171 protein-coding genes, 2 pseudogenes and 1 riboswitch (1 of these 174 only partly in view) are annotated in these 185,156 nt (G+C 72.4%); of the genes and pseudogenes, 89 read left to right on the top strand and 84 right to left on the bottom strand.

Annotated features, from left to right (window positions below; translation table 11 throughout):
- Nucleotides 1-55: 55 nt before the first annotated feature.
- Complete coding sequence (locus ACFC1X_RS13065; RefSeq protein WP_376352118.1) at nt 56-1,084, bottom strand: methyltransferase; 1,029 nt, start codon at nt 1,082-1,084, stop codon at nt 56-58.
- A gap of 49 nt (nt 1,085-1,133) precedes the next feature.
- Entirely contained in the window at nt 1,134-2,204 is a 1,071-nt protein-coding gene (locus ACFC1X_RS13060; protein ID WP_376352116.1) for a nitrous oxide reductase family maturation protein NosD, read from the bottom strand.
- Nucleotides 2,205-2,286: 82 nt separating this feature from the next.
- Between ACFC1X_RS13060 and ACFC1X_RS13055 the strand changes: the two genes are divergently transcribed.
- Nucleotides 2,287-2,823: an isochorismatase family cysteine hydrolase gene (locus tag ACFC1X_RS13055; RefSeq protein WP_376352113.1), complete on the top strand. Its 537-nt coding sequence runs from the start codon at nt 2,287-2,289 to the stop codon at nt 2,821-2,823.
- A 40-nt stretch (nt 2,824-2,863) separates the two neighbouring features.
- Here the strand turns inward: ACFC1X_RS13055 and ACFC1X_RS13050 are convergent, their stop codons facing one another.
- Nucleotides 2,864-3,352, bottom strand: coding sequence for a DUF5949 family protein (locus tag ACFC1X_RS13050; protein ID WP_376352111.1), 489 nt, complete (start codon nt 3,350-3,352; stop codon nt 2,864-2,866).
- Between the two features lie 110 nt (nt 3,353-3,462).
- Nucleotides 3,463-4,179, bottom strand: a complete 717-nt coding sequence (locus tag ACFC1X_RS13045; RefSeq protein ID WP_376352108.1) for a FadR/GntR family transcriptional regulator — start codon at nt 4,177-4,179, stop codon at nt 3,463-3,465.
- Between the two features lie 128 nt (nt 4,180-4,307).
- Here ACFC1X_RS13045 and ACFC1X_RS13040 point away from each other — a divergent pair, with 128 nt between their 5' ends.
- The 4 genes from ACFC1X_RS13040 (at nt 4,308) to ACFC1X_RS13025 (ending at nt 8,228) form a co-directional block, all read left to right on the top strand.
- Nucleotides 4,308-5,237 (top strand): dihydrodipicolinate synthase family protein, encoded by a 930-nt coding sequence (locus tag ACFC1X_RS13040; protein ID WP_376352105.1) that lies wholly within the window; start codon nt 4,308-4,310, stop codon nt 5,235-5,237.
- A gap of 100 nt (nt 5,238-5,337) precedes the next feature.
- Nucleotides 5,338-6,807 carry an MFS transporter gene (locus tag ACFC1X_RS13035; protein WP_376352102.1) on the top strand — a complete coding sequence of 490 codons (1,470 nt, stop codon included), beginning with the start codon at nt 5,338-5,340 and terminating at the stop codon, nt 6,805-6,807.
- A gap of 99 nt (nt 6,808-6,906) precedes the next feature.
- Nucleotides 6,907-7,272: a transglycosylase family protein gene (locus ACFC1X_RS13030; RefSeq protein WP_376352099.1), complete on the top strand. Its 366-nt coding sequence runs from the start codon at nt 6,907-6,909 to the stop codon at nt 7,270-7,272.
- A gap of 80 nt (nt 7,273-7,352) precedes the next feature.
- Entirely contained in the window at nt 7,353-8,228 is an 876-nt protein-coding gene (locus tag ACFC1X_RS13025) for an oxygenase MpaB family protein (RefSeq protein WP_376352096.1), read from the top strand.
- Between the two features lie 195 nt (nt 8,229-8,423).
- Here ACFC1X_RS13025 and ACFC1X_RS13020 read toward each other — a convergent pair whose 3' ends face one another.
- The 6 genes from ACFC1X_RS13020 to ACFC1X_RS12995 form a co-directional block, all read right to left on the bottom strand.
- Nucleotides 8,424-9,755, bottom strand: coding sequence for an LLM class flavin-dependent oxidoreductase (locus tag ACFC1X_RS13020; protein ID WP_376352093.1), 1,332 nt, complete (start codon nt 9,753-9,755; stop codon nt 8,424-8,426).
- Complete coding sequence (locus tag ACFC1X_RS13015; protein WP_376352091.1) at nt 9,752-10,525, bottom strand: ABC transporter ATP-binding protein; 774 nt, start codon at nt 10,523-10,525, stop codon at nt 9,752-9,754. The genes ACFC1X_RS13020 and ACFC1X_RS13015 overlap by 4 nt, the downstream gene beginning before the upstream one ends.
- Complete coding sequence (locus ACFC1X_RS13010; protein ID WP_376352089.1) at nt 10,501-11,358, bottom strand: ABC transporter permease; 858 nt, start codon at nt 11,356-11,358, stop codon at nt 10,501-10,503. Before ACFC1X_RS13010 ends, ACFC1X_RS13015 begins: the two co-directional genes overlap by 25 nt.
- The gene (locus ACFC1X_RS13005; RefSeq protein ID WP_376352086.1) at nt 11,355-12,428 is read right to left on the bottom strand and encodes an ABC transporter substrate-binding protein; all 1,074 of its coding nucleotides are present in this window, start codon (nt 12,426-12,428) and stop codon (nt 11,355-11,357) included. Before ACFC1X_RS13005 ends, ACFC1X_RS13010 begins: the two co-directional genes overlap by 4 nt.
- Nucleotides 12,429-12,476: 48 nt before the next feature.
- Nucleotides 12,477-12,551: a putative leader peptide gene (locus tag ACFC1X_RS13000; RefSeq protein ID WP_376352197.1), complete on the bottom strand. Its 75-nt coding sequence runs from the start codon at nt 12,549-12,551 to the stop codon at nt 12,477-12,479.
- A gap of 87 nt (nt 12,552-12,638) precedes the next feature.
- Nucleotides 12,639-13,478 carry an ABC transporter ATP-binding protein gene (locus ACFC1X_RS12995; RefSeq protein WP_376352083.1) on the bottom strand — a complete coding sequence of 280 codons (840 nt, stop codon included), beginning with the start codon at nt 13,476-13,478 and terminating at the stop codon, nt 12,639-12,641.
- Nucleotides 13,479-13,682: 204 nt separating this feature from the next.
- Here ACFC1X_RS12995 and ACFC1X_RS12990 point away from each other — a divergent pair, with 204 nt between their 5' ends.
- Nucleotides 13,683-14,771 (top strand): SCO7460 family lipoprotein, encoded by a 1,089-nt coding sequence (locus ACFC1X_RS12990; RefSeq protein ID WP_376352081.1) that lies wholly within the window; start codon nt 13,683-13,685, stop codon nt 14,769-14,771.
- 48 nt (nt 14,772-14,819) lie between these two features.
- Here ACFC1X_RS12990 and ACFC1X_RS12985 read toward each other — a convergent pair whose 3' ends face one another.
- The 3 genes from ACFC1X_RS12985 to ACFC1X_RS12975 all read right to left on the bottom strand — a co-directional run bounded on the left by ACFC1X_RS12985 (nt 14,820) and on the right by ACFC1X_RS12975 (nt 18,042).
- The gene (locus ACFC1X_RS12985; protein ID WP_376352078.1) at nt 14,820-15,548 is read right to left on the bottom strand and encodes a trypsin-like serine protease; all 729 of its coding nucleotides are present in this window, start codon (nt 15,546-15,548) and stop codon (nt 14,820-14,822) included.
- Nucleotides 15,549-15,750: 202 nt separating this feature from the next.
- The gene (locus ACFC1X_RS12980) at nt 15,751-17,118 is read right to left on the bottom strand and encodes a cytochrome P450 (RefSeq protein WP_376352075.1); all 1,368 of its coding nucleotides are present in this window, start codon (nt 17,116-17,118) and stop codon (nt 15,751-15,753) included.
- A 171-nt stretch (nt 17,119-17,289) separates the two neighbouring features.
- Nucleotides 17,290-18,042, bottom strand: coding sequence for a sulfite exporter TauE/SafE family protein (locus tag ACFC1X_RS12975; protein ID WP_376352194.1), 753 nt, complete (start codon nt 18,040-18,042; stop codon nt 17,290-17,292).
- Nucleotides 18,043-18,373: 331 nt separating this feature from the next.
- On the opposite strand from ACFC1X_RS12975, the gene ACFC1X_RS12970 reads away from it, so the two are divergent.
- The 6 genes from ACFC1X_RS12970 (at nt 18,374) to ACFC1X_RS12945 (ending at nt 23,580) form a co-directional block, all read left to right on the top strand.
- Nucleotides 18,374-19,543 (top strand): sensor histidine kinase, encoded by a 1,170-nt coding sequence (locus ACFC1X_RS12970; RefSeq protein WP_376352072.1) that lies wholly within the window; start codon nt 18,374-18,376, stop codon nt 19,541-19,543.
- Nucleotides 19,540-19,941 (top strand): roadblock/LC7 domain-containing protein, encoded by a 402-nt coding sequence (locus tag ACFC1X_RS12965; RefSeq protein ID WP_109032225.1) that lies wholly within the window; start codon nt 19,540-19,542, stop codon nt 19,939-19,941. Before ACFC1X_RS12970 ends, ACFC1X_RS12965 begins: the two co-directional genes overlap by 4 nt.
- The gene (locus ACFC1X_RS12960; RefSeq protein ID WP_376352069.1) at nt 19,938-20,315 is read left to right on the top strand and encodes a DUF742 domain-containing protein; all 378 of its coding nucleotides are present in this window, start codon (nt 19,938-19,940) and stop codon (nt 20,313-20,315) included. Before ACFC1X_RS12965 ends, ACFC1X_RS12960 begins: the two co-directional genes overlap by 4 nt.
- Complete coding sequence (locus ACFC1X_RS12955; RefSeq protein WP_122617770.1) at nt 20,290-20,883, top strand: ATP/GTP-binding protein; 594 nt, start codon at nt 20,290-20,292, stop codon at nt 20,881-20,883. The genes ACFC1X_RS12960 and ACFC1X_RS12955 overlap by 26 nt, the downstream gene beginning before the upstream one ends.
- A 15-nt stretch (nt 20,884-20,898) precedes the next feature.
- Nucleotides 20,899-22,245: a cytochrome P450 gene (locus ACFC1X_RS12950; RefSeq protein WP_376352067.1), complete on the top strand. Its 1,347-nt coding sequence runs from the start codon at nt 20,899-20,901 to the stop codon at nt 22,243-22,245.
- A 207-nt stretch (nt 22,246-22,452) separates the two neighbouring features.
- A complete protein-coding gene (locus ACFC1X_RS12945) occupies nt 22,453-23,580 on the top strand; it encodes a tryptophan dimethylallyltransferase family protein (RefSeq protein WP_376352064.1) in 1,128 nt (375 codons plus the stop codon).
- 74 nt (nt 23,581-23,654) lie between these two features.
- Here the strand turns inward: ACFC1X_RS12945 and ACFC1X_RS12940 are convergent, their stop codons facing one another.
- The 3 genes from ACFC1X_RS12940 to paaI form a co-directional block, all read right to left on the bottom strand.
- Nucleotides 23,655-24,953: a flavin-containing monooxygenase gene (locus tag ACFC1X_RS12940; protein ID WP_376352062.1), complete on the bottom strand. Its 1,299-nt coding sequence runs from the start codon at nt 24,951-24,953 to the stop codon at nt 23,655-23,657.
- Nucleotides 24,954-25,064: 111 nt separating this feature from the next.
- Nucleotides 25,065-26,411, bottom strand: coding sequence for a phenylacetate--CoA ligase PaaK (gene paaK / locus ACFC1X_RS12935; RefSeq protein WP_376352060.1), 1,347 nt, complete (start codon nt 26,409-26,411; stop codon nt 25,065-25,067).
- Nucleotides 26,408-26,857: a hydroxyphenylacetyl-CoA thioesterase PaaI gene (gene paaI, locus ACFC1X_RS12930; RefSeq protein WP_376352058.1), complete on the bottom strand. Its 450-nt coding sequence runs from the start codon at nt 26,855-26,857 to the stop codon at nt 26,408-26,410. The genes paaK and paaI overlap by 4 nt, the downstream gene beginning before the upstream one ends.
- Nucleotides 26,858-27,034: 177 nt before the next feature.
- On the opposite strand from paaI, the gene paaA reads away from it, so the two are divergent.
- From paaA to paaE, 5 genes are read left to right on the top strand one after another with little or no spacing between them, the layout of a single operon-like run.
- Nucleotides 27,035-28,012 carry a 1,2-phenylacetyl-CoA epoxidase subunit PaaA gene (paaA, locus tag ACFC1X_RS12925; protein WP_376352057.1) on the top strand — a complete coding sequence of 326 codons (978 nt, stop codon included), beginning with the start codon at nt 27,035-27,037 and terminating at the stop codon, nt 28,010-28,012.
- Complete coding sequence (paaB, locus tag ACFC1X_RS12920) at nt 28,009-28,311, top strand: 1,2-phenylacetyl-CoA epoxidase subunit PaaB (protein ID WP_376352055.1); 303 nt, start codon at nt 28,009-28,011, stop codon at nt 28,309-28,311. The genes paaA and paaB overlap by 4 nt, the downstream gene beginning before the upstream one ends.
- A 9-nt stretch (nt 28,312-28,320) precedes the next feature.
- A complete protein-coding gene (gene paaC, locus ACFC1X_RS12915) occupies nt 28,321-29,148 on the top strand; it encodes a 1,2-phenylacetyl-CoA epoxidase subunit PaaC (protein WP_376352053.1) in 828 nt (275 codons plus the stop codon).
- Nucleotides 29,142-29,651 (top strand): 1,2-phenylacetyl-CoA epoxidase subunit PaaD, encoded by a 510-nt coding sequence (gene paaD / locus ACFC1X_RS12910; RefSeq protein WP_376352050.1) that lies wholly within the window; start codon nt 29,142-29,144, stop codon nt 29,649-29,651. The genes paaC and paaD overlap by 7 nt, the downstream gene beginning before the upstream one ends.
- Nucleotides 29,651-30,757 carry a 1,2-phenylacetyl-CoA epoxidase subunit PaaE gene (paaE, locus tag ACFC1X_RS12905; RefSeq protein ID WP_376352047.1) on the top strand — a complete coding sequence of 369 codons (1,107 nt, stop codon included), beginning with the start codon at nt 29,651-29,653 and terminating at the stop codon, nt 30,755-30,757. The genes paaD and paaE overlap by 1 nt, the downstream gene beginning before the upstream one ends.
- A 22-nt stretch (nt 30,758-30,779) precedes the next feature.
- Here the strand turns inward: paaE and ACFC1X_RS12900 are convergent, their stop codons facing one another.
- Nucleotides 30,780-32,006 carry an alginate lyase family protein gene (locus tag ACFC1X_RS12900; protein WP_376352044.1) on the bottom strand — a complete coding sequence of 409 codons (1,227 nt, stop codon included), beginning with the start codon at nt 32,004-32,006 and terminating at the stop codon, nt 30,780-30,782.
- Nucleotides 32,007-32,272: 266 nt separating this feature from the next.
- Here ACFC1X_RS12900 and ACFC1X_RS12895 point away from each other — a divergent pair, with 266 nt between their 5' ends.
- Nucleotides 32,273-33,736 carry an alpha/beta hydrolase family protein gene (locus tag ACFC1X_RS12895; protein ID WP_376352041.1) on the top strand — a complete coding sequence of 488 codons (1,464 nt, stop codon included), beginning with the start codon at nt 32,273-32,275 and terminating at the stop codon, nt 33,734-33,736.
- Here ACFC1X_RS12895 and ACFC1X_RS12890 read toward each other — a convergent pair.
- The 3 genes from ACFC1X_RS12890 to ACFC1X_RS12880 form a co-directional block, all read right to left on the bottom strand.
- Complete coding sequence (locus tag ACFC1X_RS12890; protein WP_376352038.1) at nt 33,733-34,656, bottom strand: aminoglycoside phosphotransferase family protein; 924 nt, start codon at nt 34,654-34,656, stop codon at nt 33,733-33,735. The genes ACFC1X_RS12895 and ACFC1X_RS12890 overlap by 4 nt on opposite strands.
- 56 nt (nt 34,657-34,712) lie before the next feature.
- Nucleotides 34,713-35,402: a glycoside hydrolase family 11 protein gene (locus ACFC1X_RS12885; RefSeq protein WP_376352035.1), complete on the bottom strand. Its 690-nt coding sequence runs from the start codon at nt 35,400-35,402 to the stop codon at nt 34,713-34,715.
- A 153-nt stretch (nt 35,403-35,555) separates the two neighbouring features.
- Complete coding sequence (locus ACFC1X_RS12880; RefSeq protein WP_376352032.1) at nt 35,556-36,788, bottom strand: MFS transporter; 1,233 nt, start codon at nt 36,786-36,788, stop codon at nt 35,556-35,558.
- Nucleotides 36,789-36,826: 38 nt separating this feature from the next.
- On the opposite strand from ACFC1X_RS12880, the gene ACFC1X_RS12875 reads away from it, so the two are divergent.
- Nucleotides 36,827-37,405 (top strand): CGNR zinc finger domain-containing protein, encoded by a 579-nt coding sequence (locus ACFC1X_RS12875; RefSeq protein WP_376352029.1) that lies wholly within the window; start codon nt 36,827-36,829, stop codon nt 37,403-37,405.
- Here the strand turns inward: ACFC1X_RS12875 and ACFC1X_RS12870 are convergent, their stop codons facing one another.
- A complete protein-coding gene (locus ACFC1X_RS12870; protein WP_376352026.1) occupies nt 37,406-37,981 on the bottom strand; it encodes a tellurite resistance TerB family protein in 576 nt (191 codons plus the stop codon).
- A 195-nt stretch (nt 37,982-38,176) separates the two neighbouring features.
- Here ACFC1X_RS12870 and ACFC1X_RS12865 point away from each other — a divergent pair, with 195 nt between their 5' ends.
- Together ACFC1X_RS12865 and ACFC1X_RS12860 are read left to right on the top strand one after the other, a co-directional pair.
- On the top strand, nt 38,177-38,644 hold the full coding sequence (locus ACFC1X_RS12865) for a GtrA family protein (RefSeq protein ID WP_376352023.1): 468 nt from the start codon (nt 38,177-38,179) through the stop codon (nt 38,642-38,644).
- Between the two features lie 119 nt (nt 38,645-38,763).
- Entirely contained in the window at nt 38,764-39,171 is a 408-nt protein-coding gene (locus ACFC1X_RS12860) for a RidA family protein (RefSeq protein ID WP_376352020.1), read from the top strand.
- 28 nt (nt 39,172-39,199) lie between these two features.
- Here the strand turns inward: ACFC1X_RS12860 and ACFC1X_RS12855 are convergent, their stop codons facing one another.
- The 5 genes from ACFC1X_RS12855 to ACFC1X_RS12835 form a co-directional block, all read right to left on the bottom strand.
- The gene (locus ACFC1X_RS12855) at nt 39,200-40,093 is read right to left on the bottom strand and encodes a Gfo/Idh/MocA family protein (protein ID WP_376352017.1); all 894 of its coding nucleotides are present in this window, start codon (nt 40,091-40,093) and stop codon (nt 39,200-39,202) included.
- Nucleotides 40,094-40,156: 63 nt separating this feature from the next.
- Nucleotides 40,157-41,356 carry an ROK family protein gene (locus ACFC1X_RS12850; protein WP_376352191.1) on the bottom strand — a complete coding sequence of 400 codons (1,200 nt, stop codon included), beginning with the start codon at nt 41,354-41,356 and terminating at the stop codon, nt 40,157-40,159.
- Between the two features lie 18 nt (nt 41,357-41,374).
- Nucleotides 41,375-42,259 (bottom strand): carbohydrate ABC transporter permease, encoded by an 885-nt coding sequence (locus ACFC1X_RS12845; RefSeq protein WP_376352014.1) that lies wholly within the window; start codon nt 42,257-42,259, stop codon nt 41,375-41,377.
- Nucleotides 42,256-43,275 carry a carbohydrate ABC transporter permease gene (locus ACFC1X_RS12840; protein ID WP_376352012.1) on the bottom strand — a complete coding sequence of 340 codons (1,020 nt, stop codon included), beginning with the start codon at nt 43,273-43,275 and terminating at the stop codon, nt 42,256-42,258. Before ACFC1X_RS12840 ends, ACFC1X_RS12845 begins: the two co-directional genes overlap by 4 nt.
- 31 nt (nt 43,276-43,306) lie before the next feature.
- Nucleotides 43,307-44,710 carry an ABC transporter substrate-binding protein gene (locus tag ACFC1X_RS12835; protein WP_376352009.1) on the bottom strand — a complete coding sequence of 468 codons (1,404 nt, stop codon included), beginning with the start codon at nt 44,708-44,710 and terminating at the stop codon, nt 43,307-43,309.
- A gap of 170 nt (nt 44,711-44,880) precedes the next feature.
- Between ACFC1X_RS12835 and ACFC1X_RS12830 the strand changes: the two genes are divergently transcribed.
- Genes ACFC1X_RS12830 through ACFC1X_RS12815 form a run of 4 tightly spaced genes read left to right on the top strand, consistent with a single transcriptional unit; the run spans nt 44,881 to nt 50,131 of the window.
- Nucleotides 44,881-45,927, top strand: coding sequence for a zinc-binding alcohol dehydrogenase (locus tag ACFC1X_RS12830; RefSeq protein ID WP_376352188.1), 1,047 nt, complete (start codon nt 44,881-44,883; stop codon nt 45,925-45,927).
- Nucleotides 45,928-45,969: 42 nt separating this feature from the next.
- Nucleotides 45,970-46,770: a sugar phosphate isomerase/epimerase family protein gene (locus ACFC1X_RS12825; protein ID WP_376352007.1), complete on the top strand. Its 801-nt coding sequence runs from the start codon at nt 45,970-45,972 to the stop codon at nt 46,768-46,770.
- Complete coding sequence (locus ACFC1X_RS12820) at nt 46,767-48,188, top strand: hypothetical protein (RefSeq protein WP_376352004.1); 1,422 nt, start codon at nt 46,767-46,769, stop codon at nt 48,186-48,188. Before ACFC1X_RS12825 ends, ACFC1X_RS12820 begins: the two co-directional genes overlap by 4 nt.
- Nucleotides 48,185-50,131, top strand: coding sequence for a glycogen debranching N-terminal domain-containing protein (locus ACFC1X_RS12815; RefSeq protein WP_376352001.1), 1,947 nt, complete (start codon nt 48,185-48,187; stop codon nt 50,129-50,131). Before ACFC1X_RS12820 ends, ACFC1X_RS12815 begins: the two co-directional genes overlap by 4 nt.
- Here the strand turns inward: ACFC1X_RS12815 and ACFC1X_RS12810 are convergent.
- Nucleotides 50,121-51,152, bottom strand: coding sequence for a LacI family DNA-binding transcriptional regulator (locus ACFC1X_RS12810; protein ID WP_376351998.1), 1,032 nt, complete (start codon nt 51,150-51,152; stop codon nt 50,121-50,123). The genes ACFC1X_RS12815 and ACFC1X_RS12810 overlap by 11 nt on opposite strands.
- 202 nt (nt 51,153-51,354) lie before the next feature.
- Here ACFC1X_RS12810 and ACFC1X_RS12805 point away from each other — a divergent pair, with 202 nt between their 5' ends.
- Nucleotides 51,355-53,154: a beta-galactosidase family protein gene (locus tag ACFC1X_RS12805; protein ID WP_376351996.1), complete on the top strand. Its 1,800-nt coding sequence runs from the start codon at nt 51,355-51,357 to the stop codon at nt 53,152-53,154.
- Between the two features lie 84 nt (nt 53,155-53,238).
- On the top strand, nt 53,239-55,068 hold the full coding sequence (locus ACFC1X_RS12800; RefSeq protein ID WP_376351994.1) for an RICIN domain-containing protein: 1,830 nt from the start codon (nt 53,239-53,241) through the stop codon (nt 55,066-55,068).
- 64 nt (nt 55,069-55,132) lie between these two features.
- On the opposite strand, the gene metE is transcribed toward ACFC1X_RS12800, so the two are convergent.
- Both metE and ACFC1X_RS12790 read right to left on the bottom strand, forming a co-directional pair.
- On the bottom strand, nt 55,133-57,445 hold the full coding sequence (metE, locus tag ACFC1X_RS12795) for a 5-methyltetrahydropteroyltriglutamate--homocysteine S-methyltransferase (protein WP_376351992.1): 2,313 nt from the start codon (nt 57,443-57,445) through the stop codon (nt 55,133-55,135).
- A gap of 164 nt (nt 57,446-57,609) precedes the next feature.
- A riboswitch (cobalamin riboswitch) is annotated at nt 57,610-57,830 on the bottom strand.
- A 73-nt stretch (nt 57,831-57,903) separates the two neighbouring features.
- Nucleotides 57,904-58,338 (bottom strand): hypothetical protein, encoded by a 435-nt coding sequence (locus ACFC1X_RS12790; protein WP_376351989.1) that lies wholly within the window; start codon nt 58,336-58,338, stop codon nt 57,904-57,906.
- Nucleotides 58,339-58,512: 174 nt separating this feature from the next.
- Between ACFC1X_RS12790 and ACFC1X_RS12785 the strand changes: the two are divergent.
- Nucleotides 58,513-59,443: pseudogene (locus ACFC1X_RS12785) on the top strand (GNAT family N-acetyltransferase).
- Between the two features lie 36 nt (nt 59,444-59,479).
- On the opposite strand, the gene ACFC1X_RS12780 reads toward ACFC1X_RS12785, so the two are convergent.
- Complete coding sequence (locus tag ACFC1X_RS12780; protein WP_376351986.1) at nt 59,480-60,277, bottom strand: TSUP family transporter; 798 nt, start codon at nt 60,275-60,277, stop codon at nt 59,480-59,482.
- Between the two features lie 85 nt (nt 60,278-60,362).
- Here ACFC1X_RS12780 and ACFC1X_RS12775 point away from each other — a divergent pair, with 85 nt between their 5' ends.
- Nucleotides 60,363-61,139 (top strand): helix-turn-helix domain-containing protein, encoded by a 777-nt coding sequence (locus tag ACFC1X_RS12775; RefSeq protein ID WP_376351983.1) that lies wholly within the window; start codon nt 60,363-60,365, stop codon nt 61,137-61,139.
- On the opposite strand, the gene ACFC1X_RS12770 is transcribed toward ACFC1X_RS12775, so the two are convergent.
- From ACFC1X_RS12770 to ACFC1X_RS12760, 3 genes are all read right to left on the bottom strand, one after another.
- Nucleotides 61,136-61,810, bottom strand: a complete 675-nt coding sequence (locus ACFC1X_RS12770) for a GntR family transcriptional regulator (protein WP_376351980.1) — start codon at nt 61,808-61,810, stop codon at nt 61,136-61,138. The two genes, ACFC1X_RS12775 and ACFC1X_RS12770, sit on opposite strands and share 4 nt — an antisense overlap.
- A gap of 127 nt (nt 61,811-61,937) precedes the next feature.
- Nucleotides 61,938-62,663 (bottom strand): aspartate/glutamate racemase family protein, encoded by a 726-nt coding sequence (locus ACFC1X_RS12765; protein ID WP_376351977.1) that lies wholly within the window; start codon nt 62,661-62,663, stop codon nt 61,938-61,940.
- 284 nt (nt 62,664-62,947) lie between these two features.
- Nucleotides 62,948-64,435, bottom strand: a complete 1,488-nt coding sequence (locus ACFC1X_RS12760) for an NCS1 family nucleobase:cation symporter-1 (protein ID WP_376351975.1) — start codon at nt 64,433-64,435, stop codon at nt 62,948-62,950.
- A gap of 216 nt (nt 64,436-64,651) precedes the next feature.
- On the opposite strand from ACFC1X_RS12760, the gene ACFC1X_RS12755 reads away from it, so the two are divergent.
- Nucleotides 64,652-66,142 carry a family 43 glycosylhydrolase gene (locus ACFC1X_RS12755; protein WP_376351973.1) on the top strand — a complete coding sequence of 497 codons (1,491 nt, stop codon included), beginning with the start codon at nt 64,652-64,654 and terminating at the stop codon, nt 66,140-66,142.
- Nucleotides 66,143-66,164: 22 nt separating this feature from the next.
- Here the strand turns inward: ACFC1X_RS12755 and ACFC1X_RS12750 are convergent, their stop codons facing one another.
- Nucleotides 66,165-67,220 carry a LacI family DNA-binding transcriptional regulator gene (locus tag ACFC1X_RS12750; protein ID WP_376351970.1) on the bottom strand — a complete coding sequence of 352 codons (1,056 nt, stop codon included), beginning with the start codon at nt 67,218-67,220 and terminating at the stop codon, nt 66,165-66,167.
- Nucleotides 67,221-67,409: 189 nt separating this feature from the next.
- On the opposite strand from ACFC1X_RS12750, the gene ACFC1X_RS12745 reads away from it, so the two are divergent.
- The 4 genes from ACFC1X_RS12745 (at nt 67,410) to ACFC1X_RS12730 (ending at nt 72,534) form a co-directional block, all read left to right on the top strand.
- Nucleotides 67,410-68,774 carry an extracellular solute-binding protein gene (locus ACFC1X_RS12745; RefSeq protein ID WP_376351967.1) on the top strand — a complete coding sequence of 455 codons (1,365 nt, stop codon included), beginning with the start codon at nt 67,410-67,412 and terminating at the stop codon, nt 68,772-68,774.
- Nucleotides 68,775-68,796: 22 nt separating this feature from the next.
- Nucleotides 68,797-69,738: a carbohydrate ABC transporter permease gene (locus tag ACFC1X_RS12740; protein WP_376351964.1), complete on the top strand. Its 942-nt coding sequence runs from the start codon at nt 68,797-68,799 to the stop codon at nt 69,736-69,738.
- A gap of 2 nt (nt 69,739-69,740) precedes the next feature.
- On the top strand, nt 69,741-70,640 hold the full coding sequence (locus ACFC1X_RS12735) for a carbohydrate ABC transporter permease (RefSeq protein ID WP_376351961.1): 900 nt from the start codon (nt 69,741-69,743) through the stop codon (nt 70,638-70,640).
- Between the two features lie 70 nt (nt 70,641-70,710).
- A complete protein-coding gene (locus ACFC1X_RS12730) occupies nt 70,711-72,534 on the top strand; it encodes a glycoside hydrolase family 2 protein (protein WP_376351959.1) in 1,824 nt (607 codons plus the stop codon).
- A gap of 55 nt (nt 72,535-72,589) precedes the next feature.
- On the opposite strand, the gene ACFC1X_RS12725 is transcribed toward ACFC1X_RS12730, so the two are convergent.
- The 7 genes from ACFC1X_RS12725 to ACFC1X_RS12695 all read right to left on the bottom strand — a co-directional run bounded on the left by ACFC1X_RS12725 (nt 72,590) and on the right by ACFC1X_RS12695 (nt 79,858).
- Nucleotides 72,590-73,528, bottom strand: a complete 939-nt coding sequence (locus ACFC1X_RS12725; protein ID WP_376351956.1) for a TauD/TfdA dioxygenase family protein — start codon at nt 73,526-73,528, stop codon at nt 72,590-72,592.
- 303 nt (nt 73,529-73,831) lie between these two features.
- Nucleotides 73,832-74,674, bottom strand: a complete 843-nt coding sequence (locus tag ACFC1X_RS12720) for a class II glutamine amidotransferase (protein WP_376351954.1) — start codon at nt 74,672-74,674, stop codon at nt 73,832-73,834.
- 23 nt (nt 74,675-74,697) lie between these two features.
- Nucleotides 74,698-76,176: a glutamate-cysteine ligase family protein gene (locus ACFC1X_RS12715; protein ID WP_376351951.1), complete on the bottom strand. Its 1,479-nt coding sequence runs from the start codon at nt 76,174-76,176 to the stop codon at nt 74,698-74,700.
- 136 nt (nt 76,177-76,312) lie between these two features.
- Nucleotides 76,313-76,816 carry a peptidylprolyl isomerase gene (locus ACFC1X_RS12710; protein WP_376351948.1) on the bottom strand — a complete coding sequence of 168 codons (504 nt, stop codon included), beginning with the start codon at nt 76,814-76,816 and terminating at the stop codon, nt 76,313-76,315.
- A 49-nt stretch (nt 76,817-76,865) separates the two neighbouring features.
- Nucleotides 76,866-77,864, bottom strand: coding sequence for a type I glyceraldehyde-3-phosphate dehydrogenase (gene gap / locus ACFC1X_RS12705; protein WP_376351945.1), 999 nt, complete (start codon nt 77,862-77,864; stop codon nt 76,866-76,868).
- A gap of 131 nt (nt 77,865-77,995) precedes the next feature.
- Complete coding sequence (locus ACFC1X_RS12700; RefSeq protein WP_376351942.1) at nt 77,996-78,952, bottom strand: GlxA family transcriptional regulator; 957 nt, start codon at nt 78,950-78,952, stop codon at nt 77,996-77,998.
- Between the two features lie 30 nt (nt 78,953-78,982).
- Nucleotides 78,983-79,858 carry an SGNH/GDSL hydrolase family protein gene (locus tag ACFC1X_RS12695; RefSeq protein ID WP_376351939.1) on the bottom strand — a complete coding sequence of 292 codons (876 nt, stop codon included), beginning with the start codon at nt 79,856-79,858 and terminating at the stop codon, nt 78,983-78,985.
- 189 nt (nt 79,859-80,047) lie between these two features.
- On the opposite strand from ACFC1X_RS12695, the gene ACFC1X_RS12690 reads away from it, so the two are divergent.
- Nucleotides 80,048-80,545 (top strand): DUF2975 domain-containing protein, encoded by a 498-nt coding sequence (locus ACFC1X_RS12690; protein ID WP_376351936.1) that lies wholly within the window; start codon nt 80,048-80,050, stop codon nt 80,543-80,545.
- Between the two features lie 7 nt (nt 80,546-80,552).
- Here the strand turns inward: ACFC1X_RS12690 and ACFC1X_RS12685 are convergent, their stop codons facing one another.
- The 3 genes from ACFC1X_RS12685 to ACFC1X_RS12675 are packed head-to-tail and all read right to left on the bottom strand — an operon-like array spanning nt 80,553 to nt 83,896.
- Entirely contained in the window at nt 80,553-81,911 is a 1,359-nt protein-coding gene (locus ACFC1X_RS12685; RefSeq protein ID WP_376351933.1) for an MFS transporter, read from the bottom strand.
- Nucleotides 81,912-81,954: 43 nt separating this feature from the next.
- The gene (locus ACFC1X_RS12680; RefSeq protein ID WP_376351930.1) at nt 81,955-82,872 is read right to left on the bottom strand and encodes an amidohydrolase family protein; all 918 of its coding nucleotides are present in this window, start codon (nt 82,870-82,872) and stop codon (nt 81,955-81,957) included.
- 1 nt (nt 82,873) lies between these two features.
- On the bottom strand, nt 82,874-83,896 hold the full coding sequence (locus ACFC1X_RS12675; RefSeq protein WP_376351928.1) for an amidohydrolase family protein: 1,023 nt from the start codon (nt 83,894-83,896) through the stop codon (nt 82,874-82,876).
- 247 nt (nt 83,897-84,143) lie between these two features.
- Between ACFC1X_RS12675 and ACFC1X_RS12670 the strand changes: the two genes are divergently transcribed.
- From ACFC1X_RS12670 to ACFC1X_RS12645, 6 genes are all read left to right on the top strand, one after another.
- Complete coding sequence (locus ACFC1X_RS12670) at nt 84,144-84,803, top strand: response regulator transcription factor (RefSeq protein ID WP_376351925.1); 660 nt, start codon at nt 84,144-84,146, stop codon at nt 84,801-84,803.
- 11 nt (nt 84,804-84,814) lie between these two features.
- Nucleotides 84,815-86,254: a sensor histidine kinase gene (locus ACFC1X_RS12665; protein WP_376351922.1), complete on the top strand. Its 1,440-nt coding sequence runs from the start codon at nt 84,815-84,817 to the stop codon at nt 86,252-86,254.
- Between the two features lie 106 nt (nt 86,255-86,360).
- The gene (locus tag ACFC1X_RS12660) at nt 86,361-87,344 is read left to right on the top strand and encodes a TAXI family TRAP transporter solute-binding subunit (protein ID WP_376351920.1); all 984 of its coding nucleotides are present in this window, start codon (nt 86,361-86,363) and stop codon (nt 87,342-87,344) included.
- A gap of 97 nt (nt 87,345-87,441) precedes the next feature.
- Entirely contained in the window at nt 87,442-87,981 is a 540-nt protein-coding gene (locus ACFC1X_RS12655) for a DUF4303 domain-containing protein (protein ID WP_376351917.1), read from the top strand.
- 80 nt (nt 87,982-88,061) lie between these two features.
- Nucleotides 88,062-89,963, top strand: a complete 1,902-nt coding sequence (htpG, locus tag ACFC1X_RS12650) for a molecular chaperone HtpG (RefSeq protein WP_376351914.1) — start codon at nt 88,062-88,064, stop codon at nt 89,961-89,963.
- A gap of 264 nt (nt 89,964-90,227) precedes the next feature.
- On the top strand, nt 90,228-91,526 hold the full coding sequence (locus tag ACFC1X_RS12645; protein ID WP_376351912.1) for a YeeE/YedE family protein: 1,299 nt from the start codon (nt 90,228-90,230) through the stop codon (nt 91,524-91,526).
- Nucleotides 91,527-91,575: 49 nt separating this feature from the next.
- On the opposite strand, the gene ACFC1X_RS12640 is transcribed toward ACFC1X_RS12645, so the two are convergent.
- The 3 genes from ACFC1X_RS12640 to ACFC1X_RS12630 all read right to left on the bottom strand — a co-directional run bounded on the left by ACFC1X_RS12640 (nt 91,576) and on the right by ACFC1X_RS12630 (nt 94,018).
- A complete protein-coding gene (locus tag ACFC1X_RS12640; RefSeq protein ID WP_376351909.1) occupies nt 91,576-92,133 on the bottom strand; it encodes a TetR/AcrR family transcriptional regulator in 558 nt (185 codons plus the stop codon).
- Nucleotides 92,134-92,143: 10 nt separating this feature from the next.
- Nucleotides 92,144-92,725 carry a sugar O-acetyltransferase gene (locus ACFC1X_RS12635; RefSeq protein WP_376351906.1) on the bottom strand — a complete coding sequence of 194 codons (582 nt, stop codon included), beginning with the start codon at nt 92,723-92,725 and terminating at the stop codon, nt 92,144-92,146.
- An 84-nt stretch (nt 92,726-92,809) separates the two neighbouring features.
- Nucleotides 92,810-94,018, bottom strand: coding sequence for an MFS transporter (locus ACFC1X_RS12630; RefSeq protein WP_376351903.1), 1,209 nt, complete (start codon nt 94,016-94,018; stop codon nt 92,810-92,812).
- 137 nt (nt 94,019-94,155) lie between these two features.
- Between ACFC1X_RS12630 and ACFC1X_RS12625 the strand changes: the two genes are divergently transcribed.
- The 5 genes from ACFC1X_RS12625 to ACFC1X_RS12605 all read left to right on the top strand — a co-directional run bounded on the left by ACFC1X_RS12625 (nt 94,156) and on the right by ACFC1X_RS12605 (nt 101,631).
- Nucleotides 94,156-94,806 (top strand): CatB-related O-acetyltransferase, encoded by a 651-nt coding sequence (locus ACFC1X_RS12625; protein ID WP_376351900.1) that lies wholly within the window; start codon nt 94,156-94,158, stop codon nt 94,804-94,806.
- 129 nt (nt 94,807-94,935) lie between these two features.
- Entirely contained in the window at nt 94,936-97,452 is a 2,517-nt protein-coding gene (locus ACFC1X_RS12620) for an ATP-dependent Clp protease ATP-binding subunit (protein WP_376351897.1), read from the top strand.
- Nucleotides 97,449-97,967 carry an SRPBCC family protein gene (locus ACFC1X_RS12615; RefSeq protein WP_376351895.1) on the top strand — a complete coding sequence of 173 codons (519 nt, stop codon included), beginning with the start codon at nt 97,449-97,451 and terminating at the stop codon, nt 97,965-97,967. The genes ACFC1X_RS12620 and ACFC1X_RS12615 overlap by 4 nt, the downstream gene beginning before the upstream one ends.
- Nucleotides 97,968-98,013: 46 nt before the next feature.
- Nucleotides 98,014-100,317 carry an FdhF/YdeP family oxidoreductase gene (locus ACFC1X_RS12610; protein ID WP_376351893.1) on the top strand — a complete coding sequence of 768 codons (2,304 nt, stop codon included), beginning with the start codon at nt 98,014-98,016 and terminating at the stop codon, nt 100,315-100,317.
- A gap of 102 nt (nt 100,318-100,419) precedes the next feature.
- Nucleotides 100,420-101,631: a Cmx/CmrA family chloramphenicol efflux MFS transporter gene (locus tag ACFC1X_RS12605; protein ID WP_376352185.1), complete on the top strand. Its 1,212-nt coding sequence runs from the start codon at nt 100,420-100,422 to the stop codon at nt 101,629-101,631.
- A gap of 22 nt (nt 101,632-101,653) precedes the next feature.
- Here ACFC1X_RS12605 and ACFC1X_RS12600 read toward each other — a convergent pair whose 3' ends face one another.
- On the bottom strand, nt 101,654-102,673 hold the full coding sequence (locus ACFC1X_RS12600; protein ID WP_376351890.1) for a helix-turn-helix transcriptional regulator: 1,020 nt from the start codon (nt 102,671-102,673) through the stop codon (nt 101,654-101,656).
- 141 nt (nt 102,674-102,814) lie between these two features.
- Here ACFC1X_RS12600 and ACFC1X_RS12595 point away from each other — a divergent pair, with 141 nt between their 5' ends.
- Nucleotides 102,815-103,237: a VOC family protein gene (locus tag ACFC1X_RS12595; RefSeq protein ID WP_376351887.1), complete on the top strand. Its 423-nt coding sequence runs from the start codon at nt 102,815-102,817 to the stop codon at nt 103,235-103,237.
- Nucleotides 103,234-104,334, top strand: coding sequence for a winged helix DNA-binding domain-containing protein (locus tag ACFC1X_RS12590; protein WP_376351884.1), 1,101 nt, complete (start codon nt 103,234-103,236; stop codon nt 104,332-104,334). The genes ACFC1X_RS12595 and ACFC1X_RS12590 overlap by 4 nt, the downstream gene beginning before the upstream one ends.
- Before the next feature lie 43 nt (nt 104,335-104,377).
- On the opposite strand, the gene ACFC1X_RS12585 is transcribed toward ACFC1X_RS12590, so the two are convergent.
- Nucleotides 104,378-105,475 (bottom strand): MerR family transcriptional regulator, encoded by a 1,098-nt coding sequence (locus ACFC1X_RS12585; RefSeq protein ID WP_376351881.1) that lies wholly within the window; start codon nt 105,473-105,475, stop codon nt 104,378-104,380.
- 335 nt (nt 105,476-105,810) lie between these two features.
- Here ACFC1X_RS12585 and ACFC1X_RS12580 point away from each other — a divergent pair, with 335 nt between their 5' ends.
- Nucleotides 105,811-108,030, top strand: a complete 2,220-nt coding sequence (locus tag ACFC1X_RS12580) for an MMPL family transporter (protein ID WP_376351878.1) — start codon at nt 105,811-105,813, stop codon at nt 108,028-108,030.
- Nucleotides 108,031-108,103: 73 nt separating this feature from the next.
- On the opposite strand, the gene ACFC1X_RS12575 is transcribed toward ACFC1X_RS12580, so the two are convergent.
- The gene (locus tag ACFC1X_RS12575; protein WP_376351875.1) at nt 108,104-109,417 is read right to left on the bottom strand and encodes an aspartate aminotransferase family protein; all 1,314 of its coding nucleotides are present in this window, start codon (nt 109,415-109,417) and stop codon (nt 108,104-108,106) included.
- A gap of 84 nt (nt 109,418-109,501) precedes the next feature.
- Here ACFC1X_RS12575 and ACFC1X_RS12570 point away from each other — a divergent pair, with 84 nt between their 5' ends.
- A complete protein-coding gene (locus tag ACFC1X_RS12570; RefSeq protein WP_376351872.1) occupies nt 109,502-110,443 on the top strand; it encodes a LysR substrate-binding domain-containing protein in 942 nt (313 codons plus the stop codon).
- Nucleotides 110,444-110,462: 19 nt separating this feature from the next.
- On the opposite strand, the gene ACFC1X_RS12565 is transcribed toward ACFC1X_RS12570, so the two are convergent.
- The 4 genes from ACFC1X_RS12565 to ACFC1X_RS12550 all read right to left on the bottom strand — a co-directional run bounded on the left by ACFC1X_RS12565 (nt 110,463) and on the right by ACFC1X_RS12550 (nt 115,564).
- Nucleotides 110,463-111,194 (bottom strand): TetR/AcrR family transcriptional regulator, encoded by a 732-nt coding sequence (locus ACFC1X_RS12565; RefSeq protein ID WP_376351870.1) that lies wholly within the window; start codon nt 111,192-111,194, stop codon nt 110,463-110,465.
- A 91-nt stretch (nt 111,195-111,285) separates the two neighbouring features.
- Nucleotides 111,286-111,957, bottom strand: a complete 672-nt coding sequence (locus ACFC1X_RS12560) for a CBS domain-containing protein (RefSeq protein ID WP_376351867.1) — start codon at nt 111,955-111,957, stop codon at nt 111,286-111,288.
- 51 nt (nt 111,958-112,008) lie between these two features.
- The gene (locus ACFC1X_RS12555; RefSeq protein ID WP_376351865.1) at nt 112,009-114,114 is read right to left on the bottom strand and encodes a SpoIIE family protein phosphatase; all 2,106 of its coding nucleotides are present in this window, start codon (nt 114,112-114,114) and stop codon (nt 112,009-112,011) included.
- Between the two features lie 109 nt (nt 114,115-114,223).
- Complete coding sequence (locus ACFC1X_RS12550) at nt 114,224-115,564, bottom strand: family 43 glycosylhydrolase (protein WP_376351862.1); 1,341 nt, start codon at nt 115,562-115,564, stop codon at nt 114,224-114,226.
- A 201-nt stretch (nt 115,565-115,765) separates the two neighbouring features.
- On the opposite strand from ACFC1X_RS12550, the gene ACFC1X_RS12545 reads away from it, so the two are divergent.
- The 3 genes and pseudogenes from ACFC1X_RS12545 to ACFC1X_RS12535 all read left to right on the top strand — a co-directional run bounded on the left by ACFC1X_RS12545 (nt 115,766) and on the right by ACFC1X_RS12535 (nt 117,964).
- A complete protein-coding gene (locus ACFC1X_RS12545; protein ID WP_376351859.1) occupies nt 115,766-117,031 on the top strand; it encodes an ROK family transcriptional regulator in 1,266 nt (421 codons plus the stop codon).
- Nucleotides 117,018-117,614: pseudogene (locus ACFC1X_RS12540) on the top strand (ABC transporter permease); the annotation flags it as partial. The gene ACFC1X_RS12545 and the pseudogene ACFC1X_RS12540, both read left to right, overlap by 14 nt.
- Nucleotides 117,527-117,964, top strand: a complete 438-nt coding sequence (locus ACFC1X_RS12535) for a formylglycine-generating enzyme family protein (RefSeq protein ID WP_376352183.1) — start codon at nt 117,527-117,529, stop codon at nt 117,962-117,964. The pseudogene ACFC1X_RS12540 and the gene ACFC1X_RS12535, both read left to right, overlap by 88 nt.
- Here the strand turns inward: ACFC1X_RS12535 and ACFC1X_RS12530 are convergent.
- The 4 genes from ACFC1X_RS12530 to ACFC1X_RS12515 form a co-directional block, all read right to left on the bottom strand.
- Nucleotides 117,961-118,869 (bottom strand): 5-dehydro-4-deoxyglucarate dehydratase, encoded by a 909-nt coding sequence (locus ACFC1X_RS12530; RefSeq protein ID WP_376351856.1) that lies wholly within the window; start codon nt 118,867-118,869, stop codon nt 117,961-117,963. The two genes, ACFC1X_RS12535 and ACFC1X_RS12530, sit on opposite strands and share 4 nt — an antisense overlap.
- 10 nt (nt 118,870-118,879) lie before the next feature.
- Nucleotides 118,880-119,902, bottom strand: coding sequence for a 2-hydroxyacid dehydrogenase (locus ACFC1X_RS12525; protein ID WP_376352180.1), 1,023 nt, complete (start codon nt 119,900-119,902; stop codon nt 118,880-118,882).
- 16 nt (nt 119,903-119,918) lie between these two features.
- On the bottom strand, nt 119,919-121,202 hold the full coding sequence (locus ACFC1X_RS12520; protein ID WP_376351853.1) for a glucarate dehydratase family protein: 1,284 nt from the start codon (nt 121,200-121,202) through the stop codon (nt 119,919-119,921).
- 64 nt (nt 121,203-121,266) lie between these two features.
- Nucleotides 121,267-122,247: a 2-hydroxyacid dehydrogenase gene (locus tag ACFC1X_RS12515; RefSeq protein ID WP_376351850.1), complete on the bottom strand. Its 981-nt coding sequence runs from the start codon at nt 122,245-122,247 to the stop codon at nt 121,267-121,269.
- A 208-nt stretch (nt 122,248-122,455) separates the two neighbouring features.
- Here ACFC1X_RS12515 and ACFC1X_RS12510 point away from each other — a divergent pair, with 208 nt between their 5' ends.
- The 6 genes from ACFC1X_RS12510 to ACFC1X_RS12485 are packed head-to-tail and all read left to right on the top strand — an operon-like array spanning nt 122,456 to nt 128,721.
- Nucleotides 122,456-124,048 (top strand): ABC transporter substrate-binding protein, encoded by a 1,593-nt coding sequence (locus tag ACFC1X_RS12510; RefSeq protein WP_376351847.1) that lies wholly within the window; start codon nt 122,456-122,458, stop codon nt 124,046-124,048.
- Nucleotide 124,049: 1 nt separating this feature from the next.
- Nucleotides 124,050-124,979 carry an ABC transporter permease gene (locus tag ACFC1X_RS12505; RefSeq protein WP_122617843.1) on the top strand — a complete coding sequence of 310 codons (930 nt, stop codon included), beginning with the start codon at nt 124,050-124,052 and terminating at the stop codon, nt 124,977-124,979.
- A gap of 14 nt (nt 124,980-124,993) precedes the next feature.
- Nucleotides 124,994-125,962 (top strand): ABC transporter permease, encoded by a 969-nt coding sequence (locus tag ACFC1X_RS12500; RefSeq protein ID WP_376351844.1) that lies wholly within the window; start codon nt 124,994-124,996, stop codon nt 125,960-125,962.
- On the top strand, nt 125,959-126,972 hold the full coding sequence (locus ACFC1X_RS12495; RefSeq protein ID WP_376351841.1) for an ABC transporter ATP-binding protein: 1,014 nt from the start codon (nt 125,959-125,961) through the stop codon (nt 126,970-126,972). The genes ACFC1X_RS12500 and ACFC1X_RS12495 overlap by 4 nt, the downstream gene beginning before the upstream one ends.
- Nucleotides 126,965-128,008, top strand: coding sequence for an ABC transporter ATP-binding protein (locus ACFC1X_RS12490; protein ID WP_376351838.1), 1,044 nt, complete (start codon nt 126,965-126,967; stop codon nt 128,006-128,008). The genes ACFC1X_RS12495 and ACFC1X_RS12490 overlap by 8 nt, the downstream gene beginning before the upstream one ends.
- The gene (locus ACFC1X_RS12485; protein WP_376351836.1) at nt 127,999-128,721 is read left to right on the top strand and encodes a sulfite exporter TauE/SafE family protein; all 723 of its coding nucleotides are present in this window, start codon (nt 127,999-128,001) and stop codon (nt 128,719-128,721) included. The genes ACFC1X_RS12490 and ACFC1X_RS12485 overlap by 10 nt, the downstream gene beginning before the upstream one ends.
- Before the next feature lie 16 nt (nt 128,722-128,737).
- Here ACFC1X_RS12485 and ACFC1X_RS12480 read toward each other — a convergent pair whose 3' ends face one another.
- The 3 genes from ACFC1X_RS12480 to ACFC1X_RS12470 all read right to left on the bottom strand — a co-directional run bounded on the left by ACFC1X_RS12480 (nt 128,738) and on the right by ACFC1X_RS12470 (nt 130,441).
- Nucleotides 128,738-129,082 carry a hypothetical protein gene (locus tag ACFC1X_RS12480; RefSeq protein WP_376352177.1) on the bottom strand — a complete coding sequence of 115 codons (345 nt, stop codon included), beginning with the start codon at nt 129,080-129,082 and terminating at the stop codon, nt 128,738-128,740.
- A 130-nt stretch (nt 129,083-129,212) separates the two neighbouring features.
- Nucleotides 129,213-130,067 carry a glycerophosphodiester phosphodiesterase gene (locus ACFC1X_RS12475; protein WP_376351833.1) on the bottom strand — a complete coding sequence of 285 codons (855 nt, stop codon included), beginning with the start codon at nt 130,065-130,067 and terminating at the stop codon, nt 129,213-129,215.
- Between the two features lie 170 nt (nt 130,068-130,237).
- The gene (locus tag ACFC1X_RS12470) at nt 130,238-130,441 is read right to left on the bottom strand and encodes a hypothetical protein (protein ID WP_376351830.1); all 204 of its coding nucleotides are present in this window, start codon (nt 130,439-130,441) and stop codon (nt 130,238-130,240) included.
- Between the two features lie 165 nt (nt 130,442-130,606).
- On the opposite strand from ACFC1X_RS12470, the gene ACFC1X_RS12465 reads away from it, so the two are divergent.
- Complete coding sequence (locus ACFC1X_RS12465; RefSeq protein WP_376351829.1) at nt 130,607-131,053, top strand: nuclear transport factor 2 family protein; 447 nt, start codon at nt 130,607-130,609, stop codon at nt 131,051-131,053.
- 61 nt (nt 131,054-131,114) lie between these two features.
- On the opposite strand, the gene ACFC1X_RS12460 is transcribed toward ACFC1X_RS12465, so the two are convergent.
- Nucleotides 131,115-131,957: a class I SAM-dependent methyltransferase gene (locus tag ACFC1X_RS12460; protein ID WP_376351826.1), complete on the bottom strand. Its 843-nt coding sequence runs from the start codon at nt 131,955-131,957 to the stop codon at nt 131,115-131,117.
- A gap of 130 nt (nt 131,958-132,087) precedes the next feature.
- Between ACFC1X_RS12460 and ACFC1X_RS12455 the strand changes: the two genes are divergently transcribed.
- Nucleotides 132,088-132,888 carry an inositol monophosphatase family protein gene (locus ACFC1X_RS12455; protein ID WP_376351823.1) on the top strand — a complete coding sequence of 267 codons (801 nt, stop codon included), beginning with the start codon at nt 132,088-132,090 and terminating at the stop codon, nt 132,886-132,888.
- Here ACFC1X_RS12455 and ACFC1X_RS12450 read toward each other — a convergent pair.
- Nucleotides 132,885-133,898: a LacI family DNA-binding transcriptional regulator gene (locus tag ACFC1X_RS12450; protein WP_376351821.1), complete on the bottom strand. Its 1,014-nt coding sequence runs from the start codon at nt 133,896-133,898 to the stop codon at nt 132,885-132,887. The two genes, ACFC1X_RS12455 and ACFC1X_RS12450, sit on opposite strands and share 4 nt — an antisense overlap.
- 257 nt (nt 133,899-134,155) lie before the next feature.
- On the opposite strand from ACFC1X_RS12450, the gene ACFC1X_RS12445 reads away from it, so the two are divergent.
- The 4 genes from ACFC1X_RS12445 (at nt 134,156) to ACFC1X_RS12430 (ending at nt 138,943) form a co-directional block, all read left to right on the top strand.
- Nucleotides 134,156-135,466 (top strand): ABC transporter substrate-binding protein, encoded by a 1,311-nt coding sequence (locus ACFC1X_RS12445; RefSeq protein WP_376351818.1) that lies wholly within the window; start codon nt 134,156-134,158, stop codon nt 135,464-135,466.
- Between the two features lie 99 nt (nt 135,467-135,565).
- Nucleotides 135,566-136,507 (top strand): carbohydrate ABC transporter permease, encoded by a 942-nt coding sequence (locus tag ACFC1X_RS12440; RefSeq protein ID WP_307009132.1) that lies wholly within the window; start codon nt 135,566-135,568, stop codon nt 136,505-136,507.
- A gap of 12 nt (nt 136,508-136,519) precedes the next feature.
- Entirely contained in the window at nt 136,520-137,443 is a 924-nt protein-coding gene (locus ACFC1X_RS12435) for a carbohydrate ABC transporter permease (RefSeq protein WP_376351814.1), read from the top strand.
- A gap of 60 nt (nt 137,444-137,503) precedes the next feature.
- Nucleotides 137,504-138,943: a GH1 family beta-glucosidase gene (locus tag ACFC1X_RS12430; protein ID WP_376351811.1), complete on the top strand. Its 1,440-nt coding sequence runs from the start codon at nt 137,504-137,506 to the stop codon at nt 138,941-138,943.
- A 64-nt stretch (nt 138,944-139,007) separates the two neighbouring features.
- Here ACFC1X_RS12430 and ACFC1X_RS12425 read toward each other — a convergent pair whose 3' ends face one another.
- Nucleotides 139,008-140,204: a glycoside hydrolase family 64 protein gene (locus tag ACFC1X_RS12425; protein ID WP_376351808.1), complete on the bottom strand. Its 1,197-nt coding sequence runs from the start codon at nt 140,202-140,204 to the stop codon at nt 139,008-139,010.
- 215 nt (nt 140,205-140,419) lie between these two features.
- Between ACFC1X_RS12425 and ACFC1X_RS12420 the strand changes: the two genes are divergently transcribed.
- Nucleotides 140,420-141,028, top strand: a complete 609-nt coding sequence (locus tag ACFC1X_RS12420) for a TetR/AcrR family transcriptional regulator (RefSeq protein WP_376351807.1) — start codon at nt 140,420-140,422, stop codon at nt 141,026-141,028.
- Between the two features lie 295 nt (nt 141,029-141,323).
- On the opposite strand, the gene ACFC1X_RS12415 is transcribed toward ACFC1X_RS12420, so the two are convergent.
- From ACFC1X_RS12415 to ACFC1X_RS12405, 3 genes are read right to left on the bottom strand one after another with little or no spacing between them, the layout of a single operon-like run.
- On the bottom strand, nt 141,324-141,863 hold the full coding sequence (locus tag ACFC1X_RS12415) for an NUDIX hydrolase (protein WP_376351804.1): 540 nt from the start codon (nt 141,861-141,863) through the stop codon (nt 141,324-141,326).
- A complete protein-coding gene (locus ACFC1X_RS12410) occupies nt 141,860-142,930 on the bottom strand; it encodes a serine hydrolase domain-containing protein (RefSeq protein WP_376351802.1) in 1,071 nt (356 codons plus the stop codon). The genes ACFC1X_RS12415 and ACFC1X_RS12410 overlap by 4 nt, the downstream gene beginning before the upstream one ends.
- Nucleotides 142,927-143,763: an IclR family transcriptional regulator gene (locus ACFC1X_RS12405; RefSeq protein ID WP_376351799.1), complete on the bottom strand. Its 837-nt coding sequence runs from the start codon at nt 143,761-143,763 to the stop codon at nt 142,927-142,929. Before ACFC1X_RS12405 ends, ACFC1X_RS12410 begins: the two co-directional genes overlap by 4 nt.
- Nucleotides 143,764-143,817: 54 nt before the next feature.
- Here ACFC1X_RS12405 and ACFC1X_RS12400 point away from each other — a divergent pair, with 54 nt between their 5' ends.
- From ACFC1X_RS12400 to ACFC1X_RS12380, 5 genes are read left to right on the top strand one after another with little or no spacing between them, the layout of a single operon-like run.
- On the top strand, nt 143,818-145,395 hold the full coding sequence (locus ACFC1X_RS12400; protein ID WP_376351796.1) for an ABC transporter substrate-binding protein: 1,578 nt from the start codon (nt 143,818-143,820) through the stop codon (nt 145,393-145,395).
- Complete coding sequence (locus ACFC1X_RS12395) at nt 145,392-146,384, top strand: ABC transporter permease (RefSeq protein ID WP_376351794.1); 993 nt, start codon at nt 145,392-145,394, stop codon at nt 146,382-146,384. Before ACFC1X_RS12400 ends, ACFC1X_RS12395 begins: the two co-directional genes overlap by 4 nt.
- The gene (locus ACFC1X_RS12390; RefSeq protein WP_376351792.1) at nt 146,381-147,295 is read left to right on the top strand and encodes an ABC transporter permease; all 915 of its coding nucleotides are present in this window, start codon (nt 146,381-146,383) and stop codon (nt 147,293-147,295) included. The genes ACFC1X_RS12395 and ACFC1X_RS12390 overlap by 4 nt, the downstream gene beginning before the upstream one ends.
- Nucleotides 147,292-148,113 carry an ATP-binding cassette domain-containing protein gene (locus tag ACFC1X_RS12385; protein ID WP_376351788.1) on the top strand — a complete coding sequence of 274 codons (822 nt, stop codon included), beginning with the start codon at nt 147,292-147,294 and terminating at the stop codon, nt 148,111-148,113. The genes ACFC1X_RS12390 and ACFC1X_RS12385 overlap by 4 nt, the downstream gene beginning before the upstream one ends.
- Nucleotides 148,110-148,994, top strand: a complete 885-nt coding sequence (locus ACFC1X_RS12380) for an ATP-binding cassette domain-containing protein (protein WP_376351786.1) — start codon at nt 148,110-148,112, stop codon at nt 148,992-148,994. The genes ACFC1X_RS12385 and ACFC1X_RS12380 overlap by 4 nt, the downstream gene beginning before the upstream one ends.
- Before the next feature lie 11 nt (nt 148,995-149,005).
- On the opposite strand, the gene ACFC1X_RS12375 is transcribed toward ACFC1X_RS12380, so the two are convergent.
- Nucleotides 149,006-149,944, bottom strand: coding sequence for an ROK family protein (locus tag ACFC1X_RS12375; RefSeq protein ID WP_376352174.1), 939 nt, complete (start codon nt 149,942-149,944; stop codon nt 149,006-149,008).
- Between the two features lie 62 nt (nt 149,945-150,006).
- Here ACFC1X_RS12375 and ACFC1X_RS12370 point away from each other — a divergent pair, with 62 nt between their 5' ends.
- The 4 genes from ACFC1X_RS12370 (at nt 150,007) to ACFC1X_RS12355 (ending at nt 155,363) form a co-directional block, all read left to right on the top strand.
- Nucleotides 150,007-150,777 (top strand): creatininase family protein, encoded by a 771-nt coding sequence (locus ACFC1X_RS12370; protein WP_376351783.1) that lies wholly within the window; start codon nt 150,007-150,009, stop codon nt 150,775-150,777.
- A gap of 25 nt (nt 150,778-150,802) precedes the next feature.
- Nucleotides 150,803-151,930: a mandelate racemase/muconate lactonizing enzyme family protein gene (locus ACFC1X_RS12365; RefSeq protein ID WP_376351780.1), complete on the top strand. Its 1,128-nt coding sequence runs from the start codon at nt 150,803-150,805 to the stop codon at nt 151,928-151,930.
- Nucleotides 151,927-152,334, top strand: a complete 408-nt coding sequence (locus ACFC1X_RS12360; RefSeq protein ID WP_376351778.1) for a RidA family protein — start codon at nt 151,927-151,929, stop codon at nt 152,332-152,334. The genes ACFC1X_RS12365 and ACFC1X_RS12360 overlap by 4 nt, the downstream gene beginning before the upstream one ends.
- Before the next feature lie 104 nt (nt 152,335-152,438).
- Complete coding sequence (locus tag ACFC1X_RS12355) at nt 152,439-155,363, top strand: FAD-binding and (Fe-S)-binding domain-containing protein (RefSeq protein WP_376351775.1); 2,925 nt, start codon at nt 152,439-152,441, stop codon at nt 155,361-155,363.
- A 1-nt stretch (nt 155,364) separates the two neighbouring features.
- Here the strand turns inward: ACFC1X_RS12355 and ACFC1X_RS12350 are convergent, their stop codons facing one another.
- The 3 genes from ACFC1X_RS12350 to ACFC1X_RS12340 form a co-directional block, all read right to left on the bottom strand.
- Nucleotides 155,365-156,246 carry a glycerophosphodiester phosphodiesterase gene (locus ACFC1X_RS12350; RefSeq protein ID WP_376351772.1) on the bottom strand — a complete coding sequence of 294 codons (882 nt, stop codon included), beginning with the start codon at nt 156,244-156,246 and terminating at the stop codon, nt 155,365-155,367.
- Between the two features lie 49 nt (nt 156,247-156,295).
- On the bottom strand, nt 156,296-158,518 hold the full coding sequence (locus tag ACFC1X_RS12345) for an alpha-N-acetylglucosaminidase (RefSeq protein WP_376351770.1): 2,223 nt from the start codon (nt 158,516-158,518) through the stop codon (nt 156,296-156,298).
- Nucleotides 158,519-158,597: 79 nt separating this feature from the next.
- The gene (locus ACFC1X_RS12340; protein ID WP_376351767.1) at nt 158,598-158,942 is read right to left on the bottom strand and encodes an STAS domain-containing protein; all 345 of its coding nucleotides are present in this window, start codon (nt 158,940-158,942) and stop codon (nt 158,598-158,600) included.
- Nucleotides 158,943-159,207: 265 nt separating this feature from the next.
- Here ACFC1X_RS12340 and ACFC1X_RS12335 point away from each other — a divergent pair, with 265 nt between their 5' ends.
- Nucleotides 159,208-159,354: a hypothetical protein gene (locus tag ACFC1X_RS12335; protein ID WP_376351764.1), complete on the top strand. Its 147-nt coding sequence runs from the start codon at nt 159,208-159,210 to the stop codon at nt 159,352-159,354.
- Here the strand turns inward: ACFC1X_RS12335 and ACFC1X_RS12330 are convergent.
- The 4 genes from ACFC1X_RS12330 to ACFC1X_RS12315 form a co-directional block, all read right to left on the bottom strand.
- Nucleotides 159,319-159,735 carry a DoxX family protein gene (locus ACFC1X_RS12330; protein WP_376351761.1) on the bottom strand — a complete coding sequence of 139 codons (417 nt, stop codon included), beginning with the start codon at nt 159,733-159,735 and terminating at the stop codon, nt 159,319-159,321. The genes ACFC1X_RS12335 and ACFC1X_RS12330 overlap by 36 nt on opposite strands.
- Nucleotides 159,736-159,875: 140 nt before the next feature.
- Nucleotides 159,876-160,733 carry a family 16 glycosylhydrolase gene (locus tag ACFC1X_RS12325; RefSeq protein WP_376351759.1) on the bottom strand — a complete coding sequence of 286 codons (858 nt, stop codon included), beginning with the start codon at nt 160,731-160,733 and terminating at the stop codon, nt 159,876-159,878.
- Between the two features lie 103 nt (nt 160,734-160,836).
- Nucleotides 160,837-162,030, bottom strand: coding sequence for a glycoside hydrolase family 64 protein (locus ACFC1X_RS12320; RefSeq protein WP_376351756.1), 1,194 nt, complete (start codon nt 162,028-162,030; stop codon nt 160,837-160,839).
- Between the two features lie 140 nt (nt 162,031-162,170).
- Nucleotides 162,171-162,578: a hypothetical protein gene (locus tag ACFC1X_RS12315; RefSeq protein ID WP_376351753.1), complete on the bottom strand. Its 408-nt coding sequence runs from the start codon at nt 162,576-162,578 to the stop codon at nt 162,171-162,173.
- Nucleotides 162,579-162,841: 263 nt separating this feature from the next.
- On the opposite strand from ACFC1X_RS12315, the gene ACFC1X_RS12310 reads away from it, so the two are divergent.
- From ACFC1X_RS12310 to ACFC1X_RS12300, 3 genes are all read left to right on the top strand, one after another.
- On the top strand, nt 162,842-163,717 hold the full coding sequence (locus ACFC1X_RS12310; RefSeq protein WP_376351750.1) for a helix-turn-helix domain-containing protein: 876 nt from the start codon (nt 162,842-162,844) through the stop codon (nt 163,715-163,717).
- Nucleotides 163,718-163,966, top strand: a complete 249-nt coding sequence (locus tag ACFC1X_RS12305) for a DUF397 domain-containing protein (protein WP_376351748.1) — start codon at nt 163,718-163,720, stop codon at nt 163,964-163,966.
- A gap of 70 nt (nt 163,967-164,036) precedes the next feature.
- Entirely contained in the window at nt 164,037-164,852 is an 816-nt protein-coding gene (locus ACFC1X_RS12300; RefSeq protein ID WP_125491162.1) for an SAM-dependent methyltransferase, read from the top strand.
- Between the two features lie 38 nt (nt 164,853-164,890).
- Here ACFC1X_RS12300 and ACFC1X_RS12295 read toward each other — a convergent pair whose 3' ends face one another.
- The 4 genes from ACFC1X_RS12295 to ACFC1X_RS12280 form a co-directional block, all read right to left on the bottom strand.
- The gene (locus tag ACFC1X_RS12295) at nt 164,891-166,501 is read right to left on the bottom strand and encodes a VWA domain-containing protein (protein WP_376351745.1); all 1,611 of its coding nucleotides are present in this window, start codon (nt 166,499-166,501) and stop codon (nt 164,891-164,893) included.
- Nucleotides 166,502-166,521: 20 nt separating this feature from the next.
- Nucleotides 166,522-167,763: an AAA family ATPase gene (locus ACFC1X_RS12290; protein WP_376351742.1), complete on the bottom strand. Its 1,242-nt coding sequence runs from the start codon at nt 167,761-167,763 to the stop codon at nt 166,522-166,524.
- Nucleotides 167,764-167,858: 95 nt separating this feature from the next.
- Nucleotides 167,859-168,461 carry a TetR/AcrR family transcriptional regulator gene (locus tag ACFC1X_RS12285; protein WP_376351740.1) on the bottom strand — a complete coding sequence of 201 codons (603 nt, stop codon included), beginning with the start codon at nt 168,459-168,461 and terminating at the stop codon, nt 167,859-167,861.
- 76 nt (nt 168,462-168,537) lie between these two features.
- Entirely contained in the window at nt 168,538-168,918 is a 381-nt protein-coding gene (locus ACFC1X_RS12280; RefSeq protein WP_376351737.1) for a MerR family transcriptional regulator, read from the bottom strand.
- 122 nt (nt 168,919-169,040) lie between these two features.
- On the opposite strand from ACFC1X_RS12280, the gene ACFC1X_RS12275 reads away from it, so the two are divergent.
- The 5 genes from ACFC1X_RS12275 to ACFC1X_RS12255 all read left to right on the top strand — a co-directional run bounded on the left by ACFC1X_RS12275 (nt 169,041) and on the right by ACFC1X_RS12255 (nt 175,170).
- Entirely contained in the window at nt 169,041-170,114 is a 1,074-nt protein-coding gene (locus ACFC1X_RS12275) for an alkene reductase (RefSeq protein WP_376351734.1), read from the top strand.
- Between the two features lie 116 nt (nt 170,115-170,230).
- Entirely contained in the window at nt 170,231-170,932 is a 702-nt protein-coding gene (locus tag ACFC1X_RS12270) for a hypothetical protein (protein WP_376351732.1), read from the top strand.
- A gap of 217 nt (nt 170,933-171,149) precedes the next feature.
- Complete coding sequence (locus tag ACFC1X_RS12265; RefSeq protein ID WP_376351729.1) at nt 171,150-171,818, top strand: sigma-70 family RNA polymerase sigma factor; 669 nt, start codon at nt 171,150-171,152, stop codon at nt 171,816-171,818.
- 68 nt (nt 171,819-171,886) lie between these two features.
- Entirely contained in the window at nt 171,887-173,212 is a 1,326-nt protein-coding gene (locus ACFC1X_RS12260; RefSeq protein WP_376351726.1) for a phosphatase PAP2 family protein, read from the top strand.
- Nucleotides 173,213-173,385: 173 nt separating this feature from the next.
- Nucleotides 173,386-175,170 carry an FAD-binding dehydrogenase gene (locus ACFC1X_RS12255; protein ID WP_376351723.1) on the top strand — a complete coding sequence of 595 codons (1,785 nt, stop codon included), beginning with the start codon at nt 173,386-173,388 and terminating at the stop codon, nt 175,168-175,170.
- 17 nt (nt 175,171-175,187) lie between these two features.
- On the opposite strand, the gene ACFC1X_RS12250 is transcribed toward ACFC1X_RS12255, so the two are convergent.
- Nucleotides 175,188-175,919 carry a hypothetical protein gene (locus ACFC1X_RS12250; protein ID WP_376351720.1) on the bottom strand — a complete coding sequence of 244 codons (732 nt, stop codon included), beginning with the start codon at nt 175,917-175,919 and terminating at the stop codon, nt 175,188-175,190.
- 303 nt (nt 175,920-176,222) lie between these two features.
- Here ACFC1X_RS12250 and ACFC1X_RS12245 point away from each other — a divergent pair, with 303 nt between their 5' ends.
- Complete coding sequence (locus ACFC1X_RS12245; protein ID WP_376351717.1) at nt 176,223-176,555, top strand: hypothetical protein; 333 nt, start codon at nt 176,223-176,225, stop codon at nt 176,553-176,555.
- Between the two features lie 102 nt (nt 176,556-176,657).
- On the opposite strand, the gene ACFC1X_RS12240 is transcribed toward ACFC1X_RS12245, so the two are convergent.
- The gene (locus ACFC1X_RS12240; RefSeq protein WP_376351715.1) at nt 176,658-178,178 is read right to left on the bottom strand and encodes a catalase; all 1,521 of its coding nucleotides are present in this window, start codon (nt 178,176-178,178) and stop codon (nt 176,658-176,660) included.
- A gap of 414 nt (nt 178,179-178,592) precedes the next feature.
- A complete protein-coding gene (locus ACFC1X_RS12235; protein ID WP_376352170.1) occupies nt 178,593-179,540 on the bottom strand; it encodes a LysR family transcriptional regulator in 948 nt (315 codons plus the stop codon).
- Nucleotides 179,541-179,644: 104 nt separating this feature from the next.
- Here ACFC1X_RS12235 and ACFC1X_RS12230 point away from each other — a divergent pair, with 104 nt between their 5' ends.
- The 4 genes from ACFC1X_RS12230 (at nt 179,645) to mgrA (ending at nt 183,647) form a co-directional block, all read left to right on the top strand.
- Nucleotides 179,645-180,538: an NAD(P)H-binding protein gene (locus ACFC1X_RS12230; RefSeq protein WP_376351711.1), complete on the top strand. Its 894-nt coding sequence runs from the start codon at nt 179,645-179,647 to the stop codon at nt 180,536-180,538.
- Between the two features lie 34 nt (nt 180,539-180,572).
- The gene (locus ACFC1X_RS12225) at nt 180,573-180,941 is read left to right on the top strand and encodes a darcynin family protein (protein ID WP_376351708.1); all 369 of its coding nucleotides are present in this window, start codon (nt 180,573-180,575) and stop codon (nt 180,939-180,941) included.
- A gap of 182 nt (nt 180,942-181,123) precedes the next feature.
- The gene (rox, locus tag ACFC1X_RS12220; RefSeq protein ID WP_376351706.1) at nt 181,124-182,551 is read left to right on the top strand and encodes a rifampin monooxygenase; all 1,428 of its coding nucleotides are present in this window, start codon (nt 181,124-181,126) and stop codon (nt 182,549-182,551) included.
- A gap of 49 nt (nt 182,552-182,600) precedes the next feature.
- Nucleotides 182,601-183,647, top strand: coding sequence for an L-glyceraldehyde 3-phosphate reductase (gene mgrA, locus ACFC1X_RS12215; protein ID WP_376351703.1), 1,047 nt, complete (start codon nt 182,601-182,603; stop codon nt 183,645-183,647).
- A 34-nt stretch (nt 183,648-183,681) separates the two neighbouring features.
- On the opposite strand, the gene ACFC1X_RS12210 is transcribed toward mgrA, so the two are convergent.
- Complete coding sequence (locus ACFC1X_RS12210) at nt 183,682-184,863, bottom strand: anhydro-N-acetylmuramic acid kinase (protein WP_376351701.1); 1,182 nt, start codon at nt 184,861-184,863, stop codon at nt 183,682-183,684.
- A gap of 43 nt (nt 184,864-184,906) precedes the next feature.
- Nucleotides 184,907-185,156: the end of a sodium:solute symporter gene (locus tag ACFC1X_RS12205; protein WP_376351699.1), read on the bottom strand. Its footprint extends 1,319 nt past the window's final position; 250 of the gene's 1,569 nt are visible here — the last part of the coding sequence; the start codon falls outside the window, past its right edge; it ends in the stop codon at nt 184,907-184,909.

Raw genomic sequence — 185,156 nt, 5'->3', positions numbered from 1 at the left:
CCGCCGGACCGCGATGTGCGGTCCGGCGGCCGTCGCCGCCTGTCGGGGCGTCAGTTCACTCGGGGACGGTGCAGTCGAAGGCGTGCAGGTAGGGGTTGACCGGGCGGATGTCGTCGATGACGAGGCCCGCCTCCGTCAGCCGCCCGACCATGCTGTCGGTGGTGTGCTTCGCCCCGCCGACGTTGAGGAGCAGCAGCAGGTCCATCGCGGTGCTGAACCGCATCGACGGGGTGTCGTCGACGAGGTTCTCGATGACCACGACCCGGGCCCCGGGCCCGCCCGCCCGCATGACGCCCCGCAGGGCGCGGGCGGTGCTGTCGTCGTCCCACTCCAGGATGTTCTTGATGACATACACGTCGGCCCGTACCGGGATGTCCTCGCGGCAGTCCCCGGGCACGATCCGCACCCGGTCCGCGAGCGCGCCGCCCTCGCGCAGCCGGGGGTCGGCGTTCTCCACGACCCTGGGCAGGTCGAGCAGGGTGCCGTGCATGGACGGGTACTTCTCCAGCAGGCTCGCCACCACGTGCCCCTGGCCGCCGCCGATGTCGGCGACCGACGAGCTGCCCGACAGGTCGAGGAGGGCCGCGACGTCCTCGGCCGACTGCCGGCTGGAGGTCGTCATGGCGCGGTTGAAGACCTCGGCCGACCGGGGAGCGTCCTCGTTGAGGTAGGTGAAGAACTCCTTGCCGTACAGGCCCTCGACGACGTTGCGGCCGCTGCGCACCGCCTCGTCGAGCAGGGGCCACGCGTCCCAGGTCCACGGCTCCGTGCACCACAGGGTGATGTAGCGCAGGCTGTGCGGGTCGTCCTCGCGCAGCAGCCGGGACATGTCGGTGTGCGCGAACGTCCCGTTCTTGTGCTCGGCGAAGACGCCGTAGCAGGTCAGGGCGCGCAGCAGCCGGCGCAGCGGCCTGGGCTCGGCCTTCACCGCGGCCGCGAGGTCGTCCACGGTCATGGGGGTGTCGCCGAGGGCGTCGGCGACACCGAGCCGGGCGGCCGTGCGGAGGGCGGCGGCACATGCCGCGCCGAACACGAGCTCCCTCAGCCGCATGGGCGGGGGTGGGGCGGTCTGTGCGGTCGTCATGTGCCGCCTTCCTTCCTTCTTCGGTCCACGAGTGGCTGTGGCCGGCCGGTCAGCACAGTCCCGCGGGCTTGGAGGCGCCGCAGGTGTTGCCCTCGAAGGTGTTGTTCTTCCCGGTGGCCGCCGTCTCGGTGTTGACCAGGTCGGCGGGGGAGTTGTCGCGCAGCGAGTTGCCCTTGATCTCGTTCTTCTCGCTGGTGACGCCCACGAAGCTCTTGAACAGGACGATGCCGCCCGACAGCGGGGACTTGCCCGAGTTCTCCCGCACCGTGTTGTCCGCGACCAGGACCTTCTCGGTGCCGGTCAGGACGATGCCGGAGCCCTGGAGGGCGTCGAGCCGCTCGGTCTTCGGGCAGGACTTGTTGTTGCCCACGACGTGGTTGTCGCGCACGACCAGGTCACCGGCCTTGGGCTTGTTCTCGTCGCCGACGACGAACACGCCGGCGCAGTTGCCGGTGATGTGGTTGGCCGCGACGGCGAGGTTGCGCAGCCGCCGGACGGTGACGCCGATCCGGTTGCCCTTGAGGAGGTTGAGCGCGACGACCGTTCCCTCGGTGTCGGCGGCGCCTGCCTCGGCCGTGACGGTGTTGGCGAGGAAGATGCCCGCGTCGCCGTTGTCGAGGGCGGCGTTGCCGCGGAAGACGCCGTGGACCGACTGCTCCTGGGCGATGCCCCAGACGCCGTTCTTGACGGCCGTCACGTTCCGCACCGTCAGGCCGTCGGTGGCCATCGCGTACAGACCGGTGCGGGTGAAGCCGGTCACCGTCAGGTCGGCGACGGTGACGCCCTTGACGTTCTTGCCCTTCGTACCGGTCACGCAGATCCCGTTGCCGCCCTGGGCGCAGGTGTTGGCGGCCGCCTTCTCCGTGCCGGGCTTGAGGATCGTCTCGCGGCCCATGCCGCGCAGGGTGAGCCCGGGGGTGCTCACCTGGACGCTCTCGTGGTAGGTGCCGGGAGTGACGAGGACCGTGTCCCCCGACTCGGCGGCGTCCACCGCCTGCTGGATCGACTCCCCGGGGTGGACCACGTGGGTCATGGGGGCGGAGGAGGCGGGAGCCGCTCCGAGCCCCGTACCGATCATCGCTGCGGTGCACACCAGGTACACGACATGGCATTTCTTCATATTCGGAAAGATATGCCGGACATATTCAGGCTCGGTCGGGATGAGCCATCCGACGGCGTGTCAGGATGGCAACCTGAGCGGCATGGGCAAGACCGCGCTGATCGTCATCGACATGATCAACACCTACGACCATCAGGACGCCGAGTCGCTGATCCCGGCCGCCGAGTCGGTACTGCCGCAGCTGACGGGCCTGCTGGAGCGGGCGCGACGCCACCGCGTCCCCGTGATCTACGTCAACGACAACTTCGGGGAGTGGCGCTCGCACCACGGCGAGATCCTCGACAAGGCACTCTCGGGACCGCACGCGGGACTCGTCGAGCCGCTGCGGCCCGACGAGTCGTCCCTCTTCGTGGTCAAGGCGCGCCACTCGATCTTCTTCGAGACCCCGCTGACCTATCTCCTCCACCAGCAGGGGATCGACCGGCTCGTGCTGTGCGGGCAGGTGACCGAGCAGTGTGTGCTCTACTCGGCGCTCGACGCCCACATCCGCCATCTCCAGGTCATCGTCCCGCGCGACGCGGTCGCCCACATCCACGCCGATCTCGCGGACGCCGCGCTGCGCATGATGGAGCGGAACATGGGCGCCCGGGTCTGCGACAGCGGCGAGTTGTGGACGTGAGGCGATCCGCGGCGCGGCGGGCCGGGAGAGCCGGCCGGTGTCAGGTCCGCAGGCTGCGCACGGGCAGGACGAGCTGCGCCGCCGTCCGCAGGGTGTCCTCGTGGTTGGCGAAGGCGGCGACCGCCTCGGCCTCGCCGGGCTCGCCGCCGGACCACGGGCGGGTGGCGAAGATGAGGCAGGCGTATCCGCGCTCGTCCACTGCCTCGCGCCACTGCGGCGTGGGCACGAACTGGGCGTTGACGCCCGGCATGGTGAGCGCCGCCGCGCCGGGCACGACGAGCAGGCCGACCGGCAGGTCGGGCAGGCCGGTGGCGTCGAGCACGCCGTCGCCCACGGCGATCCCGGAGCGGCTCAGCAGCCCTTCGACGGCGGCCGGGGTCGCCTCGGGGCCGCCCTCGCCGTCGCCGAGGGAGCAGGCGAGGAGGAAGGGGACGTCGCCGTCGGGCGTCTCACGGCTCCAGGACATGATGACGAGCGTGCCGAGGTCGGCGGTTCGCAGGGGACGCGGGTCGGTGGAGATCGAGGTCATCGCGAAACCGTAAGCGCGCGACGGGGCGCTCCCGGACGGCCGTCACCCGACCGGACGACGTCCTCGCCTTTCTTCACGCGAACGAGGGTTCCGCCGAGCGGGGGGTCGGCTCACTGCCGCGACAGGCGGCTGCGGATGTCGTCGAAGTGCCGGTGCACCGCCCGCTCCGCGGCCTCCGCGTCACCCTGGCGCACGGCGTCGACGATCCTGGCGTGCATCCGGGCCAGTTCCTCGCCGTCGGCCGCCGCACCCAGCCCCTGGGCCTGCGTGCGTACCCGGTGGAAGGCGTTCCAGAAGGCGTCGAGGAGTTCGCTGAGCAGTTCGTTGTCCAGGGAGCGGTGCAGCACCCGGTGGAAGGCGCGGTCGGTGCGGGCCGCGATCTCGCCCGTCTCGCGCACCTCGGTGTGCATCGTCTCCACCAGCGCGTCCAGCTCCGCCAGGTCGGCGTCGGGCAGCCGGCCCGCCAGCCGGTGCATGAGCCCCGCCTCCAGCGCCTCGCGCAACTGCAGCAGTTCGAGCAGGCTGCCCTGGCCCCGTCGGTGTCCGACCACGGTGCGGAACGCCATGGCCTCGGTCATCGGCTCCAGCGACATGGTGCCGACGTAGGTGCCGAAGCCGCGCCGGATCTCGACGATGTGCATGGCCTGGAGGGACTTGAGCGCCTCGCGCAGCGAGTTGCGGCTGACGCCGAACCGCTCCATCAGCTCCGTCTCGGTGGGCAGCGGGTCGCCGGGGCCGAGGCCCTCCTCGACGATCAGTTCCTTGATCCGCTCCTCGGCGTCGGCGGCGACCGAGCCCATGTGGCGTCCCCTCTCGACCCTTGACATCCCCTGCTCCGTCATGTGTCACTCTAACAGGACGTAGGACATCCTACGTCCTGGGGTTCCGGGAGTCCGGGGCGCGTCGCCTCCCCCTGCCCCCGGGACGGAAACACGGCACGACCTGGAGTCACCGCATGCCCATCCCCACGCCGCTGCGCGGCGTCATCCCCCCGGTCATCACCCCGCTCACCCCGGCAGGGGAGGTGGACACCGGGTCGGTGCGCCGGCTCACCGAGCACCTGATCACGGCCGGTGTGCACGGCCTGTTCCTGCTGGGGTCCAGCGGCGAGACCGCCTACCTCACGAACGCCCAGCGGCTGACCGTGCTCGAAGCCGCCGTGGACACCGCCGCGGGCCGCGTCCCCGTGCTCGCCGGGGTCGTCGAGACCACCACGGCCCGGGTCCTGGACCGGGCGGCCGACGCGGTCCGGGCCGGCGCCGACGCGCTCGTGGCCACGGCGCCCTTCTACACCCGCACCCACGCCGTGGAGATCGCCGACCACTTCCGGCGGATCCGCGAGGGCGCGGGCCTGCCGCTGTTCGCCTACGACATCCCGGTCGCCGTGCACACCAAGCTGCCCCGGGACGTGGTGCTCGACCTGGCCGCCGACGGCACCCTCGCCGGGCTGAAGGACTCCAGCGGCGACGAGGGCTCCCTGCGCCGGCTGCTGGTCGAACTGCGCCCGCGCACCCCGGACTTCTCGGTGCTCACCGGCTCCGAACTCACCGTGGACGGCGCGCTGCTCGCCGGCGCCGACGGCGTCGTGCCCGGCCTCGGCAACGTCGACGCGCACGGCTACGTACGCCTCTACGCCGCCGCCCGGGCCGGCGACTGGGCCGCCGCCAGGGCGGAGCAGGACCGGCTCGCGGCGCTGTTCGCCCTCACCGACGCCGGCGATCCCGCCCTGATGGGCCCCAGTTCCAGCGCGCTCGGCGCCTTCAAGGCCGCCGCCCTGCTGCTGGGCCTCATCGACTGCGCGGCCACCGCCGCACCGCAGGTGCCGCTCGACGAGGCGGCCGTGGCCCGCGTCCGCACCCGGCTCACCGAGGCCGGACTCCTGTGATCCCCGGACCGGGGCCCCCGGGCCCGGCCCCGGTCCCACCCACGCATCCCGTCCCGCTGTCCGTCCCCCCGCGCGTCTTCCCACCCGCATTGGATCCGTCATGTCATCTGCGCGCACCACCCCGACCGCCCCGCCCTGGTACCGCGAGATCACCCGGGAGAAGTGGAAGTCCTTCTTCGCAGCCTGGATCGGCTACCTCCTCGACGGCTTCGACTTCGTCCTCATCACCCTCGTGCTGACCGAGATCGCCGACGACTTCGGGCTGTCCACCGTCGAGTCCGCGAGCCTGGTCTCCGGAGCCTTCATCACCCGCTGGCTCGGCGGCGCCGTGCTCGGCGCGCTCGGCGACCGCTTCGGCCGCAAGAGCGCCATGGTGGCCAGCATCCTGCTGTACTCGGTCGGCACCTTCGCCTGCGGCTTCGCCTGGGACTACACCAGCCTGTTCACCGCCCGCCTGCTGATCGGCATGGGCATGGCCGGTGAGTACAGCGCCAGCGCCACCTACGTACTGGAGAGCTGGCCCGCCCGGCTGCGCAACCGCGCCTCCGGGTTCCTCATCTCCGGCTTCTCCCTGGGCGGCGTCCTGGCCGCCGAGGTCTACGAGCACGTGGTGCCGGGACACGGCTGGCGCTGGCTGTTCTACATCGGCCTGTTCCCGGTCGTCGTCGCGCTGTGGGTGCGGCGGGCGCTGCCCGAGGCCGACGACTGGGAGGCCCGGGTGGGCGCCACCGGCGAGCGGCCCAACCCCTTCCGGCCGCTGTTCGCGGGCCGGCGCCGGGCGACGGTCAACACGGTGCTCGCGGTCGTCGCCACGGGAGCGCTGTTCGCGGTCTTCACCCCGCTCGGCGCGGGAGCGGTGCCCGTCCTCTCCGTGGTGGCCACGGCCTGTCTCCTCGCCTTCGCCGTGCAACTGGGCGGGCGGACACGCTGGCCGCTGTTCGTCGCGCTCTGCGTCACCGTCTTCTGCGCCTTCCTCTACAGCTGGCCGGTCCAGGCCCTGCTGCCCACCTACCTCAAGACCGAACTCGGCTTCACCCCCGCGCAGGTCAGCGACGCGCTCTACTACGCCGGGTTCGGCACGATGGCCGGCTGCATCGTCACCGGCTTCATCGGGGACCGGTTCGGCACCCGCAGGGCGTACGCCTGCACCCTGGCGGTGGGCATCGCCTTCGTCTTCCCCGTCTTCGCGATCCGTGACAGCCAACTCGGCCTGGGCATCCTGCTGTTCCTCATGCTCGCCTGCATGCAGGGCATCTCCGGACTGCTGCCCAAGTACATCGCCGGACACTTCCCGACCGAGACCCGCGCCGCGTCCCTGGGCTTCACCTACAACGTCGGGGCGCTGGGCGGCGCCGTCGCCCCCGTGCTCGGTGCCCGGCTGGCGTCGAGCATGTCGCTCGGCCAGTCGCTCGCGGTGCTCACCTTCTCGCTGACCCTGGTGGTCATCCTGCTGATCGGCTTCGACGTCCCCAGCCGGCTCAACCGCCTCGTCGACCCCGAGGCCGTGCCGGACTACCTGGCCACCGAGGCGGCGGTGGAGAGCCCGTCGTCCGTACCGACGGCGAAGTGAGGCGGACGCCGGCCGGAGGGTGGTTCGCCTGCTCCGACCGGCGTAAGCAGGTGGCGGACGGTGCGTCGTCGCGCCGTCACGTAAGGTAACAGTCCCAGTATGATCTGTAGACGAAATGCTCATCGGAGTGACGTGTGCGGCGCGCACCGCCGTGGGGTCCGGATCGCCGTGGCGGCCCTGCTCGCCACGACCGCACTGGGCGCGACCACCGAAGCGGCCGCCTCACCGTCCGTCCCCCTGCGCACCGACTGGGACGCCATCGCCGCCTGCGAGTCGGGCGGCAACTGGAAGGCGAACACCGGCAACGGCTACTACGGCGGTCTGCAGTTCAGGACGTCGAGCTGGATCGCGGCCGGCGGTCTCAAGTACGCCCCGCGCGCGGACCTCGCCAGCCGCGCCGAGCAGATCGCCGTCGCCAAGCGCCTCGCCCGGATCCAGGGAATGAACGCCTGGGGCTGCGCCTGATGTTCCCGCCCGGCGGTCCCGGGCAGACGTAGGGGTGTGAGCCGCCCGGCCGCAGGAGGGCGAAGGAGGGCTCGGCAGACATGACACGTCTCCCAGGTGACCGCCGCCCCGACCCGCGCGCACGGCTGGGGGAGATGATCTTCTCCCGGGTGGCGGGCCCGGAGGGTCCGGGCAACCGCGCCCGCATCCACGACACACCGGGCCCGCGCTGGTTCGGCCCGGAGCGGCCGATCCGGCGGGTGCACGGGGACGCCTCCATGTTCATCGGCGGCCTCTCCGCCCTGCTGCTCCAGTCGCTCCACCCACTGGCCATGGCTGCGGTCGCCGCGCACTCCGGTTTCCGCGGCGACCCCTGGGGCCGGCTCCAGCGGACCAGCACCTTCCTCGCGGTCACCACGTACGGGACGGCGGACAGCGCGCAGGAGGCGTGCGAGCGGGTACGGGCCGTGCACGAGAGGGTGCGGGGCGTCACGGCCGAGGGTGAGGAGTACGCCGCCGCCGACCCGCACCTGCTGTGCTGGGTGCACGTGGCGGAGGCCGACAGCTTCCTGCGCGCCCACCAGCGGTACGGCGCCCACCCCCTGGACGACGACGGGTGCGACGGCTACGTGGCCGACATGGCGCGCATCGCCACCGCGCTCGGCGTGCCGGACCCGCCCGTCGACCGCGCCGGACTCACCGAGCGGATCGCCGCCTACCGCGGCGAACTGCGCGCGACCGCCGAGGCGCGCAGCACCACCCGCTTCCTGCTGCTCAGGCCGCCCATCCCGCTGCTCGCGCGTCTGCCCTACGGGGTGCTCGCCGCCAACGCGGTCTCCCTGCTGCCGGTCTGGGCCTCGCACGCCCTGGGCCTGCCGCGCGTTCCCCCGGCCGAGGGCGTGTGCGTGCGCCCGCTCGGGTCGGCCGTGACCGCGGGCATCCGCTGGGCGATGACGCCGCCCCGGGACGCGGCGTAGGGACCGCCCGCCGTACGGTACGCCGTGTTGACCGGGGTAACCCATGGGCGTGCACTTGCACCCGGTCGTGGCCGCCCGGCGTTTTCCCCGGGCGGGGGACGGGCAGTCCCCGGCGGGGGAGCAGAGGGGCGGCCCCGGACGTCCGGTACGCGGACCCGTCCGGGGCCGACCTCTGGCAGTCAGTGCCTCAGTGCCTCAGTGCCTCAGTGGAGGACCGCCGCCGGTGGGCCGCGGCAGTCCGTAGTGCCCGCGCAGCGTCGCCGCGTCGTACGCGGTGCGGAACAGACCGCGCGCCCGCAGGATCGGGACCACCTGGTCGGCGAAGAGGTCGAAGCCGCCGGAGAGCCACGGCGGCATGACGTTGAAGCCGTCGGCGGCTCCCTGCTCGAACCACTCCTGGATCTGGTCGGCCACCTGCTCGGGGGTGCCGGCCACCACGCGGTGCCCGCGCGCGCCCGCGAGGCGGTGCATGAGCCCGCGCACCGTGGGCTGTTCGCGGTCGATGATGTCCAGGACGAGCCGGAAGCGGCTGCCGTTGCCGCGTTCGCCCCGGGTCTCGATGAGCCGCCGTGGCACCGGCCCGTCCAGCTGGTCCGCGGTGAGGTCGAGACCCAGCAGACGCCGCAGCAGCTGGAGCGAGTACTCGGGCTGGGTGAGTTCGTCGAACTCCGCGTGCAGTGCCCGTGCCTCGGCCTCGGTCGCACCGATGAAGGGGCTGATGCCCGGGAGGACGAGCAGCCGGCCGGGGTCACGGCCGAGCGCCGCGGCCCGCGCCTTGAGGTCGGCGTAGAACTCCTGCCCGCTCCGGAGCGTCTGGTGCGCGGTGAACACCGCCTCGGCGTAGGCCGCGGCGAAGGAGCGGCCGTCCTCGGAGGACCCGGCCTGGACGTACACCGGGCGCCCCTGCGGGGAGCGGGGCAGGTTCAGCGGGCCGCGCACCTTCAGATGGCGGCCCGAGTGGCCGATCTCGTGGATGCGGTCGGTGTCGGCGAACACACCGGTCTTCTGGTCGACGACCAGCGCCTCGTCCTCCCAGCTGTCCCAGAGCTTCGTCACCACGTCGACGAACTCCCGCGCACGGTCGTACCGTTCGGCGTGCACGGGATGTGCGTCGAGGCCGAAGTTCTCCGCGGCCTGCGGGGCCCCGGTGGTGACGATGTTCCAGCCGGCCCGCCCCCGGCTGAGGTGGTCCAGCGAGGCGAACAGGCGCGCCAGGTTGTACGGCTCGGTGTACGTGGTCGAGGCGGTCGCGATCAGGCCGATGCGTTCGGTGGCCGCGGCGATCGCCGACAACCAGGTGAACGGTTCGAGCCGGAAGCGGCTCGCGTAGCGGACGTTGTCGGCCAGCGACGGACCGTCGGCGAAGAACACGGCGTCGAACGCGGCCGCCTCGGCCCGGCGGGCCAGCTCCTGGTAGAAGCCGATGTCGAGGATGCGGCCGGGGTCGGTGCCGTGGTGCCGCCAGGCGGCCTCGTGATGGCCGCCCGGATAGACGAACAGGTTCAGGTGCAGGGTGCGTGCGCTCATGCCGCCTTCTCCTCCTCGGACAGCCCGGCGTTCTCGGCGTTCCGCACGCCCAGCCGGGCCAGCAGCCGGCCGCGCAGGGCCGTGTACTCGGCGCCCGCGTGGTCCCGCGGTGCCGGGAGCCGCACGGGCAGGTCGGCCGCGATCCGGCCGCGGTCCAGCACCACCACCCGGTCCGCGAGCACGATGGCCTCGTCGACGTCGTGCGTCACGAGGAGCACGGCCGGCCGGTGCCGTTCGCACAGCCGCCGCAGCAGGGCGTGCATCCTGATCCGGGTCAGCGCGTCCAGGGCGCCGAACGGCTCGTCCGCCAGCAGCAGTTGAGGTTCGCGTACCAGGGACCTGGCCAGCGAGACACGCTGCTGTTCGCCGCCCGACAGTTCCACCGGCCAGGCCCGTTCGCGTCCGGCGAGGCCGACCTCGGCGAGGGCGGCCCGGCCCCGGTCCTCGGCGAAGGGCCCGGTCAGACCCAGCACGACATTGTCGAGCAGCCGCTTCCAGGGCAGCAGCCGCGCGTCCTGGAAGACGACGGACACATGGTCGGGTGCGGTCAGCCCACCGCTGCCCGCCACCTCGTGGTCGAGGCCGGCCAGGGCACGGAGCAGCGTGCTCTTGCCGGAGCCGCTGCGCCCCAGCAGCGCCACGAACTCCCCGGGCGCGATGGACAGGTCGAGCCCGTCCAGCACCCTGCGCTCACCGAAGGAACGCACCAGGTTCTCGATGCGGACCGTCGCGCGGTCCGCCGTGTTCAGCCCGCCAGCGTCCGCCGCCATGACAGGGCCCTCCTCTCCACCAGACGTACCAGGGCGTCGGAGACCAGACCGAGCAGGCCGTACACCACGAGACCGACGATGATGATGTCGGTCTGCCCGTACGTCCGGGCCAGTTCCATCATGTAGCCGATGCCGCTGGTGGCGTTGACCTGCTCCACCACGACGAGCGCCAGCCAGGCGCCGGTCACCGCGAAGCGCATGCCGAGCAGGAAGCCGGGCAGGGCGCCGGGCAGCACGACGTGCCGGACGAAGCCGAGCCTGCCCAGGCGCACCGTCTCCGCCAGCTCGGCGTAGCGGTTGTCGATGGCGCGCAGTCCGTTGTGCGTGTGGATGTAGACCGGCACGAAGACACCGAGCGCGATCGTGATCACCTTCATCGTCTCGCCGATGCCGAACCAGAGGATCAGCAGCGGGATCAACGCCAGCGAGGGGATCGACCGCTTGATCTGCACCGGGCCGTCGATCACGGCCTCGCCGAGCCGGCTGAGCCCGGAGACGAGGGCCAGGACCAGACCGGCCGCGACGCCGAACAGCAGCCCCAGCAGGGCGCGTTGGGCGGAGGTGGCCAGGTGGGACTGGAGCTTGCCGTTGTCGATGAGGTCGCCCGCCGTGCCGGCGATGGTCCAGGGCGCGGGGAGGCTGCGGACGTCGAAGACGCCCAGCCCCGACCCCGCCGCCCAGAGCGCCAGCAGCAGTACCGGTCCGATCGCCCAGCCGTACCGCACGGGCTTGCCGGGGCCCGGGCGGTGTCGTCGCGGCCCGCGCGGACGCACCTGGTCCGGCGGGGCCTGGGTGGCCGGGAGCGCCTGCTTGTCGAAGATCGTGGTGCTCATGGCGACGTCCCTTCACCGGCGACGGCCTCGGCGGCCACCGGCTCGTAGCGGCGGTCGAAGAGGAGGTCCGCGTCGAACGGTTCGCGGTCCTGCTCCTTCGCCAGCAGGTCGATGGTCTGCTGCTGCCGGTGGATGGCGTCGGTCCAGTCCGCCGGAAGGTCCGGGTGGCCGATGCGCCGGACCAGGTATTCGCCGTCCTCCTGGCTGAGTCCCTGGTCCTCGACGTAGTAGCCCGCCACCCATTCCTCGGGATGCTTGTCGATCCAAATCTGCGCCCGGGCCCAGAACTTCACGAGTTCCCGGAGGGCGGCCGACTTCTGCGCGTCGGCGACGGATTCGGTCAGCGCCCACAGGTGTGCCGGGTCGTCCCGGAGCCCGTGCTTGACCGTCCCGCCGCCCTCCTTGCCGTAGTTCGCGAGATAGCGCTTGATGTTGACGTCCGCGATGGGCGCGGCGTCCACCTGGTGGTTTCCGAGCGCCGTGGGATAGACGTCGCCCGTGCTCGCGAGTTCGACGAGTTCGACGTCCTGCTGGGTGAGCCCGGCCTTCGCCAGAATGCGCAGGACGAGCGCCCCCTGGGCCTGCCCCGGGCTGTAGGCGATCTTCTTGCCCCGCAGGTCGGCGAGGGTCTTGATGCCGGAGCCCGGGGCGGTGCCCAGCTCGTAGATGGGGTTCTTGTACGGGTCCGCGCGGAACCTGACCGCCACGAGCTTCGTGTCGAGACCCGTCCAGTGGGCGTTGATCGACGGGATGTCCGCGGCCGAGCAGACGTCGAGTGCGTCGGCCCGGAAGGCCTCCGAGCACTGGGGGCCGCCGCTGATGTTGGCCCACTTCACCTTGAAGGGCAGCTTGTCGATCTGCCCGGACAGCTCCAGCGCGACCTTGAGGTCGGGCGCCCCGACGGTCAGCGTGGTGTCGCGGGCGACCGCGACCGGGATCTTCTCGTCCGAGACGTCCTCGCCGCCCGCGGTCTGCGCCGGGGCCACACAGCCGGTGAGAGTCAGAGAAAGGGCCAGTGCGGCCAGGGCGGGAGAGCGCCGGAATCCGGGCAGGGGTGTGCGAGAGGTCATCACGGCCTTCACGGGGAGCGGGAGAAAGGGGGCAGCGGGCGGTGTGGTTCAGCTACACACCGAGGTGGCGACGCGCATCAGATCGATGGCCCGCCGCTTGGTGAACTGCCGGGATTTCCGCATGCCGTGGACGCTAGCCAGGGGGTCGAAACCCGGTCAAGGGCTACCGGCCGGCTCCGCCGGGACTGCAACGACGCCTTCGTGGGCGTGTCATGTTCCGGAAACGCGGCGGCCCGAATAGGCGGACCAGCGGCCCTCGCGCCTGGCCACCGTGATGTCGCGGCCGAAGCAGGCGGTCAGCCGCGAGTCGGTCAGGACACCCTCGACGGGACCACCGGCGAGGATCCTCCCCTCGCGCAGCAGCAGGGCGTGGCTGACGGCCGGGAACAGCTCCTCCAGATGGTGGGTGACCGTCACGGTGGCCAGGTGCGGGCGCCCCTCGGCCAGGTGGTGCATGGCCTCGACGAGGTCCTCGCGGGAGGGCAGGTCCAGGGCGTTGAAGGGCTCGTCGAGGAGCAGCAGCGCCGGGTCGGCCATCAGCGCCCGGGCGATGAGGATCCGGGCGCGCTGACCGCCCGAGCAGACGCCGTACGGCCGGTCGGCCAGCTCCTTGACGCCCAGCTCGGTCAGGAGATCGCGGGCCCGGTCCCGGACCTCGTCGTCGTACGTCCGCCACAGGGGCTGCACGGTGCCGCTGTGGCCGGTGAGCACGACCGCGTGGGCGGTGAGGTCCTGCGGCACCCGCTGGGCGGCGTTGACATGGCCGATGCGCGCCCGCAGCTCACGCACGTCGACCCGGCCGAGCCGGCTGCCGAGGACCTCGACCGTCCCGGCAGTGGGGTGCATGAGCGCGCCGAGCAGCCGCAGCAAGGTGGTCTTCCCGGCGCCGTTGGCGCCCAGCAGGGCCCAGTGCTCGCCCGGCCGGACGGTCCAGTCGATGCCGTCGAGGATCAGCTGGTCGGTGGTGAGGCGCCGGACGTGCACGTCCCGGAGCCGGAGCACCGCCGCCTCCCGCTCGTTCTCCTGCGAGCCGGTTGTCCGCCCGGTCATGCCGTGCCTCCTTCGCGCGGGACGTGTGCCGTACCCCGAGCACAGTAGATGTACTCACCATGCGCCTGCTGGGCCGTCCGGTTCCTGGACGGGACTGCACAGGCCGGCGGCGGCACTCAGACCACGGATGAGTCCGCGTACTCATTCGCGGCGCCCATGCCGGGTCCTACCGTGACGTCGTCGGGGCGGCACGGAGGGGGAGCCATGGGACGAGGACGACGGTCGAGGCGGCGGGGGAGCGGCCGGTGGGGGAGTGGCCGTTGGGCGCGGCGCCTCGGCGGGGGCCTGGCGGCCGTGCTGGCCGGGGTGGTGCTGAGCGGCTGCGCGGCCTTCGACACCGAGGACGACGAACGGTGGGCCCGGGAACTCGCCGAGGAGCTGTACCCCGGTGAACTGGAGGTCGTCGGTGCCCGGATCCTGTTCCCGCAGAGCGCCGGTTCGGAGGTCACCCTCTCCCTCGCCGATGACCCGGACGCCGCCGTGCGGTTCCGGGTCGACGCCTCCAAGGACCACTGCGACGGCGGCGCGAACTGCGCGGAGGCGCTCGGCAGGGCCATCGAACGGGCCCGGCTGGAGGCCGGCCGGCTGCGGGCGATGCGCGATGCCTTCGACGGCTGCGGACGCCCGGTCGTGGCCACGGACGTGACGCTGTCCGCCCCCTGGATCGAGGCGCGGGTGACGGACGGCACCGTCGACGAGGTGCTGACCGGTGTCGGCGCCTGTGTGCAGCGCTGGGTCACGGCCCGCGCGGCGGGGGAGCCGTCGGCGCGGATCGCGTCGGTCTCCGTCAACTTCGCCGCTCCCGGAACGGCCGGTGACCTGCCGGCCGCGAAGAGCGCGCTGCCCACCGTCCCGCGCTTCACCCACGGCCCGCGGCTGGCGGCCCTCGCGAGCGACGCGTACTACGTCGCCACCTACGAGGTGGGCAGCGACGCCGCCCGCACCGTCGACGTGGCCTCCGCCCGGCTGCGGATCGTGTCGCCCCTCGAGGAACGGCAGGAGTTCTCCCGCCGGATCGACGCCGCGGTCCTGCCGCTGCTGCGCGCGCGGTATCCGGACGCCGTGACGACCGGCATATCGGGCCTGGGGGTGTGGCGGCTGGAGCCGGGAACCATCGAACGGACGCGGGGATACGTCCTGTTCTGCGCCCGGCCGCCGGCCGGTACCGAACGCTGTCTCGGGGACCTGGCGGCCGTGGTCACCGCGGACCCGAAGGGCGGGGACGCCGCCCTCGTCACCGTCCGCACCGACATCCGCGACGAGCGCGGCGTCCTGCGCCTGCCCCCGCTGTGACGGGGGCAGGCCGGAACCGGCCGGGTTCCCCGGGCAGGAGGGGAAGGGTCAGACGCCCGCCACCGACTGGATCCACGACCGGTAGGCGGTCACGTTCGTGTACGCCGTGGTGGACTGCCGGTCGCTGGTCGAGGCGACGCCGACCTGGACGCCACCGGCCATCATCGGGCCGCCCGAGTCGCCGCCCGCGGTGATGCCGTCGCCGGGGCGGGCGCATATCGCCCGGCCGTTGTAGGCGTCGTAACACCCGCTGGTGACACTCAGGTTGGCGACCTTGAGGTACTGGGACTGGCAGTTGATCTCTGAGCCGCACCGTGAGGTGGCGCCCCAGCCGTAGACCTGCACGGTCTGGCCCACGCGCACCGTGCCCGGCTGTCCGAGCCGTGCGTAGGAGGCGGAGACGGAGCGGTCGAGCCGGACCAGCGCGAGGTCCGCGGAGGGATGGGTGGTGGTCTGCGCTCCGTTCGCCACCGTGCCGCCCGAGCCCTGGTCGAGGCTGCCGATACGGAAGGACAGGCCGCCGCCTCCGACGCAGTGCTTGGCCGTGAGGATCCAGGTGGACGAGATGATGGTCGAGCTGCACGTCTGGGCGCCGTTGGAGAACAGCCGGGCCGCCCAGGGGGCGTTCTGCGCGTAGCCGCCGCCGATGATCGGCTGGGGACCGCCGTCACCGGGCCGGGGCTCCGCCGCCGAGGCCTGCGGAGCGAGCGCGAGGGCGGACAGCAGCGTGGCCGTGAGAGCGGCCGTCAGGGTGGGGACGAGTCTGGAGGTTCGCAAGGCTCCTCGATTCCGACGACACGCGTCGGGGCGCGTGTTCGGTCTGTGGGGGCGCCCAGCATCCCGGGCCCGGCCGCGGCACCGGCACTCCCGACTTTCCATAACGCGGCGATATGCCGCGGGACGGCCCGGCCGTCCCGCGGCGCGCCGCCCACGCCCCGCACTCGGCGGTGACCGTCAGGCGTCGATGCGCCCCGTGGCCTCAGGCGGACCGGGAGGGCGGGGTGTCGTCTCTGGGCCGGACGGTCATCAGCAGGGTCCGTGGCCGGACCGTGGCGGCGGCGACCGGGCGTACCGTCCGGCCGGGCGGAAGCTCCAGGCGTACCCGCCGCACGATGGTGGCGACGGCGGTGAGGAGTTCGGTGAGCGCGAACCGGTCGCCGATGCACTTGTGCTTGCCGGCGCCGAAGGGCAGGAACGCCTGGCTGGGCCGCTGCCCGGAGTCGGCCCAGCGGTCGGGATCGAAGGCCAGCGGGTCCGGGAAAAGCAGCGGGTCGCGGTGGAGGGCGTGCTGGCAGTAGGCGAGTTCGGTCCCGGCGGGCACCGTCCAGGGGCCCAGCCGGGTCTCCGTGACGGTGCGGCGGGTGACGAGCCACCCGGTGTGGTGCAGCCGCAGGGTCTCGTCGAGGACCCGCCCGAGGTACGGCAGCCGGCCCAGGTCCTCGAAGGCCACGGGGCGGTCGCCGAGGACCTCGTCCAGCTCCGCCAGTACCCGGGTCTCGACCTCGGGATGGCGGGCGAGTTCGTACAGCACCCAGGAGAGCACGGAGGCGGTGGTCTCGGTGCCGGCCACGGCCAGGGTGAGGATCTCGGAGGAGATCTGGTGCCCGGACAGCGGGCGGCCGGTCTCCTCGTCGGTGGTGCGCAGGAGCAGGGAGAGCATGTCGCCGGTGTCGTGGCCGGAGTCCTGGAGGCCGGTCACCGCCCGGTCGATGGTGGCCCGTACGGCGTCGCGCGCGGCGGTGAAGCGGCGGTTGACCGGCAGCGGCAGCCGCTCGACCCAGTCGGGCAGCATGACGCGGGCGCCGACCCCGTTCATCACCACCGACAGGTCGGCGCGCAGCCGCCGGAAGGTGGCGTCGTCGAGGCTGCCCGAGAACACGGTCCTGGCCAGCATGTCCAGGCTGAGGCCGACCATCGCCTCCCGGACGTCGAGGGCGCGCCCGGGAGCCCAGCCGTCGACGGCTTTGTCCGCCTCGCCGCGCATGGTGTCGACGTAGCCCGCGATCCGCTCGCGGGCGAAGGCCGGCTGGAGCTGGCGTCGCTTGCGGACGTGGGCCTGGCCGGCTGCGGTCACGACGGAGTCGCCCAGCAACTGGCCCATCTTCTCGAAGAACCGGCCCTTGTCGAGGCTGGGACCGAGGTCGGTGAGCATGGTGCGGACGAGGCCGGGGTCCTGGACGACGAGGGTGCGGGTGCCGGGCTGCAGGGTGATCTCGACGAGCGGTCCGTAGGTGGTGCGCAGGGCGGCGATGAAGCCGAGGTTGTCGCGCAGGAGCTGTACCGCGTGACCCAGGAACGGCAGCGAACCCGCTGCCCTGGGTATGGGGGGAGGCGCTACGAGCGTCACGAGGGCGTGTCCCTTCGAGTCATCATGGGCGCCTCCATGGCTTCCCTGATCGCTCCCCGGGCCAATCCGCGTCACGGCGTGGTCCACGCCACGTGCCCGGCAGGCCCCGATCCCGTGTGGGACGGGAAACGGCGGGGCAGATTCCACATTTGGCCGCCGCCGAACCCTCCGTCAGCGCAGCAGCAGCTGCACGAGGGCGACGGTGCCGACCGTCACCACCAGCGTCCGCAGGACGACGGGCTTGAAGTGGCGGCCCACCTTGGCCCCGCCGTACCCGCCGAGGGCCGAGCCGACCGCCAGCAGGCCGACGGCGGTCCAGTCGAAGTCCGCGGCGAAGAGGAAGAAGAGCGCGGCGACGGTGTTGACGACGGCGGCGAGGACGTTCTTGACGGCGTTGAGGCGTTGCAGCGGCTCGTCGAGGAGCATGCCCATCAGGGACAGGTAGATGATCCCCTGGGCGGCCGTGAAATAGCCGCCGTAGACGCTGGCCAGGGTCAGGCCGGTGAACAGCAGCGGACCGCCGTCCCGGCGCGGGGAGGCGCCGGTGCGCGCACGGCGGCGCTGCACCCACTTGCCGATCTGGGGCTGCAGCGCCACCAGCACCAGGGCGAGGCCCACCAGGACCGGCACGATCGTCTCGAAGGCGTCCTCCGGCAGCGCGAGCAGCAGCGTGGCGCCCGCGAGACCGCCCATCAGGGCGCCGACGCTCAGCTTGAGGACCCGCCGCCGCTGGCCGCGCAGTTCCTCGCGGTAGCCGATGGCGCCGCTGATGGAGCCGGGGATGAGGCCGAGCGCGTTGGAGACGGTGGCGGTGACCGGCGACAGGCCCGTGGCCAGCAGCACGGGAAAGGTGATCAGGGTGCCGGAGCCGACCACGCTGTTGATGGCGCCCGCCCCGACGCCGGCCGCGAACACCGCGGCCATGGCCTCGGGCGTCACCCCGGGCCGTCCGAGGCCGCGCCGCCGGCCGGCCGGAAGGTGTCTGGTGCATCTTTCACGGGGCCGACTGTACCCACCGCCGAATTCGGTACGTCCGGTGGTCTCCAACCGGTCCTGGATGAACGCTTCTTGACGTAAATTCACCTGATCACGCGGTGATACGATCACCGCGTTTGCGGAGCGGGCGGATGGGTGAAAGACGGCATCCCCGACTTCAGGGACAGCCCGGGCAGCTACCCCGGTGCGGGCGGTCCACCGGCCGTCCGCGTAGACGGGAATTCAGCAAGCCGGCCGTCAGTCGCCTGAAGAGAGTCTTATGACGGAATACACAGGGAACCCCTTGCTCTGGGTGGCCCTCGTCGCCCTCGTGGCCGCCGCCGTGCTCATCAGCCGCCAGCGCAGGGCGGCCCGAGCGTTGCGGCAGCAGGTCCAGGGGCTCAGGGAGCACTACACCGAGCTGGAGAACGATTACGGAAAGTCCGTACAGGCCGCCCAGGAACGGGCCGAGGACGAGACCAAGACCGTCCTGAAATCCGCCATGCGGACCCTTCAGGGCCTCGCCGCGGAACAGCAGCTGGTCCTCTCCCGCCTGCAGACCAAGTACGGCGACTCGGCCCTCCTCCAGGACCTGCTGGAGATCGACCACACCAACTCGCAGTTCGGGCGGCGCGCCCAGTCCATCGCCGTGCTCTGCGACGGCTGGCTCGGCGGACGGCGCGACACCGCCTCGGTGTACGACGTGGTGCGCAGCGCGCAGGGGCGCATCCGGCACTTCCGCAGGGTGGACATCCTCTCCCAGGTCGACTTCGGCATCACCAGCCGGGCCGTGGAACCCGTCGCCCTCGCCCTCGCCGAACTGCTCGACAACGCCACCAGCTACTCCAGCCCCGACACCGTCGTCGAGATCAACCTCCGGACCGTGCCCAAGGGCATCTGCGTGGTCGTCGACGACGCCGGTGTCGGCATGAGCGACGAGGAGCGCGCCCGCGCCGACCGGCTGCTCGCCACCGAGCGCGCCTCGGGCGTGGCCGGGCTCGGCAATCCGCCGCAGTTCGGCTTCGCCGTCATCGGCCTGCTGTGCGAACGATTCGGCTTCGAGGTGTCGGTGGACTCCTCGTCCCCCTACGGAGGTGTACGGGCGGTGGTCCTGCTGCCGCACGAACTGCTCACCGGCATGCCGGAGAAGAAGACTCCCGCCGCCGCCCACGGCACCGCCCGGCCGGTCCGGGACGGCGGCCCCGAGGCCGCGCCCGTCTCGTCCCGGACCGACGACGGTCTGCCCCGGCGGCGCCGCAAGCGGCCGATGGCCATCGTGCCCGGCAGCGAGTCCACCCCCCGCCCGGCGGGCCGCTCCGACTCCGAGCAGGCACAGGTCATGGGTGCCTTCCAGCGGGGAACGCGGTCCGGCCGGGTCACCGACCCCGAGGGCACCGACCGGACGCGCAGAACACCTGGTGCCAGCAGCGAAGGACATGAGGTCTCGTGAACGACGATCTGTCATGGATGCTCGACAGCGCCCTGGAGATTCCGGGCGCCCTGCACGCCGTCCTGATATCCGCCGACGGCCTGCTGATGGCCCGGACGCAGGACTTCGACAAGGACGACGCCGACCGGGTCGCCGCCGCGATGAGCGGGGTGCAGTCGCTCAGCCGCACCCTCGCCTTCTTCTGTGAGGACCCCAGCCAGTCCTGGCGCCAGACCCTGGTCGAGTTCGACGGCGGCTGGGTGTTCCTGATCTCCGCCGGCGAGGGCGCCTACCTCGGCGTCTCCGCCTCCCCCGAGGTGGACATGGCCGACATCACCTTCCGGATGCAGCAGCTCGTCGCCCAGCTCGGCAAACGGCTGACGACACCGCCGCGCGAGAACCTCGGCGCCCGCTCATGACCGGCCACGACGGCTGGGAGCCCGAGACGCCGGAGTTAGTACGGCCGTACGTCATCACCAAGGGCCGCGGCCTGCCCGACGAGGACCACCTCTCCCTCATCACCCTCGTCACCGCCTCCGCCGAGGACACCCGGCGCCCGGCGCGGTTGTCCCCCGAGGAGCAGAGCCTGCTGGACCTCTGCTCGGCCGGCTACCTCTCGGTCGCCGAGATCGCCGGACACACCCACTTCCCGCTCGGCGTGGTGCGGATCCTGCTGGCCTCCCTGATGGAGGGCGGCCACCTCATGACCCGCCCGCCGGTGGCCCGCGCCCGGCTCGCGGACAAGGAGATCCTGGAGGAGGTGCTCAATGGGCTCCGCGCCAAGTTTGGATGAGCGGGACTACGTACGCGGCGGGGCGACCCAGACCGCGGTCAAGATCCTCGTCGTCGGACACTTCGCGGTGGGCAAGACCACCCTCATCGGCTCCATCTCGGAGATCGAGCCGCTGTCCACCGAGGAGACGATGACGCAGGCCGCCGAGTCGGTCGACGACCTGGGCGGCGTCCAGGGCAAGACCACCACCACGGTCGCCATGGACTTCGGCCGCCTCACCATCAGCGACCGCGTCGTCCTCTACCTCTTCGGCACCCCCGGCCAGCAGCGCTTCGTCCAGATGTGGGAGGACATGGCACGCGGCGCGCTCGGCGCCCTGGTGCTGGTCGACCCCGAGCGGCTGGCGGACTCCTTCCCCGTGATCGACCTCATCGAGCACTACGGGCTCGACTACGCCATCGCCGTCAACCACTTCGACGGCACCCCGCTGCGCGACGAACACGCGCTGCGCGAGGCGCTCGACCTGCTCGACGACACCCCCGTCGTCACCTGCGACGCCCGCGACGAGAAGTCGTCGGCCGCCGCACTGACCACCCTCGTCCGCTACTTGCTGGACCGCACCCGCTAGGAGCTGGGAGCAGACATGAACGCTCACGACACGGCCCCGGTGCCGCCGCCCGGGTGCCCGGCCCACGGCTCCGGCGCCAGAGTGCCGCTGCACGGACCGGAGTTCGCCGCCCACCCGCAGGCGTACTACGAGTACCTGCGCCACTACGGGGTCGCGGCGCCCGTCGAACTGGCCCCGGGTGTCGAGGCGACCCTGGTCACGGACTACGCCGCCGCCCTCCAGCTGCTCCAGGACTCCGGGTCCTTCCGCAAGGACGCCCGGCGCTGGCGGGACTTCAACGAGGGCAAGGTCGGCCCGGACAGCCCGGTCGCGCCCCTGCTGGCCTACCGGCCCAACTGCATGTTCGCCGACGGCGCCGACCACCTCAGGCTCCGCCAGGCTGTCACCGACAGCATGGCGCGGGTGGACACCCGGCGGCTGAGCCGGAGCACGGAGCAGATCTCCGGCTACCTCATCTCCCAGTTCGCCGCCCGCGGCTCCGCCGACCTGCTCGGCGACTACGCCAAGCAGCTGCCGCTGTTCGTGTTCAACGAACTCTTCGGCTGCCCCGCCGACATCGGCGACCGGGTGCTGTTCGGCATCTCCGGCATGTTCGACGGCGTCAACGCCGAGAAGGCCACCGAGGTGCTCTTCCAGGCGGTGGGGGAACTCGTCGCGCTCAAGCGGAGCAAGCCCGGCGACGACGTCACCTCCTGGCTGATGCGGCACGAGGCGGGCCTCAGCGACGAGGAGATGGTCCACCAGCTCGCCCTGCTCCTCGGCGCGGGCGCCGAGCCCCTGCGCAACCTCATCGGCAACACGCTGCACCGCCTCCTCACCCACGAGCGGTACGCGCGCGAGGGGGGCCTCATCGACGAGGCGCTGGACGACACGCTGTGGGAGAACCCGCCCATGTCGAACTACGCGCCGCACTACCCGGCCGCCGACACGGAACTCGCCGGACAGCACCTCCAGGCCGGCGACCTCGTGCTGGTCAGCTTCGCCGCCGCCAACACCGGCCCGGCCCTCAGGGCCTCGCGCCAGGCCGGCAGCAACCGCGCGCACCTCGCCTGGAGTGCCGGACCGCACGCCTGCCCGTCCAAGGAACCGGCCCGGCACATCACGGTCACCGCCATCGAGCACCTCTTCAACGAGCTGCCCGACGTCGAACTCGCTGTCCCGGAGGACAGCCTGACCTGGCGTCCGGGCCCCTTCAACCGGGCCCTGGCCACGCTGCCCGCGCGCTTCACCCCGGCCCGCACCGGACGGCATGCCGATCCGCGGCCGGCCCCGGGTGCGGCGGAGCCCGAGGCCGCGACCCCGGCGCGGCCGGCCGAACGCAGCGGCATGTGGAGCCAGTTCCTCAACTGGCTCACACGGTGATCTGTACAACACCCGCCCAACCCGCCCCTTTCGCATGAAGGTTGAACGGCACGGGTAGTGAGCAACGCGGCATTCAAGTTGCTTACGAGTAAAAGGAGGTGTCGTGGACCACATATCCACGAACGCCGCTTTCCCGCCGCCGAAACCCCCGATACCCGCCTCTCCAGGCGGGTATCGCTCTGTGCGGCCCCGGCCGGGGACGGGCCGGTGACCGCCGCGCCGACGGGCACGGACCCGCGGGGCACCCCGACACTCGGCGCCCTCACGGGCGGCCAGCTGCGAAGACTCGGCGCGGTCGCCGGCCTCGCCGGAGCGGACATCGAGACCTACGCCCGGGTCCTGACGGACTCCCTGGGACCGGTGGCCGGACGGCCGCTCCATCTGCCGCCGCCCTACCGCACCTTCCTCTCCGACGACCACACACCCGTCGAGTTCTCTCTCTCCTTCCGGCCGGACGCGGCCCCCGTTCTGCGGGTGCTCGTCGAACCGGGCTGCGGCGCAGACAGCCTGGCTCACAACGGCCGCGTCGGACTGGAGACGGTCCGGGAGATGGCGCGCCGGTGGCGGTTCGGCACCGGCCCGCTCGACGAGGTGACGGACCTCTTCCTGCCGTCCGCTCCGCAGGGCCCCCTCGCCCTGTGGTGCGCGCTGGAGCTGACACCCGGCGGTGTGCCCAAGGTCAAGGTCTACCTGAACCCCGACGCCAACGGGGAGGAACGTTCCGCCGCGACGGTGCGGGAGGCGCTGCGCCGACTGGGGCTCGGGCGGGCCTACGCCAACCTGCCCCCGGGCAGCGGGCATCCGTTCCTCGCCCTGGACCTGGGGGACTGGGAGGAACCCCGGGTGAAGGTCTACGTGCGCCACGACAGCCTGACCTCCGCCCGCGCCGGGAGGCTGTCCCGCATGGTCCCGGAGCCCGTTCCGGCCGCGGTCGAGGGCTTCTTCCGCACGGTCGCGGGCGCCGGGCCCGGGGCGACGGGACTCGACGGGCTGCCCGGCCTGTCCTGCCACTCCTTCACCGGCCCGGCGGACCCGCGGCCCAGCGGGTTCACCCTGCACATCCCGGTCAGGGACTACGCCGCGCACGACGGGGAGGCGCTGGCGCGGGCGTCGAGGCTGCTGCGGCAGCACGGCATGGACCCCTCGGTGCTGGTCCGGGCCCTGGCCGCCGTCACCGACCGGCGGCCGGAGGACGGGGTCGGGCTCATCGCCTACCTGGCGCTGGCCCTGCAGCGGGGCCGGCCGCCGAGGGTGACGGCGTACCTCTCCTCGGAGGCCTACGCGGTCAGGCCGCCCGCCGCGGTGCCGGTCCGGCGTCCGGTCGCGGTGCACTGAGCCGACCGCCCGGCACACCACAGGGGCTCCCGGTCGTCACCGGGAGCCCCTGGGCACGACGCCGTACGGGACGGTCACACGGGCAGCGATTCCCGGAACTCCGCCAGGTACGGGCCCACGTCGACCTGGATCGAGGCGCCCTGCGTCCGGCCGTAGCGCTGGGCCACGGAGGAGAGGTAGCCGCCGATCTCCTCGCGCATCGCCTCCGCCGCGGGCAGTTCGGCCTCGCCGTCGATGATCCGCGCCACCCACTCCGCCTGCGCCTCCACCAGCCGGGTGATCGCGCCCACGGGCCGGACCAGCCCGACGAAGTAGAGACCGGGCCGGCCGGCCGGGACGACCCGTCGGTACAGCTCGACCGAACCGTCCGCCGCCACCGGGCAGCCGGCGGGCAGGAACGGGAAGGTCATGTGGAAGCCGGTGCAGTACACGACGGCGTCCGCGGTCGTGGAGGTGCCGTCGGTGAAGACGACCCGGTCGCCGTCGAAGGAGGCGATCGCGGGCTTCGGGGTCACGGCGCCGTGCCGGATGCGGCTGAGGATCTCGTCCGAGAGGGTCACGGCGGAGGAGAAGACCGGGTGGTCGGGCTCGGGCAGGCCGTAGTCCGCCAGTCTGCCGCGTGCGACGAGCAGCGATCGCTCCACCCAACTGCGCTGCTCGGCGAAGGACATCTCGGTCCACCAGGGCGCCTCGGCGATCTCGTCGACCGACATCCCGAAGAGCTGCTTGGGCACGATGTGCAGCCCCCGCCGCACCGACAGCACGGTCTCTTCGGCGTGCCGCGAGAGGTCGGCCGCGATGTCCACGGCGGACGCCCCGAGCCCGACGACGACGACCCGCCGTCCGTCGAAGTCGGCGCCGTCACGGTAGTCGAGGGAGTGCAGAATCGTTCCGGCGAAGGAGTCCGCGCCCTGTGGCAGAGGGTCGGGCAGGGCCGGGTCGGTGTGATGCCCGGAGGCGACGATCACCTGCTCGAAGCGCCGGGCCGACTCGGTGCCGTCCGCGTCGCGGCTGACCACCGTCCACGCGCCGTCCGGGTCCTGCCGTACGGCGACCACCTCGGTCCGCAGCTCGACGTGGTCGAGCAGGCCGGCCCACTCGGCGAAGGACCGCAGATACGCGGCGACCTGGCTGTGCCGGGGATAGAGCGGATACGAGGACGGCATGGGGAAGCCGGCGTAACCGGTCAGCTGCTTCGCGGTGTTCAGGTGCAGCGACAGGTAGCCCGGCCCCCGCTCGCCGGCCTCCGGCTGCCGCCAGATCCCGCCGACGTCGGGCGCCCTCTCCAGGCAGACGAAGCCGATACCGCGCTCCTTGAGGGAGTGCGCCACCGCCAACCCCGACAGACCTGCACCGATCACACACACACGCACGGGATTTCCCCCCAGGACGGACTCAACCTCCCCCGATCACGCATTCACTGCCCATCCGCACCTCTCCGCACACCAGCACGAGGAGTGAACGGACGTGTCCGTCCTCACGTTTCACGCGCCGCGCAGATCCCGGACCCGGCGGATCTTGCCGAGGGAGCGCTCCAGGGTCTCCGGCGCGACGACCTCCACCTCGACCGTGACGCCCACGCCGTCCTTGACGCCCTGGACGATCGCCCGGGCGGCGGCCTCGCGCTGCTCGGGACCGGCGTCGGGGCGGGCCTCGACCCGCACGGTCATGTGGTCCATCCGGCCGCGCTCGGAGAGCTGGATCTGGAAGTGCGGCGCGACGCCGGGCGTGCGCAGCACGATCTCCTCGATCTGGGTGGGGAAGACGTTCACCCCGCGCAGGATGATCATGTCGTCGCAGCGGCCGGTGACCTTCTGCATCCGGCGGAAGGCGGGACGGGCGGTGCCCGGCAGCAGCCGCGAAAGGTCGCGCGTGCGGTAGCGGACGACCGGCAGCGCCTCCTTGGTGAGGGAGGTGAAGACGATCTCGCCCTCCTCGCCCTCGGGCAGGACGGCGTCCGTGAGCGGGTCCACCACCTCCGGATAGAAGTGGTCCTCCCACACGTGCAGCCCGTCCTTGGTCTCGACGCACTCCTGCGCCACACCCGGGCCGATCACCTCGGACAGTCCGTATATGTCCACGGCGTGGATGTCCATCCGCTCCTCGATCTCGCGGCGCATCTCCTCGGTCCACGGCTCGGCGCCGAAGATGCCGACCTTCAGCGAACTGGAGCGCGGGTCGACGCCCTGCCGCTCGAACTCGTCGAGCAGGGTGAGCATGTAGGAGGGGGTGACCATGATGATCTCGGGCCGGAAGTCCTGGATGATCTGCACCTGGCGCGCGGTCATGCCGCCGGAGGCCGGGATCACCGTGCACCCGGCGCGTTCGGCGCCGTAGTGCGCGCCGAGACCGCCGGTGAACAGGCCGTAGCCGTAGGAGATGTGCACCTTGTGGCCGGGGCGCCCGCCCGCGGCCCGGATCGAACGGGCGACGACGTCCGCCCACATGGACAGGTCGTGGTCCGTGTACCCGACGACGGTGGCGCGGCCGGTGGTGCCGCTGGAGGCGTGCACCCGCCGTACGTCCTCCATCGGGACCGCGAACATGCCGAAGGGGTAGGTGTCCCGCAGGTCCGCCTTGGTGGTGAAGGGGAACCGGGAGAGGTCCGCCAGGCCGCGGCAGTCGTCCGGGGTGACCCCGGCGGCGTCGAACTTCTTGCGGTACAGCTCCACGTTCTCGTAGGCGTGCCGCAGGGTGGTGCGCAGCCGGTCCAGCTGGAGCTCCGCGAGCTGCTCCCGGGAGAGGCGCTCGGCGTCGTCCAGCAGGTCGTGGGGGAGCGGCTCACCCCGGCGGGGTGCCGGGGCCGCCCCGGTCGTCGGCTCGCTGCTCATCGCGGCTCCTTCGTCGTCGTGCCCGGCGTCCGGCCCTCGGTGGTCTCCCGCACGCTGCGGCTGCGTCCGCGGAACTCCGCGATCACCTCGTCGCCGCGCCGCACGCTCACGTCGTACACGCCGCTGCGACCGAACCGGGCCCGTTCCTCGGCGCGGGCCACGAGGACGTCGCCCTCGCGGGCCGGGGCGACGAAGACGATGTCGGCGCCGGCCGCGACGGTCACCGGACCGTGGCTGTTGCAGGCGCAGGCGAAGGCGGTGTCGGCGAGCAGGAACAGATAGCCGCCGTGGGCGATCCGGTGTCCGTTCACCATCGCCGGGGTCACGGTCATCCGGAGTACGGCGGTCCCCTCGCCGTGCTCGACCAGCTCGATGCCCAGCCCCCGGGAGGCCTCGTCCGCGGAGAACATCGTCTCCGTGGGTGTCGGCCCAGTGGCCTGCGACATCCTTCCCACCACCTTCTGTCCCGACCGACCATTCGGTTAGCGCGCGGCACGGCCCAGTAATCCAGCCGCGCGGGCGCCCTGTCAAGAGTGTGAGCGGCGGGGTCCCGGGTCTTGCCCGGTGCCCGGAAACCCGTCACACTGGTACCGAACGAATGGTCGGTTGGGAAGCTGGTGACGATGACCACGACACACGCCGCCGAGGCGCCGCCCCCGGACGGGCTCCAGGAGCACTTCGACGCGACGATCGCGCACGACCAGCGCATCGAGCCGCGCGACTGGATGCCCGACGGCTACCGGAAGACGCTGATCCGGCAGATCGCCCAGCACGCGCACTCGGAGATCATCGGCATGCAGCCGGAGGGCGAGTGGATCACCCGGGCGCCGTCGCTGCGCCGAAAGGCGATCCTGTTCGCCAAGGTCCAGGACGAGGCCGGCCACGGCCTGTATCTGTACTCGGCGGCCGAGACCCTCGGCGCGGACCGCGACGACCTCACCCAGCGCCTGATCGAGGGCCGGCAGAAGTACTCGTCGATCTTCAACTACCCGACCCTCAGCTTCGCCGACGTCGGCGTGATCGGCTGGTTCGTGGACGGCGCGGCCATCTGCAACCAGGTACCGCTGTGCCGCAGCTCGTACGGCCCGTACGCGCGCGCGATGGTGCGCATCTGCAAGGAGGAGTCGTTCCACCAGCGGCAGGGCTACGAGCTGCTGATGACGATGATGCGCGGCACCGCGGCCCAGCGCGAGATGGTCCAGGACGCGGTGGACCGCTGGTGGTGGCCGTCCCTGATGATGTTCGGCCCGCCCGACGACGCCTCGCCCAACTCGGCGCAGTCGATGGCCTGGAAGATCAAGCGGCACAGCAACGACGAGCTGCGCCGCCGCTTCGTCGACATGACCGTCCCGCAGGCGGAGAAGCTCGGCGTCACCCTGCCCGACCCGGAGCTGCGGTGGAACGAGGAGGCGGGGCACCACGACTTCGGCACCCCGGACTGGGACGAGCTGATGCGGGTCATCAAGGGCGACGGCCCGTGCAACGCACAGCGGAGCGAGCGGCGGCGGACCGCCCACGAAGAGGGTGACTGGGTGCGCGAGGCGGCCACCGCCCACGCCGCCAAGCAGGCCGCCCGCGCGGCGAAGGGAGCGGTGGCATGAACCCCGAGAAGCCCGAGAAGCAGGGCTGGCCCTTGTACGAGGTCTTCGTGCGCGGCAAGCGCGGCCTCAACCACGTGCACGTCGGCTCGCTGCACGCCGCCGACGACGCCATGGCCCTCACTCACGCCCGCGACCTCTACACCCGGCGCAACGAGGGCGTGAGCATCTGGGTGGTCCGCTCCGAGCACATCGCCGCCTCCACCCGCGACGAGAAGGACCCCTTCTTCGCCCCCAGCGCCGACAAGGTCTACCGCCACCCGACCTTCTACGACATCCCCGACGACGTCCCCCACATCTAGGAGCAGGGCATGAGCGACGACCACGTCTACCTCACCCTGGCCGAGGGACACGAGGACGACACCCGCTGGGCCTACGGCACCGGCTTCGAGGACCCGCTGCACGGCGTCGACACCACCGTGCCCGAGGGCGTCGACGCCGCCGCACTGGCCGCGGACTGCGTGGCGCTGGCCGACGACGCCCTGATCAGCGCCCAGCGGCTCGCCGAGTGGGTCACCCGCGCCCCGGAGCTGGAGGAGGAGGTGGCGCTGGCCAACATCGGCCTCGACCTCCTCGGCCAGGCCCGCCTGCTGTACGCGCGCGCCGGGCAGGCCGACGGCACCGGCCGCGACGAGGACGCCTTCGCCTACTTCCGCGACGCCGGCGACTTCCGCAACGTGACCCTGGCCGAACTCCCCCGCGGCGACTTCGCGTTCGCCGTGGTGCGGCTGCTGGTGCTCTCCAGCTGGCGGCTGGCCCACTTCCAGCGGCTGGTGGACCACCCCGACCCGGTCCTCGCGGCGGTCGCGGCCAAGGGCGTCAAGGAACTGACGTACCACCGGCAGTACGCCGCCGAGTGGGCCGTCCGCCTGGGCGACGGCACCGACGAGTCGCACCGCAGGATGCGGGCGGCGCTGGACGCGGTCGCCCCGTACCTCGGCGAGCTGCACACGGCGTACGACGTGCGGGACGAGGTCGCCGACGTACTGCGCCAGGTCACCGAGGCGGCCGGCCTGCCCCTGCCGGTGTACCGCCCGCTGCCCGGCTCCGGCCGCGCCGGCGAGCACACCGAGCATCTGGCACCGCTGCTCACCGAGTTGCAGGGCGTCGCCCGCGCCCACCCGGAGGCGACATGGTGACCGTGCTCCTGGACACCGCCCGCGCCCGCCGCGTCGCCGAGCGGGTGCCGGACCCCGAGCTGCCCATGCTGACCCTCGCCGACCTCGGGGTCCTGCGCGGCGTCGAGGTCGGTGCGGACGGCACCGTGGTGGCGAGCCTGACCCCCACCTACTCGGGCTGCCCGGCCATGGCCGAGATGCGCGCGGACGTCGCCGCCCGGCTGCGGGACGCCGGATACGAGCGCGTGGAGATCCGCACGGTCCTCGACCCGCCCTGGACCAGCGACTGGATCACCGAGTCCGGCCGCCGCAAGCTCGCCGAGCACGGCATCGCCCCGCCCGGCCCCGCACCCCGCGGCGGCCCGGTTCCTCTCGTGCTGTCACCCACCCGGCCGGCGGTGCCGTGTCCCCGCTGCGGCTCGGCGGACACCGAGGAGACCTCCCGCTTCGCCGCCACGTCCTGCAAGGCCCTGTGGCGCTGCCGGGCCTGCCGCGAGCCGTTCGAGTACGTCAAGGAGATCTGATGGCCCCGACCGCCCCCGTCCCGGCAGCGCCGGTGCGCGTCCGCCGCCGGCCCGCCTTCCACCGTCTGCGCGTCGCCGCCGTCGAGCGGCTGTGCGCGGACGCGGTGGCCGTGAGCTTCGAGATCCCGGACGAGCTGGCCGGGGAGTTCGCCTTCGCGCCCGGCCAGTCGCTCACCCTGCGGCGCGAGGTCGACGGCCGGGACGAGCGCCGCTCGTACTCGATCTGCGCACCGGCCGGTTCGGTGCCGCGCATCGGGGTCCGGGTGGTGCCCGGCGGGGTGTTCTCCTCGTGGCTGGTCGAGGAGGTGCGGCCCGGCGACAGCGTCGAGGTCATGGCGCCCACCGGGCTGTTCACCCCCGACCTGACCGTCCCCGGCCACCACGTGCTGATCGCGGCCGGGTCGGGCATCACGCCCATGGTGTCCATCGCCGAGTCGGTGCTGGCCGCCGACGACCGGTCGTCCGTCACCCTGTTCTACGGCAACCGCCGCACGGACACGGTCATGTTCGCCGACGATCTGGCCGACCTGAAGGACCTCCACCCGACCCGCTTCCACCTGGCCCACGTGCTCTCCCGCGAACCCCGCGAGGCCGAGGTGCTCTCCGGCCGGCTGGACGCCGGACGGCTCTCGGCGCTCATCGGCTCGCTGGTGGACGTGGCGGCCGCCGACCACTGGTGGCTGTGCGGCCCGCAGGGCATGGTCGCCGACGCCCAGCAGGTCCTGGCCGGCCTCGGCGTCCCGGCGGACCGCGTCCACCGGGAGCTGTTCTTCGCCGACGACGAGCCCGTGCGGGAGGTCCGCCACGAGGAGACCGGCCCGCAGGGACCCGTCAGCGAGGTCACCATCACCCTGGACGGCCGCTCCACCACCTCCTCCCTGTCCCGGGAGCGGAGTGTCCTCGACGGAGCCCAGCAGACCCGGCCCGACCTCCCCTTCGCCTGCAAGGGCGGGGTCTGCGGCACCTGCCGCGCCCTGGTCACCGACGGCAAGGCGGACATGCGCCGCAACTACGCCCTCGAGGACGCCGAGGTCGACGCCGGGTACGTGCTGACCTGCCAGTCGTACCCGGTCTCCGAGAAGCTGATCGTGGACTACGACAGCTGAGCGGCGGTCACCCGGCGCCGCGTCACGCCGGGTTGTCGCCGTGGGTCAGGGTCTCCCAGGCGACGAAGAGGTTGTTCGAACCGGACGGGCGGGTGCGCTCGGTCAGGGCCTGGGTGTTGTCCATGGCGTGGCCGAGGCGGTTGTGCAGGGCGTTGTAGCCGACCTCGGTGACCGGACCGAGGCCCAGGTGCGCGGAGCCCCCGCACAGCCAGTCCGGGACCGCCGCGCCCTGCTCGTACTTCGCCTGGAGGCCGAGCGCGTGCCGCAGCCGCTCGCCCACGTCGGTGCCGTACAGGTCCTGCCCCTGGATCCGGCTGGTCTCGGCGACGTGCGAGATGGACGAGATGCCGTACCCGGTGTGCGTGAAGTCCCGGCAGGTCTCCTGGGTGAGTCCGGTGACGAAGGTGGACTGGCCCTGCCAGTACTTGACGATCTTGTCCCGGGTGTTGAGGTTCTGGCTCGGCACGGTCTTCGGCAGGTCCCCGTCGGAGGCCAGGTACACGTACGCGGCCGTGCGGGTGCGGAACTTGGCCATGGCCCTGTCGTACGACGCCTTGTCCTCCAGGAAGACGGAGATGCCGACGGCGGCCTCCATCATCGTCAGCTCCCAGTTTCCGTTGGAGTTGGAGCCGTTGATGATCTCGGGCAGGTAGACGTTCCGGAGCATGGTGGCGAAGCGGCCGGAGTTGGCCCACGAGCCGGTGTACGTGTACTTGATGATCTCCGCGGCCTTGGGCCAGGACGAGCCGGCCCAGCCGGTCTGGAGCGGGGCGTTGCTGTTGGTGTGGTCCCGGATCACCGCGGACCAGGCGTCCATCAGCTCGATCGCCTTGCGCGCGTACCGTTCGTCGCGGGTCAGGTACCAGGCCAGCGCGTTGGTGTAGGCCGCGATCGCGTCCTCGCGCTCGTCGGTGCAGCCGATGTTGGGGTTCGAGTAGGAACCGCACTCGACCACCGCGCGGGGCTTGGGCACGCGGTTCAGGTCGGCGTACCTGCTCTTCATCATCTGGTCGAAGGCGCCCTTCCAGGGCTGGGCCCCGGCCTGCACCTTGGCGCGGGCGAAGTCGAGCTGGCCCTCGGAGACGGTGACTCCGGGGTGGGTGAACGCGGCCGGTGCGGCGTCCGCGCGGGGAGCGGCCGGGCCCGGGCCGGCCAGGAGGGTGCCGGCGAGCGCGGCGGTGAGGGTCGCGAGGAGGACGGTTCGGGATCTGCGGTGGCGAGGGTGGCGCGGTGTGGAAGCAGAGGACATGTGGGGGGTCCATCCGTTCGTCTATGTGAACGTTGAGTGTTGTTCTGAACGTTCGACTGCGCGGTGACGATAGGTAGAGACCAATGAGGCGTCAAGGGGCCACGCAGGGACTCCTGGAGGACGGCCGGCGGACGCCGAACCGGTGGCGTGGGGCGAACACTATGAACGCAATGATCGAAGGGGTGGCCCCGGCCGCGGCGGATTCCTAGCATCCCGGCTCGCAGCGCAACTTCGCGCCGGCACGCAGCACGTACAGGAGCCGCACCTTGACCAGACCCGACGCTCCCCCGCTCGTCACCCGGACCGCGCACCGCCGAAGCCGTCCGGCGGTGGTGGCGGCCGCCCTCGCGGCCGTCTTCCTCGGCACCCTCGGCAACGTGTCGGCCGCCCCCGCGCAGGCGGCCGAACGGCCCGTGGCCGCCGACTGCCCGCCCGCCCTGGCCAAGAAGGCCTCCTGCTACACCGGCCGGGAAGCCAACGGGGCGTACTACACGATGGCCGTGCCGAAGGACTGGAACGGCTCCCTCGTCGTGCACGCGCACGGCGGCCCCGACCTCGGCGACGCCTCCGACCCGGCCCGCTCCACCGAGGACCTGGAGCGCTGGGCGGTGATGGTCGACGAGGGATACGCGTGGGCCGCGTCCGCCTACCGGCGCGGCGGCTACGGCGCCCGGATGGCCGCCGCGGACACCGAGAACGTACGCCGCCTGTTCACCGAGGAGTTCGGCCGGCCGGAACGGACCTATCTGCACGGCCAGTCCTGGGGCGGCAACGTCGCCGCCAAGGTCGCGGAGACCTACGGCCGACGGCACGGCGCCTACGACGGAGTGCTGCTCACCAACGGCGTCCTCGGCGGCGGTTCGCGCGGCTACGACTACCGCGTGGACCTGCGGGTCGTCTACCAGTACTACTGCCGCAACCACCCGCGTCCCACCGAGCCGCAGTACCCGCTGTGGCAGGGCCTGCGCCCCGGCTCCACGATGACGAGCGCCGGGCTCGCCGCCCGTCTCCAGGAGTGCACCGGCCACGAGTCCGACCCGGCCGACCGGACCGCCCTCCAGCAGCGCAACCTCGACGACATCCTCGCCGTCACCCGCATCCCCGAGCGCACCCTGGAGTCACATCTGAAGTTCGCCACGTTCACGTTCCGGGACATCGTGTCGAACCGGCTCGACGGGCGGAACCCGTGGAGCAACCGCGGTGTGCGGTACTCCGGTTCGCACGACGACAGGGCGCTCAACGCGGGTGTGGAACGCTTCTCGGCCGATCCCACCGCACGCCGCGACCTCTCCTACGACAGCGACCTCACCGGCCGCGTCGACCTGCCCGTCCTCACGCTGCACGCCATCGACGACCCGACGGCCTTCGTGGAGCACGAGGCGGCCTACCGGGCCACTCTCCGGGGCGCCGGCCGGGGCGGGAACCTCGTCCAGACCTTCACGAAGGAGTCCGAGCACAGTGCGCTGAGCGACTCCGAGTACGCCAACTCCATCGCGGCGCTGGACACCTGGGTCCGCACGGGCCGCAAGCCCGGACCGCGCTCGGTCGCGGCCTCCTGCGCCGCCTTCGACGCGACCTACGGCGAGGGCTGCTTCTACGATCCCGGCTTCCGCCCGTCGCCGTACGCCTCCCGGGTGCGGCCCCGGCCCGGCGGCCTCCACTGGCCCGCCATGACCGCCGCCCAGGAGCGGGCGTGGAGCAGGATCGACGGTGTGGGGATCGCGCCCTAGGCCGCGCCCCGGGGGACCTGCCCCCGCTCCGTGAGCACCGCGCGGATCACGTGGCGGGCGTTGCCCGCCATCGCCGGGTTGGTCTTCCGGTAGTACGGCAGCGCGATCAGCGCCTGGGAGAGGGTCCGGCCCCGGCCGCGCCGCCAGGTCGCGTCGTCGACGCCGAGCGTCTCCCGGAAGACCTCCCGGGCGCCCGCGGGCAGCAGATTCCACGCCGGGAAGAGGTCGCAGGCCGGGTCGCCCACTCCCGCGCACCCGAAGTCGATGACCGCGGTGAGCCTGCCGCCCTCGACCAGCAGATTGCCCGGCATCAAATCGGCGTGCAGCCAGACGGGCGGCCCGTCCCAGGCCGGGGCCCGCAGCGCGTCCTGCCACACGGCGGCCAGCGCGTCGCAGTCGACGTCCTCCTCGGGCAGGCCGCGCAGTTCCTCGAGAGCGGCCCGCGTCGCCGCGTCCAGGGTGGCGAGCGGGCCGCCGCGGTGCGCCCCGGGAGCGTCGGGCAGGGAGACGGTCCGCATCGCCGACACGAACCCGGCCAGATCACCCGCCAGCGCCACGGGATCGGTCAGTGCCCCTGCCTCGGGGATCTCCCCGGGCAGCCACCGGTACACCGACCAGGGCCACGGGTAACCCTCGGCGGGCTCACCGGCCCCGAGCACCTCGGGCACGGCGGCGGGGAGCAGGGGCGACAACCGGGGCAGCCAGTGCCGTTCGGCCGTCACGTCCGCCACGCCGCCCTTGACGAGCGGCAGTCGGACGACCATGTCGTCACCCAGCCGGTACATCGCGTTGACCGTGCCACCGGACGGAAAGCGCTCGACGGGCAGCCCCGCCCAGCGCGGGAACCGCCCGTCGACCAGCCGCCGCACCAGACGCTCGTCGAGGGGGTACGCGTCCGGATGCATCTGCCCTGAACTCATGGACCTCATCCGACCCTTCGGCACGGACGGCCGTCAAACGCTTTCCGGGCGGTCGGTCAGCTCACCGAGATGCTGGAGTTGCCGCTGCTCTGGTAACCCTCGGTGGCCATGATCATGTAGTAGCTGAAGCTGCCGAGCGGCATCCCGGCCCGCGCCCACGCGTCGAAGTGGTTGCCCGTGGTGACGGTCCCTCCGGTCCGCTTGGACTGCCGCACGCTCCAGTACTGATCGAAGGTGCGGGTGCCTTCGACGGAGGGGGCGTTGTACCGGGTCGTCCGGTAGATGTCGTACGTGCCGCCGTCGCTGTTCACGGTGCCCTTGTACGTGCCCGTGGGCCGGTAGGTGCCCCAGTTGTCGACGATGTAGTACTCGACGAGCGGGTTCGAGGTCCAGCCGTAGAGGGTCAGGTAGCCGTTGCCGGACGGGTTGAAGCCGCCCGAGTACCGCACCGTTCTGCGTCCGCCGTTGCTCCAGCCCTTGCCGCAGACGAAGTTGCCGCAGTTGGTCCACGAGGTCCGGTAGCTGCCGCCGGAACTCAGGGTCATGGAGACCGACCCGCCGCCGTCGGTCCAGAACGAGTAGTAGAAGCCGTTGTTCGTGCCGGTCTGGTTTGTCCTGATCGTGGTGTCCGCGTGTGCGGTGCCCGGCAGGAGCAGCCCGGACGTGCTCGCCAGGGCCACGGCGCCGGCACCGCCGAGGAAACGTCTGCGGTCGATCCGGCGGGCGAAGTCATCGTTGTCGCGCATGCGTCCTCCGACTGTGGGTGGGGGGTCTGTCGGTGCCGCCAGTGTTGGATTGTGACCGTGCCCTGTCAACAGTTTCGGAGTGAGTTGCGAAAATTTCTTGACGGCGGGAGTGTGCGTGCTCGCCTGTTATGCCAGTTGAAAGCCATGAGGCCGCTATTGATTATGTGGTTCCGAGGATCTCTCGGTCGCCGATGATCGCGATAAGAAGGCTCGTGATCGAAAGTTTCGACGACCAGCCGGACCGATCAGCGCCGCCCCGGCGGCCGTGCCCGCCGCCGTCAGCAGGGTGGCCCGGAGGGACCAGGTCGCGAGCGGCCCGGCGGCGGCCACGCCCAGGGCGAACGCGGTGATCTTGAGGCTGGCTCCGGTCGTGAAGATCTGGCCGCGCAGGTGCTCCGGGGCCTCCCGGTGGCGTACCGCGAAGAGCGCGGTGAGCTGCGGACCCTCGCCGATGCCGAGGACCAGCGCGGCCACCACGAGGACGGCCGGGCTGCCCGTCGCGGCGAGGGCCAGTGCGGCCGCCTGTACCAGCGCGCCGACCCGGACGACCGTGTCCGGCGTGGCGGCCCCCGGGAATCGCGCCAGTACGGCGTTGGCCACCAGGGCCGAGGCCGCCGCACAGGCGAACAGCAACGTGCCGCGCCCGGCGGCTCCGAGGGCCTGTGCGCCCAGCAGCGGCACGCAGGCCGCCAGCATGCCCTGAGCCGCGCAGGAGGCGACCGAGGTCAGGGTCGCGCGGGCCAGGGGCGGGCGTCGCAGGATGACCCGGAACCCGGCGGCGAGAGTGCCGGTCAGGGGAGCCGGCCGCACGCCGGGGTGCTGGGCGGTGCGCGCGGGCAGGCGCCACGCCGCCGGGGCGGCCACCGCGACCAGCGCGGCGGAGACCACCACGGCCGTGGAGGCCCCCAGCGCCTGCGCCGCGCCGCCGGCGAGCGCCGGTCCGGCCAGGCTCGCCAGGCTGAAGGTCATCGCGTCCAGCGCGTTGGCCCTGGGCAGGCGCCCGGCCGTGGCCACCCGGGGGAGTTGGGCGGTCCAGCCGCCCGACAGCGCCGGACCCAGCAGTCCCGTGAGCATCGCGACGAGGACGGTGACGGCGAGCGGAAGGCGGTCGAGCCCCACGAGGATCACGGTGAGTCCGGCCGCGTACAGGGCGAGGGCGCCGGCCAGCAGGCGGCCCGGCCGTGCCGACCGGTCGAGGAGCGCGCCGAGCGCCGGTCCGCCGAGCGCGGCGGAGGCCGTGATGCCCGCGAGCAGCGCCGACGCCTCGGTGGCCGAACCGGTGAGGGCCAGACCGGCCAGCAGCAGGGCCGGTCCCGACATCTCGTCCCCGGCGCGCGCCGCCAGCGCCCCGGACAGATAAGAACGTAGCGAGTAACCCTCGGACACCGGATCGACGTTACGGAGGTAACTCAAAACTCCGCAATATGCGTTACATTCGGCGGGTGTCCTCCACCCTCGACCCCGACTGGTCCACCAGGCACTCCCCGCTGACCACGGCCCGGCGCACCGCCGCGCTCGTCAACGTCCTCGCGGACGACGCTCCGGAGCCCGCCGCGGTCGCCGAAGTGCTGCGCGCCTACGGCGAGAACGACCCCGTCGACCTCACCGCGGACGACGTGGAAGGGATGCGCGCGGCCGCCACCCTGCTGCGGGAGGTCTTCGCGGCGGACTCCGTCGACACCGCGGCACACGTCCTCAACCGCCTCCTGGGCGCGCACACCTGGCGGCTGCGCCTGACGTCCCACGGGGGCGGCACGCCATGGCACCCGCACCTCGACCGGGACGACGACGCGCCCTGGCCGGAGTGGTTCCTGGCCTCGTCCTGCATGGCGTTGGCCGTCCTGCTCTGGGACCACCAACGCCCGCCCGGCAGGGACTGCGCGTCCGGCGGCTGCCGGAACGTCTTCGTCACGCAGGGCAGCGGGCCGGAGCGCCGCTACTGCTCACGCCGCTGTGCGACGCGGGAGCGAGTCGCGGCGCACCGGCGCCGGTCCGACGGGTGATCAGACGCCGAACTCCGTCGGCGAGATGCCCAGCGCGGTGCACGCCTCGCGGATCGCCTGCTGCTCGGACGGCTCGAAGACGCCGTCGGCCCCGGCCACGACCATGCCGGTCTGGACGACCGCACGCGCCTCCTGCGGCTTCTTGGCGGCCTTGGCGATCACCTGGAGCGCCTCGGTCTTGCCCAGCTGGAAGTTGGCCAGAAGCTTGTCCACGTGCTGGTTGAACCGCTGGCGGAGCTGGTCCGCCGGGAAGTTCTGCAGCACCTCGTTGGAGACGATCAGCTCCTCCACGCGCTGCCGCTCCGCCGGCTCCACCTGGCCGTCGGCCGCGGCGACCAGCGCGCACATGGCCATGCTCGCGTCCCGGTAGGAACCGCTCTTGAGTTCGGTCTTGACCGAGGCGAGCTGGGACTTGAACATCCCCATCAGCTGCGCCTTGGAGCCGCCGGAGGACGAACCCGTCCCGCCGGTCTGCTGGTGCCCCGGCGCCCCGTGCCCCGATCCGGTCGTTCCCCGAGTGCCCTGGGACTGCTGGAAGGTCTTGGCCTGGTCCTTGATCTTGTCCCACATCGCCACTCGTGCCACCTCGGCTTCTGTTGCTGCTTGTCGGTCATGGTTCCCGGCCGCGATCTCTCGCGGTCATCAGGATCAACGCCCTCCGGAACCACAGGGTTCCCGGAAGGCAAAGACAGAGCAAAGAGCCTACCGGTGCCGTAGTAGGCTGCGCGACCAGGAGTTGCCGTTTCGGTCGGCCGGGTGGAGGCGTCGAGTGTGGCTCGGCTGAAGGGGTCGTCGGTCGCCGAGGCCGCCGGACCGCCCCGTGTTCCCGCAGCCCGGCGGACGGTGTGGTCGCGCGAGGTCGGCTGGTTCGTCGCGATCGGCGTCGTCTCGACCGTCGGACAGGCGGCGTTGTACTGGGCGCTGCGCCTGTGGTGGCCCCCGGCCGCCGCCAACCTGGTCTCCCTGCTGGTCCTCACCGTGCTCAACACCGAGGCCAACCGGCGCCTGACGTTCCGGCACGCCGACGCCGGGCCGGTCCGCGCCCATCTGGGGGCCGGTGGGCTCTTCGTGCTCGGCTACCTGGTGACGTCCGGCGCCGTGCTGTGGTTCCGGCACGAGCAGCCCGGCGCCTCGCCCGCCGCGGAGACCGCGGTCCTCGCCGCCACGTCCGTCGCCGTCACCGTGGTGCGCTTCCTGGTGCTGCGGCTCGCCGTCTTCCGAGGCCGCGCCCGCCGCTGACCTGCTGGGTCACCCACAGGTGCCCCGGTCACCAAAAAGTGCGTTCTTCCATGTCAGCGGCCACTCTCCTACGGTTCCCGAGTAACCACTGGAGAGCACAGAGCAAGGAGAGCGCAGCCATGGCCATCACCCTGGTGAACCCCGCGGACCTGCCGGAGATCGACGTCTACCGGCAGGTGTCGATCGCCTCCGGAACGAGGCTGGTCTTCGTCGCCGGGCAGGTCGCCTGGGACGCCGACGGCGTCACCGTCGGCGAAGGCGACCTCGCCGCGCAGGTCGAGCAGTGCTACGTCAACGTCGGCACCGCCCTGGCCGCGGCCGGCGCCACCTTCGCCGACGTGGCGAAACTGAACGTCCATGTCGTCGACTGGACCCCCGACGAGATGCCCCTGCTCCTCGAGGGCATCTCCCGGGCCTCCGCCAGACTGGGCGAGACCCCGGCCGCACCGGCCACCCTGCTGGGCGTCGCGGCGCTGGACGTGCCCGAGCACCTGGTCGAGGTGGAGGCCACTGCGGTCGTCGACTGAAGCGGACCGGGACGGGTGACGTGCTCGCTCAGTCGTACGTGACCCGGTCCAGCATGCCCTGCAAGTACAGCCCGCGCCGGGCGTCCACCTGGGTCGGCGTGCCGGTGCGGACCGCCGTGGCGAAGTCGTGGCGCAGGATCGGCCAGCACTCCTCGTGGTCTATGCCCGCCGTGTCGTAGACCAGCGGCTGGTCCGGCCCGAACAGCTCGACGCGGGTGAGCGCGTGGGGGACGGCCACCGCGCCGGACAGGGAGGCCTGGCTGACGGCGCCGTTCTCGTGCGTGCAGGTCAACTCGGTCCAGCGGCGCGGATCGCCGGTCGCGCGGATGCCGGTGATCGGGCCGACCGAGGCGTCCAGCAGGTCGAGGAGGTGCGGGCCGAGGTCGAGCAGGGCGCCGTGTTCCAGGCGCCAGCCGGTGGCGAACTCGCCGCCCAGGAAGGCGCCGTGGAGATAGCAGGAGCGCGCCCCGGTCGCCTCGAAGGAACGCGCGGCGTCGAGGAAGGCGCGGGTGGCCGGGTGGTAGCGCTTGGTCAGCACCAGCTGGGAGACGACACCGGCCTCGGCGACGGCGTCGGCGACGCGACGGGCCGCGGACAGGTCGGGGCCGAGCGGCTTCTCCAGCAGCAGCGCCTTGCCCCGCTTCGCCGCCAAGGGCGCCAGCTCGGCCTGGACGGCCGGCGGCACGGCGAACGCCACGGCCTCGCAGTGGTCCAGCAACTCCTCGAAACCGGCGGCGACATGGGCGGCGTAGGGCGCGGCGGCCTCCCGCGCCGCATCGGTGCGGCGGGCCCAGACCGCGGCGAGCCGGGTCTCGGGCCCGGCGGCCAGTACCCGGGCGTGCATGGCGCGGGCCCAGGGGCCGGCGCCCACGAGCCCGACCTCGACGGGCCGGTCGGTCCAGGGGGCGGGGACAGCGTTCACGGTGTTCCTGTCTTCGGGGGGCACGGCACACGGGGGCACGGTGGTGTGGTCACGGCGCCGTGCTCACGGTGCGAGGCGGTCGAGCCGGGCGTCGGCGCCGGCGGGGGAGTAGAGGTGCTCCACGACCATGGCGCCGGCTCCGACGAGCCCCGCGTGGTCGCCGAGCCGTGAGGTGACGACCTGGAGGTTGGCCGTGGCGCGGGGCATGGCCCGCTGGTAGACCAGCTCCCGCACCCCGGTCAGGAAGGGCACCCCGGACAGCTCACCGGCGATCATGAGCACTCCGGGGTTGAGCAGGGTCACGACGGTCACCAGGACCTCGCCCACCCGCCGTCCCGCTTCCCGGGCCAGCCGGACCGCGTCCGGATGCCCCTCGTTGAGCAGCCGCCGCACGTCCCGGCCCGACGTGGTGTCGAGGCCGAGGGCGGACAGCTCCTTGGCGATGGCCCGGCCACTGGCGACGGCCGCCAGGCAGCCGTGGGAGCCGCACATGCACAGCGCGTCGGACCGGTCGTGCAGCCGGATGTGCCCGATGTCCCCGGCGCCGCCGTCGATACCGCGGTAGAGGCTGTCCCCGATGACGACCCCCGCGCCGATGCCGGTGGACACCTTCAGCAGGACGAACGAGGCGCAGTCGCGGTGGTTGGCCTGGTACTCGGCCAGCGCCATCAGGTTGGCGTCGTTGTCCACGAGCACCGGAACCGCGTGCGCCGCCGGGTCCAGGCCCGTCTTCGCGGCGTACGCCTTCTGGAGCCGTTCCCTGATGGGGTACCGGTCCCAGCCGGGCATGATCGGCGGCTCGATCACCTGCCCGGACTCCCAGTCGACCGGGCCGGGCACGGACAGTCCGATGCCCGCCACGTGGGAGGCCGGGATCCCGGCCGCCGCGATGAGGTCGGGGAACCACTCGGCCAGCCGGTCCAGGACGTGTTCGGGCCCTTCGGCGACGTCCAGCGGAGCGGTGTGCTCGGCCAGGATGGTGCCCGCCAGGTCGAGGACGGCGGCCCGGGCGTGCCGGGTCTCCAGGTCGAAGGCGATCACCGAGGCGTGGCCCGGTTCGAACACGATCCGGTGGGAGGGGCGGCCGCCGGTGGAACTGCCCGTGGCGTGCCGCAGCCACCCCGCCCGGTTGAGCAGGTCGAGGCGCTGCCCGACGGTGGAGCGGGACAGCCCGGTCGCCTGCTGGAGGTCGGCGCGGGTGTTGGCGCGGCCGCTGCGGATCAGCTGCAGCAGCGCGCCCGCGCTGGCCTGACTTGACGTCATCATGGAGTCCCCCACGGCTCAGCTCTTGTCGGCGCCGCTGGTCAGCCCCTCGGTGAGCAGGCGTTCGGCGGCGAAGAACAGAAGTACCACGGGGATCGTCAGCACCACGGAACCGGCCATCAGGACGGTCTTGGGCACCTCGATGCCGTTGGACAGCTGGGCCAGTCCCAGGGAGACGGTCCACTGGCCGGGGTCGGCGGCCAGGAACAGCAGCGCGAACAGGAACTCGTTCCAGGCGATCATGAAGACGTAGAGCCCGGTCGCCATCAGGGAGGGCAGGGCGAGCGGCAGGATCACCTTCCGGACGGTCTGCAGCCGGGAGCACCCGTCGAGCGCCGCCGCCTCCTCGATCGAGGCCGGGATGGTGACGAGGTAGTTCTTCAGCATGTAGATCGACACCGGCACGGTCTGGGCGACGTAGACGATGGCGAGGCCGACCAGGCTGGAGGAGAGCCCGATCCGGGCGAAGATGACGAAGAGCGGGACGGCCAGCAGCGTCGCCGGGAACAGGTAGACGGCCAGGAAGAGCGCGCTGACCTCGCGGTGGCCGAAGAACTTCAGCCGGCTGATCGCGTAGGCGCCGGGCACCGCCGCCACCAGGGTGAGCACCACCGTGCCGAGGGAGACCAGCGCGGAGTTGCGCAGGAACTTCAGGAAGCCCTGGCCGCCGTCGGAGGTGGAGCGCAGCACGTCCTGGTAGGTGGAGAGGGTGAAGTCCTTCGTCGAGATCCACAGGGACCCGGGGTCGAGCAGGAGCGCGTCGATGGGCTTCAGCGACAGCAGCACCATGTAGTAGAACGGCAGCAGGGTGATCACCGCGAGGAACGCGATGACGAACCAGCGCAGTACGCCGAAGAACCGCTCCTCGAACTGGGCCCGGGACAGGGCCGCCTTGCGCGTCACGCTTCCTCCTGGACCTTGTTGCCGAAGAACTTGAAGTAGAAGCCGAGCAGGATCATCAGCGAGACGGCCAGGACGAGCGCCTGGGCGGCCGCGGCTCCCACGTCGTAGCGGGCGGTGAGGAAGTCGTAGACGCGCACGGCGGCCACGTCGGTGCCGGCGCCGCCGCCGGTGAGCAGGTACACGTCGTCGAACTTGTTGAACGTCATGATGAACCGCAGGACGCACAGCAGCGCGATGACCGGCATCAGCTGGGGCAGCAGCACGTGCCGGAACCGCTGGGTCGGGGTGGCCCCGTCGACCAGCGCCGCCTCCTCCAGGGTGTCGGGCACCGCCTGCAGCCGCGCCAGGATGAACAGGAACGCGAACGGGAAGTAGCGCCAGCACTCGAAGACGATGACGGTCAGCAGCGCCAGCGGGATGTCGAAGTGCAGGCCCAGCAGGTGGACTTCGTACTCCCGGGTGGACAGGAAGGCGATCGGGTCGTCCCAGCCGAACAGCCGCTTGCCCCAGGCGTTGACGACGCCGTACTGCGGGCTGAGCGCGACCTCCCAGACGAAGGCCACGGCGACGACGGGCGCGACGTACGGCAGCAGCATCGCCGCGCGCAGCAGCCCGCGCCCCTTGAACGGCTTGCGCAGCGCGAGCGCGGCGATCAGGCCGAGGACGACGGAGCCGAGCGTGGAACCGGCCGTGTACAGCAGGGTGGTGCCCAGGCTGGACCAGAAGCCGGCCGAGTCGAAGACCTGCGCGAAGTTGTCCAGGGACCAGTTGCCGAACAGGCTCATGCCCTGGATGTCGACGAGCCGGGCCTTCTGGAAGGCGAGCAGCACGGTCCAGGCGATGGGCAGCACGACCACCACGAGGACGACGAGGAAGGTGGGGGAGACGAACGCGAGTCCCGCCCGGTTGGCCCGCCGGCTGGCGGTCATCGGCCGGCGGCCCGACGGGGCGGATCGGTCGGTGGACCGGGGGCTGGAGTCCCGGCGCTGCGGTGCGCCGGCTGGAGCTGTAGTCATGAAGGGACCTTCGTGAGGTGCAGGCGGGCGGCTACTGCAAGGACTTCTTCAGGGCGGCGACCTCTTCGTCGGCGTCGCGCGCCGCCTCGGACGGCGAGCTCTGGCCGCTGGTCATGGCGCCGACCGCCTTCGGTACGGGCAGTTCGCCGTTGGTGGCGCCGACCAGGGCTCCCTCGCCCTGGGAGATGCCCCAGCGGCGCAGGTTGCCGACACCGTCGGCGAGCTGGTCCAGCAGGCTGTCGGGGAAGACCTCGTCCAGCGGCTTGCGGGTGTCGACACCGATCTCGCTGTGGCGCCACGATTCGAGGTAGCGCTCCGGGTCGGCGGCCGTGCCCTTGCGGACCGGGATCTTGCCCTCGGGCGCCATGCCGAACCAGGACTCGTAGCCGGTGCCCATCATGTACTCGATGAACTCGCGGGACGCCGCGGTCTCGGCGGTCTTGGTGGTCACCCAGGACGTGATCTCGCCGAACTGGGCCGCCTCCTTGGCGTCGGGGCCCTTCATCGCGGTGACGATGCCGCTGTTGTCCGACAGGTACTGGGGGTCCTTCGCGCACTGGGGGCAGCTGGGCAGGGCGTCCTTGCGCAGGCCGGCGAGTTCGTCGAGCAGGAACGAGGACCAGACGACCATCGAGGAGCGCCCGGCGAAGTAGGTGGCCCGGGTGGAGTCCACGGTCTGGGTGCCGGGCGGTCCGTAGCCGCGGGCCAGTTGGTCGTAGGTGCGGAAGGCGGCCTCGCACTGCGGGGAGTCGAGGGCGACCTCGTGCCGGTCGTCGACCAGTTGGCAGTCGTTGGCGAGGGCTACGCTCTCGAAGCTCTGCGAGGTGAAGACGTCGCTGGGGTCGGTGGCCGCCGAGATGCCGTCGTGGCCCCTGGTGGTCAGCGCCTTGGCGGCGGCCAGCGTCTTCGCGTACGTGTCGGGCGCCGGCAGGCCCTTCTGCGCCAACTGGTCCTTGCGGTAGACCAGCAACTGGAGCCAGGCGTCGGAGGGCACACCGAGGCTGGTGGCGCCGTCGGAGGTCAGCTCCAGCGCGTTGGCGTTGAACGTGTCCCGGCCGAGTTCGCCGACGATCCGCTTCGGGATGTCGGTGTTCAGCAGGCCGTTGGTGTACATCTGCCAGACCTGGCCCATGGGGGCGGCGCCGATGACGTCGGGCAGCGTGCCCGAGGCCGCCGCCGACATGATCAGCTGCGGCATCTGGGTCTCGTCGACCCCGACGAGTTTGACCTTGATCCCGGTCTTCTTCTCGAACCCGTCGATGACCTTCCGCGTCGCCGCGACACGGTCGGGGAGGTTCTCCTGGGACCAGACCGTGATCTCACGGTCCGGTTTGCCGGGCCCGGTGCTGCCCGCGCAGCCCGAGAGCAGCCCTACTCCCAGGGCCGCCGTGACGCCGACCGCGGTCGTCCTCGACCGCAGGGTCCTGATGCGCATTGAGTGTCCTCGTTCCGGCTTACGTCTGCTCGCCACGCATCACAGCATCACTTTTGCTTGTTGACAAGACATAAGTTGCGGATATTGTCGACGCAACCGCATCAGCAACCCTTCCGGAGCCCTCCGTGTCATCCGTGTCGCCGAAGTCAGCAGCGTCGCCCGTGCCGTCCGTGGAGCGGGTCGTCCAGTTCACCGGCCCCCGCCAGGTCGAGGTCGCCGAGCACGTCAGGGCCGAACTGCCGCCGGGCCACCTGCGGGTCCGCACCCGGTACTCGGGCATCTCGGCGGGCACCGAACTCACCGCCTACCGCGGCACCAACCCGTACCTGACCCGGACCTGGGACCCCGAGGCGCGGCTCTTCCGCGACGGCGCGCCCGGCATCGAGTACCCGGTGGCCGGCTGGGGCTACTCCGAGGTCGGCGAGGTCGTCGAGGTCTCCCCGGAGCTGGCCGGCACCCCCGGCCTGCCTGTCCCCGGCGACCTGGTGTGGGGCATCTGGGGCCACCGCAGCGAGGGCATCGTCCCCGCCGAGCGCATGATCGGCCACACCCTCCCGGCCGGCCTCGAACCGCTGGCCGGCGCCTTCGCCCGGGTCGGCGCCATCGCGTACAACGCCGTCCTGGCCGGTGACATCCACCTCGGCGAGGACGTCGCCGTCTTCGGGCAGGGCGTCATCGGCCTGCTCACCACCCGGCTCGCCCGGCTCAGCGGCGCCCGCGTCACCGCCGTGGACGCCCTCGACGGCCGCCTGGAGACCGCGAAGCGGTACGGTGCCCAGCACACCCTCAACGCCCGCACCGACGCCGTCGCCGAACGCGTCCGCGAGGCCACCGGCGGCCTCGGCGCCGACCTCGCCATCGAGATCAGCGGCGCCTACCCGGCCCTGCACGAGGCGCTGCGCTCGGTCGCCGCCGGCGGCCGCGTCGTGGCCTCCGGCTTCTACCAGGGCGACGGCATCGGCCTGCGGCTCGGCGACGAGTTCCACCACAACCGGGTCCAGCTGATCTGCTCCCAGATCGGCGGCGTGCCGCCGCAGCTGTCCAACCGCTGGACCGTCGAACGCCTCCAGCAGACCTTCCTGCGCCTGGTCGCCGAGGGCCAGGTCGACGTCGACGCCCTGGTGAGCCACGTCGTCCCCGTTGCCGACGCGGCCGACGCCTACGTACTGCTGGACGAGCGGCCCGCCGAGGCGCTGCAGGTCGTCCTGGAATTCTGAGACCCGCTCCCTTTGCGACCGGTATTTCCCGAAAGGCCCCCCATGCTCAAGACCGCCGTCCAGGAACAGCTGCTGCCCGGGGACACCCTCCAGGCCAAGTGGGACTTCGCCCGGCAGGCCGGATACGACGCGATCGAACTGCGCGGCAAGGGCGACTTCCACTTCGCCTCCCGCCTCGGTGAACTGAAGCAGGCCCGCGAGGACGGCGTCGTCATGCCGACCGTCTGCGTCGACATGCTGCACTTCCTCGGCGCCTTCGACGAGGACGTCCGCCGCGACGCCGTCGCCCAGATGAAGTCCCAGCTCACCGTCATCGCCGAGATCGGCGGCGTGGGCGCCCAGACGCCCGCCTCGTACGGCATGTTCTCCCGCCGGCTGCCGCCCTTCGAGCCGCCGCGCGCCGAGGAGGAGGACCGCGAGGTGCTCCTCGCCGGTCTCACCGAACTCGGCGAGCACGCCCGCAAGGAGGGCGTCACGCTCTTCCTGGAGCCGCTCAACCGCTACGAGGACCACATGGTCAACCGGCTCGACCAGGCCGCCGACCTGATCCGCGCCGTCGGCCTCGACTCGGTCCGCATCGGCATCGACAGCTACCACATGAACATCGAGGAGACCGACCCCGCCGCCGCGATCGTCGCCCACGCCGACGTCATCGGCCACGCCCAGGTCTCCGACTCCAACCGCTTCCAGCCCGGCGCCGGACACCTCGACTGGCCCGCCTGGCTCGGCGCCCTGCACACCATCGGCTACGACGGCCACCTCGCCCTCGAATGCCGGCTGACCGGCGACCCCCTGGACGCCGTGCGCTCCGTCCCCGGCTTCCTCGCGAGGTCCGGCGCGTGAACTCTCCCGACCTCCTGGACCGGCCCGCGCCCACCGCGCCCGCAGACCTGACCCTGCGGCGCGGTGCGGCGCGGGTCCTCCTCGACAACTGGACCGGCGCCTCCACCGTCCCCTCCCGCACCCTCTACCCGCACCAGTGGAGCTGGGACTCCGCGTTCGTCGCCATCGGGCTGCGCCACCTGTCGGTGCGCCGCGCCCAGCGCGAACTGGAGTCCCTGCTGGCCGCGCAGTGGGCCGACGGCCGCGTCCCGCACATCGTCTTCAACCCGGCCCTGCCGCACGACGCCTACTTCCCGAGCCCCGACTTCTGGCGGTCCTCCCGGGCCGGCCGTGCCGCGGGCGCACCGTCGGCCGCCGAGACCTCGGGCATCGTCCAGCCGCCCGTGCACGCCCTGGCCGCCTGGCTGGTGCACCGCGCCGACCCGGACGAGTCCCGCCGCCGCGGATTCCTCGCCCGCGTCCACCCGCGCCTCGCCGCCTGGCACGACTACCTTCTCGACCGCCGCGACCTCGGCGGCGGCGGCCTCGCGGCCGTCGTGCACCCGTGGGAACCCGGCATGGACAACAGCCCCTGCTGGGACCGGGCGCTCCAGCGGATCGAGCCCAGCCCGCCCGGCACCTTCCGGCGCGCCGACCTCGACCACGGCCACCCCGCCGACCGGCCCACCGACCTCGACTACGGCCGCTACGTCCGGCTCGCCACCGAGTACCGGGAGGCCGGCTACGACGACCGGACCGCACCCCACCGCTTCGCCGTGGAGGACCCGTCCTTCAACGCGCTGCTGGCCGTGAGCGAACTGGCGCTGGCCGCCATGGCACGCGAACTGGGCCTGCCGGGGGAGCGGCACACCGAGCGGGCCGCCGCACTGACCCGGGCGCTGGTGGACCGGCTGTGGGACGCGGAGGCCGGACTGTTCCGCGTCCGCGACCTGCACACCGGCACGCACGTCGACGAGCGGAGCGTCAGCGGCCTGGTCCCGCTGCTCGTCCCGGACCTGCCCGCGGACGTCGTCCGGCGCATGCACGCCACGCTCACCGGACCGCACTTCAGCGCCCCGGCCACCCGGCTGGTCCCGAGCTACGACCTGACCGGGCCCGCCTTCGACCCCACCCGGTACTGGCGCGGCCCCGCCTGGTTCAACACGGCCTGGCTGATCGAGCGGGGACTGCGCACCCACGGCCTGCGGCTGGACGCCGACGTGCTGCGCGCCGACTTCCTCGCCCGGGCGGGACACTCGGGGTTCGCCGAGTACGTCGACCCCGACACCGGCGCGGCGCGCGGCACCCGGCACTTCTCCTGGACCGCCGCCCTCACCCTCGACCTGCTGAGCACCGGCCCGGCGGCGGACCACCCGACGGGACACGACCCGGCGGGACACGACCCGACGGGACACGACCTGACGGAGGCCCGGTCATGACCACGGCCGACACCCGTGTCCAACTCGTGCGCGACGCCACCTTCGTACGGCTCGGTACCGACGGCGAGATCACCGGCACCCGCGGCACGACGCCGGACGGCCTGTTCTTCCAGGACGCCCGGCACCTGAGCCGCTGGCGGCTCACCGTCGACGGCACCGCGCCCGTCGTCCTGGTGCCCGCCACGGCGGACGGCGACGACACGGCCGCCTGCGTCCTGACCCCCGAGGGCACCCGGGACCACCCGCCCGCCTACACCGTCTTCCGGCGGCAGAGCGTCACCGCGGGCGCGTTCACCGAGCACCTGACCCTGGTCAGCAACCGCCCCGACCCCGTCACCGCCCACGTCGAGCTGACCGTCGGCGCCGACTTCGCCGACCTCTTCGAACTCCGCGCCGACGACCGCCACTACGCCAAGCCCGGCGCCGAGTACGCGACCGACGACCGCGCGGACGGGCCGGTCTTCACCTACCGGCGGGCCGCATGGCACGCCCGTACCGAACTCACCTGCCGCCCCGCCCCGGACACGGCCGGATCCGCGGAGCCGGAAGGTGACGCCACCGTCCGGACCCTGTCCTGGCGGCTGCCGCTCGACGCGCACGGACGGGCCGAGCTGCGGCTGACCGCCCGCGCCCACCCGCACGGACCCACCGCGCCCACCCCGTCCACGCCCTCCGCCGCCCAACGGCAGCCGCACGGCCACGCGTCCGCGCCGGACGACCTCACCCGCACCTGCGCACGCGGACTGGCCGACCTCGACCTGCTGACCATCCCGGTCACCGGCGTCGGCGGCGAGCACCTGCGCGTCCCCGCCGCCGGAATCCCCTGGTTCATGACCCTGTTCGGGCGGGACTCGCTGCTGACCTCGTACTTCCTGCTGCCGTACCGGCCCGCGACGGCGGCCGCCGTGCTGAGCGCGCTCGCCGCCGTCCAGGGCGAGCGCCACGACCCCTTCAGCGGCGAGCAGCCCGGACGCATCGTCCACGAGACCCGGCACGGCGAACTCGCCCACTTCCGGCAGGTCCCGTACGGCCGCTACTACGGCGCCGTCGACGCCACCCCGCTCTTCCTCGTGCTGCTCCACGCCCACCACGAGACGACCGGCGACCGCACCCTGGCCGTCCGCCTGGAGCGGCACGCCCGGCGGGCCGTCGACTGGATGCTCACCGACGGCGGCCTCGAACGGCACGGCTACCTCGTCTACACCCCCGACCCGAACGGCCTCGTCAACCAGAACTGGAAGGACTCCGAGGGCGCCGTCTGCTTCGCCGACGGAACCCAGGCCGAGGGACCCATCGCGGTCTCGGAGGCACAGGGCTACGCCTACGACGCGCTCCTGCGCACCGCCGAACTCGCCGCCGGTGTCTGGGGCGACGAACCCTACGCGCGCCGCCTGCGGGAGACCGCCGCCGGGCTGCGCGCCCGCTTCACGGCGGACTTCTGGATGCCCGGGGCCGACTTCCCGGCCCTCGCCCTGGACGGCGACGGCCGCCAGGTCGACGCGCTGGCCTCGGACGCCGGGCATCTGCTGTGGTCGGGGATCCTCGACGAGGACCGCGCCCGCCGGGTGGGCAGGCGGCTCCTTGAGCCGGACTTCTTCTCCGGCTGGGCCGTCCGCACCCTGGCCGCCGGACAGCGCCCGTACCACCCGCTCTCCTACCACCGGGGCAGCGCCTGGCCGCACGACAACGCGGTCGTCGCGCTGGGCCTGGCCCGCCAGGGACTCGCGGACGAGGTACGCACCGTCGCCGACGGCCTGATCGCGGCGGCGTCCCACCACGGCCACCGGCTGCCCGAGGTCCTGGCCGGCTACGACCGCTCGGCGACCCCCGCACCGGTCCCTTATCCCCACTCCTGCTCCCCGCAGGCCTGGGCGGCGGCCACCCCGCTGGCCCTGCGGACGGCGCTGGAGGAGGGGCCGCTCATGGGGCGGCTCATTCCGTGAGGGGCGCCGCCGTGCTCGCGCGGACGACGAGGCGCGGTTCCACCGACGCCGGTTCGGGCACCGTCTCGGGGGCGGCGATGTAGCGCAGCAGGTGGGCGACGGCGAGTTCGCCCATCTGCGCGAAGGGCTGGGCGACGGTGGTCAGGGGCGGTGAGCAGTACTCCGCCAGCTCGATGTCGTCGACGCCCACCACGGAGATGTCCTCCGGGACGCGCCGCCCCAGTTCGCGCAGGGCCCGGACGACGCCGAACGCCATCTCGTCGCTCGCCACGAACACCGCCGTCGCGTCCGGGATCCGGCCCAGGACCAGGCCGCCCCGGTACCCCGAGGCGGGCGACCAGTCGCCCTCCAGGGGCGGCGGCACCGCGCGTCCGGCGGCCTCCAGCGTGGTCCGCCAGCCCTCCCGTCTGCTGGCGGCCTCCAGCCACTGCTCCGGGCCCGCGAGGTGCCAGACCGTCTCGTGGCCGAGGTCCAGCAGATGCCGGGTGGCCAGCCGGGCCGCCAGCGACTGGTCCACGGCGACGACCTCGGTGGCGTCGGTGCGCGAGCCGTCGATGGTGAGCGTGGGCGTGGCACGGGTCAGCTCTTCGAGCCGCGGGCTCGTGTGGATCAGCGGCACCGACAGGATGATGCCCTCCACGCCCTGGTCGGTGAGCCGGGACAGCGCGTCCTCGATGGCGGAGGTGTCCAGCGAGGCGGTGGTCGCGGTGCTCACCGTGTATCCGGCGGCCTGCGCGGCGCCCTCGATACCCGAGGTGACCAGGGCGCGTGAGTAGAACGTGGTGCGGAGGGTCACCACGCCGATCGTGCGGCTGCGCCCGGAGGAGAGCATGCGGGCCGCGTTGTTGCGTCGGTAGCCGAGCCGGGCCACCGCGGCCATGACGTCCGCCCGCGTCTTCTCCCGCACATGCGGATGCCCCGAGAGCACCCGCGACACCGTCTGCGCGGACACCCCGGCGGCGCGGGCCACGTCGGTCATCCCCGGCGGCCGTCTCCCGCCGTCGCCCTGTTGCTTCGTCATGCCGTCCTTCCTCGGGTGCCTCCGGGTCGATGATATCGCTGACATGAGCTGTCACCTGGTGTTTCCGGGGCCTCGGGCCGCGCTCGTCCAACCTGTTGGCATCGATAACATTCTCTGCCATAGTCAAGCGGGACAGCACCCGCCTCCGCCCAGGGATCGATAACAACCGGGGCGGGACCGGCACGACCACCGGAGCCGTCGAGTGACCCTCCCCAGCACGCCCACGCTCACCCGCGCCGACGGCGCGTTCCTGCGCGCCGGCCGCCCGCACCGCGTCTTGTCCGGCTCGCTGCACTACTTCCGTGTCCACCCGGAGCAGTGGGCCGACCGCCTGGAGCGGCTGGCGGCCCTCGGGCTCAACACCGTGGACACCTACGTCCCGTGGAACTTCCACGAACGCCGCCCCGGCGAGGCCGACTTCGACGGCTGGCGGGACATCGCGCGCTTCGCCCGGCTGGCCCAGCGGACCGGCCTCGACGTGATGGTGCGGCCCGGCCCCTACATCTGCGCCGAGTGGGACAACGGCGGGCTGCCCGCCTGGCTCACCGGCACCCCCGGCATGCGGCCGCGCACCAGCCACGGCCCCTACCTGGAAGCGGTCGGCCGCTGGTTCGACGCGCTCGTCCCGCGCCTCTCGGAACTCCAGGCCGTGCACGGCGGACCGGTCGTGGCCGTCCAGATCGAGAACGAGTACGGCAGCTACGGCGACGACCACGACTACGTCCGCTGGGTGCGGGACGCCCTGACCGACCGCGGCATCACCGAACTGCTCTACACCGCCGACGGCCCCACCCCGCTGATGTTCGACGGCGGGAGCGTCCCCGGCGAACTGGCGGCCGCCACCTTCGGCTCCCGGCCCGAAGAGGCGGCGGCACTCCTGCGCGCACGCCGGCCCGGTGAACCCTTCTTCTGCGCCGAGTTCTGGAACGGCTGGTTCGACCACTGGGGCGAGAAGCACCACGTGCGGTCCTCGGACAGCGCCGCCCGGGACGTCGGGGACATCCTCGACGCGGGCGGCTCGGTCAGCCTCTACATGGCGCACGGCGGCACCAACTTCGGCCTGTGGGCCGGCGCCAACCACGACGGGGAGCGCCTGCAACCCACGGTCACCAGTTACGACTCGGACGCCCCGGTGGCCGAACACGGCGCGCTCACCCCCAAGTTCCACGCGCTGCGGGAGAGGTTCGCCACCGTGCCCGGCCTCCCGGAGCGCCTGCGGCCCCTGCCCGCCGACCCGCCCCTGCTGCCGCCCGCGACGCTGCCCGTGACCCGGCGGGCCGCCCTGCTGGACGGGCTGCGCGCCGCCGCCGAGCCCGTGCACGCGCCCGTGCCGCTCGGCTTCGACGAACTCGGCCAGTCCGCCGGCCTCGTGCTCTACACGGCCCACCCGCTGCTGCCCGCCGGCCGCCACGAGGTGACCGTTACCGGCCTGCACGACCGGGCCCAGGTGTTCGCCGACGGCGTGCCCGTCGCCGTACTCGACCGCGAGACCGCCTCCTTCCCCCTGACCGGCACCAGTGCGCGTGTCCGGCTGGAGCTGCTGGTGGAGAACCAGGGGCGGATCAACTACGGGCCGCTCCTCGGCCAGGGCAAGGGCATCCTCGGCGGCGTACGGGTGGAGCGCCGGCTCGTACACGGCTGGACCATGCACCCGCTCCCGCTGGACGAGTGGTCGCCGCACGACATCGCCCGCGCCACGTCGGCCGCGGCACCCGGCGGCACGGCCGGATTCGCCACCGCCGTGCTGGACGCCCCCGAACCCGCCGACACCTTCCTCGCCCTGCCCGGATTCGCCAAGGGCTTCGTCTGGGTCGGCGACATGCTGCTCGGGCGCTACTGGGAGGCGGGCCCCCAGACCACGCTCTACCTGCCCCGCCCCCTCCTCCGCCCGGGCCCCAACACACTCACCGTCCTGGAGCTGGAACGCCTCGGCGACCACGTCGCCCTCGTGGACCGACCCGATCTCGGACCGGCCGAGGAGTACGTCGAGACCTTCGACTGACCGCGCCCGCCCCCGCTCACCGGCCCGCACACCGCACTCAGCACACCAACCCCCACTGGTAGCAACACGAGTTGAGGAGTACCCGTGTCACGGTTGACCGCTCCCCGAAGCAGACTCGCCCTCGCGGCCGTCGCCACCGCGCTCGCCCTCGCCGGCGGCGCGTCCCTCGGATCCCCGCCCGCGTCCGCGTCCGATCCCGGCACTACGTACACCGTCACCGTCGGGGACAAGGGCTCCTGGACCCGGCCCGACGACACCCCGGCCGCCACCTACATCGACAAGGACGGCACCTTCTACTACCAGCAGGCCCACGCGCTGTACGGCGCCGACGACAGCCGTGCCTGGAGCTTCTACACCGGCACCGACTTCGACACCGCCGAACGGTCCGACGCGATCAGCGACGCCGTCGACCCCGACGAGCCCAGGGACCGCAACGACGACACCACCTGGCGGTGCAACAACAGCCCGACCGGCAAGGAGTCCACCTTCCCGCCCGCCGGCTCGCACTACGCGCAGAAGAACTACTGCGACCTGGCCGGCGTCTGGGTGGACCCGGACACCGGCGACTGGTACGGCCTGGTGCACAACGAGTTCACCCCGCAGCCCTTCGCCGACGGCCTCCACTACGACGGCATCGACTACGCGGTCTCCCGCGACCAGGGCCGGACCTGGTCCATCGAGGACCACGTCATCACCTCGCCGTACAGCACGAAGCGCGGTGACACCGAGGCGTTCCCGCAGCAGACCTACCACTACGGCGACGGCGACCCCCGCCTGTTCGCCGACACCGCCTCCGGGTACTTCTACGTCTACTACGGCTCGCGGATCGTGGACAAGGGCGGCAGCTGGAAGGCGTTCCACGCCCACGTGGCCCGCGCGCCGATGTCCGGCAAGATGGCGCCCGGCACCTGGCAGAAGTGGTACGACGGCGCCTGGTCCGAGCCCGGCGTCGGGGGCCGCGAGAGCAACATGGTGCCGGTCGGCGGCTCCGGGGACACCGGCTACACGCCCGTGGCGGACGAGTACGACCCGGCCACTCCCGGCAAGGTCGACGAGCAGGTGGCCGCGGGCGAGATGCCCCCGACCTCGCCCCTGTTCGTCATGGACATCACCTACAACGCCCACCTGGGCCTGTACATAGGTGAACCCCAGGCGGTCGACCAGAGCGGCGACGCCCCGCAGCAGTTCTACGCCACCGACGACCTCGCCACCCAGAAGTGGTTCCCGATCGGCGACACCGGCGACCACACCAACGCGTCCTGGTACCGCTGGTTCCTCGACGGTGTGAACAAGACCGGCTCCGGCATCGTCGGCAAGTCGTTCCGCTCGTACTGCTCCTTCGGCTGCTCGGACGGCAAGGCCGGCGAGTACGTCGACCTCACCATCGGCACCTCCGACCCGGCGGCACCGGTCGACGTGGACAAGACCTACCGGATCACCGGGGCGGACGGCCGGGCCCTCGCCCAGAGGACGGCGCACGGCTCCGCCACCACGTCGGTGCGCGGTTCGAAGCCGTCCGGACTGGCGGAGTGGGTCTTCACCGGCAACGGCGACGGCTCCTACCGCATCGCCAACGCCGCGACCGGCAGGCTGCTCGGCGTCGACTCCACCACCACGGCGGGCCGGGCCTGGGGCACCAAGCCCACCGTCACCCGCCCCGGCAGCGGCGGACCCGCCGTCGGACAGCAGTGGTTCGTCATCCCCGGCACTTCCGCCGACGGCACCGCCAACGGCACGTACCGGCTGGTCAACCGCTACAGCGGCCTGGTGATCGGCGTCTCCGGCAACCCCCACCGGCGCGCCGAGACCACGCCCGTACGCTCCTGGACCGACAGCACCGGCGACCGCGTCGGCGGCCGGCGCGGCCCCGGCGAGCAGACGCTGACCCTCACCCCGACGGGGCGGGCCGGCTGACGTGACGGCGCGGCGCCGGGCCGGGACACACGCGGTGTCCCGGCCCGGCGCCGGCGCGCTCCGGTCAGGAGCCGGACAGCTCACCGCGGACCGCGTGGGCGGCGGCGACCAGGTTCTCCAGCGAGGAACGGATCTCGGGCCAGCCGCGGGTCTTCAGACCGCAGTCGGGATTGACCCACAGGCGTTCCGCCGGGATCGCCGCGAGCCCGGTGCGCAGCAGTCCCGCCGCCTCCTCGGCGCTCGGCACGCGGGGCGAGTGGATGTCGTACACGCCGGGCCCGGCCTCCCGCGGGTAGCCGTGGGCGGCCAGCTCGCGGGCGACCTGCATGTGGGAACGGGCGGCCTCCAGGCTGATCACGTCGGCGTCGAGGTCGTCGATGGCCCGTACGATGTCACCGAACTCGGCGTAGCACATGTGGGTGTGGACCTGGGTGTCCGGACGCACCCCGCCCGTGCTGAGCCGGAAGGCCTCGGTGGCCCAGGCCAGATACGCGGGCCGGCCGGCCGAGCGCAGCGGCAGGGTCTCGCGCAGCGCGGGCTCGTCGACCTGGATCACGGAGGTCCCCGCGGCCTCCAGGTCGGCCACCTCGTCGCGCAGGGCGAGCGCGACCTGGCGGGCGGTGTCCCCGAGGGGCTGGTCGTCGCGGACGAAGGACCAGGCCAGCATGGTGACCGGACCCGTGAGCATGCCCTTGACCGGGCGGTCGGTGAGGGACTGGGCGTACGTCGTCCAGCGCACGGTCATCGGCTCCGGGCGCGAGACGTCACCGGCCAGCACCGGCGGACGGACGTAGCGGGTGCCGTAGGACTGCACCCAGCCGTGCCGGGTGGCCAGGTACCCCGTGAGCCGCTCGGCGAAGTACTGGACCATGTCGTTGCGCTCGGGCTCGCCGTGCACCAGCACGTCCAGCCCGGTCTTCTCCTGGAAGGCGACGACCTCCCGGATCTCCGCCCGGATGCGCTCCTCGTAGCCCTCCGTGTCGATCCGCCCGGCCCTCAGGTCGGCGCGGGCGGTGCGCAGCTCGCCGGTCTGCGGGAAGGAGCCGATGGTCGTCGTCGGCAGCGGCGGCAGCCGCAGGTGCGCCCGCTGGGCGGCGGCGCGTTCGGGGTACGGCTGGGAGCGGCGCGCGTCGGCCTCGGTGACCGCGCCGGTGCGGGCGCGGACGGCGGGGTCCCGGGTGATGGGGGAGCCCGCACGGGAGGCCAGGTCGGCGCGGTTCGCGGCGAGTTCGGCGGCGATCGCGCCGGTGCCGCGGGCCAGGCCCTTGGCGAGGGTGACCGTCTCCGCCGTCTTCTGCCGGGCGAAGGCGAGCCAGCGCAGGATCTGCGGCTCGATGTCCCGCTCCGCCGCCGTGTCCAGCGGCACGTGCAGCAGGGAGCAGGAGGCCGACACGTCCACGCGGTCGGCCAGACCGAGCAGGGTGCCGAGCGTGGTCAGGGAGCGGGACAGGTCGTTCACCCAGATGTTGCGGCCGTTGACGATCCCCGCGACCAGGCGCTTGCCCGGCAGCCCGCCCACGGCGGCCAGGTCCTCCAGGTTGGCGGCCGCGGCCTCGGTGAAGTCCAGCGCCAGCCCCTCGACCGGCGCCTTGGCCAGGACCGGCAGGGCGTCGCCCAGGCGGTCGAAGTACGAGGCGACCAGCAGCCGGGGCCGGTCGGTGAGGGCGCCCAGATCACGGTAGGCGCGGGCGGCGGCGTTGAGTTCGGCCGGCGTGCGGTCCTGGACCAGGGCCGGCTCGTCGACCTGCACCCACTCGGCTCCGGCCGCGCGCAGGTCGGCGAGGACCTCCGCGTACACCGGCAGCAGCCGGTCGAGGAGGGTGAGGGGCTCGAAGTCCGCGGGGGCGCCGGGCGCCGGCTTGGCGAGCAGCAGGTAGGTCACCGGGCCGACGAGCACCGGGCGGGCCGCCAGACCCAGCGCGAGCGCCTCCCGCAGCTCCGAGACCTGCTTGCCCGAGTCGGCGGTGAACACCGTGTCAGGACCCAACTCCGGCACGAGGTAGTGGTAGTTGGTGTCGAACCACTTGGTCATCTCCAGCGGCGCGACGTCCTGGGTGCCGCGCGCCATGGCGAAGTACCCGTCGAGCGCGTCGGCGGCCACGGCGTCCCGGTGGCGCGCGGGGACGGCGCCGACCATGACGGTGGTGTCCAGCACGTGGTCGTAGTACGAGAAGTCGCCGGTGGGCACCTCGTCGACACCGGCCTCGGCGAGCTGTCGCCAGTTGGCGGCGCGCAGCCCGGCTGCGGTGGCGTGGAGGGCGTCGGCGCTGACGCGGCCCTTCCAGTAGCCCTCGACGGCCTTCTTCAGTTCCCGGTCGGGGCCCTGGCGCGGATAGCCGTACACGGTGGCGTGCACGGGGGCGGACGTACGGGTCACGGAGATCTCCTTCGCGAGACGAATCCCTGAGATCCCGGCGACGGGACGAGAGCGCGAAGGGTGACGGGAACCCGGCGGCACGAACCGGCGCGCGGGGCGCCGTCGTCCGCCTGGTATGTACGCCGACCCGCCCACGAGGTCACCGGGATGTCCGCGCACGAGTCGTTCGTACGCGGGCAGTTGGCAGGTCTTCGGACTCGCGGGCACGTCCTCCGGGAGGACACCTACTGGCCGTCGCTTCCCAGGTCCCTCTCACCGGACCCAGTGCGTATGACGGCGGTCGTTCCCACTCACCGCTGCGGGGCAGTCCCGGATTCCCACCGGGTTCCCTCTTGCGACGCATCCCGCCTGGCGGACGGGGCGAACCAGCTGCACTGTTCACCCTACCGGGGCCGGCCCCTGGACCGGCCGGCCGCGTCCGGCATGCGGACGGCGCGACGGGACATGCCGCCGTCGGACTACTGCTGGGCCCAGTTGCTCCGGTCCCGCTCCGGCGCGTTGACGTGCCGCGGGCAGGCCGTGTCGTGCGCCGAGCCCAGCGAGGTCCACCACACCTCGCAGCAGTCGGCGCTCACGGGGACGCGGGCGGCGGCGGGGCGGGTGCACTCCTGGCCGTGCGCGGCGCCGTCCGAGTGCTGCCAGAACGCGCAGCACGGGGCGAGGCCGAGCGGCTGGTGCCCAGGCGGGCGGGCCAGGAGTTCGGCCCGGCGCGCCAGTACGGTCCGGCGCCGGTGCTCGGCTCCCTCCCGGGCGGCACACCAGGCCATCACGCCGGCGGCGTAGAGACCTGGCAGGGCGAGCCAGGGGTGGTGGGTGCCCGCGTACGCGGCGGCGGCGAGCAGGAGAACGGCGGCGGCACGGCACCCGCGTGCGGTGCGCAGGCTCGGTGTCACAGGGGGACTCCCGTGGGTCGGCGGCGGAGAAGGTCCTCGGGAAACCCGTATGCCCGCCGTTCGCCGACCTACGTCCACCAATTGCCCCAGGGCGTGTCCGGGCGGGCTCCTCAGCCGCGTGGACGGGCGGAAATCCCGTTGCGGGCGGCCGCCGACGCCCCCGATTCTGCTCTCATGTCCACCGCCGACCTGCGGCCGGCCACCCTTGCCGACGCCCCCGCCATCACCCGACTCCTCAACGAGATCGACCGGATCGAGATCGGCCGCCCCGAGACCGACCAGCACACCGTCGAGGCCGACCTCAGGCATCCCGAGACGGACCTGACCCGGGACTCGTGGCTCGCCTTCGACGGCGGCCTGCTGGTGGCCTACGGGCTGCTGTGGGACGAGTCCGGCGGCGAACGCGTCGACATCGACCACTACGTGCTGCCCGACCACCAGGGCACCGGCCTGCGGCTGCTGGCTGCCATGGAGGACCGCGCCCTCGCCAAGGCGCGGGCCAACGGGGCCGCTCGGGCCGTCGTCCACCTGCACCTCAACACCCGGCCCACGACCGACACCGCGCTCCTCGCGGACCGGGGCTGGAAGGTCGTCCGGTCCCACCAGGTCCTGCGCCGGGCGGTGGACCCGGCGGCCGACCTGCCGCCGCGGGCCCCGGCCGGGGTGCGCGTGCGCGCCTGCGCGACGGAGGCGGACCGCGTCCGGGTGCACGAGCTGTACCAGCAGGCGTTCGCGGACCACTTCGACTTCCAGCCGCGCCCGTACCGGCTCTGGCTGAGCGACATCGACGCCGAGGGGCTCGACTGGTCCCTGGTGTGGATCGCCGAGACCGACGAGCTGGGGGACGCCGGGTTTCTGCTGGCCCGGGACGACCGCGAGGCCATGGGCTGGATCCGCGCTCTAGGCGTGCTGGGCGAGGCGCGGGGGAGGGGCCTGGGCGGTTTCCTCCTGCGGCACGCCTTCGCGCACTTCGCCGCGCGGGGCCGGGACACGGTGGGCCTCGGGGTCGACACGGCCAACGCCACCGGCGCCCCCCCGGCTCTACGGCCGCAACGGCATGACCGTCCACTTCGCGGTCGACACCTGGGAGGCCGTCGTCGGCTGACGCCCGGTGCGGCGCCCGCGCCGGGAGCCGAGCGCGTCAGAGCACCATCGCGACCGTCACCGCACCGAGCAGCGCCACGTACGTCCACGCGTGGGCGCGGTCCGGGATGCGGGGCGGGCGGCGCCGCAGCACCGCGATCACCGGCAGGGCGCCCAGGAGCAGTCCGGCGGCGGCACGGAGGTCGACCAGACCGACCATGCCTGCGTGGGTGCCCGCCAAGCCCTCAGCGCCGGCCAGGAAGACCGCGGCGGCCGGCAGCGCGATGGCGAGCGTCAGCGGGTTGGCCAGCGCGGTCGCCACCCGCATGCTGTGCCCGGCCCGCCGCATCGCCGGGACGGTCAGCACGCTGCCGCCCACCCCGAGGAAGGCGGCCAACGCGCCGACCGGAACGCCGACGACCGCGGGCAGCGGACAGGGTGCGCCGTCCGTCGCCGCCGCCTCGGCCGGGGCGCGTGGGCGAAGGAAACCGGGGCGCAGCAGCAGGTCCACGACGGTGAGGGCGACGTAGGCGACGAACGCCCAGCGGATCAGGGCGGCCGGTGCCACCCGCGCGGCGAGCGCGCCGACCGAGGAGCCGGCCGCGAGCAGCAGGAGCAGCGGGCCGCCGCCGCGCAGGGTGGCCAGCACCCGGCGCGGCGTGACGGCCGTCGCGAACCCGGCGTTCACCACCATGACCACGGCCGAGGTGGCCGTGGCCACCCGTATCGCGTCCGCGCCCAGGGCGGAGTCCGCCCACACCACGACCGGCACGGCGACGAACCCGCCGCCGAACCCGAACAGCACGGTCGTCACACCGGTGAGAAGCCCGATACCGAGCAGCGCCAAGAGATCCACGATGCCCACCCCACCAGCCGCCGACGGGCGCCCGCATGCGATGCCCGGCACGATTCCTTCGCGTCCCGGCCCGTAGAGTGACGGCGTGAAGAACGTCCCCTTGGCCGACGTCGACCACGTGGACCGGGCGGTGCTGCCGATCGGCACCGACTACCCGCCCGGCCACGTCCTGGACTGGCACCGGCACCGGCGGGCGCAGTTCCTGTACGGCGCCACCGGGGTCATGGTCGTGGACACCGCCGACGGCACGTGGACCGTGCCGCCCGAGCGCGCCGTACTGATCCCGGCCGCCACCCGGCACCGGGTGCGCATGCTGGGCGTGAGCACGCGCAGCCTGTACGTCGAGCCGGACGCGGTGCCCTGGTGGCCGGACACCTGCACGGTCGTGGACGTGCCGCCGCTGCTGCGTGAACTGCTGCTCGCGGCGGTCGAGTTCGAGGCCGACTACAGCCTCTCCGGACGGGAGGGCGGTATCGCCGCCCTGCTGCTGCACGAGATCGCGGCGCGGACCCCACTGCCGTTCCACGTCGGGATCCCCGCCTCCGCCGACCTCGCGGCGCTCTGCCGGTCCTATCTGGCCGACCCGGACGCCGGCGCGACCAACGCCGAGTGGGCGGCGCGGACGGCCATGAGCGAACGGGCCTTCACCCGGCGCTTCCGCACCGAGACCGGCGACAGCCCCGCCGTCTGGCGTGCCCGCGCCCGCCTGCTCGCGGCCGTCCCGCTGCTGCGCACGGCGTCGGTGACCGAGGTCTCCGGCCGTCTCGGCTACGCCTCACCCGCGGCGTTCACCGCCGCCTTCACCCGCACCTTCGGCCTCCCGCCGTCCCGCTTCACGGCGAGCCGGCGCACATCCCGTTAGGGCTGCGCCCGCTCGTCGCGTCGCGCCTGCTCCCGCGCGTGGTGGCTCAGGGCCGCGCTGCGGCTGGTCGACTGGTGGTGCAGGACCAGTTCCTGGACGCGCTCCACGTCGCGTTCCGCGATGGCCTGGTAGAGGGCCTCGTGCTCCAGGGCGACGGCCATCAGGTCGTCGTGCTGGCCCATGAGCCAGCGCAGGCGGCTGCGCAGGACCCGTTCGAGTTCGTTGAGCAACTCGTTGGCGGCCAGCGAGATCACCGTCTGGTGGAAGTCGGCGGCCGCCCGGCGGGCCCCCACCGCGTCGTCGGCGCGGGCCGCGCCGAGTTCGGCGTCCACCGTCGCGCGCAGCCGTTCAAGACCTTCGCGGGTGTGCCGCCCGGCGGCGAGCCGGAAGGCCAGGGTCTCCAGGCCCGAGCGGACCTCGTCGAGGTCGGCGATGTCGCTCGTGGTGAACTCCCGCACCACCGCCCAGGACCGCGGCCGCGGCGTCACCAGCCCCTCCGACACCAGCGTCCTCAGGGCCTCCCGGACGGGCAGCCGGCTCACGCCCAGCGCCTCGGCCAGCTCCCGTTCGACCAGGCGGCTCCCCGGTCGCCGCACGCCGTCCACGATCTCGTCGCGCAGCCGTCGCGTGACCCGCTCGGACTCGGGCATGAAGCCCTCTGACGCAGCCATCGCCGTCCTTCGTCCCTCTTCCCGTTCCGAGCCGCACGACCGCGCCGTGCGGAGCGGCGATCGGGCGGCCCGTCAGAATACCCCGGAGCCGGCCGCCGACCGGGGCGCGGGAGGACTTGGCGCCGGGTCAGCCCACCCGCGGGGGCCAGTTGACGATCCGCTTGACGCGCGGAGGCGCGTAGGTGCGCACCTTGGACGTGGACAGGCCGAGCCGGACCAGGGACTCGGCGACCGTCACGGCGGCCGTGACGCCGTCGACCACCGGCACCCCGGTCCGTTCCACCACGCGTTCGGCGAGGCCGGCCATGCCTCCGCAGCCCAGGCAGATCACCTCGGCCCGGTCGTCCTCGACCGCGCGGGCGGCCTGTTCGGTGATGGCGTCCACGGCGGCCTGTTCGTCCCGCTCCAGTTCGAGCACCGGAAGCCCGCTGGCGCGCACCGAGGCGCACCTCGCGCTCAGTCCCGCCACCTCCAGCCGCTCCTCGATCAGCGGGACCGTACGGTCCAGGGTGGTGACGACGGAGTAGCGGCGGCCCAGGAACTGGGCGGTACTCGCGGCGGCCTCGGTGATGTCGACGACGGGTACGTCGAGCAGTTCCTGGAGCCCTTCGCGGCCGTGCTCCCCGTAGCCCGCCTGGATCACCGCGTCGAACGGCTCCCGGTGGGCCCGGACGGTCTCCATGACGGCGACGGCGGCGAGGTAGCTCTCGTAGTTGCCCTCGACGGACTCCGCGCCGAACTCCGGTGTCAGCGGCACGATCTCGGTGCCCTCGGAGGCCGCGGCGGCGGCCTGCTTGCCGATCGCGTCGGTGATGGACTGCGTGGTGTTGACGTTGACCACGAGGATGCGCATGGGGGGCCTTCTGCTCGGGTGGGTGGTTCCGCGGGTCGCCGCGCGGCGGCGGCAGGGGAGGATTCGCGGCGATGGTGGGGCTGCGGCGCTACGGCGGGCTGGTTCGCCGCGACGGTGGACTTGCGGCGGGTGGCCCGCGGCGACGGCGGGTTGCTGCGGGGCGGCGGGATCGGTTCGCGGCGACGGTGGGCCTGCGGCCCAAGGCCCTACGGCAGGCCTGCTCCGCGGCGACCGCGGACTCAAGCCGCTACGGCGGGGCCCGCCCCGCCGCAACCGCCCCGCAGCTACTCCGCCGCCACGGCGATGGCCTCGCCGTCCACGTCGCGGATCGGGGAGGCGCGGTCCGCGATGACCGCGTACAGCGCGGCGGCGACGATCGCTCCGACGAACCAGGAGAACCCGGCCGCGGCGTGAAAGTAGGGGACCAGGGCGACCACGACGGCGACGGCGGCGCTGGGGACGAACGCGGCGACGGCGCGCGGGTTGTAGCCGCGGCGGTAGTGGTACTCGGCGCCCGCGTCCTCCGTGTAGAGGGCCGGCACGTTCACCCGGGACTTCCGCAGCAGCCAGTAGTCCGCCATGATCACGCCGAACAGCGGCCCGAGCAGCGCGCCGAGCCCGCCGAGGAAGTAGTTGACGACGACCGGGCTGTTGTAGAGGTTCCAGGGCGTGATCACCAGGCCCAGCACCGCGCTGACCAGCCCGGCGCGGCGGAAGTCGAGCCGGTGCGGGAAGAGGTTGACCAGGGCGTAGATCGGCGCGACGAAGTTGGCGAGCAGGTTCACCGCCACCGTGAGGGCGATCAGGCAGAGCGAGGCGACGGCCAGCAGGAACATGCTGGGGATGGTCCGCACGATGTCCGTCGGACTGGTGATGACGTGCCCGTCGAGGCTGAACTGGGCGCCGCTGAGCACCGCCACGATCACGGCGAAGAAGAGCATGTTCACCGGGATGCCGATCACGTTCCCGCGGACGATCGAGCCCCGGCTGCGCGCGGAGCGAGTGAAGTCGCAGAAGTTCAGCACGAAGGTTCCGTAGATCACCACCCACAGGGCGGCGGCCTGCAGCACCTGGAGCCACATCGCGCCGCCGGTGAGCGGATCGTCGACGGACAGCGAGATGGAGCCGTCCGCCCGGACGAACATCCACACCGCGAGGGCGCACATGGTGAGCAGCGTGGTGGGCGCCGCGAAGGCCATGTACCGGCGGATCATCTGCATGCCGTAGCTCACGATGAGCACCTGGAGGGCCCACAGGACCAGGAAGGTGATCCAGCCGAGCGTCGACTGCCCGAGCACGGAGTTCGTGTCCAGGCGGGCCAGCCCGGGGAACATGGCCACCAGGAGCGCGCTCAGCACCGCGGCCGCGAGATAGGTCTGGATACCAAACCAGGCGATCGCCACGACGCCCCGGACGATCGCCGGAATCTTCGCCCCCTTGATGCCGAACGCGATCCGGCTCATCACCGGGAACGGCACGCCGGTCTTGTGACCCATGAATCCGGACAGGGTGAGCAGGAGGAAGAGCAGGACCGAGGCGAGCGCGAAGGCGGCGAGGATGCCCCACACATTGAGCCCGAGGGCGAACATTCCGATGGCGAAGGCGTAATTGCCCAGGCTGTGCACGTCGTTGGCCCAGAGCGTGAAGACGTTGTACGCGCCCCAGCGGCGCCCTTCACGCTTGGTCGGGGCCAGGTCGTACGTGTAGAGGCCGGAGCTGGTGGCGGTGTCACTGGTCTCCGCGGACGAGCGGCGGTCTTCCAGGGCAGTCATACGGGACTCCTGGGATCAGGATGCGGGGAGTTGGAGAGTTCCACAAAGTGGAAGCGGCTTTCCGATGAACAGAACGTAGTTTTCGCCAAACCGCACCGTCAAGAGGTCCACGGCAAATGGAATACCATTTCTCGCCCTGTTGACAGCCCTTCGGAGCCTCCCTAGCCTGACGCCCCGCCATTACATCGATGTAAAGCTGCGGAAAGGGACCCCACCGTGCCTCCCAGCCCCTCACGCCATCCCCGCAGGCAGGTCGGCCTGCTCGTCGCCGCCCTCCTCGGGCTGCTCGTCGGCCTGCTCCCCGGGCTCACCGCCCAGGCCGGCGCCGCGCCGCCCGCACCCGAACCCCGTGCCGACGCCGCTCCGGCCGCCGCGGCCGGCACCTTCCGCAACCCGCTCAACAGCGGGCCCGACCCCTTCATGACCAACTGGAAGGGCAACTACTACCTGACCACCACCCAGGGCGGCAGCATCAAGATGTGGCGCTCGCCGTCCCTGGGCACCCTGGCCGCGGCCGACCCCGTCACCGTCTGGACGGACACCGACCCCTCGCGCAACCGCAACATCTGGGCCCCGGAGTTCTACCGCTTCGGCGACCGCTGGTACCTGTACTACACCGCCGACGACGGCGTCGACGAGCACCACCGGCTGTACGTCCTGGAGTCGGAGCGCGACGACCCGACCGGCCCGTACCACTTCAAGGCCAAGCTCGCCCCGCCCAACCACGCCAACGACTTCGCCATCGACGCCGGCATCCTCCAGCTCGGCGGGCGCCTCTACCTCGCCTACAGCGGCATCAACCAGTACCAGCACAACGGGCTGAACCTCGCGCCGATGTCCAACCCGTACACCGTCTCCGGCGACGCCGTCGCGATCAACGCGGCCGGCGGCTGCCCCGAGGTGCGGGAGGGGCCGGAGTTCCTGTACCGCAACGGGCGGGTCTGGATGACGTACTCGGCCTGTGACACCGGCAAGCCGGACTACCAGGTCTGGATGATGTCGATGCCGCTGACCTCCGACCCGCTGGTGCCGGGCAACTGGCGGCAGCACCAGGGCGCGGTCTTCTCCCGGGCCGACGACCGGGGCGTGTTCGGGCCGGGCCACCACGCCTTCTTCCAGTCCCCGGACGGGACCGAGGACTGGATCGTCTACCACGCCAAGACGACGTCGGTGAACACCTACAGCAACCGCACCACCCGGGCCCAGAAGTTCACCTGGCGGGCCGACGGCAGCCCCGACTTCGGCCGTCCGCTCGCCATGGGCGCCACCCAGAACCTGCCCTCCGGCGACCCCGGCTCGGGCAACTACTGGATCAACGACGACGGCCGCTCCAGCGGCGCCGGGAGCGTCACCTACACCGGCGCCTGGAACTCCGGTTCGGGCTGCGCCACGCAGTGCTTCTGGAGCGACGACCACTGGAGCGACCGGGCCGGCGCCACGGCCACCTTCTCCTTCACCGGCACCCGCATCGCCCTCCTCTCGGTCAAGGACACCGGCAACGGCTACGCGGCCATCAGCATCGACGGCGGTCCCGAACAGCGGGTGGACTTCCACAACTCGATCCGCGTCGGTGAGGCGGTGCAGTACACCAGCCCGCGGCTCGCGAACGGCGGGCACACCTTGCGCATCCGGGTCACGGGGGAGCACAACTCCCAGTCCGGGGCGTCCTTCGTGAGCGTCGACCGCGCCGAGGTCTACACGAACTGACCCACCAGGGCCGACCGGTCCGTCAGCGCCGCTCGTGGCCCTCCGTGCTCTCCCTCAGGACGAGCCGGTGGGCCACGATGCGGTCCTGGGGCGACTGCACCCCCGACTCGGCGTCGCCCCGCACGCCGTCCGGTCCGGTCGCGTCCTCGATGCGGCGTTGCAGCAGCTCCACGGCGACCTTCGCCACCGCCGCCTTGTCCGGGGCCACCGTGCTCAGCGTCGGCACGCTGAACCGCCCGCCCTCCACGTCGTCGAAACCGATCACGGCGACCTCCCCGGGCACGTCCACCCCGTGCTCGTGCAGCGCGCGCAACGCACCCAGCGCCAACTGGTCGTTGAGGCAGAGCAGCGCGTCGGGCCGAACCCCGTCGTCAAGCAGCCGCGTCACGGCCCGCGCTCCGGCGGGCATCCGGAAGGAGCCGACCGGGATCACCAGGGACGGGTCGTAGGCGATGCCCGCTTCCGCCAGGGCGGCGCGGTACCCGCGGGTGCGGGCCTCCGCCGTGCCCAGGCCCGGGGCGTCGAACCCGCCGACGGCCAGGACGCTGCGGCGGCCGAGGCCGATCAGATGGCGGGTCGCCTCGCGCGCGGCACGCTCGTTGTCGATGGCCACGTGGTCGGCGCCCTCCTCCAGCAGCTCCCCGAGCAGCACGGTCGGCGGGAACCCCGAGCGGTCGCGCAGGTCGTCGGCGGTCAGGGCGAGCGGGCTGAGGATGATCCCGTCCACGAAGGTGGAGCCGAACCCGGCCAGCGCCGCCAGCTCGTGGGCGCGGTCCGCCCCCGACTGGTGGATCAGGACGGTCAGGGAACGCTCCTCGGCCTCGCGGATGACATGCCGGGCCAGCTCGGCGAAGTACGGTATGTCCAGCTCCGGGACGACGAGCGCGATGATGCCGGTTCGGCCCTTGCGCAGGTGGCGGCCCGCCAGGTTCACCCGGTATCCGAGCTGTTCGATGGAGTCCCGCACGACCCGCCGCGTCCGGTCGGAGACGTGGGCGTAGTCGTTGATGACGTTGGACACCGTCTTCTCCGAAACGCCCGCGTGACGTGCGACGTCCTTGATCCTGGGCCGTGCCACCGAGACCTCCCTGCCTCTCGTGCGGTGCATGAGTCTATGTCCCGGCGCTCGGACGGTTTCCCGCGCGGGGCCACGGGACGCCGATCTCACGGTCACGGTCGGCGCTCTGCCGCCTCAGCTCTTTACAGCCAATGTACATCGATGTAAAAACTAGCCACCGCATGAGCTCCGGCCGTCGAAAGGTCCGCGATGAGTTCTCGTTCGCCCCTCCAGGGGGTGCCGGCCGTGTCCGACCCGCTACGCCGCCTCAGCCGCCGACGGCTGTTGCGCCACGCCATGGCCGGGACGGGAGCCCTGCTCGCCGCCGGGCCGCTGTCCGGCTGCGCCTCACCGGCCTCGGCCTCCGGGGCGTCCGCGCTGAGCGTGTGGGACCTGTTCCAGGGCGGCGACGGCATGCTCATGGACGAGATGATCGACGCCGTGTCCCGGGGCGACGACGGCTTCGACGTCGACCGCACCATCCTGGACTGGGGCCCGTCGTACTACACCAAGCTCGCCATGTCCGCCGCCGGCGGCCGCGCCTCCGACGTGGCCGCCATGCACCTGTCCCGGCTGGCGGGCTACGCGCCCGGCGGCCTGGTCGACCCCGTCGACCTGGACCTGCTCGCCGAGTTCGGCGTCACCGAGAAGGACTTCACGCCGGCGGTGTGGTCGCGGACGCGGCACGAGGGCACCGTCTACGCGATCCCGCTGGACGTCCACCCCTTCATCGTCTTCTACGACAAGAAGGCCGCGGAGAAGGCCGGGCTCCTGGACTCCTCCGGCGCCCTGGCCCCCATGGGCTCGCCCGAGGCCCTGCTGGAGGCGGGCAAGGCCCTCGCCGAGGCCACCGGGCAGGCCGGCATCCTCTTCGGCCACGTCACCGACACCGCGCAGAACTGGCGCCTGTTCGCCGGCCTGTACGCGCAGACCGGAGCCGAGTTCGAGCTGCCGGACGGCGGGCCCGCCCGGATCGACGTCGACGCCGCCGTCCGCGTCGTGACCCTCATGACGCGGCTCTTCGACGGGAAGACCAACCCCAACAACCTGGACTACAACGGCGCGCTGGCCGCCTTCACCAGCGGGCGCGGCGGCATGGCCATGCTCGGCGAGTGGGAACTGCCGACGCTGAAGGAGTCCGGCATCGACCTGGGTGCCGCGCCCTTCCCGCAGGTCTTCGACAAGCCGGCCGTCTACACCGACAGCCACAGCTTCGTCCTCCCGCACCAGGAGGACCCCGACCCGGCCCGGCGCCGCGAGGCCCACCGGTACATCGCGGCGATCCTCAAGCAGAGCCTCACCTGGGCGAGCGCCGGTCACATCCCCGCGTACCAGCCCGTCCTCGCCGAGCCCGAATACGCGGCCCTCGAACCGCAGTCCTCCTACGCCGACGCCGCGAAGGTGGCGGTGCTCGACCCGCCCAACTGGTTCGTCGGAGCCGGTTCGAACTTCCAGAACCGGATGTGCCAGCCGCTCCAGTCGGCGCTGCTGGGCAACACCTCCCCCGAGAAGGCGGTGCGGCAGATGGTCCGCGAGGCGGACGCGCTGCTGCAACAGCCCAACCCGGTGGCCTGACCCAGCAGAAGGAGTGACCGACGTGACCACCACCGCACCGCTCGGCGCCGAGGAGCGGACCGACCCCGCCACCGTCCCCGCGGACGGCCGCCGCGCCGTCCTGCGCCGGATACGCCCCGGCAACGGATTCGTCTTCGTCCTGCCCTTCCTGCTGGTCTTCGGCCTCTTCATGGTCTGGCCGATCGTGCAGGGGCTCTGGATGAGCTTCACCGACAGTTCGCTCGCCCTGCGCGACACCAGCTTCGTCGGCCTCGACAACTACACCGAGGCCTTCGGCGATCCGGACGTCTGGAGCAGCCTCGGCAACACCGTCTTCTTCACCGCCATCTCCAGCGTCCCGCTCGTGCTGGTCGCCCTGGCCATGGCGCTGCTCGTGCACAGCGGGCTCGCCGGACAGTGGGCGTGGCGGCTGGCGTTCTTCGCCCCCTACCTGCTGCCCGTCACCGTGGTGACCCTCATCTGGACCTGGCTCTACCAGCCGGAGCTGGGCCTGGGCAACCAGCTCCTCGACACCCTCGGCATGGCGCCCGTCGGCTGGCTGTCCGACGAGTCCGTCGCCATGTGGTCCATCGCCGGCCTCACCGTCTGGTGGACGGTCGGCTTCAACTTCCTGCTCTACCTCGCGGCGCTCCAGTCCCTGCCCACGACCTTCGACGAGGCGGCGGCACTCGACGGGGCCGGCGCCTGGCGGCGGCTGTGGTCCATCACCCTGCCGCAGCTGCGCAGGACCACCGGGCTGGTGGCCATGCTCCAGATCCTGGCCTCCCTCAAGGTGTTCGACCAGATCTACATCCTCACCAAGGGCGGCCCCAACGGCTCCACCCGGCCCATCCTGGAGTACGTCTACGACGTCGGCTTCACCGGCTACCGCCTCGGCTACGCCTCCGCCGTCTCGTACCTCTTCTTCGCCCTGATCATCGTCGTCTCGCTCGTGCAGTTCCGTCTCTTCCGCCGGGAGGACTGACCGTGTCCGCAACCGCCACCCCCGTCCGCACACGGCGGCGTCCACCCCGTGAAGCGTCCGGCTCACCCCTGCTCCTCGGCCACGGCCGGCTGCCCCGGGTCCTGGCCGGCACGGCGCTCGTCGTCCTCGCGGTCGTCTGGCTGGTGCCCTTCCTGTGGGCGATCGCCACCTCCGTGCAGAGCGAGCAGGACGTCGCCACCACCGGGCTGTCCCCGTTCAAGGGCGCCTTCACCCTGGACTCCTACCAGGAGATCCTGGAACGCGGGAACGTCTCCGTCTGGGCCTTCAACAGCTTCCTGATCGCCGGGCTGGTCACCCTGCTCACCGTGGTGGTCTCCACCCTCGCGGCGTACGGCTTCTCGCGCGGCACGTTCCGCGGCCGGCGGGCGCTGCTCGCCGTCACCGTCGCGGCCATCATGATCCCGCCGCAGCTCCTCGTCGTGCCGCTGTTCGACCAGATGCTGCTGTTCAACATGGTCGACACCTACGCGGCGGTCATCCTGCCCCAGGTCGTCGCGCCGATGATGGTGTTCATCCTCAAGCGGTTCTTCGACGGCATCCCCAAGGAGCTGGAGGAGGCGGCTCGGATCGACGGCGCCTCCGAGTTCCGGGTCTTCCGGTCGATCGTGCTGCCGCTGTCGCGGCCGATCGTGGCGGCGGTCGCGATCTTCGTCTTCATCGGGGCCTGGAACAACTTCATGTGGCCGTTCATCGTCACCAACGACCCCGACCTGATGACCCTCCCGGTGGGACTGGCCACCGTGAAGGACGCCTACGGCATCCAGTACGCGCAGTCCATGGCGTCCGCCCTGCTGGCGGCGCTGCCGCTGATCGTCGTCTTCCTCCTCTTCCAGCGCCGCATCGTCAACTCCGTGGCCACCACCGGCCTCGGCGGTTCCTGACCCTTCCCCGCACAGCTGTACACCCGGGTCCGGCGTCCGAGCGCCGCCCCACCGATCGACTGGAGCATGTGTGTCCACTCACTCCGTACCGCGCCCGGAGTACCCGCGACCGCAGTTCGTGCGTCGCGACTGGCTCAACCTGAACGGCGCCTGGCAGTTCGAGACCGACCGAGGCGACAGCGGGCTCGACCGCGGGCTCCTCGACCGCGAGCTGCGCGACGAGATCCTCGTCCCCTTCCCGCCCGAGTCCGAGCTGTCCGGCATCGGCGACACCGACTTCCTGGAGGCCGTCTGGTACCGGAAGGCCCTCACCCTCCCCGCGGCCTGGGCCGGACGCCGGGTGCTGCTGCACTTCGGCGCCGTCGACCACGACACCACCGTGTGGGCCGACGGCAAGGAGGTCGTCCGGCACCGCGGCGGCTTCACCCCCTTCACCGCCGACCTCGGCGACATCGCCGGGGCGGGCGAGGAGGTCGTGATCACCGTCCGGGCCCGCGACCCCAAGTCCGGTCCGCAGGCCCGGGGCAAGCAGGCGATCAAGTACGCCAACCACGACTGCAACTACACCCGGGTGACCGGCATCTGGCAGACCGTCTGGCTGGAGCCCGTCCCCGACGTCCACCTGCGCCGCCCCCGGATCACCCCCGACCTGGCCGGCTCCGCCTTCCACCTCGAACTGCCCCTGTCCGGCAACCGGCCCGGCCACTGGGTACGCGCCGTGCTCAGCGACGCCGCCGGCGAGGTGAGCCGCGCCGAGGCCCGCGCCGACCTGGACCTCGCCCCGCGCCTGCACCTGCCGGTGCCGGACGACCGGCGCCGCGAGTGGGGCCCCGAGGACCCGCACCTGTACGACCTGCGCCTCGAACTCCTCGACGCGGCGGGCGAGGTGGTCGACAGCGCCGAGAGCTACGCCGGTCTGCGCGCCGTCGGTCTGCGCGGCAAGGCCGTCCTCATCAACGGGCGCCCGCTGTTCCAGCGTCTCGTCCTCGACCAGGGCTGGTACCCGGACGGGCTGATGACCGCCCCGACCGACGAGGCACTGGTCAAGGACATCGAGCTGGGCCTGGCGGCCGGGTTCAACGGAGCCCGGCTGCACCAGAAGGTGTTCGAGGAGCGCTTCCTCTACCACGCGGACCGCCTCGGCTACCTGGTCTGGGGCGAGTTCGGCGACTGGGGCTGCGAGACGGGCGGTTCCTCGGGCGACAACCAGAAGCCCGACGCCTCCTACGTCGCCCAGTGGCTGGAGGCGCTGGAGCGCGACTACTCGCACCCCTCGATCATCGGCTGGTGCCCACTCAACGAGACCTACCAGAAGCTGCACGACCGGATGACCCAGCTCGACGACGTGACCCGGGCGATGTTCCTGGCCACCAAGGCCATGGACACCACCCGGCCGGTCGTGGACGCGTCCGGCTACGCCCACCGGGTCGCCGAGACCGACATCTACGACTCCCACAACTACGAGCAGGACCCGGCCGCCTTCCGGGAGCTGATGTCCGGCCTCGCCAAGGACGCGCCCTTCGTCAACGCCTACGAGAACGGCGCGCCCTACTCCCAGCCCTACCGGGGACAGCCGTACTTCGTCAGCGAGTTCGGCGGCATCTGGTGGGATCCCGAGGCCGCCGCCGAACTCTCCGGCGAGGACCGCACGGTCTCCTGGGGCTACGGGGAACGCGTCCGCAACGAGGACGAGTTCCACGAGCGTTTCAGCGGACTCACCGGGGTGCTGCTGGAGGACCGCGACATGTTCGGCTACTGCTACACGCAGTTGACCGACGTCTTCCAGGAGCAGAACGGCATCTACCGGTTCGACCGGGGCGAGAAGCTCGACGTCGCCCGCGTACGGGCCGCGCAGCTCCGCCCGGCCGCCATCGAGGAGCAGGACCAGGCGTAAGCCGACCCGGGGGGGCCGGGGGCGGACACCGCTTCCGGCCCCCTTCCCCGTTTCCTCAGAAGGGGCGGTCGCCGGCGATGGCGACACGTTCGGCGACCCGGCGCTCGGAGCCGTAGTCGCCCACGGCGTAGTGCTGGGTGGCCCGGTTGTCCCAGAAGGCGACGTCGCCGGCCTGCCAGCGGAAGCGCACCTGGTACTCGGGCACGTGCGCCTGCTGGAATAGGAGACGCAGCAGCCGGTCGCTCTCGGCCCGGTCCATGCCGGTGATGCGGGTGGTGAACGACGTGTTCACGAACAGCATGCGCCGCCCCGTCTCGGGGTGGGTGCGCACCACGGGGTGCTCCACGGGCGGGAAGAGGTCCTGGTGCGGAGCCAGCCGCTCGGGCCCGTAGAACCTCGCGAACCCGGGGATGAAGTCGTGCACGGCGCGGGCGCCGTCGACGCGCTCCTTCACCTCCGGCGGCAGGTTGTCGTAGGCCGCCGCCATGTCCGCCCACATCGTGTCCCCGCCGAACGGCGGGACCTCGCGCAACTGGAGCACGGCGCCGAGCGCGGGCCGCTCACGGAAGGTGACGTCGGTGTGCCACACGTTCTCGTACGTCGGCGCACCCCCGGCGCCCTTGTCGAACCGGACGACGTCCGCACTGGCACCGGCGCTGAGCAGGGGATTGGTCTCCAGCTCGCCCCAGTGTCGGGCGAAGTCCCGCTGCCGGCCGGAGGTGAGGTGCTGGGCGCGGAAGAAGAGCACCTTCCACTCCAGCAGGGCGCGGTTCAACTCCTCGCGCAGGGTGGCGCCGAGCGGGCGCGAGAGGTCGACGCCCCGGATCTCGGCGCCGATGGTGCGCGCCTGCGGAACGACCTCGAAGTGCTCGTAGGGCCGCTCCGGCCATCCATCGGGCAGCCGGCGCAGAATGCGCCGGCCCTCGTACATTCCGTCCTCCGGGATGCGCGCTTCGCGCAGGACGGTGCTCGGGTCTGCGGCCGTGACAGTCATGGGAGTCCTCCCCTGGTGCGGTGGTCTGGGCGGTACCGGGCCATGGCGGTACGACGTCGTCGCCCGATGGCCGGAAAAATGTGAGGGTTCCGGAGCGTTTCAGCGGTTCGCCGGAGAACGCTTCGCCGGAAGACGGACCGACAGGGCCCTGACGCGTCGCGCGTCGAGCCTTCGGTGCGGGGGACGGCCGTTATCGGCCGGAGCGCTCACAACCGGTTCGCTCGGGCACGCGGGGACACTCCGCCGTGGTGCCGAACCGGTATGTGGTCATGGCCCCGATTGTGTGATCTTTGGCCGTTCCTGTCAACGGTGCCGGACCGGCCGGGGGACGAACGGGAGCATGTCGTCGCCCTCGGGCTGGACCACGCCGTAGCTGCCCTCGGGCACCTTGTTCCAGACGCCGGGCAGGTCGCCCAGCGGCTCCGACACGATCAGGCGGGTCTCGTCGGACGCCTCCCGCAGGAACGGCAGGTCGGGATGGAGGGCGCGCAGGCTCTCCACCCGTGAGCTGTAGTAGAGCGACCGGGAGTCGGACTGGGTGGAGTAGCGGAACGCCCACAGGCGCCGCCCGTCGGTCACCGCGACGGTCATCTGCAACGGGTACTCCACCCCGTGCTCGTGACCGACCTCCTCCACCAGCCCCGCCATCCGGGCCACGGCCCCCGGCGGGTCCTCCTCCAGGCCGAAGGTGAGGGCCAGGAAGAACATCATCTCCGAGTCCGTCGACCCCTCGATGTCCGGGTAGAGACGCGGGTCGACGGCCAGCGCCAGTTCCCGGCGCAGCTTGTGGAAGTCGGCGATCGCGCCGTTGTGCATCCACATCCAGCGTCCGTGGCGGAACGGATGGCAGTTGGTCTGCTGCACCGCGCTGCCCGTCGACGCCCGGATGTGCGCGAAGAACAGCGGCGAGCGGACATGACCGGCGATCTCCCGCAGATTGCGGTTGCTCCACGCGGGCCCGATCTCCCGGACGATCGCGGGCGTCCGCATCTCGGGGCCGAACCAGCCGACGCCGAACCCGTCCCCGTTCGTCGTCTCCACCCCCATCCGGGAGTGCAGGCTCTGGTCGATCAGCGAGTGCTGCGGCTTGTAGAGGATCGTCTCCAGCAGCACGGGGGTCCCCGAGTAGGCGAGCCATCGGCACATCGTCCGCCGCCTCCCTGGCGTCGTCAGTCGACCGGCCAGGTGTGGACCGGGGCGTTGAGATGCATGTAGTCCATGTACTGCTGCGTCATGCGGCGCAGCGCCTCGTGGCGGCTCGGCCGGGCGGAGGCGTCGATGTGGTGGAACATCTCCTTCTGCCACACCGCGCCGTTGCGGCCGGTGACGCAGCGCTGCTCGATGATGCCGAGCAGCGGCTCCCGCCAGGCCGAGTCCATGCCGGACAGCTCCAGTCCCCGGTGCGCCAGCGGCAGCAGCCGCCGCAGCACCAGCTCGGGCACGGTGACCTCGCCCATGCCGGGCCAGTAGAGGTGGGCCTCGATGCCCTGCCGGGCGGCGGTGTGCAGGTTGTCCTCGGCGACCGAGAAGGACATCCGCGACCACACCGGCCGCTCCTCCTCCACCAGGGCGCGGGTCAGCCCGTAGTAGAACGCCCCGTTGGCGAGGGTGTCGGCCACGGTGGGACCGGCGGGCAGGACGCGGTTCTCCACCCGGACGTGCGGTTTGTCGTGGGCGACGGCGTAGACGGGCCGGTTCCAGCGGTAGATGGTGCCGTTGTGCAGGGTCAGCTCGCCCAGGTCGGGGACGTCGCCGCGGTCCAGTGTGTCGGCGGGGTTCTGGTCGTCGCAGAGCGGCAGCAGGGCCGGGAAGTAGCGGAGGTTCTCCTCGAAGAGGTCGAAGACGCTGTTGATCCACCGCTCCCCGAACCACACCCGGGGCCGCACCCCCTGTGCCTTGATCTCCTGCGGCCGGGTGTCGGTGGCCTGCTCGAACAGGGGGATACGGCTCTCGTGCCAGAGTTCCTTGCCGAGCAGGAAGGGCGAGTTCGCCGCGAGGGCGACCTGGACGCCGGCGATCGCCTGGGCGGCGTTCCAGTAGTCGGCGAACTCCTCGGGCGCCACTTGGAGGTGGAACTGCGTGCTGGTGCAGGCGGCCTCCGGCGTGATGGTGTCCGCGTAGGTGCGCAGGCGGTCGACGCCGTCCACCTCGATGTGCAGGTCCTCGCCCCGGGCGGCGAACACCTGGTCGTTGAGCAGCCGGTAGCGGGGGTTCTCCGACAGGGCCGCCTCGCCCACGTCCGACTGGCGCAGCGTGGGCAGGATGCCGATCATGATCAGGTGGGCGCCGACCGACGTGGCGCGGTCCTCGGCGTGGTTCAGGGCCGCCCGGATCTCGGTCTCCCAGGCGTCGGGGCCGCCCGCCGTCAGCCGGCGGGGCGGGATGTTGATCTCCAGGTTGAAGCGGCCCAGCTCGGTGGCCCAGGCGGGGTCGGCGATCGCCTCGAGCGCGTCGCTGTTGCGCATCGCCGGCTCGCCCCGGTCGTCGACCAGGTTCAGCTCGATCTCCAGGCCCACCTGGGGCCGCTCCGTCTCGAACCGGGACTCGCGCAGCATCTGCGCGAAGGCCTCCAGGCACTCCTGCATCTTGATCCGGTACCGGCGGCGGTCCTCACGGGTGAAGACCACCGCCGGGACGTCCCGTCCCATCGGCCCTCCCGGGGTTGCCGTCGTCGGACACCTCTCCACCCCAGCGTCGCACCACCCGGCCCACCCCACCAGACGGGGACGGGGCCCACCGCGGCGTACGCGGTGGGCCCCGTCCCTTCGGGTCTGCTGCGGACGATCAGCCCTCGACGCGGCCGGACTCCCGCACGGTGATCTTCGCGGAGGTGCGGCCCGACGGCGACGAGCCGTAGGTCTCGATCCGGTCGACCAGGTCCGTGCCGTCCACGACCTTGCCGAAGACGACGTGCTTGCCGTCCAGCCAGGGGGTGGGGACGGTGGTGACGAAGAACTGCGAGCCGTTGGTGTTCGGACCCGCGTTCGCCATGGAGAGCAGGTACGGGCCGGTGTGCTTCAGCTGGAAGTTCTCGTCCGCGAACTTCTCGCCGTAGATGCTCTTGCCCCCGGTGCCGTCGCCCCTGGTGAAGTCGCCGCCCTGGAGCATGAACTGCGGGATCACGCGGTGGAACGGGGAGCCCGCGTAGCCGAAGCCGTGCTCGCCCGTGGCCAGCTCGATGAAGTTCTTGGCGGTCTTGGGGGTGACGTCCTCGAAGAGTTCGAAGACGATGCGGCCCGCATCCTGGCCGTCGATGTCGATGTCGAAGTAAATCTTGGAATTGCTCATCGCACCATTGTGACGTGCGAGGCCCCGTGATGCCGAACCGGCTTCCCCTTCAGCGTGTGGCGAGCAGTTCCAGCGTGTCGATCACGCGGTTCGAGAAGCCCCACTCGTTGTCGTACCAGGCGACGACCTTGACGTGCCGGCCGTCCACCCGGGTCAGGGCCGAGTCGAAGATCGAGGAGGCCGGGTTGCCGGTGATGTCGGAGGAGACCAGCGCGTCCTCCGAGTACTCCAGCACGCCCGCGAGCGGGCCCTCGGCGGCGGTGCGGTACGCCGCCAGCACGTCCTCGCGGGTCACGTCGCGGGCGACGGTCGTGTTCAGTTCGACGATCGAACCCACCGGGACCGGCACGCGGATCGAGTCGCCCGACAGCTTGCCGTCCAGGCCGGGCAGCACCAGGCCGATCGCCTTGGCGGCGCCGGTGGTGGTCGGCACGATGTTGACCCCGGCGGCGCGGGCGCGGCGCGGGTCGCGGTGCGGGCCGTCCTGGAGGTTCTGCTCCTGCGTGTAGGCGTGCACCGTCGTCATGAAGCCGTGCTCGATGCCGGCCAGCTCGTCGAGCACCGCGGCCAGCGGCGCGAGGGCGTTGGTGGTGCAGGACGCGTTCGAGACGATCGTGTGGGCGGCCGGGTCGTACGCGTCGGTGTTCACGCCGTACGCGAGCGTCACGTCGGCGCCGTCCGACGGCGCGCTGACCAGGACCTTCCTCGCGCCCGCGGTGAGGTGGCCGCCCGCGGCGGCGGCCGAGGTGAAGCGGCCGGTGGCCTCCAGCACGATGTCGACGTCCAGTTCGGCCCACGGCAGCCGGGCCGGCTCGCGCTCGGCCAGCACCTTGATCCGGCGGCCGTCGACGACGAGGGTGTCCCCGTCCACGCTCACGGGGCGCCCGAGCCGGCCGGACGTCGAGTCGAACGCGAGCAGCCGGGCCAGGGCGGCCGGCTCCGTGAGGTCGTTGACGGCGACGACCTCGATCTTGGAGTCGCGTTCGAGCAGTGCGCGCAGCACGTTCCGTCCGATGCGGCCGAATCCGTTGATGCCGATGCGCGTCATGTGCGCTGTCCCTTCGTTGCGCGGCCAGGTCCTTCGCCACCAGGCTCGCGCGCCGCGTCCACGGACGGCAGCGGCGTGAGTGCCACGGTTCGAAAGGATCGCGCCAGGGCCGAGGGTGGGGGCGGGGGCGGTCAGTCGCCCCGGGCGAAGGTGCGGCGGTACTCGCTGGGGGTGGTGCCGAGGATGTGCTGGAAGTGCAGGCGCAGGTTGGCGCCGGTGCCCAGGCCGACGTCGGCGGCGATCTGCTCGACGCCGCGTTCCGAGCGTTCCAGCAGCTCACGGGCCATGTCGATGCGGGCCCGCATGATCCACTGCATCGGTGTGTAGCCGGTGTCCTCGACGAAGCGCCGGGACAGGGTGCGCGCCGACACCGTGGCGTGCCGGGCCAGGGCCTCCAGGGTGAGCGGCTCGCCGAGGCGGCGCAGCGCCCACTCGCGGGTGGCCGCGAACCGCTCGCCCAGCGGCTCGGGCACGCTGCGCGGCACGTACTGCGCCTGGCCGCCGCTGCGGTAGGGGGCCGCCACGAGGCGCCGGGCGGCGTGGTTCGACGCGGCCACCCCGAGGTCGCCGCGCAGGATGTGCAGGCACAGGTCGATGCCGGAGGCGGCGCCGGCGGAGGTGAGCACGCTGCCCTCGTCCACGAAGAGCACGTTCTCGTCGACCCGCACCCGGGGATGCTTCCGGGCGAGTGCCCGTGTGTAGTGCCAGTGCGTCGTGGCACGCCGGCCGTCGAGCAGTCCCGTCGCGGCCAGCGCGAAGGCGCCGGTGGAGATGGCGGCCAGCCGCGCGCCCCCGCCGTGGGCCCCGGTCAGCGCCTCCACGACGGCCGGCGGCGGGTCGTCGCGGTCGGGGGACCGGTAGCCGGGGATGAAGACCACGTCGGCCCACGCCAGCGCGTCCAGGCCGTGGGCCACGTGGTACGACAGGCCGTCACCGCCGGTGACGAGGCCGGGCGCCGCGCCGCACACCCGGACCTCGTACGGCATGCTCGCGCGCGTCGTGAACACCTGCGCCGGGATGCCGACGTCGAGCGGCTTCGCGCCTTCGAGCACGAGGACGGCGACGCGGCGCAGGCGGGAGGACGGCACGCGCCCAGCGTACGCGGGGCGCGGGTGGAATCAGCCCAGGCCGAGGGCGTCCATGGTGTGCTCGGCCATCCGCCGCTCACCGAGCGCGTTGGGGTGCACGGGGACGAGGCTGTGGCCGAAGAGGAGCGGCTCGATCCATCGGGTGCCGGGTGCCTCGCAGGCGTCGTGGCCCTCGGAGACCCCGGCGAAGTCCACGAAGGTGGCTCCGGTCTCCTCGGCGGCGCGCTCGACCACGTCGTTGAGGTGGGCCTGGATGCCCCGCAGGTAGGGCACGTCACCGGCGGCGATCGGCAGCTTCACGAAGCAGGACGGGTCGGCGGCGGCCGGTGTGATCCAGGGGTAGCCCAGGGCGGCCACCCGGGCGTTGGGCGCCGCCTCCATGACCTCGCGCAGGGCGGCCTTGAGCGCGGGGTAGGTGTTGTTCTCGATCTGGTCGTCGAAGGACGTGCCGTGTCTGTCCTTGCAGGGGCTGCCCTTGCCGCCGCTGAGGACGCCCGCGGAGCCGCAGGCCGTGATGGCGTTGATGAAGGTGCTGTTGTCGTTGCCGCCGATGGTCAGGGTGACCAGGTCCGTGCCGGCGCTCAGCGCGTTCACCTGGGGTGCGACACCGGGGTACTGGGCCTGGGTGAAGTGGGAGGTCTGCGCGGCGCCGCAGGTGACGTCCTTGAGGCGGGCGCCGGTCGCGTCGGCGATGACGTGGGGGTAGTTCGCCGTCGAACGCAGACAGAGCAGGTTGGTGGGGTCGATGGGCAGGACCCCGGAGCCGGCGCTGTAACTGTCGCCGAGGGCCACGTAGTCGAGGGTGGGGGTGGCGGCGTGCGCGGTGGCGTCGGCGAGGCCGAGGGCCAGCACACCGACCGCAGCGGTTGTCGCGGTCATGACACGGCGCAGAGCATGCTTCGGCATGTGCTCCCTCTTCTGGAGTGCGGGGTGCTGAGTGCGGAGTGCGGCCGCTGGTTACTGGTCGGTTCTACTTTTAAGTAATGTGCAGTGTCGTTGACTCCAAGTCAACGTTGTTGACTGAACTTCTTGCAGTGGAACCGCTGTTCGGCGAGGTCGATTGATTTTCGATCGATTCCAATTGAGAATCGATACATGCACCGTCTCTTCATCGCCGCGCTCCGGGCCGGCATCGCCGCCGCGATCCTGCTCGGCCTCTTCGGACAGCTCGTCGTCATACCCACGACCGCCTCCGACGAGGTCGACCGCTTCCCGCCCTACGCCCCGTTCGCCGCGCCCTACGTGGCGGTGGCGGTCGTCGGCGTCGTCTGTGTCCAGGTCGCGCTGGCCGCGGTGTGGATGCTGCTCGGCATGGTCGAGCGCGACGCCATCTTCACCCGGCGGGCGTTCCGTTGGGTCGACACCGTCATCGGCGCCGCGGCCGTGGCGACGCTGCTGGCGGTCGGGGTCGCCGTCCACCTGGCCGTGGCCGAGATCCCCTCGCCCGACGACGGCATGGAGCTGATCGGCGCGCTGGGCGCCGCCGTCGTGGGCGTGGGGGTCGGTGCCGCCTTCGTGATGCTCGTGGTCGTCATGCGCGGCCTCCTGCGCAAGGCCACGCAGCTGCAGACCGAGATCGCCGCGGTGGTCTGACGCCGCCTCAGCCGGGCACGGCGTCCCGCTTCCGGTCCGGCGCGGCGAGCCGGGCCCGCCGTGTCCGCGGTCCGAAGACGCTCAGCACCACGGCGCCGACCAGCCAGGTGCCGGCGATGAAGTAGAAGACGCTCCGGTAGCCGTGGGCGTTGTAGAGGGCCGCCACGATCAGCGGCCCGGCCGCGTTCGACAGCCGGCCCAGGCCGTAGGAGACGCTCGTCCCGAGCGACCGGCCGCGCGTGTCGAACAGTTCGGGCGAGTAGGCGTACCCGAGGGCGGTGTAACCGCGTTCGAAGAGGTTCACCAGGAAGCCGAACACGATGATGAGCACCGGGTTGAACGTCAGGCCGTACAGCAGCCCGCACAGCGCGATCAGCGTGCCGAAGGCGGCCAGGCACCACTTGCGCTCGAACCGGTCGGTCACCAGGGCCGCCAGATAGGAGCCGAGCGGGGCACCGACGGTGGTCAGCGCCACGTAGAAGACGGACTTCTCGACACTGAAGCCCTCCTTGGCCAGCAGGGTCGGCGCCCAGCTCGAATAGCCGAAGAAGCCGATGGTCTGGGTGACCCACAGGACCGTGAGCAGCAGCGTCGGGTACAGGTACTTGCGCTGGAGCAGCAGCCGCAGCGGTGCTTTGGTCACCGGCTGCTCCTCGACCGGGGGCTCGGGCTCGGGCAGCGGACCGTGCTCGGCGGCGACCCGGGACTCGATGTCGCGCAGCACCGCGTCCGCGCTCGCGTGGTCGCCCCGGCTCTCGTGCCAGCGGGGCGACTCAACCAGGTGCCGGGTGAACAGGACGAGCAGGATGCCGAGGGAACCCCACAGGTAGACCAGGCGCCAGGTCCAGTCGCCGAGCGGCACGACCGCGCTGGCGACGAGATTGGTGACCGGGGTGCCGCAGATGCCGATGACGATGGCGTACGCCTGGTACTTGCCGCGGACGGCCGACGGGTACATCTCGTTGACGTAGATGACCGCGACCACGGTCATCGCCGCCAGACCGGCCGAGGTCAGTACCCGGAAGACGGTCAGCGACACCAGGTCCCAGGCGAACGCCGAGGCGAAGGAGAAGACGCCGAAGAACAGCGTCGTCAGCAGCAGGGTCCGTTTCCGGCCCAGGCGGTCGGCGACGGCCCCGGCGACGATCGAGCCGAGGAACATGCCGACGAACGACAGCGAGGTGACGTAGGCGATCTGGTCGACCGTGATGCCCCACAGGTCGACGAGTTTCGGGGCGGTGGTGGCGAAGGTGTTGATGTCCGCGAACTCGAAGAAGTACGCGAACGACACGGCGAGCAGGGTGACTTTGTGGAACCGGGCGACCGGCAGCCGGTCCAGGCGGTTCAGGGCGTTGGCGTGCTGCATGACGGGGTCCTTGTCGAGGAGGTCGGGGACGGCACCGGGCGGCTCACCGCTCGCCGGGCCAGTACAGGCGGGCCGGGTTGTCGACCAGCAGCCGGTGGAGCTGCTCCTCGGTGACGGCCACCCGCCGCACGTGGTCGACGAGGAGCCCGTCGTCGGGCATGTGGCCGGTGAGGTTCGGGTGCGGCCAGTCGGTGCCCCACAGCACGCGGTCGCCGAACTCCTCGACGACGCGGCGGGCGTGGGGCACGACGTCGGCGTACGGCTCCCGTTCACCGTCGAGGGCGGGAGGCCCGGTCACGCTCAGCCGCTCCGGGCAGGACACCTTGACCCACACGTCGTTGCGCTCGGTGAAGCGCAGGAAGCGCGCGAACCCGGGCCCGTCCACCGGCCGCGTCACGTCCGGGCGGCCCATGTGGTCCACCACGAGCGGCGTGGGCAGCGACGCGAAGAAGCCCTCCAGCTCGGGCAGGTCGGCGGCCTCGAAGTAGAGGACGACGTGCCAGCCCAGCGGGGCGATCCGCCGTGCGATCGCGCGCAGTTCGTCCTTCGGTGAGGTGTCGACCAGGCGGCGCACGAAGTTGAACCGCACCCCGCGCACGCCCGCCGCGTGCAGCGACCGCAACTCGGCGTCCCCGATGTCCGGCCGGACGGTCGCGACCCCGCGGGCCCGTCCGCGGCTCGCCCGCACGGCGTCCAGCATGGCGCTGTTGTCGGCGCCGTGGCAGGTGGCCTGCACGATCACCGTACGGGCGATGCCCAGGTGGTCGCGGAGCGCGAAGAGCCGGTCCTTGCCCGCGTCGCAGGGGGTGTACTTGCGGCCCGGGGCGAAGGGGAACTCGGCCTGCGGGCCGAAGACATGGCAGTGCGCGTCGACCGTGCCGGGCGGCAGCCGGAAGGAGGGCACGGACGGGTTCGGGTGCCAGTCCAGCCAGCCCGGGGTCTTCGGGGCGAGGTCGGCCATGTCAGCGCCCCTGCCGCTTCAGCAGCGCGTCGAGGCGCGGATAGACGGAACGAGCGTTGTGCTCCTGGACGGCGGCGACCTGCTCCGCGGGCAGCGCGGACGCCTCGACGTAGCGTCGGGTGTCGTCGAAGTGGTGGCCGGTGCGCGGGTCGACGCCCCGCACCGCGCCGATCATCTCGGAGGCGAACAGCACGTTGCGGGCGGGGACCACGTCCAGCAGCAGGTCGATGCCCGCCTGGTGGTAGACGCAGGTGTCGAAGAAGACGTTGCCGAGGACGTGCTCCTCCAGCGGCGGCTTCCCGAGCGCCATGGCCAGACCCCGGAACCGGCCCCAGTGGTAGGGCACGGACCCGCCGCCGTGCGGGATCACCAGCTTCAGGGTCGGGAAGTCCGCGAACAGGTCGCCCTGCACCAGCTGCATGAACGCCGTGGTGTCCGCGTTGAGATAGTGCGCGCCGGTGGTGTGGAAGGCCGGGTTCACGCTGGTGCTGACGTGGATCATCGCCGGGACGTCGTACTCGGCCAGCTTCTCGTAGAGCGGGTACCAGGAGCGGTCGGTGAGCGGGGGAGCGGACCAGTGGCCGCCGGACGGGTCGGGGTTGAGGTTCACCGCGACCGCGCCGTACTCCTCCACGCAGCGGGTCAGCTCGGGGACGCACGTGGCCGGGTCGACACCGGGCGACTGCGGCAGCATGGCGGCGGGCGCGAAGCGCCCGGGATAGAGCCCGGCGACGCGGTGGCACAGCTCGTTGCAGAGCGCCGCCCACGCGGCGGACGTACGGAAGTCGCCCACGTGGTGCGCCATGAACGACGCCCTGGGGGAGAAGACGGTCACGTCGATGCCGCGCTCGTCCATCGTCCGCAACTGGTTCGGCTCGACGCTCTCGCGCAGTTCGTCGTCGCCGATCCGCGGGTCCGGCGGCGAGGGCGCCGCCGGGCCGGCGAGACCGGCGATCTGCCGCTCCCGCCACGCGGTCAGCGCCGGTGGAGCCGTGGTGTAGTGACCGTGACAGTCGATGATCATGGGCTGGGTCCTCCGGGTCGGGTCGTCGTCGACCGCGGCAGCCTCTCCCCGGCCGTGCGGGGGCCGGGAGACGACCGGACACAGAACTAACCTCGCCTTAACAAAGCGGGACGCCACCGTCCGTCCACCCTGCGGACCAGGCGAAACGCACCGCCGGGCGTGGTTTACATTCGGACCGGGATATTCCGACACCAGTTCCCGGACGCGGGCGGCATCGACGCCGACGCCGCCGGAGGGAGACGGCAGGATGCACATACTGCTGGCCGAGGACGACGACGGGGTCGCGGGCGCGCTCGTGGAGGTCCTGTACGACCACGGCCACATCACCCGGCGGGTCACCCGCGGCCAGGACGTGCTGACCTACCACCGCAGCTCCGACCTGCTCCTCCTCGACCTCGGCCTGCCCGACGTCGACGGCCTGGAGGTGCTGCGCAGGCTGCGCGCGGTCAGCGACCTGTCCGTGGTGGTGCTGACCGCGCGCGGCGACGAGCGCTCGGTGGTGCGCGGGCTGCGGCTCGGCGCCGACGACTACCTCGTCAAGCCGGTCCGCCTCACCGAGCTGCTCGCCCGGATCGAGGCCGTCACCCGGCGCGCCGCCGCACAGGCGCCGCCCGCCGCCAGGACCGTGCGCGTCGGGGACGTGGAGGTCGCTCTCGACGCCCGGCAGGTCCGGGTCGGCGGCGAGGAGGTCGAGCTGACCGCCAAGGAGTTCGACATCCTCGCCGTACTGGCCCGCCGGGCCGGGACCGCGGTCAGCCGCGAGCAGGTCCTGGACGAGGTGTGGGGCGACGCCTACCACGCCGTCTCCCGTTCCCTGGACGTCCACCTCACCCAGCTGCGCGCCAAGCTCGGCCGACCGCGGCTGCTCAGCACGATCCGGGGCTTCGGCTTCCGGCTCGGCGACTGAGGGAGCGGCCCGTGCGGACCCGCGTGCAGACGGTGCTGCTGCTGTTCGGCGTGCTGGCGGTGGCCGCGTTCGCCGTGCCGCTGCTGCTGTTCACCGCCTCCGACCGCACCCAGCAGCTGGTCCTCGCCCGCAGCTCCGACCTGGACCGCTTCGCCTCGCTCATGGACCGGGCGGCGGGCACCGGCGACACCTCGGCCATCACCGCCGAGGCCGTGCGCTACACCCGGCTCTACGGCGAGCCCCTCGTCGTCACCGACACCCGCGGGCACCCCGTCGTGCAGACCGGCGGCATGCGCGCCGCCGATCCCGCCGTGGCCCGGCTGATCGACGCCGCCCTGCGCAACCAGACCGCACACCCGGGCAGCGCCCTGCGCCCCTGGTCCCGGGGGCCCCGGATGTTCGCGGAACCGGCGGGGACCGGGACCCAGGTCTCCGGCGCCGTCGTGCTGCGCGCCGACGTCACCACGGCCGCGGAGGACGTCACCCGGCGCTGGGCCGCCGTGCTGGCCGGCACCGCGCTGGTCGCCCTCGGCTGCACGGTCCTGGCCCGCGCCGCGACCCGGTGGGTGGTCAGTCCGCTGCGCCGCCTCGACCGGGCCGTCGGCGAGCTGGCCGCGGGACTCCCGCCCGAGCACACCCCGCCCGTCGCCCCGCCGGGGCAGCGCGGCTCCGCCTCCGTCGGCGGACCGCCCGAGCTGCGCCAGCTGGCGACCGGGTTCAACCGCATGGCACGCACCGTCACCGCGGCCCTGGAACAGCAACGGCGGCTCGTCGCCGACACCTCGCACCAGATGCGCAACCCCATGGCCGCGCTCCGGCTGCGGGTGGACGCCCTCCACACCCACCTGCGGCCCTCGGGCGAGCGCACCTACACCGGTGTCAACACCGAACTGGACCGGCTGCAGACCCTCCTCGACGACATGCTGGCCCTCGCCACCGCCGAGCACCGGGCCGGGGAGCTCACCGTGACCGACGGCTCGGGCGCCCGGTGCGACGCTGCCGAGGTCACGCTGACCCAGTACCGGCTGTGGGAACCGGTCGCACGGCGCGCCGGGGTGCGGCTGACCGCCGAGGCCCCCGAACCCGTGCCGGCGGCCTGCACGGACCGGGAGCTGGCCCAGGTGACGGACATCCTGCTGGACAACGCGATCAAGTACGCGGGCGACGGCGCCCGGGTCCGGCTGCGCTGCGCCGCGCAGGGCCCGTACGCGGCCGTCACCGTCACGGACGACGGCCCCGGCCTGCGGGCCGAGGAGATCGCCCGCGCCACCACCCGCTTCTGGCGCTCGGCCCGGCAGACCGGGACGTCCGGCACGGGCCTCGGACTCCCCATCGCCGAACAACTCCTCACGGGCCGCACCGGCCGCCTGGAACTGACCCCGGCCCAGCCGCGGGGCCTACGGGCACGTGCGGTCGTACCCCGGGCAGAAACCGAGGGAGGCCCGCAGTGAACCGGGATCTGCTGGTGGACGGCTGCCCGGGCCCGGCGGTCGTGCGGCCCCGGGGGCCGCGGGCGTGTGCCGTCGTGTCCCGTGCTCAGTCCGAAGGAGGCCCCCGATGAACCGGCGTGCCGTCCTGCGTGCCGCCCTCGGTACGGCCGCCGCCGGGGCGTTCGGTGGGCTGGTCGCGGGGGACGGCGCGGTAGGCGGGGCCGGTCCGAGGGGGGTGCTGCGGCTGGCCACGGGTGAGCCGACCGCCTTCTACGCCGCCTTCGGCCGGCTCCTCGCCGCTCAGTTGGAAGCGGCCGACTCCGGTCTGCGCTGCCGCGTCCGCACCACCGCCGGGAGCATCACCAACATCGAACTGCTCCGGGACGGCCACGCCGACCTCGGGCTCGTCCTGACCGACACCGCCCGGGCCGCCCAGGGCACCGGACTCTTCCCGCGCCCCGTGCCCCTGCGGGCGATCGGCCGGGTCTACGAGACCTACCTCCAGCTGGCCGTGCGCGCCGACGCCCCGGTGCGCGCAGTGGCCGACCTCGCCGGGCACCCGGTCTCGCTCGGCGCCGTCGGCTCCGGCGCGGCCCTGCTCGGCGACCGTCTGCTGCGCGCCGCCGGTCTGTCGCCCGGCACCGACGTCCCGGTACGGCACCTGCGGCTGGCCGACGCGGCCGAGGCGCTGCGGACCGGCTCCGTCGTCGGCCTGCTCGTGGCCGGTGGCGTGCCGCTGCCCACCCTCTCCGACCTCGACCGGGACCCCGGCCTGCGCTTCCTCCCGCTCGCCGGCCTGCTGCCCGGCCTCGGCGGCGGCCGGGACGGCATGGCCGCCTCGGGTCTTGAGGAGGTGACCCTGCCGCAGAGCGCGTACCGCGCCTCGGCCGGCGTCGCCACCGTCGGCGTGTCCAACCTGCTGGTGTGCCGCCCCGACCTGGACCCCGCCGTGGCCGGCGCCCTCACCCGCCTCCTGGTCCGGCGCGCCCCCGAGTTCGTGCCCGACCACGCTGTCGGCGCCCAATTCCTGGACGTGCGCAGCATGATCGGCACGGGCAGCGTGCCGCTGCACGAGGGGGCGGTGGCGGCGTACCGGTCGCTGCACGGCTGACGGCGCAGGTCCGTTGTCGGTGCCGGTCGTTACGCTCCCCGGAGACACGACCGCACCGCCGCCCGCACTTCGCACCCTTCGCACCGGGAGCCCGCCCATGCCGCCCACCGAGGCCGAACTCGCCGACGCCGTCCACCGCGCGGCCCGCGCCGCCCTCCTCGACCTGTTCCGGGACCACCCCGACGACCGGTTCTACTACTGCACCCTGGTGACCTCCGGCGAGGCCTACGGCCCGGCGCTGTCCGCATGGTCCGTGGAGGCGCTGGCGGCGGAGGCGGCACGGCAGGGCTGCGCGCCGCTCGACCTCAAGTGGTCCTACGCCGACTCCCCGTTCTGCTGCTATGGCGAACGGCACCTGGAGCCCGTACGGCCGCTCTTCGAGGCCCGTGGCGAACTCTTCGACCTGCCCGACGACGAGGCGGACGCCGAATTCGACCTGCGGCTGCGGGCGATGGAGACGGCCATGGCCCGGCTCGACGCCGAAGGACTCTTCGGCACGGGCCCCGACCGTCACTCCGTCGTCGTCACCGTCGAGGTGCCTTCCGAAGCGGGCAACGACGAGCGGGTGCTGCGGCTGAACCCGCCCCAGGCCCTGACGGACTGGCTCGAGGAGGCCGCCGTACCGGAGGACGTGTGACCGGCCCCGACAGGACCCCCGCGCTGTTCTAGAGTGACTTCCGCCAGTGGTACGACGGACCTGTGAGGTACTCACCAGCCATGACGACCGAAACGTTTGAGTTCCAGGTAGAGGCACGTCAGCTCCTCCAGCTGATGATTCACTCCGTCTACTCGAACAAGGATGTCTTCCTGCGCGAGCTCGTCTCCAACGCCTCGGACGCGCTGGACAAGCTGCGCCTCGCCGCGCTGCGCGACGACGCCCCCGGCGCCGACGTGAGCGACCTGCACGTCGAGTTGGAGATCGACAAGGACGCCCGCACGCTCACCGTGCGGGACAACGGCATCGGCATGTCGTACGACGAGGTCACCCAGCTGATCGGCACCATCGCCAACTCGGGCACCGCCAAGTTCCTCCAGGAGCTGCGCGACGCCCAGGACGCCGCCGGGGCCGACGGGCTGATCGGCCAGTTCGGCGTCGGCTTCTACTCGGGCTTCATGGTGGCGGACGAGGTCACCCTGGTCACCCGGCACGCCGGCGAGACCCAGGGCACCCGCTGGACCTCGCGCGGCGAGGGCACGTACACCCTGGAGCGGCTCGACGAGGCCCCCCAGGGGACCGCCGTCACCCTGCACCTCAAGCCGGCCGACTCCGACGACCAGCTCCACGACTACACCTCCGCCTGGAAGATCAGGGAGATCGTCAAGCGGTACTCGGACTTCATCACCTGGCCGGTCCGCATGCTGCCGGAGCCGGGCGAGGACGCCGCCGAGGACCGCGAGCCCGAGACGCTCAACTCGATGAAGGCCCTGTGGGCGCGCCCGCGCGACGAGGTCTCCGACGAGGAGTACCACGAGCTGTACAAGCACATCGGCCACGACTGGCGGGACCCGCTGGAGACGATCCGGCTCCAGGCCGAGGGCACCTTCGAGTACCAGGCCCTCCTCTTCATCCCCTCGCACGCCCCGCACGACCTGTCCACCCGGGGCTACCAGCGCGGCGTCCAGCTCTACGTGAAGCGCGTCTTCATCATGGAGGACTGCGAGGAACTCCTGCCGCCCTACCTCCGCTTCGTCAAGGGCGTCGTCGACGCGCAGGACCTCTCGCTCAACGTCTCGCGCGAGATCCTCCAGCAGGACCGCCACATCCGCATGATCCAGCGGCGGCTGACCAAGAAGGTCCTCGCCACCGTCAAGGACCTCGGGACGTCCGCGCCGGACCGCTACGCCACGTTCTGGCGGGAGTTCGGCGCGGTGCTGAAGGAGGGGCTGGTCACCGACTCCGAGAACCGGGACGCGATCCTCGCCGCCTGCTCGTTCGCCACCACGCACGACGCCGACGCGCCGACCACGCTGAAGAGCTACGTGGAGCGGATGAAGGACGGTCAGGACGACGTCTACTTCATGACGGGCGAGTCCCGGCAGGCCATCGAGAACTCCCCGCACATGGAGGCGTTCCGGGCCAAGGGCGTCGAGGTCCTGCTGCTCACCGACCCCGTCGACGAGGTCTGGGTCGACGCGGTGGGGGAGTACGAGGGCAAGGCGCTGCGCTCGGTCGCCAAGGGCGACATCGACCTGTCCGGCACCGAGGAGGAGAAGAGCGAGGCCGAGAAGGAGAAGCAGGGCGAGGAGTACGCCGAGCTGCTCGGCTGGATGACGGAGCACCTGGGCGAGGACGTCAAGGAGGTCCGCCTCTCCTCCCGGCTGACGGTGTCGCCGGCCTGCGTCGTCTCCGACTCGGGTGAACTCACGCCCGCCCTGGAGAACATGTACCGGGCGATGGGCCAGGAGGTCCCCGAGGCCAAGCGCATCCTGGAGCTCAACCCCGAGCACCAGCTGGTGAAGACCCTCAACCGGGCCTACGCCGACCGGCAGGACCGTACGGAACTCACCGAGACCGCGGAACTGCTGCACACCCTCGCGGTGCTGGCCGAGGGCGGCCGGCCGAAGGAACCCGCCCGCTTCGTCCAGCTGATGGCGGACCGCCTGGAGCGCACCGTCTAGCGGCGCACGCGGCCCGGGGCGCTTCGGCACGCCCGTCGCCCGCCATCCGCATGGCGAGACGGCATGGCATCCGGAGCGCCCCGGTCCGTATATTCGCACGCATGTCTGCCTCGGCTCCGCTGCTGTGCCTCGCGCTCTTCGCGTGCTCGGCGTGGTGCGTCGACGACGGCCTCTGTCGCCGCTGAGCCCGGACCGGCCGGACGATCCGCGCCGCCGGTCCGCCAGCCCGCCCGCCGTCCCCGTGCACCACCCCGGAGATCTTCCGTGACCACCGCACCCCCCGCCGGGTCGCCCCCGGCCGCGCCACCGCGCGCGTCCACCTCCCTCTTCGCCCCCGCTCCCACCTCCTCCGCACGGCCCGAGGCGCCGCCCCTGCCGCCGGTGCGGCGAACGCCCTTCGTGGTGTCCGGGCTGCTCGCCACCGCCCTGACGGCCTACGTGTGGTCCGCGCACGGCGCCAAGCCCGGCGTGCTGCTCCTGCTCGGCCTCGGGCTGGGCCTGGCTCTCTTCCACTCCCGGTTCGGCTTCACCTCCGCCTGGCGGCAGCTGGTCGCCGTCGGCAACGGCGCCGGGCTGCGCGCCCACGCCCTGCTGCTCGGCACCACGGCCACCCTGTTCGCCCTGCTCATCGGCACCGGGACCGGGCTGTTCGGCTCCCAGCCGGCCCCGTCCGCCGGACCGATCGGCGTCGGTCTGTTCGCCGGCTCGGCACTCTTCGCGATCGGCATGCAGCTCGGCGGCGCCTGCGCCTCGGGCACCCTCTTCGCCGTCGGCTCGGGACAGACGTCGATCGTGCTGACCCTCGGCGGCTTCGTCGCGGGCGCCACGCTGGCCGCCTGGCAGTTCGACCTGTGGAAGGACCTCCCGGCCTGGGAACCCGTCGTGCTCTCCGACCACATCGGCTGGTTCGGCTCCTGGGCCGTGACCATCGGGGCGCTGCTCCTCGTGGTGCTGGTCACCCGGCGCGTCCAGGCCCGCCGCAACCCGCCGCCCCTCGGCACCGTGCCCTCGGCGCGCGGCGCCGCCCTGCGGGCCGTCCGGGGCTCCTGGCCGCTGGCCGCCGGTGCCCTCGTCCTGGCGGTGCTCGGCGCGGGCGTGCTGCTGGTCTCCGGCGGCGCCTGGGGCGTCACCAGCGCCTTCAGCCTGTGGGGCTCGGAACTGGTGGGCGCGCTCGGCGGGCACCCGGAGAACTGGACCTGGTGGCGGCAGCCCGGCAACGCCGAGATGCTCGCGGGCCCGGTCCTCGCCGACAAGACCAGCCTCACCGACATCGGCATCATGATCGGCGCCGCCGTCGCCGCCGCGGTCGGCGGCACCTGGGCGCTGCACCGGGGCATTCCGTGGCGCACGGCGGTCGCCGCGGTGCTCGGCGGCGTGCTGATGGGCATCGGCGCCCGGCTGGCCGGCGGCTGCAACATCGGCGCCTACCTGGCGGGCATCGCCTCGGGCAGCCTCAGCGGCTGGCTGTGGGGCGCCTTCGCCCTGGCGGGCACCTGGGTGGGGCTGAAGCTGCGCCCCCTGTTCGGCCTGGGCAACCCCAAGCCGGGCGACGGCGTCTGCTGAACGGGGAAGCCCGTGCGGCACAGGGGTCAGGCCTGTGCCGCACGAGCGGCTAAGGGGTGCGCCGGTCCGTGGTGGTGACTCGGGCGACGGCCTCCAGGGTGAGGGCGCGGCCGTGCGGCTCGCGGGCCAGGGCGCGGTGCAGCGTCAGGCCCTCGATCAGCGCGTCGAGCTGGCGGGACGTGTCCGGGTCGAAGTGCTTCTCCAGGTGCACCCGGCTGCGCCGCATCCACTCGTGGGTCAGCTCCCGGTAGACGGGCTGCCGCGCGGCGAGCGTGTACAGCTCCTGGGTGAGCACCAGGTCCCGCTGGCTGCCCTCCGACAGCTCGTGCACCAGGTCGGCCACCGCCGCGCGGGCCTCGTCGCGGTCGGCCGCGGCGCCGAGATACGCGTCGAAGACGGCGACGATGTGGTCCGTGAAACGGCCGAACGCCTCCCGCAGCAGCTCCTCGATGCCGCTGAAGTGGTACGTCATCGAGCCCAGGGGGACCCCCGCGCGCGTCGCGATCTTCCGGTGGGAGACGCGTGCGATGCCCTCCTCGGCGATCAGGTCGAGGGTGGCGGCGATGATGCGCTCGCGGCGCTGCGGGTCCGTGTGTCCGGTTGCCATGGGAGCAGGCTTACACGTTCCGCACCGGCCGGGCAGGGTTGCCGACGGCGACGACGTTCGCCGGCACGTCCTTGGTGACGACCGCGCCCGCGCCGATGACGGAGTTGTCCCCGATGGTCACGCCTGGCAGCACGATGGCGCCGCCGCCCAGCCAGACGTTGTCGCCGATGGTGATCGGCAGCGCCGCCTCCAGCTTGTCCCGCCGGGGCCCCGGCTCCAGCGGGTGGGTGGGGGTCAGCAACTGCACGTTCGGGCCGATCTGGCAGTCCTCCCCGATGGTGATCGCCGCGACGTCCAGCGCGGTCAGGTTGTAGTTGACGAAGGTGCGCGCGCCGATCGTGATGTTGCTTCCGTAGTCGACGTACAGCGGGGGCCGGACGTGCGCCTCGGCGCCCAGCGAGCCGAGCAGCTCCGCGAGGCGTGGCCGCGCGGCCGTGGGGTCCTCCGTGTACGCCGCCTGGTAGCGGGCGGCCAGCCGCACGGCCTCCTGCTGCCTGCGGGCGATCTCCGGGTCGTCGGCGATGTAGAGGTCGCCCGCCTGCATGCGTTCGAGGTTCGTGCGGGAGTCGCCCGCGAAGTGGTCCGTCGGCATGCGCACGATCGTACCCCTGAAGCGTACGAACGTACACTCCCGCCGGGTGTGCGGCCCAGAGACCGACCCGTACGGCGGCACCGCTCAGCGGCGCCGGGGCTGGAGCACTCCGGCGAGCAGCAGCACCAGGAGACCGGCGAGCGGCACCACCAGCAGTCCCACCCGCAGACTCGTCGCGTCGGCGACCAGACCCACGACCGGCGGGGAGAGCAGGAAGCCCAGGCGCATCAGCCAGGAGACGATCGTCAGCCCGGAACCGGGCTTCAGGCCGGGCAGTTCGTCGGCCTCGTGCATCGCCGCCGGTACCAGGGTCGCCACCCCGAAACCGGCCGCGGCGAACCCGAGCACCGTCCCGGGCACCGTGGGCACGGCCAGCGCCAGACCCATGCCGACCGCGGCGATCAGCGCGCCGGAGCGGGCCACGGCGCGCTGGCCGAAGCGGTCCACGAGCCGGTCCCCGATGAGCCGGCCGACGAACTGCGCCCCGACCAGGGCGACATAGCCGGAGGCGGCCAGCGCCACCGACGCGTGCAGCGAGTCGGAGAGGTAGAGGGTGGCCCACGAACTGCCCGCGTCCTCGACCAGCGTGCCGGCCGTGGCGATGAGGACGAGCGCCGCCAGGACGTAGCGGATCCGCGCGCTCGTGGCCGTCCCCGGCGCCGTCCGCGGCGCGCCGTCCCCGGCGTCCGCCTCCTCGGCCGCCTCGGTCTCCGGGCCCGGCAGGCAGAACCGCAGCGCCACACAGGCCGCCACCGCGAACACCACGCCGGAGAAGAACAGATGCTGGCCCCGGGGCACGCCGAGCGCGATCGCACCGGCGGCCATGGAGCCGCCGGTGACGGCGCCGATGGACCAGATGGCGTGGAAGGAGTTGATGATGGAGCGTCCGTAGCGCCGCTGCACCCGCAGGCCGTGCGCGTTCTGCGCGACGTCGGTGAACGCGTCCATCGCGCCCGCCAGGAACAGCGCCCCGGCGAACACCACGACCGACTCCGCCAGTCCGGCGGCCAGGATCCCCACACCGGTCAGCAGCGTGCCGCCGACCGCCACCCGCGCCGACCCGAACCGGCGTACGAGTATCCCGGCCGCGAGTCCGGCCGCGATCGCACCCGCCGGGAACGCGGCCACGGCCAGCCCGTAGGCGGCGTTGCCGATCCCGAGGTCCGCCTTGATCTGCGGATAGCGCGGCAGCAGGTTGGCGAACAGCGCCCCGTTGGTGAAGAACAGCACGGCGACGGCCACCCGGGCCCGCCGGTAGGCCGGCGCGGCCCGGCGCAGTACGTCGACAGTCATGCGCGGAGCCTACAGGCGCAAGCGTACGAACGTACACTCCCCCTCTCCGCGCCTGCCGAAAACCGGTGTCGTGTCGGCGCCGTCGCGGCGATCATGGGACCGATCCGTGCCGCGCCGACCGTGAGGAACCCACCGCCATGCCCGTGCCCGCAGACCCGACGGTGCTCCACCCGATGCCCGAGCACCCGCGGGTGGTGCTCCTCAAACCGCTGGTGAAGTCCCCGCTCATCGAGGTGGGGGAGTACTCCTACTACGACGACCCCGACGACGCGACGGCCTTCGAGACCCGCAACGTGCTCTACCACTACGGCCCGGAGAAGCTCGTCATCGGCCGGTTCTGCGCGCTGGGCACCGGCACCCGGTTCCTCATGAACGGCGCCAACCACCGGATGGACGGCCCCTCGACCTTCCCCTTCCCCAGCATGGGCGGCTCCTGGTCCGAGCACTTCGACCTGCTCACCGGTCTGTCCAGTCGGGGGGACACCGTCGTCGGCAACGACGTCTGGTTCGGCCACGGCGCCACCGTCATGCCCGGGGTCCGGATCGGCCACGGCGCGATCGTCGGCGCGGGCTCCGTGGTCACCCGGGACGTGCCCGACTACGGCATCGTCGGCGGCAATCCGGCCCGGCTGGTGCGCACCCGCTACAGCGACGAGGACGTGGCCCGACTGCTCGCGGTGGCCTGGTGGGACTGGCCGGCCTCGCTCATCACCGAGCACGTCCGGACGATCATGTCCGGCACCATCGAGGACCTGGAGGCGGCGGCCCCGCGCGACGCGCGTGGATGACCGCGCGCCCTGCCTGCGCGAGTAGGCCGGCCACCGAGCGGGCAGACCCCCCGGCGCCGCCGCTCCGCTTGCGGAGCCACCCGCATCGGGTTTCGGTGGAGAGGTCGCGCCACCGCCCCGGGAGCTGTCATGTCGATGTCGTCGTTCGGTTTCGGCTCGTCCGACCCGTTCAGTGAACTGCTGAACCGCTTCTTCGGTATGTCCCCCGCCTCGTCGCCACCAGCGGTCCAGCGCGTGCCGATCGGCCGGCTGCTGACCGAGTCCTCCCGGGAACTGCTCAACCTGGCCGGACGGCGGGCCCTGGAGGACGGGACGTCCGACCTGGACACCGAGCACCTGCTCTGGGCGGCCACGCAGGTCGAGCCCGCCCGCGGCCTGCTCGCCCGGGCCGGCGCCGACCCCGACGCCCTCGGGTCCCAGATCGCCGAGGTGCTGCCCCGCGAGGCGGTCGAGCCGTCCGCCGAACCGGGCCTCACCCCGGCCGCCAAACGCACCCTCGCCACCGCCTACGCCCGCTCCCAGGCGGCCGGCGTCTCCTACATCGGCCCCGAGCACATCCTCGGCGCGCTGCTCGACGGCGGCGACAGCGGCGCGGCCCGGCTGCTGAGCGCGGAGGGCCAGGACGTCACGAAACTGGCGGGGCTGACGGAGCAGGCGGGCCGCGCCGAGGCCGCCCCCGGCGAGAACGGCGCCCGGAAACCGGCCACGACGCTGGACGAGTTCGGGCGGGACCTGACGGAGGAGGCGAAGGCCGGGAAGCTCGACCCGGTCGTCGGACGGGCCGAGGAGATCGAGGAGACCGTCGAGATCCTCTCCCGCCGCTCCAAGAACAACCCCGTGCTGATCGGCGAGCCGGGGGTCGGCAAGACCGCGATCGTCGAGGGCCTCGCCCAGCGCATCGTCGCCGGGGAGGTCCCGGACACCCTCAAGGACAAGCGGGTCGTCGCGCTCGACCTGTCGGCCATGGTGGCGGGCGCCCAGTACCGCGGACAGTTCGAGGAGCGGCTGAAGAAGGTCATCGAGGACGTCCAGCAGGCCCGCGGCGAGATCATCCTGTTCATCGACGAACTCCACACCGTGGTCGGGGCCGGCGCGACCGGCGAGGGCTCGATGGACGCCGGCAACATGCTCAAGCCCGCCCTCGCGCGCGGCGAGCTGCACGTGGTGGGCGCGACCACCATCGACGAGTACCGCAAGTACGTCGAGAAGGACGCGGCCCTCGAACGGCGCTTCCAGCCCGTGATGGTGCCGGAGCCGAGCGTCGAGGAGACGGTGCAGATCCTGGAGGGCCTGCGGGACGCGTACGAGGCGCACCACCAGGTCCGCTTCGCCGACGGCGCCCTCGCGGCCGCGGCGGAACTCTCCGACCGCTACGTCAGCGACCGCTTCCTGCCCGACAAGGCCATCGACGTCATGGACCAGGCGGGCGCCCGGGTACGGCTGCGCAGCGCCGCCCGCTCCACCGAGGTCGTCGGCCGCGAGGACCGCATCGCCGAGCTGCGCCGGGAACAGGAGCAGGCCGTCGCCGCCGAGGACTACGACCGGGCGGGCGCCCTCAAGCGTGAGATCGCCGAGGCGGAGGGCGAACTCGCCGGCATCGAGGAGCGGCGCGAGGGCGTCGTGTCGGTCACCGCCGACGACATCGCCGACGTGATCTCCCGGCGTACCGGCATCCCCGTCTCCCAGCTGACGGCCGGCGAGAAGGAGCGGCTGCTCAAGCTGGAGGAGGAGATGCACGCCCGGATCGTCGGCCAGGACGAGGCCGTCGGCGCCGTCTCCCGGGCCGTGCGCCGCAACCGGGCCGGCATGGGCGACCCGAACCGTCCCGTGGGCTCCTTCCTCTTCCTCGGCCCCACCGGCGTGGGCAAGACGGAGCTGGCCAAGACCCTCGCCGAGCTGCTGTTCGGCGAGGAGAGCCGCATGGTCCGCTTCGACATGAGCGAGTTCCAGGAGAAGCACACCGTCGCCCGCCTCGTCGGCGCGCCCCCCGGATACGTCGGCTACGAGGAGGCGGGCCAGCTCACCGAGAAGGTCCGCCGGCAGCCCTACAGCGTGGTCCTGTTCGACGAGGTCGAGAAGGCCCACCCCGACGTCTTCAACACGCTGCTCCAGATCCTCGACGACGGGCGCCTCACCGACGCCCAGGGCCGCACCGTCGACTTCCGGCACTGCGTCGTCATCATGACCTCCAACATCGGCGCCCACCGCATCCTCGACCACAAGGGCGACGTGTCCGACCTCAAGGACGAGCTGATGGAGGAGCTGCGGACCAGGTTCCTGCCGGAGTTCCTCAACCGCATCGACGACATCATCGTCTTCCACGGACTCACCGAGCAGGACCTCTCCCGGATCGTCGACCACCTGCTGGCTCAGAGCGAGCGGCGGGTACACGCGCAGGGCATGACGCTGAAGGTCACGGAGGCCGCCAAGAAGCTGCTGATCGCCCACGGCCACCAGCCGGAGTTCGGCGCCCGCCCGCTGCGCCGCACCATCCAGGCGGAACTCGACAACCGCATCGCCGACCTGCTGCTGGGCGGCGAGGCCGATCCCGGCGACACCATCGTCGCCGACGTGGTCCAGGACTCCCTCCACTGCACGGTCACCAAGGGCGACGCCGCCGGGGCCGGGAAGGCGGACGAGGCATGACCGCCGTCGAGGAGACGACCGAGGTGGCGGTACCGGTGCGGGCCGCCTACGACCAGTGGACCCAGTTCAAGAGCTTCCCGCGGTTCATGCCCACGGTGCTCCGGGTCGAGCAGGTCAGGCCCGCCCTGATCCTGTGGGTCGTTGGCCGCGGGCCACTGCGCCGGGAGTTCGCCACCGAGATCGTCGAGCAGGTACCCGACTCGCACCTCGTCTGGCGCGGTCTCGGGCGCGGGCCCCGACACCGGGGCGAGGTGCGGTTCCGGGCCGCCGGTGACGGGCGTACGGCCATCACGGTGCGCCTGTGGGTCGAGCCGCGCGGCCCCCTCGGCCTGCTCGCCGCCGTGCCCGGGGCGACGCGCCGGATGGTGCGCCGGGAGCTGGCGAACTTCGGGTCGTTCATCGAGGGCCACGGACAGGCCGGCGGGGGCTGGCGGGGGACCATCCGGGGCGGCCAGGTCCGGCCGCAGGAGCCGGAACCGCCCAGGAGCCGGGTCGCGGGCTGGCCGGTGGGCTGAACGTCGTACGGCACAGGACGAACAGGGAACGAGAGGCGATCCTCGGATGAAGAAGCCCCCCAGGGAAGACCCCAGGGACGACCTGAAGGTCACGCCCCCCAAGACGTGGGCCGCGGGTGTCCCCGCCGTGGTGCACGCGCTGGAGTACTCCCTGGAGCAGGCCGGCCCGCGGGAGACCGCGGTGGACCTGCTGACGATGAACCAGGTCGGCGGCATCGACTGCCCGGGCTGCGCCTGGGCGGATCCCGCCCCGGGCCACCGGCACCGCAACGAGTACTGCGAGAACGGCGCCAAGCACATCAACGACGAGGCGACGACCCGGCGGATCACCGCCGAGTTCTTCCGCGAGCACCCGGTCTCCGACCTGGCCGGGCGCTCCGACCTGTGGCTGAACCAGCAGGGACGGCTCACCGAGCCGATGGTCAAGCGGCCCGGCTCCGACCACTACGAGCCGATCAGCTGGTTCGACGCCCTCGGCCTGCTGGCCGACGAGCTGAAGACGCTCGGCACCCCCGACGAGGCGGTCTTCTACACCTCGGGCCGGGTCAGCAACGAAGCCGCCTTCGTCCTCCAGCTGTTCGCCCGCGCCTTCGGCACCAACAACCTGCCCGACTGCTCCAACATGTGCCACGAGTCCAGCGGCTTCGCCCTGCACGAGACCCTCGGCACCGGCAAGGGCACGGTCAGCCTCCAGGACCTCCACCACGCCGACCTGATCTTCCTGGTGGGGCAGAACCCCGGAACCAACCACCCGCGGCAGCTGTCCGCGCTGGAGGAGGCGAAGCGCAACGGCGCCCGCGTCGTCGCCGTGAACCCGCTGCCCGAGGCCGGACTGATGCGGTTCAAGAACCCGCAGAAGGCGAGCGGGGTGATCGGACGCGGTGTCGAGATCGCCGACCGCTTCCTCCACATCCGCGCCGGCGGCGACCTGGCCCTCTTCCAGGCACTGAACCGGCTGCTCCTGGAGGCCGAGGACGCCCGCCCGGGCGAGATCCTCGACCACGACTTCATCCGCGACAGCACCAGCGGCTTCGAGGAGTTCGCCGAGCACGCGCGCGGCGTCTCCTGGGCGGACGTGCTCACCGCGACCGGGCTGACCCGCGGCGAGATCGAGGACGTCCGCGACGACGTCCTGCGCAGCGAACGGGTCGTCGTCTGCTGGGCGATGGGCGTCACCCAGCACAAGCACGGGGTTCCCACCATCCGCGAGATCGTCAACTTCCTGCTGCTGCGCGGCAACCTCGGCCGGGCCGGAACCGGCGCCTGCCCGGTGCGCGGTCACAGCAACGTCCAGGGCGACCGCACCATGGGCATCTGGGAGCAGATGCCCGACTCCTTCCTCGACGCCCTGCGCGACGAGTTCGGCTTCGACCCGCCGCGCGCCCACGGCCTGGACTCGGTGAACACGATCAGGGCGATGCGGGAGAGCCGTATCAAGGTCTTCCTGGGCGTCGCCGGCAACTTCGTCCGCGCCGCCCCGGACAGCGCGGTCACCGAGGACGCGATGCGGCGCTGCCGCCTGACCGCCCACATCTCCACCAAGCTCAACCGGTCCCACGCGGTCTGCGGGGAGGCCGCGCTCATCCTGCCGACCCTCGGCCGGACCGAACGCGACCACCAGGCCGGCGGGGAGCAGTTCGTCACCGTGGAGAACTCGATGAGCGAGGTGCACACCTCCCGGGGACGGTTGAAGCCCGCCTCCCCGCTGCTGCTCAGCGAGGTCGCCATCCTGTGCCGGCTCGCCCGCCGCACCCTCGACGACGGCCGCACCGGCCTGCCGTGGGAGGAGTTCGAGGCCGACTACGGCGCCGTCCGCGACCGGATCTCCCGGATCGTGCCGGGCCTGCACGACTTCAACCGGCGCGTGGCACGCCCCGGCGGCATCAGGCTGCCGAACCCGGTCAACGAGGGCGTGTTCCGCACCGACACCGGCAAGGCGCGCTTCACCGTCAACGCCTGCCAGATGCCGTACGTGCCCGAGGGCCACCTGCTGCTGCAGACCCTGCGCTCCCACGACCAGTGGAACACCGTCCCCTACACGCTCAACGACCGCTACCGGGGCATCCACGGCAGCCGCCGCGTGGTGCTCGTCAACCCGGCGGACCTGACCGCCCTCGGTCTGGCCGAGAAGGACCGGGTCGACCTGGTGAGCGTCTGGCACGACGACGCCGAGCGCCGCGCCGAGGGGTTCGAGGTGGTCCCGTACCCGACGGCACGCGGCTCCGCCGCCGCGTACTACCCGGAGACGCAGGTCCTCGTCCCGCTGGACAGCGTGGCCGACATCAGCAACCAGCCCACCTCCAAGGCGGTCCTGGTCAGACTGGAACGGGCGGCGCCCGTGGTGTCCTGACCGCCGCATGCTGAGACGGCCGCCGGTGCGGGAATGACATGATCCACGGCTTCGTTGACACCTGTCATGCCCGTACCTTCCCCACGGACCTCGGCCGCCCGCATGCCGCTCGCCGTCTACATCCTCGGCCTCTCCGTCTTCGCGCTCGGCACCAGCGAGTTCATGCTCTCCGGGCTGCTGCCGCCCATCGCCGACGACATGGACGTGTCGATCCCGCAGGCCGGTCTGCTGATATCGGCGTTCGCGATCGGCATGGTGGTCGGCGCGCCCCTGCTGGCGGTCGCGACCCTGCGGCTGCCCCGGAAGACCACGCTGGTCGCGCTGATCTCGGTGTTCGGCCTCGGCCAGGTCGCGGGCGCGCTCGCGACGTCGTACGAGGTCCTGTTCGTCTCCCGGGTGGTGAGCGCGCTCGCCTGCGCCGGTTTCTGGGCCGTGGGCGCCGCCGTCGCCATCGCGATGGTGCCGGTCACCAGCCGGGCCCGCGCGATGGCCGTGATGATCGGCGGACTGTCGATCGCCAACGTCCTCGGCGTCCCCGCGGGCGCCTTCCTCGGCGAGCACCTGGGATGGCGGTCCGCGTTCTGGGCGGTCGGCGCCGCCTCCGCCGTCGCCCTCGTCGGTGTGGTGACCCTCATCCCGCGCATCCCGCTGCCCGAGCGCCGCCCCCGGCTCAAGGGCGAGCTGGCGATCTACCGGGACCGTCAGGTCTGGCTGTCGATCGTGGTGACCGCGCTCGCCGCCGGCGGCGTGTTCTGCGCCTTCTCCTATCTGTCGCCGCTGCTCACCGACGTGGCCGGGCTCGCGGAGGGATGGGTGCCCACCGTGCTGGCGCTGTTCGGGGTCGGCGCGCTGATCGGCACCACGATCGGCGGCCGGGTCGCCGACGCCCACCTCTTCGGCGTCCTGCTCTCCGGCATCACCGCCTCGACCGTCCTGCTGGCCGCGCTGGCCCTGTTCGCGTCCAGCCCGGCCGCCGTGATCGTCCTGTCGCTGCTGCTCGGCGTCTCCGCCTTCTACACGGCGCCGGCCCTCAACGCGCGCATGTTCAACGTCGCCGGCGCCGCGCCCACCCTCGCGGGCGCGACCACCACCGCCGCGTTCAACCTCGGCAACACCGGCGGCCCCTGGCTCGGCGGCACCGTGATCGACGCCGACTTCGGCTACGCCGCCACCGCCTGGGCGGGCGCGGCCATGACCGTCGTCGCGATCGGCTTCGTCGCCGTCTCGCTGCGCCTGCACAGCAGGTCGCGCATCGTGGCGGGCTCCCCGGCCGCCGAGCCCGCGGGCGCGGAGCGGAGCCGGCAGCGGGCGTGACCCGCCCGGCCCGCCGCGCGGACTAGGGGCGCTCGTCCCGTGGGGCCGTCGGGTCGTCCGCGGCCCGTGCGCAGCGGTCGGCGAGGCGGGCGAAGGCCGCCCGGAGCGTCGGCGGCCCGACGGCCCCGATGTCCGCGTCGAAGGCGCTGAACGCGGCGGCGAGGGCGGGCCACGACCAGGATCCCAGGGTCACCCGGCAGCGGTCCGGGCCGAGTTCCTCCACGGTGCCGTCGGTGACGTGGGGGACCACGGCGGAGGCGGGCAGGCGGAGGACGGCCTCCCCTCGGCAGGGCCACTCGGGGGAGGTCTCCGAGCCGCGGAACCTGCCCGTCAGGAACGCGGCCACGTCCCCGCCGGGCAGCCGCCTCGGTGCGAAGCGGGGACCGGTGGGCGTCCGCGGGGTGATCCGGTCGGCACGGAAGACGCGCCAGTCCTCCCGGTCCAGGTCCCAGGCGACCAGGTACCAGCGGCCACCGCGCGTGACGAGGTGGTGGGGCTCCACCCGGCGCGGCGGCACCAAGGCGCCGCCGGTGTCCGCGGGGTGTGCCGGGTACGCCGGGGCATGGTCGAAGCGCAGCACCTCCCGGGCCCGCACGGCGGCGCTGAGCGCGAGGAGGACCCCGGTGCCCGCCCGGGGATCGGGCCCGGTCGCGGACCGCTCGACGGCCGTGACGTGGAAGGCGTCGATCCGGTGCCGCAGCCGCGCGGGCATGACCTGGCGCAGGGTGGTCAGGGCGCGTGCCGCACCGTCCTCGATGCCGGCCCCCGTGACGGCGGCGGTGCGCAGGGCGACGGCGAGCGCGACCGCCTGTTCGTCGTCGAACAGCAGCGGAGGAAGGTGCGTGCCGGCGTCCAGCCGGTAGCCGCCGTCGGGGCCCTTGACCGCCCTGACGGGGTAGCCCAGTTCGCGGAGCCGGTCCACGTCACGGCGCAGCGTGCGCGGGCTGATGTCCAGCCGCTCCGCCAGCAGCCCGCCGGGCCAGTCCCGGCGCGCCTGGAGCAGCGAGAGCAGCGAGAGCAGCCGGGCCGAGGTCTTCTGCATGCCCGTCATGCTGCCGCAGGTAGCGGCCACAACCTGACCGCTATCTGGTCCAGGGTGGGAACCACGAGGCCGAACGGGTCTCACGGGCCGCCCGCCGACGCGGGGTGCCCGACCATGTTGACGACAGGCGAGGAGCCCATCGTGTCCGTCAAAGCAGTGACCCACCTGAACTTCCGCGGCGACGCCCGCGCGGCCCTCGACTTCTACGCGTCCGCGTTCGGCGGTGACGTGGCCGTGGTGACGTACAAGGACGCCGGAAGCGTCCAGGACCCCGCCGAGGCGGACCAGGTGATGTGGGGCCAGGTGTCCACCGCCGACGGCCCGTGCGTGATGGCCTACGACGTGCCCTCCGGCCTGCCGTGGAACCAGGGCGAGAACGCCTTCTTCGTCTCGCTCCGGGGCGACGGTGCCGACGAGATCGGCGCGTACTGGGAGAAGCTGGCCGAGGGCGCGACCGTGCTGCGGCCCCTGGCGCCCGCCGAGTGGGCGCCGCTCTACGGCATGCTGCGCGACCGGTTCGGCGTCACCTGGGTCCTGGACGTCGTGAGCGAGTACCAGGCGTGAGCGTGCTCGACGCCCGGGCACTGGGCCGCGCGACCCTCGCCAGGCAGCTGCTGCTCGACCGTGCGGACGTCCCGGTCCTCGACGCCGTCGCGCACCTCGGCGGCCTCCAGGCGCAGGAGCCGCAGGAACCGTTCGTGGGGCTCTGGTCGCGGCTGCGAGGCTTCCAACCCACGGCGCTCTCGGACCTGCTGACCGGGCGTCGGGTGGTGCGCACCCCCCTCATGCGCCGCACCGTCCACCTCGTCACCGCGGAGGACACCCTGGCCTGGCGGGCCCGTCACGACGCCATGCTGCGCGGCCGCGTCCTCGGCACCTACCGCCGCGAACTCGAAGGGGTCGACCTCGCCGAACTGGCGGCGGCGGGGCGGGCCGTGATGTCCGACGGCGAGCCCCGCTCGATGGGTGACCTGGCGCGGGCGCTCGCCGACCGCTGGCCGGAACCGGGACACCGGGCCCTGGGGGAGATGTTGGTCGCCGCCCTGATCCCGATGGTGCAGCTGCCCCCGCGAGGGCTGTGGCGCACCCGGGCGGGCGTGCGCTACGCCCCGTTCGCCGCCTGGCTGGGCCGGGACGCCGACCCGCCGGCCCCGCCGGGCACCGACCCGGTCGGGGAGACGCTGGTACGGCGCTACCTCGCCGCGTTCGGCCCCGCCGCCTCGGCGGACCTGCGCGCCTGGTGCGGCCTCGCCGGACTGCCGGCCGCGGTCGCCGCCGTACGCGGGGAACTGGTCGCCTTCCGCGACGAGCGGGGCCGGGAACTGCTGGACCTCCCCGAGGCCCCGCGCCCCGACCCCGACACCCCCGCCCCGGTGCGGTTCCTGCCGGCGTTCGACAACGTGATCCTCGGCTACCAGGACCGGAGCCGGATCATCGACGACGAGCACCGGGGCCTGTCCGTCGCCGGAGCCCGCGTCGTCCTGGTCGACGGCCGGGTCTCCGCGACCTGGGCCGTCGAGGACGGCACGGTGAGTGTCACCCCGCTGCGCCGCCTGTCCCGGGCGGACCGCGCGGAGGTCGCCGAGGAGGGGCGGTCCCTGGCGGCCTTCCTCTCCGACGGGGACGGCGACCGGGTCCGGGTCGGCGCGGCACCGCCCTGAGCGGCCGGCGGCCGGTGCCGCGCCCCGTCGTCCGGCGGTGTCGTCAGGCCGCCACGACGTGGGCGACCACGCAGCTGACGTTGTCGGGACCGCCGGCGCCGTTGGCGAGCGCGACGAGTTCACGCACGGCCCGGCCGGGCTCCTCCGTGCCGGCCAGGACCCGGCGGATCTCCTCGGCCGGGACCACGGTCGACAGGCCGTCGGAGCAGAGCAGGTAGCGGTCCTCGGGCCGGACGTCGTGCAGCCGCATCTCGGCGGTTGCGTCGGCGCCCCGGCCCAGGGCGCGTATCAGCATCGACCGCTGGGGGTGGGAGGCGGCCTCCTCCGGGCTGATGCGGCCCTCGTCGACCATCGACTGCACCACGGTGTGGTCGTGCGTGATCTGGAACAGCTCCCCGTCCCGCAGCAGTTGGACACGGGAGTCGCCGACGTGCACGAGGGCCAGTCGCGACCCGGTCCACAGCATCGCGGTGAGCGTCGTGCCGCCCTCCTCGGAGCCGGAGCCCGAGCCGGAGCCCGAGCCGGTGCCGGTCCGCACGGCGTCGTGCACGGCCCGCTCCGCCCGGTCGAGGGCGTCCGCGAGGACGTCGAGGAGACCGCCCGTCGGCACCTCGTCGCTCTCCAGGTGCTTCAGCGCCTCGACGGCGGCGGCGCTCGCCGGCGCGCCGTCGGCCCCGTAACCGTCGGCGACGGCCAGCAGGCGCGAACCGGCGTAGGCGGTGTCCTGGTTGGTCTCGCGCACCAGACCGGTGTCGGAGGCGGCGGCATAGCGAATGCTCAGGGCAGGTGCGGTCGAAGTCATGACAGGGTCCCTTCGGTCCAGGTGGTCGACGAGGAAGGCGGCCAGGTCCCGCCGCGCGGCGGTGTCGGCCTCGGCCCGCGCCCAGAAGGCGCGGACCTCCTGTGCCGCCGCGCCCGCCTCCAGCGAGCAGACGTGCCGGATGCGGACCAGCGGCATCCCCAGGCGCCGGAGCCAGGCGACGAGCCGGGCCCGCTCCACCTGCTCCGGCGCGTAGAGGCGATAGCCCGTCACCGGGTCCACGCGAGCCGGAGGCAGCAGGCCCAACTCGTCGTAGAGACGCAGTGCCTTCGGCGACAGCCGGGTCGCCCTCGCGAACGCCCCGATGGTCAGCAGACCCATGCCCGTTCCTCCTCGTACCGGGCCCGTCGCCCGGCTCCACCGATGCTGTGGCCTCCCCCGAGGTGAAGGTCAACTGCCGCCCGTACCTCGATGGTCACGGACTTCGGCTGCCCGCGGCAACGGAATGCGGCGTACACGGATCACCGTGATCTACACCCGGGGGAGAGGAGAACGGGGGAGCACTACACCCGTCGCAGTACGCCGGTCCAGCCCCAGGGTCGGATCAATTCCGAAAATCCCCGGGCGAGCATGGATGAGTACCCCGGTCAGCGCCTCGGCCTTCCCCCCATGTGCCGGGTCTTCGTCCTGCTCGTAACCCGACGGATTGGTCTCAGGTGGCTACGTTTCTCTATCGACTCGGCCGAAAGGCGTTCCGGCGCCGCGGCCTCGTCGCCCTGCTGTGGGTGGCCCTACTCGTGGGCGCCGGTGTCGCGGCGTCCACCGCGCCCGCCCCGCCCGAAGACTCCTTCTCCATGCCCGGCACCGAGTCGCAGAAGGCGTTCGACCTGCTCGACGAGCAGTTCCCGGCCGCCAGTGCCGAGGGCGCCACCGCGCGGGTCGTGATCCGCGCCCCCGACGGCGAGAAGATATCCGGCCCGGCCGGCAAGGCCCAGGTCGAGGAACTGGTCGCCGCTCTCGGGGACAGCCCGCAGGTCGCCTCCGTCGACGAACCGTTCAAGGCGAACGCCGTCAGCGAGGACGGCACCACGGCCTACGCCTCCGTGACCTACAAGGTCAACGCCATGGAGCTGACCGACGAGGCCCGGGACGCGCTCACCGACGCCACCGACGGCGCGCGCGAGGGCGGGTTCACCGTCGAGACCGGCGGCGACGCGGTCATGGCCGAGCAGGAGATGGGCGGCACCGCCGAACTGATCGGCATCGGCGTCGCCGCGATCGTGCTGCTGCTGACCTTCGGCTCGCTGGTCGCGGCCGGCATGCCGCTGCTCTCGGCGATCATCGGGGTCGGGATCGGCATCTCCGCCATCGGGGCGCTCGGCAGCACGCTGGAGCTGTCCGCCACCACCTCCACCCTGGCCATGATGATCGGCCTCGCGGTCGCCATCGACTACGCCCTGTTCATCGTCTCCCGCTACCGCGCGGAGATCGCCGAGGGCCGCACCCCCGAGGATGCCGCGGGACGCGCCGTCGGCACCGCGGGTTCCGCCGTGGTCTTCGCCGGACTCACCGTCGTCGTGGCCCTGGCCGGCCTCGCGGTCGTCAACATCCCGATCCTCACCAAGATGGGCCTGGCCGCCGCCGGCACCGTCGGCATCGCCGTACTGATCGCGCTCACCCTCACCCCGGCGCTGCTCGGCTTCGCCGGCCGCAAGGCGCTCAGCCGCAAGGACCGCAAGGCGGCCGCCACGGAGCGGACCGCCCCCGCCAAGCCGAAGCTCGGCACCCGCTGGGCCCGGTTCGTCCTGCGCCGTCCGGTGACCGTGCTGCTGACCGCGGTCCTCGGCCTCGGTGTGATCGCCGTGCCGGCCGCCGGCATGGAGCTGGGCCTGCCCGACGAGGGCAGCTCGGCACCCGACACCACGCAGCGCAAGGCCTACGACATGCTGTCCGACTCCTTCGGCGCCGGGTTCAACGGCCCGCTGATGGTGACCTACGACGGCAGGGAAGCCGACGACCCGCAGGCCGCCGTCGACAGCGTCCGCGAACGGATCACCGGCCTCGGCGAGGCGGCTGCCGTCACTCCGGCCAGGTTCAACGAGCAGGGCGACACCGCCGTCCTCACCGTGGTGCCCAAGACCGGTCCGAGCGACGCGGCCACCGAGTCGCTGGTCCGGGACATCCGCTCGCTCTCCGGCGACATCGAGGCCGACACCGGCGGCACCATGCTCGTCACCGGCGCGACCGCGATGACGATCGACTTCTCGCAGACCCTGGACGACGCGCTCATCCCGTACCTGGCGCTGGTCGTCGGACTCGCCTTCCTGCTGCTGATGCTGGTGTTCCGCTCGATCCTCGTCCCGCTCAAGGCCGCCCTGGGCTTCCTGCTGTCGGTCGCCGCGGCGCTCGGCGCGGTGGTCGCGGTCTTCCAGTGGGGCTGGCTCGCGGACGTCTTCGGGGTGGACCAGCCGGGCCCGATCATGTCGATGATGCCCATCTTCATGATCGGCGTGGTCTTCGGCCTCGCCATGGACTACGAGGTCTTCCTCGTGACCCGCATGCGGGAGGCGTACGTCCACGGATCGTCCGCCGCCGACTCCGTCACCACCGGCTTCACCCACGGCGGCCGGGTGGTCGCGGCGGCCGCGATCATCATGATCAGCGTCTTCTCCGGCTTCATCATGGAGGACGACGACATGATCAAGATGATGGGCTTCGGCCTCGCCATCGCCGTGCTCTTCGACGCCTTCGTGGTCCGCATGGCCATCGTGCCCGCCGTGCTCGCCCTGCTCGGCACCAAGGCGTGGTGGCTGCCCAAGTGGCTGGACCGCCTCCTGCCGAACGTCGACGTGGAGGGCGAGAAGCTGCACAAGGAGCTGGGCGACACACCGCCGCCCGCGGAGCCCGCGCGCGAGCCGGAGACGGCCGGGGTCTGACCCCGCGCGCCCCGCGCATCCCGCGCGCGGCCCCGGTGCCCGGACGTCCGGGCACCGGGGCCTTCGCGTCGCGTCAGAGGTCCCGGGCGGCGTCGGTGAGCGCCTCGTCGAGGACGGCGACGCCGCGGGCGATCTCCTCGTCGCTCGCGGTCAGCGGCGGCGCGATACGGAAGATGCCGCCCATTCCCGGGAGTTGGACGATGTTCATGTGCAGGCCCAGCTCGTAGCAGCGCCGGGTGACGGCGGCGCCCAGCCGGTCGGCTCCGCCGTCACCGAGCACGTCGTCCCCGACCAGCTCCATGCCGAGCAGCAGCCCCCGGCCGCGGACGTCGCCGACCACCTTGTGCCGCTCGGCGAGCCGGTCGAGGCCGTCGCGCAGTACGCCGCCGAGCCGCCGCGCACGCTCGTCGAGCCGGTCGCGCACCAGGATGTCGAGGACGGTGTTGCCGACGGCGGCCGGCAGCGGGTCGTTCACGTGGGTGGTGAAGAACAGGAACCCGCGTTCGTGCGCCCGCCGCTCGATCTCCGCGCCGGTCAGCACGGCGGCCAGCGGCAGCCCCGCGCCGAGCGTCTTGGACAGCGTCAGGATGTCCGGCACCACGCCGTCGTGCTGGAAGGCGTACCAGTCGCCGGTGCGGCACAGCCCGGTCTGCGCCTCGTCGAGGATCAGCAGCATGCCGCGCTCCCGGCACTTCTCCGCCAGCGCGGCGAGATAGCCCGGCGGGAGTTCGACGACGCCGCCCGAGGAGAGGATCGGCTCGATCAGGCACGCCGCGAGACTGCCGACCGACTGGGCGTCGATCATCTCGAAGCCCAGGTCGAGCTGGCGGCGCCAGTCCAGCTCGCCGTCCGCGCCGACGACGGAGGGGCGGTGGCGGTCCGGCACCGGCAGCGCGAAGTTGCCGGGTGCCGCGGGGCCGTAGCCCTTGCGCCCGGCGCTGTAGGTGGCGTTCGCGGCGGCCTGGGTCATGCCGTGCCAGGACCGGGCGAAGGAGACGATCTCGTGCCGCCCGGTGACGAGCTTCGCCATCCGCACGGCGGCCTCGTTCGCCTCCGCCCCGGTGGTCAGGAGCAGAGCCTTCTCCAACGGCTCGGGCAGCGTGCCGGCCAGCCGCCGGGCCAGCTCGACGACCGGCCGGGAGAGCATGCCGCTGTGCAGGTGGTCGAGGTGGGCGACCTGCTCGCGCACGGTCGAGACGATCGCCGTATGGGAGTGGCCGAGGATGGCACTCATCTGACCCGAGGTGAAGTCGAGCAGTTCACGACCGCTCTCGGTGAAGACGGAGGTGCCCGCGGCCCGGACGACGACCTCCGGCGAGAACGGTGCGTGGCCGGAGTAGCGGATGAGGTGGCGCCCCGGATCGGTGCCGGGAGTCTCGGAAGGCATGCGACCGACGGTAGGGACGCACCGCTGCGCGTGTCCATCGCACAGTTTCGACGCTGCTGTACGCCATCGCCGTACAATCGCGGCGTGCTCAACTCGGGACGGCTGCACCTCCTCGGCCTGCTGGACACGCTCGGTACCGTCCGCGCGGTCGCCGACACACTGCATCTGAGCGCCTCGACGGTCTCCCAGCAGCTGGCGGTGCTGGAGACGGAGACCCGGTGCCGGCTGATCGAGCGGACCGGACGGCGGGTGCGGCTGACACCGGCCGGACTCCTGCTGGCCCGCCGGGGCCGGGAGATCCTCGACCGGATGGCCGAGGCCGAGGCGGAACTGCGCGCCCTGAACGACGAGCCGATCGGCACCGTCCGGCTCGGCGTGTTCCAGAGCGCGATCTACAGCCTCGCGGTCCCGGCGGCGACCCGCCTGGCCACCACCCACCCGCACCTGCACGTCGAACTCGTCGAGATGGAGCCGCACGAGAGCGGACCCGCCCTGCGCTCGGGCGAGGCGGACGTCATCGTCACCACCACCGACTACACCGGCCTCTCCTGGGGCGCGGACCTCGACATCGTCTCGCTGGGCAGCGACTCGGTCGTGCTGGTCCTGCCCGTGGGCCACCCGCTGGCCTCCCGCGCGGCGGTGAACCTCGCGGCCTGCGAGGAGGAGACCTGGGCGTGCGACCGGCCCCAGTCGTACATGGCGGACCTGACCCTGCGGCTGTGCCGCGAGGCGGGGTTCGAGCCCCGGGTGGCCTGCCGCTTCAGCAACTACCTGATGCTGCTGCGGCACGTCGAGACGACGGGATCGATCGCCCTGCTGCCCGCCCTGGCCGTCACACCGGAACACGCCGTCCTCACCCGGCGGCTCAGCCCGGCGGTGCACCGCAACGTCGTCGTCGTGGTACGCCGCGGCACCCCCCGGCGCGCGGCGGTCGGCGCGGTCATCGCCGCGCTCCGCGACCACCCCGAGATCCCCGCCCTCGCCGCCCCGGAACCCGTCCCCGAGCGACGCGACGACCGCCGGTGAAGGCCGCGCGGCCACCTGGTCACGCGGCGGGTATCCGCCGGTGGATGTCCTCGATCATCATCCGCACCGAGGATGCGAAGACCTCGGCCTGATGCTCGCCGAGGAACCCGGTGTGCCCGAACACCTCCAGGACGACCAGGCCGTGCAGGTGGCCCCACGCGCTCAGGAAGAGCGACGTCGCGGCGGGCGGCAGGCCCCCCTGGGCGTTCGCGGGGAGGAGGGCCAGCCGCTCCTGGAACGGGGACGAGAGCGGCGGGACCTCGGCCGCGGCCAGCTGCGCCGTGGTGAAGCCGTCGAACAGCTCGCGCTGGAAGATCGCGCCCATCCGGCGGACGGCCTGGGTGGTCGGTCCCTCGGCCGGTGCGACGTAGTACCTGAGCGGCGTGCCGTAGAGGAGCTGGAATCGCTCGGGATGGGCGATGGCCCAGTCGCGGTACGTCCCGGTCACCAGCAGCAGGCGCGGGGTGGACGGGTCCTCGGCCTCGCTGTCGGCGGCGGCCTGCAACGCGTCGGCCAGGTCGTCGTAGGCCTTGGCGATGAGGGTCGTCACGAGGGCGTCCCGGTTCGGGAAGTAGTGGTAGAGCGCCTGCACCGTCATGCCGAGACTGCGGGCGACGGCCCGCAGGGACAGGGCCGCGGGTCCGTGCAGGCCGATGTGCTCCTCGGCGGCGTCCAGGATCTCCCGGGTCGCCGCGGCGCGGCGCCGCTCGCGCAGTGAGGGGGAGGGTGGTGTGGGTCGCTCTGTGGGCATGGGGCGACCCTACGGCGCCGGTGCCTGATGGCACATCAAGAATCCGAACACTGTCAGAGAGATCTCAGGCTGCCAGATCCCGGACGGGCGGTCAGGAACCCACGGAGGCGGCCCCCTCGGCACCGGCCTCCCCGGCCGGCCGGAACTCCACGGCGACGACGCCGTCGACGCTCCTGCAGTGCTCCTCCAGCGCCGGCGCGGACACATGGCCCGGCAGCCGGCCGCTGAGCACGACATGCCCGTGGACCACGTCCACCTGCACCGAAGAGGGGGCCAGGCCGAGCGCCTTGACCAGGGCCTCCTCGATGATCTCGGTGCGGATGGCCCGGTCCGCGCGCAGGAAGACCCGCAGCAGGTCACTCCTGCTGACCACCCCGATCAGCCGCCCGTCGGCGTCGACGACCAGCAGCCGCTTGATGCCGTGCCGCGCCATCACCCGGGCGGCGTCGACGACGCTCCAGTCCTCCTGTGCGCACAGTGGGGGAGAGGTCATCAGCCCCGCCGCGTCGGTGGCGGACGCCTTGCGCCCCGCCGACCGGGACCACTCCTCGTACCCGGGGGAACCGTCGGGTTCCGCGCCCCACATCTTCTGGAGGAGGTCCGCCTCCGACACCACCCCCACGGGACGGTTCGCGTCGTCGACCACCGGGACGGCCGTGATGTCGTACTCCAGCAGCAGGTGGGCGATCTCCTTGAACGGTGTGCCGTGCTGGACGCGGATCACGGCGTCGCTCATCAGGTCGCGCACCTTCTGGTGTTTCATGAAGGGTCTTCTCCTCCGCTGCCGGCCCGAGTCGACCGGCGTCCGTCCTTCTTACCTGTGCGAACGTGCCGCCCGCCCCCCGAGTGCCCTCCTTTCAGGCACGGGACTGATCAGGAGCAGGGCGATGTCGTCGTCGGGGGCCGGCGCGTGCCGTATGAGGGTGTCGGCCATCTCGTCGAGGTCGTCGGGGTCACCGGCTTCGAGGAGCCCGGCGAGGGCGGCTATCGCGTCGTCGATGTCGACCCCGGGAGCTTCGACGAGCCCGTCCGTGTAGAGCGCGAGGACGCTGCCCGGCGGGAGCGGGAACTCCAGCGACGGGTAGAGGGTGTCCGGCTCGATGCCCAGCAGCAGGCCCGGTGACACCCGCAGGGCTTCCATGCGCCCGTCGGCGTGGCGTATCAGGGGCGGCGGGTGACCGGCCAGGGCCACACAGGCGCGGTGCGTGGCGAGGTCGAGGTGGACGTAGGCGCAGCTGGTGAACAGGCCGGGGTCCAGGTCGGTGAGCAGCCGGTTGGTGCGGGCCAGTACGTCGTCGGGCCGTGCCCCCGCGGTGGCGTGGGCGTGCACGGCCGTGCGGACCTGTCCCATGAGCGCGGCGGCGTCCACGTTGTGGCCCTGTACGTCGCCGATGGTGGCCCCAGCCGTGTGCTCGTCGAGGCGGATGAGGTCGTAGAAGTCGCCGCCGACGCCCAGGCCACTGGCGGCCGGAAGGTAGCGGGCGGCGATGTTCAGCCGGGGCACGCGGGGCAGGGTGTGCGGCAGCAGGGCGGACTGGAGGCGGTGGGCGAGGTGGTGCTTGGCGTCGTAGAGACGGGCGCGGTCCAGGGCCTGCCCGACCAGCCCCGCGAGCGAGGTGAGCGCGGCCCGTTCACCGGGCGGGAAGACGTGCGGCCGCGCGTAGGCGAGCAGCAGGGACCCGATGGGGCGGCCGGACGCGATCAGCGGCAGTACGGCCCACGCGGCCATCCCGTCCTCGTGCACGGTGGCCGGGTAGGCCTCGTGGAGTTCGTCGAAGGTGGTCCAGAACCCCGGGACGCCGGTGGCCACGACGTCGACGCCGGGAAGGGCCGAGTCGAGAGGCGCCGCGTCGTAGTGCTTCAGGAGGTCGGCGCTGTATCCGCGGTGTCCGACGATCTTCAGCCGGCCGTCCTCCGGAGCCATCACCACCATGGCCTGGGCGCCCAGGGCCGGCATCAACTGGTCCGCGGTCTGCTCGACGACGTCCTGCACCCCCACGGCCTCCGTCAGGGTGGAGGCCAGGTGCATCAGGTGGTAGAGCACGGTGGCGCGGCTGGGCCCGGCGGTCGGCACGGACCGGGCCTCGGGGCCCTCCTCACCCGGGGCGCCCCGGTCGATGCGGACGCTGAGCCCGGTGGCGTCCGGGTACAGCTCGAAGGCCAGCCAGGTGTCCGGCGGCCGCAGCACGGTGAAGGCCTGCGGACGGCGGCTGACCAGCGCGGCCCGGTAGCGGTCCTCGACGTGGGGGACGTCCATCCAGGGCAGCGCCTCCCACGGCAGGGCGCCCACCAGGCCGGCCCGGTCGGCGCCGAGCAGCGCGGCCGCGCCCGGGCTGACGAAGGTGACGCGCCCGTGCAGGTCCAGCGCGCAGGACCCGCCCGGCAGACGGTCCACGAAGGCGGACAGGGCCGCCGCCTGGAACGGGGAGGGGGTGCGGGGCGTGGGCGGCGGCAGCATCCTGGGCCGGTCCGCGGTCACCAGCGGCCCGTCGCGGTCCACCACCTCCTGCACGAGCCCGCCCAGACGGCGGCAGCCCTCCTCGATGACCTCGCGTTCCCCCGTGGTCAGCCGCGCCCCGTGGTCTCCGGGCCACAGCAGCACCAGCCCGCCCCGGACGGCGGTCTCCGAGACGAGCGGGGCGGCCGCGAGCGCGAAGTCGTAGGGCAGGACGAGCGCGACCCGCGGATACTGGCGGGCCATCTCCTCCCGCCCGCTGCCCCACACCAGGCGCCGCTCGCGGACGGCGTCCGCCACGGGCATCGGATCGGCCAGTCCGACCCGCCGCCACGGAGCGGCCATCTCCCGGGGCACCCCCGCCACCAGAACCTGCCACAGGGCGTTGTCGCCCGGCGGCAGTACGTACAGCAGTCCCCCGAAGGCGCCGCTGTCCCGCACCACGGCGGCCATCGCGGAATCCATCAGCCGTCCACCCGGACCCACCACCGCGGGACTGCCCGACGCCGGCCGGACCGCACATCACGCATATGAGGACACTACGCCCGTACCGCCGCGACGGCATGCGAGAGGGTCAGTGGCCGTGCCCGTGCCCCCGGGACCGGCGCTGCACGTACAGGCGGCCGTCCCTCGGCCCGGTCCACTCCAGGCGCACCACCCCGGGCACGGCGGCGTCGTCGACACGCGACGGGTCGGCCCAGTACCCGAAGTTGGGATTGCGGAAGAACGTCGCCCACAGGTCTCCGCGGCGGTCGGTGAAGAAGTTGTTGTGCCCCGCGCCCACCCCCGCGGTCCACCGCTCGGAGTACGGCCCCTCGAAGTGGTCCGAGACGGCGACGACCGCGTCGTACTGGTACTGCGTGCGGCCCGTACCGGGCGGGTCGTAGGCGTACCGCGTGCTGCCGTCGGGGTGGCGCGACGTACGGTCCCACGCGGCGTGGACCAGGTAGTACCTGCGCCGGTACTTGAACACGTACGCGCCTTCGAGGTACGGCTCGGGGGAGTAGGGCGTCTGCCGGAACCGCGGCAGGTCCGTGGCCGGGACGATGTCCTCCATGTCGTCCCGGAACCTGGCATACAGATCGTTGTGGAGGACGAGCCACGCGTCGTCGCCCTCGGAGTAGAGACTGCCGTCGATGTGGTGGTAGGCGCCGGGCTCGATGAACGAGGGGCCGCCGATGAACGAGTCGCCGAAGGGCTTCTCCCGATTGCCCTCGACCAGCCGGTACGGCCCTTCCACGCCACCCTCGCTGACCAGCATGAACGAGCCGACCTTGCGGGAGTGGTCGCCCATGCAGGCGACGATGTACCAGGTGCCGCGGAAGTGGTGCAGCTCCGGGGCCCAGGCCTGGCCGCGCTTGCCGAACCGGTCGTCGTACCAGTACTCCTGCCACGGGGCCACGACGGTGCGCCCGGGCCGGTTCTCCCCGGCGAACTCGGGCGACCACACCTTGCCCTTCTCGGCGCCCGGCCGGACGCCGGTCGTGTCGGCGAGGCGCCACGGGCCCCTGAGGGACGGCGCCAGCCACACGAAGATCCCGTCGTTCCACGGGGCGGCGGCCTCCAGCCCGGGCACCCGGGTGGTGCCGGTGGCCACGTAGACCGTACGGCCGCCGACGTCGAAGCAGTTGACGTAGGTGTCCCGCATCCAGACCGTGCCGCGCTCCTCGTCGCGGGGACGCAGCTCCAGCGGGAGGACGAACGAGTTGTCCTCCCGCGGCCACAGGTCCTCCCTGGTGTCCGCGAGGCCGTACGGCGCGGGATCGGGCCAGTTCGGCGGATACCTCCGCGCCGCTCCGTGCGCCGTGTCCGCGGCCGCCTGTGCGGCGCCGGCGGGCAGGGCGAACGCCGCCCCGAGACCGGCGGCGCCGGCCAGCAGGGAACGTCGGTTCGGGCCGTTCTCGGCATGGGTCATCGGTGGCGCTCTCCTTCGTCTGTGCCGTCCGGGGGTGCGGCACAGCATGCGAACGCCCGCGCATTTACGTCAACAGGGCGGACGAATAATTAGCGAAGTGGCGCCCATACAGGGGCTTGCCCACCAGGCATTGTGAACGCTTCATTTCCTCTTTCTGTCGGAGTGTTGACGGAATAATCGGCCCTCCCTACCTTGACCGGCATGCAGATGCCCAGCGGAGTGCACGCACTGGTCAGGCGGACCCACGAAGAGCGCGTGATGCGTGCGCTGCAGGAGAACGGCGCCATGAGCCGCGGCGAGATCGCCCGGGTCGTGGGCCTCTCCCGCACCACCCTGTCCGAGATCACCGGCCACCTCCTGCAACGGGGGGCGATCGTCGTCGTGGACACCGACGCCTCCCGGCGCGAGGGCAGCGGGCGGCCGGCCGAGCGCCTCGCCCTGGATCCGGCGTCGGCCCAGTTCATGGGCGTCGACTTCGGACACCGGCGGGTGCACGTCGTCGTCGCCGACGCCTCGCACGAGATCATGGTCTCGGGCTCCGTCCGGTACGAGGACACCGCGACCTGGCGGACCCGGACCGAGCTGGCCCTCGGGCTGGTCGACCGGCTGAGCAGCGAGGCCGGGGTGCACTACGGCGCCCTGCAGGGCATCGGCATCGGCGTGCCGGGCCCCTACCCGGCGCCCGACGGGGCCGCCTGGCCGCGCGCCACCGCCGGCACCACGGTGCTCCGGCCCGCCCCCGAGGGCGTCGACGTGGCCTTCGCCGAACGCTTCGACGCACCCGTGATCGTCGACAACAACACCCGGCTCGCCGCCCTCGCCGAGGCGATCAGCGGCGCCGACAGCGTCGCCGACCTGGTGTACGTCCGCCTGTCGGACGGCGTCGGCGGCGGCCTGGTCGTCGGCGGCCAGCTGGTGACCGGCTCCTCCGGGCTGGCCGGCGAGCTGGGACACGTGACCGTGGAACCGGCGGGCCGGCCCTGCCGGTGCGGCAAGCGCGGCTGTCTGGAGACGGTGGCCTCGGTGCCCGGGATCCTCGCCGCCTGCTGGGAGTTCGGCCTGCGGCTGGAGGACCTCGACGACCTGGCGGACGCCGTGAGCCGCGCCCACCCCGTCGTGGACCGCGTGCTGCGGGAGGCCGCGGGCGCGCTGGGCCGGGTCGTCGGCGCGGCCACCATGATGCTGAACCCGGCGAAGGTCGTCGTCGGCGGCGAGATCACCCGGCTGGCGCCCGTGATCGTCGAACAGGTCGCCGCCACCCTCGCCGCCGAGATCTTCCCGACCGCCTCGGCCGGTCCCGTCGTCGCCGCGGCGCGGCTGTCGGACGACGACGGCGCTCTGGGCGCGCTGGCGGCGGTCTTCCACAGCTCCCCCCTCCTGGCGAGGTATCCCGAGACCGCCGACGTGAAGGGCCGTGCCGATGCACCCGACTCCGCCACCGAAGGAGCCGCCCATGTCCGTCCTTGACAAACGGGGCGCCGAACCGGGGCACCCCCTGCCCGGGCAGCGGCCCGGAGCCCCGCCCGGCGCCGGCACGGAGGCCACCGAAGCCGCGCCCGGACGGGCCCGCACCGGCGGGCGCGGGCTGACCCTCGTCCTGAACGCCGTGTCCGTCGCGGCCGGCATCGCCCTCTGGTGGGCCGCCGCGTCGGCCGGCTTCAAACTGCCGACCCCGCCGGAGGTCGTCTCCCGGGCCGGGACGCTGATCGGCGACGGAACCCTGGCCGACGACGCCCTGGCCAGCCTGACCCGGGTCCTGAGCGGCTTCGCCCTCGGCACGGCCGTGGCCGTCCCCGTGGGCTTCCTGATGGGCTGGTACGGCATCGTGCGCGGTCTGGTCGAACCCTGGATCCAGTTCTTCCGCACCATCCCGCCCCTGGCCATCATCCCGCTGGCCGTGGTCGCCATGGGCATCGACGAGACTCCGAAGATCTTCGTCATCTTCCTCGCCGCGTTCCTGGCCTGCGTGATCTCGACCTTCCAGGGCGTGGTGAACGTCGACCGCACGCTGATCGACGCCGCCCGGGTGCTGGGCGCCAAGGACGCCACATCTGGCAGGGCCGGTTCCCGCACGTCAACACCGAGGAGGACGGTCACCTGACCACGGCCCCGGTCAGGTCCTACCGGGCCAACGGCTTCGGGCTGTGGAACACCGCGGGCAACGTGTGGGAGTGGTGCGCCGACTGGTTCTCGCCGACCTACTACTCCCGGTCGCCCGCGTCTGACCCGCACGGCCCGGAGACCGGGACCGCACGGGTTCTGCGCGGCGGCTCCTACCTGTGCCACGACTCCTACTGCAACCGCTACCGGGTCGCCGCACGGTCCTCCAACACCCCGGAGTCCTCGTCCGGCAACCTCGGCTTCCGCTGCGCCAACGACGGCGCCCCGCCGGCCTCCTAGGCGATGGCGGCCCGTGCCCCGGCGACGAGGGCCGCCAGTTCCTCGGTCTCGTCGGTGGTGAGCGAGGTCAGCGGCGGACGGACCGGACCGGCCTTGAGCCCGGACAGCGTCACCCCGGCCTTCACCAGCGACACCGCGTACCCCGGAACGCGCCGCCGCAGCCGCACCAGGGGATGGAAGAACGTCCGCTGCAGCGTGTCGACCGTCGCGGTGTCGCCCTCCTCGACCGCGCGGTGGAAGGCGAGGGAGAGGTCCGGCGCGAACGCGAACGCGGCCGACGAGTACAGCTCGACGCCCAGTGCCCGGTAGGCCAGTTGGCTCGCCTCGGCGGTGGGCATGCCGTTGAAGAACTGGAAGTCCTTGCCCGACCCGTCGAGCGCCGCGCGTACGGCGGGGACGATGCGCGCGACCAGGTCGAGGTCGCCGGTGCCGTCCTTGAGACCCGCCACGGTCGGCAACTGCGCGACCTCGGCCGCCGCGTGCTCGTCGAAGCGGGCGTTGGCGCGGCTGTAGACGATCAGCGGGAGGTCCGTCTCCCCGCCGACGGCACGGGTGTAGGCGACGAGTCCGGCCGCGGGCGACTCTACGAGGTAGGGCGGCATGAGCAGCAGTCCGTCGGCGCCGGCCTCGGCGGCGTCGCGCGCGAACTGCCGGGCGAGACCCAGCGCGCCGCCCACCCCGGCGTACACCGGGACGCGTCCCGCCGCGGCCTCGACGGCGGTACGGGTGACGGCCGCGTACTCCTCGCGGTCCAGCGCGTGGAACTCGCCGGTGCCGCAGGCGACGAACACCCCGCCGGGCCCGGCGGCCACACCGGCCGCCACGTGCTGGTGCAGGACATCGAGGTCGACCTCGCCGGTGGCGGTGAAGGGGGTGACGGGGAAGAAGAGAACGCCTTCGAGCACGAGTGGTTTCCTAACGGGTCGGAGAGTCGGTGGAGCGGTCTGCCGGGCGGCCGGGGTCCACGGCCGCGCCGGCACCCTGGTGGACGACGCCCGTGAGCGGTTCCCCGCGGCGCAGCCGGCCGATGTTGTCGGCGATCTCCGCCGCACGCGCGGCGAAGGTGTCGGCGGTGTGCCCCGAGTGGTGCGGGGTCATGAGGACGTTGGGCAGTTCGTGGAAGGGCAGCCGGCTCGGCGCCCCGGGCGGGCCGGACCACCACACGTCCAGCGCCGCGCCGCCGATGGTGCCGCCGCGCAGCGCCTCGTACAGCGCCTTCTCCTGCACGACGGGCCCTCGCGCCACGTTGACCAGCAGTGACCCGGGCCCCATGGCGGCGAGTTCGGCCGCGCCGATCAGACCCCGGGTGGCGGGGCCGAGCGGCACCGTGACCACCACGACGTCGGACTCGGCGAGCAGCTCGGGCAGCCGCTCGTCGCCGCCGACCCAGTCCGGCCGCAGGTCGTCGGGGAACGGGGCCGACGGATCGCGCCGCACGGCGCGCACGCGCAGGCCCACCGCCTGACACAGCCGGGCGACCTCGGTGCCCGTCTCGCCGAACCCGACGATGCCGACCCGGCGGCCCCGCAGCGTGGTCCCGAACGGCAGCCCGGGGTCCACGGCCACGTTGCGCCACCGCCCGGCGCGCAGGGCGCGGTCGGCGCCGAGCACGTCGCGGGAGAGCATCAGGACGGACATCAGTACGTGCTCGGCGATGGAGCGGCCGTGGTGGTGGGTGGTGGCGACGGTGACGCCGGGGCCCAGCGCGTCCAGCGCGATGCCGTCGTAGCCGGCGCCGACCACGTGGACCAGGCGCAGCCGGGCGGCCCGGCGGGCGTCCTCGGCCCGCAGCCTGGAGCCGACGAACACCTCCACCTCCGGCATGGCCCCGGAGACCCGCGCCGCGTCCCAGTCGCAGGCGTCGAGCCACTCGTGGCCGCCCTCGGTCCGGGCCCTGAGGGGTTCGTGGAAGCGGCTCAGGATGCGGTGGGCGAGCATGATGCGCACGAGGAGGTCACCACCTGGGGTTCTTGGTCGAGAAGGACGGGTCGACGCGGCGCATGTAACCGGTGTCGTCCCGGTCGCGCACTCCGCAGTCGAGGTACTGGCGGTGCAGCCGGGCGAGCGCGTCCCGGTCCAGCTCCACGCCCAGGCCGGGAGCCGTGGGCACCGCGAGCGAGCCCCCACTGAACCGCAGCGGCGTCGGGTCGACCACGTCCTCGTCGGGGCGTTTCCACGGCCAGTGGGTGTCGCACGCGTAGGTGAGCCGGGGTGTGGCCGCCGCGAGGTGGGTCATCGCGGCGAGGCTGATGCCCAGGTGCGAGTTGGAGTGCATGGACAGGCCGAGCCCGAAGGCCTCGCAGATCGCGGAGAGCCGGCCGCAGCGCCGCAGGCCGCCCCAGAAGTGGTGGTCGGAGAGCACGATGCCCACCGCGTCCCGGGCCACGGCCGGCGCCAGGTCGTCGAAGGAGACCACACACATGTTGGTCGCCAGCGGCGTCTGAGTGCGTGCCGCCACCGACGCCATACCGTCGATCCCGGCCGTCGGGTCCTCCAGGTACTGCAGTACGCCGTCCAGTTCGCGGGCGACGCGCAGTGAGGTCTCCGGGCTCCATACGGCGTTGGGGTCGAGGCGCAGCGGATGGTCCGGGAAGGCCGCGCGCAGGGCCCTGATCGCCGCGATCTCCTCGTCCGGCGGGAAGACGCCGCCCTTGAGCTTGATGGAGGAGAAGCCGTATGTCTCGATCATCCGGCGGGCCTGCTCGACCAGGCCCGCCGGATCGAGCGCCGCGCCCCAGTCGTCGTCCTCCTGACCGGGGTGTCCGGCCCACTTGTAGAAGAGGTACGCGCTGTAGGGGACCGCCGGGCGTACGGCGCCGCCCAGCAGGTCGCTGACCGGCCGGCCCACGAGCTTGCCCTGGATGTCCAGGCACGCGACGTCGAACGGCGACATGACCCGGTCCACGGTGCTGCTGCCGGTGACCATCCCGGCCATGCCGTCCCCGCCCGCGGTGTCGGTGCCCAGCGCCCGGGTGGTGCGGGCGATCAGGTCGTTGAGGCTCCAGACCTCCATGCCGGCCAGTTCACCGGCGGCGCGGCGGAGCCGTTCCAGGTGCAGGGTGCCGCCGTAGGTCTCCCCGATGCCGCTGACGCCGCTCTCCGTGGTGATCTCCACGACGGTGCGCAGGGCGTAGGGCTCGTGCACACCCACCGAGTTGAGCAGCGGAGGGTCGCGGAAGGCCACGGGGGTCACGGTGACGTCGACGATGCGTTCGGAGGTGCCTGCCCGCATGCCCATCCTCATATGTAGTCGGCGTTCTCATGTGTGGACAACCAGTTGTAGGCACGCCTCCACGGCCGTGTCAATGGGCCGGCCGGTCCGGGACCGGTGTGAGGAGGGTGCCCTCGGTCATGAAGCGCTGGAGGTTGCGCAGTGCCAGGTCGCCCATGGCCGCCCGGGTCTCGTGGGTGGCGCTGGCGATGTGGGGGAGCAGCACCACCCGGTCCGACTCCAGCAGCGCCGGCGGCACGTTGGGTTCGTCGGCGAAGACGTCCAGCGCCGCCCCCGCGATCCGGCCCTGCGTCACCGCCGCCACCAGGGCAGGTTCGTCGACCACGCTGCCCCGGGCGACGTTGACCAGGTACCCCTCGGGCCCGAGCGCGTCCAGGACCTTCGCCGAGACCAGCCCCCGGGTGCCCCGGCCCCCGGCGACGGTGACGACGAGCGCGTCGCACGCCTCGGCCAGCGCCTCGGCGCTCGGCAGATGGCGGTGGGTGACGCCGGGCACCGGCGTGCGCGTGCAGTACGCGAGGTCCGCCCCGAAGCCTTCGAGCCGGCGGGCGACGGCCCGGCCGATCCGGCCGAGGCCCAGGATGCCGACCCGCTTGCCGCTCACCCGGTCGGCCAGCGGGAAGGGGGCGGCCGTCCAGGCCCCCGCGCGGACGTACCGGTCGGCGGCCGACAGGCGCCGCACGACGTCGATCAGCGCACCGACGGCGAGGTCGGCCACGCAGTCGGTGAGCACATCCGGGGTGTTGCTCACGTCGATGCCCCGGGCGCGGGCGCGCACCACGTCGGTGGTCTCGTGGCCGACGCCGAAGTGGACGATCGCCCCGAGGCGCGGCAGCGCGTCCATCAGCGCGTCGCTCACCCCGGTCCGCGCGCTCGTCACCGCGGCCGCCACCTCGCCGCCGTGCGCGCGCAAGTACGCGTCGGGGTCCGGGAGTTCGAAGAGGCGGACCGTGCGGTAGCGCTCGCCGAGCGCGCTCTCCAGGGCGGGGAGCAGCGGGGACACCTGGAGGACGGTGTCCGGGGCGCTGGGGGTGGTGGGGGAATTCGGCAAGGGACGCTCCCGTCGGGTGGAGGTGCCGGGACACGGCCGCTCGGAGAATGTCCGATCGCCCGCATGTCTTGACGCTGCCCCGGCACCGGTTTAGCTTCGCGTTCACAGATGCAGACTGAGTACGCAAGTGTAGACAGTCGTGGAGGTCCGCCCCACACCCCCGAGTTCGGAACGTGACACATCAGCACTTCCCCGGAGACACGCGACGATGAAGTCCTCCGTTTCATCCACCCGGCGCCCCGCACCGAGGCGGCCCCGCACGAAGAGCGCGATGCTGCTGGCGGGCATCGTGTTCCTGTCCAGCGGGTGCGCCGTGGCAGGCAGCGCGGGTGGCGACACCGGCCGCGCCGACGGCCGCACCCTGCGGGTGGTGCTCACCCAGGAACCGCCGACCCTGGAACCCTGCGAGGCATCACTGACCGGCACCGGCGTGGTGGTCCGGTCCAACATCACCGAACCGCTGGTGGAACGAGATCCCACCTCCGGTGAGCTGAACCCCCTGCTGGCGACCGGCTGGAAGCAGACCGCCCCCCGCACCTGGACCTTCGACATCCGCTCCGGAGTGACCTTCCAGAACGGCGCGCCCTTCACCGCCGAGGACGCCGCCTTCTCCATCGACCGGGCGGTCAACTCCGACCTCGCCTGCAACGTCGAGGGCTACGTCTTCGGCGACGACGACCTCGAAGTGGACGCGGTGAACGACAGCAGGCTGACCGTCACCACCGAGCGGCCGGACCCCATCCTGCCGCTGCGCCTGAGCTTCGTGGAGGTGGTGCCCCGCACGACCGACCCGAAGGCCAAGGTCCGCGTCCCGGTCGGCACCGGCCCCTACGCGGTCGCCTCCTGGAAGCCCGGGTCGGCCATCTCCCTTGACCGCAACGACCGCTACTGGGGCGAGGCCCCCGACTTCGCACGGGCCCGCTACGTCTGGCGCAGCGACGCCAGTGTCCGCGCCGCCATGATCGACAAGGGCGAGGCGGAGATCGCCGTCGCCCTCGACCCGATGGAGGCGGAGAAGGACACGACGGCCGCCTACCCCAACAACGAGACGACCGCGCTGCGGCTGGACGGCCGCGAGGCCCCGCTCGACGACATCCGGGTGCGCCGGGCCATCGACATGGCCGTGGACCGCGAGGGCATCATCGACGCGCTCCTCGGCGGACTCGCCGAACCGGCCGGCCAACTCGTGCCGCCCGGCGTGGTGGGCCACAACGACGCGATCGAACCGACCCGGCAGAACGTCACCGAGGCCCGCGCCCTGGTGCGCGAGGCGGCGGCCGACGGGGTGCCCACCGACCGGCAGATCACCCTGGTCGCCCGCAACGGCATGTTCTCAGGGGTGTCGGAGACGGCCGAGGCCCTCCAGTACCAGATGCAGCAGATCGGGCTGAACGTGAAGGTCCGCATGGCCGACACCGCCACCCACCTCCAGTACCAGCTCCGCCCGCTGCCCGAGGACGTCGGACCCATCGCCCTGCTGATCATGCACGGCAACCAGGCCGGTGACGCGGGCTTCACCACCAGCCAGTACCTGCTCAGCGACGGCCCCCAGTCCACGTTCGGCACCGAGGCGCTGGACGAGCGCGTCGCCGAGGCGGGCGCCCTGTCCGGCGACGCACGGCAGAAGGCCTTCGCCGACCTGCTCGCCGAGCAGAACGAGAGCGTCGTCCAGTACGCCCATCTCGCCCACATGAGCGGCCTGCTCGGCCTGTCCCGGTCGATCCGCTACCGACCCGACTCCGCCACCGGAGACGAACTGCGGCTGGCCGAGGTCCACCCGGCCGAGGGGGCGAAGCACTGACATGATCCCGTTCCTGCGCAAACGCATCCTCTCCAGCGCCGTCCCCCTGGTCTGCGTCGTCCTCGGCGTGTTCTTCCTGGCCCGGATGACCGGCAACCCCGTCGACCTCTACCTCCCCCTGAGCGCCACCCCCGAGCAGCGCGCGGAGTTCTCCGCCGCACAGGGCTTCGACCTCTCCATCCCCACGCAGTTGTGGAACTACCTCGTCGACGCCGCCCACTTCGACTTCGGCACCTCCCTGCGGACGGGGCAGCCGGCCGGCTCGATGGTGCTCGACGCCTTCCCCGTCACCCTGCAACTCGCCGGTGTGACCATGCTGCTGGCCCTCACCGGAGCCGTCCTGGTCGGCAGCCTCGCAGCCTACCGCCCCAACTCCCTGATCGACAGGATCGCCAGCCTCCTGTCCATGACGGCCGCCAGCATCCCCGACTTCTGGTTCGCCATCATGGGCGTCCTGGTCTTCGGCGTGAGCCTCGGCCTGCTGCCGACCTCCGGCACGCTCGGCGGCCCCGAGATCTGGGTGCTGCCCATCGCGACCCTGCTCATCCGCCCCTTCGGCGTCCTGGTCCAGGTGGTCCGCGGCAGCATGGTCACCGCGCTGTCCGCGCCCTACGTCAAGATCGCCCGGGGCAAGGGCGCCACCCCCCGGCGCGTCGTCTTCGGCCACGCCCTGCGCAACGCCGTGACGCCGGTACTGACCGTCGCCGGCGACCTGGCGGTGGGCCTGGTCAACGGCGCGGTCATCGTCGAGACGATCTTCGGCTGGCCCGGTATCGGCAAGCTCATGATCGACTCCATCCTCCAGCGCGACTTCGCGGTCCTCCAGGCGGCCGTGCTGATGACCGCCGTGACGATCTTCGCGCTGAACATCCTCGTCGACGTCTGCCACGCGCTGACCGACCCCCGAGTGCGTCAGGCGGTGCCGGCGTGAGCGAAGGAAGCACCATGACCCAGGCAGAGACCGACGCCCCCGGCGACACGGACGAGACGCCCTCCGCCCGCGACCACCGCCCCAGCCGCTGGCGGATGCTGGGCCGGGACCGGGCCGCCGCCGTCGGTGCCGTCGTCCTCACCCTGGTCGCCCTCGTGGCCCTCTTCGGCCGGCTGTTCATCGGCGACCGCGCCCAGCGCCAGGACCTCGACGCCTCACTGCGGCCACCGTCCCTGAGCGACGGCGTGTACGGGCTGCTCGGCACCGACGTCCTCGGCCGCAGCATGGTGGCCCGGCTGATCGAGGCCGCGGCGACCACCCTGTCCGTCGCCGTCCCCGCCGTGCTGTGCTCCCTCGCGATCGGCTCCGCCCTCGGACTGTGGGCCGGATACCACGGCGGCCGCCGCGAGAGCGTCGCCATGCGGGTCGCGGACGTGATCCTCAGCTTCCCCTCCCTGCTGATCGCGGTGGTGGTGCTGTACGTCTTCTCGCCCAGCGCGCTCAACCTCGTACTGATCCTGGCCGTGACCCGCATCCCGGTGTACCTGCGCACCGCGCGGGCGGAGGCGGCGGAGCTGCGCAGCAGACTGTTCGTCGACGCCGCCCGGACGTTCGGCACGCCCAGCCACCTGATCATCTACCGGCACGTCCTGCCGATCGCCCTGCCCACGCTGCTGACCGTGGCCACCCTCGACTTCTGCTTCGTGATGCTCACCGAGTCGTCGCTGAGTTTCCTCGGCATCGGAATCCAGCCCCCGGACGTCAGTTGGGGCCTCATGGTGGCCCAGGGCCGGCAGTACCTCCAGACCGCCTGGTGGATCACCGTGCTGCCCGGCCTCGCCATCGTCCTGACGACCGTGTCCGCGACGGTGCTCGCCGCCTGGGCCCGCATCGCCACCGACCCGGCCCAGCGCTGGCGGCTGACGCTGCCCAGGAAGCGCCGCCCCGTCCAGGCCCCCGTACCGCCGGAGATGATCCCGTGACGACCACCACCAGTGCCGCACCGACCGGCACCCACACCCCCGCCCTCGACGTCGAGGACCTGTGCGTGGACCTGACCACGCCCACGGGGACCGTACGGGCCGTCGACGGCGTCAGCTTCAGCGTCCACCGCGGCCGCACCCTGGCCCTGCTGGGCGAGTCCGGCTGCGGCAAGTCCATGACCGCCCTCTCCGTCGTCGGACTGCTGGACCCGGCGGCGGAGGTGACCGGCGGCGCCGTACGCGTCAGGGGCGACGACACGCTCCGCATGAGCCCCGCGGAACGCCGCAGGCTGGCCGGCCCCGTCCTCTCCATCGTCTTCCAGGACGCCCTCACCGCCCTCAACCCGGTGCAGCCCGTGGGCCGGCAGATCGGCGAACCCTTCCGCATCCACCAGAAACTCTCCCGCCGCCAGGCGCGGGAGAAGGCGATCGAGCTGATGACCCGGGTGGGCATCCCCGAACCGAGGCAGCGGGCCCGGTCCTACCCCCACCAGTTCTCCGGCGGCATGCGGCAGCGGCTGCTCATCGCTATGGCCGTCGCCCTCGCGCCCGACGTGCTCATCGCCGACGAACCCACCACGGCCCTCGACGTGACCGTGCAGGCCCAGATCATGCGGCTGCTGCGCGACCTCCAGGACGAACGGGACATGGCCGTCGTCCTCATCACCCACGACCTCGCCGTGGTCGCGCAGCGCGCCGACGACGTGGTCGTGATGTACGCCGGCACGGTCGTGGAGAACGGACCCGTGCGCGACGTCTTCGCCGCACCCCGCCACCCCTACACGCGGGGCCTGCTCGACTCGGTGCCCGAGGACAGCGTGCGCGGACGGCCGCTGCCCGCCGTCCCCGGCAGCCCGCCCGAGCTGAGCGCGGTGCCCTCCGGCTGCGTCTTCCAGGCCCGCTGCCCGCTGGTACGGGAGCGCTGCGTCCGGGAACGGCCGTCCCTGCGCCCGTCCGGCGAAGGCCGTTCGGCCGCCTGCCACTTCTCCGAGGAGCTCGACCGTGCCTGACTCCCGCGCCACCACCGCCACCCCCGGGCCCGGCCCGCAGGAGGACGCGCCGCTGCTGGAGGTACGAAGGGTCACCAAGACCTTCGGCAGCGGCCGGCGCCGGCTGACCGCCCTGGACGGGGTGGACGTACGGATCGGCCGGGGCCAGACCCTCGGACTCGTCGGCGAGTCGGGGTGCGGCAAGTCGACCCTGGCCCGGGTGCTGCTCGGCCTGGAGCGCCCGGACGCGGGCACCGTCCGGTTCGACGGCACCGACCCCTTCGCCCTGCGCGGCAGGGAACTGCTGGCCTGGCGGCGCCGGGTGCAGATGGTCTTCCAGGACCCCTTCGCCTCGCTCAACGCGCGCATGTCGGCGGCCGACCTGATCGGCGAACCCTGGCGCACCCACCGGGACGTCGTGCCGGACGCCAAGGCCCGCGAGAAGCGGATCCGCGAACTGCTCTCCCTGGTCGGACTGCGGGCGAGCGACGCCCACCGCTACCCCAACGAGTTCTCCGGTGGACAGCGCCAGCGCATCGGCATCGCCCGCGCGCTGGCCCTGGACCCCGACCTCATCGTGTGCGACGAACCCGTCTCCGCGCTCGACCTGTCGGTGCAGGCGCAGGTCCTGAACGTCCTCTCCGACCTGCGGACCCGCCTCGGCGTCACCTACGTGTTCATCTCCCACGACCTCTCCGTGGTGCGCTACATCTCCGACCGGGTGTCGGTGATGTACCTGGGCAAGGTCGTCGAACACGGGGAGACGGACGACGTCTTCGAGCACCCCCAGCACCCCTACACGGCCGCGCTGATGTCGGCGGCACCGGCCCTCGACCCCGGCCGCGACGCCCGCCGCCAGGAGATCCAGCTCCGGGGCGAGATCCCCTCGCCCTTCGACATCCCCTCCGGCTGCCGCTTCCGCACCCGGTGCGGGCGGGCCGAGGACCGGTGCGCGACCGAGGCCCCACCCGTCGTGACCCGGGGCGCGGCCGACGGGGCCGAACCCCACACGGCCCTGTGCCACTTCCCCCTGGAGGCGGCGGCCTCGTGGGCCTGACCGGCCCGGAGTTCGTCCTGCTCTCGGTCACCGTGGGGCTCGGCGCCCTGCTCCAGGTCTCCATCGGCTTCGGCCTCGGCATGATCGCCGCACCGGTCTTCTCCCTCGTGGACCCCGCGCTCGCCCCCACGGCGGTCCTGCTCCTCGCCACCGGCGTCACCGCCGCGGTGCTCGTGCGCGAGCGCGGCCGGGCCGATCTGCGCGGCTGCGGCTGGGCACTGGCGGGCCGGCTGCCGGGCGTCCTGGCCGGCGCCCTGCTCGTGGTGGCCCTCCCCGCCCGCCACCTCGCCCTGCTCGTCGCCGCGGTGGTCCTCGCCGGCGTCACCGTGAGTGTGGCGGGCTACGTGCCGCGGCAACGGCGCTCCTCGGTGGTCCTCGCCGGGATGGCCTCGGGCCTGATGGGCACGGCGACCTCCATCGGCGGGCCGCCCATGGCGATGGTGTGGCAGCGGCTCGGCGGACCGGAACTGCGCGCCACGATGAGCGCCTTCTTCCTCGCCGGTTCCCTGATGAGCCTCGCCGCGCTGACGGCGGCCGGTACGGTCGGCGCACACGCGCTGCGCGGCACCGTCCTGCTCACCCCCGCCGCCGTGGCCGGGGTACTGCTCGCCGGGCCGCTGACCCGGCGGCTGAACGTCCGGCGCACCCGCGCGGCGGCCACGGCACTCGCGGTCGCGGGTGCCGTGGTCCTTGTCGTGCGGCAGTTCGTCTGACCGTCGGGCCGTTCCGCTACGTGCGCAGCAGCCGCTGGGTGATCTCCCGGTACTGCCTCAGCGCGACCCGGAGTTCTTCCGACCCCGTCTCGGGGTCCCGGTCCTGCCAGCTGTCGTGCAGGACCCGGCGTCGCTCCGCCAGCGCCTCCACGAGGTGGGCGACGGCGTCGTCGTAGGCGGCCTCCGCCTCCTCCAGCGCCTCGCGCGGAGTGTCGGCGAAGCTGTTGATGGCCTTGCGGAGGCGGGCCAGGACCGCGTCCCGCTCGTCCGAGGGCAGCAGCGCGTCCGGCGACGCGGAGTGGTGCTCGGGGCGACGCGGGGGCTGGTCCGACGGCTGCTGTGCGCGCGTCTGGTCGTACATCATCGTGTGCCGCTTTCCTGGGTTGCTTGGGTCACCGGATTCCCCGGAGCGGCATGGCTCTGCGCCGTGCGGACAGTCAACGCCCGATGCCGGTGCGTGTCAAAGCGCCGGCCTCCAGACGCCCCGGCGGTCAGCGCTGGGTGAGGGTCTGGGGGTAGTCGGTGATGATGCCGTCGACGCCGAGGGCGGCCATTTTGCGGATGGCGCCGGGTTCGTCGACGGTCCAGACGTTGATGTCCATGCCGAGTTGGTGGATGCGGTCGACGAGGGTCTGGTCGGTGACGGTGTGCTGGGGGTTGATCTGGTCGGCCCATTGGCTGAGTTGGAGGAGTTCGGTGTCGGTGGGGCGGTTGGCGTCGAGGATGCCGATGGGGATGTCGGGCATGCGGGTGTGGAATTGCTGGGCGTCGTCGGTCTGGAAGGACTGGACGGCGAGTTGGTCGCGGGTGAGGGCGCGGCGGAGGTAGGAGGGTTTGGTGCCCAGGTGGTCGGCGAAGTCGGTGGCTATGTCGGTGTAGTGGCCGCAGGGGCTGATTTCGGCGAGGAGTCCGGTGCGGGTGCGGTCGGTGTGGCGGATGACGTCGTCGACGGTGATGAGGGGTTCGCCGGTGTATTTCTTGTGGAACCAGGAGCCTGCGTCGAGGCGTTTGAGTTCTTTCCAGGTGAAGTCGGAGACGCGGTAGCGGGGGCGGTCGGGGTAGAGGTCTTCGATGTTGGTGGTGCGTTCCATGGTGCAGTCGTGGAAGTTGACGAGTTTGCCGTCCTTGGTCTGCTGGACGTCGATCTCGACGTGGTCGGCGCGTTGGGTGACGGCGAGGTCGATGGCGGCGGCGGTGTTCTCGGGTGCCATGCCGGAGGAGCCGCGGTGGGCGATGGCGTCGGGGTCGTCGGGCGCGGCGTGCGCGGTGGTCGTCGTCAGGGCCAGGGCCAGACCGCTCAGCACGGCCACGACGGCACCGGCGTGCCTCTTGCTCGCATGCTTCACTGCAACCTCCCGCGTTGGATGACTCCCTGGAGGCTGGCGGAGCCCGGTTACGGGAACCCTGCCGACGTCTGGCGGCGCCGGGATCGGCCGGTGGAGCGCGACGCCGAACCGCTCAATCGCGGCGGAAGGGCGGCGAACGCGCGCAATCGCCCCCCTTCCGGCCGGCGACGTCACCCGCCGAGGATGCCCTCGGGCAGCAGCGACTGCGCCGAGGTGGCCGGATGCCCCACCTCCAGCGATCCGAGGAGACCGTTCAGGAGCGGAGCACCGGGCACCCCGGCGGACGGGCCCGGCGCGGGGGCGGCCCCGGCGGCGGGGGCGGACACCAGGAGAGCGGTGGCCAGGACGGAGACACAGACGAGTTTCTTGATCATGTCCGCCCCAACGAACGGCGGCCCAGGGGGGAAACGCTCGCCGTAGGCCGACTGGCCCAGTGCCGTTACCCGCGAGGTAATCGACCGCTCCCGGTCCGCCCGGCAGGATCGGACACGTCGGCGGGAATCCCCGCCGGACCGGATCACCGCCGCGAGGAGAACACGATGTCCGTCAAGCACACCGCAGGCGCGGGGGAGCAGGTCACCGAGGCCACCCGGAGCGTCGTGAGCGAGTTCCTGGCCGCGCGCGTGGCGGGGGACACCGGGCGGCTGATCGAGCTGTTCGCCGACGAGGTCGACTGGCAGCTCGCCGAGAACCCCGCCGTTCCCTGGATCCGGCCCCGCTCCACGGGTGCCGAATGCGCGGCGCAGTTCACCGAGTTGATGGAACACACCGTGCCCGAGGACGCGCGGGCCTCGGTCGACACCTTCCTCGTCGACGGCGATGACGCCGTGCTGATGGGCCGGGTGTCGGGGACCGTACGCGCGACGGGCCGAAGCTTCGAGGGGCCGTTCGCCCTGCGCCTGACCGTCGAGGGCGGCCGGATCACCCGGCACCACCTCTACGAGAACAGCCTGTCGATCGCCGAGGCGTGCACCCCGGTCGTCTGAGGGTCCCGGGCGGTGGCGACGAACGGACGGCGGGAGCGCCAGGGACCACAGTCGGCCGGGATCACGTCGCCTCACGCGGCCAGACGAACACCTCGGTACCCGGTTGGCGCTCGGAGAACCGGCCCGAGGGCGAGGCCTCCCGCAGCAGCCCGCGCAGCTCCGCCTCGAACGCGTCCAGGCGATCGCCGAACAAGTGCGGCGCCGAGAACGACATGGCGAACACCCCGGCGACGACGTCGTCCGACGTACGCACCAACGCCTGCCCGCCGGGCACCACATGGCGGTACGGGCCGGCGAACCCCGCCCCCGCCAGCACCGCCGCCTCACCGGAGGGCGTCCCTTCGGGCAGCACCCCGCGGCCGGCCCGGCGGACCGGCCCCAGACGGTGCCGGACCAGCTCCCCGATCGCCGCGTACGGAACCGCCGGGTACGGCAGCCCCGCCACGCTCCTCGCCTCGCCCTTGAGATCCGAGATGTGCACCAGGGCGCCGCCCGGCCGGAGCATGCCCCTGACGCTCGCGGCCACCAGCTCACGGTCCATCCAGTGGAAGGACTGCGCGAGGGTCACGACCGTGAAGTCACCAAGTTCCGGGGGCAGTTCCTCGGCGCGGGCGCGCATCCACCGCACCTTGCCGCTCACGCCCCGCTCCGCGGCCTCCCGCTCGGCCTCGGCGATCATCCCGCGGTCCGGGTCCACCCCAACGACCTCGGAGAACAGCCGCACCAGGCCCAGGGCGACCGTCCCCGGCCCGCACCCCAGATCGATCAGCCGCCCTTGCCCGTCGAGGCACAGCACCTCGGCGAGCACGTCCGCCAGCCCGGGGGCGTACGGCAGCCTCCCGCGCCGGTAGTGGGCGGCGGTACCCGCGAACAGGCTGTCGTCCCACTCCCACCCGACTGCCATGACCACCACCGCTCGTCGATGCCCGCTCCCGCTCGAATAGCCGATGGTGGATCCTCCCCAACGGCTCGCGCCCCGCCGACGCTACTCGGCGCGCGGCGCCGTGGCGGCCCGCCTCGTTAGTCTGCACGGCGTGATCGACTCATACGAAAGATCCGACGATGCCGCCGTCGCGACAGCAGCGGCGCAGGCCGGCGCGGACGTGGTCCGCGACCTGTACGGCCGGCGGCTCAACCGCATCGACAAGGGCGCCGGGGACTTCGCCACCGAAGCCGACGTGGAGGCCGAGAAGACGATCCTCGGCGTGATCCGTGCCCGACGGCCCGACGACGCGGTGCTCGGAGAGGAAAGCGGGCACCAGGGCGGCGCCGACGCGGTGCGCCAGTGGCTGGTGGACCCCCTGTGCGGCACGCTGAACTACGCCGTCGGCACCATGCTGGTGGCCGTCAACGTGGCCCTGCGCGAAGGGGCGGCAGCGGTGGCCGACCCGTTCAGCGGCGAGGTCTTCTTCACCGACGGGAAGACCGCCTGGGTGCGGCGTGACGGGGCCGACGACGCACCGCTGACGCCCACGTCCGCGAGCCGACTGGTGGACGTCAACCTGGATCCGCCGTTTCCGAGTGCGCCCGGATTCCGGGCCGTGGATCTGCTGGCCCACCCCGAGTTCGCCGGCCGCTTCCGGCCGCGCGTCGTCTCCACGACCCTGGCACTGGCCTGGGTCGCGGCAGGCAGACGCGCCGCCTACGTCACCGACGGCGGCGACCTCTCCCGGAGCGTGCACTTCGCGGCGGGCATCGCCCTGTGCCGGGCCGCCGGCTGCACCGTCACCGGAATCGACGGCGCACCGATCGGTGCAGCGGGCCGCGGGCTGGTGGTCGCCGCCGACGCAGGGACCCACGAGCTGCTGATGTCGATGCTGCGCGGCCGAGGTTAGGACGACTCGCGCACCACCAGCTCCGTCGGAAGCGTCAACTGCTGCCGTGGCCCGCCGTGCTGGGTGATGCCCGTGAGGATGCGGGCCATGGTCCGTCCCAGCTCCTCCACCGGCTGACGCACCGTCGTGAGCGGTGGGTCCGTGTGCCGGGCGAGGACGGAGTCCTCGAAGCCGACCACGGCGACATCGCCGGGCACCCGCCGCCCGTGCCGTCGGAGTTCGGCCAGGGCGCCGACCGCCATGAGGTCCGAGGCCGCGAAGACGGCATCCAGATCCGGGGCGCGTTCAAGAAGCAAACGCATCGCGCGCGCCCCGCCCTCCTCGGTGAAGTCACCCGCCTCCACCAGGAGTTCCGCGGCGGGCGCCCCCGCCTCCAGGTGCGCGTCCCGCCAGCCCGCGAGCCGGCTGCGGCCGACGTCCATGTCCAGCGGCCCGGTGATGGTCGCGATCCGCTCCCGTCCGCCGCTCAGCAGGTGCCGCACCGCTGCGGCGGCCCCGCCGGCGTTGTCCGCGTTCACATAGCTCAGCCGCTCGCCCGCGTCGCGGCGGCCGGCCAGGACGGTGGGCAGGCCCATCTCCTCCAGCATGCCGGGCAGCCGGTCCTCGGAGTGCACCGAGACCAGCAGGACGCCGTCGACCCGGCGGGCCGCGACCGACTCGGTCAGCTGGTCCCGCTCCGCCTGGTCGCGGACGAGCATCAGCTGGAGCTGGGTCCGGCTCTCGGCCAGGGCACCGCTGACGCCGCGGATCAGCGCGGCGAAGAACGGTTCCGAGCCGAGCCTGCTCTCGGACTCCGGGATCACCAGGGCCACGGCGTCGGTGCGGTTGGTGACGAGCCCGCGGGCGACCGAGTTGGGAACGTAGTTCAGTTCCTTGATCGCCGCGAGGACCCTGGCGCGGGCGTCGGCACTGACCAGCTCCGAGCCGTTGACGACGCGGGAGACGGTGGTGCGGCCCACGCCGGCGCGGGCGGCGACCGTTTTGATCGTGGGACGGCGGTTGCCGGTCATGCACTCCCCCCTCGGCGGCCGCGGCGGACGTGCCGGCCGCGGAGGTGACCTGCGGCAATTCTTGCAGACCCGGTCACCGTCGGCGCACCACCCGGCGGTCGGGAGGCCCCTTCCCGGACCGGGACGGGGAGCGAGTTGCTTTCAAGTCATTGACATATGGGCGCGCTCCCACGAGTCTTCGATGCGCCGGTGGGAACGTGCCCACCAAAAATTGGGCACGTTCCCACCTTGTCTGAGCCGTCGCTAGGAGGAGATCCATGGGCACTCTCGGTTCGTTGCGCGGGAAGGCGGTGGCGACGGCCGCGGCCGTCGGCGCGCTGGCGCTCGTCGTCGGATGCAGCAGCGGCGACGACTCCGTCACCGGTGGTGGCAAGAAGGACGGCAGGACCGTCATCACCATGGGCCTGTACGGGGTGATGGGCATCAAGGAGACGGGCCTCCTGGAGCAGTACGAGAAGGAGAACCCGGACGTCGACATCAAGGCCGAGATCGCCGGCGACGAGCAGACGTACTACACCGCGCTCCAGACCAGGCTCGCCGCCGGCAAGGGGCTGAAGGACATCCAGGGCATCGAGATCGGGCGGGCCAAGGAGATCACCGAGACCCAGGCGGACAAGTTCGCGGACTTCTCGGGAGCCTCCGGCACCGACCACTTCCTGCCGTGGAAGGAGTCCCAGATCAGCACCGGGGACGGCAAGGTGCTGGGCCTGGGCACGGACATCGGCCCGATGGCCGTCTGCTACCGCAAGGACTACTTCGAGCAGGCGGGCCTGCCCACCGACCGCGAGGAGGTCGCCAAGCTGTGGGAGGGCGACTGGACGAAGTACGTCGAGGTCGGCCGCACCTTCAAGAAGGGCTTCAAGGGTGACGACGTCGCCTACATGGACGCGGCCAGCGGCCTGTTCAACGCCATGGTCTACGGCTACCCCGAGCAGTACTACGACGACAAGGGCGAGCTGATCTACGACACGAACCCGGCCGTCAAGGAGGCGTGGGGCCTGGCCGCCGACGCGGCGGAGGACGGCCTGACGGCCAAGCTCCGCCAGTTCCAGCCGGGTTGGGACCCGGGTCTGGCCAACGGCACGTTCGCCACGGCGGTCTGCCCGGCGTGGATGCTGAGCCACATCAGCGAGAAGGCCGGCGCGGCGAACAAGGGCAAGTGGGACGTCGCCAAGGCCCCCAAGGGCGCGAACTGGGGCGGGTCCTTCCTCGGCGTGATCGAGCAGAGCCCGGTGAAGGAGGAGGCGAAGAAGCTCGTCGCCTGGCTGACCGCGCCGGAGCAGCAGGCCCACATCTTCAAGGAGATCGGCAACATCCCGTCCTCGCGCACGGCGCTGGAGAGCGCCGACGTGAAGAACGCCAAGTCCGAGTACTTCAGCGGCGCCCCGATCGGCCAGATCTTCGGTGCCGCCGCCCAGGAGATCCCGGACAAGCAGGTCCTCGGCCGCAAGGACGGCACGATCAAGGACACCTTCTCCCAGGGCCTCACCCTGATCGAGCAGCAGGGCACCACCCGTGACGAGGCGTGGAAGACCACCGCGGAGCGCATCGAGAAGGCGGTCGGCTGACCGGCCCTGCGCCCACCTCGCGGCCGTCCGGGCCCGCCCGCGTCACTCCGGCGGGCCCGGCGCACGGCCGCACACATCCGAACTCAGGAAGGAATCCCGGTGGCCACCTCCACCACCAAGGCCCCGGCGCGGCGCGGCGCGCTCCTGCACCGGCTGGACATCAAGGGCGCGCCGTACGTGTTCGTCGCGCCGTTCTTCGTGGTCTTCGCCGCGTTCAGCTTCTACCCCCTCGTCTACACCTCGTGGATCTCCCTGCACGACGTGGAGCTGGCCACCCTCGATGTCATGGAATGGGTGGCGTTCGACAACTACGTCGACCTGTGGGGGGACTCCAGGTTCTGGAACGCGCTGCGGAACACGATCACCATCGGCGTCATCTCCACGGTGCCGCAGCTGATGATGGCGCTCGGGCTGGCGCACCTGCTCAACTACCGGATGCGCGCCTCGCTGTTCTTCCGGGTCGCCTCGCTCGTCCCCTACGCCACCTCGGTCGCGGCGGCCGCTCTCGTCTTCACCATGATCTTCGAGCGCGACTTCGGCATGATCAACTGGGCGCTGGGCTCGGTGGGCATCGACCCGGTGGACTGGGAGGCCGACAAGTGGCCCGCCCAGGTCGCGATCTCCACCATCGTGATCTGGCGCTGGACCGGCTACAACGCGCTGCTGTACCTGGCCGCCATGCAGGCCATCCCGGCCGACCGCTACGAGGCGGCCTCGCTCGACGGGGCCTCGCGCTGGCAGCAGTTCACCCACGTCACCGTGCCCGGGATCCGCTCCACCATCGTCTTCACCATCGTGCTCTCCACGATCGGCGCCACCCAGCTGTTCGGTGAGCCGTTGATCTTCGGCCAGGGGCCCAACGGGGTCACCGGCGGCGCGGACAACCAGTACCAGACGCTCGGCCTCCTGCTGTACGAGGAGGGCTGGAAGAACTACCAGATGGGCCGCTCGGCGACCGTCGCCTGGGCGATGTTCCTGCTGCTCGTCCTCGTCTTCGTCGTGCAGCGCCTCACCAAGCGCCTGCGCTCCCGTACGTCCTGACCTGGAGTCGTGATGACCACACAGAGCCTCCCGGCCCGGACGGACAGCCCGGACCGCACCCCCGCCGCCCGGGCGGGCCGCCCCGGCGGGCGGCGGCTGCTGCGCCAGCGCGCGGGCCGCCAGCACCACGCCGGGCCCCTCGCCTACGTCCTGCTCGCCGTCATGGCGGTGCTGTCGATCTTCCCGCTGTACTGGACGATGGTCGCCGCCTCCACCGACAACACGCGGGTCAGCCAGACGCCGCCGCCGTTCCTGCCCGGCCCGAACCTGTTCAGCAACCTCGCCCGGGCCTGGGACGAGGCGGCGATGGGCAAGGCGATGGTCAACAGCCTGATCGTGGCCGGGGTGATCGCCCTGTCCACGGTGATGTTCGCGACGCTCGCCGGATTCGCCTTCGCCAAACTGCGGTTCAAGGGGCGCAACGCCCTGCTCATGCTGGTGATCGGCACCATGCTGGTGCCGCCGCAGCTCGGCGTCGTACCGCTGTTCATGATGATGGCCGAGCTGGGCTGGTCGCAGCAGCTGCCCGCCGTCATCTTCCCCACCCTGGTCAGCGCGGTCGGCGTCTTCTTCATGCGGCAGTACCTCTCGGAGGCGCTGCCGGACGAACTCGTCGAGGCCGGACGCGTGGACGGGGCGCACTCGCTGCGGATCTTCTGGAGCATCGTGCTGCCGGTCGCGCGGCCCGCGATGGCGGTGCTGTTCATGATCACGTTCGTGCACGCGTGGAACGACTTCTTCTGGCCGTTCGTGGTCCTCGACATGACCAACCCGACGGTGCCCGTCGCGCTCACCCAGCTCAGCGCCGGCTACGTCCGCGACCAGTCGCTGATCATGGCGGGCGCGCTGCTCGGCACGCTGCCGCTGCTGGTCATGTTCATCGTCTTCGGCCGTCAGATCGTCAGCGGCATCATGGCGGGCGCGGTCAAGGGCTGACCCGCCGCCCCGCAACACCCCACCTAGACCCGCGAACACCCCCACCTAGAAAGGACTTACGTGGTCACCGCAGCACACCAGACCGGGTCCGGCCCGGACGCCGCCCGTACCTTCCCCAAGGGCTTCCTCTGGGGTTCCGCGACCGCCTCCTACCAGGTCGAGGGCGCCGCCGCGGAGGACGGCCGCACACCGTCCATCTGGGACACCTACGCCCGCACCCCCGGCCGCGTCCGCAACGGCGACACCGGTGACGTCGCCACCGACCACTACCACCGCAGCGCCGAGGACGTCGCTCTCATGGCCGAACTCGGCCTGGGCGCCTACCGGTTCTCCCTCGCCTGGCCGCGGATCCAGCCCACCGGGCGCGGTCCGGCCGTGCAGAAGGGCCTGGACTTCTACCGGCGACTCGTCGACGACCTCCTGGAGAAGGGCATCGAGCCCGTCGCCACCCTCTACCACTGGGACCTGCCGCAGGAACTGGAGGACGCGGGCGGCTGGCCCGAGCGCGCCACCGCCGAGCGGTTCGCCGAGTACGCCGCCCTCGCCGCGGACGCCCTCGGCGACCGGGTGAAGACCTGGACCACCCTCAACGAACCCTGGTGCAGCGCCTTCCTCGGCTACGGCTCCGGCGTGCACGCCCCCGGCCGCACCGACCCCGTGGCCGCCCTGCGCGCCGCCCACCACCTCAACCTGGGGCACGGCCTGGCCGTCCAGGCGCTGCGCGACCGCGTCCGCGCCGACGCCCGGTGCTCGGTCACCCTCAACGTCCACCACGTCCGCCCGCTCACCGGCACCGAAGGGGACGCCGACGCGGTCCGCCGGATCGACGCCCTCGCCAACCGGGTCTTCACCGGCCCCATGCTGCGGGGCGCCTACCCGGAGGACCTGCTCAAGGACACCGCCGAGCTGACCGACTGGTCCTTCGTCCAGGACGGCGACCTGCGACGGATCCACCAGCCGCTGGACTTCCTCGGCGTCAACTACTACACGCCCACCGTCGTCTCCGAGACCGACGGCAGCGGCACCCACAGCTCCGACGGACACGGCAACAGCTCCCACAGCCCCTGGCCGGGAGCCGACCGGGTCGCCTTCCACCAGCCGCCCGGCGACCGGACCGCGATGGGCTGGGCCGTCGACCCCACCGGCCTGTACGACCTGCTGCGCCGGCTGGCCGCCGACTTCCCGGCGCTGCCGCTGGTCATCACGGAGAACGGCGCCGCGTTCGACGACTACGCCGACCCGGCCGGCCACGTCAACGACCCCGCCCGGATCGCCTATGTGCGCGACCACCTCGCCGCCGTCCACCAGGCCATCCTGGACGGCGCGGACGTCCGCGGCTACTTCCTCTGGTCGCTGCTGGACAACTTCGAGTGGGCGCACGGCTACAGCAAGCGCTTCGGCGCCGTCTACGTCGACTACCCGACCGGCACCCGCATCCCGAAGGCGAGCGCGCGCTGGTACTCCGAGGTCGCCCGCACCGGCGTCCTGCCCGGCACCTGACCGCGTGCCGCCCCCGCCTGCCGCGCGAGCGGAGGACGGGGGCGGTCCGGGTTCCGGTGCCGGGTCAGTTGAGCGGGTCGAGGGTGAGCTGGGCCTGGGCCGGGTTGCCGTCGTGCACCAGCGACTCGTGGTTGCCGACGTCGTCGAAGGCGAAGGCGTACGCCTTCCCGTCCGCCATCCGGTCGTGGATGATCCGGGCGTAGTGGTTGGTCACGGAGTCCTTGTAGAAGTTCGCCGCCGAGGGGTCGGGCTGGTTGGGGTTGCTCAGCAGCGTCGAACGGTTGAACCCGGCGCACAGCGTGCGCGAGATCGGACCGCGCACCAGGTCGTTGGGGGCGTCCAGGAGCCGGTGGCAGCCGAAGACGCTGGAGGCGTCCGGCTTCTGGAAGCTCGTGACGACCGCGCCCGAGCTGTTGGTGAAGTTCATGACGTTGCCCGAGACCCGCCCGAAGTACTTCGTGTTCGGCTGGGTCCCGAACGGCGTGACGGTGAGCGTGCTCGTCGAGTACTTCTGCCAGACCCGGTTGATGTAGTCGTTCAGCACCGACGCGGGCAGCGCCCCGGTCTCCAGCCCGTACAGCGGCGACAGCGCCCGCAGTACGGTGCCGTCGGGCCGGGTCTGGATCAGTCCGCCCCAGCCGGGCTGCGCCCGCAGCGCGTTGAACACCGCGCTGTAGCCGCCGGCCTTGAGCTTCCCGGCGCTGATCACACTCCCGTCGCCGCGCTGCACGCCGACGGAGTAGGGCGCGGAGAACATGTCGACCTGGGTGCTGTTGAGCCACAGCCCGGAGTCGTTGAGCGTGTACTCGGACCAGTTGAAGAGGATGTTGCGGTTCGGGTCGCTCGGGTTCTGCACCGCCGGCTGCACCAGGCCGCCCGTGGTCAGCCGGAAGTCGAGCTTCTGGCCGTACGAGAAGTAGATGCGCCCGGACAGCTTGGGGATCCGGATCGTCTTGGTCTGTCCGGCGGCCGGTCCGGGGATGGACGCGTCCGGTGCGGGGGTGGGCGGATTGCCGCCGGCGGGCCAGGCGTGGAAGGTGCCGTTGGCGTCGGCCCAGCCCTGCTGACCGGTCGTCAGCGAGGTGCCGAGGTTGTAGATGTGCACGGCTTCGCCGCGGCTGGAGTTGTTGGTGATCTTCAGGGGGATGGTGGCGGGCACCGCGGCGTCCGCGGGCGGCGAGGCGCCGAACGTGAGCAGGGTGCCGGCGAGGCCCGCTGCCGTGGCCACGGCGAGCAGACGGCGTCTGAGTCTGGAAAGCACTCTCCACCTCCGTGCGGGTGTGGGGGAATTGGTCCGTACCGATTCTGAGAGCGCTCTCAGCGTTGCGCCGGGACGCGTGCATGTCAATGCGCGGGGCGGGCGTGATGCCGTGGAGAGTGACACTCGCTTGACGGTGCGTCAATTGTGCATACAGAGCGTCTTACATGAATCCGGTCTGTACGCCGGACATGCGCTCGCGCGATAGGATCCGGCGCATGGCGAACCTTCGTGAGGCGCAGAAGCGGCTGACCCGCCGCCTGCTGCTGGAGTCGGGACTCGAACTCTTCAAGGCGAAGGGATACGCCGCCACCACGGTCGACGACATCGCGACCGCCGCGGGCACCACGCGGGTGACGTTCTACGCGTACTTCCCGTCCCGCGGTGAACTGATGAAGGCGCTCATCGACGAGCAGCTCAACGAGGAGCTGCAGCGCGTCCGGTTTCCCGAGCACGGCTCCACCGCGCGAGACCTGGTCGCCACCGTCGCCGAGGGCACGCCGGAGGCGATCACGGCGTGGCTGCGCCGGACCACCGACGCCTGGCCGGCCATCCGGCCGATCATCCGCCTCGGCCGCGACGCCGCGGTGATCGAACCGGACCTCACCGACCTGGTCGAGCGGTGGATGGAGGAGGCCGTCGGCGACATCGAGGACGGCCTCACACTGGCCGGACGCTTCGAACCCCACCAGCGGCGCTTCCGCGGCGTCCTCGCCATGGCCCAGCTCGACTACGTCGCCCAGAACTGGGACCGCGTCGACTGGAAACTCACCGATGACCAGATGCTCGACGAGCTGAGCGCCGGCTGGGTGTCCCTGCTGACCTGACCCTCCTCCTGACCGAAGGCGCCGTTGTCCGCAGCGGCGCCTTTCGCATGCCCGAAACCGTGCCGACAGCGCGGACCGCCCTCTCGTCGTGCGGTCCGTGACCGACAAGGTCGAGATCATCGGCTGGAGCACGGCCGCGTTCACCGAGCCCACCGAGCTGATCGGACAGGGCGCCGCGCACCACCGAGGGCGACCCGCGCCACCCGCACACCCGCGCGGTGCCGGTGCAGCCGGGGAGGATCGAGGAGTACGTGCTGCGGATGATCCACCCGTTCGCGGCGACGTTCCTGCCGGGTCACAAGCTGGCGGACGGGGAGCCGGCCAGCGTGTAGTGGCGTACCCCGGCGCCGCCCCGGCGTTGCGCCTTGGGCCAGAGGCAGTCCAGGACCGAGGCGGACGGGGCGAAGAGGGCTGACGGGACCGCGTCCCGGGCGAACCACTCCCAGCGTTCGATCTTGTCGGGCTCGGTGACCCGCGGCGTGCCCGAGGCTCGCTCGGTGACGGCCGCCGCCGTCACCCGGGTCAGTCCGGCCAGGCCGTCGACGAACACGGCCAGGACCCGTACGTCCTCGGCGGCGACCGTGAGTCCGGTCTCCTCCGCCAGTTCCCGGGCGGCGGCCGTCTCGAAGTCCTCGCCCGGGTCCACCTTGCCGCCGGGCAGTTCCCAGCGTCCGTCATGACCGAGGCCGAGCAGGACCCGCCCGGCGGGATCGAGGACGGCGAGGCCGACTCCGGTGAGGCTGTGGGAGGCGGGGCGCGCGCGTTCGGGGCGCTCGGCGCCGGGTGCGGGTGCGGGTGCGGGTCCGGGATGGGGCTCGGGCTCGGGACGGTTCATCCGGCCATTCCACACGGCGGGGTCCGCCGCACGCCATCGCGGGGCAGTCCGGCGGCCGCGTCGTGGAACGCCCGGCGCAGGGCGACGATCCCGTCCCCGGCCCTGGTCGGGTGCACCCGGTTGGTGAGCAGCACGGCATAGCGCCCCGTGTCCGGGTCGACCCAGAGACTGGTGCCGGTGAAGCCCGTGTGGCCGTACGAGCCGGGGCCGAACACCTCTCCGGCGGGGGAGCCGACCGGATCGCGGCCCTGCCAGGCGAGAGCCCGCCGCAGGGCCAGGTGGTCGGTGTGGCCCGCCGTCATGACGGCGAAGGTGTCGGGGCGCAGGAGCTTCCGGCCACCGTCGGCGAGTGCGGTGCCGAGGCGTTCCATGTCCGCCAGGGTGGAGAACAGGCCCGCGTGGCCGCCGACGCCGCCGAGCACCACCGCGTTCTCGTCGTGGACCTCGCCCACGACGGTGCGCCCGCGCCAGGGGCAGTCCTCGGTGGCGACCGCCCGCGCGCGGCGCCCGGCGTCCGGCCGGAACACGCTGTCCCGCAGGCCGGCCGGCGCGCACACCAGCTCCTCCACCAGCGCGTCCAGCGGCCGTCCCGTCGCCGCCTCGGCGATCAGGCCGAGGACGATGAAGCCCTGCGAGGAGTACTGGACCCGGGTGCCGGGCTCCGCGGTCAGCGGCAGCAGCCGTACCGCTTCAAGGAGGGACGCCCGGGTGGGATGGTCGCGGTAGAGCGGCACCCGACCGGGGATCCCCGAGGTGTGCGCGAGAAGTTGACGTACCGTCAGGTCGGCCTTGTCGCCCCCTCGGTAGTCCGGCAGATACGTGCCCATCGTCGCGTCGAGCCCCAGTGCGCCGCGTTCGGCCAGGGCCATGACCGCGAGTCCGGCGATCGGTTTCGTCACCGAGGCGAGGTCCCACATGTCATCGCCGTCCAGCGGCGGCCCGTCCCAGGACCGGGTGCCGGTCCAGCCGCGGTCCAGCGGGCCCTCCGGGTCTCCCACGGACCAGGCGGCCCCCGAGAAGACCCGCCGTTCCCGCCCCTCGGCGAGCAGTTCGGCCAGGGTGCTCACGACCGCTCACCCCGCGAGGCGTCGTCCACCACGCCGAGGACCGGCGTGCGCGCGCCGAGCCCGGCCGACACCGTGCGCGCCGCGGCCCGCACCATCGGCCCGAACACCTCCACGCTGTCGGGGTCCATGGTGAAGGTCAGGCCCATGATGCCGATCGCGCCCACGACCCTGCCCTCCGCGTCCAGGACGGGGGCCGCCACCGAGCGCACGTCCGGCTCGTCGTACTCGTCGTCCACGGCGTACCCGCACAGCGCCGCCCGCGCCAGCACCGCCCGGACGGCGGCGGGCTCGGTGGGCGTGCCGGGTGTGCGGGCCTCCAGGTCGCACGCGTCCAGCACGGCGTCGACCTCCTGTGGAGGCAGCGCCGCGAGCATGGCGAGCCCCACGCCGCACGCGTACAGCGGGGAGCGCCGGCCGGGCGCCGTGCTCATCCGGTACTCCCGGGCCGGCTCGGACCGCTCCAGGTACACCGCGTCGGTCGCGTGCCGCACCGCGTAGAACGCCACGTGTCCGGTGCGCCGCCGCAGGTCGGCGAGGGCGGGCCGGGTGAGTTCGAGGACGCGGCTGTCGTTCAGGGCCGCCGCGGCCAGGCCCAGCAGGCGCGGGCCCGGGCGGTAGCTGCCGTTCTCCGCCGCTTCCGCGAAGCCGTACTCCGCCATCGTCCGCAGATGCCGGTGGACGGTGGGCTTGGTCAGTCCCGTGCGGCGCGCGATCTCGCCCAACCGGTGGGGACCGCCGGGCTGCACGAGCGCGTCGAGGACCTCCATCGCCTTGTCGACGGGGCCCTTCACGAGTTCCTGATCGACCGACCGGGTGTTGACCGCTTTCACCATGTCGCTTAGCTTAACCCAACCGCATTCCATCTGACGGAACGGAGGTGTTGTTCAATGGAACGAATTCATCAGGGGCGCACGATGGACCGCAGCCGTCCCACCCGACGTCACGTCCTGCGGACCGGCGGTCTGCTGCTCGGAGCCCTCAGCGCCCCGGCGCTCCTGACCGCGTGCGGCACGACGGCCGCCGCGGACCGGGCCGGCAACGTCCTGCGGGTCTCCCAGCCCGGGGACCCCAAGACGCTGGACCCGCAGAAGCAGGGCGACATGGTGTCGATGAACGTCCTGATCAACATGTTCGACACGCTCACCACCCGGGGCCGGGACAACCGGCTGCACCCCAGGCTCGCCCTCTCCTGGAAGGCCATCGACGCGCGCACCTGGCGCTTCACCCTCCGCCCCGGAGTGACCTTCCACAACGGCGAGGCGTGCGACGCGCGGGCCGTCGCCTTCAGCATCGAGCGGCTGCTCGACCCCGCCACCAAGTCACCGATCGTCGAACTGCGCTTCGTCAAGGGCGTCACCGTGGTCGACCGGCTCACCGTGGACTTCCACACCACCGTGCACGACCCGATCCTGCCCGCCAAGCTCTCCCTCTTCGGCGGCGTGGTGGTACCGCCCCGCCACCTGGCCGAGGTGGGCGACGCCGAATTCGCCGACCACCCCGTCGGCACCGGCCCCTTCACCTACGTCAGCTGGCAGCGCGACCACGAACTGCGCATGCGGGCCTACGCCGACCACTGGAACGGACGGCCCGCTGTCGACGGCCTCGTCTTCAGTCCCGCGCCGAACGCCTCGTCCTCCCTGGCCGCCCTGCAGAGCGGGGGCGTCGACCTCGTCGCCGGACTCACCCCGGACGCCGCCCAGCAGTTGGAGGGCTACGGCGGCGTCTCGCTGGACGGCCACACCGGGATCCGCACCGCCTACCTGTCCCTGAACACCCTGGAACGCGGCCCGCTCCAGGACCGCCGGGTCCGCCAGGCCCTCAACCACGCGATCGACGTACCCCTGCTGATCAAGGCGGTACTCGGCGGCAAGGCGACCGAGACACCCGCCCTCGTCCCGCGCGGCGCCTTCGGCTTCGACCCCACCGTCAAGCCCTTCAAGCGGTCCGTCGAGACCGCGCGCGCCCTCCTCGCCGACGCCGGCCACCCGCACGGCTTCGCCACGACGATCACCGCGTCCAACGTCGACGCCAACGTCGCCGAGGCCCTCTCCGGACTGCTGGCCGAGGCAGGGGTGGACGCACGCGTGAACCTCCTCGACCCCGGCACCTACTCCGCACGGCTCACCTCCGACAACCGGGGCGCGCTCGGCCCGATCTACCTCGCGGCGAGCACCGTCTGGACGATGGACGGCGCGAGCATCGTCCAGTCCAACGTGCGCAGCGACCGACGCCAGAGCCGCTGGCACTCCGAGGAGGCCGACCGCCTCATCGACCTCGAAGAACTCTCCGAGGACCCCGCCGAACGCGAACGGGCCTTCTCCGACTTGCAACGGTTGATGCGCGAGGAGGCGCCCTTCGTCTTCCTCTACCAGATCGACAACATCTTCGCCCGCAACGACCGCCCCCGCTGGGCACCCGGATCCGCGGGCGTCCTCGCCATGGAGAGCGCGGAGGTGTCCCGATGAGCGCCCTCACCCTCGACAAACCACCCACCCCCGCGGAGACGGCACCCCGCCGCCCGGACCGGACCGGGCTGCTGCGCACGGTGCTCAGGCGCCTGGCCACCGCGCTGTTCGTCCTGCTGTGCACCGCGACGGTCTCCTTCTTCCTGGTACGGCTCTCCGGCGACCCCGTGAAGATCCTCCTGCCGCCCGACGCCACCGCCGAGCAGGAGAACGTGCTGCGCGCCTCCCTCGGCCTGGACCAGCCGCTGTTCGCGCAGTACCTCGACTACCTCTGGGGACTGCTCCGCCTCGACTTCGGCGACTCCCTCGTCTACGGCCAGCCCGTGAGCGAGATCCTCGCCGACCGGCTGCCCGCCACCCTCGAACTGGCCGCAGCCGCTCTCGCGGTGACCCTCGTCATCGCCGTACCGGCGGGCATCTTTGCCGCCATGCGCCGCGGGCGCGGCTCCGACCACACCGTGATGACCGGCGTCCTGCTGGGCCAGTCCACCCCGCCGTTCTGGGTCGGCATCCTGCTCATCCTGGTCTTCGCCGTCTGGCTGCACGCCCTGCCCGCCTCCGGCTACGGCACCTTCGCCAACCTCGTCCTGCCGGCCGTCACCCTCGCCGTCTACTCCGTCGCCGTCGTCGCGCGCCTGCTGCGCTCCTCGCTGATCGACGTCCTGTCCTCCGACCACATCCGCAGCGCCCGCGCCAAGGGCTTCGGCCCCCTGAAGGTGGTGCTCAGGCACGGCCTGCGCAACGCCTCGCTGCCGGTGGTGACCGTCGTCGGGCTCGAGGTCGGCAATCTGCTCGGCGGGGCGATCCTCACCGAACGGGTCTTCTCCTGGCCCGGAGTCGGCCAGCTGACCGTCGAGGCGATCTCCAACCGCGACTTCCCGCTCGTCCGGGCCACCGTCCTGTTCTTCGCCGCCACCTTCGTCGTGGTGAACCTGCTCGTCGACCTCTCCTACAGCTTCCTCGACCCGAGGGTGAGGACGTCACGATGACCGTCATGTCACCGGCCGCCACCGGCCGGACCCCGGCCGAGGCACCGTCCGGCGGCTCCGGCTCCGCCGTCCTGCGGGCCCTGCTGCGCAACAAGCTCGCCGTCGTGGCCCTGGCCGTACTCGCGCTGCTGCTGCTCGCCGCCCTCTTCGCCCCCCTGATCGCCCCCTACGACCCCAACACGCAGAACCTCCTCCTCAGGCTGCGGCCCCCCGCCTGGCAGGACGGCGGCAGCGGCGCCCACCTCCTCGGCACCGACCAGCTCGGCCGCGACATGCTCTCCCGCGTCATCTTCGGCGCCCGCGTCTCCCTCCTCGTCGGCGCCGGCGCGGCCCTCCTCGCCGGAGTCATCGGCACCGTCGTGGGACTGTCCTCCGGGTACTTCGGCGGCTGGGCCGACCGCACCCTGATGCGCCTCGCCGACGTCCAGCTCGCGTTCCCGTCGCTCCTGCTGGCCCTCGCCATCGTCGGCTTCCTCGGCTCGGGCCTGTGGTACGTGATCCTGGTGCTCGGCTTCACCGGCTGGGTCTCCTACGCCCGCGTCGTGCGCTCCGAGGTGATGTCCCTGCGTACCCGGGACTTCGTCACCGAGGCCCGCGCGATCGGCGTCACCGACGTCACCATCATGCGCCGCCACCTGCTGCCCAACGTGATGGCCCCGCTGGCCACCATCGGCACCCTGCACGTCGCCGCCGCCATCGTCGCCGAGGCCTCCCTGAGCTATCTCGGCCTGGGCGTGCCCAAGGAGACGGTCACCTGGGGCGGCATGCTCTCCGACGGCCAGCTCTACCTGGGCACCTCCTGGTGGGTCGCCGTCTTCCCCGGCATCGCGCTGATGCTCACCTCCCTCGCCATCAACATCACCGGCGACGCCCTCAGGGACGTCGCGGACCCGAAGGCCTACCGCCGATGACCCTCGACCGACCGACCACGCCACCGCCGCTGCTGGAGATAGACGGCCTCAGCGTCGACTTCCGCCTGGAGACCTCCGTCGTCCACGCCGTCCAGGACGTCTCCCTGCACGTCCACGCCGGGGAAACTCTCGCCGTCGTGGGGGAGTCGGGCAGCGGCAAGAGTGCCACCGCCCTCTCCGTTCTGCGCCTCAACCCGAGCCCGCCGTGCGTCTACGCGAGCGGCGAGATCCGCTTCGACGGACGCGACCTGCTGAAACTCTCCGAGAAGGACCTCGGCCGGGTCCGCGGCCGCGACATCGCCATGGTCTTCCAGGACCCGATGACCTGCCTCGACCCCCTCCAGCGGGTCGGCGCCCAGGTCGCCGAAGTGCTCAGGCACCACACCGGCATGTCCCGCGCCGAGGCGAAGGAGGCCGCGCTGGCGGCCCTGGACGAGGTCGGCATCCCCGACCCGGCCCTGCGCTACCGCCAGTACCCGCACGAACTCTCCGGAGGCCTGCGCCAGCGCGTGATGATCGCGACGGCGCTGGTCGCGCGGCCCCGCGTGCTCATCGCCGACGAGCCGACCACCGCCCTGGACGTCACCGTGCAGCGCCAGATCCTCGACCTGCTCGTCACCCTCCAGCACAAGCACGACATGGCCGTCGTGCTGATCACCCACGACCTCGCCGTCGTCGCGGAGACCGCCGACCGCGTCGTGGTCATGAACAAGGGCCGCGTCGTGGAGACCGGCGACGTCCTCGACGTCTTCGACCGTCCGGCCGACGACTACACCCGCAAGCTGCTGGCGGCCACCCCGCGACTGGAGGCGGCATGACCACGGAAGCCACCGAAGCCACCGTGCCCGCACCCGCGGCCGGCCGGGTCCTCCTGGAACTCGTCGGACTGCGCAAGGAGTTCGGCACGCGCGGGACGAACACCGCCGTCGACGACGTGTCCCTCGAAGTCCACGAGGGCGAGACCCTCGCCCTGGTCGGCGAGTCCGGCTGCGGCAAGACCACCCTGACCCGGCTGCTGCTGCGGCTCCTCGAACCCACCGCCGGCAGCGTCCGTTTCGACGGACAGGACCTCGCCGCCCTCTCCGCGCCCGAACTGCGCGCCGTACGACGGCAGATGCAGGTCGTCCTCCAGGACCCCTACTCCAGCATGAACCCGCGCATGCGCATCACCGACATCGTCGCCGAACCCCTCGTCACCCACGACCCCGAGGCGCGCGGACGGCGCGCACGGACCCGTACCCGCGAACGCGTCGGTGAACTCCTGGAGGCGGTGGGCCTGGACGCCGGTATCCAGGACCGCTACCCGCACGAGTTCTCCGGCGGACAGCGCCAGCGCGTCTCGATAGCGCGGGCCCTGGCCCTGCGCCCCCGCCTCCTCGTCCTGGACGAGCCCACCAGCGCCCTGGACGTCTCCGTGCAGGCGACGGTCCTCGACCTCCTGGCCGACCTCCAGCGACGGCTCGGGCTGACCTACGTGTTCGTCTCCCACAACCTCGCCGTCGTCGGACAGGTCGCGGACCGGGTCGCGGTGATGCGCCGGGGGCGCCTGGTCGAGGTCGGCGACACGGCGTCGGTACTGCGCTCACCGCGACATCCCTACACGCGGCAACTGCTGGACGCCGTACCCGTCCTCGACCCGCGCAGGGGGCGCCGTGCGGCACAGCGGGCCGCCTCGCCGACGGCCGAGGCGAGCCGATGACCCGCCCTGTCCTACAGGTGCGACAGCACCAGACCCGCCCCGCCGAGCAGCGCGACGTCGTCGACGGCGGCGGTACCTACCAGCACCCGGGGCTGCTCGGCCTCGGTGAAGGCGACGGCCTCGCGCAGCCGCTCCTCCACCACGGTCCGGAAGCGCTCACCGCCCTCACGCGCCTCACCGTGCAGGATGAAGAGACCGGGCGCGAACAGCTGCTGCACGTTCACCAGGCCCAGCGCGAGGTTGTGCGCGTACTCCTCCACCACCTGTCCGGCGAGCGCGTCCCCGCTGTTCACCAGCGCCTCCAGCGACACCGCCGGGCCGAGGCCCGCATCCCGCGCCCGGGCGCGCAGCCAGCCGGTCGTGGCCACGGTCTTCCAGCAGCCCCGGCTGCCGCACGTGCAGCGCTCACCGCTGGCCGACACGGTCATGTGCGCGCCGCTGCGCCCGCCGGGCGGGGCCATCACCTCGCCGTCGTACAGGACACCGACCCCGAGCACCTCGCCCGTCGACACCGAGGCGAAGGTGCGCCGCCCGCGGCCCGCGCCGAACCAGCGGTCGCCGAGCACCTGGAGGCGCGCCCGGTGCTCCACCCGTACCCCTGCGCCGGTGAGCGCGCCGAGCCGCTCCGTCACCGGATAGCCGTGCAGGGCGGGCACGTCGTTCACTTCCAGGATCAGCCCCGTGCGGGGGTCCACGAGCCCCGCGGCGGCCACGCCGATCCCCTGGAGGTCGTGCGCGGCGAAGACACCGGCCGCCGCCTCCAGCGCCGCGTCGATGTCCGCGGGCGTCGCGCCGGCCGCGTCGTACGACGACTCGGCGCGGTCCAGCACCCGGCCCGCCACGGACAGCACGGCCGCCCCGACCCGGCCGGGCACCAGCTCGACGGCGCCCAGCCGCCGCGGCGCGGGCGGCGCGGCCGGCCGCGGCACGGCCGCGGGGACCAGTCGCAACGGAGAACTCTTGTGGACCATGCGCCGACTCTGCCACGCCCCCGTTTCGGAGAGGTAGCACCGTGAGCCAATCGAGACTGACCGAACTCACCTGGCGCGAGGTCCGCCGGGCCGGTGAGCGGGGCATCGCCCTGCTGCCCATCGGCTCGCAGGAGCAGCACGCCGGACACCTGCCCATGGGCACCGACACCCTCCTGGTCGAGGAGGTCGTGGACCGGGCGCTGGACCTCCTCTCCCGGGAGGAGGCCCCACCCGAGGTCGTACGGCTGCCGGCGCTGCCCTTCGGCCACAGCCCGCACCACCTGTTCGCCGCCGCCGTCTCGCTCTCCGCGGCCACCCTGGGCGCGGTCCTCGACGACGTCCTCGACTCGCTCGTGACCAGCGGACACCACCGGGTGATGGTCGTGAACGGCCACGGCGGCAACGACGAGATCATGCGGCTCGCCGTGAAGCGGTTCGCGCTGCGCGCCCGGGTGACCGTCGCCGCCTGCTCGTACTGGACCCTCACCGCGGGCGAGAACGAGGCGGGGCGGCCGGACGTCACCCCGGGGCACGCCGGATGGTTCGAGACCTCACTGATGCTCGCGGCCCACCCCCGCCTGGTGCGCACCCCCGTGCCCGCCCGCGCCCCCGTGGAACCGCCGCCCCTGTTCGACAACCCGCCGCACCCCGGCCTGACCGTGGAACGCCACGGCGAGTGGGAGCGGGTCGACGGCGCCACGGACGACGCGTCCGGCGCCGACGCCGTCCGGGGCGGCCGGCTCCTGGACGACCGGGCGCGCGGCCTCGCCGACGCGATCCGGGCGTTCGACACGGCGAGCCGGCCGTCCTGATGAAGCGATGCGACAAGGAGAAGCAATGAAGATCACCGACGTGGACGTGTGGGTCGTCAACCTCCCGCTGGTCAACCCCTTCACGAGTTCGTTCGAGACCAAGACCGGCGAGACCCGCACCGTCGTCCGCATCCGCACCGACGACGGCGTCGAGGGCTGGGGCGAGACGATGTGGGGCGCCCCGGTCGCCGCGATCGTCCGGCAACTGGCCCCCGACCTGATCGGGACCAGCCCCTTCGCCCTGGAGAGCTTCCACCGCAAGCAGCACATGGTGCCGTTCTTCTACGGCTACCTCGGCTACGCGGCGATCGCCGCCGTCGACGTCGCCTGCTGGGACGCGATGGGCAAGGCGACCGGCCAGTCCCTCACCGACCTGCTGGGCGGCCCCGTACGCGACGAGGTCCCGATCACCGCGCTGATCACCCGCGCCGACGCGCCGGGCGCCACGCCGGCGGACCTGCCCAAGGCCCTGGCGGAGCACACCGTGCGCGTCGTCGCCGAGGGCGGATTCGACGCCGTCAAGCTCAAGGGCACCAAGGACTGCGCGGGCGACGTCGCCATCCTGCGCGCGCTCCGCGAGGCGCTGCCCGAGGTGAACCTGCGCGTCGACCCGAACGCCGCCTGGTCCGTCCCCGACTCGGTCCGCGCCGGGATCGCGCTGGAGGAACTCGACTTGGAGTACCTGGAGGACCCGTGCGTCGGCATCGAGGGCATGAGCCAGGTGAAGGCGAAGGTCCGCATCCCGCTGTGCACCAACATGTGCGTCGTCCGCTTCGAGGACTTCGCGCCCGCCATGCGGCTGAACGCCGTGGACGTCATCCACGGTGACGTCTACAAGTGGGGCGGCATCGCCGCGACCAAGGCGCTCGCCGCGCACTGCGAGACCTTCGGCCTGGGCATGAACCTGCACAGCGGCGGGGAACTCGGCATCGCCACGGCCGCGCACCTGGCCGTCGTGTCGAGCACACCCGTCCTCTCCCGGGCGATCGACAGCATGTACTACCTGCACGCGGACGACATCATCGAGCCGCTGCACCTGGAGAACGGCAGGCTGCGCGTGCCGTCAGGACCGGGCCTGGGCGTGCGGGTGGACGAGGACAAGCTCCGCCACTACGCCGGGGTCAACGAGCGGGACGGAGACCTCACCGGATGAGCGGGCCGACCGGAAAACGAGCCGTGCGCACGACCGGGGCTCCCCGGCCGGCGGGCGCGTACGCGCAGGGCGTGGTGGCGGGCGGACTCCTGTTCACGGCCGGGTTCGGCCCCCAGGACCCGGCCACCGGCGAGGTGCCCGAAGGCGTCGGCGCACAGACCGCACAGGTGCTGCGCAACGTCCGCGCGGTCCTCGCCGAGGAAGGGCTCTCCCCGCGGGACGTCGTGAAGGTGACCACGCACCTGCAACACCTGAAGCGGGACTTCGCCGCGTACGACGCCGCCTACCGCGAGTTCTTCGACGAGCCCTGCCCGGTGCGCACCACCGTCGGGTCGGACCTCATGGACATCCTCGTGGAGATCGACGTGGTGGCCGTCCTGCCCGGCCCGGAGACGCCCGGGTGACCACCCCTCCGTGCTCGCGTGCCCCGGCACACCCAGGGGCACGCGAGCCCTTCGCAGCCGTACGCTGATCAGCACCGACCGAGACCGTGTGGGAGACGAACGTCATGCCCCTGCTGGAGCCCAAGCCGGACAGCCTCCGCCCGGGATCGGCCCGCGCCGCCGCGGCCGACCGGGTCCCCGACCGAGGCGCCTCGGGGACGCCCGAACGGCTCCGCACGGAGCTGACCGCACTGCTCGGTCCGGAGAAGGTCCGCTGGAAGGTCTCCGACCTGGTCAAGTACGCCTCCGACGCCAGCCCGTACCGGTTCGTCCCGCAGGTCGTCGTCCTGCCCGAGACCACCGAGGACATCTCCGCGATCATGGCGTACGCGCGCTCCCACGGCCGCGACCTCGTCTTCCGCGCCGCCGGCACCAGCCTGAACGGCCAGGCCCAGGGCGAGGACATCCTCGTCGACGTCCGCCGCCACTTCACCGGCGTGCAGGTCCTGGACGACGGCGCGCGGGCCCGCATCCGGCCCGGCACCACCGTCATGCGGGCCAACGCCACCCTCGCCCGGTACGGCAGGGTCCTGGGCCCCGACCCGGCCAGCGCCATCGCCTGCACCGTCGGCGGGGTCGTCGCCAACAACGCCTCCGGCATGACCGCCGGCACCACCCGCAACTCGTACCGCACCCTCGCCTCGCTGACCTTCGTGCTGCCGAGCGGCACCGTCGTCGACACCGCCGACCCGGACGCGGACGAGCGGCTGGCCCGCACCGAGCCGGACCTGTGCGCGGGCCTGCTGGCCCTCAAGGCGGAGATCGAGGCGGACGCGGCACTCACCGCCCGCATCCGGGCCAAGTACGAGATCAAGAACACCAACGGCTACCGGCTCGACGCCTTCCTGGACGGCACCACGCCCGTGGAGATCCTGCGCGGTCTGATGGTCGGCTCCCAGGGCACCTTCGGGTTCATCTCCGACGTCGTCTTCGACACCCTGCCGCTGGACCGCAGGGTCACCAGCGGCCTGCTCTTCTTCCCCTCGCTGACCGCGGCGGCGGCGGCCGTGCCCCTCTTCAACGAGGCCGGGGCCCTGGCCGTCGAGCTGATGGACGGCAACACCCTGCGCGCCTCGGTCAGCGTGCGGGGCGTGCCGGCGGACTGGGCGGGACTGCCGCGCGAGACCGCCGCGCTGCTGGTGGAGTTCCGGGCACCGGACGAGGCGGGCCAGGAGGCGTACGAAAGGGCGGCGGCCGGGGTCCTGGAGCGGCTGAGTCTCGTCGCCCCCGTCCCCTCCGTGACCAACGAGTTCACCCGCGACGCCAAGGTCGTCTCGGGGTACTGGAAGGCCCGCAAGGCGTTCGTCACCGCGGTCGGCGGCTCCCGGCCCGCGGGCACCACGCTGATCACGGAGGACTTCGCGGTCCCGCCGTCCCGGCTGGCCGACGCCTGCGAGGACCTGCTCCGGCTCCAGGCCGAGCACGGATTCGACGCGGCCGTCGCCGGTCACGCCGCCCACGGCAACCTGCACTTCCTGCTCGCCTTCGACGCGTCCAAGGCGCCCGACGTCGACCGGTACGCCGCCTTCATGGACGACTTCTGCCGGATGACCGTGGAGCGCTTCGACGGGTCGCTGAAGGCCGAACACGCCACCGGACGCAACATCGCCCCGTTCCTGGAGCTGGAGTGGGGCCCGAGGGCGACCGAGCTGATGTGGCGCACGAAGCAACTCGTCGACCCCGACGGCGTCCTGGCCCCCCGGATCGTCCTGGACCGGGACCCCAGGGCCCACCTGCGCGGCCTCAAGACGATCCCCGGCATCGAAGCGGTCGCCGACCCCTGCATCGAGTGCGGCTTCTGCGAACCCACCTGCCCCAGCCACGACCTCACGACTACGCCACGCCAGCGGATCGTGCTGCGCCGGGAGATGATGCGCCAGCCGGACGGCTCACCGGTGGAGGAGCAGCTCCTCGCCTCCTACGGCTACGACGCCGTCGACACCTGCGCGGGCGACTCCACCTGCCGGATCGCCTGCCCCGTCGGCATCGACACCGGCGCCATGATGAAGGACTTCCGGCACCAGCGGCACTCCCCGCGCGAGGAGCGGATCGCCGCGCTCACCGCGAGGCGGTTCAAGGCCGTCGAGACGTCGGCGCGCCTGGCCGTGGGCGCGGCCGACCGGATCGCCGACCGGCTGCTGACGGCCGCCACCGGCCTCGCCCGCAAGGCCGTACGCCCCGACCTCGTGCCCGAATGGCTGCCGGAGATCCCCGGCGCCGCCACCCGCGCCGTGCCCCGCACCGCGAAGGCGGACGCGCGGGCCGTCTACTACCCCGCCTGCGTCAACCGCATCTTCGGCGGCCCCGAGAGCGACGACACCCCCTCGCTCCAGCAGGCCGTGGTCGACGTCTCGGCCCGCGCCGGCAAACCGGTCTGGATCCCGGACGACGTCGCCGGCACCTGCTGCTCCACGATCTGGCACTCCAAGGGCTACGAGGACGCCAACACCGTGATGGCCAACCGCGTCGTCGAGGCCGCCTGGGCCTGGACCGACGGCGGAAGGCTCCCGCTGGTCGTCGACGCCTCCTCCTGCACCCTGGGCATCGCCGACGAGGTCGTCCCCTACCTCACCGACGCCAACCGGGAACTGCACCGGCACCTCACGGTGGTCGACTCCGTCGTCTGGGCCGCCGAGGAACTCCTGCCCGCACTGACGATCCGGCGCACCGCCCGCTCGGCGGTACTGCACCCCACCTGCTCGATGCAGCACCTCGGCGACGTCGACCAACTGCGCGAGGTCGCCGAGGCGGTCGCCGACGAGGTCGTCGTCCCGGACGACGCCGGATGCTGCGCCTTCGCCGGTGACCGGGGCATGCTGCACAAGGAGCTGACGGCGTCCGCGACGGCGAAGGAGGCCGCCGAGGTCACCTCGCGCGACTACGACGCCCACCTGTCCGCCAACCGCATGTGCGAGATCGGCATGGACCGGGCGACGGGACGCGCGTACCACTCGGTCCTGATCGAACTGGACCGGGCGACCCGCCCCTGACTCAGCGCTGGGTGAGGGTCTGGGGGTAGTCGGTGATGATGCCGTCGACGCCGAGGGCGGCCATGTTGCGGATGGCGCCGGGTTCGTCGACGGTCCAGACGTTGATGTCCATGCCGAGTTCGTGGATGCGGTCGACGAGGGTCTGGTCGGTGACGGTGTGCTGGGGGTTGATCTGGTCGGCCCATTGGCTGAGCTGGAGGAGTTCGGCGTCGGTGGGGCGGTTGGCGTCGAGGATGCCGATGGGGATGTCGGGCATGCGGGTGTGGAATTGCTGGGCGTCGTCGGTCTGGAAGGACTGGACGGCGAGTTGGTCGCGGGCGAGGGCGCGGCGGAGGTAGGAGGGTTTGTTGTGGAGGTGGTCGGCGAAGTCGGTGGCTATGTCGGTGTAGTGGCCGCAGGGGCTGATTTCGGCGAGGAGTCCGGTGCGGGTGCGGTCGATGTGGCGGATGACGTCGTCGACGGTGATGAGGGGTTCGCCGGTGTATTTCTTGTGGAACCAGGAGCCTGCGTCGAGGCGTTTCAGTTCTTTCCAGGTGAAGTCGGAGACGCGGTAGCGGGGGCGGTCGGGGTAGAGGTCTTCGATGTTGGTGGTGCGTTCCATGGTGCAGTCGTGGAAGTTGACGAGTTTGCCGTCCTTGGTCTGCTGGACGTCGATCTCGACGTGGTCGGCGCGTTGGGTGACGGCGAGGTCGATGGCGGCGGCGGTGTTCTCGGGTGCCATGCCGGAGGAGCCGCGGTGGGCGATGGCGTCGGGGTCGTCGGGCGCGGCGTGTGCGGTGGTCGTCGTCAGGGCCAGGGCCAGACCGCCCAGCGCGGCCACGACGACACCCGCACGTCTGGCCGAGCGTCTGCCGTCCGGTTCCGAGAGCACGGTGAAGCGCATGCGCGGTCCTTCCCTCGTAGCTCGGTGCGGGACTGTTCGTGACGTACCGTCAGCCGCCCGCGGCGGCGGGCAGGGCGGCGAGGACCGCGGTGGCCGCGGCCACGGGGTCGCCCGAGGGATGGACGGGGTAGCGGTCGCGCTCCTGGTTCCAGGCGTTCTCCAGCGCGAACCAGTCGATGGCGGCCGGAGGGCGGCCGGTGACCAGCGCCGTGTCGAGGGAGTCGAGGTACGTCGTCCACCGCATCGCGTAGAAGTCGCGGACGAGCCCCGACCACTCCCGGTTGGCGTAGTCCCGCAGCCCGCCGGTGTCGCTGCCGGAGCGGTGCCCCCAGGTGGTGAGGATCGAACGGGCGTCGAACTCGGCGGCGGCCCGCTCGGCCCGCGTACGGCCCCAGGACTTGGCGTCCTCCAGCCACGGGCCGAGGAGGAACCGGGTGTCGGTCGCCAGCAGCCGGTCGAGAAGGGCCAGGTCGCTCTTCCACTCCGCGGCCAGCGCACGGAAGCGGGGCAGGTCCTTGGCGTCGTAGGCCGTCTTGATCTCCGGGAGCAGGGACCGGCTGCGGTTGGCCAGCGCCTGACGGGCGACGTCCACCAGGTCGAAGCGGTAGGCGTCGGTCGTGCGCAGCGCCGGCGCGACCTTCAGCAACTCGGCCAGCGCCTTGTGCACCGTGTCCGGGTCGTAGCGCATCGCGCCGGGGCTCCAGCTGGCCGCGTTGGTGGCCGTCAGCCGGGGGCGGGCGGTGAACAGGCTGTCCTGCGACTCGCTCCAGGTGCCGGAGGGCGTGCTGTACGGGCCCGTGCGCAGCAGCTCCCAGGCGCGGGCCGCGTGCGGGTCGGGGCCGCCGTAGCGGCGTGACGCGTAGGCGGCGAACCAGGCCCGCTGGTCCACCGGGCCCGTCCGCCAGGCCAGTTCGGTGAACAGCTCGTAGGCGACCGGGTTGCCGCCGGTGCCCTCGGGCAGGTAGGCGATGCCCGCGAGGGTGCTGCCGGGCTTGGTCCGCCACTGGTCGAACCGCTCCGCCCAGACGGCCGTGTTGGCGCCGATGGTGGTGTGGCCGCCGAAGTTGGGGATGGTGCCGAACGCGTAGGGCGCGCCGTGCCAGGTGGTCTCCCGGTCGAGCCCGTTGTAGCGGTCGGACAGCCCGTCGACGATGAGCAGCCTGCTCTTGTCGACGGCGTCGATAATCTCCGGCGAAGGGTTCTTCTGCCAGCCGATCAGGGCCCACACGGCACCGGGACGGGCGGTCTGCAGTGCGTCCATCACCGCTCGGGCGGCGTCCCCGACCGGCACGTTCCCCGGCCGGCCGCCCTCGTGCAGCAGGTCCATCTTGAACATGGACGAGTTGCCGAACAGCTCACGCTGGTGGCGGTAGAAGGAGGCGGCGACCCGGCGGAAGACCTCGCTGCGCGGATCCAGCCAGTCGGGCCGCTCGAAGCCGACCCACTCGCCCTGCGGGACGACCGGCCCGGTGGGGTTCCGTTCCGTGAATCCCGGGGGCACCGTGCCGAAGTAGCCGGGCAGCACCGGGGTCATGCCGAGCCGTCGCAGCCGGTCCGCGATCCGGCGTCCGAGGTCGGCGCGGTCCTGGAGGAGCCGCTCGGAGACGGGACCGGCGAAGCCGGACATGTTCTGCATCAGCCACCACGGCTGGTGCGCCGGGCCGGGGATCCAGGCCCTCAGCTCCTTCCCGGAGTAGCCGAACTCCTGGAACGTCTCGTGGTACACGGCGTCGGCGCCCATCTGCACGAAGACCTCGTTCACCCCGTGCAGGGCGAGCAGGTCGATCTGCCTTTCGTACGAGGCCCAGTCGCGGTAGGCGCCGGAGTAGCCGTCGTCGGTGTCGTTGAGCGCGAAGCGGTGCGGCACCGACGCCTGCCGGTGGACGGTCCCGGTGGGCGCCGGGAGCGTGCGCGGCAGCTTCGCCGTACTCCGCCCGGGCCACCCGAGGTCCACCTTCGCCGTGTGCTTGAGGTACCAGTTGACGCCGCTGAGGATCACGGCCGGGCTGGTGCCCCGGACGCGCACCCGGCCCGCTCTGCCGGAGACGCTGAAGTAGTCGCCCGACGCGGGGCGGGCGGCCGGGACCAGGCTGAACTGCGAGACATGGCGGGGGAGCAGGCGGGCGAGGGCCGCCCTGGCGGGGTGCGTGGCGAAGGCGGGCGCGCCCGGTGGGGAGGAGGCCGCGGAAGAGGTGCCGGGGGTGAGAGCCGTGGTGAGCAGGAGGAGGGCGGTGGCTGCGTGGACGGCAGCCCAGGGTCTGAGGCCTCTCACAGGTCACCTCTGTGGGGGTTGTAGAGGGGGTGTTGGTGAATATGGGGGCGGGGGAGCCCACCGTCAAGAAGACATCCGGTCATGACGTACGTCTCGCCTGGTACACCGAGTCGTAGATGGGGAAGACGTGGCGCAGCCCGGTCAGCGCGAAGAGCTGCTTGGTGTGGGCGTCGGTGATGACCAGTTTCAGCTCGCCGCGGACCGCCTGGACCCGCTTGAGGGCGCCGACCAGGACACCCAGGCCCATGGAGTCGATGAACGCCACCCCGCGCAGGTCGATGACGAACCGGCGGAGTCCGTCCGCGAGGCGCTCGATCATGTGCTGCCTGATCGTCGGCACGGTGTACACGTCCACCTCACCGCGGATCTCCACGACGGTCCAGCCGCCGACATCGCTGTAGTTGATCTCGATCGGAGGTTCCATACGCACCCAACGGCGATGCCGTGGGCAGAGGTTGCGCCGCACATTCGTTCTGCATATGCATGAACGGTTGGCCAAAGGATCACCTGAGGTGCAGGTGGGGGCCGCGATGCGGTGTGCGAGAAGGGGCTCCGATCACCCTCGGAACGTCTGTTCGAAATGAAATGCGGTCACTACGGCCCCCGGCCCCGCCGTGCGGGTTCCGCCATTCGGGGTCATCCTGGTAGCCGGGCCACGAAGCCCACAGACCGACCTACCGGGAGGTCCTGTGATTCTGCTCGCGCTTCTGCTACCGGTCGTGATGATGGCCTTCCTCTTCGCCGCCGACGCGCTCGAGGACCTGATCTTCCCGCCTCCGGCGGCCCCGGAGGAGGACGCCTCAGGCGCCGCCGGGGCCACGACCACCTCGCCCTGACAGGGACAGGGCACCCGGCCCGAAGAAGACCAGCAGCAGGAAGCCCCAGCAGAACAGCGCCGGGGACAGCCCGCCGTTCTGGAGCGGGAACAGCCCGTCCTGCTGGTGCTCGGTGAAGTAGGCGAACGCCATGATCCCCGAGCAGAGGAACGCCGCGCCGCGCGTGGCCGCGCCGACGAGGACGAGGGCGCCAGCCACCAGCTCGATCACCCCGGCGTACCAGAACGGCCAGTCGCCCACGGGACTGGCCGGCCGGTCCAGCAGCCCGAAGACCGTCGCGGCGCCCTCACTGGTGAACAGCAGGCCCAGGACGATGCGGAACAGGCCGAGTACCAGGGGCTGCTGCCTGGCCAGCCGGTCGTTCAGGCGGGCGGTGCTCATCGGTGGGCGCTCCCTCGGGTCGTACGGCGTGCGGCCGCGCACGACGCGGCCGTGGGGAGTACGAGACTCCTCCCGTACTCCCTACGTGCGCGCGCGGCGATCGACTCAACGCCGGCCCCGACCGGTGGAACCGTCGGCCGTCAGCCGCCGCTCGTGGTCACCTTCACCTCGTCGACGACCAGCTGCTGCGGGAAGGTGGTCGAGCCGTCGGGGTCGCCCGGCCAGTAGCCGCCGACCGCGAGGTTCAGGATGAGGAAGAACGGCTTGTCGAAGACCCACCGGTTGCCGTTCAGATCGGCCGGCGTACGCGTCTGGTACACGGTGCCGTCGACCGACCAGGTGATCCTGTCCGGGGCCCAGTCCACCGCGAAGGTGTGGAAGTCGTCCGCGAAGGCCTCGCCGTTCGGCAGGGTGTAACCCGCGCCGATGCCGCCCGAGCCGGAGTAGCCGGGGCCGTGGATGGTGCCGTGGACGGTGGAGGGCTCGAAGCCGACGTTCTCCATGATGTCGATCTCGCCCGAGTTGGGCCAGCCAACCTCGCCGATGTCCTGGCCCAGCATCCAGAACGCGGGCCAGATGCCCTGTCCACGCGGGATCTTCATGCGGGCCTCGACGTGCCCGTAGGTGGCGGTGAACTTGCCGGAGGTGTTGAGCCGTGCGGAGGTGTACTCGCACGAGCCGTACCAGCACTGGTAGTTGCCCGGGTTCTCGCGGCGGGCCTCGATCACCAGGTTCCCCTGGCCGTCGAGCTTCGCGTTGTCGGTGCCGGGCGTGTAGTACTGCCGCTCGTGGTTGTTGACGTTGTCCCCGGTCTCCAGCTGCCACTTGGCGGAGTCGACGCCGGACCCGGCGGGTCCGTCGAAGGTGTCGGAGAACGTCACGACCGCGGCCGTCTCCGCCGGGCGGTCCGCGTGCGCGGGCGCGACCGCGGCGGCGGCCACCAGACCGACCGACAGGGTGGTGAGCAGGCAACTGCGGATCAAGCGTGGGGAGTTCATGTCTCTCCCTTCGTGGGCCCGCTCCCACGACGCGGGAGCGGGCACTCGGGTGGGGGGAAGGTGGTGCGGGGTGGACTGTCCGGGCGTGGGTGGGGCCGGCCGGTCAGTCGAAGGACTCCAGGGTGATCGCCGCGTCCTTGGGGGCGCCGTCGTGCACCAGCGACTCGTGGGCCCCGACATCGTCGAACGCGAAGGCGTACGCCTTCCCGTCCTGCATCTGCGCGTGGATGAGGCGGGCGTAGTGGTTGGTGACGCCGTCCTGGTAGAAGCCCGACGCGTCGGCGTCCGGCTGCTCGGAGTTGGTCAGCAGCGTCGACCGGTTGTACGCCGCGCACAGGGTCCGCGAGATGGGCCCGCGCACCTGGTCGTTGGGTGCGTCGAGCTTGTTGTAGCAGCCGAAGACGGAGTCCGAGTCCGGCTTCTCGAAGGAGGTCACCACGGCGCCGGAGCCGTCGGTGAAGTCCATCCGGTCCCCGTTGACCTTGCCGAAGAACTTCGTGTCCGGCCGGTCCTTGAACGGCGTGACCGTCAGCGTGTCGGTGGCGTACTTGCTCCAGACACGGTCGATGTAGTCGTCCAGCACACCGGCGGGCAGGTCGCCGGAGCCGACGCCGTGCCCGGGGGCCAGTACGCGCAGCGGCGTTCCGTCGGCGCGGTTCTGGACCAGCCCCTCCCAGCCGCCGCCCTGCTGGGTGAGTCCGTCGGCGACGGCCTTGTAGCCGCCCGGCTTCAGCGAACCGGTGCGCTTCGTGGACCCGTCGCCCGCGGTGAGGCCGACGGAGTAGGGGGCCGAGAACATGTCCACCTGGGTGGAGTTGATCCACAGACCGGAGTCGTTGAGCGTGTACTCCGTCCAGTTGAACAGGGTGTCATGGTTGGGATCGTCGGCGTTCTGCACGGCGGGCTGGACGAGCCCGCCGTCGGCGAGCCGGAAGTCCAGCTTCTGGCCGTAGGAGAAGTAGACGCGGCCCGAGAACTTCGGAAGTCGAACGGTCTTTGACCCGCCGTTTGCCGGGCCGGCGAAGGACGCGTCGGGGGCCGGGACCGGCGGGGCGCCACCGGCCGGCCAGGCGTGGAAGGTTCCGCTCTCGTCGGCGTAGCCCTGCTTGCCGGAGGCCAGTTCGGTGCCGATCACGTATACGTGGACCTGTTCGCCGCTGCCCGAGTCGTTCTTCAGGGTGAGCGGGATCGTGTCCGGCACGGCCGAGGCCGGTTCGGCCGGCCCTGTGACGACGGCGACGGCGCCGAGGGACGCCGCGACGGCCAGGGACGCCGTCAGCTTGCGTGGGGAAAGCACACGGTCCTCCTTGGTGTGGGGGGACTTGCAACGTTGTAGCGCTTCCCTGTACATGTCAACAAGGTGAACGAAATGAATCGGAAGATGGCGCTCCAGCTTCGGAGGGTGAAGCGGAACCCGACCCGGCGGCCCGCACTCCTTCAGGGGGTCAGGGACCAGCGCGGCGTCACGCCGGTGAGCCGGCAGACGAGGAAGTACAGCGGTATGGGCGCGGTGTACGGCGAGTCGCCGTCGGGTCCGTGGACCATGCGCGGACCCGACGGCCGGGTCTCCGCGCGCGCCCGGGTCCAGGAAGGGTCGCCGCTCACGTAGAGGGCGCCGCGCGGCCACGCGACCCCGATGTCGGAGCCCGACGGGACGATCCACCACCAGCGCCCCTGGTCGGCGAAGACGCAGCCCGCGCGGGGCAGACAGGCCAGGATGCGCTCGCCGTGGTCCGGCGAGGTGCCCACCGCGTCGTGCCCGAGACCGGTGCGCAGTCCGGCGGGCAGGGACAGCGGGGCGAGGGCCGTGGACGGACGTGGATCACGAGTGTGCTGCAGGTCCATGGGGGGTGTCCTTTGGCCGGGCGGGGGAGCGCGGTCTGCCGACGCGCACAACCGGCGGATCACCAGGAGAACGTTGTCATGCGAGACCGACCCGGACGTGAAGAAAGGGGGCGGTGGAACCACTGTGTCATCCGTCAGCAACCGTACGCAACCGGCAAGTTGAAAATTGCAGTTGAGTGGATGCATGCTCCTCGGACGGGGACGCCCGCCGTGGCAGACTGCGCACCCGAGGCCGGGCGCGCAGCCGCGAAGAAGGAGATGGTGTGACCTCGGAGACCGATTGGGGCGGTGCCCCCTCCGTGCTGCGCATGATCCTCGGCAGACAGCTGGAGGAGTTGCGCACCCGGGCCGGTCTGTCCTTCGAACAGGCCGCCGAGTCGATCGGGGTGAGCCACTCCACGATCCGGCGCATGGAGGCCGCGAAGGTGGCCCGCCTGCGGCTGCCGGACGTGGAGAAGCTGCTCCAGTACTACGGCGTCCGCGACCAGCAGGAGATCGACACCTTCCTGAAGTCGGCCCGCGAGGCGAACAAACGGGGGTGGTGGCACACCTACCGCGACGTCATGCCGGACTGGTTCGCCGCCTACCTCAGCCTGGAACAGGCGGCCCTGCACATCCGCGCCTACGAGCCCGAGTTCGTGCACGGACTGCTCCAGACCCCGGCCTACGCGCGGGCCCTGCTGAGCGCGGGCAATCCGCACGCCTCCTCCGTCGCCACCGAGCGCCGGGTCGCCCTGCGCATGCGGCGCCAGGAGATCCTCACCCGCCCCGAGCCGCCCCGGCTGTGGGTCGTCATGGACGAAACGGTCCTGCGCTGGCCCGTCGGCGGCGCCGAGGTGATGCGGGAGCAGGTGGACCACCTGATCGAGGTGGGCCGGCTGCCCAACGTCACGCTCCAGATCATGCCGTTCGCCGGGGGCCCGCACCCCGCGATGCGGGCAGGCGCGTTCCACGTCTTCCGCTTCCGGGCTCCCGAACTCCCCGACATCGTCTACCTCAGCGGACTCGTGGGCGCCGTCTACCTGGACAAGGGCGACGACGTGGTGGTCTACCGCGAGGCGCTGGACCGCCTGGGCGCCCAGGCCGTACCGGCCCGAAGCACCGAGGAACTCCTCGGCGCGCTACGCAAGGAGCTCTGAATGGACCACCACCCACAGCACTCCGCCGGCTCCGGGACACCGTCCCCGGAACCGGGACCCCACGAGTGGGTCAAGCCGTGGAGCGACGACGTGGGCGGCGCCTGCGTCGAGGTGCGGCGGCTGGGCGACGGACGGATCGCGCTGCGTCAGTCCTCGGACCCGGACGGCCCGGCGCTCGTCTTCACGCCCCACGAGATGACGCGTTTCCTGGACGGTGTGAAGGCGGGACAGGCCGACTTCCTCTACTGAACGGGCCGGTTGCCGTAGGTTCCACCGAGAGATCACTGGTACCGCACGACTTGACGGAGAGGGGCGAACGTTGTCCGACAGCGGATGGCCGGCCGACCGGATCGACACCGAGCACGCGCACTCGGCCCGGATCTACGACTACATCCTGGGAGGCAAGGACTACTACCCGGCCGACCGGGAGGCGGGCGACGCGATGGCCGCGGAGTGGCCCGCGCTGCCCGTGCACATGCGCGCCAACCGGGACTGGATGAACCGCGCGGTGCGCTGGCTGGCGGAGGAGGCGGGCATACGCCAGTTCCTCGACATCGGCACCGGCATCCCGACCTCACCCAACCTGCACGAGATCGCGCAGTCGGTGGCGCCCGAGTCGCGCGTGGTCTACGTGGACAACGACCCGATCGTCCTCACCCTGTCCCAGGGGCTGCTGTCCAGCACGCCCGAGGGCCGGACGACGTACATCGAGGCGGACTTCCAGCATCCGGAGGACGTCCTCGAATCCGCCGAGTTCCGCAAGACGCTGGACCTGGGCAGGCCGGTCGCGCTCACCGTGATCGCGATCGTGCACTTCGTCCTCGACGAGGACGACGCGGTCGGTATCGTCCGCCGCCTCCTGGAGCCCCTGCCGTCGGGCAGCTACCTGGCGATGACCATCGGCACCGCCGAGTTCGCCCCGGACGAGGTCGGCCGGGTCGCGCGGGAGTACGCGGCCCGCGACATGCCGATGCGGCTGCGCACCCTCGACGAGGCGCACGAGTTCTTCGACGGCCTGGACCTGGTCGAACCCGGCATCGTCCAGGTGCACAAGTGGCACCCGGACGGCGCGGGGGAGCAGGGCATCCGCGACGAGGACATCGCGATGTACGGCGCGGTGGCCCGCAAGCCGTAACGGCGCGCGGCAGCGGGCGGGACCGGAGGCCCTGGGCGTCAGATCACGCGGAAGAGGTCGGCGGCGGCGTGCACGTCGGTGAAGTCCTCGACCGAGCGGAGGTTGTCGCACAGGGCCTCCAGGACCGACCCGGCCTCGGCGACCCGCGGGGTGCCGATGGCGACCCCGAAGACCCGGAAGCCCAGCAGGCGCTTGGCGTCGTTCCAGTCCCGCATCCACTCCTCGGTGACGCCGCAGTCGTCGTCGGTGAGCATCACGATGTCCCCGCGCCTGCGGGCGGCGTCGTCGAACTCCTCCCTCAGCAGCTCGCCCGCCGCCGACAGGGGCCGCTGGTAGCTGGTGCCGCCGCCGAGGAAGGTCTCCGCGAAGTCGAGGGTCCGGCCGAGGTCGGCGGGCCCGTCGGCGGGGAAGCGGAAGACCTGGAGTCGGTCGGCGGCGGAGAAGAGGATGCCGACGAAGTCGCGCCCCGCCCGGCGGGCCTGGTCCAGCAGCGCCAGGGCGCACGCCTTCGCCCACGCCTCCCGGGTGATGCCGCCGGGCCCGGCCTCGTACATGGAGTGCGAGGTGTCCACGCACGCGATGACCGCGCCCCGGCCGGTGGCCTGTTCGCCCTGGCTGTCGTAGAGCATCAGCTCCCCGGCGGCGTAGCGCGCGGCGAACACCGCACGCAGTTCCGCCAGGCCGAGATGGGCCAGTTCGGAGGGGATGACGCGGGAGAGGTCGTCGCCGAGCGTGACACCGATCAGCTCGCCGGTGGCGTTCTCCACCTTGCGGGCGCGCTCGCCCTCGGCCATCTGCCGGAAACGGCCGATCAGCTCGGCCCACCGCGCGAGCCGACTGGTGCGCAGCCGCTCGGCGAGCCGGGCGCGCCGCTCGAAGGGCATCCGCTCCAGCTCGCCGGAACCGACGCCCCAGGCCCGCATCAGCGCGGCCTCCTCCCGGGCGGCCGCCACGGCCTTCGCCACCCCGCTGCGCGCGGCGGCGGGCATCCCGGGCAGGGGCGCCGCGAGCGCCTGACGAGCCTCCTGGGCGGCCTGCCGGGCGTGGGCCCGAGCGCTCTCCATCGCCCGTTGTACGGCGTCGGCGGCCGGACCCGGCACGGTGCCGTCCTCGTCGGCCTCCTCGGCGGCCTGCCGGAGCGCCTCGGCGACGGCGGTGGCCGCGTCCTCGGCGTCCCCGCGGGCCCGACCCGCCCGCTCCGCGCGCTCCTGGGCGTCCCCGGAGTCGTCCAGCATCCGGCGCAGCGCACCGGCCTGGGCGAGTACGGCCATGGCGGCGGCGTACGGGTCGCCGGCCGTCTCGCGGTGCAGTTCGGCGAAGTGCGGCGACTCCAGCAGGGCCCCGACGACACGGTGGTTGACCAGCCGGGTGGGGTCCATCTCGCCGGGTTCGCGCAGTCGGGGGCCGACTCGGTAGGCGGCCAGGAACGCGTCGGTCAGCAGGTCGGTGGCGTGCGTGTGGCGCTCGCCCAGTTCCGCGGCCAGGTCGCGCAGCGCGGGCGACTGCTCGTAGGTGTCGCGCCAGGCGATCCGGTCGAAACGGTCGGCGACCACGGCCGTGGTGTGGCGTGCGGGAGCGGTGGCCGACCCGGCCAGCCATGGCGCGGCCCGGGCCGCCAGACCCTCCAGCCGGGTCGGGATCTCGTCCATGGTCCTGTTCGCCCTCGTGTTCAGAGCCGGGACTGCACCGTGCTCGCGTCCACGCCGAGGGCCTCGGTGAGTACCCGGGCGCGGACGGCGCGCTGGCGGCCGGTGACCCGGTCGATGGCGGCGGTGGAGCGGCCGGCCACCACCGCCTCCTCCCGCAGTTTCTCCAGCCGGGTCCCGGCGGTGGCGAGCTGGTTGTGGGCCTTCTTGATGACCCACTCGCTCAGCGCCTCGCGGGACTGCCCGGCCATGGCGTCGAGCTGGGTCTCCAGTTCGTCGATGGTGTCGGCGAGGTCCAGGGCCTCGCGGGCGTCGGGGTTCACCAGGTGCAGCACCTCGCGTTCGACCGTCGGGCGTTCGGCGGGGGAGTGCCACAGCACATGGGTCAGCACCGACAGGTCGCTCTCGGCGACCGCGGCGCGGCCGTCGAGGAAGGCGGAGGCCTGGAGCAGGCCCACCGCCTGCCGCCAGCGCCGGTCGGAGGCGACCAGTTCCTTGCGGCGCAGGGCCGCGCGCAGCGTGCACAGCGCGTCCACTATCGCGTCGGGGACGTCGACGGCCGGGACGGCCCCGGTCACGGCGTGCTGCAGCGCGGCCAGCTCCACCGTGGTCCGCGGCGATGGGGCCGGGCGGCCGACGGCGGAGCGGACCAGCGCGGCGAAGTTCGAGGGGTCCTCCAGGTACGAGACCTCGATCCGCACCAGAAGCCGGTCGTAGATGGCGGCCGAGTCCTCTCCGGTGGGCAGCTCGTTGCTCGCCGTGATGGCCCCGATGAGGGGGCAGCGAACGGGTTCCCCGCCGCTCTCGGGGTGGTAGATCCGTTCGTTGAGGTAGCCCAGCGTCTCGTTCAGCGCCGCCGTGGAGCACTTGAAGATCTCGTCGATGAACGCGACGTGCGCGGTCGTGGCGCGGCCCTCGTAGACCTGGCGGTACTCGCCCCGGGACAGCGCGGCGACGTCGATCGGGCCGAACATCCTCGTCGGCGCCGTGAACTTCGACAGCAGGATCTCCCAGTAGGACGCCCCGTCGATCCTGCCCGTGAGTTCCCGGGCCAGCTCGGACTTCGCCGTCCCGGGCGGGCCCAGTATGAGGGAGTGCCGGCCCGCCAGCAGTGTCACCAGCAGGGTCCGCACCACGTCGGCCCGTTCGTAGAAGCGGTCCGACAACTCCTCGCCGATCGCGCGGAGTCGCCGGGCGGTGTCCTGTGCGGTGTCGTCCTGCGCGGTGGGCGCGGCCGGATGGTCCCGCGCGTCCTGTGGGCCCATCGCCGACTCCTTGCCTGTCACGTCCGGGGGCTGGCAGGTCGGAGCCTATCCCGCGTGTGCGCCGGGTGATCAGGACGCCTGCGACGCGGACGGCTTCACGTCAACGGGCGCTGTGGGCGCCCTTCTTCACCGCCGGTCGGCCAGGTGCGCAGCAGGGAGTCCAGCGCGTTGAGGATCTCCGTCCAGCTCTCCTGCGCGTCGGGTGCGCTGTGGCTGAACCCCCCGGCCGTCTCCAGGCCGACGTATCCGCTGAAGACGCTGCCCAGCAGGCGCACGGCGTGCGTCTGCTGCGGTTCGGCCAGGTCGTATCCGCGCAGGATGGCCCGCGACATCTGGGCGTGCCGCGCACCGGCACTGGACGCCGCCGCCTCGGGGTCGAGGCGGAACTGCGCGGCGGCGAAACGGCCCGGGTGCCGACGGGCGTAGTCGCGGTAGGCGTTGGCGAAGGCGGTCAGCGCGTCCTTGCCGGCCCGGCCGGCCACCGCCTCGGAGACCAGGTCGGCCAGCTCTTCGAGAGCGAACAGCGCGATGCCGGTCTTGAGTTCGTGGGCGTTCTTCACGTGCGAGTAGAGGCTCGCCGTGCGGACCCCGAACCGGCGGGCCAGCTCCGTGGGTGTGGTGTGCTCGAACCCGATCTCGTCGGCCAGCTCGGCCCCCGCCCTGAACAGGGTCTCCGTCGTCAGTCCTGCCCGCGCCACACTCGTCCTCCACGTCACCTGCCGAGCACCGTAGAAGATTATGTGTGTGCCTAACATGATTAGGCAACCTGGGGGGTCAGTGGTGCGTCGCCGCCGCCCAGCGGGTCTCCCGGTACTCTCGCGCCCCGGCCATCAGCGCGCTGAGCGCGTCCCGGGTGCTCATGAGCTCCGCGATGTGCTCGGACAGCCGGTCGCGCTCCTGCGCCATGCGCTCCAGGGCGGCGTCGGAGTTGTCCTCGCTGGGCGAGTCGACGCACGGCAGCAGTTCGGCGATGGTGCGGCTGGACAGTCCCGCCGCATAGAGCCGCTGGAGGAACCTGACCCGCTCGACCTCATGGTCCGTGTAGTGGCGCTGGCCGCTCGCGCTGCGGGTGCTGGCCAGCAGCCCCTGGTCCTCGTAGTAGCGGACGGACCGGACGCTGACCCCGGCCCGTGACGCCAGCTCCCCGATGCGCATGCCGTACTCCCCACTGCTCGCTGTGATCCGGGACACAGACCCTTGCCTCTGACGTCAGTGTCAGGTTTTAGCGTAGCCGCCGAGCCCGACATCCGGGCCCCGCGCGACCAAGGAGTTCCGACGTGACGTCCCTCTTCGACAGCTACCCGCTCGGTGAACTGACCTTGCCCAACCGGATGGTGATGGCCCCGATGACGCGCGTCCGTGCCGCGGCGGGCGGGCTGGCCACGCCGTCGATGGCGACGTACTACGCCCAGCGCGCCTCGGCCGGACTGATCGTCTCCGAAGGCGTGCAGCCGAGCCTCGTCGGACAGTCCAACCCCGGTACGCCCGGGCTGTACACCGACGAACAGGTGGCCGCCTGGCGCCCGGTGACCGGCGCCCTGCACGCCAACGGCGGACGGATCTTCGCCCAGATCATGCACGGGGGACGCGTCTCGCACCCGGACACCACGGGCATGCGGCCCGTCGGACCCTCGGCCGTCCCCGCCGTCGGAAAGGTGTTCACCCCGACCGGCCCCCAGACGGCGCCGACTCCGCGCGCCCTGGAGACCGCAGAGGTGCCCGAACACGCCCTCTCCTACGCCGCTGCCGCCCGCCGTGCGGTCGACGCCGGCTTCGACGGGGTCGAACTGCACGGCGCCAACGGCTACCTCATCTCGCAGTTCCTCTCCTCCAACGCGAACCTGCGCACCGACCGCTACGGCGGCCCGGTGGCCAACCGGATCCGCTTCGCCGTCGAGGCGGTGTCCGCGACCGCCGAGGCCGTGGGCGCCCACCGGACGGGCATCCGCCTCTCCCCGGCCGGGACCTTCTGGGGCGTCGAGGAGACCGACGTCCCCGAGCTGTACGCCGAGCTGCTGACCGAACTGGCGCGCCTCGGCCTCGCCTACGTCCACGTCGAGGCCACCGCAGAGGAGGAGGTGCTGGTCGGTCTGCGCCGCGCCTGGCCGGGCACGCTCATCATGAACCCGGTGCTGCCGATGGGGCCGAAGCAGGCCGGGCGGGACGAGGCCGACCACTGGCTCGGGCTCGGCGCGGACCTCATCAGCTTCGGCCGCGGGTTCATCGCCAACCCCGACCTGGTCGAGCGGCTGCGCACCGGGCTCCCGGTCGCCCCGGTGGACGAGGACACGTACTACCAGGGCGGCGACGCCGGTTACCTGACCTACTCGGCCTACCAGCACACCGCCTGACAACCGCTCGGACGCCGGTGTGTGATGTGAATCACGCACCGGCGCGCGGTTGCCAGGCGGGGAAGTTTCGTATCCCTCTCATGACGGCGGGGCTGCGAATGCGAGGATGAGCCGCCATGACTGCTGGGTGGTGCTGCCGCACGACGCGGGCCGCGGTGTTCGCGGCCGTCTGCGTGCTGCTCGCCACCCTCGGGCACGTCCTGATGTCGGACACCTCCGTGCCCTGGTGGGCCCTCGTCGCCGCGGTCACCGTGACCGGCGGCGCGGGATGGTGCCTGGCCGGCCGGGAGCGCGGGGTCCTCCTCGTCTCGTCCGTCGTGGTGGTCGCCCAGACGGCACTGCACGAGTGGTTCTCCTACGCCCAGCGGCTCACGGCGCCGCCCGCGTCCCCGATGCCCATGGGCGGCGGCGCGTCCACCCCCGATCACACGGCCGGCATGGCCCACCTGGGCCATGCCATGCATCCCGCCGCGCACGGCGGCTCCACCGCGGGGCCGGCGGGCGCCATGGACTCGATGACGGGCTTCGGCCCGGTCATGGAGGCGATGTCCTCGTCGGGCATGCTCGCCGCCCACCTGCTGGCCGCGCTGCTGAGCGGCCTGTGGCTGGCGTACGGCGAGCGCGCGGTCTTCCGCATCCTGCGGGCCGTCGCCGGATGGCTGGCCGCCCCGCTGCGCCTGGTCCTCACGCTCCCGGTGCCACCGCACCGGCCGCGTCCCGTCCCGCGCCGCGGCCACGCGGCCCACCGGCCGCCACGGCTGTTCCTCGTTCACGCGATCACTTCTCGGGGTCCGCCCGCGGGCACCGCTGTCGTCTGAGACAGCCGGTCCCCCGACCGCGTCCGGCGTTCCACGCCGGGCCGGGCCGGGCGCCGGACGTACACCGCCCCGCGGGTACGTCCGCCACTCCCACCCCGTCACCGGGCCCCGCCGCGCACTCCGCGCCGCCGGGTCCGGAATCCGGGCATCCGCGCACGCGGTGACCGCATGCCGCGCGTCGTGTGCCGGAGACCCGGACTCACGAGAAGGACAGCATGTGATCAGTCCTGCCCCCTCCGCCGTCCATGACCGGGCGGCACGTGCCGCGAGAGCACGTCAGGAGCGGACGTCCGCCGACGAGTCGGCGACGCTCTGGGCGCTGGCCGCCCGCGGCGGCGATCCGCGGGCCGTGGAGAACCTCGTCCGCGCCCTCCAGCGGGACGTCCGCCGCTTCGTCACCCACCTCGGCGCCGACCCCCAGTCCGCCGACGACCTGGCCCAGGACACCTTCCTGCGGGCGCTCGGCAGCCTGCACCGCTTCGAGGGCCGCTCCTCCGCCCGTACCTGGCTGCTGGCCATCGCCCGCCGCGCGGTGATCGACAGCTACCGGCACGCGTCCGCCCGGCCCCGGCTGCTGGCCACCGACGACTGGGAGACCGCCGCCGAGTGTGCCCAGGAACACGGTCTGCCGGGATTCGACGACGGCATCGCCCTCGCCGAACTGCTGGACGCGCTGCCGCACGACCGGCGCGAGGCCTTCGTCCTGACCCAACTCGTCGGTGTCTCCTACGCGGAGGCAGCCGAACTCACCGGCTGCCCGGTCGGCACGGTCCGCTCCCGGGTGGCCCGCGCCCGCGAGGCGCTGATCCGGTCCCTCGGCGAGGCCGAGCGCACCGGGCCGCCGGACGCACAACGGGCGATCAGGTCCCGCACAGCCTGCCGTTAGCATGTTCGAACTCGTGACATCGCCATGAGTGAGCCGTTTGTCCGCCCCCTAGCAATCAGGCCGAATAATTGAAAACCATACCGACACGAATATCCGCGCGAACGACGCTCTGGGCCGCGGCGGGTGTGGCGACCCTCGGGTTCCTCATCGCGCTGGAGTTCGCCGCGCGCCACTACGGCGAGCCGGGACCGATCACCCAGCAGGCCCGCGAGGTGGTCTTCGCCCCGGATTCCGGGCCGCTGCTGTACGCGGGGCTCGCGCTGACGATGGTGGTGCTCACCTGGCGGCAGCGGTTCGTCGCGGCCGGTGTGGCGATCGGCGTCGACCTCGTGCTGTGGCCGGTGCGCTGGGCGGTCGGCGCGGACATGAACTTCGGCAACGGCGCCCTGTGGGTGGTCCTGGGCTGCGCGGTCGTCGCCGTCACGCGTCGTACCGGCCGGGAACGAGCGCTGCTGCTGAAGGGTGTCGGGCTGGGCCTGCTGCTGGTGGCCGGGCACAAGACGGGGGACACCTGGCTGCTCATCACGTCGGAGACCCGCCCGACGGTGCTCGACCCCTATCTGGCGACCGCCGACCACGCGCTGGGCGATCCCTCCTGGCTGGTCGGCCGGCTGGTGGAGGCCACCTCGCCGGTCGGCGACGGCATCCTGCACGTCGTCTACGGCCAGCTCCCGCTGGCGGCGGCCCTGGTCGGCCTCTACCAACTGCGCCACGTGGCGGTCGAGCGCCGCTTCCCGAGCCACCATCTCGTCCGCACCTTCCTCGTCATCGGCCTGCTCGGGCCCGCCGTCTACATGCTCTTCCCGGTCGTCGGGCCCGTGTACGCCTACGGAGCCGAGGGCGGGCAGTGGGCGGTGGCCAACCTGTGGCCGGACACCCTGCCGTCGATCGGTGCCCCGCACGCGGTGCCGTTCGACGAGATCACCCCGCGCAACTGCATGCCCAGTCTGCACACGGCGTGGGCGACGACGCTCTTCGTCCACTCGCGCAAGGGATCGCGCCCGATGCGGTACGCCGGGACCTTCTGGCTGGTGGCCACCCTGACCGCGACGCTGGGCTTCGGCTACCACTACGGCGTGGACCTCATCGCCGGCGTGGTGTTCGCGCTCACGGTCGAGGCGGCGATGCGCGCGTTCGCCCGCGGCTGGGACCGGTCGGCCGTCCGGCTGGTCGCCCACGGAGCGACGGTGTTCGCGGTGCTGCTGGTCTCGTACCGCTGGCTCCCGGAGGAGATGGCCGCGTACCCGTGGGTGGCCGGACCGCTCCTCCTCCTCGCGATGGCCTCGGTGGTGTTCGGGTATCTGCGGACCACCAAGGCGTGGGAGCCGCAGCCCGAGCCGGCGCGGCAACCGGAGCCGCCGAGGCCGGCTGAGCCGCAGCCCGAACTCGTCTGAGGCGGTGCGGCCCCCTGGAGAGCCCAACGGGCCTGCGGAGTAAGGCTGTTCACGAAAGCGGTGCGGCGCTCTGGTCGTCGGACACCCGCTGGGCTACCGTCGGTAACACCCTGTCGGCGCAGGAGTGACTCCCGTGTCCCTCCGCCCCTCCGTACACCGTCGGAAGGCAGCCCATGCAGAACACGCCGCTACCTGCCGGGATCACTCGCCGCAACGCCCTGACCGTGACCGGGGGAGTGCTCGCGGCGGCGACACTGGCCCAGGCGATGCCCGCCTTCGCGGCCGAGGAGCAGGCGGCGGACGCGATCGTGGTCGGACACGGTCTCGCCGGGCTGGTGGCCACGGCCGAACTCGCCGCGGCGGGCCGCAAGGTGCTGCTCCTCGACCAGGAACCCGAGGCGAGCCTGGGCGGGCAGGCGTTCTGGTCGTTCGGCGGTCTCTTCTTCGTGGACTCCGCCGAACAGCGCCTGATGGGCATCAAGGACTCGCGCGAACTGGCCTGGCAGGACTGGCTCGGCACAGCCGGCTTCGACCGGGGCGTCGCCGACCCCTCCGGCCAGGACCACTGGGCGTACCAGTGGGCCGAGGCGTACGTGGACTTCGCCGCCGGCGAGAAGCGGTCCTGGCTCGCCGGGCTCGGCGTGCAGTGGTTCCCGATCGTCGGCTGGGCCGAGCGCGGCGGCGGTCTCGCGGACGGACACGGCAACTCGGTACCGCGCTTCCACGTCACCTGGGGGACCGGCCCCGCGGTCGTCGAACCGTTCGAGAAGAAGGTGCGGGCGGCGCGCGCCGACGGCAGGGTCACCTTCAAGTTCCGGCACCGGGTCGACGGCCTCGTGACGACCGGCGGCGCCGTCACCGGAGTACGCGGCGCCATCCTCGAACCGAGCACGGCACAGCGCGGCAGACCCAGCTCCCGCACCGTGGTCGGCGAGTTCGAACTGCGCGCCCCGGTCGTCGTGGTGACCTCAGGCGGCATCGGCGCGAACCACGATCTCGTCCGGCGGAACTGGCCGGCCCGGCTCGGCACCCCGCCCAAGTCCATGATCACCGGTGTGCCCGCGCACGTGGACGGCCGCATGCTGGCGATCACCGAGGAGGCGGGCGGCCGGATCGTGAACCCGGACCGCATGTGGCACTACACCGAGGGCCTCAGAAACTACGACCCGATCTGGCCCGGCCACGGCATCCGCATCCTGCCCGGACCGTCTTCCATGTGGTTCGACGCCACCGGCAAGCGCTTCGGCACGCCCGACATCCCCGGCTACGACACCCTGCACACCCTGAAGTCCATCACCGACACCGGCTACGACTACTCGTGGTTCGTCACCACGCAGAAGATCATCGCCAAGGAGTTCGCGCTCTCCGGCTCCGAGCAGAACCCGGACCTCACGGAGAAGAACGTCTGGAAGCTCCTCTCCCGCATCTGGCAGACGCCGGAGCCGATCGAGAAGTTCAAGAAGAACGGCGTGGACTTCGTCGTCGCGACGACCCTGTCCGAGCTGGTCCGCGGCATGAACAAGCTGACCGGCGACAACCTGATCGCGCTGGACGGCCTCCAACGCCAGATCGAGGCCCGCGACCGCGAGATCGACAACCCGTACACCAAGGACGTCCAGGTCATGGGCATCCGCAACGCGCTGGCCTACCCCGGGGACACGCTCAGCCGGACCGCCTCGGTCCACCGGATCCTGGACCCCGGCGCGGGCCCGCTGATCGCGGTCCGTCTCAACATCCTCACCCGCAAGACCCTCGGCGGCCTCCAGACCGACCTCTCCGGCCGGGTCCTGAACGCCTCGGGCGACCCGGTGCCGGGCCTGTACGCCGCCGGAGAGGTGGCGGGCTTCGGGGGTGGCGGCGTGCACGGCTACCGGTCGCTGGAGGGCACCTTCCTCGGCGGCTGCCTGTTCTCCGGCCGCGAGGCCGGACGCGCCGCGGCCGCCGCGACGGCGACCTGAGGGACGGCCGCGCCTCGCTAGGTGAGGCGCATCAGCCCGAGGTCCTCGCCCCACGCGTCCAGCACCGCCGCGTGGCCGGCCGCGCGCACCGCGGGCTCCACCCGGCCGAACAGTTCCCGCTGTACGTCCGCGTCACCGGTCTCCGCGACGCGCGCGAGCGCGGACAGCAGCGTTCGCGTGTCCCATCCCGGGAGCGGGAAGTGCTCCAGTTCCCACGCCAGGTACTTGTTGTAGGGACGCGGACGACGGTCGAGGGCGAACAGCAGCTCCAGCAGGAAGCCGACGCTGTCACCCGCGTCGAGGCGCGCCGCGAGCGGATGGCCGTCCCGGGCGTTCTTGACCGACCGGTACAGGGAGTTCGCGTAGGCGTCCAGCCACTCGGCCGCCACCCGCGACGCCTCCCCGGCGTCGAGCCGCCCCTTCGCGGCCACCATCTCGCCGATACCCCCGTCGAGCCGGTCGAGCACGACCCGCGCCCGCGCGAGCGCGTAGCGCTCGAAGCCGCCGAGCCGGCGGAACTCCGCGACGGTCACCACGACGAGATCCAGCCCGGCGGAGCGGAATCCGTCGAGACCGGCGAGCCCGGTGTCCGCCGAGTCGGCCAGCACGACGTACAGATCGTGGTCGGAGTGGCGGGTGGCCATGCCGTCGTGGGCGTGGGATCCCTTGAGGACGAGTCCGACCACACCGGGGTCGGCGGTGGCGCGGGCGACGAACGCCGCGTAGGTCATGGGGTGTTGTGCGGACACGGTCCGATCGTCTCCAGACAGCTCTACGGGGGGCATACCGAGCCACCCTCGAAGCCCTGCCGACCCGAGGGCGCCGAATCCGTTCGCGACGGCCGCGACCATCGCCCCGCAGATCAACGCACGCCCGGCACGCTAGCGACCGATCACCACGTCCGGCAACGCGTTTTGCCCGCCGCCGACGTTCCCACCGGCGGCGAGCGCTCGTCAATTCGTGGGCTGGGCCAGGTGGAGGCGTGCGACGATCGTGTCGTGGAGAGCCCTGGTCCCTCGTTCCGTCGGCGTTTGTTGCTTGAGTCGTTGATCATGCTGGCGGCTGACGCCCCCTGCCAGGTTGCCTGGCTGGCCAAGCACGACGTGATGCCGGATGAGATCGCCCTGGACTTCGACCACGCCTTCGGGATGGCCGAGGCACTGGTGGAGGACGGAGAACTCGGTCGCGGTGTCCTTCCTGACCTACGGGAGATCGACGCTGTTCTCAGCCGGATGAGCGGCGCGGAAAACGCTGGTCGATGGACGAGCGACGTGTTGTCCGTCGATGAGGGGTGGATCCGGACTCGGCGGCTGGCCCGCCGGGCGCTCGTTGCCGAATTGGGTGAATGGCAGCAGCCGCTTCCGGAGATCTCTGTCATCCGGTGACGGACTCCGCGCTCGCCGGTCAGGCCACGTTGCTGCCGAACGGCGAGCGGGGTGCGCGCCAGCCGGCGCGCACCCCGTGGTTTGCCGGACCGTCTCCCGGCGTCAGGCCTTTTCCTGCATGGACCGTCGGGCCGGGTTGCCCTGCTCGGCGGCCTTCGGGTCCTTCTCGTCGGCCTTGGCGCGCACACCCTTGGCGATGCGGTCGCCGATGGTCTTGTCGATGTTCGACCAGTACTCGAAGGCCCGCTGGAGGACGGGTTCGCTCACCCCGTTGAGGAGGTGACCGACCACGTTGTCGACCAGGCGGTCACGGGCCGCGTCGTCCATGACCTCGCGGACCAGCGTGCCCGGCTGACCCCAGTCGTCGTCCTCGGCGTGGTCGACGTAGGCGGCGCGGGTGATGGCCCCGTCCGCCTCCCAGCTGGGCGGGGTGCCGAACCGCTCGGTGTCGGCGGCGGGACCGCCCTTGGAGTTCGGCGCGTAGACCGGGTCGCTCGTCTTCCGATAGGCCATCGCCCCGTCCTTGGAGTACGTGTGGACGTCGACGACCGGGGCGTTCACGGGGAGTTGCTGGTAGTTCGCGCCGATCCGGTGGCGGTGGGCGTCGGCGTAGGAGAAGAGCCGGGCCAGCAGCATGCGGTCCGGGCTCGGGCCGATGCCGGGGACCAGGTTGTTGGGCTGGAAGGCGGCCTGCTCGATCTCAGCGTGGTTGTCGGTCGGGTTGCGGTCCAGCGTCATGCGGCCGACCGGGATGAGGGGGTAGTCGCCGTGCGGCCACACCTTCGTCAGGTCGAACGGGTTGAACCGGTAGCCCGGGGCGTCCTCGTACGGCATGACCTGCACGTACAGGGTCCAGCTCGGGAACTCGCCGTCACGGATGTGCTCGAACAGATCCCGCATGTGGTAATCCGTGTCGGCCGCCGCCATCTGGTCGGCCTCGTGCTGCGTGAAGAACTCGATGCCCTGGTCCGTCTTGAAGGTGTACTTCACCCAGAACCGCTCGCCGGCCGCGTTGATCCACATGTAGGTGTGGGAGGTGTAGCCGTTCATGTGGCGCCAGGTCCGGGGAATCCCGCGGTCCCCCATGAGCCAGGTGACCTGGTGCGCGGACTCCGGTGACAGGGTCCAGAAGTCCCACTGCATGTCGTGGTCGCGCAGGTTGTTGTCCGCACGCCGCTTCTGCGACCGGATGAAGTGCTGGAACTTCATCGGGTCCTTGACGAAGAACACCGGCGTGTTGTTGCCGACCATGTCGTAGTTGCCCTGGCTGGTGTAGAACTTCACCGCGAAGCCGCGCGGGTCGCGCCAGGTGTCCGGGCTGCCGCGCTCACCTGCCACGGTGGAGAAGCGGATGACCAGGTCGGTCGTCGTCCCCGGCTGGAAGACGGCCGCCTTGGTGTAGGCGCTCACGTCGTGCGTCACCTCGAAGTGACCGAAGGCGCCGCTGCCCTTGGCGTGCGGCTGGCGTTCGGGGATCCGCTCCCGGTTGAACTGCGCCATCTGCTCGATGAGGTAGGCGTCCTGGAGGAGTACCGGGCCTCCCGGGCCGACGGTGAGCGAGTGTTCGTCGCTTTCCGCCGGTGCGCCGGAGTCCATGGTGGTGGCAGGCGGCTTTTCCGTCATGAGACTGCCTTTCGTCGTGGAGTGGGTGACGCCCAGGCGCCGCGCGGCACGATCGCGGGGGAGGGGTGCCCTGGAGCGGCCACGCCAATCCGGTCCGGGTTCGGCCGGACGGGGGCCTCGCGCATCTCGCGGCACCTCTCGCGGCACCTCTCGCGCCGTTCGCGGAACGACTCCGGCTCCGGGGCCGGGCAGGGGGCACCGCCGCTCCCGCTCCCGTGCCGCGTCCCGGCGCCGGGACGCGCCGCGTGCTCACTCATCCGTCCAGGCCTTCCGGAGTGCCGTCGTCCGTATCAGTCTCCGCCGCCGCCGAGGGCGCGCAAGCGGAGGCGACAGGGCGAACGCGTGCCCACGCTCGGCGTCCTCAATCGCGCGTTTGCGCCCTTTTCGCCCCGGGGCGCGTCCGCGAAGGCGCGACTAGGACACCCGGAGGACCCGGCGGACGGCCCCGCGCAGCCAGTGGTGGGCTCCGTCGGAGGTGTGCCGGGGGTGCCAGGCCATGCCGATGGTCACGGGCGGCAGGGCCAGCGGGATGTCGAGGAGCCGCAGACCCAGGACCGCGGCCTGCTCGGTGAGGGGCGAGGGTGCAGCGCCCGGCGCCGCGGCGGGGACCAGGGCGACGGCGTCACTGCGGGCGGCCAAGGTCATCGCGGCCAGATGGCCGGGCAGGACGACGGCGACCCGGCGGCTCAGCCCGTGCTCGGCGAGGGCGGTGTCGACCGGGCCGGTGAAGCGTCCGCGGCGGCTGACCGCGACATGCTCGGCCGCGGCGAACCGCTGCGGCGTCAAGGGACCGTCGGTGAGCGGGTGGCCGGGCCGGACGGCCGCCGTCATCCGGAGGGTGACCAACTCCTCGACGTGGGTCTCGGGGTCCGCGTGGTCGATGGCCCCCACCTCCAGGTCGATCCGGCCGTCGCGGAGGGCCGGCCCGGCCTCCAGCTCCTCGGCCCGGAACCGCAGCGAGACCCCCGGCGCCTCCTGGCCCGCCCGTTCCAGCAGTCCGGCGGCGAGCGCCGCACCGACCAGGTCGGCGGCCTGAAGCGTGAAGGTGCCGCGCAGGGCGGCGGGGTCCACGCCGGTGGCCGGAGTCAGGAGCGCGCCCACCCGGCGTACCACCGTGGCGGCCTCGTCCCGCAGGGCCAGCGCCCTGGGCGTGGGCACCATGGCCTGGCCGGCCCGGACCAGGAGGGGGTCCTGGAGTACGCGGCGCAGCCGGGCGAGGGTGCGGCTCATGGCGGCGGGGGAGGTGTGCATGCGGGCGGCGGCGCGGGTGACGCTCTGCTCGGCCAGCAGGGCGTCGAGGGCGACGACGAGGTTGGCGTCGATGACCGGCGCGACCGGATCTGTGCTGTTCACCAGGGTTATTCCATTCCGGGCAATGATCCCTTGCTGAAGTTCCCATTGTGGCAACACCCGGCGGCTTCGCAGGATGAGGGCGTACCGAACCGGCACGACCCCACGAGGTATTCATGATCGTCATCACCGCTCCCACCGGGAACATCGGCCGCCACCTGGTGTCCCTGCTCCTGGAGTCGGCCCCCGCCCGCGGCGAGGAACTGCGCGTGATCGTGCGCGACCCCGCGCGGCTGCCCGAGGCGGTGCGCGAGCGGGTCGAGGTGGTCACCGGCTCGCACGGCGACGCCGCGGTCGTCGACCGGGCCTTCGCGGGCGCCGACGCCGTCTTCTGGCTCGTCCCGCCGGACGCCTCCCGCACGCCCGAGGACGCCTACCGCGGCTTCACCCGCCCCGCCGCGCACGCGCTCGCCGTGCACGGCGTCGGCCATGTCGTCGGCGTCTCCGCCCTCGGCCGGGGCACCCCGGTCGCCGGCCGCGCCGGACTCGTCACCGCGTCGCTCGCCATGGACGACCTCATCGCGGAGACCGGAGTGGCCTACCGGGCGCTGGCCAACCCCTCCTTCTTCGAGAACGTCCTGGAGGAGGCCGACTCGATCCGGGAGAAGGGCGTCTTCAGCGACCTCGTCGACGCCGACCGCAAGGCACCCATGGTGGCCGTCGCCGACATCGCCGCCGCGGCCGCCGCCCTGCTCCTCGACCGGTCCTGGACCGGCACCGGCAGCGTCCCGGTCCTCGGCCCGCAGGACCTGTCGCCCAACGACCTGGCCCGCATCATGACCGAGCGGCTGGGCCTGCCCGTCCGCTACGAACGCCAGGCCCCCGAAGACGTGCGCACCACCCTCGTCGGCCACGGCCTCGACCCGGCCTTCGTCCAGGGCATCGTCGACATGAAGCGGGCCAAGGACGACGGCCTCGACGCCGGCGTGGCCCGGACCCCGGAGACCTCCTCCCCGACCACCTTCGAACAGTGGTGCGCGCAGACCCTCGAGCCCGCCGTCCTCTCCTGAAACTCCCGAACACACCCCGAGCCCGGAGGCACCCATGACCACCGCCCAGACGACCGAACCCCCGGTCACCGCGTTCATGCTCGTCAAGACCACACCCGAATGGCTCGCCATGACCGTCGAGGAACGGATCGACGCCTTCACCACCCAGGTCGTCCCCGCCGTCAGGGCGAGGACCACCGGCGTACGGTCACGCTTCTACGACACGGAGTTCTACTCCGCGCGCGTCACCGACGTCTGGGTCTGGGAGGCGGACGACCACCACGCCTACCAGCTGCTCGTCGACGCCCTGCGCGAAACACGGTTCTGGGACCGGTACTTCGAGGTCGTCGACCTCCTCGTCGGCACCGAGAACGGCTACGCCCGCACGTACGGCGTCGACGCGGTCACCACCATCAGCACCTGACACACGACGCGGGGCAACGGAAAAGGCAGGAGGACCGCTCGCCTCCTGCCTGCCGCTATCAAGCTATAGCTCATGGGGGGCCTTGCGGCAAGGGCCCCTCCGTGGCACAGAATCGGCGCCCTCGGCCGCTGCCCTCATGAGGCAGCAGGACCGATCGGACGCATTCTCACCATGGGGGACCCATGATCGACGTGCTCGTCGTCGGCGCCGGACCGACCGGCATGATGCTGGCCGGCGAACTGCGCCTGCACGGCGTACGGGTACGGGTGCTGGACAAGGAGACCGAGCCGACCCAAGTGGTGCGCTCGCTCGGGCTGCACGTGCGCAGCATCGAGGTGATGGACCAGCGCGGGCTGCTGGAGCGGTTCCTCGAGCACGGCCGGAGGTACCCGACCGGCGGCTTCTTCGCCGGTATCGACAAGCCCGCGCCCGTCACCCTGGACACCGCGCACCCCTACGTCCTCGGCATCCCGCAGCCCGTCACCGACCGTCTCCTGACCGAGCGTGCCGTCGAACTCGGCGCCGAAGTCGAGCGAGGCCGCGAACTGGCCGGACTGGGCCAGGACGACCAGGGCGTGACCGCGGAGCTGGCCGACGGCACGCGGCTGCGCGCCCGCTACCTCGTGGGCTGCGACGGCGGCCGCAGCACGGTCCGCAGACTGCTCGGCGTCGGCTTTCCCGGGGAACCTGCCAGTACGGAGACGCTGCTCGGCGAGATGAGCGTGGGCGTGGCGCCGGAGACGGTGGCCGCGACCGTGGCCGAGGTCCGCGAGACCCAGAAGCGGTTCGGCGCCGGGCCCCTCGGGGACGGGGTGTACCGCGTCGTCGTACCCGCCGATGGCCTGGCCGCGGACCGGTCGGTGCCACCGACCCTGGACGAGTTCAAACGGCAGCTCAAGGCGTGCGCGGGCACCGACTTCGGCGTGCACTCGCCGCGCTGGCTGTCCCGTTTCGGCGACGCCACCCGGCTGGCCGAGCGCTACCGCACCGGCCGGGTGCTGCTCGCCGGCGACGCGGCGCACGTCCACCCGCCCGTCGGCGGGCAGGGCCTCAACCTCGGCATCCAGGACGCCTTCAACCTCGGCTGGAAACTCGCCGCCGAGGTGAACGGCTGGGCCCCCGACGGGCTGCTGGACAGCTATCACACGGAACGGCACCCGGTCGCCGCCGACGTGCTGGACAACACCCGCGCCCAGATGGAACTGCTCTCCACCGAACCCGGCCCCCGCGCGGTGCGCCGCCTGCTGGCGGAACTGACGCGGTTCGAGGACGTCAGCCGCCACCTGACCGAGAAGATCACCGCGCTGAACGTCCGCTACGACCTCGGCGCCGGACCCGAACTCGTCGGCCGGAGGATGCGGGACGTCGAACTGCGGCAGGGGCGTCTGTACGAGCTGACCCACACCGGCCGCGGGCTGCTCCTCGACGGGACGGGCCGGCTGTCGGTGACGGGCTGGTCGGACCGGATCGATCACGTCGTGGACGGCGGTGCGAAACTGGAGGTGCCCGCGATGCTGCTGCGGCCGGACGGCCATGTGGCATGGGTCGGTGACGACCAGCAGGACCTGTTCGACCGGTTGCCCCGGTGGTTCGGGGCCGCCACCGGCTGACCCGACCGTCACGGGCCGTCCGACCCCGCTTCCCCACCGGAGAGCCACCATGAACCACGTCGCCGACCCCCACCGCTACGACGGCACCATGCGGTACCGCCGCACCGGTCGCTCCGGTCTCGACCTGCCCGTCCTGTCGCTGGGCTACTGGCACAACTTCGGCGACGACAAGCCGTTCGAGTCGCAGCGGGAGATCGCCCTGCGCGCCTTCGACCTCGGCATCACCCACCACGACCTGGCCAACAACTACGGCCCGCCCTACGGAGCCGCGGAGATCAACTTCGGCCGGATCATGCGCGAGGACCTGGCGCCGTACCGGGACGAACTGGTGGTCTCCACCAAGGCCGGATACGACATGTGGCCGGGCCCCTACGGCCAGGGCGGCGGCTCCCGCAAGTACGTGCTCGCCTCCCTCGACCAGTCCCTGAAGCGCACGGGCCTGGAGTACGTCGACATCTTCTACTCCCACCGCCTGGACGCCTCCACCCCGCTGGAGGAGACCATGACGGCGCTGGACACCGCGGTGCGGCAGGGCAAGGCCCTCTACGTCGGGATCTCCTCCTACGACGCCGAACGCTCCCGTGAGGCCGCGGCGATCCTCCGCGACCTCGGCACGCCGCTGCTGATCCACCAGCCCTCGTACAACATGCTCAACCGGTGGATCGAGACCGAGGGCCTGCTCGACGCCGCCGGCGACGAGGGCTTCGGCGTCATCGGGTTCACCGCGCTCGCCCAGGGCCTGCTCACCGGCCGCTACCTCGACGGCGTACCGGAAGGCTCCCGCGCCACCCAGGGCAAGTCCTTCGCGACCGACTGGCTGAACGAGGACACCCTCCAGCGGCTGCGCGCGCTCAACGACATCGCCGCCCGCCGGGACCAGACCCTGGCCCAGATGGCGCTCGCCTGGGCGCTGCGCGACCCGCGCGTCACCTCCCTGGTGATCGGCGCCTCCCGCACCGGCCAGCTGGAGCAGAACGTGGCCGCGCTGGACAACCTCACCTTCACCGCCGACGAACTCGCCGAGATCGACAAGTACGCGGTCGCCGACGGCAGCGTCGACCTGTGGCGGCAGGCCCGCACCGGCGAGATGGGCTGAGGCCCGCCCCGCCCGCACGGGCGGCCGACGGAGGTCACGACACCGGTTCGTCCGTGACGCGGAGCAGCCGGGGCGGCGCGGTGGCGGGCTCGGGCAGGCGCAGCGGCCCCCGGCCCGGGGTGATGCTGCCGAGGAGCGTCGCCCGGCGCGCACCCGTTCCCGACGGGATCGCGCCGGGCAGGCCGTGCACCGTGAGGAAGCCCAGGAGCGCGAAAGCGAGGGCCTCCTTCGCGTCGGACGGCAGCCCGAGCGCGTCGCTGGGTCCGAGCGGCACGCCGGGCAGTTCCTCGGCGAGCATGCCCATCAGCACCGGGTTGTGCGCCCCGCCGCCGGAGACGACGAGCCGGGTGACCCCGTGCGCCCGGCAGGCGTCGGCCACGGTGACCGCGGTGAGCCGGGCCAGGGTCGCCAGTACGTCGTCCGGCTCCTGCACCGGCGCCGCGGCCAGGGCCTTCAGCAGGTAGGGCAGGTGGAACCGCTCCTTGCCGGTGCTCTTCGGGGCCGGCCGGGCGTAGTACGGGTCGTCCAGCAGCTCCCGCAGCAGCGCCGGGTCGACCCGCCCGGCGCCGGCTCGCCGGCCGTCCTCGTCGTACCCGAGGGCGCCCCCGGTGAAATGCCGTACGGCGGCGTCCATCAGCGCGTTGGCTGGCCCGGTGTCGAAGGCCAGCGGTTCGGCGCCGGGGGCGACGACCGTGAGGTTGGCGATGCCGCCCAGGTTGAGGGCGGCCGGGGTGCCGGGCAGCGCGGCCAGGGCGAGGGTGTCGGTCATCGCCACCAACGGGGCGCCCTGACCACCGGCCGCGACGTCCCTGCCGCGCAGGTCGGAGACGACCGGCAGGCCGGTGGCCTCGGCGATCCAGGCGGGCTGGCCCAGTTGCAGGGTGCCGCGGACTGCACCGTCCTCGACCCAGTGGTAGACGGTCTGCCCGTGCGACACCACCAAATCGGCGGTCCCGTCGCACAGTTCGCGCAGGGCGCGGACGGCCACGTCGGCGAAGGCGCGGCCGATTCCGGTGTCGAGCACGGCGGCGGTGCGGGCGGTCGTGTCCGACGGCGGCAGGAACCCCGCGATCAGCTCGCGCAGTTCGTCGGGGTAGGGGGCCGAGAGATGCCCGAGGGGCCGCATCACCAGGACGTCGTCCTGGAGGACGAGGTCCGCGGCGGCCGCCTCGACGGCGTCGTAGGAGGTGCCCGACATCAGGCCGATCACACGCAAGACGTCTCCTGTGAGAAGGGGTCCGGGCCGGAGGGCGACCCGCTCACTTCCGGCCGGCCGCGGTGAGCTGGTCGGGGCCGGTACCCGGCTCGGCGCCTTCCAGCGTGCCCCCGCCGGCCGCCGGCGCCCGGTGGAACAGACTCAGGACGCCGCCGACGACCAGGGTGATCACCACCCCGATGGGCACCAGCCACTGGGCCGCGATCGCCTGGGACACCGTGGTCCCGCCCGTGGTGACGTCGATCTTGACCACGCGCACGATGTACGTCATCACCCCGATCGTGACCAGGAAG

Source organism: Streptomyces sp. NPDC056128 (assembly GCF_042263835.1).
Lineage (GTDB): Bacteria > Actinomycetota > Actinomycetes > Streptomycetales > Streptomycetaceae > Streptomyces.
Note: the sequence above shows the minus strand (reverse complement) of the source record. Positions and strands in the feature narration are given on the sequence as shown.

Bases quoted from the DNA above. Each gene is read 5' to 3' on its own strand.
- ACFC1X_RS13065 (WP_376352118.1), bottom strand. From the start codon at position 1,084: ATGACGACCGCACAGACCGCCCCACCCCCGCCCATGCGGCTGAGGGAG.
- ACFC1X_RS13060 (WP_376352116.1), bottom strand. From the start codon at position 2,204: ATGAAGAAATGCCATGTCGTGTACCTGGTGTGCACCGCAGCGATGATC.
- ACFC1X_RS13055 (WP_376352113.1), top strand. From the start codon at position 2,287: ATGGGCAAGACCGCGCTGATCGTCATCGACATGATCAACACCTACGAC.
- ACFC1X_RS13050 (WP_376352111.1), bottom strand. From the start codon at position 3,352: ATGACCTCGATCTCCACCGACCCGCGTCCCCTGCGAACCGCCGACCTC.
- ACFC1X_RS13045 (WP_376352108.1), bottom strand. From the start codon at position 4,179: ATGTCAAGGGTCGAGAGGGGACGCCACATGGGCTCGGTCGCCGCCGAC.
- ACFC1X_RS13040 (WP_376352105.1), top strand. From the start codon at position 4,308: ATGCCCATCCCCACGCCGCTGCGCGGCGTCATCCCCCCGGTCATCACC.
- ACFC1X_RS13035 (WP_376352102.1), top strand. From the start codon at position 5,338: ATGTCATCTGCGCGCACCACCCCGACCGCCCCGCCCTGGTACCGCGAG.
- ACFC1X_RS13030 (WP_376352099.1), top strand. From the start codon at position 6,907: ATGATCTGTAGACGAAATGCTCATCGGAGTGACGTGTGCGGCGCGCAC.
- ACFC1X_RS13025 (WP_376352096.1), top strand. From the start codon at position 7,353: ATGACACGTCTCCCAGGTGACCGCCGCCCCGACCCGCGCGCACGGCTG.
- ACFC1X_RS13020 (WP_376352093.1), bottom strand. From the start codon at position 9,755: ATGAGCGCACGCACCCTGCACCTGAACCTGTTCGTCTATCCGGGCGGC.
- ACFC1X_RS13015 (WP_376352091.1), bottom strand. From the start codon at position 10,525: ATGGCGGCGGACGCTGGCGGGCTGAACACGGCGGACCGCGCGACGGTC.
- ACFC1X_RS13010 (WP_376352089.1), bottom strand. From the start codon at position 11,358: ATGAGCACCACGATCTTCGACAAGCAGGCGCTCCCGGCCACCCAGGCC.
- ACFC1X_RS13005 (WP_376352086.1), bottom strand. From the start codon at position 12,428: ATGACCTCTCGCACACCCCTGCCCGGATTCCGGCGCTCTCCCGCCCTG.
- ACFC1X_RS12995 (WP_376352083.1), bottom strand. From the start codon at position 13,478: ATGACCGGGCGGACAACCGGCTCGCAGGAGAACGAGCGGGAGGCGGCG.
- ACFC1X_RS12990 (WP_376352081.1), top strand. From the start codon at position 13,683: ATGGGACGAGGACGACGGTCGAGGCGGCGGGGGAGCGGCCGGTGGGGG.
- ACFC1X_RS12975 (WP_376352194.1), bottom strand. From the start codon at position 18,042: ATGGCCGCGGTGTTCGCGGCCGGCGTCGGGGCGGGCGCCATCAACAGC.
- ACFC1X_RS12970 (WP_376352072.1), top strand. From the start codon at position 18,374: ATGACGGAATACACAGGGAACCCCTTGCTCTGGGTGGCCCTCGTCGCC.
- ACFC1X_RS12960 (WP_376352069.1), top strand. From the start codon at position 19,938: ATGACCGGCCACGACGGCTGGGAGCCCGAGACGCCGGAGTTAGTACGG.
- ACFC1X_RS12955 (WP_122617770.1), top strand. From the start codon at position 20,290: ATGGGCTCCGCGCCAAGTTTGGATGAGCGGGACTACGTACGCGGCGGG.
- ACFC1X_RS12950 (WP_376352067.1), top strand. From the start codon at position 20,899: ATGAACGCTCACGACACGGCCCCGGTGCCGCCGCCCGGGTGCCCGGCC.
- paaK (WP_376352060.1), bottom strand. From the start codon at position 26,411: ATGAGCAGCGAGCCGACGACCGGGGCGGCCCCGGCACCCCGCCGGGGT.
- paaI (WP_376352058.1), bottom strand. From the start codon at position 26,857: ATGTCGCAGGCCACTGGGCCGACACCCACGGAGACGATGTTCTCCGCG.
- paaA (WP_376352057.1), top strand. From the start codon at position 27,035: ATGACCACGACACACGCCGCCGAGGCGCCGCCCCCGGACGGGCTCCAG.
- paaB (WP_376352055.1), top strand. From the start codon at position 28,009: ATGAACCCCGAGAAGCCCGAGAAGCAGGGCTGGCCCTTGTACGAGGTC.
- paaC (WP_376352053.1), top strand. From the start codon at position 28,321: ATGAGCGACGACCACGTCTACCTCACCCTGGCCGAGGGACACGAGGAC.
- paaD (WP_376352050.1), top strand. From the start codon at position 29,142: ATGGTGACCGTGCTCCTGGACACCGCCCGCGCCCGCCGCGTCGCCGAG.
- paaE (WP_376352047.1), top strand. From the start codon at position 29,651: ATGGCCCCGACCGCCCCCGTCCCGGCAGCGCCGGTGCGCGTCCGCCGC.
- ACFC1X_RS12900 (WP_376352044.1), bottom strand. From the start codon at position 32,006: ATGTCCTCTGCTTCCACACCGCGCCACCCTCGCCACCGCAGATCCCGA.
- ACFC1X_RS12890 (WP_376352038.1), bottom strand. From the start codon at position 34,656: ATGAGTTCAGGGCAGATGCATCCGGACGCGTACCCCCTCGACGAGCGT.
- ACFC1X_RS12885 (WP_376352035.1), bottom strand. From the start codon at position 35,402: ATGCGCGACAACGATGACTTCGCCCGCCGGATCGACCGCAGACGTTTC.
- ACFC1X_RS12875 (WP_376352029.1), top strand. From the start codon at position 36,827: ATGCGTTACATTCGGCGGGTGTCCTCCACCCTCGACCCCGACTGGTCC.
- ACFC1X_RS12860 (WP_376352020.1), top strand. From the start codon at position 38,764: ATGGCCATCACCCTGGTGAACCCCGCGGACCTGCCGGAGATCGACGTC.
- ACFC1X_RS12850 (WP_376352191.1), bottom strand. From the start codon at position 41,356: ATGACGTCAAGTCAGGCCAGCGCGGGCGCGCTGCTGCAGCTGATCCGC.
- ACFC1X_RS12840 (WP_376352012.1), bottom strand. From the start codon at position 43,275: ATGACTACAGCTCCAGCCGGCGCACCGCAGCGCCGGGACTCCAGCCCC.
- ACFC1X_RS12835 (WP_376352009.1), bottom strand. From the start codon at position 44,710: ATGCGCATCAGGACCCTGCGGTCGAGGACGACCGCGGTCGGCGTCACG.
- ACFC1X_RS12825 (WP_376352007.1), top strand. From the start codon at position 45,970: ATGCTCAAGACCGCCGTCCAGGAACAGCTGCTGCCCGGGGACACCCTC.
- ACFC1X_RS12815 (WP_376352001.1), top strand. From the start codon at position 48,185: ATGACCACGGCCGACACCCGTGTCCAACTCGTGCGCGACGCCACCTTC.
- ACFC1X_RS12810 (WP_376351998.1), bottom strand. From the start codon at position 51,152: ATGACGAAGCAACAGGGCGACGGCGGGAGACGGCCGCCGGGGATGACC.
- ACFC1X_RS12770 (WP_376351980.1), bottom strand. From the start codon at position 61,810: ATGGCTGCGTCAGAGGGCTTCATGCCCGAGTCCGAGCGGGTCACGCGA.
- ACFC1X_RS12765 (WP_376351977.1), bottom strand. From the start codon at position 62,663: ATGCGCATCCTCGTGGTCAACGTCAACACCACGCAGTCCATCACCGAC.
- ACFC1X_RS12760 (WP_376351975.1), bottom strand. From the start codon at position 64,435: ATGACTGCCCTGGAAGACCGCCGCTCGTCCGCGGAGACCAGTGACACC.
- ACFC1X_RS12745 (WP_376351967.1), top strand. From the start codon at position 67,410: ATGAGTTCTCGTTCGCCCCTCCAGGGGGTGCCGGCCGTGTCCGACCCG.
- ACFC1X_RS12725 (WP_376351956.1), bottom strand. From the start codon at position 73,528: ATGACTGTCACGGCCGCAGACCCGAGCACCGTCCTGCGCGAAGCGCGC.
- ACFC1X_RS12720 (WP_376351954.1), bottom strand. From the start codon at position 74,674: ATGTGCCGATGGCTCGCCTACTCGGGGACCCCCGTGCTGCTGGAGACG.
- ACFC1X_RS12715 (WP_376351951.1), bottom strand. From the start codon at position 76,176: ATGGGACGGGACGTCCCGGCGGTGGTCTTCACCCGTGAGGACCGCCGC.
- ACFC1X_RS12710 (WP_376351948.1), bottom strand. From the start codon at position 76,816: ATGAGCAATTCCAAGATTTACTTCGACATCGACATCGACGGCCAGGAT.
- gap (WP_376351945.1), bottom strand. From the start codon at position 77,864: ATGACGCGCATCGGCATCAACGGATTCGGCCGCATCGGACGGAACGTG.
- ACFC1X_RS12695 (WP_376351939.1), bottom strand. From the start codon at position 79,858: ATGCCGAAGCATGCTCTGCGCCGTGTCATGACCGCGACAACCGCTGCG.
- ACFC1X_RS12690 (WP_376351936.1), top strand. From the start codon at position 80,048: ATGCACCGTCTCTTCATCGCCGCGCTCCGGGCCGGCATCGCCGCCGCG.
- ACFC1X_RS12685 (WP_376351933.1), bottom strand. From the start codon at position 81,911: ATGCAGCACGCCAACGCCCTGAACCGCCTGGACCGGCTGCCGGTCGCC.
- ACFC1X_RS12680 (WP_376351930.1), bottom strand. From the start codon at position 82,872: ATGGCCGACCTCGCCCCGAAGACCCCGGGCTGGCTGGACTGGCACCCG.
- ACFC1X_RS12675 (WP_376351928.1), bottom strand. From the start codon at position 83,896: ATGATCATCGACTGTCACGGTCACTACACCACGGCTCCACCGGCGCTG.
- ACFC1X_RS12670 (WP_376351925.1), top strand. From the start codon at position 84,144: ATGCACATACTGCTGGCCGAGGACGACGACGGGGTCGCGGGCGCGCTC.
- ACFC1X_RS12660 (WP_376351920.1), top strand. From the start codon at position 86,361: ATGAACCGGCGTGCCGTCCTGCGTGCCGCCCTCGGTACGGCCGCCGCC.
- ACFC1X_RS12655 (WP_376351917.1), top strand. From the start codon at position 87,442: ATGCCGCCCACCGAGGCCGAACTCGCCGACGCCGTCCACCGCGCGGCC.
- htpG (WP_376351914.1), top strand. From the start codon at position 88,062: ATGACGACCGAAACGTTTGAGTTCCAGGTAGAGGCACGTCAGCTCCTC.
- ACFC1X_RS12640 (WP_376351909.1), bottom strand. From the start codon at position 92,133: ATGGCAACCGGACACACGGACCCGCAGCGCCGCGAGCGCATCATCGCC.
- ACFC1X_RS12635 (WP_376351906.1), bottom strand. From the start codon at position 92,725: ATGCCGACGGACCACTTCGCGGGCGACTCCCGCACGAACCTCGAACGC.
- ACFC1X_RS12630 (WP_376351903.1), bottom strand. From the start codon at position 94,018: ATGACTGTCGACGTACTGCGCCGGGCCGCGCCGGCCTACCGGCGGGCC.
- ACFC1X_RS12625 (WP_376351900.1), top strand. From the start codon at position 94,156: ATGCCCGTGCCCGCAGACCCGACGGTGCTCCACCCGATGCCCGAGCAC.
- ACFC1X_RS12620 (WP_376351897.1), top strand. From the start codon at position 94,936: ATGTCGATGTCGTCGTTCGGTTTCGGCTCGTCCGACCCGTTCAGTGAA.
- ACFC1X_RS12615 (WP_376351895.1), top strand. From the start codon at position 97,449: ATGACCGCCGTCGAGGAGACGACCGAGGTGGCGGTACCGGTGCGGGCC.
- ACFC1X_RS12610 (WP_376351893.1), top strand. From the start codon at position 98,014: ATGAAGAAGCCCCCCAGGGAAGACCCCAGGGACGACCTGAAGGTCACG.
- ACFC1X_RS12605 (WP_376352185.1), top strand. From the start codon at position 100,420: ATGCCGCTCGCCGTCTACATCCTCGGCCTCTCCGTCTTCGCGCTCGGC.
- ACFC1X_RS12600 (WP_376351890.1), bottom strand. From the start codon at position 102,673: ATGCAGAAGACCTCGGCCCGGCTGCTCTCGCTGCTCTCGCTGCTCCAG.
- ACFC1X_RS12585 (WP_376351881.1), bottom strand. From the start codon at position 105,475: ATGGGTCTGCTGACCATCGGGGCGTTCGCGAGGGCGACCCGGCTGTCG.
- ACFC1X_RS12575 (WP_376351875.1), bottom strand. From the start codon at position 109,417: ATGCCTTCCGAGACTCCCGGCACCGATCCGGGGCGCCACCTCATCCGC.
- ACFC1X_RS12565 (WP_376351870.1), bottom strand. From the start codon at position 111,194: ATGCCCACAGAGCGACCCACACCACCCTCCCCCTCACTGCGCGAGCGG.
- ACFC1X_RS12560 (WP_376351867.1), bottom strand. From the start codon at position 111,957: ATGAAACACCAGAAGGTGCGCGACCTGATGAGCGACGCCGTGATCCGC.
- ACFC1X_RS12555 (WP_376351865.1), bottom strand. From the start codon at position 114,114: ATGGATTCCGCGATGGCCGCCGTGGTGCGGGACAGCGGCGCCTTCGGG.
- ACFC1X_RS12550 (WP_376351862.1), bottom strand. From the start codon at position 115,564: ATGACCCATGCCGAGAACGGCCCGAACCGACGTTCCCTGCTGGCCGGC.
- ACFC1X_RS12545 (WP_376351859.1), top strand. From the start codon at position 115,766: ATGCAGATGCCCAGCGGAGTGCACGCACTGGTCAGGCGGACCCACGAA.
- ACFC1X_RS12525 (WP_376352180.1), bottom strand. From the start codon at position 119,902: ATGCTCGCCCACCGCATCCTGAGCCGCTTCCACGAACCCCTCAGGGCC.
- ACFC1X_RS12520 (WP_376351853.1), bottom strand. From the start codon at position 121,202: ATGGGCATGCGGGCAGGCACCTCCGAACGCATCGTCGACGTCACCGTG.
- ACFC1X_RS12510 (WP_376351847.1), top strand. From the start codon at position 122,456: ATGAAGTCCTCCGTTTCATCCACCCGGCGCCCCGCACCGAGGCGGCCC.
- ACFC1X_RS12505 (WP_122617843.1), top strand. From the start codon at position 124,050: ATGATCCCGTTCCTGCGCAAACGCATCCTCTCCAGCGCCGTCCCCCTG.
- ACFC1X_RS12500 (WP_376351844.1), top strand. From the start codon at position 124,994: ATGACCCAGGCAGAGACCGACGCCCCCGGCGACACGGACGAGACGCCC.
- ACFC1X_RS12480 (WP_376352177.1), bottom strand. From the start codon at position 129,082: ATGTACGACCAGACGCGCGCACAGCAGCCGTCGGACCAGCCCCCGCGT.
- ACFC1X_RS12470 (WP_376351830.1), bottom strand. From the start codon at position 130,441: ATGATCAAGAAACTCGTCTGTGTCTCCGTCCTGGCCACCGCTCTCCTG.
- ACFC1X_RS12465 (WP_376351829.1), top strand. From the start codon at position 130,607: ATGTCCGTCAAGCACACCGCAGGCGCGGGGGAGCAGGTCACCGAGGCC.
- ACFC1X_RS12460 (WP_376351826.1), bottom strand. From the start codon at position 131,957: ATGGCAGTCGGGTGGGAGTGGGACGACAGCCTGTTCGCGGGTACCGCC.
- ACFC1X_RS12450 (WP_376351821.1), bottom strand. From the start codon at position 133,898: ATGACCGGCAACCGCCGTCCCACGATCAAAACGGTCGCCGCCCGCGCC.
- ACFC1X_RS12445 (WP_376351818.1), top strand. From the start codon at position 134,156: ATGGGCACTCTCGGTTCGTTGCGCGGGAAGGCGGTGGCGACGGCCGCG.
- ACFC1X_RS12435 (WP_376351814.1), top strand. From the start codon at position 136,520: ATGACCACACAGAGCCTCCCGGCCCGGACGGACAGCCCGGACCGCACC.
- ACFC1X_RS12420 (WP_376351807.1), top strand. From the start codon at position 140,420: ATGGCGAACCTTCGTGAGGCGCAGAAGCGGCTGACCCGCCGCCTGCTG.
- ACFC1X_RS12415 (WP_376351804.1), bottom strand. From the start codon at position 141,863: ATGAACCGTCCCGAGCCCGAGCCCCATCCCGGACCCGCACCCGCACCC.
- ACFC1X_RS12405 (WP_376351799.1), bottom strand. From the start codon at position 143,763: ATGGTGAAAGCGGTCAACACCCGGTCGGTCGATCAGGAACTCGTGAAG.
- ACFC1X_RS12400 (WP_376351796.1), top strand. From the start codon at position 143,818: ATGGAACGAATTCATCAGGGGCGCACGATGGACCGCAGCCGTCCCACC.
- ACFC1X_RS12395 (WP_376351794.1), top strand. From the start codon at position 145,392: ATGAGCGCCCTCACCCTCGACAAACCACCCACCCCCGCGGAGACGGCA.
- ACFC1X_RS12390 (WP_376351792.1), top strand. From the start codon at position 146,381: ATGACCGTCATGTCACCGGCCGCCACCGGCCGGACCCCGGCCGAGGCA.
- ACFC1X_RS12385 (WP_376351788.1), top strand. From the start codon at position 147,292: ATGACCCTCGACCGACCGACCACGCCACCGCCGCTGCTGGAGATAGAC.
- ACFC1X_RS12380 (WP_376351786.1), top strand. From the start codon at position 148,110: ATGACCACGGAAGCCACCGAAGCCACCGTGCCCGCACCCGCGGCCGGC.
- ACFC1X_RS12365 (WP_376351780.1), top strand. From the start codon at position 150,803: ATGAAGATCACCGACGTGGACGTGTGGGTCGTCAACCTCCCGCTGGTC.
- ACFC1X_RS12360 (WP_376351778.1), top strand. From the start codon at position 151,927: ATGAGCGGGCCGACCGGAAAACGAGCCGTGCGCACGACCGGGGCTCCC.
- ACFC1X_RS12355 (WP_376351775.1), top strand. From the start codon at position 152,439: ATGCCCCTGCTGGAGCCCAAGCCGGACAGCCTCCGCCCGGGATCGGCC.
- ACFC1X_RS12350 (WP_376351772.1), bottom strand. From the start codon at position 156,246: ATGCGCTTCACCGTGCTCTCGGAACCGGACGGCAGACGCTCGGCCAGA.
- ACFC1X_RS12340 (WP_376351767.1), bottom strand. From the start codon at position 158,942: ATGGAACCTCCGATCGAGATCAACTACAGCGATGTCGGCGGCTGGACC.
- ACFC1X_RS12330 (WP_376351761.1), bottom strand. From the start codon at position 159,735: ATGAGCACCGCCCGCCTGAACGACCGGCTGGCCAGGCAGCAGCCCCTG.
- ACFC1X_RS12325 (WP_376351759.1), bottom strand. From the start codon at position 160,733: ATGAACTCCCCACGCTTGATCCGCAGTTGCCTGCTCACCACCCTGTCG.
- ACFC1X_RS12315 (WP_376351753.1), bottom strand. From the start codon at position 162,578: ATGGACCTGCAGCACACTCGTGATCCACGTCCGTCCACGGCCCTCGCC.
- ACFC1X_RS12305 (WP_376351748.1), top strand. From the start codon at position 163,718: ATGGACCACCACCCACAGCACTCCGCCGGCTCCGGGACACCGTCCCCG.
- ACFC1X_RS12295 (WP_376351745.1), bottom strand. From the start codon at position 166,501: ATGGACGAGATCCCGACCCGGCTGGAGGGTCTGGCGGCCCGGGCCGCG.
- ACFC1X_RS12290 (WP_376351742.1), bottom strand. From the start codon at position 167,763: ATGGGCCCACAGGACGCGCGGGACCATCCGGCCGCGCCCACCGCGCAG.
- ACFC1X_RS12280 (WP_376351737.1), bottom strand. From the start codon at position 168,918: ATGCGCATCGGGGAGCTGGCGTCACGGGCCGGGGTCAGCGTCCGGTCC.
- ACFC1X_RS12270 (WP_376351732.1), top strand. From the start codon at position 170,231: ATGACTGCTGGGTGGTGCTGCCGCACGACGCGGGCCGCGGTGTTCGCG.
- ACFC1X_RS12255 (WP_376351723.1), top strand. From the start codon at position 173,386: ATGCAGAACACGCCGCTACCTGCCGGGATCACTCGCCGCAACGCCCTG.
- ACFC1X_RS12245 (WP_376351717.1), top strand. From the start codon at position 176,223: ATGCTGGCGGCTGACGCCCCCTGCCAGGTTGCCTGGCTGGCCAAGCAC.
- ACFC1X_RS12240 (WP_376351715.1), bottom strand. From the start codon at position 178,178: ATGACGGAAAAGCCGCCTGCCACCACCATGGACTCCGGCGCACCGGCG.
- ACFC1X_RS12230 (WP_376351711.1), top strand. From the start codon at position 179,645: ATGATCGTCATCACCGCTCCCACCGGGAACATCGGCCGCCACCTGGTG.
- ACFC1X_RS12225 (WP_376351708.1), top strand. From the start codon at position 180,573: ATGACCACCGCCCAGACGACCGAACCCCCGGTCACCGCGTTCATGCTC.
- rox (WP_376351706.1), top strand. From the start codon at position 181,124: ATGATCGACGTGCTCGTCGTCGGCGCCGGACCGACCGGCATGATGCTG.
- mgrA (WP_376351703.1), top strand. From the start codon at position 182,601: ATGAACCACGTCGCCGACCCCCACCGCTACGACGGCACCATGCGGTAC.